Raw genomic sequence first — 226,972 nt, 5'->3', positions numbered from 1 at the left:
GCCGCGACGGAATCCCCCCGGCGCCGGCGCCCCGCGCACCGGCGGCACCGGCCGCGCCCGCCGCGATGACGCCGGCCGGCACCGGACCACCGGCGGGACCCCCTGGCCGGCCCCTCAGGGTCGTGGAGCCGGTCAGGGACCGGGGTGCCCGTCCGGTCGGTGAGGAGGAGGGGGACACAGGGGAGTGCGGGGGCCCCGGCCACCCGGCCGGGGCCCCCCCACGGCACGCTCAGCGGATCCGGTGCCCGAACGCGTCCTCATGCGTGTAGTACCGGTAGAAGAGCAGCGCGAACGTGATCGCCGATATCACCAGGGACAGCAGCGCCGCCGCCACCACCGACACGCTGCTCTGGCTGTAGAGGAAGCCGAACGCGCACCCGGCGAACACCGACCACAGCAGCGCGTGCACCTCCCGCCGCATCCGCGGGGCCAGCACCAGCAGGGCCGCGCACACCACCGCGAACACCAGCGCGCTCACGAGGCCGAGCAGCAGGTTCCAGCCGGTGATGGGGCCGCCGAAGCGGTTGTCGGCCGCGACCCAGCAGCCGTAGAGCAGCCCCAGTACGACCGGGACGGCCAGCCGGGCGATCCGGTGGACGCGCGCGTCGAAGACGTCCGGCGGCCGTTGGCGTACGTCGGTGTCGCGCCGCTCCGCCCCGGGCGTGCGACCGGGCCGGGACGTGCCGCCGGGCGCGGGTGCCGCTTGAGCCATGGGAGCACTCCTTCCTGTCCTCTCCCCCCGTTCCGCCCCCGCCTTCCAGGGCACACCTGGGCGCACGGCCCGGCAACTCGGCCAGCAGGGCGAGGAGTGCCCGGATGCGTGCCCGTGACCACCGTGATTGGCTGAGGCAATGGAGGGCTGCCCGCCGTGACGAAGATCGAGTACGCGCGGCAGCGTCCGCTGCTGCGGGTCCGCGGACGGAGCATCACCTGGCTGCCGCCGCTGTTGCTGCTCGTCGGGGTCATCCTGCTGGACCTCAACACCGGTGAGGATTTCCGGATCATCACCTGGATCGTCCTGGTCCCGGGCATCGCCGCCGCGATCTGCGGGGTGTGGACGACGGCCGCCTACAGCGTGCTGGCGGTGGTGACGTACGTCGCGGTCGACACGGCCTGGCCCGACCAGTACCGGGCGGGGTTCGGCAACTTCCTCCTGGTCGCCCTCGGCGGCCTCCTCGCCACCCTGGCCGCCGCCGTGCGCGTCCGCCAGGAACGCAAGGTCCTGCACATCCAGGACATCGCCGAGACCACGCGCCGTACCGTGCTGCGCCCGCTGCCGGCCCACTGGGGCGGCCTGGAGCACGCGGGGGTGTACCTGGCCGCCGACGTCGACGCCCGGGTCGGCGGCGACTTCTACGACATCCAGCCCGGCCCGCACGGCACCCGGCTCCTCGTCGGCGACGTGCAGGGCAAGGGACTCGGGGCCGTGGAGACCGCCGCCGCGTTGCTCGGCACCTTCCGCGAGGCCGGCTACCACGAACGGGACCTCGCGACCGTCGCCGCCCGTCTGGAGACCCGGATGCTGCGGCACCGCTCCCACACCACCGCGCTCGGCCACCATGACGAGGACCGCTTCGCCACCGCCGTGCTCATCGGATTCCCCGAGGACAGCCCGGAGACGATCGAGATGGTCAACTTCGGCCACGAACCCCCGCTCGCCGTCGGTCCGAGCGGCCTGCGCGAGCTGCCCAGCGGTGACGGTGCCCCGCTCGGGCTCGGTGACCTCGCGGGCACGCTGCCACCCGTGCACCGGGTACCGCTGGCCGCCGACGAGACGCTCCTGCTGGTCACCGACGGGGTCACCGAGGCTCGTGACGGGCCCGGCGCGTTCTATCCGCTGGCCCGCGACATCGCCGGCGCGGTCGCCGACGACCCGCGCCGCACCGAGCCCCGGCTGCTGGTCCGCCGGGTCCGCGACGGCGTCCTGCGGCACAGCCGGGGGCGGCTGGAGGACGACACCACGGTCTTCGCGGTCCGGCGGGCGGAACCTGCGGTGGGCGAACCCCCCGAACGGGGACGTTTGCGTGCCTGAAGCGCCGGTGAACGGCGCCAGCGGCTACGGTGCTGGCTGGTAGGCGGATCGACAGGTGACAGGGGGAGGCACGATGCCCGGAACCGTGCTGCTGCTCGCGGCGTCGCCGCTGGGCCGGGGGCGCCTGGTGGACGCGGCCGGTGTGCTGCCGGTGCTGGCCGCCGTCGCCCCCGCGGTGCTGTCCGGCGCCGACACCGCGAACGTGGTCGAACTCGCCGACCCGCTGGAACCTCAGGCCGTCCTCACCCGGCTGCGCGCCGCCGCCGCCACGCCCGGTCCGCTCACCGTGTACCTCACGGGCCAGCTGCACCTGGACCGCCGCCAGCACCAGCCGCATCTGGCCCTGGCCCGCACCACCCCGGCGACGGTCCGCTACACGGCGGTGCCCTGGCACTGGATCCGCGAGGAGCTGCGGCTGCGCTCCGCCGCGGACACCGCGCTCGTCGTCGACCTGCACGCCGACGCGGAGGCCTGGCGGTACGTCACCGAGCGCGGCCTCGACTCCGGCCACAGCACCGCCGTGTACGGCCGCGTCGCCCCGGCGCCCGGGCGGCGGGGCCCGGCCGGGCCGGCGTACATGAAGACGGTCGCCACGCTGTTGCGCAGCGGCCGCCGGCCACCGCTGGAGGTCCTGCACCGGCAGGCGCTGGAGCGCATCCCCGAGGAGATCCGGGGGAACGCGCTGCTGGCGGGCGTGGGCGGCGGCTTCGCCGGCGGCGCCATGGGCGGGGTGGCGCCCGCCGCGGCGGCTGCCGTACCGGCCGGCCCGGTGCCGGGTGCCGGCGCGTTCGTCGGCGTACCCCGCCCGGGTGGCGGTCCCGGGGCGGGCGCGCGCCCGGACGATCCGCACGCGGCCATCAGCGAGGCCGTACGGGCCGGGCGGCACGAGGAGGCCGACGGGCTGGCCGCGCGGCACGAGGAGGCCGCGGCGCGGGCGCACGGGGCCGGTTCCGAGCAGGCGCTGCACTGGACCGAGGTCCGGGCCGACCTAGCGATGTTCGCGGGGGACCCGGCGCGCAGCTGCCGGGCCTGGCTGGCGGTCGCCGCGGCCCGGCTGGCGGCGGGGCAGGAGGTGGACGCGCCCGCCGTGGAGGCGGCCGTGGACCGTGCCCACCACCAGTGGGGCCGTATCGACGACACGGCGCGGGCCCGTGAGCTCGGGCCCGCGCTCGCGGAGCTGCGGCTTCGGGTGCCGGGACGCCGGCGCGGCGCGCTGGAGAACGTCCAGCGCCAGCTGCGCCAGCTCCAGGCCACCCGGTAGCGCTACTTGGTGAAGGTGAAGTACTTCCAGGCGCCGTGCGTCGTGGAGTTCACGGTGTCACCGGAGGCGCCGTTGATGTACGACGAGCGGATGCGGAACCGCCAGCCCACGTCCTGGCCGTGGTCGCCGTTGACGCGGACCTTGGAGACGCCGTCGGAGCCCAGCTCGAAGTAGGCCGGGTCGCCCGGGTACCAGCGGCCCTGGTAGTACACCTCGAGCTCGAACTTCTGCGCCCGGCCCGGGTAGTACGGCATCCTCGTCGTGGCCAGCGGGTCCTTGGTCTTGTGGAAGAAGGCGTACGTGTGGCCCCACGCCGACTTCGACCTGTACTGGCCGGCGAGCGACGTCGACACGCTGACCTTGGCGCCGACGGTGCTGGACGCGGAGGCGGACGTGTACCGGGAGTCGCCCGAGAACTTCGCGGTGACCTTGGTGTCCCGCTTGAGGTCCAGGGTGACCGAGAGGTTGCCGGCGGAATCGACCGTGCCGGACCTCACCGGCTTGTTCGGCTTGTCGGGGCCGAACGGGTCGGCCCAGATCTGCACCGTGCGGTTCTTGTAGGTCTTGCCCAGGTGCGCGGTGAACCTGACGTCCTTGCCGTACGCGTACACCTTGCCGTTGTTGTCGACGGTCAGCGCCGGCCTGGCGCGGGAGACATCGACGGTGTCCGAGCCGGAGCCGGCCGCGTGGCCGTCGTCGCCCGCGTACGCCACCGTGTACTTCACCTTGCCGCCGGCCGGCGGGGTGTCGGTGAACGAGAACGTGCCGTCCGCCCTGGTGGTCGCCGCGGCCAGGGCCTTGCCCTTCGGTGACTCCAGGTCCGTGCGGGTCACCGCCAGCTTGCTGCCGGCGGGGAGGGCCGCCGTCGAGGTGACCTTGCCCTTGACGGTGAGCTGCTTGGCGCGGGTGGCGGTGGCCGGCGCGTCCACGGTGACGGTGGTGGCCGCCTTGGTGGGCGCGGTGAGGACGCGCAGCGAGTAGGCGCCCAGGCTGTTGCTGGTCACCGCGAACAACCGGGAGCCGTCCGGTGCCCAGGCCAGCCCGGCCGGGGCCAGCAGGTCGGAGCCGCTGCTCTGGCCGGTGTTGGGGAAGTCGTAGCTGCGCAGCGCCTCGCTGCTGCCCGGGCGGAAGATGTAGACGTCCGGGCTGTACGAGCCGTTGATGCCGGCGGCGACGGTGCCGTCGGGGGCGATGGCGACGGAGTCGGGGTAGGGGTTGGTGACGTACTTGCCGTCCTCGTTGAGGTCGGAGGTCCGGAACACCTGCTGGTAGTAGGGCGCGCCGCTGGCCACCACGACGTCCTTGCCGTCGGGGGTGACCTGGAGGTCGCCGAGGTTGTCGCCGGCCTCCCGGGTGCTCGCCAGCTTCGTGGCGGTGCCCGAGGAGACGTCGTAGGAGGCCAGCTCGACCGGGCTCTGCCCGACCGCGCCCGCGACCAGCGTGCCGGATCCGGGCGCGGCGTCCAGCACCGGGGCCTGGTACCAGCTGCCGTCCTGGTCGAGCGTGACCTCGCGCTGCGCGCCGGTCAGGTCGACGGAGCCGATGTTGCCCGCGGCGGCTCCGCCGTAGCCGAACCACAGCCGGCCGCCCGCGAGGGCGACGCTGAGCGGCTTGTCGCCGACCGGGTACCGGGTGGTCTCGGCGTCGGTTCCCGTGTCGAAGACGGCGATGGCGTCGAGGTCCTGCACGGCCGCGTAGAGCGTGCCGGAGTCGGCGGACAGTTCCAGGCCGCTGACACCGGAGAGGTTGGTGGTGAGCTGCTTGAGCGTCCTGCCGGTGTAGTCGGTGACGACGATCTTGCCGTTCAGCGGGTCGCTGACGAAGACCTGCTGGTGGACGGCGTCCACGACGATGTCAGCGGTCGTCCTGACCGGCAGACTCGTGCTGGAGTCGGCGTGGGCGGCGGTGGCGGTGAGGGCCGCCGAGCCGAAGAGGACCGCCACAGTGGTGGCAGTCGTGAGAGAGCGCTTGCGCACGCTGATTCGAACCCCCCGGGACGAATGGAAAGGCATGGGTGCCACGCGGGCACGGCGTTGCGCGAGCCCCCTGGTGCATGAGCCGTGTGTGCCTCGCGTGGCGAGTGTGCAAAGAGTAGGTCATGCCTCTGACAACTCGGCCGGGGGTCCGGGGACTTCAGGGGGCGCGGATCCCGGGGAGCGGGGGGTCAAGGACGCGTCGGCTGGAGCACGGCCGGTGCCGGGGGCGCCGTCCGCGCCGCCGGGGCCGGTGCGGAGGCCGGTGCGGGGGTCACCGCGCGGGCCGGGCCGGCGTTGGCCGCGAGGAGGAGGGTCGTGGCGGCGACGACGGCCGCGATCACCCCGCGGGCGGGCGAGGACGCCCCGGTCGGGCGCAGCGGGGCGTGGGGGCGTGCGTAGGGTGCGGATGTACGTCCGGGCACGGCTACCTCGCAACACGAAAGCGGCGTATCAAGCATGCTTGACCCGCCATTTAACCTAGGGGCTGCCGGAGCCGAACGGCAAGAGGCAACGGGGGAGTCGGGGGATGAGGCGCGTGCGGGAGAGGGACGACCCCGAGGTCATCGGACGGCGCGTGCAGCGGCTGCGCGCCCAACGGGGTCTCACCCAGCGGCAGCTGGCCGAACCGGCGTACACCCCCGCCTACATCTCCACGCTGGAGGCCGGGCGGGCGCGGGCCTCCGAGGAGGCGCTGAGGCACATCGCGGGGCGCCTCGGCGTGGCCTTCGAGGAGCTGACCACCGGCCGGCCCGCCCACCTCGCCACCGGCCTCCGGCTGCGGCTCACCGAGGCCCAGCGCGTCCTCGCCGACGGCCGGGCCGATGAGGCGAGCGCGCAGTACGGGGTGCTGCGGGCGGAGGCGGAGGCCCACGGACTCGGCTGCGAACAGGCCGCCGCCCTGCTCGGGCTGGGCGAGTGCGCCCTGGAAACCGGCGAGCTGACCAGGGCACGGGAATGCTTCGAACAGGCCGAGAAGCTCCTGGCCGGCGCGTCCCTGCCGATGCGCGTACCCGCCGTCCGCGGCCGGGCGGTCGCCCACTACCTCGCCGGCGAACTGCGCTACGCCGTCTACCTCCTGGAGACCGCCCTCGACGAGCTGAACCGGGGCGGACTGCACGACCCCGACGCCCTCCTGCTGCTCTACGCCGCCGTCATCGGCCCGTACATGGACATGGGCGCCCACGCCCGTGCCGCCCAGGCCGCCGAGTTCGCCCTGGCGCTGGCCCCGCGGGCGGGCGACCCCGCGCTCATCGCCCGGATGCACCGCTCGGTCGCCCGCACCCTGCTCGCCGAGGGCCGGGCCGCCGAGGCCGACGCCTCCCTGGTCAAGGCCGCCGAGCTGTACCGGCAGCTGAGCCTGCGCACCGAACTGGCCAACTGCCACTGGATGCGCGGCTACGTCTGCGCGCAGAACGGCGAACTCGAGCGGGCCGAGGCCGAGCTGCGCCAGGCCCACACCATGCTCGCGGAGAGCCGGGCCGCCCTGTACCGCAGCCAGGCCGCGGTCGAACTCGCCGACGTGCTGCGCCGCCGGGGCAAGTCGGCGGAGGCCGCCGGGCTGCTCCGGGGCGTCACCGGGGACTTCTCCTCCGAGCGCGGCGCCGTCCACGCCGCCGCCGCGCACCGGCTGCTGGGCATCATCGCCGAGGACGCGGGGGACACCGAGGCCGCCGAGGAGCACTACGTCCGCGCCCTCAGCCTCCTGGAACGCGCGGGCGCCGCCGGTGACCTGGCCGACCTGTGCCGCCTCCTGGGCGACCTGCTGCGCCGTACCGGCCGCTTCGAGGCGGCCCTGGACACCTATCGCACCGGCCTGGGCCACCGCACCGCCCCGGGCACCACCACCCTGGGCCCCGCACCGGCCCACCCGCCCCTGTGAACCTCACACCTGGGCGCGGCCCTGCCTGCGGATGTCGGCCAGGCGCAGGGCACCGACCTGGACGGCGGCCTGCGTCGCCTCGTTCGGTACGTCGCCCAGGCCACCGTTGGTGAGCGCGAAGGAGTCCTCGCCCACCCGGACCGCGGCCAGGTCCAGCGTGAGCAGGCTCTCCTCGCCGTCCGGTGCCGTACTCGCGACCCTGATCATCAGGCCCTGGCGCGCGTCCCCGACCTCGGGCAGCGGCGCGTCGGTCACCTGGACGTCCTCCACGGTCCCCAGTTCGGTGGTGGCCGTGAACCGCGCGCACATTGCCGGCATCGTCCGCAGCCAGGCCAGTACGCCGTCCACGTCCGCCGGGCGGCGGGTGCCGATCTGGTAGCGGAGCTGGGCGTCGGTGTCGGCGTCGTCCAGGCCGGTGGCGGCGCGGGCCGGGGCGCCGAGGAGTTCGTCGCTGTAGAGGGCGTCCAGCAGCCGCTGGCACTCCCCGGCCGAGGTGGTCGCCTTCAGCAGCCCGTCCCGCCAGGTGGCGGCGCCGCGCGTGGGCATCCAGGGGGCGCCGAGGTCGCTCTGCGTGAGAAGCGCCGCCTGCGCCTGCTCGTCGCTGAGCGTGGACCCGTCCGGCCGCGGGGACGCCCTGGGCGCCGCGGTCGGCCGGTCGATGGTGGGCAAGGGGTGCGGCGCGGAGGCGGGCCGGTGCAGGGCGAGGGCGGCGCAACCGCCGGCGATGAGGAGACCGGTGCCGAGGAGGGACAGCAGGACGGCACGGGGGAGCCGGGCGATGCGGGTGGCTATCGCGGGGATCATCGGTGCCTCCTGGGCTGCGTACGGACCGGCGGAACGCCTGCTCCCACGGCACCACCGCCCCGCCCCACCCACCAGCGCTCCGGGCCGTACGGGTGAGCAGCACGCGGCAGGCCGCGCGGGGCGCGCCGGGACGCCGTGCGGGCGGCGGCCGGCGCACCGCGCACGGCCGGCCGTGCGCGGTGCGCCGGGCCGTCGTAGCGGCGCCACCCCGGTCACGGGGACCGCGCACCCGGGCCGCCCGGGGACGTCGTACGGGTGGCGGGCATGACCCCCGGCCGGGGCCGGGCGATCCGCCGGGGGTGCGAACGGCGGTACCGCCCGGGCCGGGCCGGCCGGCGTGGGCGTCCCGGCCACGGGCGCCGCCGTCGCCCCCTGCTCACCGGGTCCGAGGACGACGGGGCCGGTCGAGCCGTGCGTCGGTCCGGGCCCCGGAGGGCTGATCTAAGGTCGGCACGACGGAAGGAGTGCGCTGTGACCGGTGAGCCGATTCCCGTGATCATCGACTGTGACACCGGCGTCGACGACGCCCTGGCCCTGCTGTTCGCCGTACGGCACCCGGGTCTCGACCTGCGGGCGGTGACCTGTGTGGCCGGGAACACCGACGTCGACGGGGTGGTCCGCAACACCCTGACCGTGCTGGAGCGGGCGGGCGCGCCCGACATCCCGGTGGCGCGGGGCGCCGCACGTCCGCTGATCGAGCCGGCCCGCTCGGCCCGGCACGTGCACGGCACGGACGGCATGGGCGACCTGGGTCTGCCCGCGCCCACCCGGGCTCCGGCGGCCGTCGACGCCGTCACCCTGCTGTACCGGGAGATCCTCGCCTCCCCGCGCCCGGTGACGCTGGTCCCGACCGCCCCGCTGACGAACATCGCCCTGCTGCTGCGCACCCATCCCCAGGTGACGCGGAACATCGAGCGGATCGTGTTCATGGGCGGGGCCGTGGCCGTCGGCAACGCCACCCCGGTCGCCGAGTTCAACGTCTGGCACGATCCGGAGGCGGCGGCGATCCTGCTGACGGCCGGGGTGCCGATCACCATGTACGGCCTGGACGTCTTCCAGCAGGTGGTCGTGCCCGGCCCGGAGGTGCACCGGCTGCGCGCGAGCGACGAGCCCGGCACCCGCCTGGCCGGCGACCTCCTCGCCCACCGGCCGACCTCGCAGGGCGGGCCGCCCGAGGCGGAGGAGGCGGGCGGCCTCGGTGACGCGGGCGCGGTGTGCGCGGTCGCCGACCCGCAGGGCATCACGACCCGGCTGCTGCCGGTGGAGGTCACCCTGGCCCCCGGCCCGTCCCGGGGCCAGACGGTCGTGGACCGCCGGCCCCGCCCCGGCGAGTCCGAGATCCACGAAGGCCGCCGTGAACAGGCCCTCGTGGACGTGGCGCTGGAGGTGGACGTGGACCGGTACGTGCGGCTGTACCTGGAGACCGTCGGCCGCTAGGGCATCCCTAGTCGGCGGTGGCCGGTACCCGTTCCGACCAGCGTTCCTCCACCCTGGCGAGGCGCCAGTACGTCAGTGCCGCCGCCCAGACGACGACGAACAGGCCGACGATGACGTAGCCGACGTTGTCCAGGTCGAGGCCGGCGACCCAGCCGGTGAGGTCGTCGTGCAGGCCGAACTTCTCGTGCAGGACGCCGACCAGTTCGATCGTGCCGATGAAGAAGGCGACGGCGATGGACAGTCCGGTGATGGCGAGGTTGTAGAACACCTTGCGGACGGGGTTGGAGAACGCCCACTGGTAGGCGAAGTTCATGAAGGTGCCGTCGAGGGTGTCGAACAGGCTCATTCCGGCGGCGAAGAGCAGCGGCAGGCACAGGACCGCGTACCAGGGCAGGCCGGCCGCCGCGCCGGAGCCGGCCATCACCATCAGCGTGACCTCGGTGGCCGTGTCGAATCCGAGGCCGAAGAGGAAGCCGAGCGGGTACATCTGGCCCGGCCTGGTCACGGACTTGGTGAGGCGGCCGAGGAGCCGGTTCATGAAGCCGCGCGAGTCCAGGTGGTGTTCCAGTTCCTTCTCGTCGTACGCCCCGGCGCGCATGGCGCGGAACACCCGGAGGATGCCCACCAGCGCGACCAGGTTCAGGGCCGCGATGAGGTACAGGAAGGTGCCCGAGATCGTGGTCCCGAGGACGCCGAGCACCTGGTGGGTGCTGGATCCCTCGTTCATGACCTTCCCGGCGAGGGAGGTGCCGCCCGCGATGAGCAGCGCCAGCAGGACGACGACGCTGGAGTGGCCGAGCGCGAACCAGAAGCCCACCGACACGGGCCGCTTGCCGTCGGCCATCAGTTTGCGGGTGGTGTTGTCGATGGCGGCGATGTGGTCGGCGTCGAAGGCGTGCCGCATGCCGAGGGTGTAGGCGGTGACGCCGAGTCCGACGCCGAAGACGTCGGTGCCCACCCGGTAGTGCTCGGGGGCGACGAGGAGGAAGAGGATCCCGAAGGCGACGACGTGCAGGGCGACTATCACCGCCATCAGCCCCGCCGTCTTGACGGTGTCCTCACGTCGCCAGCGGAAAGACGCGGCATCGGCCATCAGGTTCACGCTCCAGCACCTCGTGGATCACTTCGTGAGTGCCGTGGCCGGTCTCCTGGCTTACAGGTCCGCGTCCGCCGTTCCTGCCTTCCCGGTCGTGTACGACCAGTGGCCCGGCGGCTGCCGGACGGAACGGGAACTCCCTGATCACAGTGGCGAGGGCCGCGTCGACCTTGCATCGACTTCCCGAGCACCACGGCCCGCCCACCGTAGAGGGGCGGACGGTTGTCTGCATAGCTGCGCACCTGGGCAGGTATTCAAGATCACATCGGTGCCTGCGAGGATGGCGTCATGCATCTCGTGCCTGCCGACCGAGCCGACCGTCGCACCATCGACGGTCACCGGGTGTGCGAGGCGATCGCCGCCATCGGCGACGCGGATCACCTGCGCACCTGGGCCGGCCGTTTCTCCCTCCTGGCCGACGCCAACCGGCTCGCGCTGCTGCTCGCCCTGCACCGCACCGGCCCGCTCGCCGTCTCCGACCTCGCGATCGCCACCGGCATGAACGACCCCGCCGTCTCCCAGGCGCTGCGGCTGCTGCGGGCGGCCGGGGTCGTGGCGGGGGAGAAGGAGGGACGGGTGGTGCGCTACCGGGTGGTGGACGCGCAGGTGGGCGGCCTGCTGGAGCACTGCGCCCCCTGACCGGCCGCGAGAAAGGTTCCCTTTCCGGGCAAGGTGGACAGATACAGAGTCCGTACCGTCGTCCGTCCATGGGAGCCCGCATGGCAGACCTCTCGTCCAGGAACCCCGACTGGTGGCGGCAGGCCGTCATCTACCAGGTCTATCCGCGCAGCTTCGCGGACGCCGACGGCGACGGCCTGGGCGACCTGAAGGGCATCACCGAGCGCCTGAACCACCTGGCGACGCTCGGGGTGGACGCCGTGTGGCTGAGCCCCTTCTACCCCTCCGAACTCGCGGACGGCGGTTACGACGTCGCCGACCACCGGGACGTCGACCCGCGCCTGGGCACCCTGGACGACTTCGGCGCCCTGGTCACCGAGGCGCACCGGCTCGGCCTGAAGCTCGTCGTCGACATCGTCCCCAACCACACCTCCGACCGGCACCCCTGGTTCCAGGAGGCGCTGCGCGCGGCCCCCGGCTCCGCCGCCCGCGACCGTTACGTCTTCCGTGCGGGCCGCGGTGCGCACGGCGAACTCCCGCCGAGCGACTGGCAGTCGCTGTTCGGCGGCAGCGCCTGGAAGCGGGTGCCCGACGGCGAGTGGTACCTGCATCTCTTCGCCCCCGAACAGCCCGACCTCAACTGGGACAACGAGGAGGTCCGCGCCGACTTCCGCACCACCCTGCGGTTCTGGTCCGACCGGGGGGTCGACGGGTTCCGGGTCGACGTCGCCCACGGCCTGGCGAAGGACCTCACCGAGCCGCTGCGGGACGTCGGTGACATCGGCGCGTCCGGGGAGGAGGCCCTGCTGGCGGTCCCGCCCGGCAGCCACCCGTACTGGGACCGCGACGAGGTCCACGAGATCTACCGCGACTGGCGCAAGGTCTTCGACGCCTACAGCCCGCCGCGCACCGCCGTCGCCGAGGCCTGGGTGCCGGGCACCCGCCGGGCCCTGTACGCCCGCCCCGACGAACTCGGCCAGGCCTTCAATTTCGAGTACCTGGGGGCGCCGTGGAACGCGGAGGAGCTGCGGGACGTCATCACCGCCTCGCTGGCCACGGCCCGGGCCGTCGGTGCCTCCGCCACCTGGGTGCTGTCCAACCACGACGTCGTCCGGCACGCCTCCCGCCTCGTGCTGCCGCCCGGCACCGACCCGGCCGCCTGGCTGCTGTCCGGCGGCGCCGCGCCCGCGGTCGACCCGGCGGCGGGCCTCGTCCGGGCCCGGGCCGCGACCCTGCTGATGCTGGCGCTGCCCGGCTCGGCGTACCTCTACCAGGGTGAGGAACTCGGTCTGCCCGAGGTCGCCGATCTGCCCACCGAGGTGCTCCAGGATCCGATCTGGGAGCAGACCGGCCACGTCCGCAAGGGCCGCGACGGCTGCCGGGTGCCCCTGCCGTGGACGACGACCGGGCCGTCGTACGGCTTCGGGCCCGGCGCCGCCTGGCTGCCGCAGCCGGAGTCCTTCGCGGCGTACGCCGTCGAGGCGCAGGCCGGCACCGAGGGCTCCACGCTGGAGCTGTACCGCACCGCACTGCGGTTGCGCCGCAAGCTGCTGCAGGACGAGACGCTGACCTGGACGCCCGAGGCGCCCGCCGGGGTGCTGGACTTCACCCGCGGCGACGCCTGGCGGTGCCTCACCAACCTCGGTGCCGGGCCGGTACCGCTCCCGCCGGGCGAGGTCCTGCTGAGCAGCACCCCGCTCCCGGGCGGCGGCAGCCTGCCACCGGACACCACCGTGTGGCTGGCCTAACGCACCGTCGGGCCCGGACTCGCGCCCGGTGCCGGGCCGTTGCCGCCGCCGGCGATGCCGTCGATGTCCACCGGGGTGGAGGTGGCGGTCGGTGGCGGGGTGAGCACCACCTCCGGCTGGCCCGCGGCCGGGGGCGGCGGGGTCAGGTCGGTGTCGGGGAGCTTCGGCGGGGTCGTCTGCTGGAACAGGGTCTGGTCGAAGTCGACCAGACCTGTCTTCTCCATCACCGTCATGTGGTCGAGCACGGTGTCGTTGGCCTGGTCGGCCAGGGCCCGCACCAGCGAGTTCTTGGTCGTGGACCGGATCTTGGCGATGGTGTTGAAGATCGCGCCGTGGGTCATGCGCAGGATGTTGGCGAAGTCGGTGTCGAACTGCTTGCCGCTGTCCGACTTCAGCGTGTTGACGAACCCCTCCTGCTGGGGGCTCGCGATGTTGGGCAGGGTGATGTTCAGCATGGGCGCGATCTTGCGGCAGGTGGTGTCCAGTGCCGCGTGCCCGTCGATCAGGTGCCGGCTGGCCGTGATCACCCCCTTGGAGCTGCCCTTCTGCAGCCCTATCTGCCCCACCGGGTACTCCCACAGCCCGGCTGCCCGCACCTTGACCACGAAGTCCCGGTCGGACTCGGTGAGGGGGCCCCACTGGGTGTTGGCGATGACCCGGGTGGGGGAGCTGGAGACGGTGCTCAGCCCGAGCATGCCCGGGTAGGCGAGTGCCGCGAGGGTCAGGGCCATCGCACCGCCCACGAAGAGAGTTCCCGTCGCGTTCCGCGAAAAGCGCACCGTGCCTCCTGTCCGATCGTGGATCCGGCCCGCGGCGGGAGCGGCGGGCGGTGGGGACGCACAGCAGTACGGACGGGAGAGCGGTTCGTCTCTGCGGCGCGGGTAAAAACTGCGCATGCCCGTATCGCCGCACGGGAATTGCCAGGTGTTGGTGACCATGGCGAACGGTTGCCGAAAGGTTGACCCTTCCCCGGGACAAGCCCGGCGGACACGGCCCTAGATTCGCCGCATGCCCCCGCAACCGCCGCCCAGGCCCGCCGCGCTGCCCGTCCTGCCCTACCGCCGGCCCACCCGGGGCCGCGACTACTGGGTGCTGGACGACGTCCTGCCCGGCATCGACGCCGTACGGGAGCGGTGTCTGGCGAAGGACGACTGGACCGAGGGGCATCCGTACACCTCCGAGAGCTGGCCCGGGCTGCGTGCCATGCCCGGCCTGGAGCCGGGTGAACTGGCCGGGATCGAACGGCTGGTGAAGAAGGCGACCGGCGCGAAGGACCTGTGGGTGCAGCGGGCGCCCGGCGGCGGCACCCTCAACCACAACTGCGTCCAGGTGGTCGGCGAGGGGGAGGGCGAGCCCCGCCCGCACACCGACTCCCGCGCCCTGTGCCGGTACGCGGCCGTCCTGTACCTCAACCCCGGCGTGCCCAAGGACTGCGGCACCAGCTTCTACCGCCAGCACCTGCCGGGCGGCCGGCTCGGAGGGAACGTCGTCCAGGCCCCGCACACCAATCTCGTCGAGGCCCTCGGCACCCGGTTCGTCGCCCCGGACGCCTTCGAGGAGGACGTCCGGGTCCCGCACCGGTACAACCGCCTGCTGCTCTACCACGCCAACCTCGTGCACAGCGCGACCGGTTATACCGGGCGCACGCTGGAGGAGAAGCGGATGACAGCGGTGTTCTTCTGGATGGCATGAGCGCCTGCCGCGCGTGACAGGATTCGGAGATGACCGAACAGATGTACCAGGCCGGTGGCCGTCTTCCCGACTGCCGGTTCATGGAGAAGACGGGCCGGTTGGCAGCCGGGGGGCTGCTTCTCGCCGGGGCCGCCTGGGCGGCGCGGGCCGTGTGGGAGGTGCGGCTCGCGCTGGCCGGGGAGCCGGCGTCGGGGCCGCCGGACCAGGGCGACGGCAACCACCGCCCGCTGAACTCGCTGGAGGACTCGTACCACCTCGTCACGTCCCTCGGGGGCGGCGCGGTGATCCTCTGCGCGCTGCTCTACCTGTCATGGCTGGCGCGGCTGCGGGACAACGCGCGTGCGCTGTCCGGGGAGGAGCCCAGGTACGCGGGGATCTGGCTGTACCTCGGATGGGTCGTGCCGTTCGTCAACCTGTGGTTCCCGCGGGGCATCGTCGCGGACGCGTTCCGGCGTACGGCGCCGGGGCGGAGGCTGCCCGTCTGCGTCGACGTGTGGTGGACGCTGTGGCTGATCGGGATGCTCAGCGGCGTGGGGCTCGTTTACGAGGACTCCACGGACGAGATCATCGCCCGCGCCTACTCCGGTGTGTGGCCGCTGCTCGCCAGTGACGCGGCCGTCATCGGGGCCGCCGTCGCCGGGGCGCTCGCCGTGCGGACCGTCACGGCCGTGCAGACGGAGCGGATGCGGGCGGTGGAGCGGGCGTCTACCGCGCCGGCCGGGGCAGCGCACACCGCCTAGCCCACGGGCAGCCGGGCGGCGGGGCGCCGGGGCGGCGGGGGGTTCGTGGGGGCTGAAGCCGGCCTCCGGGACCGTCACCCTGCAGGGAGTGACTTTGTGGGCCAATATGGTGATATTGGGCGCATCGCTCTTTCAAAGGGGGCCTCCATGGCTGTGGAAATCCCTCCGCTCGTCAAGCCGTCACGGCTCAGGAGCCGCGGCGGGCTGCTGGGCGAGTGTCTGGCGGAGTTCCTCGGAACCTTCGTCCTCATCTCCTTCGGCTGCGGTGTCGTCGCGATGGCCGTCGCCGCCCTGCCCGGTTCGGGCCGGGCCGCCACCACCACCACGATCTTCCTCGCGGCCGGCGACTGGCTGCTGATCACCTGGGGCTGGGCGATGGCCGTCATGCTCGGCGTCTACGTCGCCGGCGGCATCAGCGGCGCCCACCTCAACCCGGCGGTGACCCTGGCGATGGCGCTGCGCCGCGGGTTCGCCTGGGCCAAGGTCGTGCCGTACTGGTTCGCGCAGGTCGTCGGCGCCCTCACCGGAGCGGCCCTGGTCTACCTCGTCTACCACAGCGCGATCAACGCCTTCGACAGCGCGTCGAAGGGGCCCAAGACGGGCGGGCACACCCTCGCCACGTTCTCGATCTTCGCGACCTTCCCGGCGCCGTACTTCCACGGCGGCGTCTGGGGGCCGCTGATCGACCAGATCGTCGGCACGGCCTTCCTGCTCATGCTGATCGCCGCCGTCATCGATCTGCGCAACCAGGCCGTGAAGGCCAACCTCGGACCGCTGATCGTGGGCTTCGTCGTCGCCGCCATCGGCATGTCGTACGGCGCGAACGCCGGGTACGCCATCAACCCGGCCCGCGACTTCGGCCCCCGCCTGTTCACCTACGCGGCCGGCTGGGACGGGCTGGCGTTCCCGGGGACCGTGCCCGGCGCGTTCAGCGACTACTGGTGGATCCCGATCCTCGGGCCGCTGGTCGGCGGCGCCATCGGCATCCTGATCTACGACCTGTTCATCGGGGACGTCCTGGTGGTGCGGTCGGAGATGGCCGAGCTGCCCGAACCGGGACGCTCGAGGCCGGTCCTCACCAGCGACGAGGAGTGACGGACGGCGGACGGCCGCCGCGCCCCGACCCGGGCACGGCGGCCGTCCGCACGCGCACCCGGAGGCCGGGGTGCCCGGCGGGGCTCACGGTTCCGCCCCGGCCGGCGGCGCCCGTCTGCGATAATCGCCCTTCACGCCGGGGCGGGTGTGAACTCGCGCGGGGCCAGGGGGGTTTGAGCACGATGAGCACCGGGCGTCGGCGGGCTCTGCTGATCGCGGTACCCGCCTATCCGCAGCTGGAACAGGTGCCGGAGCTGAAGGACGACTTCCCGGCCCTGCCCTTCACCGCCAGGGACGCGGTGACCCTGCGCAACACGCTGCTGCGCAGCAACTACCCGCCGGAACACGTGAGGGTCCTGGACGAGGAGGACACGACCGGCGGCGGCACCGTCCGTGACGAGCTGGGCCGCTTCCTGAACTCCCTGGAGGACGGCGACGTCGGCCTCGTCTACTTCGCCGGACACGGCGTCCGGTTCGGCGAGACCGACTACCTCCTGCCGAGCGACACGCGCGCACGCTGGGGGCCCGACGGGCAGCGGACCCTGGGCCCGCAGGGGCTCATCGAGGTCGTGCCCGACGAACTGCTGGCACCCCTGACCTCCACCGCCACGGTGATGCTCTGCTTCGACGCCTGCCGGAGCAGTGGCGGCGCCCCTCCGGCCACCTTCGAAGGAGTGAAGGTCAGCCGCGCCCGGGACAACGTCGTCATACTGAGCGCCTGCTCCCCCGGCGAGGACGCCCTGGGGCACCCCGACGGCGGGAGTGTCCTGGCCAGGGCCCTGAGCGAGTCCCTGGCGCCGGAGTCCTCGGCCCGTACGTTCGGCGAGGTGATCCGGCGCGTGCAGAGGCGCGCCCCGCAGATCGCGGCGCACTACACCGCCCGCAGGCCGCCCGGCATCGACACCCGGTGGCTGAGCCTCGACGGGACGGCCGGCTCCCACGCCGACGTACCGCTGTGCGAGGCGCGGACGTCCTCCGGTCCCTGGATGGACGCGGTCGTCCAGTCGGACCTGTGGGAGCGGACCGAGGGGACGGCCGCCCAGCAGACCAGGGCGAAGGGACACCTCGCGGAGGTCGTGACCAAGGTCGGCGAGATCCGCGACGCCAAGCGGGCGGAGGCCGACCCGTGGGACGACCCCCTCGTGCAGGAGCGGCTGATCAAGCGGCTCGGCCAGCTCCTGGAGGCCGCCGACGCGCGGCTGAGCCTGATAGAGACCGTGGTCCTCCTGGGGGCCCCGTTCCTGCGCGAGGCCGCGCTGGCCTGCGGGCTGCTGGCGCTGCGCAACCTCCACGGGGACGGCCCGGACCCCACCGACACCACCACCCACGTCCTGCCCGAGGGAGGCTTCGCGTGGCACCTGGACCGCGACATGGGTGACGTACGGCGTGCCCACCGGCAGATCGAGGCGACCCGCCGGACGCTGCTGCGGCGCGGGCGGAAGGACGACGCCCGCAGCGCGGAGTACTGGCTGCGCCACCGCTTTCTCGCCGACTGGGACCTGCTGTGGGAGAAGCGCGGCGACGCGGAGCTGGAGAGCCTGCGCCGCGCGATCGACCTGCTCGTGCGGGCGGCGGAGAGCGCCGCCGACCTCACCCTGAGCACCGAGGGCCGGGACAAGCTGCGCCACGCCGTGATCCAGGTCGTCTCCCAGCTCGGCACCGGCACCCCGGCGGACACCGTGGCACCCGACGGCAGCGACTGGGAGACCGACCTGTGCACGTATCTGTGCGGGGAGAAGCGGTGGAGCTGGCGCCCGCACGACCTGGCGGCGCTGCTGCACCTCGCCGGCCTCCTCGCCATCGACCCGCGCATGCTCGACGGCGTGCTCATCGACCACCTGGGGCCGCGCGAGCCCACGCAGGTCCGGCCCGAGAGCATCATCGGCGAGATCACCACGAACGACGGCTTCCGGCCCAGCACCGACGGGTGGCCGGCGGACCCCGCCGCACCCGGCCAGCGCCCGTCCACCCGCTGGCTGCTGGTGTTCAAGTGCGGCAACGCGGCCCTGTACACGGCGCTGGAACGGCTCACGACCCGGATCGCCACGGTGTCGGGGGCGACCCGGCGCAGCCAGGTCGCCATGCGGGCCGGCGACCTCCTCTCCGGCCTGCCCGAGGTGATCAAGACCGAGGGCCTGCTGCCCAGGAACCGCGGGTTCGACAAGCCACCGCCCCGGTTCCGGCTGGCCGAGGACGAGGTCAAGCCGCTCATCATGGGCACCCAGCTGTACGGGGACCGGATGCTGGCGGTGCGTGAGCTGTACCAGAACGCCCTCGACGCCTGCCGGGTGCGCCAGGCACGGCGCCGCTACTCGGACCCCGCCCGGCGGACCGGCGACGAGACCGAGCGGGAACAGCTCGCCGGCTGCCGCATCGTCTTCACCCAGGACGTCGACCCGGCCACGGGCCGGGCGTACATCGAGTGCGAGGACAACGGCGTCGGGATGACGGCCGAGGAGCTGAGGGACCTCTTCGCCCAGGCCGGCCGCCGCTCCGAACAGTCCTCGTCCCGCATGCGTGAGATGCGCCGGTGGCGCCGGCGCGGTATCACCGCCGAGCTGAACAGCCGGTTCGGCATCGGCGTCTTCAGCTACTTCATGCTGGCCGAGGAGGTCGAGGTGGTCACCCGGCCGGTCAGTCCGTCCGGGAGCGTGCCCATCGATGACGGCCACCGGGCCAGTGTCACCGCGGGCTCGGGCCTGATGCACCTGAGCAGGGAGCGGACGGGACTGGAGAACGGGGGCACCAGGGTCCGGCTCTACCTGCACGACGAGCCCGACGCGACGGAGGACCGACGCCCCTCCCTCGTCCAGGCGCTGCGCGAGTTCCTGATCTCCACCCCGCTGGAGGTGACCGCCCGGGAGCACGGCCGTGACCCGGTGACCTGGTGGCCGGGCGAGCTGTACGGCGACTCCTCCCTGCCGGGCACGCGCATCAAGGCCACCGAGGGCGTGTGGTGGGTGCAGGGCGCGGGCATGCTGCTGGCCGACGGACTCTTCGTCTCGGAGGAGGACGCGCCGGACGGCTACGTGGTGAACCTGCGCGGCCGGCACCGGCTGGAGCTGAGCGTCGACCGGAACCGCTTCCTCGGGTACGACGAGCAACGCGTCGAGGAGGACCTGGAGGCGGCCGTCCCGGCACTGGTGCGCAAGGCGTGGCGGCCGTTCCCGCTGGAGTGGCTGTGGCACCTGGCCGACACCCACCCGAGGATCACGGAACAGGTCGTCGGCCGGCTGATGGAGGCCGACGTGCCCGTGTCGCTCCCGGCGCAGCCGCGGCGGGACCACTGGACCTTGTTCCGGCGGGACCTCACGCTGGCCGGCGTCGGGTGCCTGCCCGTCGACCAGGGCGTCTACCTGACGAGCCTCCCGGAGGCCGACCTCGGTGTGCGCTTCTTCGCGGCCTGGCGCGCCGGCGTGCTGGGCGTGCAGCAGGAGCCCGAGCCGGTCACCACGCCGGCGGGCTTCCCCCGGCCGGAGCCCCTCGACGCGCTGCTGTTCCGCAACGCACCGGGCAGCTCGTGGAGAGAACCGCTGCGCGCCGCCGGGGACACCGGCCGCTCGCTGCGGGAGGTGACCCGCAGACTGCGCCGGTACGCCGTCACGGGCGTGCCCGTACCGGAGGTTGCGGACATCCGTGCCCTGGACGACATCGTCCCGAGCCGTCTGGCAACCACCTTGTACGAGTCGTTCCGGGACGCGAAAGGCCGGTCCGCCCGGGAGGACGAGGAGGGCCGGGGCCATGCCGTGCGGCAGGCGATGGTGCGCGTTTCGGCCGCCGAGAAGGTGAGTCTGGGGACTCTCGCGCGGCTGCTCGGGCAGTTGTCGGCCGTCGATCCGTCGATACCCGCACCCCCGGACCTCGGGCCCCTCGCAACCCATCGCGTGGACGCCCGTGAACGGCGCATCCTGCTGAACGACCAGGCCTCCGCCGCGCACCCGTTGGTCATCGCCCTCCAGTTCTCCGGGGCGGTGCGTCCGGTGGACGTCGCCTACCGGGCACACCAGACCGGTATCCCGTCGGCCGAGATCGAGGCGGTCGTGCGTCGCTTCGAACCGCTCGGGTACCGGCTCACCGGACCCGGTCTGCCTTACCTGCTGGACGAGGCGCAGCTCGAAGCGCTCAGCCGGGATCTCGATGCCGAACCCCCCTTCCTCACCCCGGGCCCGATCGGTCCGCGGCACCTGGTCCGGCTGGCGGCGAAGCGGGAGGAGACCGTCGGGGCCACAGCGCACTGGCTGGCGGGCTGGGCGGTCCCGTTGGGCGTCGAGGTCGCGGGGCCGGGCCCGCTCGCCGCGTTCCTGCCGCCCGGCTGGTGCAGGCAGCTCCCGGCGGAGCGGGCTGCCACCCGCGGTGACGGTGACGCACCCGGGACACCGCCGATCACCACCTGGCAGCTGCTGGGGCGGATCGCCGATCTGGACGACGCCGCGGCGCGGCCGCGGCACATCGCCGCGGTGGAGGCGCTCGCGGAAGCGGGCCTGGTCGAGCGCGGAGCGGTCGAGGCGGCCCGCGCCTGGCTGGCCCAGTCCCGGTCCGCGCGCCCCCGGAGTCTGTGGGGGCGCAGCTCGTTGTCGCTGGGTCAGCGGAGCGCGGGACACCCCGCCGGCCCGGTGGGCGCCGGGCGCGACGCCCGGATCGGCCCCGCCTCGCTCATGGCTCTCGCGGCGGAGACCGGTGACGACCTCGGCACCACCGGGAAGAGAGTGCGGGACAAGCTGGCCCCCTACGGCTTCGACGTGCCGGAGATCCCACCCGACGCCTGCGGACTGACACCGGACGAGTCGATGGTCAGTGCCCTGTCTTTCGGAGACGGAAGGTGGCGGAAGGGCATCTGGCTGCACGACCTGGTCGAATTCGCGCGCAGCATGGGTATCGACCTCGCCACCGCCGCCGCCGTCCTCAACGCCTTCCGCTCCCTGGGCGCCCCCACCGTGCCCGTGCCCACCGGCGCCGTCCGGCCGCCCGCACTCCAGGAGCGGGACGAGGCCGCCGAGAACGCGCTGCTCCAGGCCGCGCTGGAGAGGTCCTGGACGCTGACGCCGCTCGCCCTGGTGGTGGCCGCCGGCCGGCTGGGCAGCGGGCTGCGGGAGACGTACCGCAGGCTGCGGCCCTTCGTCGCGATCGGGCTGGACGTCCCGTTCCCCGAGCCCGCGTGCACCCGCGTCCCCGACTGGCGGGACGTCGTCCTGCTCACCGCCCGGCTCACCGGCCGGGAACCGGTTCTGTCCGGTGACGTCTCCGACGACCACGTCCAGCTGGCCGCCGAGGAGACGGAGCTGGCCGCCGGTGACGTGCGCGCCCGGCTCCTGGACTACGCTCCGCTGTTCGGCTTCCGTCTGCCGCCGTACGAGAGGAGCTGACGTGTCTCACGTCGAGAAGGCATACGAGGCCACGTACTGGCCGGACCAGCAGGCCGGGTTCGTGTGGGACTCCTCCGGCGGGCGCCTCGTCGTCTCCGGCAGCTGCCCGGCCTGCGCGGGCCCGACCGTGCACCCGGTCCCGGAGGTGATGCCCGGCGCGGTGACCCTGGGCCGGCGGCGCCTCAGGCTGGAGGTGCCGGTCCCGGACGAGGTGTACATGCAGTGCCGGTGCATGCGGGCGCACGCCGGCGACGAGCAGGAGACCGGGGGCTGCGGCGCCGCGTGGATGGCGGTCCGCCCGGCGGGCACCGGCTCGTGACGGCGTCCGGGAGCAGGTACGCGCCCCTGGAACTGCGGCGCGCCCAGCGGCGGCTGGACGCGATGGTGGAGAACCAGGTGGCGATCGCGCGGGCGCAGGCGGAGGGCTGGCGGAACTTCCTCACCCTCGCCACCGGGCTGCTCGCCGCCGTCCTGGTCCTCAAGGGCCGCGAGAACGTCGCCGAACTGCCCGCCGGTTACCGGACGGCGGTCGTCGTGCTGGTGGCGGTGGGGCTGGTGGCGCTGCTCCTCGCCGCCTTCGCCGCCGTGTCGGCCGCCCACGGCCGGCCCGGTGACCGGCTGCCGTACGCCCATGCCGTGGCGCTGCTGGACTGGGAGCGCGGGGAGCGCGACCGGATCGCGAGGCGGATCCGGGTCACGCGCTGGGCGACCGTGCTCGGCGTGTCGGCCACCGCGCTCGGGATCCTGGCCACCTGGGTGGCGCCGGCACCGGACGAGCCGGCGCGGACGGTGCTGGTGCACACCCGGGGGCGGACGGTGTGCGGCGAACTGCTGGCCGCCGACGGCAGCGGTGTCACGGTCAGGACCGGGCAGGGCGGCCCGAGCGGCAAGGGCGCCACGACGGTCCGCCACCTGACCTGGCAGCGCGACGCGGTGAGCGTGGCCCCCACCGGCAAGTGCTGAAACCGCCCGCCGGGTCCGGGGCCCCTCACCGGTGATCGTGATCCCGCGTCGCCACGGTCGTGGTCACCCGTACGAGGCCGGGCCGGCGGGGTGCCGAACCGAAACCGAACCGCACGGGCGGTACGACCGGGGCGAGCGGTCCGAGGTCCCGGCCGGCGAGGACCGCGGTGGCCGACACGACCGGACGGAGGTCGAGCGCGCCGTACCACTCGCGCCGCCCGCCGCCGGCGCTGCCACGGGTGCGCACGCCCAGCAGCCGGGCGGGGAGGTACGTCACCGCTGTCCAGGCGGGCCGGGCGGCGAGCCGCGCGGGCACGGCACGCAGGAGCAGGCCCGCCAGGCCGCGCCGGCCCGTGGTGAAGCGCAGGTCCAGCGGCCCGGCCGCGACCGTCCACCGAGCCGCCTCGACCCGCACGGAGACGGGCGTGACCCGGACCTCGTCGAAGCTGTAGGTCGTGGCGATGAAGTCCGCGATCCGCCGGGACGGCGCGAGCAGCAGCCGGTGCCCGTCCTCCCGCTCGATCATGACGTCACTGAACGGCCCGAACGGCGATCGCGGCCAGTGCCCCAGCACCGCACGGGTACCGGACGCCGTTCCCAGACCGGCGATCCAGCCGTCGAAACGCAGCATCGGCTTCCTCCCGGCCGGACGGCACGCTCCCTGGCCGCCGGCGATCCCGGCAGGTCACGGAGGCATCCGCCGTCACGCCGTGGTCCGGTGGGTCGAACAGGCGTGACTGCGATCGCTCCTGCGCCGGGTACCCGCTCGGGGCGGGACATGCGCGCACCCGCGGCGGTGACGGGGGCGATCGGACGTCCGGGGGGACCCGGACACCGAGCACCACCGGGCCGCCCGGATCGCCGCCGGCTCCGGTGCGACGGTGATCCCGGTCGGCCACGACGAGGACCTCGCCGACGAGGACATCGCCTGCGCCCCGGGCCGCCTTGCTGCGGGCCGGCGTCTGCGTCGAACCGCGCCAGGGGCCCGGCACGTTCCCTGGTTCCCCGGCACTCCTGTCCGCCGACGTGTCCCGGCGCGGGCTCGCGGAACCCGCCGCGGCGCTGGGCGGGGCCGTGCCGGCCGGCGGTGACGGCCTGGGCCCGGCCGGGAAGCGAGCCGGGCCCGGTCCGCGTCAGCCGGGGGCGGGACGGGTCACACGCCGCTCCCGGGCGATATGGCCAGGTGCCACACCACGAAGTCGACCAGGGTGGAGATGGACTCCAGGCAGTCCAGGCCCAGGTCCTGGGCCGCCACGTCGACGCCGAAGCGGTCGGTGATGGCGGCCAGCAGGGTCACGCCGGCGAGGGACGACAGCGAGATCTCCGGGCCGAACAGCTTGGTGTCCGAGGGCAGTCGCTCGACGCGGGCCCGTTCCGTGCGCGTGGCGTCGGCCAGCATCACGCGGATCTCGCGCTCCACCCGGATCCGTCGTCCGCGCAGGGTGTCATCGGTCATGGGGTCGTTCCTTAATCGGCAGCGGACGCACCTGCAACCAGGCGGGCCAGGGAGGCAGGTCGCCATGAAGGGTCCGGGACAGCGTCACCGTCGACGGCGCCGGACCGCCGCCGTCGGTGCCGGCCCGCAGGCCGGCCTGGGGACCGCCGCCGCCGGTGCCGGCCCGCAGGCCGGCCTGGCGGAACAGCAGCCGCAGCTCGGTGTTGGCCTCGGTCGGCCGGAGGTCCAGCGCGAACGTGTCCGCGCCGGCCGACCGCGCCTGTTCCATCAGCCAGCGCAGGAAGGCCACGGAGGCACCCCGGCCGGCGATCCGGCAGGACAGCGCGAGCAGGGGTACCGACCACTCGTCGGGACCGGGCCGCACCAGCGCCATGCCGATGATGCCGTAGTCCCCGAACCGGTCGGTCATACGGGCCGTGAACAGCCGGTGGCCACCCCCTTCGACCAGGACCCGGACCCGCTCGCGGTCCAGGCCCGAGGAATTCAGCCGGTGGGTGCGCTCGGCGAGTTCCAGTGCCCGTGGCAGTTCCGCACCGCCCGCCGCACCGGCCTCCATCCGCATCCCGCACCACCGCAGGAACTCTTCCCTGCCGCCCTCGAAGCGCTCGCCCGCCCGGCGGCGGGCCTCCTCGGTGCGGTACAGGCCGGCTCGCGCGCGTGCCTCCGGGGTGACCGGCCGCCCGGCGACGGCGTCCAGCAGCGCGGGCACGTCCTGCGGGGCCGCCGTACGCGCCCCGGGCAGCAGGGCCTCCACCTCGGCCCGCTCGTACGGGGAGTCGTCGACCAGGAGCAGCGACCCGACCGCCACGCCCAGCTCCGCGGCGATGGCCCGCAGCGCCTGGCTCTTGTCCTGCCAGGAGATCTGCGGGGCCAGGAAACGGGAGGCGAGCCGGGGGTCACGGGTGACGCGCTCCAGCACCTCGGGAGCGCTGCGGCTGGCGATGCTGCTGAGCACGCCGTGCCCGGCGAGCGTGTCGACCGCCGCGAGCACGTCCGGCCGGACCTCGGGCAGCCCGCTGTCGGCGCGCTCCAGCGCCACGCCGTCCCACAGGGTGCCGTCCAGGTCCCACACCACGCACTTGACGCCGTCAGTGCTCGGCATGGCTCGGATCCCGCCGTACGGCCGGCCGGCTGTCGTCCCCCGCCGGCAGGCGCAGCTTCATCACCAGGTTGGTCGGGGTGAAACCGAACTTCCGGTACAGGGTGCGCATCGGGACGTTGGCGACGTGCACCCGGCCGACGACCTCGGTGAGCCCCTGCCGCACGGCGAACTCCAGCCCCGAGGAGATCAGCAGCTCGGCGACCTCGGCCCGGCGCTCGACCGGGGCCACGGCCAGCGAGCGGAAGTTCGCGTAGCGGTCGCCGGTCATCGTGTTCTGGTTGACGCTGACCCACAGCCAGCCGATCGCCGGACCGCCCGGCCGGTGGGCGACGATCATCCCTTCACTGGACTTCTCCATCGCGCGCGCCAGGCGTGTGCGGTGCCGCAGGGGATCGTCCACGGCGTCACCGCCGAAGGAGACACGCGCGATGTCGACCTCGAAGGCCCCGATCGCCGGCAGGTCGTGTTCGGCGGCCTGGCGGGTGACGTAGGGCGCCGCCCGTTCCTCCAGCAGGAGGCGCTCACCGGCGGTGAGGGGCTGCCAGGTCCGGCCGGCGGGGATGTACGGATCCCGCTTCCCGACGGTGGCCGGTACGGCGGCCTCCGCGGCGAGGTCCGGTACGGCGGTTGCCTCGGCCTGATCCGGGGCGGCGGACCGCTCCGCGGCCTCCGGCGCGCCCTGGGAGCCGCCGCCGGCGTCCGGGCCCGGCGCCGCAGGCTGCTCGGCCTGGTTCTCCGCTCCTACGGGGACCAGCGGGCCGGGGCGGAAGGGGCCCTTGCCGCAGTTCGGGCAGCCCTCCGCGCGCAGCACGCCGACCGACGCCCACTTCGCTCCCGCGCCGACCCGGACCATCTCACCGCAGGCCACGCACTCGTACATCCGCTGCCGCGAGCGCTTGTCACCCGTGTAGAGGGGGCCCTGGTAATCGCCCTCCTGCGAGGGCGAGGTCGCGCTCGTGGTCAGCAGGTGCTGGAAGAACCCGACCCCGCCGAGGATTCCGCTGCCCTCGTACTCGTTGAAGTTGCGGATGTATCCATTGGTGACGAGACCGAGCTCCATGATTTCGCGCTGCACCTGGAGCATTTCGTCCGGGCTCTTCCCGCCGAACGACAGGAAAATGCTGTGCGCCGGCCCCTGGCGAAGCCCTTCCACCGCACGCGAAAGAAAGAGCCGGGCACCCTCGGGGGTGTACGGCGGATCGGTCATCGCGACATCGAACTGACGGTGCAGTTCTTCCGGCAGCGGATTCCGCAGATCGTGCTGCACGGTCCTCACGCGGGTACCGAGATCCGCCGACACCCGCTCGATGTAACCGAGGATGTCGGGAGAGATGTCGACCACCGTCACCTGGTCCACGAGCGGTGCCCCGAGCACGTCCCCCACGACGGCGACCGCCAGCGAGATCAGGTCGTCGTCGCCGATCAGGAGCAGTGAACCGCCGGGCAGCGTGCCCGCCGACAGCAGCGCCAGAACCCGCCGCACCTTGGTCTCGGGGGTGCACTTGGACTGGTCGAGCGTCATGTCGGCGGCCGGCCCGTCCCCCATGACGGCGCCGAGCCGCGCGACGGCCTCCTCCAGCACCTCCGGGATCACCAGTTCCCGCCCGTCACAGGTGCGGCAGGTGGCGTCCAGGGTGAGATCCATGCCCAGTTCGGTGACGACGGCCCGGCCGGCGGGGGTGAGCTGCGACGGCCGCTCGCGGGTGATCAGCCCGCGGGTGCGCAGTTCGTTCCCCACGGCCGCCACGATCGGCACCGGCAGGCCCACCGCACGGCTGATGTCCTTGGTCGAGGCCGGAGCCAGCCGGCGGATGGCACGCAGGATCGACCGCACCCCCGGAGGCCCCTCCTGGAGCCTGACGGCGTCCGCGACGTCATTGAGCACTCGGTCGGCGCTGATACTGCGGCGTCGTGGGCGGGCGTTCGTCACAATCGTGCTCCACGTGGGGTGAGAATGTTCGTGCCAGTATACGGGCCGGGCAAAGCGCGATGCCAGGCGTCCAAGGGCCTTCCGGCAATTCCAGGAAGCGGCTGTTCGAGCTTTTTCTGAGTGGCGATATCGCCGGAAAGCGCGGCGGTGCGGGCCAAGGCCGGGACGTCTTTTCGTATCCGGAAAAACAAAGGGGCGCGTACCGTCTCGCGCTGCCGGGGCGGACGCGTCCGCCGCCGGATCGCCGACGTGGCGGTAACGCGATCCGGTGCCGTGGAATCCGGGTCGTCCCCCGTCGGCGTCACCGGGGAAATGCACCCCTCCGCCGGCCGGCAGACAAGACTTCGGCGGACGTCGCGGTGGGCGGACCCGCAGGCCACCGCGGCGCGCTGCGGTAGGTTACCCTGGGTGCTAGCCTGATGTGGCTAAGTGTCGGCGGTCGGGATGTCAAGTCCCCGATCCGGTCACCGTGATCGTTGTGAATCCGCGTGGGTGAATCCGCGTGGTGAATCCCTTGGAGAGGAGATGCGGGAAGCGGCTCAGGCGCGCGCTTCCCGGAGCGCCATGAGTAATCCCGCGGAACTCGCCACCGAAGGTATAGACGTCGACGACCTGTGCTCCTACGCGGTCGACGTATGGGTGAGCGATCACAGCATTCTGACCGATGAGCAGCGCCTTCTGAAGGTACTGCGCGACGCCGCTGACAAGGGCAACGCCAAGGTTCTCGGGGAGGCGTCGCATGTCTTTCCCAACGGCGCCGTGACCGCGATTCTGCTGCTTTCCGCCTCGCACCTGAGCATTCACACGTGGCCGGAATTCAGCCTCGCCAACGTCGACCTGCTCGCGTACGGCCGGCTGAACGGCGAGCGCATGATGCAGAGCGTCGAACTCGGGCTCTCCCCGACCAGGATCAACGTGACCCGGATGCTCCGGGCCGTGCACTGAGTACCGTTCGTCGTACGTACCGGGCCCGGACCACCGGCCCGGGGCTCCGGCCTGTCTGCTGAGAACAGGTCGACTGAGCTAGCATGGTGTGGTGTCTAGGGAGTATCGGTCGCGGGGATGACGTACGGGCCCCTGCGCCCGGGCATCTGTGAGGAGATGGATCATGGGACGCGGTCGCGCACGTGCGAAGCAGGCCAAAATCGCTCGCGAACTCAAATACCGTGCTCCCAGCACCGATCTCAGGGCACTTCAGCAGGAACTGGCGTCCACCGACGACGAGCCGCGCCCCGCTGTTGCGGACATCCTGGTCGACGAGGACGACACCGACGAACGGGAACGCCCGCTCGACCCGCAGTGACCTCCCCGCGTCTCCTTCCCGCCCGGCCCCCGCGCTGATATTCCGTCAGGCGTCCTGTGGCACGCCCGGCGGGAAGAGTTGCGTACGGCGGGTGACGGCCACCGGACAGGCCTCGGACATGGCGAAGGCCGACACATGACCGCTGCCGGGGGCCTGCGGCCCGTCCGGCTCTGGTGGGCCAGGCTGCCGGGCGACCCCCCGCCGCTGCGCAGGCTGCTCGATCCCGTGGAGACCGCCCGCTACGAGGCGACCGTCGACCCGGCCGACCGACAGCGGTTCCTGATCGGCTGCGCGCTGAGCCGGCTGGCGCTCGGCCGGCTCCTCGGCCTGCCGGCCGAGCGGGTGCCGCTGCGCCGGGTCTGCCCGCGCTGCGGCGGCCCGCACGGCAAGCCCGCCCTGGATCCGGCGGCGGACCCGCCGGGCGGCCTGCGCTTCTCCGTCAGCCACAGCGGCCCCACCGTCGGCCTGGCCGTGTGCCGGGGCGCGGACATCGGGCTGGACGTGGAGCGGGCCGACGACCCGCCCGACGTGGACCTGGTGGCCCCGCACATCCTGTCCGCGGCCGAACTCGCCGTACTGCTCGCACTGGTGCCCGCCGACCGGGCCGGTGCCCTGCTGCGCTACTGGACCCGCAAGGAAGCGGTGCTCAAGGCCCTGGGCATCGGACTGCGGCTGCCGCCGCGCCGCCTCGAGGTCTCGCCGCCCGGTGAGCCGGCCCGGGTCGAGCGGTGGCAGGACCGGCCCGGACGCGTCGCGGAGCTGCGGCTGGCGGACCTAGTGGTGGAGGACGGGCATCCCGCGACCGTGTGCGTGACCGGAGGCGCGCAGCCCGCGATCACCCAGGAGGACGCGCACGCACTGCTGTCGGCGGCGGGCTAGCAGGTCGCCACCCGCCGCATGCGGCCGGCCGGATGTCCGGTGTCAGAGGACCAGCAGCAGCGTGGCCACCGTGGTCAGTGCGGCGCAGACGGCCAGTGTCACGGCCAGGCAGCGCCGCCGCAGTTCCCGGTAGCGCTGCTCGTACTCGGCCCGCAGCGACACGCACCGGGCCGCGACGCGCTCGAGGTCCGCGCGGGCCCGGCGCAGGCTGTCGGCTGCGTACCGCCTCTCGACCTCTTCGCGCTGCGCCGTCGTCAGCCACTCCAGGGACCCGGTGAACTCCCGCGCCCGCTGCTCGGCCTCGGCGACCCTGGCCTGCCACAGCAGGTACCCCTCCACCTCGTTGCCGAGGTCACCACCGGTGCCCGCCCCCTGTTTGGGCAGTCCGTTCACCCGTGGCCCCGGTCGGTCGTGGCGGGGTACCCGCCGCCCTCGTGCTCCGTCACCGCGATGTCGGGGTGGTGCAGGTCGAACGCCGGGGACTCGCTGCGGATGCGGGGCAGGGTGACGAAGTTGTGCCGCGGCGGCGGGCAGGAGGTCGCCCACTCCAGCGAACGGCCGTAACCCCACGGGTCGTCCACGCCGACCGGCTTGCCGTACTTGGCCGTCTTCCACACGTTGTACAGGAACGGCAGCAGCGACAGGCCCAGCAGGAACGAGCTGATCGTCGAGACCGTGTTCAGGGCCGTGAACCCGTCGCTCGCCAGGTAGTCGGCGTAGCGGCGCGGCATGCCCTCGGCGCCCAGCCAGTGCTGGACCAGGAAGGTGCCGTGGAAGCCGACGAACAGCGTCCAGAAGCAGATCTTGCCCAGACGCTCGTCCAGCATCTTGCCGGTGAACTTCGGCCACCAGAAGTGGAAGCCGGTGAACATGGCGAAGACGACCGTGCCGAACACGACGTAGTGGAAGTGCGCGACCACGAAGTAGGAGTCGGAGACGTGGAAGTCCATCGGCGGGGAGGCCAGGATGACACCGGTCAGGCCGCCGAAGAGGAACGTGATGAGGAAGCCCGTGGCCCACAGCATCGGCGTCTCGAAGGAGAGACTGCCCTTCCACATCGTGCCGATCCAGTTGAAGAACTTCACCCCGGTCGGGACGGCGATCAGGAAGGTCATGAAGGAGAAGAACGGCAGCAGCACCGCGCCGGTGACGAACATGTGGTGCGCCCACACCGTCACGGACAGACCCGCGATCGCGATGGTGGCCGCCACCAGCCCCATGTAACCGAAGATCGGTTTGCGGCTGAACACGGGGATGACCTCGGTGACGATGCCGAAGAACGGCAGCGCGATGATGTACACCTCGGGATGGCCGAAGAACCAGAAGAGGTGCTGCCACAGCAGCGGGCCGCCGTTGGCCGCGTCGAAGACGTGCGCGCCGAACTTGCGGTCCGCCTCCAGGGCGAACAGGGCGGCGGCCAGCACCGGGAAGGCCAGCAGCACCAGGACACCGGTCAGCAGCACGTTCCAGGTGAAGATCGGCATGCGGAACATGGTCATGCCCGGGGCGCGCATGCAGATGATCGTGGTGATGAAGTTGACGGCGCCGAGGATGGTGCCGAAGCCGGAGAAGGCCAGCCCCATGATCCACAGGTCGGCGCCGAGCCCGGGGGTGCGGACCGCGTCGGACAGCGGGGTGTAGGCGAACCAGCCGAAGTCGGCCGAGCCCTGCGGGGTGAGGAAGCCGCCGACCGCGATGGAGGAGCCGAGCAGGTAGAGCCAGTAGGCGAACATGTTCAGCCGGGGGAACGCCACGTCGGGCGCGCCGATCTGGAGCGGCATGATCCAGTTCGTGAACCCGGCGAACAGCGGGGTGGCGAACATCAGCAGCATCACGGTGCCGTGCATCGTGAGCAACTGGTTGTACTGCTCGTTGGAGATGATCTGCAGGCCCGGCCGCGCCAGTTCGGCACGCATGAGCAGTGCCATCACGCCGCCGAAGAGGAAGAACAGGAAGGACGTCGACAGGTACAGCGTGCCGATCGTCTTGTGGTCGGTGGTCGTCAGCCACTTCACCACGACGTTGCCGGGCTGCCTGGGCCTCACGGGCAGCTCGTTCTCGTACGAGTCCTCAGCTGCCGCGGCACCGCCCTGGGGTTCGTTGAGGATGCTCACAAGTCGTCTGTCTCCTGATGCTCGCCGTCCGCCCACGCCTTGGCGGCAGTCACCCGCCATCCTCGCCGTGGGAGCCCGGACCGGACGCCCTGAGCGCCCGGCACTCGGCCGTTCGGATGACGGATACACACGGATGGAGCAGCGCGGACGACCGCGCGCCCGGGCCTCCGGCTGCCGGGCTACTCGAACCGATCTGAGTGATCGTGCTCTGTCCGGCGCCGGGACGGGCCGCGAGGCTTCGGTCATGCGACAGATACCGCGCACACGCGTCCGCCGGTTCCTCACCGTCCTCCTGCCGGCCGCCGCGGCGTCGGCCGCGTGGGCCGCCTGGCTGGGCTGGGACCGCGGCTACGGCGTGCGCGCCGACGGCACGACGACCGGGCCGTACGAGGCCTGGCAGGTGGCGGGGCTGGTGCTGACCCTGCTGGTACCGGTGGGCTGGGCGGCGGCCCGGGGACATGTCGTGGGCGCGGTGGCCGGCACAACGGCCGGGCTGACCACGGCCGCCTACCTGGACTGGTCGGACGACGCCACCGGACTCTTCGCCGTCGGCGTGGCCCTGGTCATGCTGGGCAGCCTCGCGGCGACCACCGTCGTGGCCGCGGTGGTGCGCGCCGTGGGGCGGGACGAGGGCCACCCGGCGGCCTGACAGCCACCGCTGCCACGACGACAGCCGCAGGGGAGTCGTGCGTCGGGTGCCCGAAGCACCGCTCAGCGTTCCCAGTTGGCCTGGGCGAGCGCCAGCATGTGCGGGGCCGAGAGGGCGTTGCCCGGGTCGGCGGCGGTGGTCAGCAACCAGCTTGCCGCGCCCGCGGGTTCACCGGGCGGGACGACCAGCAGGTCGCGGCGTCCCAGAGGGCCGCGGTCCAGCGTGATGGTGTGCGCCTCGATGTCGACGGCGGACAGGAACACCTCGATGACGCGGCCGGGCGCCGGCACCGTACGCGGCACGTCGGGCCAGGCGGCGGTGTCCACGGTGACGCCGACGACCGTGCCCAGTGCCGGGCCCAACGCGCCGAGCAGCGCGGGCAGTTCGAGTTCGAGCGCGTCGCAGCGGGGCCACCAGGCGCCGTGCAGCGGGCCGTGGCCGGCTTCGGGGGTGAGGGTCAGCCGGGGGAGGGGCATCCGGTACGTGTGCGCCCCGCCCGGGAAACCGTCCGCGGCGGGCCAACCGTTCGTGTCCATACGTGCGATCCCGTCCCGGACGGCTCCCGGCCGCCCGTTTTCCGTCGTACGCCGGGAACGGCACCGCCGCGGTCGCCGCGCGACTTGCTTCCGGTGCCGTCCAGCGTACGTCCGCCCGTGGCACGGAGCGGGAGCGGGCGGCGGCGACCGCGACGGCCTAGCCCAGCGAGTGGTCGGCCCAGGGAAGGGTCGAGGGGTCGGCCTGGTCCTGGGGGGCGGCGGGCGCCGCCTCGTGGCAGGTGAAGCCGAGCCGGGTCAGTGCCCTGCTCACCTCGGCGGCGGTGAAGTCACGGCGGTCCTGCCGGGTGATGACCTGTCCGACCTGCTTGACCGGGTAGACCCGGCGGTCGATGGTCACGCAGCTGCCGACGGCGGGTTCGGGCCGGATGCCCTCCATCGACTGCTCGACCTCACTCTTGGTCAGGTCGAAGGGGAAACGGGCGATGACACAGCGCATGCTGCCTCCACGGGGAGAGCGGTCAGGGGATGACGGTGAGGACGCCCAGGGCGTAGCCCTGCTCGTCGACCACGGGGGAGACGTCCAGTGTGCGGGTCCGCATGGCGGACTCCGCGTCGCCCAGGGCCGAGACGGACGCGGTGAACGGTCCGCGGTCGAGCGGTATGTCCCGCAGCCGGGCCCGGTCGCCGTAGGAGGAGGCGGCACGTTGGGCGGTGAGCTGGGCCCTGGTGACCAGCCCGGAACACCGGCCGTCGTCGTCCTGGAGGAGCAGGTGGGTGGCGCGGGCGCCGATGAGCACGGACAGGGCCACGTCGACGCTCATGCGATCGCCGAGCTGGGGGCCGGGGGCGCCCATGGCGTCACGGGCGGTCAGTCCCGTGCCACCGGCCACCGGCACCGGGTGGGATGCCGAGGCCGGGGACAGGGGTCTCTCCTCGGGTGGGTTCAAGGGCTTCCCTTCCTCGGCGGAGGGCCTCGCGGACCCGCCCGGGGTGCGGACGGTCAACGGGTCCGGCCGGCACCGGGACGCCGTGCGCGCCTCGCCCGTCCGCCGCGGGGACGTCCGGCGGAACCCGCGCGCTCGGGGCGCTCGGCCGCGGGCGTGGCGAGGACGACGGGCACGCCGGAGGGGGTACGGGCGCCGGTGATGCGGCTCAGCTCGGGCTCGCCGGGGCGGACCTGCGTGGCCTGGGCGGTGATGCCGGCGTCGGCCATGAGGCGGTTCACCGTGCGCCGCTGGTGCGGCAGGACGAGCGTGACGACGGTGCCGGACTCGCCGGCCCGGGCGGTACGGCCGCCGCGGTGCAGGTAGTCCTTGTGGTCGCCGGGCGGGTCGAAGTTCACGACGAGGTCGACGTTGTCGACGTGGATGCCGCGGGCGGCGACGTTGGTGGCGACCAGGACCGTGACGTGCCCGTCCCTGAACTGGTCGAGCGTGCGGGTCCGCTGGGGCTGGGACTTGCCGCCGTGCAGGGCCGAGGCCCGCACGCCGACCGACAGCAGGTGCCGGGCGAGGCGTTCCGCCGCGTGCTTGGTGTCCAGGAACATGATCACGCGGCCGTCGCGGGCGGCGATCTCGGTGGCGGTGCTGTGCTTGTCGTCGTCGTGCACGTGGAGCAGGTGGTGCTCCATGGTGGTGACCGTGCCCGCCGACGGGTCGACGGAGTGCACCACGGGGTCGTGCAGGTAACGGCGGACCAGCTTGTCGATGTTGCGGTCCAGCGTGGCGGAGAACAGCAGCCGCTGGCCGTCGGGGCGTACCTGGTCGAGGAGGCCGGTGACCTGGGGCATGAAGCCCATGTCGGTCATCTGGTCGGCCTCGTCCAGGACGGTCACGCCCACGCGGTCCAGGCGGCAGTCACCCCGGTCCACGAGGTCCTTGAGCCGCCCGGGGGTCGCGACGACGACCTCGGCGCCGGCGCGCAGCGCGGCGGCCTGCCGGCCGATCGACATGCCGCCGACGACGGTGGCCGGCCGCAGGCGCAGCGCCCGCGCGTAGGGGGTGAGCGCCTCCGTGACCTGCTGGGCCAGTTCCCGGGTGGGTACGAGGATGAGGCCGAGCGGCTGCCTGGGCTCGGCCCGCTGGCCGTGCAGGCGGGCCAGCAGGGGCAGGCCGAAGGCGAGCGTCTTGCCGGAGCCGGTGCGTCCGCGGCCCAGGACGTCGCGGCCGGCCAGTGAGTTCGGCAGGGTCGCGGCCTGGATCGGGAAGGGCGCGGTGACGCCCTCGGCGAGCAGCGCGGCCTGGAGCGGCGCGGGCAGGTCGAGATCGGCGAACGTCTCCACGGCCGGCAGCGGCTCGGTGAGACTGACGGGGAGCGCGAACTCTCCCTGCGGCGCCCGCCGCGGCTGGGGACTCGATCCCTGCGGGCTCGTCCTGCGCGAACGGAACCGGGCGGGATCGTTGCCGGTACGACGGGTCTGTGGGATGCGGTTCACGCGGAACCCTCCTCGATGCGTGCGGCACGTATCGAGGAATTCGATTCGGCGGTGCGGAACCGCGACGGAATTCGCAAGAACAAGCCGAAAGGAAGCCAAAAAGGCGAGGGCAGAAAAAAGTGGGAAAAACGGGCTGGGGCCCGCGCCCAAGAGCGCGGGCCCCACCACGTGCAAATCGTCAGCGTCAGGCGGGAACGATGTTCTCGGCCTGCGGGCCCTTCTGGCCCTGCGTCACGTCGAAGGTCACCTTCTGGCCCTCCTGAAGCTCGCGGAAGCCGGAGGTGGCGATGTTCGAGTAGTGCGCGAACACGTCGGCGCCGCCGCCGTCCTGCTCGATGAAGCCGAAGCCCTTTTCCGCGTTGAACCACTTCACGGTGCCAGATGCCATATTGAATCTCCCTTAGGGGCAGTGCCGGGATCCACACTGTGCAGAACCCGAGTCGCCGCGATGATCACCCCTCAAGGGGACCCGGAAATGCCTGGAAAGTTTCACAGGCGATCTCCGGCAATCAAAACTGCAACTGTTATCACGGTAACACAGGCGGCCCCTGGCATCCCAGGCTTTCCTGCATTCGGGTCTCGCCGGCGGGCGATTCTGACCCGACGGGACCGGAGAAACTTCCGGCACCCCGGCGGTAATCCTGCAACGGCGACGACAGATATTCGTACGAGACGCAGATGTGACGCTCAGTGACCGCCATCCGCCCCGGCGGCGCCGCCCAGCCCGTGGCGCATCGTCTCGTTCAGCCGCAGGGCCTCCTCCAGCTGGTCCTCCAGGATGATGATGCGGCACGCGGCCTCGACGGGCGTGCCCTGGTCGACCAGCTCGCGGGCGCGGGCGGCGATGCGCAGCTGGTACCGCGAGTAGCGGCGGTGGCCGCCCTCCGAACGCAGCGGAGCGATCAGTTTGGCCTCGCCGATGGCGCGCAGGAAGGCGGGCGTGGTGCCGAGGATGTCGGCGGCGCGGCCCATCGTGTAGGCGGGATAGTCGTCGTCGTCTAGGTTGCCGGCGGGTGAGTTCTCGGCGGGCATGGCACCTTCGTTTCGGGGGCGCGGGTCCGTCTGGCGCCCCGGTGGACCCAAGCCTAACGTCGACGCGCCCGGATATGTGGCGCTGCCCCGGCAGATTTCCGGCCTCAGTGATGCGCGTGATCCGAAACCGCCCCGATCGGGCGCCGGCCGGGTGTGCGCCACCGGAGTGACCCATCGCACGTCCGGCGTGGCGAGCGGCCCGGACGGGGGGCGGCGTGGGCCGTGACCGCCCTCGCCGCCCGGCCCGCGGGCAACCGGCCGGTTGCGCCGGCCGGAGCCTGGTTACTCGCCGTCCAGGGGTTGGGAAAGCAGCCCCGACCGGGTTCTCCGGGCTCCCGCCCGGAGAACCCGGGCTCCGCGGGCCCGCCGCGGAGCGCTCCGGAGGTCCCGGTCGGGACCGGGATGGGGCCGCACGGGCGGTTCTTCAGGAGAAGCCGGCGTCGGCCGCGTGCCGTTCCCCGAGCCGGGCGCCGTGCCAGTCCAGGACCATGATGGTGGCGTCGTCGGCCAGGACGCCCCCGCACACGTCGTGCACCGAGTCGGCCAGCGCGCGCACGACCTCGCGGGGATGTTCGCCGAGGGTGTCCCGCAGCAGCGCCGCCATGTCGAGGGTGGCGGCCTCGCGCTCGCACATGCCGTCGGTGAGCAGCAGCAGGCGGTCGCCGGGGCGCAGATCGATGTCCTGCGTCTCGTAACGGACGGGGAGCGGCACCCCGAACGGCAGGTTGATCCGCAGGGGGATCTCCTCCACCAGCCCGTCGCGCAGGCGCAGGGGCCAGGGGTGCCCGGCGTTGACCAGCCGGCAGCGCCCGCTGTCCAGCTCGATGCGCAGCAGCTGCCCGGTGGTCATGCCGTGGCCGTGCGCCCGGATCGCCCGATGGGCGGCGTGGGCCTGCTCGGTCAGGCCGAGCCCGGCGCGCCGGGCGCCGCGCAGGGCATTGACGGTGAGGGTGGCCAGCAGGGCGGACGCGGTGTCGTGCCCCATGGCGTCGGTGATCGACAGGTTCAGCGCGTCGGCGTCGAGGGTGTAGTCGTAGGTGTCGCCGCCCACCTCGTCCGCCGGGAGCAGGCCGCCGGCGAGGGTGAACTGCGGGGCCTCGCAGCAGGAGGCCGAGGGCAGCAGCTGGTGCTGGATCTCCGCGGCCAGGCTGATGCTGGTGGTGCGTCTTCCCCAGTGGTACAGGTCGGTGAAGCGCCGGTCGGTGACCACGATGTACGCCAGCGCGTGCGCGGCCTTCTCGATCTCCTCCCGCACCTCGTCGTCCAGGCGGGGCACCCACAGCTCCAGCACCCCGATGCTGTCGCCCCGGTTCGTCACCGGCGCGATGACGCGGAACCCCTCGTCGGCGTCGTACTCGTGGTGGAGGCGCTGGCTGCGCAGGACCTGGTCGTACACGCTGCCCCGCAGCCCGGTCCGCTGTGTGCCGTCGCGCAGGGACTCACCGGCGCGTGGCAGCCGCACCGCCTCCCGCCCTATCAGGTCGACGAGCCAGAACGACACCGCCCGCCCGCCGAACCGCTTCTCCAGGTTCCGGGCGACGACGTCGACCGATTCCGTCGGCGCCGCCTCCTCGGCGGCCCGCAGTACTTCTCCCAGCCCCAAGCCCTCGTCTCCCACCACGTCCACCTCCCCCCTCCCGGATGCCCCGACCCCGCTCCCGGCACGCCGGGGGCCGCACCGGCGGGGGCGCGGATGCCGTCCGGGATCCGCCCGCCGTCTCCCGGCGAGGTGCTCCGGACGCATTGGGCCGGGACCGGAACAGGCCGGACGTGATCGCTGACACGGCCGGAAGCGCTGGGAGAACCCGCTGGTCACGGGAATGGCGCAGTACCGGAAGGGCCTGAGGCGTGAAGCGCTCTCGGACGGACGCGAGGAGGCGGGCCGCGTCCCCAGGGCCGCGTGGCGAAGCGCACGGACGCGGCCCGTAAGGCAGCCGGGCGGCCGGTCGGTGTTCCGGCCGGCCGCGCGGCGGCGTGGAAACGCGGTTGCCGTCGCGCGGCCGCTCGGTGAAGCTGCCCGGGTAGCCAGCCGGGCCGGCCCGTGGGGGATGCCGATGTTGTCCGACGCAGAGATCGAGGCCTTCGTCACGGACGGTTTCGTCCGCGTTCCGGGAGCCGTCCCCGGGGCCACGGTGGAGGAGTGCCGCGCGCAACTGTGGGCGGCGAGCGGCTGCTCCCCCGACGATCCGGGCAGCTGGACCGAACCGGTCGTACGGATCGGCGCCATGGCCACTCCGCCGTTCCGCCAGGCGGCCAACGCTCCGGCGCTGCACGAGGCCTACGACCAGTTGGTCGGAGCGGGGCGCTGGCGTGCTCCGCTGGGGCTGGGCACCTTCCCGCTCCGCTTCCCGAGTGAGGAGGACCCCGGTGACGACGGTTGGCACCTCGACGCGGGCTGGACCGCGGAATCGGGGGAGTACCGGGTGAGCCTGCGGTCACGCGGACGCGCCCTGCTGATGCTGTTCCTCTTCTCCGACGTCGGCCCGGACGACGCCCCCACCCGCGTCCGGTCCGGCTCGCACCTGGACCTGCCGCCGCGGCTCGCCGCGGCGGGCGAGGAGGGCCGGGCGTGGTTCCCGCTGTGCGCGGAGGCCGCCCCGGCCACCGCGGGCTGCCGCGAGGTGGCCGCCACCGGGAAGGCCGGCGATGTGTTCCTGTGCCACCCGTTCCTGGTCCACGCCGCCCAGCGGCACGGCGGGCGCACACCGCGGTTCCTTGCTCAGCCGCCGCTGGAGCCGACGGGCGTGCTCGACCTCGACGGCCCGGAGCCGTCACCCGTGGAGCGGGCCGTACTGGCGGGCTTGCGCCGGGCCTGAGGGCGGTTGCGTCCGCTCCGGCCGCTCCGGCCCCGGCCGGCGGCACGGCGGGGAGGACCTCACGGGGCGGCGGGCCGGGTGGCGGGCGCGGGGCGGACCCTCATGGGGCGGCGGGCCGGGTGGCGGGCTGGAGCCGGAACGACACGGCCTCCATCAGGCGCTTGTGCCGGGTCTTCTGGACGGCTGCGATCAGCCACCCGCCGCCTCCCTCGGCGCCGCGCTCCCGCACGACCGTGTAGGTGGCGAGTTTCCCCAGCCGCCCGGGCCGGCCCTTGCCGACGTCGCCGCGGGTGACGACGACAGCGGTGTCGGGGCCGTGGAAGCGGATGTCGGTGATGTCGAGGGCCAACCGCGTGCCCTTGAGGAATCCGGTGAAGAGCGCCTGGTGGGCGCGGCCGATCTCCGTACCGCCGCGGTAGACGGTGCCGGCGTACGTCACGTCGGTCGCGTCCCGGGTGAAGCACCGGCCGTACGCGGCCCCGTCACCGCGGTTCCACGCCGCGCGGCTCTCTTCGAGGAGGTCACGGATCGCGGCCACGTCGCTCTCACGGGCGGGGCCGGCTGGGGTGCGGGTGCTCATCTGTGTGCCTCCGGTTCACTGGACGGACCCCACGACGGGATCCACGGGCAACACCGGCGACGCTCCTCACCCTCCCCGTGGTAACTTCACCAGAGAAGTAAATGCCGCCAGAATTTATCTGCGCCAAAGAAGAGATTAGGGAGGGGAGAGGACCATGTCAACGCCGCTGCCCATGCGCCCCGACGCGAGCCAGGTCTACCGGCACTACTTGAGCGCGGTCATGCTCCACGGCCACGCGAGCGCCCGAGCGTGCGAACTGGGCGCCACCGACCTGTACGCGCTGAACATCCTCCAGCTGTGCGGCCCGATGTCCCCGGGCGAACTGGCCGAACGCACAGGTCTGACGACCGGTCCGACGACCCGGTTGATCGACAGGCTGGAGCAGGCCGGCTACGCCCGCCGCGCGGCCGACCCCGGAGACCGGCGCAAGGTCGTCGTGCGACCGGTGGGCGAACCGGCCGGCCTGGACCTCGCCATGGCGCCCGCGCGACGGAGGATCGGCGAGATCCTCGCCGACTACACGTCCGAGCAACTGACCGTCCTCTTCGACTACTTCACCCGCGCCACTGAGGCTTACCAGGCCGCGGCGGACGAACTGCGCGACACGGGGGCCGGCCGCTGACGTCCGTCCGGACGCCGGCGGGCGGCGAGGGCCGCCTGCGGCACCGGCCCGGAAGGCGTGGCGGCGAGGGAGCGCTCACCGCCGTGGAACTGGGCACCTTCATGCCGGTCGCGGCGCTTCCGTGGTTCGCGGCCGCCCTGTACGCCGTGTGGCCCGGCGGGCGACCCGCCGAAGCGTCCGCCATCGCTGGGCAACCCGGGACAGAGGGGGCGCATGTGGTGGAGCAGAGGGCGCATGCGGGGCCCGCCGGAACGCTCCCGACCATCCGTTGTGACGCCTGCCACACCGACGGTATCCTCCAACTTCGGCTCCTCGGCCTCCTCCTCTCACCTTCTGTCCCCCAACCGAACGCGTGGGAGCCGGAGCCGGCCGGGAGCCGGTGCCGATTCCCGGCGCACGTCGTGCAGGTCGAACACGGGGGAAGTTCCGCATGACCGCACCACTCGACAGTCCCAGATTTCCCAACGACCAAGCCACCGCGTTCGTCCGGGAGTTCCGGGTGAGCGTGGCTCCCACGTACGAGAACCGGGCGAAGCTGGCGACCAGTCCGCCGCTGTTCCTCCTGCGCGTACCGCGCGAGTCGTACCGGACCGGGGTGGACCGTGTCGTCGCCGCCCTGGCCGGCGCGCTGCGGCAGCGGGTGCCCTTCGCCCACCTGCCGGCAGGGACCGGTGACGGAGCCGACGCCCGGCTGCTCTCCGCCGGCGCCGGCACGCAGCTGTACCGCAGTGCCCCGCAGCACATGACTCCCGACCGCTTCCCGCACTTCCGCGTCATGTGTGACCTGGTGGAGTACATCAGGAGCCACCCGGAGGAGTGGGTGACGAACGCGAACCAGGAAGCGGAGCTGCGGACCTACGCCAGTGAGCAGCGGGCCCAGCGCGGCGGTGCCCTGGCCTTCACCAGGATGGAGGGGCCGGCCCTCGACGGGATCGCCGGTTTCCTGGCCGGTCTCAGCTGGCTGTCGTTCGTCCAGCTGCTCCCACGGCGGATCTGGGCCCACCGCACCTCCCGCAAGGTGATGCGGGGCTGGCTCGGCGCGGAACCGGTGGCCCAGGGCAGCAACAACCTCTTCCGGGTGATGGACCACGTGGCCGCCGAGCGCGCCGTCCAGCTCACGGACGGCGCGTCCCAGGAGGAGGCGCTCCAGGAGTTCGACTGGCTCGTCCTGCGCGCCCTGCTCGAAGACCTGCGCCGGCCCGCGATCGGCCGCATCCTCCCCGGCCGGCGCCGCAGGACCAGCCGCCCGGTCCTCTTCCTGGAACTGCCCCCGCCGGGAGAGCCCGGTGCCCGCGCAGCCGAGCGCTTCCTGCGTTCGCTGCGCCGGGTGAGGGCCACCGCCGGACCGCCGGGCCCGCTCGTCGTCGCCGTGGGCGTCCCCTCCGAGGCCCTGCTGCGGGAACTGGGCGATCCGGTGGAGAGCACGTGGCCGGAGGCGAGTGTCCGGCTCGCCGCCGACGCCGCCGACGGCGAACCCCCGGTCCTGGTCACCGTCTCCGCGGCCGACCTGACCGCGCGCGGCGTACCCGTCCTGCCCGTCGGGCCGCGGACGTTCCGGTTCAGCCGGTACGTCCCGACCGCGGTCGTGGGCGGGGTGACCGTACTCGCCCTGCTCGCGGGGGGACTGCTGCTCCGGCCGGTCCTCTTCCCCCCGCCCCGCGACTGCCTCGGCGGCACCGGCTCCGTGGCGGAGGCCGCCCCGGCCGAGCCGGTACCGGTGCACGCCACCGCCTGGTACAAGGCGGCCGTGCGGACCATCGGCCGCCAGAACGCCCGCGTCGGGCAGTACGCCGCCCAGGGCCGCACCGTGCGGACGGTCGTCGCCTTCGTGTCCGACCCGCCGACGACCGACGACGAGACCCGCTTCGACGGGACGATCCCGGAGCTGCGCGGCATCGCGATGTGGCAGGAGAAACTGAACCGCGAGGCCGCCGCCGACGACTCCCTGATACCCCTGCGCGTCGACGTCCGCGGGGCCGGAGTCGCCTTCCGTGACGCCGAGAGCGCGGCGCGGAAGCTCGTCGCCGAGGTGGCGGACGAGGGCGGCGTCCCGGCGTCCGACCGGGTCGTCGGGGTACTGGGCTTCGCGCAGAGCCGCCGCGAGACCCAGGCGGCCCTCCGGGTGCTGGGCGACGCGCGCATCCCCACGATCGGCACCACCGCGACCGCCGACGAGATGCTCAGCGGTTCCGCCGCGCTGACCTACTGGCCGTCCACGCCGTTCAACTCGCGCGAGGCCAGGATCGAGGCGGACTTCGCGGCCACCGAGAACATCGTGGCCCGGCCCGGTCACGAGGACCGCTGCACCCCGGCCAGGAACGCGATCGTGATCGAGAGCTCCGCGGACCTCTACAGCGACAGCCTCGCCCGCCGGTTCGTCGGCGACTTCCACGGCACCCACCAGGTGTTCGACTTCAACCAGGAGGGCGTCTTCGGCGCCGCTCCGCTGAGCGGCGCGGTCAGCGAGCACGGCGCCGACCCGCTGGCCCGGGCGCTGTGCGACGCGCTGCGGGACCGGCCGGACTCGGTGGTGTACTGGTCGGCGCGGGCCAAGGACTTCACCGCCCTCATCAACTCCATGGACACCGCCGGGACGTGCACCTCGCGCGACGTGACGGTCCTCGGGGGCAACGAGCTGACCAACGTGGCGCAGACCGGCGCCTTCGCCGACAAGGACTGGCTGCGCCTGTACTACTCCGCGCACCGGCTGCCGACCGATGACCCGGGCGCCGGCGACAGGACCCGGCAGTTCGTCGCCGACTACGACGCCTATGTGAAGGCCACCGCCCCGGGCACGGACCCCTGGCGGCAGGACGGCCACTCCGCGGTCTCCTACGACGCCTTCCACGTCCTCTCCGAGGCGGTCCGCCAGGCCGGACTGGCCGACCCGGACATCGAACGCAAGTCCGTCCTGCTGGTGCTCGAAGCCGGCATCGCCTTCAACGGGGCCACCGGTTACGTGTCCTACGACGGCGCCAACGCCCCGCCCAAGGACAAGACCCTCGTTCTGCTGCGCCAGACGGGTGACAAGCCGAAGGCGGTCCTCGCCTGCGGCGCCTTCGACCAGCACCAGTCGAGCGAGGCCCAGGGACCGCCTTGCTCGGACTGACCGCCCGCTCGCCGCACGGGCGTCCACCACGGCCCCCCGAGGCCACGGAGACGGCGGCCGGGGCACAGGGGCACGTGGTCCAATGAGCCGATGGGGGACGCGCGTACGACTCTGGGACCGCTGGAACTGTGTGACGGCCGCTGGGTGGTGGGGGACCCCGGCAAGCGCCACTGGCTGGAGTTCCGCACGGACGGCCTGTACCAGCACGAGCCCGGCTCCGAAGGGCAGCTGATCCCGTGGCCCAGGATCATGCTGGGCATGAACCTCACCATGGGCAGCGAGTTCCCGGCCCGGGGGTCGAACGGCTTCGGGGGCATCCTCGGTGGCTTGCCCGGCCCCTGGCGGGGACACGGCAGCGGTTACCTGCACATGACGCTGCGCCACCCGTACGAGAACCGGATCGTCCGCTTCGACCGGCACCCGCGCCCCTATCCCGGGTCCCACCTCGTCTTCCTCCAGACGCTGACGACGCGGGTCATCGACACCGGGCAGACGCACCTCCTGGGCGATCCCGAGTGGCTGGGCCGCGTGGTCGCGAGGCTGGCGCCGCAGCGTCCCCGGGGGTGGCGCGGAATGAGGGAGGCGGTGGCGCGTGCCATGGAGGCCGAGACGGAGACGGGGGCGTGAGGAGCGGGCACGTCCGGGGGCGGACCCGCGCGGCGGCGCACGCGATGCCGCCGCGCGGCAGCACCGGGCCTCCGTGAAGGAGACGCCGGTGCGGCCGGACGGCGGCAGTGTCAGGTCACGCCGGGACGGTCACCAGACGAGGGCGTCCGCCGGGTTGTCCTGCCAGTAGGTGACGGCGGCGGCACTGTTGAAGAAGACACCGCCGTTCGGCAGCTTCAGGGTCTTCTCCTTGCCGGCCGCGGCGTCCTTCTTGTCGGCGAAGAGCACGCCCAGGGTCTTCTCGGTGGCGCCCCCCTCACCGTCGGGGGAGTACGTCCCGATGCCCGCGTACGCCGACTGGCCGGGCTCGAGCGTCAGCACGGCCTGCGGGGTCGACTCCCGGACCCACGGCAGCGGGGCCTGGGCGTCGGCGCCGGCCCTCAGGTAGGGGGCGCTGTAGGCGTAGCAGGGCTTGGTGCCGGTGTTGGTTGCCTTGAGCAGCAGGTGGTTGATCGGGCGGGACACCTCGGTGACGGTCAGCGCGGTGTTCGCCGTGGTGCAGGTGACGACCGAGGACGCGTCCTTCGTGGCGGCGGAGGCCGTCTGCCCGGCGGTCTGGATGCCGACGAGCGCGAGGGCGGCGGCGACAACCATGGAGGAAGCGGCCGTACGGGAGGCGGAGCGAGTGGTGATGCGCATGAATGAACTGCTTTCTCTGTAGCCCGTGAAGTGGGATTGCCGAACGTGGTCCGTGCCGGTCGGTCCGGCCCGGCCTGTGCCGCTCGGGACGCGGACGCACCCGGACGCACACGCCGGAAGCGCGGGCCGTGGAAGCCGGGTCGGGTGCGACCGGGCGCCGTGGCCGGCGAGGCGCCGTGCTGGGATGGCCCAAGCCTGTGCCATGCGGCGTCCCATCGGGCGCTCCATCGGCGATTTCGGGATGCTGGAATGCTTTCACCGGCTCTGACCTGGGGAAACGTGACCTCCTTGGGACGGCGAACGGGATGCCTCCCAGACTCCCGCCGCCACCCGCTGTGCGAAGTCGGCCGGTGACGGCTCGTGCGGCAGGCGCGCGGGCACCGTCGTGCCCTTTCTGCTGCCCGCCCGGTCGGCGAACAGTGCGACCGTCAGGGCGAGTCGGCCGTCGTACCCGGAGGTCCACACGGTCCGCCGGGTGATCCCACCGCCCGCTCCGCCGGTGGTGAACACCTTCGCCTCCGCCTCCGGCGAGCCGACGGCATCGGGTACCGGCCCGGCCCCCGATCGTGCGCCCGCCGTCATCGCCTCCTTGCCGTCCAGCACACGGCGCACGTCGGGACGCGCCCGGTAGACGGTGCGGCCCTCCCGCGTGATGCGCGCGACGGTGTACGGGGTGGCGTACCTGCCGTCCGCCGCCACCGTCGCGTACGCCGACGCCAGGCCGAGCGGAGTCGGCGCGGCCGTCTTCAGCAGTGTGCGCAGCGGCTCGCCCGCCCGCCTCACGCCGTCGAACGGCTCGAGGGCCGTCCCCGCTTCCACCGCCCCGCTCACCGCGTCGTTGAACGGCTGTCGCGCGTAGTCCGAGCCTCCGTACAGCAGCCGTACCGCTCCGTCACCGGGCACCATCCCCACGACGGCGGTGTGCACGCGGACGCCCTTGCCCCCGGGATTCTCCCCGGCCAGTTGCGTGGCCCGGTCCTGCGCCGCCAGGTCGAAGGTGGTCGTCACGCTGTAACCGCCGCTCGCGAGCCGGTCCTCGGCGATGCCGAGCCGGTCCGCGGCCTCCTTGGCCGCGATGTCGATCAGATACTGCCGCTGCCCCTCGGTCTCGCCCGGCGGATAGAACCGGAACGCCGGGAAACGCGCCGCGGCCCGCTGCCCGGCCGTGATGGCGCCGCTCGCCACCATCGCGTCGAGCACCCACTCCCAGCGGTGCTCCAGCTTCGCGGTCACCTTCGGATCGGAGCCCGCCTTCTCGTAGTACGAGGGGATGTTGATGATGGACGCCAGCGCGGCGCCCTGTGCGACGGTCAGGCTCTTCGCGTCCACGCCGAAGTAGTTGCGCGCGGCGGACTGGATGCCGGCGGCGCCCCGACCGAAGTACACGGTGTTGAGATAGCCCTCGAGGATCTCGTCCTTGCTGCGGGTGCGGTCCAGCTTGATCGCGATGAGCGCCTCGCGGGCCTTGCGGGACAGCGAACGTTCCGGGCTCAGCAGCGCGTTCTTCACGTACTGCTGGGTGATGGTGGAACCGCCCTGCGGGTCACCGCCCGTCAGCGCCGCCAGGGCGGCCCGTGCGATGGCCCGCGGCGAGATCCCGCTGTCCGTACGGAAGGAGCGGTTCTCCGCGGCGATCACCGCTTCCCGCACATGCGCGGGGACCGCGGACAGCGGGATGTCCTGCCGGTCGACCGGTCCGCGCCGGCCCAGATAGGCGCCGTTCGAGTCGAGGAACACGGTGCTCTGGGTGACGGTCTCGGGGTGCGGCCTCGGGATGGTCGTGAAGTGGTACGCCACGACGGCCGCCGCGCACAGCGTCGCGATCAGCGTGAGGAGGGCGTGGCACAGCCGGCGAATCCGCCGGCCCCGGGTGCGCCGGTACCGGGTCCGCAGCGGCGTGCGCTGTCCCCGCCGGGGGCCCGGCCCCATCCCCTTTCCCGGTCGCCGTGCCGTTCGCGGGCCGGCCGTCCCGTCGTTCGCGTCCATGTCCGTCACCATGAGCTGTCCGACCGTGCGGCGGCCTTGCCCGAGGCGTCGTACACCGTGACGATCCGCTCGCCCGATCCGGCGCCGAGAAGCATCCGTACGTCCTTCTCGGACAGCGGCGGGCTCGTGTACCAGACTCCCCAGCCCGGACTTCCCGCCAGCACGAGGACCTTCGCGGTGGCCGTGCCGCCGCCGGTCCTCACCTCGACCCGGTCCGGCTCGCCGCGGAGGCCGCGGAAGAGGCCCGACAGGAGGAACCCACCCTTCACGCTGTCCACCCGCACGGAGACGCCGGGTTCGTCGAGCGGGCGGTCGCTGTCGTCCGCCGGGAGATGCGTGGGGACCGACCAGTGCCCGCCGTCGGCCGTCAGCCACACCCGGATTCCCGGTGCGACGGTCACCCGTTCGCCCGGTGCCACGACCCGGATCGGGCTCGTCACCGACGGGGCGCGGTCCCCCGCCTGGGCCCGGCGTGTCCCGTCCTGCGCACCGCCGCCCCCGTCACGGTCCGCCGCGAGCAGGGCGACGGGCACGAGCAGCGCCGCGCAGGCGGCCGACGACACGACGAGGCGTCGTCGCCGCAGGCGGCCCCCCGCTGCCCGGACATCGGCCAGCGGCACCTTCGACGGGACGATGTCCTGGGCGGTACGGGCGTACACCTCGCGCAGCCGCCCGGGATCGCCGCCGGCCGCCTTCAGACCGTGACGGGCACAGGCACGCACCGCGCCCACCGAGCAGCCCAGCAACTGGGCGATCTCCGCGTCCGCCAGCCCTTCCCAGATCCGCAGCACGAGAACCGTGCGCCGCCGCGCGGCCCGCCGACCGCGCAGCCGGCGCAAGTGGCCCTGCACCAGGCAGCGCCGCACGTGGAAGTCCGTGTCGTCGCGCGGAACGCGTCGCCACCGCGCGTACGTCCGCACCAGGGTTCTGCGCACCAGTTCCTCCGCCGCACCGGGATCGCCGGTGAGCAGCCGCGCGGTCACGATCAGCCGGGACCAGCGCGTCCGGGCGTACGTGGCGAAGTCGTGGCCGGTGGGGAGCACATCGTGGGTCGGTGGCACGTGGGCGGTCCTTAGGCTCGGGAACCCCTTCGCGGCCGGACGTGCGGGCGTCCGTCCTCGTCGGGCAACTCTTCGGTGTGCCGGTAGGTTGATCAGCCGGCGAGCCGACACCGTCCAGGAAGAGGGAGCCTCGGACCCCCGCGCACCGTCTTCCCGAAGGGCCGCGCTTCGCCGGATGCGACCTACGCGACTACGGGACCTGTACGCACGGCGGTGGCGGCCGGGTTGCAAGCAAAGGACAGAGATTTCGGTGGAGGCATGACCGAGGACGAGTTCGACGCCTTCTACGCGGCCGCCTTCCCCCGGCTCACCGGACAGCTCTACGCCTTCACCGGCGACCACGGCGAGGCCCAGGACGTCGTGCAGGAAGCCTTCGTACGAGCCTGGGACCGGCGCCAGCGGTTCCTGGCGGAAGGTGCTCCCGAGGCATGGATCCGCACCGTGGCCATGCGGCTGGCCGTGAGCCGCTGGCGGCGCTCCAGGCGCTGGCTCGAACTGGTACGGCGCACTCCGCCGCCCGACCCCACCCCGGGGCCGAACCCTGAATACGCCGCGCTCGTGGCCGCACTGCGGGAGCTGCCCGAGGCCCAGCGGATGGCGATCGTCCTGCACCATCTGTGCGACCTGAGTGTGGAGCAGGTAGCCTCCGAGACCCGTGCGCCCGTGGGGACGGTCAAGGCGAGGCTGTCCCGAGGGCGGGCGGAGCTGGCGAAGCGTCTCGCGGGGGACGAGGCCGAGGGGCGGGTCGACGAGGCCGACGGGCCGGTCGGGAAGGAGAGCGGCCGTGGCCGATGAACTTTCCTCCGCGCTGCGCGAGTTGGCCGCGGCACAGGAGAGCGCTCCGGTCGTCGGCGGCCCCGCGACACGTGCCCGGGCGACGCGTCGCCGGCGCCGCCGCCGTGCCGCCGCGAGCCTCGGCGCGGGGACCGCGGCCCTCGCGGTGCTGGGCTTCGCCCTGAGCCTTCGCCTCGGCACGGCCCCGGACCACCCGGCCGGGCACCGGACCGAGGCCGTGGTCTCCCCGACGCCCTTCTCCGACACGCTCGACCTCTCCCGGCGCACCCTCTCATTCGGCGGTCGGGTGATGCCGGTCCTCTCCGAATCCGACGCCCTGCGCGGGGCCGACAGCCCCATGACGGTGGTCGCCAAAGAAGATCCGAGGGAGCTGAGCCACCCCGTGTCACCCAGCGGCCCGACCATAGGCCCCACCGTGGTGAGCGTCCGGGACGTGGTCGAGCTGCGGGACGGGGAGGGCCGGCCGCACTACGTCGGCCTCTTCTCCCCGCAGCTCAAGACCCTGAGCGACGACGGCGGCGGCGGCTGGATCGGCCTCGGCGCCGAGGACGTCAGGTGGTTCTACGCCCGGGTCCGCCCCGGCGACACCTTCTCGGTGACGGCCGGCCCGACGCCGGCAGCCACGCCCTCGGGCCCCGCTCCGGCACCCGGCGCCACGGGATCCCGGCCGCGGCTGGACGGCACGGCCCGCGCCGAGCGCACGAACCACCACATCGGCGAGCGGCCGCACCCGGACGGGCACCACGAGGAGAAGCCCACCGGGAGGTAACCCCGGCCTTACGGTGTGGTCGTGGTGCGCGCGCCGCCCACAGACCCCAGCGGCGGAGACCCCCGGGTCTCCCGGCGCGGGTTCGCAGGGAGCCGCGGTTCCTTCGTCACCCGGACCCCGAACCGGGGTTCGGCCGGGTTCCGCTGTGCGGCCCGGTGTGGCGTGACAGCGGCTTCCCGGGAGGCACCGAGGGACCGTCAATCGGCGACATGAAGGACGATCTTGCCGCGGCGGTGCTCGCGTTCGAGGGCCTCGTAGGCGGCCCGGGCCTCGGACAGGGGCAGCACGCGGTCCACCGCCGGGGTCAGGCGGCCGTCTTCGACGAGCCGGGTGATCGCGTCGAGTCCGGCCCGGTCGGGTCGTACGACGAAGAACACGCCGCGGGCCTGGTGGCGCTCGGCGTCCTGCGGGTCAGGGGGCGCCGCGATGCCCACCAGGGTGCCTCCGGGACGCAACACGTCCCAGGACCTGCGCAGTGTCCGGCCACCGACCAGGTCGACGATGACGTCGGCGTCGCTGACGCGGTCCTCGAAGCGGTCGTTCGCGTAGTCGATCGCCGTGTCGGCCCCCAGCGACCGCACGAACTCCAGGTCCGCGGCGCCTGCCGTGGCCGCGACCCGGGCGCCGAGAGCCGCAGCGATCTGCACGACGAAGGAGCCCACACCCCCGGCACCGCCGTGCACGAGAACGCGGTCACCGGGGCGCAGCCGCGCATGGTCCACCAGTGCCTGCCGGCCCGTGAGCGCGGCCAGCGGAACCGCTGCGGCCTGGTCATGGGTCAGTGAGGCCGGTTTGCCCGCCGACACGTCGGCGGGCAGGGTCACGTACTCGGCGGCCGCGCCGTCCCGGGTGAACGGGACGAGCCCGTACACCTCGTCTCCCGCCTGCCGACCGGTCACCGCGGCGCCGGTGGCGACCACGGTGCCGGAGAACTCATGGGAGGGAATGGTGGGGGTCCGGTCGCGGCCGGAGCCGTCGAAGCTGTCGGTCCAGGTGGCGTCCCAGGTCAGCTCCCCGGCGGTGACGGAGGCGGCCCGCACGGCGACGAGGACCTCGTCGGGGCCGGGCCGCGGTCGCGGCGCCGTTTCGTAGGTGAGCTGTTCGGGGCCGCCCCGCCTGTGGGCCCGGACCGCGTTCATCATGTTCATGGTCTTCTCCTCGGACAGGTGGGCGGCGGCCGTGCGTCGCGCCGGGTGCGCCGTCACCAGGTGGGGACGAAGCCACCGTCGATGATCACGTCGCTTCCGGTGATGTTCCGCGCGCCGTCGCCGGCGAGGAACAGGACCAGCTCGGCGACTTCCTCGGGCCGGGAGAAGCGGCCGGTGGCGGTGGAACCCGCGGCCTGCGCGACGACGTCCTCGGGCGTCACGCCACCCGCGGAGGAGAGGGTGGCCGCGACTCCGTCCCGCGCCAGCCAGAGATCGGTCTCCACCGGGCCGGGGCTGACGGTGTTGACCCGGATGCCCTTGGGGCCGACTTCCTTCGACAGGGCCTTGGAGAAGGCGACGAGGGCGGCCTTGCCCGCGCTGTAGTCGATGACCACGGGGTCGGGGAGGGTGGCGTTGACCGAGGCGATCGTGACGACCGACCCCTGGCCGGCCTCCAGCATGACCGGCAGGGCCGCTCGGGTGACCCGTACGGCGCTGAGCAGGTTCAGATCGAGTGCGTGCTGCCAGTCCGTGTCCGTCACCGACAGGAACCCACCGGTACGGGCCGGTGCCGTGCCCACGTTGTTGACCAGTACGTCGACGCGTCCCCGGGCCGCGCCGACGAGTTCCTCGGCGGCGCGGGGCTCGGCGAGGTCGACGGGCACCCAGGTGACCGAACCCCGCTCGACCAGCGCGGCCAGCTCGGGCGTGGAGGTGCGCGAACCGGCGATCACCGTCGCTCCCGCCCGGGCGAGGGCTGCGACGACGGCCAGTCCGATGCCCTTGCTGGCACCGGTGACGACGGCGGTGCGTCCGTGCAGCTGTGCGTTCATGTCCGTGTGCGCTCCTTGTGTCAGGCCCCGGTGAGGTGCCGGATGGTGGGCCGGTGGGGCTGTCGTGGGCCGGTGGGGGCGAGGTGGAAACGGTGATCGCCGATCAGGTGTGGGCGGTGCCCTGGCCCCTGATCCCCAGGCGGCCGGCCACCGCAGGACGTGGTCGGCGCTCACCGACCGCCCGCGGTCGATCGCTGCGGAGTGGGCGCCCGCCGTACACCCAGGCTCCTGCCACAGCCGGGGTGACGCATCAGCCGATCGACTTCAGTCCTCGACCGGCGTACCGGGCGCACGTCCACGAGGGTGCCGGGCTGCGGGCGCCCGGGTCGGCAGGCGGTGCCCGACAAGGCACCCGTGGAAGGCGCCGCGTCCATGACCCGGACAGGGGGAGCGGCGGTGCGGGGTCGCGCGATATCCTGAACGTCGGCTGCGGTGCGTGATCGCAGCGCGGCGGTGGGGCTCGCCGTACCCGAACCGCGGCATCGGTGCCGCCAACAGTCCCTACTTGCGATGGTGTGCGCCCGCATGCGTGCGGGCCCCGGCGAGTAGGAGACGTACGTTCATGACGGCCCCGAATCCCAAGGTGACGGACGAGCCCATGGATCCCGACGTGCATCGGCGGATGCCCGCTCGGCGACGGCAGTCCTGGCGGGCGCAGGGGCCGGTCCTGGCGGCGGTGGCCCTCGGCGGGGCCACCGGGGCCTCGGCTCGGTACGGGGCGTCGCTGATATGGCCGGTCGGGCCCGGGTCCTTCCCGTGGACGACCCTGTGGGTCAACGTCGTCGGCTGTGCCGTCATCGGCGTCTTCATGGTGGTGATCACCGACGTGTGGGCGGCGCACCGGCTGGTGCGGCCGTTCTTCGGAACCGGCGTCCTGGGCGGCTTCACGACTTTCTCGACCTACGCCGTGGACATCCAGAAGCTCGTCGACGGGGGCCGTCCCCGGAGCGGGCTCGCGTATCTCGCCGCGACGATGTGCGCGGCGCTGGCGGCGGTGTGGCTCGCGGCGACGGTGACGCGCCGCCTGGTGGCATGGAGGCAGCGGTGACAAGGCTGACGGGCTCTGCCCTACGTGTGACGATCTTCATCGGTGAGAACGACGTCTGGCATCACAAGCCGCTGTACAGCGAGATCGTGCACCGGGCGCACAAGGCGGGGCTGGCCGGCGCCTCCGTCTTCCGCGGTGTGGAGGGCTTCGGCGCCTCCTCCCTGATCCACACGCACCGGCTGCTGTCGCTGAGCGAGGATCTGCCGGTGGCGATCGTCATCGTCGACACGGACGAGCACATCCGGGCGTTCCTGCCCCAGCTGGACGAGCTGGTCGGGGAGGGACTGGTGATCCTCGACGACTGCGAGGTCATCCGGTACGTGGGCAGGGAGAAGAAGGCGTGAACTGGCTGCTCGTCGTCGCAGGGGCCATGATCGGCGCACCGTTGCGGTACCTGACCGACCGGGCGGTGCAGAGGCGGCACGACACCGTCTTCCCCTGGGGCACCTTCACCGTGAACGTGGTCGGCTGCCTGATCCTGGGCCTGCTGTCGGGAGCCGTGGTGGCCGGGGCCGCCTCCTCGCAGGTGCAGCTGCTGCTGGGCACCGGGCTGTGCGGGGCGCTGACCACGTACTCGACGTTCTCCTACGAGACGCTGCGGCTGGCCGAGGACGGGGCGAAGTTCTTCGCCGCCGCCAATGCGGTGGGCAGCGTGGTGGCGGGTCTGGGCGCGGCGTTCCTGGGGGCGTCGTTCGCGGAGGCGTTGTGGGCCTGAACCGGCCGGCGCCCAAGGAGCGGCAGGCGGACCGGCCACCGGGACCGATGAGTCCCTGGCGGTTCGTGGTCTGGTTCGGGACCGTCAGTCTGCTCGCCGACTTCGTGTACGAGGGCGCCCGCTCGATCACCGGCCCGCTGCTCGCGTCGCTGGGGGCGTCCGCGCTGGTCGTCGGTGTCGTCACCGGTGCCGGTGAGGCGGCGGCGCTGGGGCTGCGCCTGGTCTCCGGCCCGCTGGCCGACCGTACCCGCCGCTTCTGGGGGCTGGCGATCGCCGGATACGCCCTGACGGTCGTGTCCGTGCCGCTGCTGGGCGTCGTCGGCGTGCTGTGGGCGGCGTGCGCGTTGGTGATCGCCGAACGGGTCGGCAAAGCGGTGCGCTCACCCGCCAAGGACACCCTGCTGTCGCACGCCACGGCCGCGACGGGGCGCGGGCGGGGCTTCGCCGTGCACGAGGCGATGGACCAGATCGGCGCCCTGGTCGGCCCGCTGCTGGTGGCAGGCGTGCTCGCGATCACCGGCAACGACTACGGTCCCGCGCTCGGTGTGCTCGCCGTCCCCGGGGTGGCCGTGCTGCTCCTGCTGCTTCGGCTGCGGGCCCGAGTGCCGGACCCCGAAGCCTACGAACGCGAGGTGACGCCCGCGGCGCCACAGACGAGCGACGGCCGTCTGCCGGCGGCGTTCTGGACGTACGCCGCCTTCACCGCGGCCACCACCACCGGGTTCGCGACCTTCGGCGTCCTCTCCTTCCACCTGGTCGAGCGGCATCTGCTGAGCGCCGCGTGGGTGCCGGTGCTGTACGCGGCGGCGATGGCCGTCGACGCCGTCGCCGCGCTCGCGACGGGGTGGCTGTACGACCGCGTCGGCCCGCGCGTGCTGATCGCGCTGCCCGTGCTCACGGCGGGCGTGGTGGCGCTGGCCTTCACGAACACACTCGCCGTCGCGGTGGCCGGATCGCTGGTGTGGGGCGCGGCCATGGGCATCCAGGAGTCCACACTGCGCGCCACGGTCGCCGACCTGGTGCCCAGCGGGCGCCGGGCGACCGCGTACGGGCTGTTCGCCGGGGTGGTCGGTGCGGCGAGCCTGGCCGGCGGCGCGCTGACGGGCGGGCTGTACGGCTACTCGATTCCGGTGCTGATCACGGTGGTCGTCGCGATCCAGATCCTGGCCGTCGTGCTGCTGGCCGTCACACGCGTCACGCGGCGCTGAGCACCGGCCTCCCGCCGTCAGCGGGTCAGCCCGTACGGCGGTGACGGGTCGGCGTCGGCGATGTCGATGAGCTGCGTCGGCGCGGTACGGCCGACGGCCGGCTCGCCCCACGGCTCGTGGCGGGTGCGCCCGTCGTGTGTGCGCGGCGCCTCGTCGATCCGCCGCTCCAGCCGCACCGGGCGGCCGTCCAGCATGGGCAGAACTACCCGGGCATCATGCGGACCCGTCCGGGCGGCATGCCGTCTGAGCCGGCAGCTTCCTGCGGAGGGATACGAATCGGCGCGAGAGTCATTCCTTCCCGGTCACGGCAACCCTTGTGTGCGCGGCGGCGACTGACGGGTAACAGGGGCCGCGACCAAGGCCCGTTGCGCCAGAAGGACATTCCGTTGCCAGATCAGAACCGCTCTCATCGCCGCCGTCCGGCAACCCGCCGCGTGCTCGCCGCCGCCGTGGTGCTCGCCGCCGCGGGTGCCGCCGTGCCGCTGGTCGCCCGGGCCGCCCACACGCCGAAGGCCCGCACGCCGACCCTGGCCGCCGCGGCGGCCGGCAGTGGCCGCTACTTCGGTACGGCAGTGGCCTCGGGCAGGCTCGGGGACTCGACGTACTCCACGATTCTCGACCGGGAGTTCAACATGATCACCCCGGAGAACGAGATGAAGTGGGACACCACCGAACCGTCCCGCGGCAGCTTCGACTTCGGCTCCGCCGACTCGATCGTCAGCCACGCCACCGCGCACGGGCAGCGGATGCGCGGCCACACCCTGGTGTGGCACAAGCAGTTGCCCGGCTGGGTCAAGTCCATCACCGACCCGAACACGCTGCGCAGCGTGATGAAGAACCACATCACCACCGAGATGGCCCACTACAAGGGCAAGATCTACGCCTGGGACGTGGTCAACGAAGCCTTCGCCGACGGCTCCTCCCAGCACCGCGACTCGGTCTTCCAGAACCTGCTGGGCAACGGCTTCATCGAGGAGGCGTTCCGCACGGCGCGGACCGCCGATCCCTCGGCCAAGCTCTGCTACAACGACTACAACATCGAGAACTGGTCCGACGCCAAGACGCAGGGCGTCTACAACATGGTCAAGGACTTCAAGTCCCGCGGTGTACCCATCGACTGCGTCGGCTTCCAGAGCCACTTCGGCGCCGGTGGCCCGCCGTCGAGCTTCCGGACCACCCTGGCCGACTTCGCCGCGCTCGGTGTGGACGTGCAGCTCACCGAGCTCGACATCGCCCAGGCGTCGCCGACGGCGTACGCCGACGCTGTCCAGGCGTGCATGAACGTCACCCGATGCACGGGCATCACCGTGTGGGGCATCCGCGACAGCGATTCCTGGCGCACCGGTGAGAACCCGTTGCTGTTCGACGCGGGCGGCAACACGAAACCCGCCTACAGTGCGGTGCTCACCGCCCTGGGCGGCAACAGCAGCGGCACACCGGACGGGGGCGGCATCACCTCCGGCACGGTCTACACGCTCTCCGACGTGGCCGCCGGACGCGTTCTCGACGAGCCCGCGGGACAGAACGGCAACGGCACCCCGCTCCAGGTGTGGGACGCCAGCGGCGCCTCCAACCAGCAGTGGCGGGCCGGCCGCAACAGCGACGGCTCCTACACGCTGACCAACGTCGCCAGCGGCCGGGCACTGGACGAGCCGGGCAACCGGACGGGCAACGGAACGAGAATGCAGGTCTGGGACTCGAACGGCGGCGCCAACCAGCACTGGCGAGCCCACCGGAACGACGACGGCTCCTACACCCTCACCAACGCCGCCAGCGGCCGGGCGCTGGAGATCCCCGGCAGCCAGACCGCCAACGGCACCCCCGTCCAGGTCTGGGACTCGGCCGGCGGCGCCAACCAGCACTGGAACCTCAGGACCGCGACGCCCAGGCCGACGGGTGCCACGTGTGCTCTTCCGTCGACGTACCGGTGGACGTCGACGGGTGCGCTGGCGCAGCCGTCGAACGGGTGGGACGCAGTGAAGGACTTCACCGACGTGGTGTACAACGGCAAGCACCTTGTCTACGCGTCGAACGTGTCGGGATCGTCGTACGGCTCGATGATGTTCAAGCCCTTCACGAACTGGTCGGACATGGCGTCGGCCGGCCAGATCGGGATGAGCTCGCCGTACGCGGTGGCGCCCACGCTGTTCTACTTCGCGCCCAAGAAGATCTGGGTGCTGGCGTACCAGTGGGGTGCGTGGCCCTTCATCTACCGCACGTCGAGCGACCCCACCAACCCCAACGGCTGGTCCTCACCGCAGCCGTTGTTCACCGGCAGCATCCCCGGCTCCAAGACCGGCCCGATCGACCAGACCCTGATCGGTGACGGTCGGAACATGTACCTGTTCTTCGCCGGTGACAACGGCAAGATCTACCGGGCGAGCATGCCGATCGGGAACTTCCCGGGTAACTTCGGCTCGTCGTACACGACGGTCCTGAGCGACACTGAGGCGAACCTGTTCGAGGCGCCGCAGGTCTACAAGGTTCAGGGCCAGAACCAGTACCTCATGATCGTTGAGGCGAAGGGTGCGAATCAGCAGCGCTACTTCCGCTCCTTCACGGCCTCCAGCCTGAACGGTCCGTGGACCCCGCAGTCCGCCGGCGAGAGCAATCCCTTCGCGGGCAAGACCAACAGCGGTGCCACCTGGACCAACGACATCAGCCACGGTGATCTGGTCCGCGACAACCCCGACCAGACCATGACCATCGACCCCTGCAACCTGCGGTTCCTCTACCAGGGCAAGTCCCCCACCGCGAGCGGCCCCTACGACCGGCTGCCGTGGCGGCCGGGTCTCCTCACCCTGCGACGCTGACCCGCAACCGCACCTGCCGACCGATACTCACCGCCTTGAGGAACCCCAGCCGTGCGTCGGCTGGGGTTCCTCTCTTCTGTGGACCTTCATCCTGGGTACGGACCGAAGTACTGCGACGCCACCGCGGATACCGCAGGGCCGTCCCGCTCACCCGGACGTCGGGGTGTCCGTGGACAGGTCAGGATCGGGCACCGCGCGGTGACATCAGCAGCAGGCAGGGGGACGACGCCTCTGGCGTCGTCCCCCTGCCCTTGATGCACGACCGCTGCCTACTTGAGCGCTGTACCACCCGAGTTGTGGTAGGCGATGGTCTTGCTGATCAGGTTTCCGCCGTCGGTCTCGACGGATGTCTGTTCCTGCTGCCCCGGACCGAACAGCAGGCCGGCGACATGCGCGTTCGCCACCTGGTCCATGTGCGCGAAGAACCAGTCCACCTTGTCGTCCTTGTAGTGGTTGAGGGTGTTGTTCTGCGCCATGTTGCCCACGGGGATCTGCCACAGGACCACCGGCTTGCCCACGGACTCGGCCATCGTCTTGTAGAACCTCAGCGAGTCAGCGGCCTTCTGGTCGCTCCAGAAGGCGTCACGGCCGCCGTGGGCCGGCTGTGCGTACCAGCCCGCGTCGCGGTCCGACACGTCGGTGACCAGGAAGTCGGCGTTCGGTGCCCCGAGGCTCGCGTAGTCCTTGACGCATCCCTGGGTGTTGTTCTGCCAGTCCCAGCAGGTGAGGTGGAGCCCCACGGCGGTGTGCGGCGCGTACTTGTGCGCCATCGAGATCAGGCAGCGGGAGAGTCCGGCGGCGCTGTTCTCCTGCGATCCGCAGTCGGCCGGATTCGCGGCCGAGACCTGCGCGGCAACCTTGTGCGGATCGCCGAGCGACCGGACGTATCCCCAGAAGTCGGGTTCGAGGTCGATCATGTCGTGCGAGTCGCCGATCTTCCGGAGGAAGAAACGGTAGTCGTTCATGTACCGGGTGAGCAGGTCAAGCCGGTTGATGGCCACGACCTCGCCCGGACCGTCGCCCTGGCCCGCCAGATCCCCGAGGTCGCGCAACGAGTACCAGGTCCAGAGCATCTTCTGCGGGCGCGGGCGGCCCTTGTACTTCGCCTGGGCCACCTGGGCGTCCCGCCAGGTCACATAAGTGCCCGGTGCCGTGGTGCTGCCGTTCCAGCAGCCCCACCAGCTCGACCACGCGGCCTGGCAGAGCGATGCCGAGTAGGAGGCCGACGAGGGCGCGGGCCGGCTGTGCACATAGGCGTACCGCACGTCGAACGGCGCGGCGGCCGCCGAGGCGTCGGACATCGAGCCGCCGATGAGCACCGCGCTACTGCCCATGAAGCGTTTCGTCGAGCTGCCGCCACCGGCCGCGGGAGACGACGGCGACGACGGTCGCGTGCCGCTCGGAGCCCGGCTTGCAGGAATGCTGCCGCCCTGCGCGGTGGGCGTGCCGGTGCTGCCCTTGCTCCCGGCCGGGACGAGCTTCCATTGCTGATCGGCGCCGCCCCGGTCGCGGTCCTGGACGACGTGGTCACCGTCGGCCTTGGACGCGTTGTGGACCTCGACGGCCTTGCCACTGAAGCGATTGATCAAACGTACGTAGCCGTCCGGCGACTTCGCCAGTTCGAACTGCTGGTTGGTGCCGTTCAGGTCGCTCCACTGCACGAGGTCGGAGCCGTTCTTCTTCGACCAGTGGTGGTCGTCCAGCACCTTGCCGGAGTTCCGGTTCTGCAGCCGGTAGTAGCCGTCGCCGGCGTCGATGAAACGCCACTGCTGGTTGGCCCCGCCGTGACGGCCCCACTGCACCACCGCCGCGCCGTCGTTCGTGGCGAAGGCGCGGTCATCCAGCACCTTGCCGCTGTTGCGGTTGACCAGCACGTACCACGCCTTCGGATCCACGGGCTGCGCTGAGGCGCTGCTGACCACCACAACGGCGCCGGCCACGACAGCCATCACAACGGCCGCCCAGACACTCCGCCGTGCGAACAACCGCCGGCCGCGATGTGTCACTTTTCGTCTCCCCGCGGCGGCTGGATCGGTCGAGCGGTACGCCGCCGATGACGTGGGTGGGCGAGGGGGCATGTCTGTGCTCTCTTTCAGCCGTTGCATCTGACCGGACCACCTGGCCGGGCAGGACTGAGTGGTTCGGGCGGCCGAAAAGGTTGCCGCGCACGCGAAGATCCACAGATTTTCTGCCGGCCAGGCCATAGCGGAACGGACCGGCGAAGTGCGACGCCGGTACCGCACCTTGACGTGCGGCTTCGGCCGCCGCAGCCGGGTCCGGCTCTGCCGGCTCTCCACCAGCCGGTCCTGCACCATCCGCTTGCCGGTGGCCACCGTGACCGGCACCACCGCGCCCGGCCCTCGCCGACGGCCACGCGTACACCGTGGACGGGCGGTTCGCCGTGCATACGAGTGCGGGCAGCAGGACCGCCGGCGCGGGGTGCCGTGCGCATCACTGATCGCATGACGGTCGGCAGGGACTGACCTGCAGGTCGACCACGAAGGCGCCGCGGGTCAGGGAAAACTGCACTCGGTAGTTCCTGCGTACAGCAGGTGGGTCACCGGCGTCCCCACGACCCACCCGGCAAGCACCGGGTACCGCCCGGCTTCCTGCTCAGGAGCCGCGCCGCCATCCCGCAGGGGTTCGCGGAGAAGGAGCCGGACGGCCTCCTCTTCGCCGGAGAGAACGGCGTCCCTTCCGCCGCTCGACCTTCGGGCGGAAGCGGCGCAGGGCCAGGGCGAAGGCCGGCACGCCGGAAGAAGTCCGCTTCTACGACCTCCGGCACCTGGTGCGCTTGTGGTGCGGCGCGGCTCAGCGCTGCGGGTCGGGCGCCGGCTCGATGACGTCGGCCCAGACCCGGTCACTCCACGGGTTCCCCTCCGCACCGATGCGTCCCGCGACGACATCGTCGAGGAAGTGCGCCTGAGCCACCCCGACTGTGTCGTCCGGCCACCACAGCGAGTCGCACTCGGTGCACAGGAAGAAGGGTGTCCCATCGTCCTTGAAGCGGTACGGATGGACCCAGTCCTGCTCGCAGCGCGGACAGACCCGCTTGGTTGGCATGACCGGCACGGTATCCCGGACGGAAGTGCCCGCTTTCCAAGTCTGTCGGGGGCTCACAGGACGTTGTACAGGCGTGTCCACCTGGGTTCATGCGCGGTTGGCCACCACCTCCAAAACGGTGAGGAGGCCCGCCTGAACGGCCCTGCGCGGTGCTGAATGGGACGGAAACCGAGACGGCCTGTTGTCCCGGCCGGTCCTCCCGTTGTTCGGGGATCAACCACCGCGGCGAGCATTGCACTGACGCAGTTATCACTGTCCAGGTCTGCCCGCCGACCGAAGCAGCGTGGGCAGCGTGTCAGAGGGCGCCGATGTTGCCTCAGGGGCATCCTGGGGGCACTGGTGAGCGCCGGGGCGACCGACGAGGAGGGTCCGGTCATGAGGGAGTCCTCGCAGGGCGTGACGGTCGTGGCTCTCCTGGCGGATCCGGACGCGCCGACGGAGGTCGCGCAGCGCATGGCCCGGATGCTTCCTGATCGGCTCGCCGACAGGTCGGGCCAGGGACGGCGGTTCGACGTCGAGGTGGTCAGTGAGCCCTTCACCGCGGGGACCGAGGACCCGCCCGCCTTGATGCACCGGATCATGGACCGCGGAAGTGCGGAGAGTTGGGACATCGTCGTGGCTCTCACCGACCTTCCGCTGCACTCACATGGGCGCAAGCTCGTGGTGGATCTGAGTCACGAACACGGCTTGGCGCTGCTGTCTCTTCCCACGCTGGGGGGCTTCCGGCTGCAGACGAGGGCCCGGCAGGCCGTGGAAGAAGCCGTGCTCAGCTTGGCGGGCCCGCAGGCCACCGGGCCTGAGGGGCCTCCGGGAAGTCAGCCACTGCGGGGGCCCTTCATCGGTCGTCTCGCGCCCGTCCATCCGGGCCAGGTCGGTGCGGAGGAGATCGCCGACCTGCGGTACATCATCAGTGGGCCGCGCGGTTACCTGAGGGTGCTCCTCGGTATGGTCCGCGCCAACCGGCCGTGGCGTTTGGTGCCGGGCTTGTCGAAAGCCCTGGCGGCCGCACTCGCCACGGGAGCAGTCGCCACCGTGAACTCCACCATCTGGACCCTGGCCACCTCCCTGAGCACGCCACGCCTGGTGATCGCCATGGTCGGGTCTGTCGCTCTCATGATCGGCTGGCTGATCGTGGACGCGAACCTGTGGCATCGAACGGATGAGGTTTCGCCGGAGGCGAGGAAGAGGGCGGCTCTCTACAACGCCTCGACGGTCCTGACCGTGGGTATCGGGGTGATCGCCTGCTACGTGGGTTTGGTGGTCATCAACCTGGTGTGGGCGCTGTTCATCCTCAACGACCGGGTGTTCGCTTCCACGACACGAACCCCGCTGCACGCCACGGAGTACTGGACGCTGTCCTGGTTCGTCGCTTCGGTCGCCACGGTGGGCGGCGCGCTGGGATCGGGCCTGGAGAGCGACGAGGCGATCCGGGCAGCCGCCTACTCCAAGCGCGAACAGGAGCGTCGCAGGGCGCTGCAGGACGACGACGGTGACTAGCGGGTGACCTCAGTCGGAGATGTGCCGTCGGTCGGTGGTCGTCGGGGTCCGGAGATTGCGCTGATCGGTCGGTACGTGGTGGTTTCGCCTCGGGGGCCGACGGGGACCCGCACGGCACGCCGCCGGAGCGCCGAAGGTCCGCCTGGCGGGGCCGGCGGCAGAACGGCCGTTTCATCTGATCCAGGTGAACGGTTCCCAGAGGCGTGCCGGAGCCCCGGGCCCCGTCGCAGCACTTTTGAGAGTCAGGCTCGCTGCGCCTTCCCCATCACCGCCATGCCGCGACATCAAGGGAAGCCACCATGAAGGCAGCGGTATACGAAGGACCGCGAACGGTCACAGTGAAGGACGTACCGGACGCGAAGATCGAACATCCCTGCGACATCGTCGTCAAGATCACCGCCACCAACATCTGCGGTTCGGACCTGCACATGTACGAGGGCCGTACCTCGTTCGAGTCCGGCCGCACCCTGGGACACGAGAACATGGGCCAGGTGGTGGAGATCGGCTCGGCCGTCCGCAAGGTCCAGGTGGGGGAGTACGTGGTCCTGCCCTTCAACATCGCCTGCGGCTTCTGCAAGCAGTGCGAGCAGGGTCTGACCAACTACTGCCTGACCATGCAGCCGGAACCGGCCCTCGCCGGAGCCGCCTACGGATTCGCCGACATGGGCCCCTACCAGGGCGGCCAGGCGGAGTTGCTGCGCGTGCCCTACGGCGACTTCAACGCGCTGCGTCTGGGCGAGGACGCCGCCGAGCGGCAGACCGACTACGTGATGCTCGCCGACATCTTCCCCACCGGCTATCACGCCACCGAGATGGCCCACGTCAAACCGGGCGACCAGACGATCGTCTTCGGGGCCGGCCCCGTCGGGCTGATGGCGACCTATTCCGCCCTCCTCAAGGGCGCCGGCCGGGTCTGGACGGCCGACCATCAGCCCGACCGGCTGCGCAAGGCGGAGGAGATCGGGGCCATCCCGATCAACACCGCCGAGCAGAACCCGGCCGAGGTCGTCAAGGAGGCCACCCTCGGTCTGGGCGCCGACAACGGCTGCGAATGCGTCGGCTACCAGGCACACGACCCCCAGGGACACGAGGACGCCAGCCTCACGCTCAACGGTCTGATCGAGTCGGTCAGGTTCACGGGTGACATCGGCGTGGTGGGCGTGTTCCTGCCCCAGGACCCCGGCGGCGCGGAGGCCCAGGGGGAGCTGGAAGCGCAGGGCAAGGTCCCGATCGACTTCGGCATGATGTGGTTCAAGGGCCAGCACATGGGTACCGGGCAGGCTCCGGTGAAGAAGTACAACCGGGCGCTGCGGGACCTGATCGCCGGCGGGAAGGCGAAGCCGAGCTTCGTCGTCTCCCACGAACTCGGCCTGGACGAGGCCCCCACCGCCTACGAGCACTTCGACGCCCGTGACGAGGGCTGGACCAAGGTGGTCCTGCACCCCGACGGACACGGCAACGGCCACAAGCAGTAAGCACAGGGCCGCCGCCCCTGCTCCCCGCAGGACAGGGCCGACCGACGAGCGGCGTCCGGCCCCGGCTTCGGCCGGGGCCGGACGGGCGATCGTCGCCAGCGCTCCTGCCATACCTGAGCAGCGGCGATCAACCGTGTTCGGCCGGTAGGCCGGACGGCGGAACCGCGGAACCCGATGACGCTGGTTGAGGATTGGATGCCGGCCACGCGGAAACTCCGGCGTTGTCCGCTGTGCACTCTTCACCTTCTCACTCAAGTGGCCCGCCTTTCCGTTCACTTCACCGCACGTGGGGAGCACTCATGAAGACAGACACCCGTTCCGCCACCCGTCTACGGCACGATCCGCTCGTCCGGGGCATCGGCTGGGCCAGTGCGCTCCTGGGCGTGCCGCAGGTCGTCGCCCCGGCGGGTTTCGCCCGGGCCCTGGGCGTGGACGACGCCTTCCGGCACCGCTCGGCCACGACCGCCGTCGGTGTGCGTGAGCTGGCGGCGGCGACCGGGCTGCTGGGGCGGCCGCATCCCGCCTGGCTCTGGGGCCGCGTCGGCGGCGATCTCATGGATCTGACGATGCTGACCCGGGCCCTGAGGAATCACAACGGTCGCGGCCTGGGCCGCACCGTTGCCGCGACCGCCGCGGTCACCGCCATCACGGCCACGGACGTCTATGCGGCCGTGACCCGCACCCGCAGGAGCGCCCCCATGGAACTGACCGCCACCACCACCGTCACCCGGTCACCGGGCGAGGTCTACGCCCTCTGGAAGGACCTGAAGCGACTGCCGGACTTCATGGCGCACCTGGACGAGGTGCGCGTCACCGGTCCGCGCACCAGTCACTGGCGGGCCAGCGCCCCGTTCGGCAAGGCGGTCGAATGGGACGCCGAGACCACGCAGGACGACCCCGGCCGGCTGATCGCCTGGCGGTCGGTGGACGGCGCCGACATCGACAACTCCGGCGAGGTCCGCTTCGTGGCCGCCCCCGGCGGCCGGGGCACCGAGATCCGGGTGACCTTGCGCTACGACCTGCCCGGCGGGGCGGTGGGCAAGGCCGCGGCGCGCTACTTCGGCGAGGAACCGCACCAGCAACTGGATGACGACCTGCGCCGCTTCAAACAGATCGTGGAGGTCGGCGAGGTCGTCCGCTCCGAAGGCGCACCCGGCGGCAAGCAGGCCCGCGGGGAGTTCCCGCAGCACCCGGCCCGACCGCTGACCGAGGACGAACTGAAGGAGGCCCTGGCATGAAGGCGAACTGCTGGACGGGACGCAACTCGGTCGAGGTGCGGGACGTCCCCGAACCGTCGATCCTGAGCAGCCGCGACGCCATCGTGAAGATCACCTCGACGGCAATCTGCGGCTCCGACCTCCATCTGCTCGACGGCTACGTCCCCACCATGGAAAAGGGCGACATCATGGGCCACGAGTTCATGGGAGAGATCGTCGAGGTCGGCCCCGGCGTCAGCGACAAACTCCGCGTCGGCGACCGGGTCGTCGTACCCTTCCCCATCGCGTGCGGCGCCTGCGCGTCCTGCCGCGCGGAGCTGTACTCGTGCTGCGAGAACACCAATCCCAACGCCGGCATCTCCGAGAAGTTCTTCGGCCACCCGACCAGCGGCATCTACGGCTACTCCCACCTCACCGGCGGCTTCGCCGGCGGCCAGGCCGAGTACGCCCGCGTGGTGCTCGCCGACGCCAACGTCCTGAAGATCGGTCCGGAGCTCACCGACGAGCAGGTGCTGTTCCTGTCCGACATCCTGCCGACCGGGTACATGGGCGCCGAGATGTGCGACATCCAAGAAGGTGACGTCGTCGCCGTCTGGGGCGCCGGTCCGGTCGGCCAGTTCGCCATGGACAGCGCCCGGGTCCTGGGCGCGGAGAAGGTCATCGCGATCGACAAGGAGACCTACCGGCTCGACATGGCCGCCGCCCAGGGCTACACCACCATCAACTTCGAGGACACCGACGTACGTTCGGCACTGCTCGAACTCACCGGCGGCCGGGGCCCCGACAAGTGCATCGACGCGGTCGGCATGGAGGCCACACACGGTGCCTCCCACATCCACCTCTACGACCGCGCCAAGCAGGCGGTCCGCTCCGAGACCGACCGGCCACACGCTCTGCGCCAGGCCATCCTGTCCTGCCGGAGCGGCGGCGTGGTGTCGGTCATCGGCGTCTACGGCGGGCTGATCGACAAGTTCCCGGCGGGTGCCTGGATGAACAGGTCGCTGACCCTGCGTACCGGGCAGTGCCATGTGCACAAGTACATGAAGCCGCTGCTGGGCCTGATCGAGCAGGGCAAGATCGACCCCACCCGGGTCATCACCCACCGGCTGCCCCTGACCGAGGCACCGACCGGTTACGACCTGTTCAAGAACAAGAAGGACCACTGCGAGAAGGTCGTCCTCACGCCGTGAGGGTCGCGCCGGTGAACTGAGGCACCATGTCCCGCCGATACCGGCTTGCGCCGGTCGGACGTGGCCCCGGACCATGATCGGTCCGGGGCCCTTCGCCTGGTGCCCGGCAGGGCTCGGCCCTGCGGCACTCGCTTCAGGAGCTCGAACCGAGCCCGCCCTGGTGGCTGTCGTCGACTTGTGCGACGGCCGGACAGGGGATGCTTCCGAGAAGGCCGCGCTGATCTATCAGCACTCCGACGAGGAGCGGCAGCGGGACCTCGCGGCCGGCCTCGACGACCTGGTCCGCGCCGAACGTGCGAAGCACCACAGGGACAAGGATCACGACTCCGCGCACCACAACGAGAAACCCACGGGCAAGCTAGTCAGGCCCTTGTGGTGCGGATGTGGTGCGCACCCCGCTCACTTGTCCGGACAACAAAGAACCCCCGGGTCGATGACCTGGGGGTTTCGCGTGGAGCGGGTTACGAGATCGAACTCGCGCTCTCAGCTTGGGAAGCTCGGATTCTCTGAAGGCGCTACCCGTCCTGACCTGCGGTGGACCTGGAAAGGTGCGGAGGCGATCCCCGACTTGTTCCCCGCTGTTCCCCGTGGTTCTCCGCAGGATCTGGCATACATCTGGCACGTCCAACCACTCCGGGCTGAGAGGCTGAGCCGGTGACTGATGATGAGGTTGTCGAGGCGTTGCGGATCGTAGCCCGGGCAGGGACCTTGCCACCGCCCGCGACACCGGAGGCTGTCGCTGCGGCGGAAGAAGTCATCGGGTTCCCGTTGCCTCTTCTCTTGCGGCGCTTGTACGTCGAAGTCGACAACGGCGGATTCGGCCCGAACGAGGGCATCCTGGGCGTGCACGGTGGGTCCGCGCAGGGCAACTTCGCGGACATCGCCGAGCTGTACCAGGACGGCCCGGATCCGTCCGGCCGCATCCCGGCCGGGCTGGTCCTGATCTATGACTGGGGCTGCACCATTTGGTCCCTGGTCGACTTCCGCGATCCCGCGGGCGCCATGTGGTGCAACCATGAAGGCGAGCACTGGCCCCAGGGCATGAACCTCACGGAATGGCTCACCGGCACGCTGGCAGGAACCCTGACGGTGGCAACCCTGCTGGAGAGCCGACCCACTTCGTAGACCAGCTGCCCCACTGCCCTGGGCCGGCACTTCTCCATCGGGACTGCGGGACTTGGACGCACGACCTCTTCGTCCCGAAGCAACGGGAGCGGGGGCTCCCCCTTGGGTTGGTGTGCTCCTCACCTGCGCCGACGGTCCACAGGTGTCCGTGCACGTCCACCGTTGTGCGTCTGCGTTGTCACGCAGTTGGACACGCACCAGTGCCGCTCTTCGCTCCCCGGAAACATTGGCGCGGGCGGGCTGAGGGCTGCTCTACGATCATTCTGCCTGCGTCGGCCGGCCCGCTGTAGACCCGCAGCACCGGCCCGTTGTGGAGGGGGCCAGCCCGTTCGAGCCGGGCCAGGTGGGCTGACACCCGCTTTAGGAGTTCGAATCGACGCCCTCAGCGGTCTGCAGCTGCGAGGCCTGAGCTGACGCTCACGACTGCACGAAGCTTCTGGCGTCCGGTGCCGTTGATGTCAGCCGTGGATGTCAGGCGACTCCATACCCGAGGAAGGGACGGGGGCCTTACCATCCCGGTGTGCCTCAACCCTCGAAGCTCACTCTTCCTCATTGCCCGAACCCAGTGTCAGTTCCTGACACTGAGTGGTGGCGCACGCCCTACGCCGAGCGCTGCAACTGCCGGGCCGGGGTCGAGCTGGAGCGACTGAGGACCAAGCGCGTTCACTGGGTGGATCGTGGCCGGCTCGCCTTCTGCATGTGCGGCCCGGAGGCCAGATTGCCGCTATCAGCAGCGATCAAGCGTGAGCAGACCCCTCGACAGGGCGTCGCATGTGAGCGGTGCCTGCGCAGAGTTCGGCGCGAGGCCCGCGGCGAGTTGCTGAGGTTCGATATGCCGTGTTGCTTTTGCACGGGCACAGCTCATGCTGGCCGCGGCCGCTTCTCTATGAGGCACACTGCGCCGCTGCTGCGTTGACTGCTGACGCGCTGGAGATGTGAACAAGCTGCGACGGCCAAGCCGCTATGGCAGCTTCAGGGGCCATCAGCTTGGGAAGCGACGACGCTTGCGCGGCCATAGGGCAGCTGACCTGGGCGGATTCGTTGTCGGGTGGCAGGTGTGAGGGACTGATTGCACCGTTGTTGACCGTGGTTGTCCGCTCTGAGGGGCACGCTATGGGCACGACGCAGGGATGGGGAGATCAAGGCCTCCGGTCGGCTGCCGGAGGCCGGGAGTGGCTCCGACTCGAACGGCAGCCGAGTGAGGCCGTCGCGACGGCTCACATGGCGTCATTCGGATGCAGTGGCGCGCATCAAGCATCCTGCTGCGAGTCGAGGACTCCTTGGGCCTTGACGCGCACCAGGGCGATGCGCACGAGGCCGAAGCGCACGAGGGCGAGGGCGCGCCCCGCGCCGTGCGGAGCGCCGGCGCCTTCGGGCCGGAGGCGCTGCCGTGAGGCACCCCTCCGGGCCGCCCACCACCCCGTCCGTCCCGCGCCCGCCGGCCCCCTCGCGCCAGGGTACGGCGACGGTCTCCCCCGCTACGAACGGTTCCGCGGCTGCGAACGCCGCACCCACCCCGCCCGATCGCCCGTCCGCCCCGTCGGCGTCGCCTTCCTCCGGACCCGCCGGACCCGCCCGTCCGGCGGCCCCGAGCCGTCGGGGCCGCGCGACGCTCCCGCGCCCCGGCGACTCTGCCGCCCTCGGGGACGCCGGCGGGGGAGGGCCGGGAGCGGCCCGGCCGACCGGCCCCGGTTCGCCGTCCTCCACGAGCCCGGTGAAGCCCGCTCGTACTGCAACGGCAACAGAGGAGGAACCCGCCGAGGAGTCGGACGAGGGGGCGATGCGGTACTCAAGACGGACGCCCCGGCCGCCGTAGAGCTTGCCCGCGGAGCAGTCGGCGGCCGCTCACGGGACCGGCACCGAGGCCCCCCCTCGGCCTCTCCGACCGGCGGATTCCCGTGTTCACACTGGGCGTGGGGCCGGCTCCGCCGGGCCCCGGCATCGGCTTCTTCCGGGTGCGGATGCGCCGCCGCCGAGCGGCTCGCGACGGCCCGGGTCCCCCTTGAGTCGGGCCTCCGGCGTCCGCCTCAGGACGCTTGTCCACGCGGACTTACTCGCTATTGCATACTCGGTATGTCCATCCGCCACGGGCTTCTCGCCCTCCTCGAACGCGGCCCGCGCTACGGCTCACAGCTCCGTACGGAGTTCGAGTTCCGCACCGGCTCCACCTGGCCGCTCAACGTGGGTCAGGTCTACACGACGCTCAGCCGGCTCGAACGCGACGGCATGGTCGTGCAGGACGGTGAGGACGAGGCCGGCCACCTGCTCTACGCGATCACCGACAGCGGTCGCGTCGAACTTCGCAGCTGGTTCGAGCACCCCGTCGACCGCACCAGCCCGGCCCGTGACGAGCTGGCCATCAAGCTGGCCATGGCCGTCGGGGCGCCAGGGGTCGACATCCGTGACGTCATCCAGTCCCAGCGCCGGCACACCGTGAAGGCCATGCAGGACTACACCCGGCTGAAGGCGCAGGCCCTCACCGCCGTGGAGAAGAACGGGGACCGGGAGCGGGACGACATCGCCTGGCACCTCGTCCTGGAGCAGCTGATCTTCCAGACCGAGGCTGAGGCGCGCTGGCTCGACCACTGCGAGTCCCGGCTGATCCGTCTCTCGTCGACCGCCCGGGCGGCGGGGCCGGAGCCGGCTTCGCCGGGGGCGGTAGCGGGAGCGGCGGGGACGGGGGCGCGGGCGGCGGCCGGGGCAGAGGAGGCCGCATGCCACCGCCCGTGACGTCCGACCTTCACGACCGGTCCTGAGCGCCCGAACGACCGGCCTCACAGGGCCGACCGAGTCCACCGGCTCAACCCGACCCATTCGGAGCACCTGAAGACTCCGAACCACCCGACCAGACCCATACCGTAGGCACGGCGCTGCCAAGGACCGTCCGTCCGTCGCACCGACGTCCGGCCGTTCGGCGGCGTACGCCCGAGGGGAAACCATGTCCACACAACAGCAGCAGCCCGTGCTGAGTCTGCGGAACCTGACCCGCGTCCACGGCTCCGGCGCCACCGAGGTGCACGCCCTGCGCGGCATCGACCTCGACGTCCACACCGGTGAACTCGTCGCCGTCATGGGCCCGTCGGGCTCCGGCAAGTCCACCCTGCTCACCATCGCCGGTGGCCTCGACAACCCCACCTCCGGGCAGGTCTTCGTCGAGGGCACCGACATCACCGCCCTCGGCATCAAGGGGCTCGCCGCCCTGCGCCGCCGCAGCATCGGCTACGTCTTCCAGGACTACAACCTCATCCCGGCCCTCACCGCCGCCGAGAACGTGGCCCTGCCCCGCGAACTGGACGGCATATCGGCCCGCAAGGCCCGCACCGAGGCCCTCGCCGCCCTCGCCGAGATGGACCTCGGTCAACTCGCCGACCGGTTCCCCGACGAGATGTCCGGCGGCCAGCAGCAGCGCGTGGCCATCGCCCGCGCCCTCGTCGGCGACCGCCGGCTCGTCCTCGCCGACGAGCCCACCGGCGCCCTCGACTCCGAGACCGGCGAGTCCGTGCTGTCCTTGCTGCGCTCCCGCTGCGACGCCGGAGCCGCCGGCATCATGGTCACCCACGAGCCGCGGTTCGCCGCCTGGGCCGACCGGGTCGTCTTCCTGCGGGACGGCGCCGTCGTCGACCAGACCCTGCGCAGCGACGCCGACTCGCTCCTGACCGGCCGGGCGGCCCAGCGGTGACGACCTGGTTCCACTCCTGGCGGGCCGCGGTCCGCATCGCCCGTCGTGATGCCTGGCGCTCCAAGGGCCGCAGCTTCCTCGTCCTCGCCATGATCGCGCTGCCGATCCTGGGCGTGAGCGCCCTGGACCTGACCGTGCGCAGCGCCGAACTCACCCCCGCGCAGCGGATGGAGCGCACCCTGGGCGCCGCCGACGCTCGCTTCTCCGACGCCCAGACGGGCGGCGCGGCCATCCTGCAGAACCCCGAGGGCGAGAGGAACACCCCGGCCGGGGACTACGACTCGCCGGGCAAGTCCTGGCCCGAGGGCCCGACAGATGTCAGCAAGACCATCCCAACCGGTTCGAAGGTGCTGACCGACAGCAACGGCACCGCCAAGCTGACCACCACTCACGGTCTGCTCCAGACCGAGGTCCGCGAGCTGGCCGCCGCCGACCCCGTCGCCCGGGGCATCATGCGGCTGCAGGAGGGCCGCTTCCCCGAGAAGAACGACGAGATCGCCGCGACCACCCGGTTCCTGGAGAGCAGCGGGCTGTCCGTCGGCTCCACCCTCACCGCCCGCGGCTTCGACCGCACCTATGTGATCAGCGGCTCGTACGAGTTGCCCAGCGACCTCACGGCGGAGCAGGTCAACGCCCTGCCGGGGGCCTTCCTGGCGCCGTACGCCAAGGCGGTCGAGAAGGCCGGGCTGCCGAAGCCCAACATCTCCACCAGCTACCTGGTGAAGAAGGCCGGTGGTTTCACGTGGAACACGGTCCAGGCGATCAACGCCAAGGGTGTCCTGGTCACCTCGCGCGTCGTGGCCCTCGACCCGCCCGCCGACTCCAACGTGCCGCTCTACCAGCAGAAGGGCTGGGCCACCTACGAGGACAGCGGGGGCACTGATGCCGCCGCGCTCGCCGCCGTGGGTACGGTCGTCGGCCTGGCGATGCTGGAGATCTGCCTGCTCGCCGGTCCCGCCTTCGCCGTCGGCGCCCGTCGTTCCCGCCGCCAGCTCGGCCTGGTCGGCGCCAACGGCGGTGCCCGCAGCCACATCCGGGCCATCGTGCTGAGCGGCGGCCTGGTCATCGGCGTCGTGGCGGCCGTGGTCGGCATTGTCCTCGCCCTGATCCTGACCGTCGCCCTCCGGCCGCTCCTCGAGGACCACATGGGGCAGCGGTTCGGCGGCTTCACCGTCAGACCGCTGGAACTGCTCGCCATCGCCGCGCTCGCCGTCCTCACCGGCCTGCTCTCCGCGATCATCCCGGCCGTCACCGCCTCCCGGCAGACCGTCCTGGCCTCCCTCACCGGCCGTCGCGGCGTGCGCCGCAGCAACCGCGTGCTGCCGCTGATCGGCCTCGGCGCTGTCCTGCTCGGCGCGGCCGTCGCCCTGTACGGCTCGGTCGTCTCCGACCAGTCCGTCCTGGTCTCGGGCGGCTCGGCTGTCGCCGAGCTGGGTGTGGTCGCCATGACGCCCGCCCTGGTCGGCCTGTTCGGCCGGGCCGGCCGCTGGCTGCCGCTCTCGCCGCGCCTCGCCCTGCGGGACGCCGTCCGCAACCGGGGCCGCACGGCACCCGCTGTCGCCGCCGTCCTGGCCGCCGTCGCGGGCACCGTCGCCGTCTCGACGTACGCCGCGAGCCGCGACGCCCAGAGTCTGGCCGAGTACCGGCCCAGCCTGCCGTACGGGGCCGGTGCCGCGCTCGTCACCGAGGAGGGAGGCCGGGACGTCCCCGCGGTCCGCGACGCCGTGCAGCGGACGCTGCCCGTCGACGTCCGCGCCGACGTGTCCCGGATCGCCGTCGGCAAGCCGGGCTGCGGCCCGTACGGCGGGGGCAAGGGCTGTGGCTACTACGAGGTCGTCACCCCGAAGGCCAACGAGTGCCCGCTGTGGGCCAGCACCCCCGACGGCTCCGACCCGGCGGAGAAGTACACCGACGAGCAACGGCGCGCGCTCACCAAGGACTGGCGCTGCCGCTCGCGCGACGGACACGGCATCCACGTCGACAACGGTCTCCTCATCGCCGACGCCCCGCTGCTGAAGGTCCTCGGCATCGACGACCCGGGCGCGGCCAAGGCCCTCGCCGACGGAAAGCTCGTCAGCTTCCACAAGCCCCAGGTCGACAAGAACGGCGCCGTCGGCATCAAGCTGATCACCGACCCGGAGGCCGCCGACCGCGCCCACGAGCAGCACAAGCCGATCCCGGGCGAGGTGAAGTCGTTCCCCGCCTACCAGGTGCCCGGCTCGCCCGACTCCTACGGAGTGCAGAGCGTGCTCAGCCCCGCCGCCGCCAAGGCCGCCGGACTGATCACCGTCCCCCTCGGCGCCTTCTTCAGCACCGACCGGATGCCCAGCACCGAGCAGCGGCAGAAGCTCGAAGCCGAGATCGCCAAGCTCGGCAGCAACGTCGAGCTGACCGTGGAGCAGGGCTGGGTCGACAAGAACGACCTCGTCCTGCTCGCGCTGACCGTCTTCGCCGGCCTGGTCACCATCGGTGCGGCCGGCATAGCCACCGGTCTCGCCCAGGCCGACGCGGAGGCCGATCTCAAGACGCTCGCCGCGGTCGGCGCCCCGCCCCGGGTGCGCCGCGTGCTCAGCGGCTTCCAGTGCGGTGTGGTCGCCGCGATGGGTGTGGTCCTCGGCTCGGCGGCCGGTGTCCTGCCCGCGGTCGGGCTGCGGCTCACCGAGGGGCGCGAGCAGATGCGCTCCTACCAGGAGGCTCTCGACCAGGGGTGGGCAGACGTCGGTGACGTCGCGCCGCACGTGCCGATCGTCGTCCCCTGGGAGACACTCGCCGCCCTCCTGGTCGCCGTGCCCCTCGGAGCCACCCTGCTGGCCGCGCTGGTGACCCGCTCGCGCGGGGCGCTGGCCCGCCGCGCCGCGCACTGAGCCTCCACTGCCGGACCGTGCCCCTGGACGAGGGTGGATCACCCTCGTCCAGGGGCACACCGTGTGGGAAAGCACGCGTGCGCGAGAACAGCTTGGGAAGTGATGGCGCTTGTGCAGCAGGGCAGCTCTGACCTGGGGATATGTGCCTTGGAGTAGCGTCCGGACGTGTGGTGTCGCACCGCTGTTGACCGTGGTGCACCGGTCTTGAGGGCACGCTACGGGCACGCTGCTGACTCGGGAGTGCCTCCTGTCAGCAAAAGACCAGCCAACCACCGGGAGGCTTCAGCCAGTCGGGTGGGCGTCGTCGCAGCTGTCGTGGACGAGGAAGTCCGGGCCCCGTCCGTGTCTGTGGGCGACGACCGCCATGGTGAGGTCGAAGCAGCAGATCACCATGCTGCCGATGCCCCGGCTGTCGTCACTGTCGAGGTGTGGGACGACCCGCAAGCTGCTGGAGCCGGCATCGAACGACAGATATGCCTGACGCCCTGAACCGTACAGTCGTTGGGCGAACTCGGAGAAGGGGACTGTAGCTTTGCTGGTCCGCGTGGCTCGTTCGTCCGGATGGTCCTTGAGTGCCGCGGTCGAGCGGGTGCCCGACGAGCCTTCTGGCACGCATCTGGCACGCGGCCAGTGAGGGCAGCGCACAGCAAAAAGGTCCAAGTCGCTGACCTGGACCTTAGCTATGGAGCGGGTGACGAGAATCGAACTCGCGCTCTCAGCTTGGGAAGCTGCGGACATTCGGGGCCGGATCGCGCACTGACCTGGGCGAACGGTCGGGGAGCGGTCCCGGCGGGCTCGGCTGCTTTCACCGTGGTTCCCCGCTGTTCCCCGCTCGATCTGGTGCGCGTGTGGTGCGCTCGAGCATGGACTTTAAGGAGTTCGATGCGAGCCGGCCCTGGTGGCTGTCATCGACTGGTACGACGGCCGGAGAGGGATGATGGTGTACACCCCCATCCGGCGTCGTTGATGTCAGCCGTGGATGTCAGAAGCCCTCTGGTCCGTAGGAGCCGTTTCGTGGAGCGCCACGTACGCGGGTCCGCCCGCCCCGCCCACAGTTCGTCGCAACGTGCCCCCGGGCTGGCAACTGCCCCCTGGTCCACCGTGTGGCGTGCATCACATGTAACCTAAATGGCTGTCAGCTGCCCCCAAGACATTGATACGGTAGCCCTGTTATGGGGTGCGAGGCTGAAGAAGCCCACTACGGCTCATGACCGTTGGCATCCACAGAAGAGGGAGATCCGGGTTCGAGTCCCGGCTTGTAGCTTAACCGGTAGAGCGTCCTCTTTTCATTCTTTACCAGCCTGCTCTCTGCATTGCAGAGTTCAACTCGCCGCTGGTCAAATTGAGTGGACTGTAGTAAGTGCTTAGAAATCCCGGCAGCTTTCGCGTCTTCTGGGAAATGTGTTTGAGGGTCGCGTGTTGCGACTCAAAATCCTCCAGGCTTATATCTGCCCACACTTCGCGTTTCAATCTATCCCTGAGTAGGTAATTCATTTCCTGGGATATCCGCTTCGTGACAGCGAGCGCGAGAATCAACTCGCCGTGTGAGAAGGTCACAGGCACCCCTGGGACGATGCGCGTCTGTGGACGGTCTCCCGTTACCTTAATCCACTGATCTTGGGCGCTCTGGCTGAGGCCACCAGCTGCTTGTATGAGGCGCGTCTCGGGCATCCCTCCAGCATGGATAACTGCGTTCCTCATCTGGCGAATCAGATGAAATTGCTGTATGGAATCCCGAGGAAGACTCTGCCCTACCTTTTTTTCGAAAGCAGCGTGCATGGAGTACGCTTTCGTGCTGTCGGCCTCTGCTTGAGTCATTTGCCCCGCTCTAATGAGTAGGCCGAAGCAGGTGTGCACAAAATCCTCGTGGATTGCGAGGGCATACGGAACCGCCATCGCGCTAAGGTGCGTCTCTGCCTCGGCTAGGAGCGATTGCGCGTTCGCGGTAGACAGATTCATGCGCCTGATATGAGGCACGGCCGGAAATATCTCAGGCAATAGACGTGTACTGCCCGCAGTTAACTGAAGAGTGTTTTCGGCAAGTCGCGAGCCGGCCAACAGTGCCATGATTGCGTCACTGGCGCGAATTCTCGCTTGCTCGTACGCGCGATACTCCGGGAAACGAACAAGGCTCACACTAGCCTCCTTAGCTGGTTAGCCACAGATAATCACCTGTCCCAATGACTCCATCAAATTCCGGCACGGTGAGAGAGTCGCTGAAGACAGCGTACTCGACACCTTGATGGCGCACTTGGGCACTGTGAGAGATTTCGAATTGCATGCAACGATGCCTCGTATAGAGCTCTTCCGTGATTCGGGCCTCGGCATCGTAGGTGAGGAACCACTTGATCGGCGTTTCGCCCAGCATGGTGGCTAGCTCGGTGTGGTCTCCGGAACTTAGGGAGTCCATGTACAGACGATCACCCTGCACTAGATAGGGCGGGTCCACGTAGGCAATTACGTCCTGCCCTAACCCAGCGAGGCTACGGATGTGGTCCCTGCCATCCTGCTGTGATAGAGAAACACTCTCACTGTAACGCCCCAGGAACTCTATGCGTTCTGCTAGGGCTTCACGGTTAAAGCGGGCATCGATCTTCCACTTTCCTGTCTGCTCGAAACCGCCAATCGGTCGGGCGCGCAAGATGCCGGATCGGTTACATCTGTTGAGGAAAAACGTCGCGAAGCCGAGTTCCAAGTCGTTCTTTCCGATTGGGCTCGCGTATATAGCTGAGTTCCTCCGCCATGCCTCGATGGTCACCTCAGCGCTACGGATCATTGAGGCAAGCTCATTGCTCTTTCCAAAGACGCAACGCCAGAAGGCAGCGATCCCAGGGTCTGCGTCATTCAAGTGGATGCGCTCCACGGCGCCGTCTACGAGCAGCTTCAATGCAGCGCCGGCTCCGCCGCAGAAAGGTTCTGCGTAGTGTTTCGGTTGGGGTTCCTGAGCGCGAATGAGTTGACCAATATAACCCGCTAGACGAGCTTTCCCGCCCGGATAGCGCAGAGGGCTGATGTATCTCATCGCTTTTCCCCCAAGGAAGCATCAAGTTTCATGAGCATCGGTGTGTAAACTGCGCTTAGTCTAGTGATGTCGATGATCATAGGTTCGACGTCCCACTGATGCATGAAAGCGTGAAGATTCTTAACAGAAAGGGCCCCATCATTCTGGGACATTCGGCGAGCTTCATCTAGATCCCGATCGCTGCTATTGGGGTCTATGTGTAGTAGTGCCAGACGAATACGGTCGCGCAACCGGTCTTGCTTTCTTCGCCATCCTTGCTTCTCGGCGAGCTCGGTGACAGCAATGTCGATCACTGCGCGAATCATGATCGCTGCTACGTTCGGCGACTCTGTAATGATGACTTTTTTGGCTTCGTTGAGTACTTTTGCGGTTCGCGGGCTAACGTTCCGCAGAACAACATTTTGGAATACACGCTTGTCTTGGTTCGAGCGCCCGGCAGCAGGAGGCTTTGTCTGCGGCGTGGCCGTCTGAGCGGGTGGAATAACAGGACTGGCGGTGGGCGTTGTAGCATCAGGACTTGGTATCAAACGAGGCTGTGTGAGGCGATCGGAATTCTGAGGAAGGTAGTTCTTTATTCCAGCGACGTACTCGCGACGTTGATCTCTATTCTTGACGTGTGATACCGAAAGGTGAGATGCCAGATCAGAGAAGAGCTTACGAACTGAACTATGCATAGCTTCCGGTTCGTAATCGGCGAGAATTCCCTTCTCGGTGAATTCGATTCCCAGAGCGTTTCGAACCTTGGAGTCGCTGAGTACTCGGGCTAGCGTAGTAAGGCGAGTAGATCGAACCTTCTCGACGTCTAGAAGAAGTTCCCGATCGTTGGCATACCAGAGGTTGACCTGATGGATAAAGCGCAGTGCCCTTTCGGACGGGTTTTTCTTCTTCGCATACCGAGTTACCTGTTCATGATTCCATCTGACAACGCCTACGCCGCCATTCTCTCCGGTGTGTCGAAGTGTGATCCAATGGCGTGCCGCGTCTCTACTAGGTGAAACAATGCAGCGCACCACACGAGGGATTGTGGTTCGATTTCGGCGAGCAATAATTGCTATCTGCTGCCGGATCTCGGGATCTTCTACCAGGGTTGGATCTAATAATGCCTTGAGTGCCGAAATTCTGCGATTTCCTTCAATGACCACCATGTCGCCTTCTTCTTTCACGACGATGGTCAGCTCAGTCGGGTTCAGTCCTTCAGAGGCGATGTCTTGGGCCAAGTTGACCCATTTCTCGGGATCTGTCGCAAGGAGCGCTGAAATGGCCTCGCGCGTCGTTGGTGTAGGCACGTCGTGCCGAGGGTTCTGCCTGTCAAGGGTGAGGTCTGTGACCGCGAAGTCCTTCTGCTCCATGGTGATGATGTTCTCATTTGGGTCGCCAACTGCGGTAGCGATCTAGCGAAGTTGGCCATGCTGGCGAGCTCACCGAGGCGGAGCGGGTTTGGTCGGTGGCCTGCCCGGTCTGGGGTCGAGCATGGCCAGGGGGCCGTACGCTGGTTGGCAACTCGGGCAGGCTTTGGGCCTGACCGCAATTAGCATGAGTGGCCCCCTGGTCTTGCTTGACGCGGGACCCGGACCGGGGAGGTGGGTAAAGCCGTGGAGCCCCCAGCCACGACGTACCTCCTTCTCTGGCCTCAGGAGGCTGATCGCTGTGCGCGCGGCACGGGCGCCGGCCGGGCTGGAGCGGGGCGGAGACAGGAGCGCAGGCCCGGCCGGGGGCCGGGCCGCGCGCGGTGAGCGGAGCGAGCCGCCTTGAACCAGTAGAGAAAGTTTGAATCACGCTCGGCTGGTGGTCGTTGGTCTGGTCGTACCGGTGCCTGCTGGCTCGTGGTGTAGAACCCTGGACATGGGGAGTGAGCGGCGGGAGCGGATGAAGGCGCTGGGTGCGCGTCTTCGTGTGCTTCGTGGAGAGTCGGGTCTGACGGGTGCTGTGCTGGCGCAACGGGCCGGCGTAGGTCAGCCGACCGTGTCCAAGATCGAGACCGGGCGCATGGTTCCGAGCCGGGATGTGCTCGACCGGATCCTGGGCGCCCTCGGCGTGGATGAGCCTGTCTCTCGTGAGGTGCGCGAGCTGCTGGCGGACGTGGTCGCCGCCGAGGACGACGAGCCGACCGCTGTCGACGTCGCCGAGGTCACGACCGTTGACGAAGAGGTGCGGTCCGCTCAGTCGGTCCGCTCGTTCCAGTGCGTCGTTCTGCCGGCCATGTTGCAGAGCGCGGAGTACGCCCGGCACGTCTTCCAGAGCGCCCCGCGCTCGACGCCCGAGGCTGTCGGTCGGGCCGTCGCTGCCCGCGTAGATCGGCAGAGCGTGTTGTACGAGCCGGGGCGGGAGTCGGTGTTCGTGGTCACCGAGGCCGTGTTGCGGACCTGGCCGGGAAGTCCGGCGCTGATGCTCGCGCAGTTCGACCGGCTGCTGGCGGTGGAGAGTCTGAGCACGGTACGGCTGGGGGTGATTCCCTGGCGCCGGTCGGTGCCGATGCTGCCGCGGCACGGCTTCACCTTGTGCGACCAGCGGGCAGTCGTGATCGAGACCTTCGACAACGAACGGGTGTCCACTGACGCTGCTGAAGTGGCCGCCTACGAGGAGACCTTCGAGCGCTTCGAGCGCGCTGCCGTCTTCGGCGATGAGGTGCGCGAGCTGCTGTTGCGGGTGATGAAGGAGTTCCGCGACCTGGGGGATGCCCTCACCCAATAGAGGAATAATTCCTCGACATGCCTAGAATGCTGCTCATCGCTGGGAATACTCTGCCGTCACGCTGTCTAGCCCCCTAGACGAACGGAGAGGTTCCCATGCTCACCAAGTGGTGCCGTGTCTTCCCCGGCCTGCCGGAAGAGGTGTCCAATGCCCGTCACTTCGTGGCCTCCCTGCTCGGGGACCGTGGCCCGGTCGAAGACGCCGTCCTGGTCGTGAGCGAGCTGGCGACCAACGCCCTGCGGCATACGCGGAGTGGCATGCCCGGTGGGTGGTTCTTGGTGGTCGTCGGCCTTGGCGACGATCTCGTGCGCATCAAGGTGGTCGACCAGGGCGGCGATCGTGTGCCTCACCTGTGCCCCGTCACCAGCCGTGAAGAGGGGGGTCGAGGGCTCCGGCTGATCGATGCCTTGGCGAAGAACTGGGGTTACACGATCTTGCCTGACGGGCGTTTCGTCTGGGCCGATCTGGTGCGGGCGAGCGTATGAGCGCACAGAAAGCGGTGCGATCGCGGGTTCGCATAGTCGGCGGTGAGGTGTGAGCCCGAGAGGTGTGCCCCGGAGGAGATCACGCTTCTATGTGATCGGCGTGCGTACCGGGCGGCGGCTGCCTCCCATTCCGTCTAGGGCCCTAGACTCCTGGGTACTGCTAGGAGGTGAGGTCATGTCGGACGAGCTCCAACGGATCATGACGATCGATGATCCGTACCTGCTGTTGCGCGAGGTGACGACTCGCTTGGCGGACGCGCAGCAAGAGGTGACCGAGCTGGCCCGCCTTCGTCGCCGAGTGGTTCAGGACCTGCACGCGCAAGGGTTGTCGTACGCGCAGATCGCCGCGAAGGCCGGCCTGAGCCGCGGGCGGATCCACCAGATCCGGCATACCGGCCCGGCGCCCGAAGGGGCCTTCCTCGGCCGGGGTGCCGTCACCGTCGCCACACCGTTGCGGCGGGACGACGAACGCGGCCGGACCGTCGTCGCCGTGGACGACGTCAGTTCGGGCAAACGGCTGGAAGACCTGGCGCGGTCGTATGGGCTCGACGTCGCCTCGGAGCATGTGCCGGTGGCCGGCGAGATCGATCTCAACCGGGACGGCTTGATCGTGGTCTGCGGTCCCCGCATGTCCCAGGCCATGTGGGACACCTACGCCCAGGACCCGGTTCTCCAGTGGGAGCGTGCGGAAGACGGGCCCTGGACCGTGGTGGACCGGCAGACCGGCACCGTGTACCGCTCGGGGCAGGACAGCGACCCGGCCCGGCCGTACGACGTCGGCTACCTCGGCCGGCTGCCGCGCCCGGACGGGAAGGGCTCGCTGCTCGCGATCGCCGGTATCCACACGCAAGGTTCCCTCGGTGTCGTGCAGCTCCTCGCCAACGACCTGAACGTGATGTGGGGCCAGGTCGGCGACCGCCGGTTCTCCACCCTGGTGGGTGTCGAGTACGACCCCGAGACCAGCGAACCGCAGTCCGTCGAGCTGCTCTGCCCCCTGTACCGGCACGACGAGGAGACGGCAGCGTGAGGGTCGACCTCGCCACGCTCCCCGCCGACCCGGAACGAGAGAACGAGGACTTCACCGCCGCCACTCCCGGCGCGGCCGTGCTCCTCGACGGCGCCGGCGTCGGCGGTGCCGAGACCGGGTGCACACACGGTGTCGCCTGGTTCTCCGGGACGCTGGGCGGCCTGCTGCTCCAAGCCATCACCGCGTCCCCCGCCCGGCCGCTCACCGAGTGCCTGGCCGACTCGATCGACCGCGTCCGCTCGCTGCACAGCGACAGCTGTGACCTGACGTACCGGGCCAGTCCCACCAGTACGGTCGTCGCCGCACGGATCAACCGGGAAACGCTGGAGTACCTGGTCCTCGGCGATTCCTCCTTGCTCCTGGAGGAGAAGGACGGCAGTACGACCGTCGTCGCCGACCGGCGCCTGGACGAAGTCGGCAAGCGACTGCGCGGGCCGGTCGACGCGCTGCCCACCGGCTCGCCCGAGCATTCCGCCGCGCTCGCCGACTACCGGGAGGCTTTGACCGGTCTGCGTAACCGGCCGGGGGGCTTCTGGATCGCCGGCCCCGATCCGCAGGCGGCCGAACACGCGTTGACCGGCACGGTGCCACTTGACTCGCTGTCCACCGTGACGCTTCTGAGCGACGGCGCGACCCGGCTCGTCGATCGCTTCCACATCGCCGACTGGGCACAGTACTTGGACGTGCTCGCTTCCTCCGGGCCGGACGAACTGATCCGCCGTGTGCGAGAGGCCGAGAAGAGCGACCTCGACGGCCGGCGCTGGCCGCGAGGGAAGGCGCACGACGACGCGACCGTCCTCCACTGGGCCGTTCGGTAGTCCTCTCGCACGGTTTCGCGGCCACGCCGTATACCCCCCTAGACAGTTAATGGTTCGTCGGCTACCTTCACTGTCAACCCCCCTAGACAGTTGGGGTGGTCGCCCCGTTGCTGTCTAGGGGGCTATTCAAGCTGCTTGGCGCCGATGTCAGGGCGCCCGAAGACTCTGTGAGGTACCGACAGTGCGTGTGATCCCCGTAGACACCTCCGCCGCGACGCTGCTCGTCACCAAGCTCCCTGAGGTGAAGGTCAGGGACCGTCAGACCGGCGAGGTCGCCGTGGACCCGGTGACCAACCAGCGGCTCATGACGCTGGAGCTGGTGTTCATCGCGGCCGGCGGCTCGGACATGATCAAGGTGACCGTTCCCGAAGAGGGGATCGGAGACGGCCTGGTCATGGGTGCGCCGGTCATCCTGTCGGGTCTGGTCGCCCGGCCGTGGGAGAGCGAGTTCGGCGGGCGTAGCCGTCACGGCATCGCCTACCGGGCCGACGCTGTCATGGTCAACGCTCCGGTTGCGGCCCAGGGTTGATTGCCATGACTGACGTCGCCTGGGTGCTGCTGGCCCTGCTCCTCGTGGTCGCGCTGCTGGTGGTCCGCCGGCGGATGCCGGTGGTGTTCTGGTGGCTGGTCGGGTATCCGGTCGTCGCGTTGCGGGTGCTGCTGTCGTACCGCGCGACGATGGACGCGTGCGGCCTGACGGTCCCGGCTTCCGCTGTCCGGGTCGCCACGGCCCGGGTGATCGGCCGGCAGGCGGCACCCGTGCCGCCACGGCGGTCTTTCCCCCGGCCCAACGCATCCGGTCTCGTCATGCGGCTGCGCATGGCGACCGGGCAGGCGCCCGAGGACTTCACCGCCTCGGCCGACCGCCTGCGCCATGCCTGGGGCGCCCACGCCGTTCACGTACGCCCCACGAAACCGGGCTGGCTTGAACTGCGGCTGGTCGGCTGGGACGTGCTCGCCGATGTGCGGCCCACTCGGCGTCAGGCTGCGGCCGAGCCGCTCCGCCTGCCGCTGGCCCTGCGCGAGGACGGCGACTGGCACGTACGTGACTTTCGCACCGTGCCGCACGAACTGATCCTCGGCGCCACGCAGTCCGGAAAGTCCGTCTACCTGCGCAACCTGCTGTGCGGCCTGGCCCGGCAACGGGTCGTCCTCGTCGGGATCGACTGCAAATGGGGTGTGGAACTGGCCCCCTTCGCACCCCGGTTGTCGGCGCTGGCCGACGACCCGGAGCGGGCGAACGACCTCCTCGACGCGCTGCTCGAAGAGATGGAGGAACGCTTCCGGCTCATCGGTCTCAGCGGTGCCGATCCGGACGCTGTTCTCACCTCGGATGTCTGGGGGCTGCCGGACGCCGTGCGGCCAGTCCCAGTAGTGCTGGTCGTTGACGAGGTGGCGGAACTCTTCCTCGCCGCGAACAGGGATGACGAGAAGCGGCGCGACGCGATGGTCACCAAGCTCATCCGCCTCGCCCAGCTCGGCCGCGCGGCCGGCATCTACCTCGAAGTCTGCGGGCAGCGCTTCGGCTCGGAACTCGGCAAGGGCGCCACCATGCTGCGTGCCCAACTGACCGGCCGCGTCTGCCACCGCGTCAACGACGAAGCGTCGGCGAACATGGCCCTGGCCGACATCTCTCCCGAAGCAGCCCTGGCCGCCACGTCCATTCCTGCCGACCGGCCCGGCGTCGCGGTCGTCGGCGACTCGTCCGGCGGATGGTCCCGCGTCCGCTCTCCTCTTCTCTCGCTCGAAGACGCGGCGACCGTCTGCCGCGACACCTCGGCTCTGGTCCCTGAACTGCCCCGGCTCGACCGCTTCCGGCCCGCCATCGCCGTCGCCTCGGCCGGGCCGTCCTCCTCGACCGGCGCCACGCCCACCACGCGCCCGGTGACCGAGTAGCCCCCTCCCTTCCCTGCGGCCGGCGTGACCGCCTCGCGCCATGTCCCTACCCCTCCCATGCCCGAAACAGGAAGGAACCGGAGCCGATGCGTGCCCACCTGGCCCGCGTGGACGCCGTCGTTGTCCAGGCCGTCATCGCGGGTGCCCTGTCCTTCTCCCACTTGCACGACCTCGCCGCAGCGGCCGGACAGGGCGGATGGAAGGCGTGGGCCTATCCCGTCAGCGTCGACCTGTTGCTGGTCGCCGCCTGGCGCCGGATGCGCCAGTCGCAGGGAGGGCAGGCGGCCGGAAGTCCTCGGCTGTGGTTCCTGGTGGCCCTTGCCGCCTCCCTCGGCGCCAACGTCGCCACCGCCGGACTCCTCGACCTGGACCACGTTCCCGCCTCGCTCCGCGTGGTGGTGGCGGGCTGGCCCGCCATCGCCTTCTTCGGCGGCACTCTGCTGGCCCATACCCCGCACGGCCAGAAGCCTCCGGCGCTCCCAGACTCGCCGACGGCTACTCCGCACGAGCAACGGGACCCTGCTCCGGCTGCTGTCGACGTCCCGGGGCCGGAAGAACTGCCGGCACCAACCCCCTCTCCCGCCACCGCCGAACCGGAAGCCGTCCCGGCTCCACCGCCGCCCGGTCCCGCTGTCGCGCTCCCGCCCGCCCTCATCCAGCGCGCCCGGGCTCTGGCCGACGAACAGCGCTCGACCACCGGCCGCCCAGCCGACCCCGACGCCGTCCGCGCACGGCTCGGCCTGCCCCCGTCCATGACCGCCTCCGTCGCCGCCCACCTCTGAGAGGAGCACCGCCATGAACCGCCGCTTCCGCAACGTCCGCCGTATCGGCCCCGTGAACGTCGCCTCCTACATCGACCGCGGCAGGCATCGCCACCTGGCCGCCTGCACCGCGCCCCGCTGCGACTTCTCGGCCGAGTACGACTCCCGCGCCGCCGCCGAACTCGCCGCCCGCACCCACCGCTGCTCGGCCTGACAGGAGATCACCGCATGCGCGTCCCGCTCTGGCTCGCCCTGCTCTGCGTCGCGGTCCTGGGCGTCAAACTCATCCGCCCGCCCTGGTGGCTCGTCGCCGTGCTCCTCCTCGGCGGCTACCTGCTGACCGACAGCCTGCTGGCCCCCGTCATCGACTCCCTCGTCAAGTGACCCGTAAGGAGCCCTGCTCATGATCCGGCCGAAGATCCCCACCATGCCGCAGCCGACCATCCCGGTCGCCGCGCCCGCCACTGCCGTGGAGCCGACCGCAGCCACTCCGGTCACGCCCTCGACGCCCACTCCTCCGGTGCCGGCCCGCCCGACCATCCAGTTGACGCCCGGCACGGCGCTCGCCCTCGTCGGTGGTGGGACCGCCGTGGTCCTGGTCGTGGGTGCAGTCCTCGTCTCCATGCTGCTCGCCGTCACCGTGACCGCCACATCGGTCGCCGTGTGCGCCGTCGTTCTCCGCTCTCTCCTCACCCGCCGCTGAACCAACGACTTCTTTTGTCTGGCCTGACTGTCTAGACCCCTAGACAGTCAGGCCAGGGCCCAACACCCGCACCACAAGGAGGAACCTGCACATGCGTCCACCGGCTCCCCTTGGAGCCATCCGTCACCTGGCCGCCCTCGCCCGGCACGGCGACCTCGGCTCCTACGCCCGGCAGATCCAGCGCCTCGGCGGCTGCGAGCGGCCCGTACGAATGGAGGGTCACCGGCTCGACGTTCACGCGGCCACCGGTGAGATCGTCCGGGAGATCACCGACCGCGACCTTCCGGCCGGACAGCTCCTCATCCGTTGCAACAACCGTCGCGCCACCCGGTGTGCCACCTGCGCGGAGACGTACCGCAAAGACACCTTCCACCTCGTCAGGGCCGGTCTGAGCGGCGGCAAGGGCATCGGCCCGGCGGTCGCCCGGCACCCCCGCGTCTTCGCCACCTTCACCGCGCCGTCCTTCGGCCCGGTCCACAATCGCCCGGTCGGCGGCCGGTGCCGCTGCGGACGCTCGCACACGGTGGACGACCCCGCTCTGGGCACGCCGCTCGACCCGGAGCGCTACGACTACCGGGCGGCCGTCCTCTGGAACGCGCACGCTGGTGCCCTCTGGGGCCGGTTCACCACGTACCTCCGCCAGCAGATCGCCTCCCGCGCGGGCCTCACCCGCTCCGCGTCACGCGACTGCGTCCGGGTGTCGTACGCCAAGGTCGCCGAATATCAGCGGCGCGGTGCCGTCCACTTTCACGCCGTCATCCGCCTCGACGGCCCCGGAGGCGCGGAGGACGACCCGCCCGCCTGGGCCACGACCGAACTCCTCACGGACGCGATTCGCTCGGCAGCCCGCCTCGCCGAGACACCCGGCCCGGTCATCGACGGCCGCGCCTACGCCTTCCGCTTCGGCGACCAGCTCGACATCCGCCCCATCCGCTCAGCGGACTTCGCGGGCACCTCGGAGCTGTCCAGCCGGGCCGTGGCCGCCTACATCGCCAAGTACGCCACCAAAGGCGCCGAGACGGCCGGCACGCTCGACCGCCCCGTCCGTAACCCCATCACCGACCTGATCGGCTCCGGCGTCACCGACCACGCCCGCCGGATGATCCTCACCTGCTGGCACCTCGGCGCGCTCCCCGAACTCGAAGCGCTGCGCCTGCGCAAGTGGGCCCACATGCTCGGCTTCCGCGGCCACTTCTCCACCAAGTCCCGCACCTACTCCGTCACCCTTGGCGCCCTCCGCCAGGAACGCGCCGACCACAACGAAGCCCTGGCCCGCGCCCGCGCGGCCGAAGCGGGCCACCCCTTGCCCGATCCAGACACCGTCCTCGTCCTCTCCCACTGGCGCTTCGCCGGGACCGGACTGACCACCGCAGAAGCCTGGCTCTCCACCTCTCGCACAACCGCGACCAGTACGGAAGGGGATCTCGCAGCATGAATGACCGCTACCTGTCCGTGGACCAGGTCGCCGAACTGCTCGGCACGACAGCTCGCTTCCCCCGGCGGCTGATCGAGGAGCGACGCATCCGGTACGTGAAGGTTGGCCGGCATGTGCGCATCCCCGAGAGCGCGGTGGAGGAGTTCATCACGGCTCGCACGGTGGAGCCCGTCAGGGTCCGTCGCGCCACCTTCCGGAGGGCTGCGTAGTGGGCAACAAGAAGGGCCGGCGCCGTCGCTTCGGTGCAGTCAGGCAGTATCGCTCCGGCCGCTGGACGGCGTCCTACCTCGGCCCGGACGGTGAGCGCATCCGCGCAGAGGAGACCTTCGAGACCAAGAAGGCCGCCGAAGTCTGGCTGTCCCAGGTAGAGGCAGACCTCAGCCGTGGGGACTGGCGCGCTCCCGATGCGGGCGCGGTCAACTTCCGCGTCTACGCCGAGAAGTGGGTCGAGGAACGGGAGCTGGCCGTTCGCACGGAAGACCTGTACAAGCACCTTCTGCGGCTTCACATCCTGCCGACGTTCGCGGAACTCGACCTGGACGAGATCACCGCTCCGCGCGTCCGTGAGTGGCGGGCGGAACGGCTGCGCACCACCAAGGCCAAGACCACCGTTGCCAAGGCTTACCGGCTTCTCAAGGGCATCCTTGAGACGGCCGTGGATGACGACTTGATCAGCCGCAACCCGTGCCGGATCAAGGGCGCGGGCAAGGAGTCCGCCACCGAGCGGCGCGTTGCCACCGTCGCCCAGGTCGACGCCCTCGCCGACGCGATCGGTATCCGGTGGCGGCTCATGGTCTACCTCGGCGCGTACGGTCCGATGCGCCCGGAAGAGCTGGCCGGCCTCCGCCGCCGGGACGTCGACGCCGACAACCTCGTCATCCGTGTCCGCCGGGCCGAGCCGGAGCGGACCAACGGCAAGCGCGCTCCCGGCCCGACCAAGTCCGACGCGGGCGCCCGGCCCGTCGTACTCCCGGCCTTCCTCCGCAAGGAGCTGAGGCAGCACCTCGCGTGGTTCGCCGAGAAGGGACCTGACGGCCTGGTCTTCGTCGGCGAGAAGGGGGCGCCGTTCCGTCGTACCTCCTTCGGACGGAAGTGGCGCCGTGCCCGAACCGCCGCCGGTCTCCCCGACGACTTCCGTTTCTACGACCTTCGTCACACCGGACACACGCTCTCGACCCGTTCCGGGGCCACCCTCAAGGACACGATGGTCCGCGCCGGGCAGTCGTCCGAGAAGGCCGCGCTGATCTACCAGCATTCCGACGAGGAGCGGCAGCGCGACGTTGCCGCCGGCCTGGACGACATGGTCCGCTCCGAGCGTGCGAAGCACCACACCGACAGCAGCGCGCACCACAAGGAGAAGCCCACGGGCAGCTAGCCGCCGCTTGTGGTGCGGATGTGGTGCGCGGCCCGCACAGTGGTCCAGACAACAAACAACCCCCAAGTCTCTGACCTGGGGGTTTCTCATGGAGCGGGTGACGAGAATCGAACTCGCGCTCTCAGCTTGGGAAGCTGATGTTCTACCATTAAACTACACCCGCGTAAGTACGAACGGGCCCGCGTGGAGCCGGTGTCCGGACGCTCGCTCACTTTACATCATCGCGGAGCCCTGGTGGCGGCAGGCCGGGGGTTTGAGTCGGGCGCGACGTGGGATACGGCTACGGGCGGGCGGAGTTGGGGCGTACCGTGGAGCGCCGGCGGCGGGCTGCGGTGGGGCCGGAGTGCCGCCTGGAGAGTCCTCTCTTTGATCCCGTAATGTGGCTTTTGTCGTTCGGGCAGCAACGCCGGACGCGGCTCTTGGGGAAGGGACTTGAGGGACTTGATGGAACGCACCGTTGTCCGTTGCGTGGACGGGCACGTCTTCAGCACCGCGTCGTTCCCGATGCAGCAGGCCGGGCGGCTCGGTCCGGGCCGGCTCGTGCGGTGTCCGCGCTGCGCCCGGCTCCGCAGCGCGGTCCCGGTCGTGCCGGAGCTGCGGCAGGCGGCGGTGACGGGACACGCCTCGTAGCGGGGGCGTCACCGCGGGCGCGCGGAGCCGTCGTGATTGTCGTGGCTCCGCGTGGCTTGCGTATCCTCGCTACGTGCTTCTCTCAGACAAGGACATCCGGGCCGAGATCGACGCCGGGCGGGTACGGATCGATCCCTACGACGAATCCATGGTGCAGCCGTCGAGCATCGACGTGCGGCTGGACCGGTACTTCCGGGTGTTCGAGAACCACCGGTACCCGCACATCGACCCCTCCGTCGAGCAGGCGGACCTGACGCGGCTGGTGGAGCCCGAGGGCGACGAGCCGTTCATCCTGCATCCCGGGGAGTTCGTGCTGGCGTCGACGTACGAGGTCATCTCGCTCCCGGACGACCTGGCCTCGCGGCTGGAGGGGAAGAGCTCGCTCGGGCGGCTGGGGCTGGTCACGCACTCCACCGCCGGGTTCATCGACCCCGGCTTCAGCGGGCACGTCACCCTGGAGCTGTCCAACCTGGCCACGCTTCCCATCAAGCTGTGGCCGGGGATGAAGATCGGGCAGCTGTGCATGTTCCGGCTGACCTCGCCGGCCGAGTCGCCGTACGGAAGCGAGCGGTACGGGTCCCGGTACCAGGGGCAGCGCGGGCCGACCGCCTCGCGCTCCTTCCTCAACTTCCATCGGACCCAGGTGTGAGGGCGGCGACGGCATGAGTGACGCACACGTGCGGGAGAACCTGACCTACGAGCGGTTCGGGTCCGCCATCCGTGAGCTGGCGCAGACCATCGCCGACGACGGCTACGAGCCCGATGTCGTGCTGAGCATCGCGCGCGGCGGCGTCTTCGTCGCCGGCGGGCTCGCCTACGCGCTGGACTGCAAGAACATCCATCTCGTGAACGTCGAGTTCTACACCGGTGTGGGGACCACCCTGGAGATGCCGGTCATGCTCGCGCCCGTGCCGAACGTGATCGACTTCTCCGACAAGAAGGTGCTGATCACCGATGACGTCGCCGACACCGGCAAGACGCTGAAGCTCGTACGCGACTTCTGTCTCGACACCGTCGCCGAGGTGCGCTCCGCGGTGGTCTACGAGAAGCCCCACTCCCTCGTGAAGTGCGAGTACGTGTGGAAGCGGACCGATGACTGGATCAACTTCCCGTGGAGCGTCGAACCGCCCGTAGTGAAGCGGGCCGGGCAGGTTCTCGACGCCTGATGCCGTCGACGGTGCGAACAATCCCGCCGATGCTGCGGAGGGTCCCGCCGATGACGCGGACAGTCCCGCCGCCGACGCGGTAAGTGCGCCGTTCACGCGCAAGAGCCCCCGGCTGTCGGTCGTGCCGGGGGCTCTCGTGCGGGGACGGTCAGAAGGTGCCCAGCTTCACGATCGACAGCAGTGCGACCAGCTGGATCGCCGACGCGCCCAGCGCCTTCGGCCAGGGCAGGTCGTGGGAGCGGGAGACCATCAGGGTCAGCAGGGCGCCCGCGCCGATCCAGGTGGCCCAGCCGAGGATCTGGACGAAGCCGGCGTCGCCGCCGAAGAACATGGCGAAGACCAGGCGGGGTGTGTCCGTGAGGGCCGTGATGAGCATGGACAGGCCCACCGTGGGCTGCCAGGCGCCGTCACCGCCGAGCTGGCGGGCCAGGGTGTGGGTGACCACGCCGAGGACGAACAGGCCCAGCACCATCACGACCGCCGTCACCAGCACGATCGGCACCGCGTTGGACAGCGTGGCGCTGATCGCGTCCGCGCGGGCGCCGTCGAAGCCGAAGACGGCGAGCAGGCCGTAGAGGAAGGTCACGACGAGGGCGGGGGCCCACATGGTGTAGTCCCGCATCCGCAGGAAGGTGTCGTTCGGGGAGAGGACGATCCCCCGCAGCAGTTCCTTCCAGTGCAGGGGCGGCCCGAGCGGTGCGGCGGGCGCGGCGGGCGAGCCGGCGTGGTAGGTCGCGCCCTGGGTGTAGCCGGCGGCCTCGTCGACCGAGAACGCCTGGGTGTGGCCCGGGTTGTTGGCCGCGTAGGGGTCGTGCGTGCCGGGGCCCTGGCCCGGGTGGCCGTCGCCGAAGTACTCCGGCCCGTCGCCGGCCGGGCCCGGATAGCCGTACTGCTGTCCGGCCTGTGGGCGCGGTTGTCCCGCCTGGGGGTACGGCGGTTGCGGCGCCGACGGATAGCCGTACGAGGGGCCGCCGCCCTGCCGTCCGCGTGGCGGCTGGCCGTGCGTCGGCCTGTCGTACGGCGGCTGACCGTACGACGGCCCCCCGGCCTGAGCGGGGCCGCGGCCGCGTCCGTACGACGGGCCCTGCGGCGCCTGTTGTCCCTGGGGGGTGCGGTTGTTTCGTCCCCCGCGTCCGATCCTGAATCCAGCCACGTCATCGAACGTACCTGGTCCCGGCGGCCGACGTGCCGGGCCCGGCGGTCCGGGCCCGGCTTTGCGGCCGACCTGTGACATCCCCTAAGGGACCGTCAGCGGGACAACCGGGGGTTCTTCGGGGTTTCCCCGGTGCGTGCCCGGTCCCCGCCCCTCGTGGTGGCCGGTCAGTCCGCGAAGACGGCGCCGAACTGCGGGGTGCCGGTGGTGGAGACGCCGACGGTGGACGCGCCGACGGCACGCGAGCCGGTCGTGGTGATCTTCGTGCCGTCGGACGGCAGGTAGGTGACCGCCCCGTCGCCGCCGTTCTCGTACGATCCGATCACCAGGTCGGCCCTGCCGTCGCCGGTGACGTCGTCGAGCTTGACGTCGGCGCCGAACAGGTCGGACTTCTCGTCGCCGCCGGGGACGCCCGCGGAGTTCTGGGAGAAGGCCTGGGCGCGGGAGGCGGTGTTCACGCCGGAGGCGGAGCCGTACAGGACGGTGACGCTGCCGGTGTCGGGGACGCCGTCGATGTCCTCCTGCGGGCTGCTGACGACGAGGTCCTGGCAGCCGTCGCCGTTGATGTCGCCGAGGTCCAGCTCCCAGCCGAAGGCGTCGCCCTTCTCCGAGGAGCCGGGCACGTTGCCGGTGTTCTGGGTGATGCCGGTGGTGGCGGCCGGGCCGGACGCGGAGCCGTAGGTGACGTTGACCTTGCCGCCGGTGGCGGAGTCCGGGATGGCCGTGCCGTCGCTGGTCCTGGTGTCCCAGTCGGCGCCGCTGACGATGTCGCCGAAGCCGTCGCCGTTGATGTCGCCGATGGCGGTGATGATGCCGGCCTTGAGGGCCTTGGCCGAGGCGCCGCTCAGGCCGCCGCTGGTGCCGGGCAGCCAGTAGTTGGTGTTCCAGCCGTACTGCGTCTTGGTCTCGTAGCCGTCGACGACGAGGTCGGTGCGGCCGTCGCCGTTGATGTCGCCGGCCGTCAGGTTCAGCGGGCCGTAGGGGTAGTCGTTGCTGCCCGTGCGGATCGGCGGTGTGACGGTGGTCCGGCTGCCGTAGCCGCCGGCGGCGGTGAAGCCGCCCTTGTACAGGTACAGGGTGCTGGCGGAGCTGCCGACGACCAGGTCGGCCTTGCCGTCGCCGTCGAAGTCGCCGGCGGCCAGGTTCTGGCCCCAGTAGTCGTGGGAGGAGGCGGCCGGGTCGGGCACGTCGATGCCCTTGCCGGTCAGGCCGCTGCCGGAGCCCCAGAGGATGGCCAGGCCGCCGCCGTCGGTGTCGGTGCCCACCTTCTCGTCCGGGGTGCCGACGGCGAGGTCGTCGTAGCCGTCGCCGTTGAAGTCGGCGTACGCCAGCTCGGCGCCGAAGAAGTCGCCGGCCTCGGCGGTGCCGGGGACACCGGAGGTGTTCTGGCTGATGGTGGTGCGCTTGGCGGAGGAGACGCCGGTGGCGGTGCCGTACAGGACGACGACCTGTCCGGCGTTCTTGTGGCCGCTGACGTAGGCGCCGGCGGCCGCGGTGGCGATGTCGCCGATGCCGTCGCCGTTGAAGTCGGCCTTCGCGACCCTGGCGGAGTCGGCGGCGGTGGCGGGGGAGGCGGCGAACGTGAGCAGGCCGCCCGTCAGCGCGGCGGCGACGGCCGTCGCGAGGACCGGTCGCGGCTGGTGCGTGTGCATGCGTTCTCCTGCGGCATGCGGGGGATGCCTGGCGGGGCATCCGCAGTTGATGGGGTGCGTCCGTCCGTGTTCATCACGGGTTGTTCCGCGGTTCACGGGCGGTCGGCGATCAGGAGACCCGCCGTGGGGCGCCAGGGTTGTACGTGCGTCGGGTAACGGTATGGGATCGCTGTGACGGGTGCTGGCGGAGGTGGGGGCGGCGCGCCTTCACCGCCGTCCTCCGGTGCGGGCCGGGGCCATGGTCCAGGATGGGTCCATGAGCGTAGTGAAGATCAACGTGCTGACCGTGCCCGCCGAGCAGCGGGAGACGCTGGAGAAGCGGTTCGCCTCGCGGGCCCACGCCGTGGAGAACTCCGACGGCTTCGAGTGGTTCGAGCTGCTGCGGCCCGTCGAGGGCACCGACCAGTACCTCGTGTACACGCGCTGGCGTGACGAGGAGTCCTTCCAGGCGTGGATGGAGGGCCCGATGAAGTCCGCGCACCAGGGCGGCGGCGAGGGCGGCGGCGAGCGGCCGAAGCCGGCGGCCTCCGGTTCGACCCTGTGGTCGTTCGAGGTGGTGCAGCAGGCGGGCGCCAAGAACGCCTGACCCCTCCCCGGGCACGACCGGCGGTGCCGCACACGCGACGACACCCCCTGCCTGTGCGGGTCAGGGGGTGTCGCCGGGTTCCGGGCCGTCAGGAGGCCGTTACTTCACCGGCTCCGGTTCCGGCTCGTTCGCCGAGTCGGCCGTGCCCGCCGGGGGCTCGTCGTCCGCGACCGGGGTCCGGACGGAGTCCAGCAGCAGCTGGGCGACGTCCACGACCTGGACGGACTCCTTGGCCTTGCCCTCGTTCTTCTTGCCGTTCACCGAGTCCGTGAGCATGACCAGGCAGAACGGGCAGGCGGTGGAGACGATGTCCGGGTTGAGGGAGAGGGCCTCGTCGACGCGCTCGTTGTTGATGCGCTTGCCGATGCGCTCCTCCATCCACATCCGGGCGCCGCCGGCGCCGCAGCAGAAGCCGCGCTCCTTGTGGCGGTGCATCTCCTCGTTGCGCAGGCCCGGGACCTTGCCGATGATCTCGCGCGGGGGCGTGTAGATCTTGTTGTGGCGGCCCAGGTAGCACGGGTCGTGGTAGGTGATGAGGCCCTCGACCGGGGTGACCGGGATCAGCTTGCCCTCGTCCACCAGGTGCTGGAGCAGCTGGGTGTGGTGGATGACCTCGTAGTCGCCGCCGAGCTGCGGGTACTCGTTGCCGAGCGTGTTGAGGCAGTGCGGGCAGGTGGCGACGATCTTCTTCGCCGACTTCGGCTTCCTGGACTCCGCCGTGACCTTGCCGTCGTCGTCCAGCTCCTCGCCGAACGCCGTGTTCAGGGCCATGACGTTCTCCATGCCCAGCTCCTGGAACAGGGGCTCGTTGCCGAGGCGGCGGGCGGAGTCACCGGTGCACTTCTCGTCGCCGCCCATGATCGCGAACTTGACGCCCGCGATGTGGAGGAGTTCGGCGAAGGCCTTGGTCGTCTTCTTGGCGCGGTCCTCGAGGGCGCCGGCGCAGCCGACCCAGTACAGGTACTCGATCTCGGTGAGGTCCTCGATGTCCTTGCCGACGACCGGAACCTCGAAGTCGACCTCCTTGGTCCACTCCAGGCGCTGCTTCTTGGCCAGGCCCCAGGGGTTGCCCTTCTTCTCCAGGTTCTTGAGCATCGTGCCCGCCTCGGACGGGAACGCGGACTCGATCATCACCTGGTAGCGGCGCATGTCGACGATGTGGTCGACGTGCTCGATGTCGACCGGGCACTGCTCGACGCAGGCGCCGCAGGTGGTGCAGGACCACAGGACGTCCGGGTCGATGACGCCGTTCTCCTCGGCGGTGCCGATCAGCGGGCGCTCGGCCTCGGCGAGGGCGGCGGCGGGGACGCCGGCCAGCTGCTCCTCGCTCGCCTTCTCCTCGCCCTCCACGGTCTTGCCGCCGCCGGCCAGCAGGTACGGGGCCTTGGCGTGGGCGTGGTCCCGCAGGGACATGATGAGGAGCTTGGGGGAGAGCGGCTTGCCGGTGTTCCAGGCGGGGCACTGCGACTGGCAGCGGCCGCACTCGGTGCAGGTGGAGAAGTCGAGCAGGCCCTTCCAGGAGAACTGCTCGACCTGGGAGACGCCGAAGACGTCGTCCTCGCCGGGGTCCTCGAAGTTGATCGGCTTGCCGCCGGAGGTCATCGGCGCCAGGGCGCCCAGGGCGGTGGAGCCGTCGGCGTTGCGCTTGAACCAGATGTTCGGGAACGCCAGGAAGCGGTGCCAGGCCACGCCCATGTTGGTGTTGAGCGAGACCGTGATCATCCAGATCATGGTCGTGCCCAGCTTGATCATGGCGGCGAGGTACGTGAGGTTCTGGAGCGTGGTGAGGCTCAGGCCCTTGAAGGCGAGGACCAGCGGGTACGAGGCGAAGTAGGCGGCCTCGTAGTGGTCCACGTGGTGCAGGGCGCCCTCGAGGCCGCGCAGGGTGTAGATCGCCAGGCCGATGATGAGGATGACGTACTCGACGAAGTACGCCTGGCCCATCTTCGAGCCCGCGAACCGGGACTTGCGGCCGGGGCGCGACGGCAGGCTCAGCAGGCGGATGACGATCAGCGTCGCGATGCCGAGGGTGGTCATCGCGCCGATGAACTCGATGTACAGCTCGTACGGCAGGAAGCCGCCGAGGACCGGAAGGGTCCAGTCGGCCTGGAAGAGCTGTCCGTAGGCGTTGATGATGGTCGGCGGCAGCGTCAGGAAGCCGATGGCCACGAACCAGTGGGCGACGCCCACGATGCCCCACCGGTTCATCCGGGTGTGCCCGAGGAACTCCCGGACCAGGGTCACGCTGCGCTGGTAGGGGTTGTCGGTCCGGGATCCGGCGGGGACGGGCTGGCCCAGCCTGAAGTGCCGGACGAACTGGCCGATGGCACGGGCGAGCAGCGCGACGCCGACCACGGTCAGGACCAGCGACACGATGATCGCGGCGAGTTGCATGGGGGCTCCTGAGGCGGCCTGGGATTAACCGAGCAACATTACTAAGCGGTAACTTATGCGGCTCGTCTGAGACTACCCCCATCATCCGCCGGGATGCAGCACGGTGCGGGGTGATCTGGGTCGCTGAGGGTGGCCTCCGTCCGCGTTCTCCCGGCAATCCGATCGTGTTATTCATCCCGAATTGCTACGTTCGCCCCTACCTTAGAGCCGTGCTCTACGGGATCGCCGCCGCAACCGCAGCTCTACTCCTCGCCGCCGTGCTGGCGGCGCTGCTCCGGGTGCCCGCACTGCGGCTGGGCGTCCTCGACCGGCGACGGCAGCGCCCCCTGCCGGTGCTGGGCGGGCTCGCCGTCGTGGTCGTCACCTGCCTGGTCGCCTGGGTGGGCGAATGGACCCGGGTCGCTCCGCTCGGTGAGGGGGTGGGGAAGCTGCTGGCGGCAGCCGCCGCGGTGGCCCTGCTCGGCCTGGTGGCCGATGTGTGGCGGCTGCGCGCGCGTGTGCTCGTCGCCGGTACGGCCGTGGCGGCGGCCTGTGTGGTGCCCTACGACGAGACGGGCCTGCCGGGCGGCGCGCTCGCCGTGGGCTGCGTCGTGCTCGCCTCCCTGGCCTTCAAGGGCCTCGACCACGCCGACGGCCTGGCGGGGACGGTCGGAGTGATCACCGCTTTCGGCGCGGGCGCCTGTGCCGCCGCGGAGGTGATGGACGGGCTCGCCGTGCTGCTGAGCGTGTTCGCCGCCGCCCTCACCGGCTTCCTGATGCACAACTGGCATCCCGCGCGGGTCGGCATGGGGGCGTGCGGATCGCTGTTCACGGGGTTCCTGCTGGCGTCGTCCGTGGTCTTCACGCGCGCGGGGTACCCGCTCGGGCCGAGCGCGGCGGTGGCGTTCTGCCTCGGTGCGGTCGCCGCCGCCGACGCCGTCCTCGTGGTCCTCGCCCGGCTCCTGGCGAGGCACCCGCTGCTGCGCCGGCGCCCGGACCACCTCGCGCACCGGCTGCGGCGGATCGGGCTGACCCCGCCGGGATCCGTCGTACTGCTGGGTGCCGGCTCCTTCTCGGCGGTGCTCGTCGGGGTACTCGTCCACGCGGGGTGGACGGGCGACGGGGCCGCGCTGTGGGTCGCGGGGACGGCACTGCCGGTGGTGCTGGTGCTGCTGCGTGTCCCCGTCCCGCCGCCCAGACGCGGGCCGCGCGTTCCTGGGCAGCCGCCCCGGCGCGAGGCATCCACGCAGGTCACAGGCCACTTGCGCGTAAGGAACGGATAAGACTTGAGTCTCGCTGACTCAGGTCTGTTGACCCATCGCGTCTCCTCGTGCACACTTGAGTCTGTTCCACTCAAGTCAGCTGGAGGAATCAACCATGGCACGTGCGGTCGGCATCGACCTGGGCACGACTAACTCCGTCGTCAGCGTTCTGGAGGGCGGCGAGCCCACCGTCATCACCAACGCCGAGGGCGCCAGGACCACGCCGTCCGTCGTCGCCTTCGCCAAGAACGGTGAGGTGCTCGTCGGCGAGGTCGCCAAGCGCCAGGCGGTCACGAACGTGGACCGGACCATCCGCTCGGTGAAGCGCCACATGGGCACCGACTGGAAGATCCAGCTCGACGGCAAGGACTTCAACCCGCAGCAGATCTCCGCGTTCATCCTTCAGAAGCTGAAGCGCGACGCCGAGTCCTACCTGGGCGAGAAGGTCACGGACGCGGTCATCACCGTCCCGGCCTACTTCAACGACTCCGAGCGCCAGGCGACGAAGGAGGCCGGTGAGATCGCCGGCCTGAACGTCCTGCGCATCGTCAACGAGCCCACCGCGGCGGCGCTCGCCTACGGCCTCGACAAGGACGACCAGACGATCCTCGTCTTCGACCTCGGTGGCGGCACCTTCGACGTGTCCCTCCTGGAGATCGGCGACGGCGTCGTCGAGGTGAAGGCCACCAACGGTGACAACCACCTCGGCGGTGACGACTGGGACCAGCGCGTCGTCGACTACCTGGTCAAGCAGTTCCAGTCGGGCCACGGCGTGGACCTGTCCAAGGACAAGATGGCTCTCCAGCGCCTGCGTGAGGCGGCGGAGAAGGCCAAGATCGAGCTCTCCTCCTCCACCGAGACCTCGATCAACCTGCCGTACATCACCGCGTCGGCCGAGGGCCCGCTGCACCTGGACGAGAAGCTCACCCGCGCCCAGTTCCAGCAGCTGACGGCCGACCTGCTGGAGCGCTGCAAGACGCCGTTCCACAACGTCATCAAGGACGCCGGCATCCAGCTCGGCGAGATCGACCACGTCGTCCTGGTCGGCGGCTCCACCCGTATGCCCGCCGTCGCCGAGCTCGTCAAGGAGCTGACCGGCGGCAAGGAGGCCAACAAGGGTGTGAACCCGGACGAGGTCGTCGCCATCGGCGCCTCGCTCCAGGCCGGTGTCCTCAAGGGCGAGGTCAAGGACGTCCTGCTGCTCGACGTCACCCCGCTGTCCCTCGGTATCGAGACCAAGGGCGGCATCATGACCAAGCTGATCGAGCGCAACACCACGATCCCGACCAAGCGCTCGGAGATCTTCACGACGGCCGAGGACAACCAGCCGTCGGTGCAGATCCAGGTCTACCAGGGCGAGCGCGAGATCGCGGCCTACAACAAGAAGCTCGGCATGTTCGAGCTGACCGGTCTGCCGCCGGCGCCGCGCGGCGTCCCGCAGATCGAGGTCTCCTTCGACATCGACGCCAACGGCATCATGCACGTCACGGCGAAGGACCTCGGCACCGGCAAGGAGCAGAAGATGACCGTCACCGGCGGCTCCTCGCTCCCGAAGGACGAGGTCGACCGCATGCGCGAGGAGGCCGAGCGCTACGCGGAGGAGGACCACAAGCGCCGCGAGGCCGCCGAGACCCGCAACCAGGGCGAGCAGCTCGTCTACCAGACCGAGAAGTTCCTCAAGGACAACGAGGACAAGGTCCCCGGTGAGATCAGGACCGAGGTCGAGGCCGCGGTCGGCGAGCTGAAGGAAGCCCTCAAGGGCGAGGACACCGGCGAGATCCGCTCCGCCACGGAGAAGGTCGCCGCCGTCTCGCAGAAGCTGGGCCAGGCGCTGTACGCCGACGCCCAGGGCGCCCAGGCAGCCGGTGGCGCGTCCGCCGGTGCCGGTGAGGCCAAGGCCGACGACGACGTCGTCGACGCCGAGATCGTGGACGACGAGCGCAAGGACGGTGCCGCGTGACGGAGGAGACCCCGGGTTTCGAGGAGAAGCCCGACGTCCCCTCCGGCGCCACCCCCGACGACGCCGAACCGAAGGCCGCTCCCGATGAGGGGGCGGCCCCGGCCGGGGACGTAAGTGCAGATCCGGGCCTGGTGGCCCAGCTGGACCAGGTGCGCACGGCGCTCGGCGAGCGCACGGCCGACCTCCAGCGACTCCAGGCCGAGTACCAGAACTACCGCCGCCGCGTCGACCGGGACCGGGCCGCGGTCAAGGAGATCGCCATCGCGAACCTCCTGACCGAGCTCCTGCCCGTGCTCGACGACATCGGCCGCGCGCGGGAACACGGCGAACTGGTCGGCGGCTTCAAGTCGGTGGCCGAGTCGCTGGAGACCGTCGCGGCCAAGATGGGCCTCCAGCAGTTCGGCAAGGAGGGCGAGCCCTTCGACCCGACGATCCACGAGGCCCTGATGCACTCCTACGCGCCGGACGTCACCGAGACGACCTGCGTGGCGATCCTCCAGCCGGGGTACCGCATCGGCGAGCGCACCATCCGCCCCGCGCGGGTGGCGGTCGCCGAGCCGCAGCCCGGCGCGCAGGCCGGCAAGGCGGAGGACACCGAGGAGGCCGCGGCGGCCGACGACAAGGAGAGCGGTGGCCCGGACGAGGGCTGACGTGAGGACCCGGGGGAAGGAGGGACGTCGAGGATGAGCACCAAGGACTTCATCGAGAAGGACTACTACAAGGTCCTCGGCGTCCCCAAGGACGCCACCGAGGCCGAGATCAAGAAGGCGTACCGCAAGCTCGCCCGCGAGTTCCACCCGGACGCCAACAAGGGGAACGCCAAGGCGGAGGAGCGCTTCAAGGAGATCTCCGAGGCGAACGACATCCTCGGTGACCCCAAGAAGCGCAAGGAGTACGACGAGGCACGCGCCCTGTTCGGCAACGGCGGCTTCCGCCCCGGGCCCGGCACGGCCGGCGGCTCCTTCAACTTCGACCTGGGCGACCTCTTCGGCGGCGGGGGCACCACCCAGGCCGGCGGCTTCGGCGGCGGCATAGGTGACGTCTTCGGCGGCCTGTTCAACCGCGGCGGCACCGCGGGCACCCGTACCCAGCCCCGGCGCGGCCAGGACGTCGAGTCCGAGGTCACGCTGAGCTTCGCGGAGGCCATCGAGGGCGCCACGGTGCCCCTGCGGATGTCCTCCCAGGCGCCCTGCAAGGCCTGTTCGGGCACCGGCGACAAGAACGGCACACCGCGCGTGTGCCCGACCTGCGTCGGCACCGGGCAGGTCGCCCGGGGCTCGGGCGGCGGTTTCTCGCTCACCGACCCCTGCCCCGACTGCAAGGGCCGCGGCCTGATCGCGGAGCACCCCTGCATGGAGTGCAAGGGCAGCGGGCGCGCGAAGTCCTCCCGGACGATGCAGGTCCGCATCCCGGCGGGCGTCACCGACGGGCAGCGCATCCGGCTGCGCGGCAAGGGCGCGCCCGGCGAGCGGGGCGGACCGGCGGGCGACCTGTACGTGGCCGTGCACGTCGGCCAGCACCCGGTGTTCGGGCGCAAGGGCGACAACCTCACCGTCACCGTGCCGGTGACGTTCGCGGAGGCGGCTCTCGGCGGTGAGGTGCGGGTCCCGACCCTGGGCGGCCCGCCGGTCACGCTGAAGCTGCCCCCCGGCATCCCGAACGGTCGTACGATGCGGGCGCGGGGCAAGGGCGCGGTCCGCAAGGACGGCACCCGCGGGGACCTGTTGGTCACCGTCGAGGTGAGTGTCCCGAAGGACCTGTCGGGGAAGGCTCGTGACGCACTGGAGGCGTATCGCGAGGCGACCGCGGGCGAGGATCCGCGGGCGGAGCTGTTCGAGGCCGCGAAGGGAGCTTGAGAGTGATGGACGGCCGTCGGCGCAACCCCTATGAACTGACCGAGGAGACCCCGGTCTACGTCATCTCGGTGGCTGCCCAGCTCTCCGGACTCCACCCGCAGACGCTGCGCCAGTACGACCGCCTGGGCCTGGTCTCCCCGGACCGCACCGCGGGCCGGGGCCGGCGCTACTCGGCCCGTGACATCGAACTGCTCCGCCAGGTGCAGCAGTTGTCGCAGGACGAGGGCGTCAACCTGGCCGGCATCAAGCGCATCATCGAACTGGAGAACCAGGTCGCCGCGCTCCAGTCCCGCGTGGCGGAGCTGGAGTCGGCGCTGGACGGCGCGGCGACGGCCATGCGGCAGCGCGAGGCCGCCGTGCACGCCTCCTACCGGCGCGACCTGGTGCCGTACCAGGAGGTCCAGCAGACCAGCGCGCTGGTGGTGTGGCGGCCCAAGCGGCAGCAGCAGGACTGAGCAGCACCTGGCAGCACCGAGCGGGCCGGAAGGGGCCGGCGGGAGCGATCCCGTCGGCCCCTTCCGTGTGCCCCCGGGCGCCGGCGTCCCCAGCTCCTGACGGCCGTGAACCTGGCTGAGTTTGTTCGCTCTCCTGATCGAGTCGAGGCCGGCCCGGAGGTGCGCGATCACGGGGCGTGGCGGGCCGGGCGGGTTGTACGGAACTTTGCCGACGCGTGAACTTCCTTTGGATGAAGGGTCCGTAAAGGGCAGTTGAAGGGGATTTCGCGGAACCTCCACAGGGTCAGCTGTGCGTGGCGTTGCGCACTCGTTAAGTGATTCTTCTTGACGCCGGGTGGGCCCTCCGCGTTGTCTTTTCAGACACCTGGGTCGTATTGCAGCACCCACGTCCGGAAACGCACCTGAAGTGAGCCCTCGCATGCGCCGTATCGCCATATCCGTGGCCGCGTCCACGATGACCCTCTCGCTCGCCGGCTGTGGCGTGCTGAACGCGACGGGGGACGGAGCGAGCGCGAGCCCGACCAAGGGCAACGACGTCACCGTGGGTCTGCTGCTCCCCGAGAAGGCCAACACCCGCTACGAGAAGTTCGACTACCCCATCATCAAGGACAAGGTGGCCGAACTCACCAAGAAGCAGGGCAAGGTGGAGTACGCCAACGCGGACGCCAGCGCCACCCGTCAGGCCGAGCAGCTCCAGAACATGATCGACGACAAGGTCGACGTCATCCTGCTCGACGCCGTGGACGCGCACGCCGTCGCTCCCGGGGTGAAGAAGGCCAAGGACGCGGGCATCCCGGTCATCGCCTACGACCGCCTCGCCGAGGGCCCGATCGACGCGTACGTCTCCTTCGACAACGAGCTCGTCGGCGAGGTGCAGGGCCGCACCCTGCTGGAGGCGCTGGGATCGGGCGTCGACACCTCCGACAAGATCGTCATGATGAACGGTTCACTCACCGACCCGAACGCCAAGCAGTTCAAGGAGGGCGCGCTCTCCGAGCTGAACGGCAAGGTGGACATCGCGGAGAGCTTCGACACCGTCGGCTGGAAGCCGGAGAACGCCGAGGCCAACATGGCCAAGGCGATCGCGCAGATCGGCAAGAACAACATCGCCGGTGTCTACGCCGCCAACGACGGCATGGCGGGCGGCGTCATCAAGGCCCTGAAGGCGGCCGGCGTCACCGCACTGCCCCCGATCACCGGCCAGGACGCCGAACTGGACGGCGTCCAGCGGGTGGTGAGCGGTGAGCAGTACATGAGCGTCTACAAGTCCTACCCGGACGAGGCGGCCGCCGCCGCGCAGATCGCCGTCACCAAGATCCAGGGCAAGGACATCCAGTTCGACGCCCTCACCCAGGACCGTGTCGACAGCCCCACCACCAAGGGCATCCCGTCCAAGCTGGTCCAGGTGAGCGCGCTGACCAGGAAGACGGTCAAGGACACCGTCATCGCCGACGGCATCTACACCGTCGGCGACATCTGCACCGCCAGGTACAAGGCGAACTGCGCGGCGATCGGTCTGAAGTAGCGGCAACGGCCCCCGGCCGTGCGGCTCACCGGCACGTCACCGCTCCGGGTGACGGCCCGGAGAGCCGGCCGCACCCCCGGCTCGTCGCGGAGTGAGGCGCGGAGCAGGTCGCAACCCGGGCACAGCGGCGCATTCCGGTGGCCGGGGTCCGGGGAGCCGTGTTGCGGACCCGGTCGGCGCCGCGCATAGTTGCGCTGCGGAAGGGCAGCACACCGGGGGTGGAATGGGCGATGGCCGGGCACGGGACGGAGGAACATCCTCACGGTGCCGACCGGCTGTGCGAGGCCGGGGATCGGGTGTATTCCCGGGCCGTACGCCGGGGACGGGTGCCCCGCACGGACGCCGGACCGGTGCCCTGCCTGCTGGAACTGGCCCTGCTGCACCCGGATCCCGACGACATGGACTGGCTGGTGCCGACCTCCCCGCAGGAGGTCATGACCCGGCTGCTGCGCGGGGTCTACGACGAGGTCAGTGAGAGCCAGCGGCGGGTGGGCTCGGCGGTGGCCGCCGTCGAGTGGTACGCGGGCCTGGGCCGGCGGCCCCAGACCCTGGCGGCGTCCGCCGAGGGCAGCGCCATCCGCGTACTGGACGGGCTCTCCCGCATCCAGGCCGCGATGGACGAGGCGACCGAGGCGTGCACCACCGAGGTGCTCACGGTGCAGCCGGGCGGCATCCGGCGCGAGGCCGAGCTGACCGAGGGCCTGCACCGGGCGCTGGCCCTGCGCGGCCGGGGCGTGCGCATGCGGGACCTCTACACGCACGTGGCCCGGCACGGCCAGGGCCTGCTCAACTACCTGGAGCTGATGGGTGACACGGTCGAGGCCCGCACCCTGGACGAGGTCATCGACCGGCTGATCCTCTTCGACCGCACGGTGGCCTTCATCCCCGCCAACACCGACCGCACGATGGCGCTGGAGCTGCGCCACCCGGCCCTGGTCGAATATCTCGTGACCGTCTTCGAGCGCCTGTGGCGGCTGGCGATCCCGCTCACCGCCCCGCTGCCCGACACGGGGATCGAGGGCATCTCGCACCGCGAGCAGTCCATCGCGGCGCTGCTCGCCGAGGGCCACCAGGACGCGGTGATCGCCGAGCGGCTCGGCATCAGCGTGCGCACCTGCCGGGCCCATATCGCCCGGCTGTCGGAGACGCTGGGCGCGGCGAGCCGTACCCAGCTCGGCGTGCGCATCGCCCAGGCGGGCCTGGACGGCCTTCAGCGCCCCGCCCCGACCACCGCCCTCACCGGGTCCGACCGGGAGTCCCCGAGGGCGCGCTGAGGCGTGTGGACGGAGCCTGCGGGAGGGACCGGGGGAGGCGGCCTCACTGGTCCCGGTCGAGGATGCCCGACTGGGCGATGAGGTAGCCGAGCTGGGCGCGGCTGCCGCTGCCGAGGGCCTGGGCCAGTTTGGCGATGTGGGCCCGGCAGGTGCGCACGTTCATGCCGAGGCGGCGGGCGATGGCCTCGTCCACGTGGCCTTCCACGAGGAGCTTGGCGATGGAGTGCTGGATGTTGGTGATGCCGTCGGCGGCCGTCTCGTAGGGGGCGCCGGCGCTCAGTGGGACCGCCCGGTCCCACATGAACTCGAAGACCTTGATCAGGTAGCGGACGAGGCCGGGGTGGCGCAGTTCCAGGGCGACCTGCTGGTCGTCCCGGGTGGGGATGAAGGCGACGGTCTCGTCGCAGATGATGAGGCGCTCCACCAGTTCGTCGATGGTGCGGTACTCCGCCTTGCCGTTGGTGAGCTGGGCGACGTAGGCCAGCTTCTCCGGGTTGTAGCGCGCGGTGTGCTGATACAGCGTCCGGATCTTCACACCACGTTCGATGAGCGGCCGGTCGCGTTCCAGCCCCCGCAGGAGGCTGCGTTCGGAGTAGCGGTTGCTCGGCTGGACCGTGAGCACCTCGCCCTGGCACTGGGCCGTGGCCAGGTTCAGCGCCGCGTTGATGCGATCGCCGCCCTCCAGCACCGTGATTGAATCGGTGGTCGCGGTCATGGGGCTGCTGAGTGCCATGAACGGCTCGAAGACGTCGGCGAGTTGGATCGACAGCCGCCGGCGCTCGGTGATCTCGCGCTCCAGGGGGCTGAGCCGCTGGGCCAGCGCGACGGGCGCGGGAACCGGACGAAGCCATTGCGGATCGTCGGGATCGGGGTGCAGGAGGGCGAACTCCAGCAGGCACGGAGCGGATTCCGCCTCGGCGCGGGCGATGCGTCCGGCACGCAACGCATCGGCGTAGAGACGGCCCCCTTGCTCGCACATCTCCGTCACCGCATGGGGATGTGCAGGTTTAGTCTGATTCGTTGCCAAATCTCCACCCCCCAGGGTCCTGAACATGCAGGAACATGATGCATTGATTATGTGGCCACGAAGTGCCCGAATGAGCCATCGTCGTACCCGACGGGGGAAGAGGGGACCTTCAAGTGAGGACGAAGCCGACTATGGGTAAGAGACTGCTTCGCTCGATACTTGTCGCCGCCTTCTCCGTTGTGGCGGCCGCGGGAGCGCTGGGCGGCCTCACCGGTGAGAAGAGCGACGCTCGAGCGGACACCAGCTGGCCGTCGGTGGCCACGACTACCGTGGTCGCCGGTGATACCAGTTGGCCGGTGATTCACACGGATGCTGTGAGGAGCTGACGTGACGACCCCGCCAGACGACCGCTCCTTCCGTCGCGAGATGGCCACCGCCTACCGCTCCGGCTGGCACTTCATCGACCTGGTCACCGCCATCCCCCACAGCGGTGACTCGCTGATGGTGCCCGTGTTCGGCGAGCCGGTCGTCGTCACGCGGGACGAGGACGGGGACGTGCGGGCGTACCGGTGTCTGCGCAAGCCGCGTGGTGCGCCGCAGCCGGTTCGGTGCGCCATCCGATACGGAATGATCTTTGTGAACCTGGACCAGCGGGACCACCGGCTGTGCGAGCCGCCGGAGACCGACCTGAGGACCATCTCGGCCACCCCCCGCAGTGCCTGACGCGATTCCCCCGTCGTAACAGATCGCTCAGGTACTTCCCCCCGCAGCGGCGTCACCGTGACCTGAACACGGTGACGCCGCTGTAATTTCCGGGGATATGTTCCGGGTGTGGACGCGCCTCGGCGGTGGCCGGGGTCAGCCGTTCCTCAGCCGCGCCCCAGTGCCCGCTCGACCTCGATCTCGACGACCACCCGGGACGGGTTCGGGGCCGGCGTCCGCCCGTACCGCTCGGCGTACCGCCGCTCCGCCTCCCCGACCCGCTCCGGCTCGGTCCGCACGTGCGCGCGCCCCTCCAGCGTGGCCCAGCGCCGGCCGTCCACCTGGCACACCGCCACCCGCGCCCCGTCGGCCCCGGCGGCGCGCACGTGCGCCACCTTCGCGCTCGACCCGTTCGTGATCACCCGGGCCAGCCCCGCCCCGGGGTCGTACGTCACCCCGACCGGTACGACGTGCGGGCTGCCGTCCGGCCGCAGGGTCGTGAGCGTGCACAGATGCCGCTCCCGCCAGAAGGCGAGGTACGGCTCGTCGGGGGAAGCCGGGTCTACGGAGTACGGGGCCATGCGGGAAACCTAGCCGACGCGGGTACACCTCTTGCCTTGAGTGGAATAGACTCAACTTTGTGTACGCTGGTTGAGGCAGGACCGCCGGACTGGGAGAGGCGGCCGTCGGGACGACGCCGAGGAGGAGAACGGACACGTGGACGCCGAGCTGACCAACAGGAGCCGGGACGCGATCAACGCGGCGAGCAACCGCGCCGTGACCGAGGGACACCCGGATCTCACCCCTGCCCACCTGCTGCTGGCTCTGCTCCAGGGGCAGGAGAACGAGAACATCACCGACCTGCTCGCGGCCGTCGAGGCCGACCAGGCCGCCGTACGCTCCGGCGCGGAGCGCATCCTCGCCGGCCTGCCCAGTGTGACGGGGTCCACCGTCGCCCCGCCGCAGCCCAACCGTGAGCTGCTGGCCGCGATCGCCGACGCCGGCGAACGCGCCCGGGCGCTCGGCGACGAGTACCTGTCCACCGAGCACCTGCTCCTGGGCATCGCCGCGCAGGGCGGGGCGGCCGGGGACGTGCTCAGGCAGCAGGGCGCCGACGCCAGGAAACTGCAAGAGGCCTTCCAGAAGGCCAGGGGAGGACGCCGCGTGACCACCGCCGACCCGGAGGGCCAGTACAAGGCCCTGGAGAAGTTCGGCACCGACTTCACCGCCGCAGCCCGGGAGGGCCGGCTGGATCCGGTCATCGGACGGGACCAGGAGATCCGGCGGGTCGTGCAGGTGCTCAGCCGCAGGACCAAGAACAACCCCGTGCTCATCGGTGAGCCCGGCGTCGGCAAGACCGCCGTGGTCGAGGGGCTCGCCCAGCGGATCGTGAAGGGCGACGTGCCCGAGTCGCTGAAGGACAAGCGGCTGGTCGCGCTGGACCTCGGCGCGATGGTCGCCGGCGCCAAGTACCGCGGCGAGTTCGAGGAGCGGCTCAAGGCCGTCCTCGCCGAGATCAAGGACTCCGACGGGCAGGTCATCACCTTCATCGACGAGCTGCACACCGTCGTCGGCGCCGGCGCCGGCGGGGACTCGGCCATGGACGCGGGCAACATGCTCAAGCCCATGCTGGCCCGCGGCGAGCTGCGGATGGTGGGCGCCACCACCCTGGACGAGTACCGGGAGCGGATCGAGAAGGATCCCGCACTGGAACGGCGTTTCCAGCAGGTGCTGGTCGCCGAGCCGAGCGTCGAGGACACCATCGCGATCCTGCGCGGCCTCAAGGGCCGGTACGAGGCCCACCACAAGGTGCAGATCGCGGACAGCGCGCTGGTGGCCGCCGCCACCCTCTCCGACCGGTACATCACCTCCCGCTTCCTGCCGGACAAGGCCATCGACCTGGTGGACGAGGCCGCCTCCCGGCTGCGCATGGAGATCGACTCCTCGCCCGTCGAGATCGACGAACTCCAGCGCGCCGTCGACCGGCTGAAGATGGAGGAGCTGGCGATCGCCAAGGAGACCGACCCGGCCTCCGTCGCCCGCCTGGAGAAGCTGCGCCGCGACCTCGCCGACAAGGAGGAGGAGCTGCGCGGCCTCACCGCCCGCTGGGAGAAGGAGAAGCAGTCCCTCAACCGGGTCGGTGAGCTGAAGGAACGCCTCGACGACGTGCGCGGGCAGGCCGAACGCGCCCAGCGCGACGGCGACTTCGACACCGCCGCCAAGCTGCTCTACGGCGAGATCCCGCAGCTGGAGAAGGAGCTTGAGGCCGCCTCCCAGGCCGAGGAGGAGGTCGCCCGGGACACCATGGTCAAGGAGGAGGTCGGCTCCGACGACATCGCCGACGTCGTCGCCGCCTGGACCGGCATCCCGGCCGGCCGCCTGCTGGAGGGCGAGACGCAGAAGCTGCTGCGCATGGAGGAGGAGCTGGGCAGGCGGCTCATCGGCCAGAACGAGGCCGTACGCGCCGTGAGCGACGCCGTACGGCGCTCGCGGGCCGGCATCGCCGACCCCGACCGGCCCACCGGGTCCTTCCTCTTCCTCGGCCCGACCGGTGTCGGCAAGACCGAACTCGCCAAGGCCCTCGCGGACTTCCTCTTCGACGACGAGCGGGCCATGGTCCGCATCGACATGTCGGAGTACGGCGAGAAGCACAGCGTGGCCCGGCTCGTCGGCGCGCCTCCCGGATACGTCGGCTACGAGGAGGGCGGCCAGCTCACCGAGGCGGTCCGGCGCCGCCCGTACAGCGTCGTCCTGCTGGACGAGGTGGAGAAGGCCCACCCCGAGGTCTTCGACGTCCTGCTCCAGGTGCTGGACGACGGGCGCCTGACCGACGGTCAGGGCCGCACGGTCGACTTCCGCAACACCATCCTGGTGCTCACCTCCAACCTGGGCAGCCAGTTCCTGGTCGACCCGCTGCGCAGCGAGACGGAGAAGAAGGAGCAGGTGCTGGAGGTCGTCCGGTCCTCCTTCAAGCCGGAGTTCCTCAACCGGCTCGACGACCTGGTGGTCTTCTCGGCGCTGACCAAGCCCGAGCTGGAGCGGATCGCCCGGTTGCAGATCGAGCGGCTGGCCAAGCGGCTCGCCGAACGCCGGCTCACGCTGGAGATCACCCCGGCGGCGCTGGCCTGGCTGGCGGAGGAGGGCCTGGACCCGGCGTACGGCGCCCGCCCGCTGCGCCGCCTGGTGCAGACCGCCATCGGCGACCGGCTCGCCAAGGAGATCCTGTCCGGCGAGGTCAAGGACGGCGACACGGTCCGCGTGGACCGCTTCGAGGACGGCCTGCTGGTCGGCCCCGCCACGGGCAAGACCCTGTAGGGCACGCTCACGGTCCCCTCCCCGGCCCGCCGGGGAGGGGACCTCCGCGTTTCGGCCGGCGGCTGGGGTGCACTCGGACGGACGTACGGGCGCACCCCCGCGTCACCGTCCACGGCACCCCCTGCCGGATCATGTCCGCCACGGGCTGACAGGCCCCGTCAGGGCTTGCCACCCCCCTCCCCGCATGGGGGAGGATGGCGGCATCCGCATGAAGGGAAAAACACGGTGAGCATCGACCCGTCCTCGATTCCTAATTTCGGGGGCCAGCCCGAACCGCAGCCCCAAGGACCGGCGGGCCCCGTCCTCCCGGATCAGGACCTGGTGAAGCAGCTCCTCGAGCAGATGGAGCTGAAGTACGTCGTCGACGAGGAGGGTGACCTCGCGGCGCCGTGGGAGCAGTTCCGCACCTACTTCATGTTCCGCGGAGAGGCCGAACAGGCGATCTTCTCGGTGCGGACGTTCTACGACCGCCCGCACCCGATCGACGACAAGCCGCAGCTCCTGGAGTCCATCGACGACTGGAACCGCCGCACCCTGTGGCCCAAGGTGTACACCCACACCCATGACGACGGCACCGTCCGCCTGATCGGCGAGGCCCAGATGCTGATCGGCACGGGCGTCGACATCAACCACTTCGTCTCCTCCACGGTCAGCTGGGTGCGGGCCGCGATCGAGTTCGACAAGTGGCTGGTCGAGCAGCTCGGCCTGGAGCAGGAGGTCGACGAGGCGGAGAAGCCCGAGGACGACGGGGAGTAACCCGGTCCGTGAGGTCCGGGGGCTGCGGCCCCCGGACGCGCTCACATGGCCCGCAGCCGCTCCGCCGCGTCCCACGCTCGGCCGGCGGGGCCGTCAGCGCGCGAAGGCCTTGCGGAGCCGTTCCGTCGCGTCCGCCAGTACCTCGATGTGCTTGCAGAACGCGAACCGGACGTAGGGTGCCCCCCTCTCCTTGTGGTCGTAGAAGACCGCGTTCGGGATGGCGACGACACCCGCGCGCTCGGGCAGGGCGCGGCAGAAGGCGAACCCGTCCTTCTCGCCGACGGAGCGGATGTCGGCCGTGACGAAGTAGGTGCCGGCGGGCCGGAACACCTCGAAGCCCGCCGTCGCCAGCCCCTCCGCCAGGACGTCCCGGCGGGCCAGCATGCTCCGGCGGTACTCCTCGAAGTAGGAGTCGGGCAGGGCGAGGGCCTCCGCGACCGCGTACTGGAAGGGCCCCGAGGCGACGTACGTCAGGTACTGCTTCACCGCGCGGACCGCGCCGACCAGCTCCGGCGATCCCGTCACCCAGCCGACCTTCCAGCCGGTGAACGAGAACGTCTTGCCGGCCGAGCCGATGCTCACCGTGCGCTCGCGCATGCCCGGGAACCCGGCGAGCGGCAGGTGCTCGGCGCCGTCGAAGACCAGGTGCTCGTACACCTCGTCGGTCACCACCAGCAGATCCCGCTCCACCGCGAGCTCGGCGACCGCGGCGAGTTCCGCGCGGCTGAGGACCGTCCCGGTCGGGTTGTGCGGGGTGTTGAGCAGCAGCAGCCGGGTGCGTCCGGTGACGGCCGCGCGCAGCTCGTCCAGGTCCAGCCGGAAGCGCCCCCCGTGCGGCCTCAGCGTCACCGGCACCCGCGTGCCGCCGGCCATGGCGATGCTCGCCGCGTACGAGTCGTAGTACGGCTCCAGGGCCACGACCTCGTCCCCGGGCTCCACCAGCGCCAGCAGCGCCGCCGCGATCGCCTCCGTCGCGCCCGCCGTGACCAGCACCTCGGTGGAGGGGTCCCAGGACAGGCCGTACCGGTGCTGCTGGTGCGCGGCGATCGCGGAGCGCAGTTCGGGGACGCCGGGACCCGGCGGGTACTGGTTGCCGCGCCCGTCGCGCAGCGCCCGCACGGCGGCCTCCCGGATCTCCTCGGGCCCGTCCGTGTCCGGGAAACCCTGGCCCAGGTTGATCGCCCCGCTCGCCACGGCGAGCGCCGACATCTCGGCGAAGATCGTCGTCCCGAACGCGGCGAGCCGGCGGTTGAGGTGAGGACGTGCGCTGGAGGTCATACCGGCTATCCTCCGCCCAAGCTCTGGAGTTGCTCAACTGTGCTTTGGGCGGGGACCGGGGTGGGCATCTCCCGGTCACCGCGTCGGACGCGGTGACGGCGAGGCGCCCACGGGGGGTCGCTTCGGGGGAACGGAAGGCGGGGGACGCCATGATCATCGGCATCATCCTGGTGGTGGGGGCGGTATTGATGTGCGCGCGGGCTGCGGGCCGCAACCGCCGGAACCGGAAGGCCGGTCTGTCGCTCGGCAGCGGCGGCGGGCGCGGCCGGGCGTTCCGCTCGTCGTCGGCGTCGTCATCGTCGTCCGACGGTGGCAGCAGCTGGTGGGCCGGTGGCCTGGGCGCGTCGTCCGGAGACGGTGGGCACGGTGGGCACGGTGGGCACCACGGAGGTCACTCCTGCGGCGGCGGCCACTCCTCCTGCGGCGGGGGTTCGTCGTGCGGCGGGGGCTCGTCGTGCGGCGGCGGGGGCGGATGCGGGGGAGGCGGCTGACACGGGGCGGCCCGGCTCCCGTGGAGCCGGGGCAGCCGCATCCGACGCCCGCCGGAAACGAACATCCGGCGGGCGTGCGCCCGTTCCCCTCCGCGCCCGTCGTGCGCGGTGGTTGAACAATTGAGCTGTAGAGCCCCCTGAGGGATGGAAACCCGGCGTACTTGGGTAAAAACGCTGTGGCGTCACCACAGTTCGTGGTTCCCTCTCAACGCCGACGCAGCCCCTCGGGCGTCCCCCTGGCCCCCTTGCGGCCGGGCCGACCGGACTGACAGGCCGATCTCCCTCCTCCTTGAGCGTTAGCGGAGCCGACCCATGCTCACGACCCTGAACACCTCCTACACCGATACCCGGGCTGCCGACCTCGCCTGGGCCCTGGGACGCGAACCGCTGCCCGCCCTCGCCACCCTCGACCTCGAACTCACCGGCGCGAAGATCCAGTTACGGCTGCTCGGCGCGTCCCACCAGATCCTCCTGGAGGAGGAGCGGAGCAGCTGCTCGGAGACCGTGGCCTGCATCCCCGGCTCCAGCACCCCGCTGCCGGTGGGCGTCGCCAAACGCGTCGGCGACTGGGAGTACGAGTTCGCCGCCCGCGTCGAGGTCCTCCCGCCCGGCTCCTTCGAGGGCCGCGCCCAGGAACTGCTGGCGCTCGTCTCCGAGCATCCGCACGGCCTGGCCGGCGTCTTCCCCGGCAGCCCGCACGCCTTCACCGCGATGCTCGTCCAGCGGCAGGGGGGCCAGGTGCACTGGCGCACCTGGCACGCCTACCCGCAGGACGGGCAGCTGGTGGCCACCCGGACCCGGGTCGGCGCCCGGACGACGGCGGGGCAGCCGAGCCGGGGCCGGTCCCGGGCGGCATAAACCTCGGGACGCGACAACCACCGTCAGCTTCACACGTGTGGGTGACGAAGCGTGCCCACTGCGTGACATACCGTCGCAACGTGATCGAAACGCACACCCCCGCGCCCCCGTGCACCCCGCCCTCCTCGGCGGCCCCCGCGCGGTTGCCCGTCCGGCCCGGCACCGGGCGGTTCCTGGTCCTCGCGTGCGTGTTCGTCTGCGCGGCCTGCGGGCTGGTGTACGAGCTGGAACTCGTCGCGTTCGCCTCGTACCTGATGGGCGACTCGGTCACCCAGGCCTCCGTCGTGCTGTCCGTGATGGTGTTCGCCATGGGCATCGGCTCCCTGGGCGCCAAACGCCTGCGCCGCCACGCGGCCGCCGGGTTCGGCGCGGTGGAGGCGGCCCTCGCCCTGGTCGGTGGGGGCAGCGCCATGGCGCTGTACGCCGTGTTCGCCTGGACCGGCGGCTGGGGCGGCATGTGGGCCGGCGGCCCGCGCTGCCTGCTGGTCGCCTTCTCCCTCGCCATCGGTCTGCTCATCGGCGCCGAGGTCCCCCTGCTGATGGAGCTGATCCAGCGCGTCCGCCGGCAGGACGCGGGCGCCACGGTGGCCGACCTGTTCGCCGCGGACTACGTCGGTGCCCTCGTCGGCGGCCTGGCCTTCCCCTTCCTGCTCCTGCCGTACCTGGGCCAGCTGACCGGCGCGCTGCTCACCGGCACGGTCAACACGGTCGCGGGCGGCGCCCTCGTCCTCGGCCTCTTCCGCCGCGACCTCACCCGCCGCGCCCGCTGGACCCTCCTCGTCACGGGCCTCCTCGTCCTCGGGATCCTCGCCGCCGCCGCCGCCCTCGCCGGCGACTTCGAGCGGGCCGCCCGCCGCGCCGTGTACGGCACGGACCTCCGGGTGGCCGTGCGGACCGGTGTCCAGGAGGTCGTCCTCACCGGCGGCACCGGCGGCAGGCCCCTCGGCCTCTACCTCGACGGCCGGCTCCGGGCCGGCGGCCGGGACGCGCCCCGCTACCACCGGGCCCTGGTCCGACCCGCCCTCGCCGGCCCCCACGCGCGCGTCCTGATCCTGGGCGGCGGCGACGGCCTGGCCGCCCGCGAGGTCCTGCGCCGGAGCGGGGTGCGCCGCGTCGACATCGTCGAACTCGACCCCGGCCTGGTGGACCTCGCCCGCCGCGACCCCGGCCTGTCCGCCGCCAACGGGCACGCCCTCGCCGACCCGCGCGTCCACGTCACCACGGCCGACGCGCTCACCTGGCTGCGGGGGGCGCGCGGACCGGCGTACGACGTCGTGATCGCCGACCTGCCCGACCCCGGCGTCACCGCCGGCACGAAGCTCTACTCCCAGGAGTTCTACGGCCTGGCCCGCCGGGTGCTGGCCGCGGACGGCCGGCTGGCGGTGCACGCCGGGTCCGTCACCAGCCGCCCCCGCGCCTTCTGGACCGTAGCCGCGACACTCCGCGCGGCCGGCTTCGCCGTCTCGCCCTACCGGGTCCTCGGCGGCGACTCCGGTTCCGCGGCCGGATCCGGCGGGCCGGCGGGTACCGCCGCCGCCCCGCGCGACTGGGGTCTCCTCCTGGCGGCGCCGGGCCGCACCCCGCCACCCCTGCGCCCGGCCCCCGGCCACCCCGCCGGCCCGGCCCGGGCGGCGCTCGCCTCGGACGCCGAGGCGGCGGCACGTACCCGCATCGGGGGCCTGCGGGCCTCGACCCTGCTCCATCCACGGTACTGAGGCCCGGGCGGGCGGACGGGTTCCGGGAGCGGGGGGTGATGCCTGGGGCGGAGCCGGGTGCGTTCTCGCGGGGACTGGGTAGGCTCACCGGACATGGAGCACCAGGTCTTCGTCCCGGTTTCCGCCGAACGGCTCAGGGCGGCGCTGGCCGACCCCGCGCGCGTCGCCCGGTCGGTTCCCGGTCTGCAGCAGGATGCCGGTGCCGAACCGATCGCCGGCCGGCTGAAGCTGCGCGTCGGCGGACACTCCGTCACCTACCGGGGCGCGCTGCGGGTGACGGCCCGGGCGGACGGCACGTACGCGGTCGACGGTGACGCGGGCGAGGCCCGCGGCGACGGATCGGTCAGGTTCGCCCTGACGCTGCGCCTCGCGGACGGCGACGGCGGCTGCACGGTCACCGTGCGGGGCACGGCGGCCGCGGACGGCCGCATCACGGAACTGCCGGCCCAGGCGGTGGCCTCGGCGGCGGCACGGCTGCTGGACCGCTTCGTGGCCGCGCTGGCGGCGGACGGGGTCCAGGACCCGGAGCCCGGCGCGGTGTCCGAGGCCGAGGTGTCCGTGTCGTCGCCGGAGCCCGGGACCGACGAGGAACCCGGCGGTGACGACGCGTGTCCCGACCGCCTCACCGACGCCTTCACCGACACAGGTGAGCCGCCGGCCGAGGCCGCGCACGCCCGCCGGACGATGATCGGCCGCAGCGCCGAGGAGGTCGATCACGCCCCGCCGCGCGGCCGCTACGCCCCCGTACCGGCCCCCCAGACGATCGCCGGCAACCCCGCCCTGCGCTGGGCGGCCCCCGCGGCGGCGCTGGCCCTCGCCTCGGCGGTCGTACTGACCCGCGCCCTGCGCAAACGCCGCTGACGCGCGCGGTGCGCGAGCGCCGTCCACCCGCGTGTGCGCGAGCGCTGCCGACCCGCGCCCCGCACCAGCGCCGCCGACCGTCCCCCTGCGCGCGCTGCCGAGTCGTGCCCTGCGCGAGTGCCGCCGGCCCGCGCGGCCACCGCCGGGTCGCTTGCGCCATGCCCTCTTGATCGCCCCAGTAGGGTCGGTTCCGTGAGCGACGAAGACATCACGCTGACCGCGGGCGACGCGGAAGTGACCGTGAGGCCCGGCAACGGCGGCCGGATCGGCGGACTCCGGATCGGCGGTGCGGAGCTGCTGCGGCAGGGTGACCGCTACGGCTGCTTCCCGATGGTGCCCTGGTGCGGCCGGATCGGACAGGGCCGGTTCCTGGACGGCGCCACCGTCCGCCAGATGCCGCTCAACGCCCCGCCGCACGCCATCCACGGCACCGCGCGCGACGGCGCCTGGCGCACCGCGCGGGTCACGGAGAACGAGGCGGTGATCACGTACGACCTGACGGACCCCTGGCCGCACACCGGCCGCGTCACCCAGGTTGTCGCGCTCGCCGAGGACGCCCTGACGCTGGCGATGTCCGTGGAGACGTACGACGACTCCTTCCCGGCGCAGATCGGCTGGCACCCGTGGTTCCACCGCAACCTCGGCGGCGAGGACGTGCGGCTGGACTTCACGCCCGCCTGGCAGGAGGAGCGCGGCGCCGACCACCTGCCCACCGGCCACCGTGTCGATCCGAAGCCCGGCCCCTGGGACGACTGCTTCGGCATGCCGGACGGCGTCGATGTCACCCTCACCTGGCCCGGGCAGCTGGAGCTGACGGTGACCAGCCGCCAGGAGTGGGTGGTGGTCTACGACGAGCAGGCCGAGGCCGTCTGCGTGGAGCCGCAGACCGGCCCGCCCGACGGCCTGAACACCCACCCGCGCCTGGTCACCCCGCTGGAGCCGCTGGAGGCGACGACCACCTGGAGCTGGCGGCGGCTTTAAGCTGGCTGCCATGACGGACGTACGTGGCGCGCTGCTTCAGCAGATCAAGGACAAGGCCGTGGTGCACGGCAAGGTGACGCTCTCCTCGGGTCTGGAGGCCGACTACTACGTCGACCTCCGCCGCGTCACCCTCGACGGCGAGGCCGCCCCGCTGGTCGGCCAGGTGCTGCTGGACCTGACCGCGGACCTGGAGTTCGACGCGGTCGGCGGGCTCACCATGGGCGCCGACCCGGTCGCCGCCGCCATGCTGCACGCCGCCGCCGCGCGCGGGCGTCGGCTGGACGCGTTCGTCGTCCGCAAGGCGGCCAAGGCGCACGGCCTGCAGCGGCGCGTGGAGGGCCCGGACATCGCGGGCCGCCGCGTGCTCGTCGTCGAGGACACCTCCACCACCGGCGGCTCCCCGCTGACCGCCGTGGAGGCGGTGCGCGAGGCCGGTGCCGAGGTCGTCGCCGTCGCGACCATCGTGGACCGGGCGACCGGCGCCGCCGAGAAGATCCAGGACGGTGCGGGCGTTCCGTACCGTTTCGCCTTCTCGAAGGATGAACTGGGTCTGGACTGACGGACGGGTATGACCTGGACTTGGCCGGGGTGCCCACCATCGCACCGGCCGGCGCGGCGTGTCTGGAAAGATGGGGCCGACGATGACGTCGCACCCCAGGTCTAGGTCAGGGCCGTAACGCAGAATCCACCCGCAACACAAGGAGCGGACAGATGCCCATCGCAACCCCCGAGGTCTACAACGAGATGCTCGACCGGGCGAAGGCAGGCAAGTTCGCCTACCCGGCCATCAACGTCACCTCGAGCCAGACCCTGAACGCGGCGCTGCGCGGTTTCGCGGAGGCGGAGAGCGACGGCATCGTCCAGATCTCGACCGGTGGTGCCGAGTTCCTCGGCGGCCAGTACAGCAAGGACATGGTGACCGGCGCGGTCGCGCTCGCCGAGTACGCCCACATCCTCGCCGAGAAGTACCCGGTCAACATCGCCCTGCACACGGACCACTGCCCGAAGGACAAGCTGGACGGGTACGTACGCCCGCTCATCGCGCTGTCGAAGAAGCGCGTGGACGCCGGCCTCGGCCCGCTGTTCCAGTCGCACATGTGGGACGGTTCGGCCGAGACCCTCGCCGACAACCTGGAGATCGCGCAGGAGCTGCTGGAGCAGGCCCGCGCCGCGCACATCATCCTCGAGGTGGAGATCACCCCGACCGGCGGCGAGGAGGACGGCGTCTCGCACGAGATCAACGACTCCCTCTACACCACGGTCGACGACGCGGTCCGCACCGCCGAGGCCCTGGGCCTGGGTGAGAAGGGCCGCTACCTGCTGGCCGCCTCCTTCGGCAACGTGCACGGCGTGTACAAGCCGGGCAACGTCGTCCTCCGCCCGGAGCTGCTCAAGGAGCTGAACGAGGGCGTCGCCGCCCGGTTCGGCAAGGCGTCCCCGTTCGACTTCGTCTTCCACGGCGGCTCCGGCTCCACCGAGCAGGAGATCCAGACCGCGCTGGAGAACGGCGTCGTGAAGATGAACCTCGACACGGACACCCAGTACGCCTTCACCCGTCCGGTCGCCGACCACATGTTCCGCAACTACGACGGCGTCCTGAAGGTCGACGGCGAGGTCGGCGACAAGAAGGCCTACGACCCGCGCACCTGGGGCAAGCTGGCCGAGGCGAGCATGGCCGCGCGCGTCCTGGCGGCCACGCAGCACCTGCGCTCCGCGGGCAACAAGATCAAGTAAGCGGGCAACCCCCCGGCGGGCCCGGCAGCCGTCCCGGCGCCGGGCCTTCCACCTGTCCGGGCCCGGCACGGACGGCAGGCCGGCCGCCCGGGTCCGGGCCGGTCCGGCCGGCGTCCAGCCTCGGCGACGACCGCTCCGGGTCGCGGCGAGGACCGCTTCCCCGCCGTGGCGACTACCGCTTCAGCTCGGCGTACGCCTCGGCGCTGCTGTCCTGGAGGAACTGCCAGCACCGCTCCGTCTCGTCCTTCTCGCCGATCGCGCCGGCGGCACGGGCGAGCGCGGCGAGGCAGCGCAGGAACCCGCGGTTGGCCCGGTGGTCCCAGGGGATGGGGCCATGTCCTTTCCAGCCGGCCCGGCGCAGGGCGTCCAGACCGCGGTGGTAGCCGGTGCGCGCGTAGGCGTACGACTCGATCACTCGCCCCGCCTCGAAGGCGTCGTCGGCGAGCACGGCCCAGGCGAGCGCGAACGTGGGGTGCTTCGCCGCGACCTCGGCCGGCGGCAGAGAGTCGTCGCTCAGCAGGCGGTACGCCTCTTCGTTCTCCGGCAGGAACGTCGGTTCGGGGCCGCCGAGCAGGTTCTTGTGAGTCGTCATGAATGCAGTCTGCCACTTGCGAACAGGTCCTCAGGATGCCCGTGAGGGGTCTCGGCCGGGGCCCCGGCCGACGGGGGAGCGGCGGGTGTGCGACCGATGGCGATGGCCGCCCGCTGCCCTGTACCGCCCGGGAGGCCAGGCGCCTGAACCGGCCGATCCGAGGGGCAAGGCGCCGGCGCGCATCCTCGGCCGGCGGATCCGCGTCCCGAATGACAGGAACACCCTTCGGGAACGGAGGCCTCGATCATGTCCGCGCCGCACCTTCCGCCGCGGTCACCGCAGGCTTCGGCTCTGAAGCGATTCCTCACCGCGGAGCCGGAGGAGTGGCCCCGCCTCGCCCCGCGCGTGGTGGAGGAGGCCGGCGTGGACACCCTGGAGCGGATCGTCCGCGCCACGATGGCCCGCGTCGGGACAGCCGTCACTGTGCTGGACGGCCCCGAGGGGCCGGGCGGCTGCACCGCGGGCGGGTGATCCGCTCCTGATACGGCCCACCTCCGCCGACACGCCGTGACGCGACCTCCTCGCCGGGACGGACGCCTCGCCCACGGCGGTCAGGCCGCTGGGCCGACCTGGGACGCGGTGACCGGTGTGGTCCGTCCGGCAGCGGGCGGGCCTTGCCGTTTCCGGAGGGAATGCGGAGGATGCGGTGTGGGGACCGGGGCCCCCGTGCCGGCATCGGCAGGGGCGGACCGCTACCCGGAGTAACACAGGAGACAGCGATGTCCCACCAGGCTCACCTCCCTGCCGAGGCCACTGAGCCCGAGACCCCGCATCTCGACTTCGCCGGTACGACGCCGTACGAGGACTACGTCAAGGCGGACGTGCTCACCCATCTCCAGCACACCCTCTCCGACGACCCCGGAGAGATGGTCTTCCTGGTCACCACCCAGGTCATGGAGCTGTGGTTCACGGTCCTCGTGCACGAGTGGGAGACCGCCGCGAAGGCGCTCCGCTCGGACGACGTGCCCACCGCGATCGCCGCGCTGAAGCGTTCCGTGCGCGAACTGGAGGCCCTCAACGCCTCCTGGAAGCCGCTCGGACAGCTGACCCCCGCGCAGTTCAACAGCTACCGCAGCGCGCTCGGCGAGGGCTCCGGCTTCCAGTCGGCGATGTACCGGCGCCTGGAGTTCCTGCTCGGCGACAAGTCGGCGTCCATGCTCGTCCCGCACCGCGGCGCCCCGCGCGTCCACGCGGAGCTGGAGAAGGCCCTGCACGAGCCGAGCCTGTACGACGAGGTCGTACGGCTCCTCGCGCGCCGCGGCCACGCGATCCCCGACCCGGTGCTGCGCCGCGACGTCACGCAGCGGTACGAGCCGTCGGAGGCCGTGGAGGCCGCCTGGGCCGCCGTCTACGCGGACGACGAGAGCGACGAGATCGCCCGGCTGGGCGAGGCGCTGACGGACGTGGCCGAACTGGTGTGGCGCTGGCGCAACGACCACCTCGTCGCCACGCGGCGCGCGATGGGCGCCAAGGCCGGCACCGGCGGCTCGGCCGGCGTGGCCTGGCTGGAGAAGCGCGCCCGCAAGAACGTCTTCCCCGAGCTGTGGACGGCGAGGTCCCATGTCTGAGCTGCGCCTGCTCGCGGAGAAGCTGGACGCGGCGGACGAACTGGCACCGCTGCGCGACCGCTTCGTCCTCGACGACGTGATCTACCTGGACGGGAACTCGCTCGGCGCCCTGCCCGCGCACGTGCCGGGACGGGTCGAGGACGTCGTCCGCCGTCAGTGGGGCGAACTGCGCATCCGCTCCTGGGAGGAGAGCGGCTGGTGGACGGCGCCCGAGCGGATCGGCGACCGGATCGCCCCGCTGGTCGGCGCCGCCCCGGGCCAGATCGTCGTCGGGGACTCCACCAGCGTGAACGTCTTCAAGGCGCTCGTGGCGGCGGTCCGCATGGCCGGCGAGGACCGCACCGAGATCCTGGTCGACGCCACGACCTTCCCCACGGACGGCTACATCGCCGGGTCGGCCGCCCGCCTGACCGGCCGCACCCTGCGCGCGGTCACCCCGGCAGAGGTGCCGGGGCTCCTGGGCGGCCGTACGGCGGCGGTCCTGCTGAACCACGTCGACTACCGCACCGGCCGCCTGCACGACCTGCCCGGGCTCACCGCCGCGGTCCACGCGGCCGGCGCACTCGCGGTCTGGGACCTGTGCCACAGCGCGGGCGCGCTGCCGGTGGGCCTGGACGAGCACGGGGTCGACCTGGCGGTCGGCTGCACCTACAAGTACCTGAACGGAGGCCCGGGTTCACCGGCGTACCTGTATGTGCGCAGCGCGCTCCAGGACCGCTTCGACTCCCCGCTGCCCGGCTGGAACTCCCACGCCGACCCCTTCGGCATGAGCCCGGCCTACGCCCCGGCGCCGGGCGCCCCGCGCGGCCGGGTCGGCACGCCGGACATCCTCTCCATGCTGGCCCTGGAGGCCGCCCTGGAGATCTGGGACGGGGTGTCCCTCACCGCGGTCCGCGCGAAGTCCCTCGCCCTGACGGACTTCTTCCTGCGGTGCGTGGCCGAGTACACCGGCCCGGGGCGGACGGAGTCCGTGACGCCCGGACGCCACGAGGAGCGGGGCAGCCAGATCGCCCTGCGCTGCCCGGACGCCGGTGAGGTCATGAAACGCCTCGTCGAGCGCGGGGTCGTCGGCGACTTCCGGCACCCCGACGTGCTCCGGTTCGGGTTCACGCCGCTGTACGTGGGCTTCCGGGACACCGAGCGGGCCGCGCGGATCCTGGCGGAGGTGCTGGCCTAGGGGACGGGGCGGGGCGGGCCGGCGGGGGCGGGGGGACCTCGTTGCCGGCCGGCCCGACCCCGCCGCACCGCGCGCTCCTCACCGTGCGTCACATCCGGGTGTCCCCGCACGTCACCGGCCTGGTACCGTCCCCGCCAACGGCCGGCCACCCCCGCCCGGTCCGCCGATGCCGTTCCTTCGCTGAGAGGTTGGAGCATGCCGGACGACGCCGCCGCGGCCCGCGCCGCCGCCGAGGAGGAGTCGGTCTTCTCGCACCCCCCGGTCGACCCCGACGTCACCGCCGCCTACGGTGACCACCCCGACCAGGTGATCGACTTCTACGCCCCGCGCTCCGGCACGCGGTCCGCCGCCTCCCCGGCCCCCCTGGTCGTCGTCCTGCACGGCGGCGCCTGGCGCGCCCGCCACGACCGCCGTCACATCACCCCCTTCGCCGACCACCTGGCCCGCAGGGGCTTCGCGGTGGCCAACGTCGAGTACCGGCGCGGTGGCCGGGCCCCGGTCCCCGGACAGGACGACGGGACGCGCGAGCCGCACGCCGATGCCGGGGACCGGCCTCCCGCCGGCCGCTGGCCCGACACCCTCGACGACGTCGCGGCGGCCCTGGACGCCCTCCCCGCCCTGGTCCGCGAGGCGCTCCCGCAGGCGGACGCGGGCCGTACGGTCCTGACCGGCCACTCGGCGGGCGGGCACCTGGCCCTGTGGGCGGCGGCCCGCCACGTCCTCCCCGCGGACGCCCCCTGGCGCACCGACGGGCCGGCGGCGCTGCGCGGTGTGGTCGCGCTCGCGCCGATCGCGGACCTCTCGGTGGCCGAGAAACTCGGCGTCTGCGGGCACGCGTCCCGCCAACTCCTCGGCGGACACGACATCTTCGCGCAGCGCCGGGCCTACGCGGACCCCGTCCTGCTCCTCCCGACGGGCATCGCCACGACGCTGGTCCAGGGCCGGGCGGACCTGGTGGTACCGCCGGCGGTCGCCGAGTCGTACGCCGAGGCCGCGGTGAAGGCGGGGGAGACGCCCGGGCTGACGCTCCTGGCGGACGTGGGCCACTTCCCGCTGATCGACCCGGCGGCGGACGCCTGCGCGGTGGTGGCGGAGGAGATCGCCCAGCTCGCCTGGTGACCCACCCGCTCCCCACTCAGGGGCCGGTCCCGGTCATACCCGTAGTACCTGGGAGCTACGGCGCGGAACAGCTCCCCGGCGGGACGCCGACGCCGGTCCTGATTGTCACCGCGGACCACCCGGGCATCAGGGTCCTGATGCTGACCACCTTCGACCTGGACGAGTACGTGTACGAGGCGCTGCGCGCGGGGGCCTCCGGATTCCTGCTCAAGGACGCCTCCGCCGACCAGCTCGCCGAGGCCGTCCGGGTCGTGGCGGCCGGCGACGCGCTGCTGGCCCCCGGCATCACGCGCCGGCTGATAGCGGAGTTCTCCCGGCTGGACGGCTCCCCCCGGCCCCCGCTCCGGCAACGCGTGGGCGGACTGACCGACCGGGAGACGGAGGTGCTGGCACTGATCGCCCAGGGCCTGTCGAACGCGGAGATCGCCGGGCGGCTGGTCGTGGCCGAACAGACCGTGAAGACACATGTGGGCCGGATCCTGCTGAAACTGGGCCTCAGGGACCGCACCCAGGCAGCGGTCTTCGCCTACGAATCCGGCCTGGTCCGCCCCTCCACCCACTGACCCCACCCCCCGTAGTACTTCCGGCGGACGCCGAACGCCCCTCTCACTGCTGACGACCGCGGTCCCGCCTGCGCCTACCGTTTCGTTCGTGACCGAGACGACGCACACGCAGCCGATGAGGCCGTCCGTGTCCGGCAGGCCCCGCAGTCCGGAGTTCCGGCTGGCCGTGGATGCTCTGCGCGGACTGTGGCAGGACCTGTTCCACGACGCCTTCGCCTACCGTCCGCTGCCCCCCGCGGCCGCGGACGGCCCGCTGACCCGCCATCTGCCGAGCCGGCCGCGGGCGTACGCGGTCTGGACACCGCACGCGCTGGTGGTGGCCGGCGCGCTGGTGGCGCTGATCGTGGGAACGGTGAACACGGGTGTGGGCGGGCCGTCCGTCCTCGGTGGACTGCTCGCCGCGACCCCGGTCCTGCTGACGCTGGTGCGCCCGGTCGGCGCGTTCTGGGTGTCGCTCGTGGCGACCGGCGTGGCCGACGTCCTCGGCAGCAGCAGATGGGGCAGCTGGCCGTGGCTGCCGGGCGGCTTCGTGTCCCATCTGCTGGTGCTCACGATCGTGGCGGCCCGCACCCGCCCGCGCGCGGCGGCCTGGATGTGGGCGCTGACCGGCCTGTACGGCGTGTGGACCGACGGACTCTTCGGCTGGGAGCACGACGGCACCGACGTGGGCCCGATGCTGGTCGTCTCCGCGCTGGCCCTGCTGGTCGTCGCCGTCCGGCAGACCCGCCGGCAGGCCCAGCGTGAGGTGTCCGCGCAGCGGACGGTCACCGCGGTGGAGCGTTCACGGCGCACACTGCTGGAGGAGCGCACGACCATCGCCCGCGAGCTGCACGACGTGGTCGCCCATCACATGTCGGTGGTGGCCATCCAGGCGGAGGCCGCGCCCTACCGGGTGGAGAATCCGCCGCCGGAGCTGGAGAAGGCCTTCGTCACCATCAGGGAGAACGCGGTGGCGGCCCTGACCGAGCTGCGCCGCGTGCTGGGCGTCGTACGCGCGGAGGACTACCAGGCGCCGGACGCCCCCCAGCCCACCCTCGCCGACCTGGACGCGCTGCTCGCCAACGTGCGGGAGGCCGGCCCGGACGTGGGCAGGACGGTGACCGGCGCGGTGCGCGAACTGCCGCAGGGCGTGGAGCTGTCGGCCTACCGGATCGTGCAGGAGGCGCTGAGCAACACGCTGCGGCACGCGCCGGGTGCGGACGCACGGGTCGAGATCGCGTACGTCCTCGGCGGTCTGGGCCTGCGCGTCGTCAACGACCCGCCACCGGCCCCGCACCTGGTCAAGGCCTCGCCCGGCGCCGGGCACGGCATCACGGGCATGCGGGAGCGCGTCGCCATGCTGAACGGCGAGATGACGGCGGGCCCGACGGCCGACGGGGGATACGAGGTGGCGGTGTTCCTGCCGGTGCCGGCCGCCGTCACCGAGGACGAGGCATGACCATTCGCGTACTGGTCGCCGACGATCAGATGATGGTGCGCGAGGGCTTCTCGGTCCTGCTGAACGCGATGCCGGACATCGAGGTCGTGGGCGAGGCCGTCAACGGCCGGGAGGCGGTCGGCCAGGTGCGTCGGCTCGCCCCGGACGTGGTGCTGATGGACATCCGCATGCCGGAGCTGAACGGCATCGAGGCGACCCGCGAGATCGTGGCCGCCGACGCGGCGGCGAAGGTCCTGGTGCTGACCACGTTCGACCTCGACGAGTACGTGTACCAGGCACTGCGGGCGGGGGCCTCCGGCTTCCTGCTGAAGGACGCCTCGGCCCGGCAGCTGGCCGACGGCGTCCGGGTGGTGGCGTCCGGCGAGGCCCTCCTCGCGCCCACGGTCACTCGACGGCTGATCACCGAGTTCTCCCGGCTGTCCGAGGCACCGCGCCTGATGCCGGCGGCGCAGGCGGCGTTCGGGGAGCTGACGGAACGCGAGACGGAGGTGCTGGTCCTGATCGCCCAGGGCCTGTCCAACGCGGAGATCGCCGGGCGCCTGGTCGTGGCGGAGTCGACGATCAAGACCCATGTGAGCCGCGTCCTGGTGAAACTGGGACTGAGGGACCGCACGCAGGCGGCGGTGTTCGCGTACGAGGCGCGGCTGGTGACGCCCGGCTGACGCGGCGGCACCCCGGGCCGGCCGGAGAACGGCACTCTGGCCGGACGCGGCGCCACGCGTTAGCGTCCCCGCATGGCAGACCCCGCCGATCTCGCTTTCGACCCCTGGGACCCGGCGTTCGTCGCGGACCCGTACCCGGCCTACGCGCAGCTGCGGGCGCGCGGCCGGGTGATCCGGTACGAGCCCACCGACCAGTGGCTGGTCCCGCACCACGCGGACGTCTCGGCGCTGCTGCGCGACCGCCGCCTCGGCCGCGCCTACCGCCACCGTTTCTCGCACGAGGAGTTCGGCCGGAGCGCGCCCCCACCGGAGCACGAGCCGTTCCACACCCTCAACGACCACGGGATGCTCGACCTGGAGCCGCCGGACCACACCCGGATCAGGCGTCTGGTGTCGAAGGCGTTCACCCCGCGCACGGTGGAGCGGCTGAAGCCGTACGTGCACCGGCTGGCGGACGACCTGGTCGCCGGGCTCGTCCGGGAGGGCGGCGGCGATCTGCTGACGGACGTGGCGGAACCGCTGCCGGTCGCGGTGATCGCCGAGATGCTGGGTATCCCGGAGGCGGACCGGGCGCAGCTGCGCCCCTGGTCGGCGGCCATCTGCGGGATGTACGAGCTGAACCCGCCGGGGGAGACGGCGGCCCGGGCGGTACGGGCGTCGGTGGAGTTCTCGGACTACCTGCGCGAACTGATCGCGGCCCGCCGCGAGAAGCCGGGAGAGGACCTGGTCTCCGGGCTGATCGCGGCCCACGACGAGGGCGACCGCCTCACCGAGCAGGAGATGATCTCCACCGCCGTCCTGCTGCTCAACGCCGGTCACGAGGCCACGGTCAACGCCACGGTGAACGGCTGGTGGGCCCTGTTCCGCGACCCCGGCCGGCTGGCGGCCCTGCGCGCCGACCACGGTCTGGTCCCGGCCGCGGTCGAGGAGCTGCTGCGCTACGACACCCCGCTCCAGCTGTTCGAGCGCTGGGTGCTGGACGACATCGAGATCGACGGCACCACGATCCCCCGGGGCTCGGAGATCGCCCTGCTCTTCGGCTCCGCCAACCACGACCCGGCCGTCTTCGCCGACCCCGGCCGCCTGGACCTCACCCGCGAGGACAACCCGCACGTCTCCTTCAGCGCCGGCATCCACTACTGCATCGGCGCCCCGCTCGCCCGCATCGAGCTGGCCGCGTCCCTGTCGGCGCTGCTCCGCCAGGCCCCCACGCTGGCCCTGGCCGCGGAACCGGAGCGGAAGCCGGGGTTCGTGATCCGGGGCCTGCGCGGGCTGAGCGTGGAGATCGGCTGACCACCCCCGCGCGACGCGGCACACCGGTGCGGGACGGACCCGGCGCGGGTCAGAGGTCCGTCATCACCGCCGGGCCCCCGGCGAGGGTGCGGCGGGGCAGCACCAGCCCCCACGCCCCCTCCTCCACCCGCCACGTCCGCCGCCGTACCGGTCCCGCCACCGCCGTGTCCGCCCGGTAGCGGAAGTCCGCCCCGGTGACCGTCACCGTGTGGCCGGAGGTCAGCAGCGGGGTCGCCGCCGCGCCCACCGACAGCGGGCGGACCTCCACCTCCGCCATCCCGCGGGAGCGCGGGGTCACCGAGACCGTCTCCACCGGCTGGTCCAGGTCCACGAGCGTCGCTCCGTCGACCTCCACCCGCAGCCGCGTGGGCCCCGGGGAGGGCACCGCGGGCAGCCGGAGCGGACGCGTGGCCAGGGGACGGACCAGGGAGCGGTACCAGGGCCGGCCCAGCAGGACGCGCACCGGCTGGGCGGCGGCCGTCCGCATCGGCGCCGACGGGATGCCCAGCGCCCCCAGCACCACCCCGTCGCTGTCGTCCACCAGCAGGTCCAGCCGCCGCTCCGCGCCGTCCAGCACGGCCCGCGCCGCCGCCACCGTCCCACCGGGCACCCCGAGGGACTCGGCGAGCGCGCTGTCCCCCACCGGCACCACCGACAGCGCACACCCGGCCAGCTCCCGGTGCCGGTGCAGCAGGGCGACGGTGCGCACCAGAGCCCGGCCGTCACCGATCACGACCGGCCGCCGCGATCCCCTTCGGCCCAGTGCGCGGGCGAATTCCTCCGGCCCCTCCGGTAGACACACTTTGGCCGCCGCACCCGCGCTGAGCACGTCTTTCGCGATCCGCACGGACTCTCCGTCCGTCTGCCGTGCCGCCGGATCGATGATCACCAGCAGCTGATCGGACGTCGCGAAAGTCGCCACCTCGGTCCTGCCTCGCTTCCTCGGGTAGCATCTTTGTGCAAGAGCCCCTTGCGCTATTGCGCCAGGGGCTTCGTCTATTCCGGGGCATCCGGTCCGACGGTTGGCGACCAACGGCGGTCGCTGTGGCACGCGGCGGTGAACCTTACGCCCACGCCCCCGACCTTGGACATGCCCCGCCCGGAAGGGGTGTACGCGCGTGCCCGCACTTGTGCTGCTCGGTGCTCAGTGGGGTGACGAAGGCAAGGGAAAGGCGACGGACCTGCTCGGTGGCTCCGTCGACTATGTGGTGCGATACCAGGGTGGCAACAACGCCGGCCACACGGTGGTCGTCGGCGACCAGAAGTACGCACTGCACCTCCTTCCTTCCGGAATCCTGTCGCCCGGCTGTACGCCGGTCATCGGCAACGGTGTCGTCGTCGACCCGTCGGTCCTGCTCTCCGAGCTGAGCGGTCTGAACGAGCGTGGCGTTGACACGTCCAAGCTCCTGATCAGCGGTAACGCGCACGTCATCACGCCGTACAACGTGACGGTCGACAAGGTGACGGAACGCTTCCTCGGCAAGCGCAAGATCGGTACGACCGGCCGCGGTATCGGCCCCACCTACGCCGACAAGATCAACCGCGTGGGCATCCGGGTCCAGGACCTGTACGACGAGTCGATCCTCACCCAGAAGGTGGAGGCGGCCCTCGACGTCAAGAACCAGATCCTCACCAAGCTCTACAACCGGCGGGCCATCGCCGTCGACCAGGTCGTCGAGGAGCTGCTGACGTACGCGGAGAAGCTCGCGCCGTACGTCGCCGACACCGTCCTGGTGCTGAACCAGGCGCTGGAGGACGACAAGGTCGTCCTGTTCGAGGGCGGCCAGGGCACCCTCCTGGACATCGACCACGGCACGTACCCCTTCGTCACCTCCTCCAACCCGACCGCGGGCGGCGCCTGCACCGGCGCCGGCGTGGGCCCGACGAAGATCAGCCGCGTGATCGGCATCCTCAAGGCCTACACGACCCGTGTCGGCGCCGGCCCGTTCCCCACGGAGCTGTTCGACGCGGACGGCGAGGCGCTGCGCCGCATCGGCGGCGAGCGGGGCGTCACCACCGGCCGTGACCGCCGCTGCGGCTGGTTCGACGCGGTCATCGCCCGCTACGCGACCCGCGTCAACGGCCTGACCGACTTCTTCCTCACCAAGCTGGACGTCCTGACCGGCTGGGAGCAGATCCCGGTCTGTGTGGCATACGAGATCGACGGCAAGCGCGTCGAGGAACTCCCTTACTCGCAGACCGACTTCCACCACGCGAAGCCGGTCTACGAGACCCTGCCGGGCTGGTCCGAGGACATCACCGGGGCGAAGTCCTTCTCCGACCTGCCCAAGAACGCCCAGAACTACGTCAAGGCGCTGGAGGAGATGTCCGGCGCCCCGATCTCCGCGATCGGCGTGGGCCCGGGCCGCGACGAGACGATCGAGATCAACTCGTTCCTCTAGACGCCTCGCGGCAGCGCCCGCCGCCGTGCCCCCGGGCACGGCGGCGGGCGCCGCTGTGTGGTCGACGGTGCACAATCGAGGTATGGGCGTCCACCGGAACGCGCGATGCCGGGGCCCGTACGGCGGTGAAGGCCACCAGGCCGGCGGCACGGACTGCGCCGACCCCGCCGTCTTCGAGATCGCCCGCCACAACCGGCCGCCCCTGCGGGTGTGCCCGGTGCACCTCGGTCCTTCGCTGCTGATGGCGAGCGGGGTGCTGTGGCCCCCGGTCATCCATCTCATCGGCCGTGTACCCGGCCTGCGGCCGTGACGGCCCGCGCGGGCGGTGGTGGCGTGCCTCAGCTGAACACGATCATCGAGCCCTGAGCCAGGGAGCGGGTCGCCGCCGCGTGCAGACCCAGCCAGACGTGGCGTTCGCGGGCGAAGGGACTGGGGTCGTAGGGGGCGGGGACGGCCGGTTCCTCCAGTTCCGTCGGGCCGGCCGGCGGGATGGGCGGCGCCGGGGGGTTCGCCGGGTCGATGCCGATGACCGGCGCGACGTGCTGGAGTTCGCGCAGCAGGGTCTGGGAGCTGCCCAGCGGGCCGCCGCCCGCGAGGAGTTCCTCGTTGGACAGCGGGTGCGGGAAGTCCACGGGGACGTACGCGCCCGCGTGGTCGTAGTGCCAGACCAGATGCGACTGCTGCGCCGTCGTCTCGAACATCTCCAGCAACTGCTCGTAGTCACCGCCCAGTCCGTCCACCGGGGTCACCGGCAGGCCGCAGACCTGGAGCAGGTGGGCGCGGCGCAGGAAGTGCAGGGCGTCGTAGTCGAACCCGGCGACCGGGGCGACGTCGCCGGACAGACCCGGCATGTACTGGTACACCGGCACCGGCGGCAGCCCGGCATCGGCCAACGCCTTGTTGTACTGCGCGAGTTCCTCGGCGAAGGGGTTGTCCGGGGTGTGGCACAACACGTCCACGAGCGGTACCAGCCACAGGTCACAGGCCAAAAGAGGCTCCTCGCATCGGCAGCGCGGGGTCACGCACGACAGCAGGTGGTCAGGGCAGGGTAGTGCGTCCGGTCCCGCGGCGGTTCCCCGCAGGGGCCGTAGCGGTCACCTACCCGTTGGTCAGGCGTTCCAGCAGTGCCAGCGCGTGGGCGTTGGAGGCGGCCACGATCGCGCGGGCGGCCTGGGCCTCGCGGCGGGCCAGGGCGTCGACCAGCTCGGTGTGCCCGGCCCAGAGCCGGCCGCGCAGGTCGGGCAGGCGGAGCAGGTGCTGCACCGCGCAGACCCAGGACTGCACCCGCAGGCGGTGCAGGAAGTCACCGAGGTAGGCGTTGCCGAACAGGGCGCTCAGCTCGCGCCAGAACCGCAGGTCGTAGCCGACCAGGACCGTGAGGTCCCCGGCCGCCGCGGCCCGCTGGGCCTCCTCGCCGCGGCGGCGCACGGTGGCCAGGGCGGCGGCCGTGCGCGGGTCGTCCGGCGGGGTGCGGAAGGCGGGGTGGTCCGCGACGAGGGCCTGGAACATGCCGTCGGTGACCAGGCTGCGGGCCTCGATCATGTGCCGGTGGTCGGCGAGCGAGTACTCGGGCACGCGGAAACCGCGGTGCTGGTCGGCCTCAAGGATGCCCTGCGCGGACAGGTCGACCAGCGCCTCGCGGACGGGGGTGGCGGAGACGCCGTACTGATCGGCGATCTCCTTGACGGTGAACGCCCGGCCCGGGCGCAGCCGCCCCGCCAGCACCTCGTCCCGGAGCGCGTCCGCGATCTGCTGGCGCAGGGTGCTGCGCGTCACGGCGCCGGTACCGGGCATGGTCCGTGCCTCTCCTCACACGTCCGGGGTGACGTACTCGTACACAGGCGCGAGCAAACGCGCGTATGCATCACTTACGAGCACGTCACCTTACGCGTTCGGACCGGCCCGGCGGCAGCCTCGGTTCCGGCGCCGCGGCGTCACACGGTGTACTCGTCGGCCACGGTCAGCGCGGCGTCGAGCGCGGCCAGGCCCTCCTTCAGCTCGGCCTCGGTCACGGTGCAGGGCGGCACGACGTGTGTGCGGTTCATGTTCACGAACGGCCACAGACCGTGCCGCTTGGCGGCCGCCGCGAACGCGGCCATCGGGGCGTTGGCCTCGCCGGCCGCGTTGTACGGCACCAGCGGTTCGCGGGTCTCGCGGTCCCGCACCAGCTCCAGCGCCCAGAACATGCCGACGCCGCGCACCTCGCCGACGCTCGGGTGCCGGTCCGCCAGCGCGGCGAGGGCGGGGCCGACGACCGTCTCGCCGAGGCGCCGGGCGTTGTCGACCACGCCGTCCCGCGCCATCACGCCGATCGTGGCGACGGCGGCGGCACAGGCCAGCGGGTGACCGGAGTAGGTGAGGCCGCCGGGGTAGGGGCGCTTGCCGAAGGTCTCGGCGATCCGCGGCGAGATGGCCACACCGCCGAGCGGGACGTAACCGGAGTTCACCCCCTTGGCGAAGGTCATCAGGTCGGGTACGACACCGGCCAGGTCGGCGCCGAACCACTCCCCGGTCCGGCCAAACCCGGACATGACCTCGTCCAGGACGAAGACGATCCCGTACGTGTCGCACAGCTCGCGGACGCCGGCCAGGTAGCCGGGCGGCGGGACCATGATCCCGGCGGTGCCGGGGACGCTCTCCAGGACGATCGCGGCGATGGTGGCGGGCCCCTCGAAGGCGATCGTCGTCTCCAGGTGCTCCAGCGCCCGCGCGCACTCCTGCTCCTCGGTCTCCGCGTAGAAGCGGGAGCGGTAGAGGAAGGGCGCCCAGAAGTGGACGACGCCGGCGCTGCCGCTGTCGGAGGCCCAGCGGCGCGGGTCACCGGTGAGGTTGACGGCCTGCTGGGTGCCGCCGTGGTACGAGCGGTAGGCGGAGAGCACCTTCGGGCGGCCCGTGTGCAGCCGGGCCATGCGCACCGCGTGCTCGACGGCGTCCGCGCCACCGTTGGTGAAGAAGATCTTGTCCAGATCACCGGGGGTCCGCTCGGCGATCAGCCGGGCCGCCTCCGAGCGGGCCTCGACGGCGAACGCGGGCGCGAAGGTCGTCATCCTCGCGGCCTGCTCCTGGATCGCCGCGACGACCTCGGGGTGCTGGTAGCCGATGTTGGTGAAGACGAGTCCGCTGGTGAAGTCCAGGTAGCGCGTGCCGTCGTAGTCCCAGAAGTACGACCCCTCGGCGCCGGCGACGGCGAGCGGGTCGATGAGGTCCTGGGCGGACCAGGAGTGGAAGACGTGCGCGCGGTCCGCGGCCTTCACTGCGGCGCCGGCGTCGGGGCGGGGCTGAGGGGTCATGCGGCCGAGGGTAGATGTCCGCGATGCGGAAGAGGTATCGGCGTCCTGTTCCGTGGACAAGGGCAATTCGCGACAGGTTGTCGACAGGCCGTCGGCGCGCCGGGCCGGTGGCGGGGCCGCGGACGGCCCGGGCGGGCCTGTTACGCAACCGTAGACAGCGGCCCGCGCCCGCCGCCGCGCGCCCCGCACTATTCTCGGTCCGTTGCGACCTATGGGGGGAAGGGCGGCACGGCGATGGAGAAGCTGGGACCGGGGGACCCCCAGGGGATCGGGTCCTACCGGCTGCTGGCGCGGCTCGGCGCGGGCGGCATGGGGCACGTGTACCTGGCCCGGTCGGAACGCGGACGTACCGTCGCCGTGAAACTCGTCCGTGCGGCACTGGCCGAGCAGGAGGAGTTCCGGGCGCGGTTCCGGCAGGAGGTGCGGGCCGCGCGGCGGGTCGGCGGGTACTGGACCGCGCCGGTGCTGGACGCGGACACCGAGGCGCCCGTGCCGTGGGTCGCGACCGGGTACGTGGCCGGGCCGAGCCTCCAGCAGGTCGTCGGGCACGACCACGGGGCGCTGCCCGAACGGTCGGTGCGGATCCTGGCGGCGGGGCTCGCGCACGCGCTGAAGGACATCCACGCGGCGGGGATCGTGCACCGGGACCTGAAGCCGTCCAACGTGCTCGTGACCATCGACGGACCACGCGTGATCGACTTCGGTATCGCGCGGGCCCTGGAGACGGCCACAGCCGCGGGGGAGGGACTCACCCGGACCGGGTCGCTCGTCGGATCGCCCGGGTTCATGGCGCCCGAGCAGGTGCGCGGGGACCGGATCACGCCGGCGTGCGACGTGTTCTGCCTCGGCTCCGTGCTGGCCTACGCGGCGACCGGGAGGCCGCCCTTCGGAAGCGCCGACAGCGGGGTGCACGCGCTGATGTTCCGCATCGCCCAGGAGGAGCCGGACCTGACGGGGGTGCCGGAGGGGATCGCCGACCTGGTCCGGGACTGCCTGCGCAAGGAACCGGGGGCCCGGCCCTCGCTCGACGCGATCCTGGAGCGGACCGGGGCGCAGGACACGGTGGCCGACGGCCGGGCCAGGGACCCCTGGCTGCCCGGTTCGCTGGTCGCGCAGCTGGGCCGGCACGCCGTGCGGCTGCTGGAGGTGGAGAGCCCGGAAGGCGGCCCGGGACGGCCGCCGTCCGGCACGGGTGCGGGTGCCGCGGGTGCGGACGCGATGGGAACGGAGGCGGCGGCGGAGGGCTTCCCGCTCGCACCTCCCGTGCGCGCGGCGGGCATGTCCGGCGCCGCGACGGGGGCGTCCGACGGGAGTGCCGGCGGGGGCCGGGCGCCCTCCGTGGGTGCCGGTGCGTCGCCCGAGCACGCCGCCGTGTCCGACGGGGTGCCCGCTCCGCTCGGCGGGCCGGTACCCGGCGGGGGCGCCGGGCATCTGCCCACCGCCGTTCCCGCCCGGACGCCGCTCGGCACGCCGCCGGCGCCGCCCGGGTTCGCAGCCGCAGCCGGGCCCGGGTCCGGAACCGCACCCGGCGCGTACGGGCCAGCGCACCCCCAGCAGCACGCACAGCAGTACCCGCAGCAGCATCCGCAGCAGCACCCCGGACCCGCCGCCTACGGGTATCCGCGGCAGCCCGGCGCCGGGGCCTGGGGCGGGGGGCCGCAGCCGTACAACCCGTACGCCGACGGGCTCGGCCGCACCCCGCCGTACGGGCCGACGACCCTCGGGGTGCCGGGGGAGGAGGAGCGGCGCAACGGGCGGTCCACCGCGCTGCTCGTCGTGGTCGCCCTGGTCGTCGCGCTGGGCGCGGGCGGCACGGTGTACGCGCTGATGAAGAACGGCAGCGGCGTCGACGACAAGGGCGGCGGCGCGGTCAGCCCCGTCCCCACCCTCACCTCCGCGCCCCCGGCCGCCTCCGGGAGGCCCACACCGGCCACCTCATCGCCGTCCGCCTCCGCGGCGGGCGCGGTCCCGGACGCCTACCTGGGTTCCTGGCGGACCACCATCGACAACGCCGACGGCTCCCACACCCGCGAACTCACCCTGCGGCAGGGTGGGGTGGGCGACACCGTGCTGACGCTGGTCGCGGACGGGCCCACCGAGGGCGGTGGGACGTACCACTGCGTCTTCGAGGGCACGCTCGCCGCCGAGCCCGGTACCGGCGGGCCGCTGGAGATCGGGCCCTCCACCGTCACCAGCGGTGCGCCCGCCTCCTCCTGCTCGCCCGGCGAGGCCACCGAGGTCACCCTGCTGCCGGACGGCCGCCTGAAGCGGTCCAAGGCGAACGGCGGGGAAAGCCTGACGTACCGCAAGGAGTGACGGGCAGAGCGGGGTGCCTAGCGCGGCTCGGGCGGGCGCTGCCTGGGCATGTTGGGCCGGCTCCCGTTCGCCGGCGGCAGGGGGAAACGGCTGCCGGGCCCCCCGGTCTCCTGCCGCGGCACCGGCGTCACCGCCGTCTGGATCCCCAGCGGCACCGAACCCGTCCGGAACTCCACCATCCAGTCGGTCGTCTCCGTGCGCATCAGCTCGGTGACGTCCTCGGAGAACCGCCGCAGCACCGACAGGCACCGCTCGGCCGCCTCGCTCGCCGTCCCCTCCGCCGGCCCGAGCACCTCCCGCACGCACTCCGACGCCCAGTCGAACTGGAGCACCTGGAGCCGCCGCTGCACCGCCTGCGCGGTCGCCACGTCTCTCATCCAGCCGGAGGTGACCCCGAAGAACCGGTCGGCGCCCGCGCAGGACGCGGCGAGCAGCAGGGCCAGACAGCCCCAGGGGGCGATCCCGCCGGCCACCCCGGTGAGGTCCAGCAGGGGCAGCGCCGCCCCCACCACGGTTCCGGCCGCCGTGCCCGCCCGCAGCACCCGCGCCCCCAGCCGCTTGCGGACCCGGTCCCGCAGATACCACGCGGACGTCTCCAGCGCCCGGCCCTCCACCCACCGGTACAGCTCGTCCAGCCGTTCGGCGGGTTCCGCCCAGTCGCCGAGCGGGAAGGCCCGCCCGGCCAGGTCGCCCGGCCGCAGCCCGGCCGCGCCCTCGCCCCGCCCGTCCTGAGGCGGACCCTCGGGCTGCATCTCCGGCTGACCCACCCGGCACTCCCTACTGATCACGACCGGTCACATCGCGTGACATGCCCTGCCGACGCGCGGCCCCCTTCCTACCGCCCAATGGGTGGCGGGGAGGGGCCTTCCCCGGCTTTTCCGCCCGGAAGTGCGTCTTGATCAGGTGGAGGAGTCCCGTAGTTCTCACTCGAAAGAGTGGCGGGGCGAGGGCCGCGTGGACCACGTAGGCTCAGTGACGACGGAGAAGAAGAGACGTCGAGAAGGACGTCGGAGAAGACGGCGAGGAGCTGATCGTGATCCCCGGTGGCCAGCCCAACATGCAGCAGTTGCTCCAGCAGGCCCAGAAGATGCAGCAGGACCTCCAGCAGGCGCAGGAGGAACTGGCGAACACGGAGGTCGACGGGCAGGCCGGTGGCGGTCTGGTGCGGGCCACCGTGACCGGTTCCGGGGAGCTGCGCGCGCTGCGGATCGACCCGAAGGCGGTGGACCCGGAGGACACCGAGACCCTCGCCGACCTGGTCGTGGCGGCCGTGCAGGCGGCCAACGAGAACGCGCAGGCGCTCCAGCAGCAGAAGCTCGGCCCGCTGGCGCAGGGGCTGGGCGGCGGCAGCGGCATCCCCGGACTGCCGTTCTGACCCCGCCGCCTTCCACGCGAAGGCGGGTGCCGACTACCGTACGTACCGAAAGGTCTCCAGGAAAGGCAGTCCGTTGTACGAAGGCGTGGTCCAGGACCTCATCGACGAACTGGGGCGGCTGCCCGGCGTCGGTCCCAAGAGCGCGCAGCGGATCGCCTTCCACATCCTCCAGGCCGAGCCGGCCGACGTGAAACGGCTCGCGCAGACGCTCCTGGAGGTGAAGGCGAAGGTCCGCTTCTGCGCGACGTGCGGCAACGTGGCGCAGGAGGAGCTGTGCAACATCTGCCGTGACGCCCGCCGCGACCGCACCGTCATCTGCGTGGTGGAGGAGCCGAAGGACGTCGTCGCGATCGAGCGCACCCGCGAGTTCCGGGGCCGCTACCACGTGCTCGGGGGCGCCATCAGCCCGATCGAGGGTGTCGGTCCCGACGACCTGCGTATCCGGGAACTTCTCGCGCGGTTGGCCGACGGGACGGTCACGGAGCTGATCCTGGCCACGGACCCCAACCTGGAGGGCGAGGCCACGGCGACGTATCTTGCCCGCATGATCAAGCCCATGGGCCTGAAGGTCACCCGCCTGGCCAGCGGCCTCCCGGTGGGTGGCGACCTGGAATACGCGGACGAGGTGACCCTCGGCCGCGCCTTCGAGGGGAGACGACTCCTAGATGTCTGACGCCACACTGCACGCCTCGGCGCAGAACCCGGACGACTTCGTGGTCCAGATCGCGGACCAGGTCGAGAGCTTCCTCGTGGCTGTCACGGAGGTGGCGAAGGGCGACGAACCCGGCTCGACGGTGCCCTTCCTCCTCCTTGAGGTCTCCCAGCTCCTCCTGGCCGGCGGCCGGCTGGGCGCCCACGAGGACATCGTCCCCGACGACCGCTACGAGCCCGACCCGGGCCCCGAACCGGACGTGGACGGCATCCGCGAGAACTTCGCCCGCCTCCTGGACCCCGTCGACGTCTACTCCGAGGTCTTCGACCCGTACGAGCCCCGCAAGGCGCCGGTGCCCGGCCGGATCTCCGACGACCTCGCCGACATCATCACCGACCTGCGGCACGGGATGGTCCACTACCGCGCGGGCCGCACCACCGAGGCGCTGTGGTGGTGGCAGTTCTCGTACTTCTCCAACTGGGGACCGATGGCCTCCGCGGTGCTGCGCGCCCTCCAGTCCGTCCTGATCCACGTCCGCCTGAACCAGCCCCTGGAGGAGCTGGACGGCCTCGACACCGACCAGGCGAACCTCGGCGACGAGACCCTGGAGTTCGAGGCGGGCCGGGTGATGGCCCAGGAGATCGGCGACCCGCTGGGCATCCGGCCGGCGACGTAACCCGTCCGGCGCGGTTGTGAGCCGGGGCACGTTCCGAGTGCCGGGCGGCACGCCGGGCAGGCTGCGGTAGCGGGCGCCCGGCGTCTCACCATGCGGGAGAGCGGTGGTGGGATACGGACGCTCGTTAAACTGAGCCGACACAAACGAACCGAGCGAGGAGCGCACGTGGGCCTTGTCGTGCAGAAGTACGGAGGCTCCTCCGTAGCCGATGCCGAGGGCATCAAGCGCGTCGCCAAGCGGATCGTGGAAGCGAAGAAGAACGGCAACCAGGTTGTCGTCGTCGTTTCCGCGATGGGCGACACGACGGACGAGCTGATCGATCTCGCCGAGCAGGTGTCTCCGATGCCTGCCGGCCGGGAGTTCGACATGCTGCTGACCGCCGGAGAGCGGATCTCCATGGCCCTGCTGGCGATGGCGATCAAAAACCTGGGCCACGAGGCGCAGTCCTTCACCGGCAGCCAGGCGGGCGTCATCACCGACTCGGTCCACAACAAGGCCCGGATCATCGACGTCACGCCGGGCCGGATCCGCACCGCGCTGGACGAGGGCAACATCGCGATCGTCGCCGGCTTCCAGGGCGTGAGCCAGGACAAGAAGGACATCACCACGCTCGGCCGCGGCGGGTCCGACACGACGGCCGTGGCGCTCGCCGCCGCACTCGACGCCGAGGTCTGCGAGATCTACACCGACGTCGACGGCGTGTTCACCGCCGACCCGCGCGTGGTGAAGAAGGCGAAGAAGATCGACTGGATCTCCTTCGAGGACATGCTGGAGCTCGCGGCCTCCGGCTCCAAGGTGCTGCTCCACCGCTGTGTGGAGTACGCCCGCCGCTACAACATCCCGATCCACGTCCGGTCCAGCTTCAGCGGACTCCAGGGCACGTGGGTCAGCAGTGAGCCGATTGGGGACAAGCAGGTGGAGCAGGCCATCATCTCCGGTGTCGCGCACGACACCTCCGAGGCCAAGATCACGGTCGTCGGTGTGCCGGACAAGCCGGGTGAGGCCGCCGCCATCTTCCGGACCATCGCCGACGCCGCCATCAACCTCGACATGGTCGTGCAGAACGTGTCCGCCGCCTCCACGGGCCTGACGGACATCTCCTTCACGCTGCCCAAGACAGAGGGCCGCAAGGCCATCGACGCGCTGGAGCGCAACCGCGCCGGCATCGGCTTCGACTCGCTGCGCTACGACGACCAGATCGGCAAGATCTCCCTGGTCGGCGCCGGCATGAAGACCAACCCGGGCGTCACCGCCTCCTTCTTCGAGGCACTGAGCAACGCCGGCGTGAACATCGAGCTGATCTCGACCTCCGAGATCCGCATCTCGGTCGTCACCCGCGCCGACGACGTGGCGGAGGCCGTCCGCGCCGTGCACACCGCCTTCGGGCTCGACTCCGACACCGACGAGGCCGTCGTCTACGGAGGCACGGGCCGCTGATGGCGCCGACCGGCAGGCCGACGCTCGCGGTCGTGGGAGCGACCGGGGTCGTCGGCACGGTCATGCTCCAGATCCTGTCCCAACGGGCGGACATCTGGGGTGAGATCCGGCTGATCGCCTCCCCGCGCTCGGCCGGCCGCAAGCTGGCCGTGCGCGGGGCGGAGACCGAGGTGGTGGCCCTGTCGGAGGACGCCTTCGACGGAGTCGACATCGCGCTGTTCGACGTCCCCGACGAGGTCGCCGCCGTGTGGGCACCGGTCGCCGCCGCGCGCGGTGCGGTCGTCGTCGACAACTCCGGCGCCTTCCGGATGGACCCGCACGTGCCCCTGGCCGTGCCGGAGGTCAATCCGCACACCGTGCGGTCCCGCCCGCGCGGGATCGTCGCCAACCCCAGCTGCACGACCCTGACGATGATCGTCGCCCTGGGCGCGCTGCACGCCGAGTTCGGGCTGCGCGAGCTGGTGGTGTCGTCGTACCAGGCGGTGAGCGGGGCCGGGCGGGCCGGGGTGGAGACGCTCCGCGCCCAGCTGTCCCTGGTGGCCGGCACCGAACTGGGCACCAAGCCCGGGGACGTACGGCGGGCCGTCGGGGACGGCACCGGGCCGTTCCCGGAGCCGGTCGCGCTCAACGTCGTCCCGTGGGCCGGATCGCTGCGGGAGGACGGCTGGTCGTCGGAGGAGATGGAGATCCGCGACGAGTCCCGCAAGGTCCTCGGGCTGCCGCGGCTGCCGGTCGCCGTGACCTGTGTGCGGGTACCGGTGATCACCACGCACTCGCTGACCGTCCACGCCCGCTTCCAGCGCGAGGTCGGCGTCGACGGCGCCCGCGAGATCCTCGCCACCGCGCCCGGCGTCGTGCTCTGCGACGACCCGGAGGCCGGCGAGTTCCCCACCCCCGCCGACGTGGTGGGCACGGATCCGACCTGGGTCGGCCGGGTACGGCGGGCCCTGGACGACCCGGCCGCGCTCGAACTCTTCGTGTGCGGCGACAACCTGCGCAAGGGCGCCGCGCTGAACGCCGTGCAGATCGCGGAGCTGATCGCGGCGGAGCCGCCCGGCCCCCGTTAGCCCCGCTGCGTAGGATCTGCGTGCGAAGGGTGGCCGGGAGCCTGGTCTTGACCACTTGAACCGGTCCCGCCCCGCGGCAGAGGATTTGCCTCCCCGCTCCCCGCAACCGTACGGAGGGCGGGGAGCGTCTTTGCGGTCACCCTTGCGGGACCTGGGGGCGGGATGATCCTGGCGTGGGGACGCCGTGATCAGGGCGTGGGGGCGCCCGTTCAAATGGGACATGAGGGAAGAGCGGGACGCATGACGGCACTTGAGGCACCGTCGGTTGTCGCACATGTGACGCCCGGCACGTACAACCTCCGAGGGGGGGAACGTGTCCAACCGGCGTGGCAGAGGTACTCGAACTCAGTGTGGCCCGCACCGGCACGGCCCTGCGGCCGCCCCGTGCGGCGCTCAGGCCCCGCACGCCCGGCGGCATGCCGGTGATCGCGCCCATGCCCGCAGCGCGGCCGGCCCGCATACCCAGTCAGCGTGACGGCGCCGAGGAGGCCGGGACCACCCCGGCGACCGCGGCCGCCGGCACGACCGTCGATCACCTCACCGAGACCTACCGGGCGCACTACCGCTCCCTGCTCGGCCTCGCCGCCCTCCTCCTCGACGACACCGCCTCCTGCGAGGACGTCGTCCAGGAGGCCTTCATCCGCGTCCACTCCGCGCGCAAACGCGTCCGCGACCCCGAGAAGACCCTGGCCTACCTGCGCCAGACGGTCGTCAACCTCTCCCGGTCCACGCTGCGCCGGCGCATCCTCGGCCTGAAGCTGCTCTCCAAGCCCATGCCCGACATGGCGAGCGCGGAAGAGGGCGCCTACGACCAGCTGGAGCGCCGGGACCTCATCAAGGCGATGAAGGGTCTCCAGCGCCGCCAGCGCGAGGTGCTCGTGCTGCGCTACTTCGCGGACATGACCGAGGCGCAGACCGCCGAGACCCTCGGCATATCCCTGGGCTCGGTCAAGGCCTACGGCTCTCGGGGCATCGCCGCGCTGCGGGTGGCCATGGAGGCATCGGCATGAACGACCGCGCCGAAGAGGGCGAACCGCATGACGGCCACTCCCATGAACGCCACTCCCATGAACGTCACGAGCCCTACGCCTGGCACGAGCCGACACAATGGCACGGGCAACAGCACACGCCAACGCACGCTGGGAACGCAACTGTGAACCACGGCCCCGACGACAAGGGCCCCCAGGGGTCCGGCCCCCGTCCCGACGGGTCCGACAGGCCCGGTGACGGGCCCGACGGGCTCGACGGACCGGACACGCCGGGCTCCGAGGAACTGGCCCTGCGCCGGCTGCTGCACTCGGCGGTCGACGACATCGAACCGAGCACCGGCACCCTGGACCATCTGCGCCGGGCCGTGCCCGCGCGGCGTGCCCGCAAGCGGCAGGCCGTGGTCGGCGTGGCCGCGGCGGCCCTCTTCATCGGCACCGCGATCCCCGCCCTGGTCCACGTCTCGTACGCCGGCGGCTCCGACCCCAACACCGCCATGGCCGGCCAGTCCTCCCAGGCCCAGGGCGGCACCGGCCAGAGCAGGGACAAGGGCGGCGACAAGGGCGGCAAGAAGGACGCCGAAGGCGCGCCGGCCAAGCCCGGCAAGACGCAGCGCAAGCACGACGAGAAGGACAAGGGCGGCCACACCGGCGGCGGTTCGACCGGCGGCGGCGTCAACCCCCCGGCCACCGTCGCCCCGGGCGTCGCGCTGTGTACGGCGGCCCAGCTGGGCTCCGCCACCGGCACCGCCGACGCACCCGACACCGCGGGGGTCGTCTACGGCGTCTTCCGCGTCACCAACGTCTCCGGCACCGCCTGCACCCTCGGCGGCCCGGGCACCGTCACGCCCATGGCACAGGGCGCCGCCGACCCGGCCAAGATCATCTCCGCCCGGCACGTGGCCGGGGACGCGGCGGCGGCCCTGCCCGACCCGTCCCAGGAGGTCTCCGGGCTGATCCTCCAGCCAGGCTCGGCGTACGAGGAGAAGTTCGCCTTCGTGCCCTCGGAGACCTGTCCCACCCCCGGCGGCGGCAGCACCGGCGGCACCGAGACGGGCGAGCCCACGCCGGATCCGACACCGACCCAGGAAACCGACGCCGCGGGCGGGACGACCGACCCCGGCGCCTCCGTGGGCACCACCCCCCAGCTCGTCAGGGAGGACGGCACGGCCGACGGCAGCATCCTGCTGACCCACACGGCGGCACCGGGCTCCCCGACGGCCACGGCGACGGTGTCCGGGGCGTGCGCCGGGACGGTCTACTACACCGGGGTGCTGCCGGGGGCGTGACGCGCGGCGGGCTGGGGTGCCCACGGCGGCACCCCGCCCACGGGCGGGGGTGTACCCGCCGCGCCGGGCATCCGCTCCCGCCGGGCATCCGCACCGGCGCCGGTCAGCCGCCGGCCACCGGCGTCGGGTGCTCCTGCGTCACCAGGCCCAGCTCGGCGTCCCGCTGGGCCTCCACCTCGCGCCGCAGCAACCGGAACCACATGAACACCACGAACCCGGCGAAGACGAACCACTCCCCGGTGTAACCGAGGTTCTGGAACGCCTTCAGATCCAGTCCCGTACCGTCCGGCGCGGTCGCGGGCACCGCCTTCATCCCCGCGTCACCGCGCTCCAGCGTGATCCAGGCGTCGTACAGCCGGTACGGCACCAGGTTCACCAGCGCCGCCGAGCTGATCACTCCCGTCTGCCCCGCCGGCAGACCGCCCTGCGTACCGACCCCGTTGCTCCCGGGGGACTCGGACGCCTGCAACGCACCGGTGACGGTGACCTCCCCCCGGGGCGGCGCGGGCGCCTTCGCGGGGTCCGCCGTACCCGGCAGCCACCCCCGCACCACGGGCAACGCCTTGCCGGAGCCGGTCCGCAGCAGGGTCAGGACGTAGAAGCCGCTCCTGCCGTCCAGCTCCCGCCCCGGCACGAGCAGCTGCTTGCCGTACCGTCCGCTCGCACTGGCCCGCCGTCCCGCCGTGCTCTTGTCGACGGGCAGCATCGCGGCCAGCGGACGCGCGGCCTCGTTCCTGCCGGACGCCACCTGCTCGGTCACCGCCCGGCCGTCCTGCACCCGGTCCTCGAACCGGCTCAGCTGCCACGACCCCATGAAGACGCAGAACGGGATGGCGAGCAGCACGAAGACGTTGATGCCCCACCAGCGGGGTGTCAGCAGAAACCGGTACACGCCTCCACGGTACGGCGCCCGCGCCGGTGGTCCGGCCGCGGGTCGGCCCATGTCCGCGTCCGGACGCTCCGGCGGGGTGCGGAGGGGGCGGGGGCCGCGGTGGGAAGTTATCCACAGGCTGGGCACACCCGTCGCCCACGGATCCGCGCGGCCAGGCAGTATGGGCGCATGACTGGGGCGATGAGTGACAGCAGGACGCCGGACACGACGGACATGCCGGACTGGGAGAAGCGGTTCCGGGCACCGCGTGTGTCGCTGCCCGACTGGGCGGAGGACGCGCCGGACCGCTCCCTGTTCGTGTCGAACGCGACGGGGACGTACGAGCTGTACGCGTGGGACCGCGCGACGGGCGCGCAGCGGCAGGCGACGGACCGTCCGAACGGCACGACGGACGGCGTCCTGTCACCCGACGGCGCGTGGATCTGGTGGTTCGACGACAAGGACGGCGACGAGTTCGGGATCTGGCGCCGCCAGCCCTTCACGGGCGGCCCGGACGAGCCGGCCGTCCCCGGCCTCGGCCCGTCCTACCCGGCCGGCCTGGCTCTGTCCCGGGACGGCCGCACGGCGGTCGTCGGCCGCTCCACCGACGAGGACGGTACGACGGTCCACCTGGCCCGCGAGGGCGGGGAACCGGTGGAGATCTACCGGCACCGCGAGTCGGCGGGCGTCGGCGACCTCTCCCACGACGGCTCCCTCATCGCCGTCGAGCACACCGAGCACGGCGACGCCATGCACGCGGCGCTGCGCGTCCTGCGCCCGGACGGCACGACGGTCGCCGAGCTGGACGACACCCGGGGCGGAACCGAGGAACTGGGCCTGGAGGTGCTGGGCTTCGCCCCGGTCGACGGCGACACCCGGCTGCTCGTCGGACACCAGCGCCGGGGCCGCTGGGAGCCGCTGGTCTGGGACGTGGCGACGGGCGAGGAGACGGACCTGGCCCTGGACCTGCCCGGTGACGTCAGCGCCGAGTGGTATCCGGACGGGTCGGGCCTGCTCATCGCCCACGGCTTCGAGGCCCGCAGCGAACTGTTCCGGTACGACCTGGCGTCCCGCGCGCTGACCCGCGTCCCCACCCCGCCCGGCACGGTCTCCGGCGCGACGGCCCGCCCCGACGGCAGCGTGGAGTACCTGTGGTCGTCGGCCGCCGAGCCGCCGGTGGTGCGGTCCACGGCCGGCGGGGTCGTGCTGGACCCGCCGGGCATGGCGTGCCCGGCGTCGGTCGCGGTGGAGGACGTGTGGGTGGAGGGCCCGGGCGGCCGCATCCACGCCCTGATCCAGAAGCCGGCCGGCGCCACCGGCCCACTGCCCACGGTCTTCGATCTGCACGGCGGCCCGACCTGGCACGACAGCGACTCCTTCGCGGCGGGCCCCGCCGCCTGGGTCGACCACGGCTATGCGGTCATCCGCGTCAACTACCGCGGCTCCACCGGCTACGGCCGCGCCTGGACCGACGCCCTCAAGCACCGCGTCGGCCTGATCGAGCTGGAGGACGTGGCCGCGGTGCGCGAGTGGGCCGTCTCCTGCGGCCTCGCCGACCCCGCCCGTCTCGTCCTCACCGGCGCCTCCTGGGGCGGCTACCTCACCCTGCTCGGCCTCGGCACCCAGCCCGACGCGTGGGCGGTGGGCATCGCGGTGGTACCGGTCGCGGACTACGTCACCGCCTACCACGACGAGATGGAGGCCCTGAAGGCCATGGACCGCACCCTGCTGGGCGGCACACCGGAGGAGGTCCCGGACCGCTTCGAGGCGTCCTCCCCGCTGACCTACGTCGACCGGGTCGAGGCCCCGGTCCACATCTCTGCGGGCGTCAACGACCCGCGCTGCCCGATCCGCCAGATCGACAACTACGTCAAGAGGCTGGAGAGCCGGGGCGCGACCCACGAGGTGTACCGGTACGACGCGGGACACGGCTCCCTGGTGGTGGAGGAGCGGATCAAACAGGTGAGGCTGGAACTGGACTTCGCCCGGCGGCACCTGACGGGTGGTGCCTGAGCGGAGGCCGGGGAGCCGGGGCCGGGGAGCGGGCACGGGGACGGGTGAGTGAACGCCGGGGGCGCGGGCCGGCCCCCGGGGCTCACCGCAGTTCCGCGAGGCCCCGGCGGGTGGCGGCGACCACCACTCGGTCCCCCTTCTCCAGCACATGCCCGGCCGGCGTGCCGGTCCGCCCGAGCAGCGCCAGTACCCGCCAGGACCCGGCCTGGAACGCCTCCCGCACGGACCGCCCCTCCAGGTGGGGGTGCCCGTCCACGTCGACGGCGGCGAACAGCAGCACCCTGCGCTCCACGGCGACGGCCCCGAGCACCTGCCGCCCGAGCATCGCCCCGGCGAACGCGGGGGCGGCCAGGTGGGTGACGCTCCGGCTCCGGGTCAGCGCCTCGGGGTGGGCGGCCCGGAGGGTGCGGTACACGGCGGTGGCGAAGTCGTCGTCGTACAGCCGCAGGACGACGCGCAGATCGGGCCGTACCGTGCGCGCGTACAGCACCGCTTCGAGGTTGGTGGTGTCGGCGCTGGTCACCGCGAGCAGCGTCTGCGCCCGGTGGATCTTGGCCGCCTCCAGGACGCCTTCCTGGGTGACGTCGCCGAGCACCACCGGCACCCGCAGCCGGCGCGCGGTGGCGAGCCCCCGGGCCTCCGGGTCGGCCTCGACGCACACCACGGGGACGTTCAGTTCCCGCAGCCGGGTCAGCACCCGGGTGCCGATCTTGCCGAGGCCCAGCAGCACCACGTGCCCGCCGAGACCCCGGGGCGGCTTGCGCAGCGTCGAGGCGGTGCGGAAGGTGCCGAACGCCTCCAGCGCGGCGGCCAGCAGCACCGGCAGGAGCAGCAACCCGACGAACGCGGAGAGGAGCTGGAGGAGTTGCCGGCCCAGCGGTGCGCGCAGGGCGGGCTCGTCGATGGCCAGGAGGTCGAGGAGGGTGACGTAGAAGGCCCGCAGCGGATGGAGCCCGGTCACCAGCCACAGCGCGACGGCGAGCGCGACGACGCACCCCACCAGGCCGGCCACGGACCAGCGCAGCCGGCGGGAGAACAGCGAGGCGAGCGGCGGCACGCCGGTCACGCCGCGGGCGGGCGCGGCGGGTTCCGAGCCGCCGGTGGCGGACACCTGTTCCAGCACGACCGCCTGTCGGCCGGCGGCCTGCCGGACCTCCTCGTCGTCCGGCAGCAGCCGGGGCTGCTGTTCCCCGCCGCCGTACGGTCCGTCGGTCGCGGCCCGGTCGCCGCCCGACAGCAGGGCCAGGGTGCACAGCCCGGAGTCGGCGTCCGGCCCCTGAGCGGACAGCGGGCGTTCCACGGCCCGCAGCAGCAGCCCCTCGGCCTGGACGACCTTGCTGGTGCCGGCGACGGCGGTGGCGGCCAGCGCGGGCGCGGCGGTGTCGGCGTCGGACAGTACGGTCGTGGAGGCCTCCAGGCCGCCGTTGCGGCCACCCGCGCCCGCCCCGGCGTCCCCACCGTCCGCGCCGGCGGCCAACGCGGCTGCCTGGTCCAGGAGTTCCTCGACGTGCTGGCCCAACCGCCGGTTGTAGAGCCGCAGGACGAGCCGCAGGCGGGGGTTGAGGCGGCGGGCGATCAGCGCGGCACGGATGTTGGTCTCGTCGTCGTCGTACACCAGGGCCAGCGCGGTGGCTCGGGCCACCCCGGCCTCCGCGAGCACCGCCTCCGTCAGCTCGAAGGCCTCCAGCACGCCGTCGCCGTCCGGGCGGTGTCCGGCGGCGGGGCCGGCGGGCTGCCCCGCCCCGCCGGTCCGGCCGACGGAGCCCACCGCGGCGTTGACCATACGGTCGAACAGAGCCGCCGAGGCAGACCGGGCCCGTCCGACCACCGGGAGCCGGACGGTGCGTTCGTTCGGCGGCACGACGAGGGTGACCTGCTCGCCGTAGACCCCGCGCAACTCGGCGGCCAGCCGGTGCGCGAGCCCGTCGTCACCGCACACCACCATGTGTGCCGCCGGGGCACCCGGCCCCCCTTGGTACGGAACGCTCGCCACAAGGGGAAAGAGTGCCCCAAGGAGTCGAGTGGTTCCAGCAATGCGGTGAACACCCGTGCGGGGATCCGCGTACCGAGGGGGAGGGAGAGCAGCAGCCGGAGGGAACACCCGTGGCCATCACCGAAGACGCCCCGCCCGGCGCGGACGTCCACCGTCCCGGCCCCCCGCCGGAGCACGAGGGCCGACGGCTCGGTTCCTCACTGCTGCTGACGCTGATCCTGCTGGGCGCCGTCCTCGCCCAGTCCCCGATCCGGGGTCTGCTCGGCACCCCGCTGATGCAGAGCTGGATGACGGTGTTCGTGGCCGTGACCGTCCAGGCGCTGCCGTTCCTGGTCCTCGGTGTGCTGCTGTCGGCGGCGATCGCGGTGTTCGTCCCGGCGTCCTTCTTCGCGCGCGCCCTGCCCCGCCGCCCCGGCCTGGCGATACCCGTGGCGGGGCTCGCGGGCGCGGTGCTGCCGGGCTGCGAGTGCGCGTCGGTGCCGGTGGCGGGTGCCCTGGTCCGCCGGGGAGTGACCCCCGCCGCCGCGCTCGCCTTCCTCCTGTCCGCGCCCGCCATCAACCCGGTCGTGCTGACCGCCACCGCCATCGCCTTCCCCGGGCACCCGGAGATGGTCCTGGCCCGGTTCGCGGCGAGTCTGCTGGTGGCCTGCGCGATGGGTTGGCTGTGGCAGCGGCTCGGCCGCGCGGACTGGCTGCGCCCGCCGGCCCACGGCGCACACGAGGGCGCCACCCGGGGCGAGGCGTTCTGGGGCGCGGTGCGGCACGACGTCATGCACGCCGGCGGCTTCCTGGTGCTCGGCGCGACGGCCGCGGCCACGCTGAAGGCGGCCGTGCCGGCGACCTGGCTGCGCGAGGCCGCCGGCAACCCCCTGGTCTCGGTGCTCGCCCTGGCCGTGCTGGCCGTGCTGCTGTCCATCTGCTCGGAGGCGGACGCGTTCGTCGCGGCGTCACTCACCCAGTTCTCCCCGACCGCCAAGCTGGTGTTCCTGGTGGTGGGCCCGATGATCGACCTCAAGCTGTTCGCGATGCAGGCCGGCACCTTCGGCCGTACGTTCGCCCTGCGGTTCGCCCCCGCCACCTTCGCGCTGGCCGTCACCGGCGCCGTACTGACCGGGACGGTGCTGCTGTGAACCGCCAGGCCCAGGCTGCCGTCCTGTTCCTGCTCGGCGCGGCCCTGCTGCACGCGGGCGCCACCGACCTGTACCTGCGCTACGTCAAGGCGGGCCTGCGCCCGCTGCTGCTGGCATCGGGCGCGGTGCTGATCGCGGCTGCGCTGGCGACGGCCTGGTACGAACGCCGCCGCCACCGGCGGGCCCGGGCCGACGCGCACGCGCACCGCGAACCCCGCGTCGCCTGGCTGCTCCTGCTCCCGTTGCTCGCCCTGATCCTCATCGCCCCGCCGGCCCTCGGCTCCTACAGCGCCCTGCGCTCCGGCACGGCCTTGCAGAAGCCGTACGCCTACGGCCCGCTGCCCGCCGGCGATCCGGTGCCGCTGTCCGTGGTGGACTACGCCTCCCGCGCGGCCTACGGCCACGGCCGCTCGCTGCACGGGCGCGCGGTCCGGGTCACCGGTTTCCTCGCGCTGGACGGCGCGGGGCGGCCCTATCTGGTCCGCATGGCCCTCAACTGCTGCGCCGCGGACGCCCAGCCGGTGAAGATCGCCCTCGCCGGCGCGCTGCCGCCGGTCCTGCGCCCGGACGCCTGGCTGGAGGTGACCGGCACGTACACCCCGCGGCTGGCCCGCGATCCCGTCAACGACGGCCCGGTCCCTTACCTGCGGGTCACCGCGGCACGGCCGGTCCCGGCACCGCACGACCCGTACGACGAGACCTGGAACACCTGAGCCGCCCCCGCGCGGCGCGCCGGCCGCGCGGTTCCAGATACCCCTGCGCCTACCGGCCGGCCCCGGCGTCGTCGAAGTCGAAACGGTCCAGATCCCGCAGCCACGCCTCGGCGTTGCCGTCGGACGGGGCCCGCCAGTCGCCGCGCGGCGAGAGGGAACCACCCGCCGAGACCTTCGGCCCGTTCGGCATGGCCGAGCGCTTGAACTGCGAGAAAGCGAAGAAGCGGCGGCAGAACACCTCCAGCCAGCGCCGGATCTCCGCCAGGTCGTACGCCACCCGCTTGGCCTCGGGGAAGCCGGGCGGCCACGCGCCGGACTCCGGGTCGTGCCAGGCGTGCCAGGCCAGGAAGGCGATCTTCGAGGGCCGCAGGCCGTAGCGCAGCACCTGGAAGAGGGTGAAGTCGTGCAGCGCGTACGGTCCGATCCTGGACTCGGTCGACTGCATCTCCTCGCCCGGCACCAGCTCCGGGCTGATCTCCGTGTCCAGGATCGCGGCCAGGACCGCGCCGGTCTCCTCGTCGAACTGGCCACTGCCGATCACCCAGCGGATCAGGTGCTGGATGAAGGTCTTGGGCACGCCGGAGTTGACGTTGTAGTGGCTCATCTGGTCGCCGACGCCGTACGTGGACCAGCCGAGCGCCAGCTCGGAGAGGTCACCGGTGCCCAGCACGATGCCGCCGCGCTGGTTGGCCAGCCGGAACAGGTAGTCCGTGCGCAGCCCGGCCTGCACGTTCTCGAAGGTCACGTCGTACTGCGGTTCGCCGGAGGCGAAGGGGTGGCCGATCTCCTGGAGCATGAGCCGCGCGGTCGGCGTGATGTCCAGTTCGGCCGCGGTGACGCCGAGCGCCCGCATCAGCGTGTGGGCGTTGTCCTTGGTGTGGTCGCTGGTCGCGAAGCCGGGCAGGGTGAAGGCCAGGATGTCGCTGCGCGGCCGGCCCGCGCGGTCCATCGCCCGGGCGGCCACGATCAGCGCATGCGTGGAGTCGAGACCGCCCGACACCCCGATGACGACCTTGGGGCCGCCGATCGCCGCCAGCCGCTGCTGGAGTCCGGCGACCTGGATGTTGTAGGCCTCGTAGCAGTCCAGGGCGAGCCGTTCGGGATCGGCCGGCACGAACGGGAACCGCTCGACGCGCCGCCGCAGCCCGAGGTCGGTGACCGGCGGCTCCAGCCGGAACTCGACCGTCCGGAAGTCACCGGTCCGTGCCCCATGGGTCCGGCGGTTGTCGTCGAAGGTGCCCATCCGCTGCCGCTCCTGGCGCAGCAGGTCGAGGTCCACGTCGGCCACCGCGTACTGCTCGTCGAGCGGGAACCGGTCGGTCTCGGCCAGCAGCACCCCGTTCTCGAAGATCATGGTCTGCCCGTCCCAGGACAGGTCGGTGGTGGACTCGCCCAGTCCGGCCGCGGCGTACACGTAGGCGGCGAGGCAGCGGGAGGACGCCGAGCGGCACAGCAGCTTTCGGTCCTCGGCCCGTCCGACGGTGATGGGGCTGCCGGACAGGTTGAGCAGTACGGTCGCACCGGCGAGCGCGGCCTCCGCGCTCGGCGGTACCGGCACCCACATGTCCTCGCAGATCTCGGTGTGCAGCACGAGTCCGGGCACGTCCTCGGCGGCGAACAGCAGGTCCACGCCGAACGGCACGGACGCGCCCCCGACGCGGATCGTCCCGCCCCGCTCGTCATGCCCGTCGGCGAGCTGCCGGCGCTCGTAGAACTCCCGGTAGGTCGGCGGGTACGACTTCGGTACGACACCGAGGATCCGCCCGCGGTGCACGAGCACCGCGCAGTTGTAGATCCGGTTGCGGTGCCGCAGCGGAGCGCCGACCACCAGCACCGGCAGCAGTTCCGCCGACCCGGCCACGACCGCCGCGAGCCCCGCCTCGACCTGGTCCAGCAGCGCGTCCTGGAGCAGCAGGTCCTCGATCGAGTACCCGCACAGGCCCAGCTCCGGGAAGACGGCGACGGCGACACCCTCGTCCGCGCACCGGCGCGCCTGACGCAGCACCGCCTCGGCGTTGGCCCGCGGGTCGGCGATGACGGTGTGCCCCGTGCACGCGGCGACACGCGCGAAGCCGTGCTGATAGATCGACCAGAAGTTCAACGCGACATCCCTCGTGACTGAACGGACCGCACCGGCGAAGCGCTGCTCCACCACGGAAAGCCTAGTTCCCGCCCGCCGCTGCCCCACTCCGGGCCACCTGCCGGGCTGCCCACCGCTCAGGGCGCTGCGAAATCTTGGAAGTAACGGCGTGATCACGGACCTTCACCACATTCTCACATCTACCCCTTGATCGGTTACCTTGATCCCTCTTTCAACTACAGGGGGGCCAAGCGCCGCCGTGTGGGGGGACCGCCGGGCCGAGGCCTGCCGCTGCCCACCCGCGACGGCGTCCGCTGCGCGGTCCGCGTGTCGTCACCACCGGGCGCTGCCCGGCACGGCTGGCCGCCACCGCCACTCGTCCCGCTGCACTACGAACCATGGAGTTGTGCATGGCAGGCATCGCTGCCCCGGACGCCGTCGTCGCGGTCCCGGTCGACAGTGAGGAGCCGGCTCCCCGCCTCACCGTCGTCGGCACCGGTTACCTCGGTGCCACCCACGCCATCTGCATGGCTGTACTGGGCTTCGACGTCCTTGGTGTGGACGTGGACCCGGGCAAGATCGACCGGCTCAACGCGGGAGAGGTCCCCTTCTTCGAGCCGGGGCTCCCGGAACTGCTGGCCAAGGCGCTGGACTCGGGCCGGCTGCGGTTCACCACCAGCTTCGACGAGGCGGCCGGCTTCGGCGACGTCCACTTCATCTGCGTGGGCACGCCCCAGCAGTCGGACTCGGGCGCGGCGGACCTGCGGTACGTCGACAGCGCGGTCACGGAACTCGCCACCCGCCTGCGCGGGCGCGCCCTCGTGGTCGGCAAGTCCACGGTGCCCGTGGGCACGGCCGCCCGGCTCACCGAGCTGGTGCACCGCCTGTCGCCCGCCGGCGAGGAGGTCGAACTGGCCTGGAACCCCGAGTTCCTGCGCGAGGGATACGCCGTGGACGACACGCTGCGTCCCGACCGGCTCGTGTTCGGCGTCTCCTCTCCCTGGGCCGAGAGCCGGCTGCGCGCGGCCTTCGCGCCCGTCATCGCCCAGGGCGCACCGGTCGTGGTCACCGACCTGACCACCGCCGAACTGGTCAAGGTGGCCGCGAACTCCTTCCTCGCCACCAAAATCTCCTACATCAACGCGATGGCGGAGGTCTGCGAGGCGACCGGCGGTGACGTGACCCGGCTCGCCGAGGCCCTGGCCTACGACGACCGGATCGGCGGCCGTTTCCTCAAGCCCGGCCTGGGCTTCGGCGGAGGCTGCCTGCCCAAGGACATCAGGGCGTTCGCGCACCGGGCCGAGGAGCTGGGCGTCGGCCAGGCGGTCACGTTCCTGCGCGAGGTGGATGCGATCAACAAGCGGCGCCGCGCCCGTACCGTCGACCTCGTCCGCGAGCTGGTCGGCGGCGATCTGAACGGCGTACGGGTGGTGGCGCTCGGCGCGGCCTTCAAGCCCAACTCCGATGACGTGCGCGACGCTCCGGCCCTGGACGTCGCGAGCACCCTTGACCGGCTCGGGGCCCACGTCACCGTCGTCGACCCCGCCGCCATCGCCAACGCCCGGCGCATCCACCCCGAACTCACCTATGCCACCGACGCCCTCCCGGCCGCGGCGGGGGCCGACGTCGTCGTCCTGCTCACCGAGTGGAACGAGTTCCGCCACATGGATCCGGGAGCGATGGGTGCCGTCGTGGCCCACCGGCGCATCGTCGACGGGCGGCACGCCCTCGACCCGGCCCAGTGGCGCGCGGCCGGCTGGGAGTACCGCGCCCTCGGCCGCCCGTGAGGACGCCGTACGGACCCCAAATCTATTAAGACGCCCACGGGTTGGCGCAGGTTGTGTGATGCGTCCCACATCACACGGCGGTGATCGTCAGCCCTTGAATATTCACATACACTCTTCACGGTATCTCCACTTATCTTTTCCTTACTCCTGGGGGGGAGCTCTCTCATGTCAGATGGACAGCAGCTTGCCGCGACCGGTGCCGGCGGCCTGACGGTCGCGGGTGTGACGATCTACACCGGCTGGTGGATGCTCGCTCTGGCCGCCGGCGTAGTCCTCGCCGGCATCCTCGTCACCCGCGTCGGCTTCCGCAGGCGGCAGACCGTGGGCGAGGAGTGAGCCGCGGACGAAGCGACCCGGACCCGGTGCTGTCCGCGTGGCAGCACCGGTCGGGGTCGGTCCTGATCGGCATCTGCGGCCTGGCCCTGCTCACGGTTTGGACCGCCCACCACGCGCTCACCGTCTCCAAATGGGACTCCGCGACCACCGGCCGCCTGTCCCTCGTGTGGCTCGGCACGTTCGTGCTCTTCGCGATCCAGGTCACGCTCTACCACCTGGACCGCCCGACCCGGGTGCCCGCCCGGGCGCGTGAGCGCCTCGACCGGCTGCACGTGTCGATCCTGATGCCGGTCTACAACGAGGACCCCGGCTACCTGAAGCTCGGCCTGGAGTCCTTCCTCCAGCAGACCCGCCGTCCCGACAGTGTCCATGTCGTCGACGACGGCTCGACCACCACCGACTACGCGGACGTCCGCGACTGGTGGCTGCGGGCCGCTCCGCAGGCCGGCGTGGGCACGAGCTGGCAGCGCGTCCCCAACGGCGGCAAGCGCCACGCCCAGGCGCACGGCGTCGAGGCCAGCCCGGAAGCCGACGTGTACATCACGGTGGACTCCGACTCCTACCTCGACCCGCACGCGGTCGAGGAGATCCTCAAACCGCTCTCCAAGCGACGCGTCCAGTCGGTCGCGGGCATCGTCATCGCGACGAACAACCAGGGGCCCAGCCGCCCCGTCCGCGCGCCGCTGCCGGGGAATCCCACGCGCAAGGAAGTCCGCCGGGAGAGGCGTGAGCACCGCAGGGCCGTGCTGCACTGGCGCAGCAGCCAGCTCCTGGCCCGGACCACGGACCTGTGGTTCGTGACCTCGCAGATGGTGGACCGCTCCGGTCAGTCCGCGGTGGGCGCCGTCATGGTCAACTCCGGACCCCTGGCGGCTTACCGCGCCGACGTCGTCCGCGACAACCTCGGCTCTTACCTGAACGAGACGTTCATGGGGCGCGGTGTCGCCTTCAGCGACGACAGCATGCTGACGCTGTACGCCCAGGAGCGCGGTCTGACGGTCCAGCAGTCCACGGCCATCGTGTTCACGGCCATGCCGGAACGCTGGAACCACTTCGGCCGCATGTACCTGCGGTGGATGCGCGGCTCGACGATCCGCTCCATCTGGCGCATGCGCTACCTGTCGATGGCCCGGCCCGCCTTCTGGTTGCACGCCATCCGCTGGACCCAAATGGTCCTCACCCAGCTGGTCACGGTCTGGCTGCTCGTGGTGGAGCCGGTCGCCTACAACAACATGCCCCCGCTGAGCATGCTCTGGATCCCCTTCCTGCTCGGCTGGGCGCAGGGCCTGCGCTACCTCGGCATCATCCGCTCCGACGAGCGCATCCGCTCCCGGATCCTGACCTGGCTGATGATGCCACTGGCGATCGTCATGGCCTGGACGTGGTTCCGCTGGCTGCGCTGGTACGGAATCCTGACCTGCGCCAGGACCGGCTGGGGCACCCGGCAGGACGGCGCCGAAGTCTCCCTCGGTGCCGGCATGTCCCCCTTTTCCGCCCCCGCAGCGCCGCTTGCTGCCGTACCCGAGCCGGTGTACGCCATGGCGGACCCCTGGGACGAGAACGAGGCCGCCGCTCACCCGTACCGGCCCCCGGCGGTCACCTCGACCCCGTGAACCACCGCCCCCGGCCGGGAACTCCCTCCGGGGGCGGTGCACTTCCTCGACGCCCCGCCCCCGGCCGTCACCACCCACGGGCCGGGGCGCCCGACCGCTTCCTACGGCCTACCGGACTTGTTGAACCCCTTGTCCAGGTAAGGGTGCTGGTCCACGACGAAGCCGTCGTCCGCGACCAGGCGGGCGATGCCTCCCTGGTCCCGCCAGACCTCACCGGAGGAGCCGAAGGAGAACCCGCCGTACTCCTGGTGGGTCTCGTCGGTGTAGACCCGGTAGCGCTGGCCGGGCTGGATCACCGTCCCCGGGGGGAAGGGGAAGGAGTACCCGGTGGGCTTGCACTGCACGGTCCAGCCGGTGAGGTCCTGCGGCGCGCCGCCCTTGTTGTGGATCTCCACGTACTCGTCGGCCTGGTCCGGGCCGGTGCCCTGGTAGCGCAGGCCGGAGATGACCACGTCGGGCTCGTCGAGCGTGAACGCGCAGACGACCTCGGCGAAGTTGATGCCGTCCTCGGGGCTGCGGAACTGCCGGACGATCTGCCCGCCCCGCTTGAACCCGCTCAGGACCGCCCGGTACTGCTTGCCGTCGATCGTGACCGGCTGCGGGTGCACGAAGGTCTGGAGGTCGACCAGATCGTCGTCCGCGGGGCTGGAGTTGGTGGTGTTGGGGGTCTCGTTGTGATGGAAGCTGAAGTCCAGGTCGGTCGTGCTGCCGTCCTCGAACATGACGTTCACCTTCAGGTGGACGTCGAACACGCTCGGGGTGACGTTCGTGGGGACGTTGCGGTGCACGAAGGTGCCGACGACGAACTCGGTGCCGTCGAGCTGGACGGCCGCGGCCGCCCCGCGGAACTGGTAGCCGCTCTGGGAGTTGTTGCTCCCCCACCTGATGTCCGCGGTGCCCAGGCCGTCGAGCGGTGAGACGGCCGGGTCGGTGGAGGGGAAGACGCCGGAGGTGACGACGGTGGTCATGGTGTCTGCTTCCTGCTCTCTCGGTCCTCGATCTTCGTCCTCGGTACTCGGCCCTCGGCCCTGTCCTCAGTCCTCGTCCTCGATGACCTCGGCCTTGAGCTTGGCCGGCGGCGCGGTACCGATCTGGGCGACGCCGTCGGTGCGGCGGCCGGGTGTGGCGCCGTCGGCGGCCTCGAGTCCACAGGTGTAAACGAGGCAGTCCTTGTCCTCGCCGGTCGTGTTCAGGTGCACGTGGTACGTGAAGGTCAGCGTGCGCCCGTCCTGGCTCACCTCGGCCCGCACGGGGGGCAGGTCGCCTCGCGTGGTCTGGTCCATGCGCTTGTACTGGACGCCCACCACACCGTTCCAGCGGAACCCGGTGGGCGCGGTGAAGATGTGCTCGCGTTCGCCGGCGTCGACCGTCTCGCTCCAGTTCGGCGTCCGCACACAGACGTTGAGGGTGGTGCCGAGGCCCCCGGGGGCGTCCTCGACGCCGCCCTCCTGCCAGACGACCAGGTCCAGCTTCTGCGCGCGTCCCTGCTCGTAACCCCAGTCGTAACCGTTCGCGTACTGGTCCGTCTCGCCCCGCGCACCGTCGCGCGGCGGGTCGGCGTAGGGCCTGCCGGCGAGGGCGTCGGCGCGGCCCTGCTCCTCTCCCCGCTCATAGGCTTTCTTCTTGGCCTGCACGTCGGTGGTCATCTCCGCGTTCCTCCTGGGGCTGTGATCGAAGCGTGCGACGAAACGGGACGCACGACGCGCGGACCCGGCCCGCGGACGGCGGGCGGTGTCCCGCCGCACCGCACAGCGCGTGGGCCACCGCATGCGTGACGCCATGGGGGAGCGGCGCCCGGAAGACATGAGGCAGGACGCCGCCCGCGGCTTCGGGCGGGGCGTTCGCGCAGGCATCACGGCACGCACCGGGCCGTCTCCGGGGCCATCGTTAGCCCGGGTCCGCGGGCGGTATGCCGTCGTTCCGCCGTTCGAGAATGCCGGATCGATTCTGCGTCACTTGTTCGGGTGATCTTGAGGTACAGGGAGTGCGGCAGGGTGAAGCGCGACGGCCCCGAGCCACGGCGATGGCGCCGGCGCCCCTTGCTGTCCGCCCCTTGAGGCCGCCCGCGGCTGCTCCCTCGTGCGGGTGGAGCGCTCGGTGCGCTGCTCCTTGCGCGGCCGGTCCGGCCGGTATGCAGGACGAATGGCAACGACGGCGCGGAAGGAGACCCACATGCGGGAGACGAGGCCGTGGAAGCGGAAAGGGGCGGGCGCCGCCGAGGCCCGTGCCGCCGAAGTCCCACAGCGCCCGTGCCGGGTGGTGACGGCATGACGGCCGGGACCCGGCCCCGTCCGGACGAGCAGGCGCCCCCGGACGCCGACGGAACCCGGGGCACCGTGGCGGGGAACGGCACCGCCGGATTCTCCGGGGACGGCGGGCCCGCACCGGCAGGACAGCTGGCCTTTCCCGCGGCCGTGGCCGTGGGGGGCGGGGCGGCCTTCGTCGCCGACCACGCCAACCACCGGGTCCGCCGGATCGACGCAACCGGCACGCTCACCACGGTCGCCGGTGACGGGCTGCGGGGTTTCGCCGGGGACGGCGCGGACGCGACGCGGGCCCGACTGGGCTTCCCGGCCGCCCTGGCGGTCACCCCGGACGGGAGCGTGCTCATCGCCGACGAGATGAACCACCGGCTCCGCCGGATCGACCCGTCGGGTGCCATCGACACCGTCGCGGGAGACGGCTCCCGCGCCGGCGGTGACCGTGACGACGGCGACGGCGGCCCCGCCGACCGCGCCCGGCTGGACGCCCCGTGCGCCGTGGCCGTGGACGGCGCCGGATCGCTGTACGTCGGCGAGGCGGGTGGCCATAGGGTCCGCAGGATCGGTGACGACGGCGTCATCAGTACGGTCGTCGCGGCATCCGGACGGCCCGCCGGCCCCGGCGCGGCCGACGCCGGCGAGGCGTTCTTGCCCGCGGGCCTCGCGGTCGACACGGCCGGGCAGCTGTACATCGCCGACCCGGCGGGCCGCCGGGTGCTGCTGCTGGGCACGGACAGGACGCTCCGAGTCCTGGCGGGACCACCGGACGCGGACGCGGGCACGGGCACCGGTGCCACGGCCGTCGACTGGAGCGCACCGTGCGCGGTGGCGGTCGACGGCCGAGGGGCGGTCTACGTCGCCGACGTGAACGGACACCGGGTGTGGCGGCTGTCCGACGGAGCCGCCCGGGTCGTCGCGGGGCACGCCCCGGCGGCCGGCGCGGCGGGGGACGGGGGCACCGATGACGCGGCCGACACGGTCGTCCGTGCGGTGCTGGCCTACCCGTGCGGTCTCGCCGTGGACCAGGCCGGCCACCGGCTGCTCGTGGCGGACAACTTCCACCACCGGATCGTCGCCCTGCCCCTCACCACCGCACCTACGCAGGCGGAGGAGCCGGAATCGGAGCGGGAGCCTGCCGGGAAGCCGAAGTCCGAGCGGGAAGCCGAACCGGAACCCCAGCCGGAACCCCAGCCGGAACCCCAGCCGGAACCCCAGCCGGAGCCCCAACCGGAAGCCGAACGCGCACCCGAACCGGATCAGGAGAGGGAACCGGAGCCGACACCCCCGCCCCCGCCCGCCCCGCCCACGCCGGCCACCCCACCCGCACAACTGCTGGTCCGGCAGGAGATCGGTGTCGAGGTCGCCCGCGGGGAGAGCGAGTTGCTCCACGTACGGGTCTCGTCCGCCGATCCGTGGGCCCCGGGACGGGTGGAGCACCACTTCACGGCTCCGACGGGTTTCGTCTTCGACGGCCGGGCGACCAGCGCGTACTACCGCGCGGATCGCACGGTGCTCCCGGGCGGGACGCCGACCGCGACCGTGCGGGACGGCGGCAGATCGCTGGCCGTCACGGACGAGCCCCGCTTGAACACCCGGGAGCATCCGGCGGCGGCCCTGGTCTACACGCTCGGCATCCGGGCCCTGGCGGACGCCGAGACGGGCCGGCACACCGACGGGCGGGCGGTGATCTCGGGCCAGCCGGAAGTACGCCTGAAGGCGAGCGTGCTGGGGGACGACGAGTAGCACCGGTGGGAGTGCGTACGAGCCCGTGAGCCGGCTGCGACGGACCGTCCGCCACGGGTGGCCACGGGTGACCCGCAGCGGACGGCGGGGCGACACTTTGCGACGGTGACGACTCTCAAACCCTCAGTACGGAAGTAAACGTTTCTGTGCTTCCAGGTCACCCACGCGAACGTCACACATTGCGACATTGCGGATTCGGTGGGTTAACGTTCGAAACGTGTCCACGCCCACCCTCCCCAGGCTCGGGCCCCCGGGTCCCTTCCCGCACGCCCCGCTCGTCCATCCACTTGACCGCAAGTGGCTGCACTACGCCTTCCTGTCACGGTGCGGTCGGCAGGCACTGATCGCCAACCTGTCCGTCCTGGGATCCTCCACCGGCGAGGTCTACGCCGATCCGGGCGCCCCGGCAACCGGGCGGCGCAGCGGCACCGGCACGGCGGCCGAGGGACAGCACATGGCGATCCTGCTGGTCTACGCTCAGGGGCGCGGCTGGAGCGCGACACAGTTCAACGCCGACCAGCCCGAACTGCCGTGGTCGGCCTTCCGGTGGCCGCATCCGCACGGCGAGCCGGGCGCGTTCCGGGTGGCGGCCCGGTCCGCGGCGCCGGCGGCCGACGTACGGCTGATCAGGACCAGCAGGCCCTGCACCTCGCAGTGCGCGCCGTTCGGCGAGGACGAGCACCTGCGGTGGCAGTCGGAGCCCGGAGTCCTGGGCACCGGCACCCTGTGGCACGGCGACGGCACGGTCACGGAGACAGACCTGCTGGGCTACCACGAACGGGTCCGCGGCCGCTGGTCCTGGCCCAGGCTCGGCGGCTGGGTGTTCGGCTTCGTCAACGACCCGTCCGGGCCCTCCGACGCCGCCCCGCCCTCGGCGGTGGTCTTCACCCTGATCCAGCCCGAGCACCCGGCGGACGCGGCCAACGGGTCGGTGATGCTGTGGCGGCAGGGACGCATGATCCGCCACTTCCCGCGCCGCAACCTGCGCGTCGCGGTCAGCGGAAGCCTGGACCGCGACCGGGTGGCGATGGTGCCGCCGCTGGCCGACACGCTGGGCACCCCGCCGATGGCCGCGGTCCCCGGCCGGCTGCTGATCACCGCCCAGCTCGGCGACGACCGTCTCGTCCTCGACTTCCGCTCGCACACCGCGGGCCGGATCGCCAACCCGTCGGAGACGAGCCTGCACCCGTTCAGCGTGCACGAGACCCTCGGCCCGTGCACCGTGGAGGGCCGGGTCGGCGGGCGCCGTATCGCCTTCCGTGCCGAGGGCATCGTGGAGTTCGCCGGGGGTGCCCATGACTGAGACCGCCTCCGCTCTCACGGGTGCCGGCCTGCTGGACGAGACCGTGGCCGCCCTGTCGGACCGGGCCCCGGCCGTCCTCGCCGCCGCCGCCGACCACCTGCGCGGCATCCGGCTCGGCCTGCACTTCAACGACGGCAGCCACGCCACGCTCACCGCCCTGCACAGCCGCATCGTCGTACAGCGGGACCGCTGCCCCGACCCCGACGTCGAGGTCGCCTTCGACAGCCGGGCGATGAACCTCCTGTTCGACCTCCAGCGCCCGCCCGTCGACCAGGTGCTGTCCGACAGCCTCGACGTCCGCGGCTCCCAGGAGGACACCCTCGCCGTGTGGCGGGCCTTCACGCTGCTGTCCCAGCGCGCGGCGGGACTGCGCAGCATGCAGGAACTCTGGGGCGCCTACCGCGAACAGGCCCCCCAGCTGTGGGGCAGCGCGACCCCCGCCGACCTGGAGCCGGCCGCCGACCCGGTCGACTGGACGGCGCTGGACTTCCTCGCCCGGCGCGCCCCCGAGGACGCTCCCGCCCCCCTCGTACTGATCGGCGACACGACCGTACGGGCGCCGCGCATGCTCTGGGACGGCCGCACCAGCACCAGCTGGGCGCTGGAGGACACCGTCCGCGACGCGGACCTCCTGGAGACCATGCGCCGGTGCCGGGCCCGTACCGGCGAGGAGATCGAACGGCTGCTGCCGGACCGTGAGCCGCGCGCCGAGCTGTACGACCTCATGCGCTCCTATCCCGCCCGCCAGGGCAAGGGCCTGCGCCCCACCCTGACCATCGCCGCCTGTGCCGCCTACGGCGGACGCCCCGACGACGCCGTACGCGCCGCCGCCGCACTGGAGCTGTTCCACAACGGCTTCCTCGTCCACGACGACATCGCCGACGAGTCCACGCACCGGCGCGGCATGCCCACCATGCACGAGGAACATGGACTGGGTCTGGCGGTCAACGTCGGCGACGGCCTGAACCTGCTGGCCGTCGACGCCGTCCTGTCCAACCTTGAGACGCTCGGCCTCGCCCGCACCCTCGGCCTCATCCACGAGGCGGTCCACATGTGCCGGGAGTCCATCGAGGGCCAGGCCATGGAGCTGGGCTGGATCCGCCACGAGATCGTCCCCGAGGCGGACGACGCCTACTTCACGATGAGCACCAAGAAGACGGGCTGGTACACCTGCATCAGCCCGTGCCGCATCGGCGCCGTCTGCGCCGGCGTGACCGACCCGGCCGTACTGGGCCGGTTCGACGAGGCGTTCCGCCTGATCGGCATCGCCTTCCAGATCCAGGACGACATCCTGAACCTGGTCGGCGAGGAGGCCCTCTACGGCAAGGAACCCCTCGGTGACCTGCTCGAAGGCAAACGCACGGTGATGCTGATCCACCTGTTCCGCACCGCGTACGCCTACGAGCGCCCCCGCCTCCTCGACGTCCTGCGGCAGCGCCGTACCGACAAGACCCAGCAGCACGCCGAGGAACTCCTCGCCGCCATACGACGGCACGGCTCCATCGAGTACGCCACCGAACTCGCCGACCGGCTGGCCGCTGAAGGCATCGCCCGCTTCGAAGAAGACCTCCGGGTCATCCCCGAGAACGAAGGCAAAGCCGTACTGCGGCAGATCGCCCACTACGTCACCTCGAGGCCACTGTGACCCCCACCCCGCCCCCCTGCCCGCCGACCGGCCCCACCGCCACCGGACCGCTCACCCCCACCGACCACCGGGCCTTCGCCTTCCTCGGCCAGGTCAACAGCTCTCTGCGCCAGTGCCTGTGCACCCTGGCCCGGCACGGGGTGGCGCTGCGCCGCGACACCCCCGAACGCGCCCGGCTGCTCCTGGACACGGTCCGGCCCTGGCCCCTCTACAAGGGCGGTCAGTTCCTCTTCGACCTGATGGAATGGGAGGACCTGATGGTCGACGGCGAACCCCCGCCCGTGCTCCCCACGGAGCGGATCCTCTCCGCCGCCGCCTTCCCCGTCCAGTGGCTCGCCGCCGCCACCTCCGAGGCCCCCGCCGCGACGAGAGCCGTCCCCGGCCAGCGCACCGCCGCCGCCCTCGACCTCCCCCTGCGCCTGCTGGCCACCACCGCCCGCACGGCCTTCCTGGGCGCCGCACAGGACCTCACCGACCTCCTCGGCACGCCCACCCCCCGGACGGGAGCGGAGGACGACACCGAACCCGGCCCCGCACCCGCGCAGCCCACCGCCCCCGAACTACCGTCCCTTGAGGCGGGGTTCTACCTCTACGAGGACATCGTCCTCGGCACCCTCACGGTCCTGGGACCGCTCCTGTCCGATCACGCCGCCTCCGGATCCGAGGACGAGCCGTCCGGCCCGGCGCCCTCCGCGTAACGCACGGCGCCGCTCCGCCCCGCCCCTCGTCCCCGCAGGCACGAGCGGACCCGCCCGCGCCCCCCAAGCCCGCCACCGGCGGATCCGCCCTCGCGGACACGCTCATCCACAGAAGGGAAACCCATGGCCACACAGACCCAGGCCCCCGTCGAACCGGGATCCGAGAACAAGCTGTACATCCTCCAGCAGGGCATCGTCGAGGACGCCCCGGGAGGGGTGCCGGCCCACCTCAGCTTCGGCGTCCTCAGCACCGTCCCCGACCCGGTGAACCCCGGCGACATCACCTTCAGCCTCAAGGCCCCCACGGGCTTCGTCTTCACGGGTTGGCTGTCCTGGGCCTACCACGACGTCAACACGCTCGCCGCCAAGGGCAACATGCAGACGACCCAGGGCACCCTGGGCAACCAGGGCCGCACCCTGTCCTTCACCCACAACCCGTACCTCTCCACCAACCAGGAGTGCATCGGCTACGCGGCCCAGGTCACCGCCACGGACGGCGCGACACCGGGCCGCTACACCGACGGCGAACTCCGCGTGGGCGCCGCGAACCCCGTCAAACTCAAGGGCCGGGTCCTCGACCCCAACGAGGACTGACCTCCCCACCCACCCGTTGGTGGCTCCGCCTCCCACCTGGGGCCACCAACGGGACACGCGCGTGCACGGGGGACGGACACCGCCACCGGCTCAGGGCCGCCCACGAACTCGGTCGTCGCGGGCGGCCGGGCCAGGTGCGGACCGCTGCTCAGCACGGACAACGTGATGGTCACCACTTGATGGCGTTCACCGTGCTGTTGTAGGCGTCGGCGGACCGGACGGTGAACTGGACGTCGGCGGCGCGGTCATAGAAGGTCTGGCCCGGCTGCCAGGTGGCCATGTCCAGCGTGCCGCAGCCTGCCGGTGGTGCCGCGGCGTTGGGGTTGGGCACCACCCGGATCGGTCCCTGACCGTTCGCGACGGAGGCGTCGACCTTGTAGATGACAACGCCGGAGGAGCAGGCACTGGAATCGTTGTGGGCCTTCCTGCGGGCCTCGGCGACGTAGGCGGTGGTGGTGCCGGTTTTGACCACCAGCAGCTTGGTGCCGCCGGTGTACTCCACACCGTTCAAAGTGGCGGTGTTCTGCGTCCTGTTCTGCCAGACGCATACGGCCTGGTCGTCCCCCGTCCAGCCGAACTTCCAGGAGAGCCAGCCGAAGTACTGCGGGGCGGCTCCGTTCACGTGGCCCATGAGGTCCCAGCCGCCGACGTACCGGTGCTGATCGCCGCTGAAGGCGTACAGGTCGGGAGCTCCAAAGGCATGCGCGGTCTCGTGGGCGGCCACCTTGTGACCCCAGTGCCACATGTCAGTGCCGAACGTCACCGCCCAACGGATCGTCGTGCCCTTGATGACGATCGGCTGGGTGGGCGTCCAGTACCACGCGTGGGAGCCGCTGACCTGGGAGTGAGCGGTGGAGACGATGTAGAACATGTCATACCCGGCCAGATCGGCGCCGGCGTCGGCTGCTGCCCGAAGCGCGTCGGCCACGTACCGGGAGTGCTGCTGATAGGTGGGACTGGAGGTGCCGTAGGCGTTGGAGGCCGACGGCATCCGGATCCAGCGGTTCACGACCGGCCGCATGTTCAGCCAGGTCTTGCCGTACGAGGCGTTCCACACCCAGTCGGCGGCCGGGGACAGCAGGTTGTAGTAGTCCGCGACATTGCCGGCGCCGGCCACGTCGGGGAAGTCCACGTAGACCACGCCGATGTTCTTGGTCCCGAGGGGATTCAGGAATTGGGTGTAGTCGGTGTTCTGGCCCTCGTCGACCGTGGTTCCCCGCCCCTGCAGCGCACACGGCGAGGTGCTCCCGTTGACTGCGTGGGCCCGCTGGGCGGGGACGGCGGTCAGGGGAAGCAGAACCGCGAGGACCCACAGGACCAGCAAGGGGAGCGGGCGCCGCGTTCCGGGGGTTCGAAAGCACGGGGTATGCCTGTTCCGGCGCGGTGGACGCGGGCTGCGGTCAGCCGGCGAGGACTTTCCCCCCTCACCCGGCAACCGGGGCGCCTCGTCCGTCGGGACGCCAGCCGGAGTCCCACCGCGCAGTACTCGCATCTCACTCATGGGACGACCATCGCGGCCGCAATGCGACAAGGCGCTGCAAAATGGTCAAACTCACCCCATGTAGTGGAACGGAAGGCGCCCCGGCGCATGACGAAGTCACGGACCTCTGGCACTCCACAAGCCGGAGGCGGGGGCGAGGAACAGCGAAACGGTGAGATCTGCGGCGCCGTTCACGACGAGCTACCGCTCCGCCCGCTTCGCCCGCGCTCCTCGTCGGCGTGATGGAGTGCGAGCGCGAGTACATCGGGGAGGAGTTCTTGAAGGCTGGGCGTTCGCCCGCGAGTGTGGCCGGCCCGGCGGGCCCGAGGCCGTCGACGAGGATGCGGCCGCCAGCCCTGATGACGTGTCCGCGGGTCGGAGGGGTGGGCTCGGTGGTGCCGCGTGGCCTGGCAGGGGCTCGGGGAGCGGGTCGGCTCCCGGATGCCTCCCGGCGCGCGTCCGGAGGGCGCTGCCTGCCTACGCGGCCCCGAGACCTGTGCGGAGGCACAGGACCGCATCACCGCGGGTCCCCTGGTCACCTGCCCGGCCGAACCAGGTGATCACCCGCCCGACGCCCGCGGAAAGGCCGTCACCGCCAGTCAGCAGGAGGACTCGGAGACGAAGCCTCGACAGGCACCATCACGTGAACCGGTCATACAAGATGGCACTTCCTTTACCTGTCTCCCCTATGGTCGGTAGCCGCAGCTGCGAACCGGGGGAGGCGACAGCGATGGGGGACGGCAAGGTGCCCGGCAAGGTGCTGGACATCAAGACCGCCGACATCAAGGCGGCGGCACCGGCCTTCCACCAGGGGGCCATCGATCTCAGCAAGGCGCTGACCACGCTCATCCAGACCTTGGACGGCCTGGGTGAGCCCTGGGGCCATGACGAGCAGGGCGACAAGTTCGGCAGCGCCTACAAGCCGCAGCAGAAGAAGATCGAGAGCGCGGCGGGCATCCTGGTGCTCGGCCTGACGAGCATCCACGAGGCCATGGTGGACCTCTCGGACGGGCACGTGGACAACGACCAGCTCATCGCCGGGATGTTCACGAAGGTGAAGACCGACAAACAGAGCGACGGTGCCGGTGAGCGTTGAGGACAAAGCCCGCCACATTCTGCTGAAACTCGGCATGTGGTGGCCGGAGGCCGATTCCGGCAAGCTGCGGGCCGCGGCGAAGGCCTGGCGTGCCTTCGCCGACTCGGTGGACGACGTCCGCGCTCCCGTGCACCGCGGCGCGTCGTCGATCATCCACAACAACACCGGTGAGTCGATCGAGGCGTTCGAGAAGTTCTGGGGGCGCTATGCCAAGGACCAGGACGGCGGCTGGCTGAGCGACCTCGCGAAGTCCTCGCGGGAGATGGCCAAGGCACTGGAGAAGTTCGCCGACGCCATCGACGACGCGATCAACAAGCTGTGGACGCAGATCGGCATCGACGCCGCTGTGATCGCGGGCGGTGTGACGCTGGCCTTCTTGACCGCGGGCCTCGCCTCCGGGGCGGCTGTCGCGGCGGCGGACGCGGTCATCGAGTTCGGCGCCACGATGGGCGTCGCGGTCACCACGACGGTGGCCGAGATCGCCGCCGGCACGCTCGTCGCCGCCGCCTTCGGCGGGGTCGAATCGGTCGCCGTCGACCTCGCCGTGGCCCAGCCGCTGAAGATGGCGACCGGGCTGCAACACGGCTTCAGCCTGGACGAGGTCAACCAGGCCGCCAAGGACGGCATGATCTTCGGCGGCGCGCTGGGAGCGGGTGGCGGCCTGCTGAAGGCGAGCATGGAGGGCGGACTGAGCGACACCACCCCGCTACTGCTGCGCCCGCCCTCGCTCCGCCCCGACCTGGTCGAACTGGGCCCGGCGGCCCGCAACGCCGAACGCACGCCGTGTGTGGGCGAGCCGATCGACGTGGCGACCGGCGCGATGCTGATGACGCAGACCGACCTGACCCTGCCGGGCAGCCTGCCGCTGCAGTTCACGCGCACCCACCTGTCCTCCTACCGAGGCGGCGTCTGCTTCGGCCCGACGTGGATCTCCACCCTCGACGAATGCCTCCAGATCGACGGCGAGGGCGTGGTCTTCGCCGCCGCCGACGGCATGCGCCTGGTCTACCCGGTACCGGAGGCGGGCGTGCCCACCATGCCGGTGAGAGGCCCGCGCTGGCCCCTGGAGTGGGACGGCAAGCCGGACGGCGCCATGACGGTCACCGACCCCGCGACGGGCGTGACCCGCACCTTCGCCGCCCCCGTCCCCTCACCTTCCTTCGGCGTCTTCCACCTGGCCCTGGACTCCTGGACCGACCGCAACGGCAACCGCATCGACGTCGAACGCGACGACGAGGGCATTCCGTCCGGCATCCGCCACTCGGGCGGCTACTACGTCGCCGTCGACACCCAGGGCCCCCGCATCACAGCCCTGCGCCTGCTCGACGAGCCCCCCTCCCGCTACCACCGGAGCACCTCGGCCGACGAGGGCACCCTCGTCATGCGCTACGGCTACGACAGCTCCGGAAACCTCACCGAGGTCATCAACTCCAGCGGCGAGCCCCTGCGCTTCACCTACGACACCGAGGGCCGCGTCACCCGCTGGACCGACCGCAACGGCACGTGGTTCTCGTACGTCTACGACGAGCGCGGCCGCGTGGCCCGCACCGAGGGCATCGACGGCATCCTCTCCGGCACCCTCACCTACGACGACACGACCCGCACGACGACGTACACGGACTCCCAGGGTCGCGTCTCGGTGCACCGCTACGACGCCGACGGGTTGGTCGTGGAGGAGGTGGATCCCCTCGGGCACGTCACCCGGACGGAGTGGGACGAGTACGGTGCGCACCCCCTCGCGGTGACCGACCCACTGGGCCACACCACTCGATACACGTACGACGCGGCAGGCAACGTCACCGAACTCGTGCTCCCCGACGCCTCGGTGGTCGGGGCTGCCTATAACGCACTGGGCCTGCCGACCGAGGTGGTCGAGCCGGGCGGCGCGGTCTGGCGGCACACTTACGACGAGCGGGGCAATCTGCTGACGACGTCCGATCCGTTCGGCGCCGAGACGTGTTACGCCTACGACGATGCGGGACGACCGACGGCGATCACGGACCCCCTCGGTCACACCCGCACGGTGGCGTACGACACGGCGGGTCTGCCCCTCGCCGTGACGGATGAACTGGGCCACACGACGACGATTCGCCGCGACCTGTTCGGCCGGGTCGTCGAGGTGACCGACCCTGTTGGCCACACCACCCGTCTGGACTGGACCACGGAGGGCCGGCCGTCCTGGCGTGAACTGGGCGACGGCACGAGGGAGTCCTGGAGTTGGGACGCTGAGGGCAACCTGCTGACACACACGGACCTCGCCGGTAACACGACGCACCACACAGTGGGCCCCTTCAGTGTGCCGGCCACGCGCACGGACCCGGACGGAGGACGATACGAATTCGTCTACGACACCGAGCTGCGTCTGACGGGCGTCACGAATCCTCAGGGTCTGACCTGGTCGTACACCTACGATGCGGCCGGTTGGCCGACCGCGGAGACGGATTTCAACGGCCGTACCCTCGCCTATACACATGACGGCAACGGGCGGCTGGCAAGCCGCACCAACGGCGTCGGGCAGACTTTGTCCTTCACGAGGGACCCGCTCGGGCGGGTCGTGGAGCAGCGCTCGGAGTCGGGTGATGTCACGACGTTCGCCTACGACCTCGACGGCAGGCTGTGCCGGGCGGCCAACGCGGACGCCGAAATCGTCCATGAACGGGACCTCTGTGGCAGGGTCGTGTCGGAGACCGTGAACGGACGCACGACCAGCTACGTCTACGACGCCGCCGGTCATCGCACCCGGCGGGTGACACCTTCCGGACTGGCCTCGGAATGGACCTACGATCCCGCTGGGCACCCCCTCGGCCTGTGCTCGTCCGCAGGCGCACTGAGCTTCGCCCACGACGCCGCCGGACGCGAGACCAAGCGGACCCTCGGCATGGAGGTGACGCTGACGCAGAGCTGGAGCGCGTCGGGGTTCCTGACCTCGCAGACCCTGACAGCCTCACCGGACAGGGTTCTGCAACATCGGTCGTACGCCCATCGAGTCGACGGCTACGTGACCGAGATCCGGGAGCTGACAATGGGCACCCGCCGCTTCGACCTGGACAACATGGGTCGGGTCACCGGCGTGCGCGCCCATGGCTGGAGCGAGGCTTACGCCTACGACCTGGCGGGCAATATCGTGGACGCCACGTCACCGGACCAGGAGTCAGGTACTGAACGCCGGTTCGACGGGACCCTCATCCGCAAGGCCGGCGGCACCTCGTACGAGCATGACGCTGACGGACGCCTCGTCCGCAGGACCCGCAAGCTCTTGAACGGCCAGACCCGTGCCTGGAGCTACGCCTGGAACGGCGAGGACCGTCTTACGGACGTGGTCGCCCCGGACGGCAGCCGTTGGCGGTATGCCTACGATCCACTCGGCCGGCGTATCTCCAAGCACCGGGTCACCGACGACGGCCGTGCGGCCGAGCGTACGGACTTCGTCTGGGACGACCTGTGTCTGGCCGAGCAGATCACGCCGGACGGCTGGGTCACCACCTGGGACTATGTGCCGGACGGGTTTCGTCCTGTTGCCCAGACGACCCACAAGCCGGCCCCAACACCCGCCGGCACATCGTTCCTGGCGCGGTTGGCAGAGGAAACGAACCCCGAACACAGCACTCGGTTCCACGCCGTCGTCACCGACGCGGTGGGCACGCCCACGGAACTGGTCTCCGAATCAGGAGAACTGGTCTGGCAGCGCCGGACCAGCTTGTGGGGTGCCCGCCTCCCGGCCCCAGATGAAATCGCCTCGCCGGTGGACTGTCCCTTGCGCTTCCCGGGCCAGTACGCGGATCCCGAATCGGGCCTGCACTACAACCTGCACCGCTTCTACGACCCGGAGACGGCCCGGTACATCAGCGCGGATCCACTCGGTCTGGTTCCCGCACCCGATCACCACGCCTACGTGACGAACCCATTGTCCTGGAGCGATCCTCTCGGGCTGGCCGGGAAGGGTCCGTCGGGGTCGAAGAATCCGCTGGATTTCGGGCAAGGGTATACCGGCCGACGCGACATCTTCCCCGTGGGTAACAAGGGGAAGGACGTGGAAATTCACGTCTACGACAAGTCCATGCGTGAAGTCGGGCTGTACAACAGTCAAGGATGGTTCAATAAGCATGGCATCAAAGGCTCGGAAGTCGAGGTTCCGCCCGGTGTGGAGAATGCCATCAAGGGGCGACTGATCTTTGAGCTGAGAAAAGTCGGTCGCATTGGTCCCAAAGGGACCGAGGACATCACCGACGGTAAATGGAGGCGACCGCCTCTCGCTGCGGAAGGCTGCAAATGAAGTACGTCACCGCCGTCTGGGACGATGGTGGGTTCTACGTGGATCCGACGGCCTACCTGGCCGAGCTGCCGCGTCTGGGCGCCAGCCTGCCCCCGGGCGCCCGCTCCTTCGCCAACGACCCCGGCCACTATGACATTGCGGGTGCCGCCCGTTGTGTCAAGGATCTGGAGTTGGCCGGAGTCCACCTCGCCACCGACAAGAGCGGCGGGCTGGTGCTGGACTTCGCGCCCAACAAGTTCAAGCACGACTCCGGCCTGCGCATCAATTACTCGGGCGTGAAGCACTTCTCCATCGACTATCAGCACTCCATCGACTGGATGAGCGCCGACACCGTGCTCCTCGACGAGATCCTTCCCGACGAGGACGACGGTTGCCTGCACGAGATCGAACTCACCGACGCGACGATCACCGTCCGGTGCGCGGATCTTCACGCCGAATGGGGCCATGCGGGGTGAGGAACACGGCCACATGATGCGGCGGGCCGTCCGGTCTCCCGTACCAACGGCGCGGGCGAGACCCACCTCGCCGACGTGTCCGCTGCGGTACCCGGGCCACTACGCGGATCACGACAGCGGTCTCGCCGGCACCCGAGCCCCGTGGCTACCACCCTCCCTCACCCCCTAACCCCCGCACCTGATATGCGCGCCCTGGATGCCCTATGGGATCGCGGGACTGGCTGAGGCGGCGAACGACGATAGGAAGGCCAAGAAATTGCAGCACCTCGCCGCAGGGGCGCACGGACCCTCTCCCGTGATCGAAAGTCTTTTCGCCATAGCAGGCGCGGCTGCCCTGTGGTGCGGGTTGAGCTGGGCGTTCGATGTGCGCGGGATCAGCACTCGCAGAGCCGAGCGAATGCGCCGCAGGAACGAGGAGGCGTGGATGGCGATGGGCCGTCTCGGTGGGTCTCCGACCCTTTTTGCGACTCCCGGGTATCTGCGCTTCCTGGGCGCTGTAATGGCGAGTGCGGGCCTTCTCTTGTTCATCGCGGCCTATGCGATGTGGCACCTGGGCTGAGCTCCCGGCGTGGTGCGAAGGGACGTACCGAGCCGAGTAGCCGTGGGCACCGACGAGTCGACCCACCTTGGGGAACTCGTCGGAGCCCTGGCAGGTCAGGTGGAGGAGCGGACCGTCCAGGAGTACCGGAAGCTCCTCCGCGACCGCTCGCGTGATCACTCCGCTTGAAGCTCCTCGATGACCTGCTCGACCGTGCGCTGTGCAGGCTCCAACCGAGGATCCTCAGGGTGCGCGTACGGCCCAAGGATCTTCGAGCAGACGAACAGTGTCATCAGCTTGCCGTCCCGGCTCTCGAAATCCCGCCGACGCTCCTGCCGTACACGAGCGGCCAGAGAAGGGACGGCAAGCGAGCTCGCCCACAGCGAGGCCGGGTCAAGTCCCTGTGGGGCGTTCCCCCAATCCTCCCAGTCGAAGAGGCTGAACACCGGCGCCGTGACGTTGGCCCAGTTCAGGTCGGCGTGGGCGGGCACCCAACGCTGGACGGTCGTATCGAAATCACCGGGAAAGACAGCCCGAATGGCCTCGGTGACCGACGTCTGGGTGATGGTCTCGGTGTCCGGTGTGGCGACCCGCCTTGTCTGGTGCGCTGCCAGCGCGTCCAGAGAGGCGTTCAACCCGTCCCACCACTCGTCCGAGAGTTCCGGGGCCTCACTCAGAATGGCGTTCCCGACTGGAGCGGCGGGCGAAAGGTCAGTTTCGTCGGCCCGCCACATCACCTGTTCGTTCGTGTCCCGCCAGACCAGGCATCCCCGCCATGCCGGCTGGGCGACGCCGTCCAAGCGGGCGGCGCACTCCGCGCCGTTCCATCCTTGATCGGTGATCTTGTCGGGCAAGCGTCGCTCGATGCGGACCCAGGTCTCGCGGTCGGTCCGTGCTCCCACGGACCGACGCTTGCGCACCACCGTTTTCGGTAGGAAACGCACCTGCAGAGACCGGGCCACGCGATCCAGAACCTCGTCAACTGGCTGCACGCGTAGGTCAACAGCCTGACTCGTGGAGGCCGAGAGCGTCATACACGGGACCGTAGCAGCGAGGCAGCGCGAGGTAGTCACATACGAGGAACCAGCCGCTACGTTCGGTTACACCCAGTACCTCAAGGGATGGGATCACATGAACCTGTTCGCTGGGACCGCCAGCTACTACCGTCAGTTCCGCCCCGACATCTCGGAAGACGTCGCCGAGACCTTGGACCAGGCCGCTCCGCACCCGTCCCCCGGCCAGCGTCGCCTGCTGGACATCGGCACCGGGACCGGACTGGTGGCTGAGGCGCTGCTCGGTCGCTTCGACGACATCATCGCCATCGACAACGACGCCGACATGCTGGCCGCGGCCGAGTCGGCGCTGCGCCCGAAGCTGCCCGAAGGGACGCGCCTGTCGCTCGTCGAGAGCACCGCCGAGGACTTCGTGACGCCCCCCGGCTGGAAGGCCGACCTGGTCACGATCTGCCTCGCGTTCCACTGGCTCGACCAGACCGCTGTCCTGGCCCGCCTGGGCGACCAGGTCGCACCCGATGGTGTCGTGGCCATCTTCGCGGACAGCAGCTTCTGGACCGCGACCAGCCCCTGGAAGGAGGCAGTGCGGGATGTCATCAAGACGTTCCTCGGCGAGGAACGGCGTGCCGGTTCCGGCACCTTTCAGCACCACAGCCGCCCGTACAGCGAGATCACGGGGGAGTCGCCCTTCGATCGCGTCGAGGAGGCGCGGATCCCCGTGCACCGCACCTGGACCGCTTAAGGGGGCCGAGGGGACCTCGACGTACGCGTACATCGTCGTCGCCCTGCTGACCGGCGCCCGCACCGAGGAGCTGCGGGCCCCCCTCACCTGGGACCACGTCTTCCTGAAGGGCAAGCCGGATGCCGATCCGCCACAGCCTCCGCACATCGCCGTGTGGCGCTCGGTCCGACGGGGTGGGGACACCAAGACCCGGAAGTCCCGGCGCACCCTCGCTCTGCCGGCGCGCTGCGTCGAGGCGCTCTGGCAGCAGTTCGAGGACCAGGGATGGGATCGGCTCGCCGCCGGCGACAAGTGGGAGGAACAAAGGCTCGTCTTCTCCTCGGCCGTGGGCAAGCCGCTCGACGCGGCCGACGTCCGCCGCCCCTTCCGCCAGGCGCTCAAGGACGTCGACGGGATCGACGCCGATGAGTGGACGCCGCGGGAACTCCGGCACAGCTTCGTGTCCCTGCTCTCCGACCGGGGCGTCCCACTGGAGGTGATCTCCCGGCTCGTCGGGCACTCCGGTACGGCCGTGACCGAGGAGGTCTACCGGAAGCAGATCCGCCCGGTGATCCAGACCGGTGCCGTGGTCATGGACGGCATTTTCGGCGCCGATCCGCGGCGGCCGTAGTCACGCGGGAATCACTCAGGAATCGATAGTCACGCAGTTGGACACGCAGCAACGACAGAGGGCCCTTACCGAATCGGTAAGGGCCCTCTGATCTGCTACTTAACTGTCGGGGTGGCGGGATTTGAACCCACGACCTCTTCGTCCCGAACGAAGCGCGCTGCCAAGCTGCGCTACACCCCGATGTCGCTGCTCTCGCGGCGACGACGTTTACTTTAGCCCACCGGTGGCTGTAGGCGAAATCCGATTCAGCAGCGGTGGCGGACCGGGGTCGGGCGGGTGTGGTCCAGGGCCACGAGGAGGACGGACAGGGTGTAGATCGCGAGGCCCAGGAGGAGGGCGTTGGCCAGGGTGCTGCGGTAGCCGTGGGTGGCTGCGTCGAGGAAGGGATAGAGGTAGCGGGCCGGATGGGAGGGCGGGAGGAATGCCGCTCGGGTCAGGGAGAAGGCCAGGTAGGCCAGGGGATAGACGAGCCAGGACGCGGTCTGGCGCAGGTGCAGGCGGGCCGCGGGGGTGAGCAGGAGCCAGTCCAGCAGGGCTGCCGCCGGGATCACCGTGTGGAGGAGCTGTAGTACCGCCCACTGGGTGTGCCAGCGTTCCGGGGCCGTCGTCGCGCCGGTCATGGAGAACGGGGGCGTCGTATGGGCCAGGAGCAGGTGGTAGACGAGCGCCGCGGTCAGGACGTAGAGGAGTGCGGCGCCTGTCACGGCGGAGGGCAGCGGGCGGCGGCCCCGCCAGGCCCTCCTCGCCGACAGGAGCATCACCACGGCCAGCAGGACATCGGCCTGGACGCTGAAGTAGCTCAGGCCGTGGGCCGGGGTGCTCAGCAGGAGTTCGAAAGCGACCCCGCCGGCCGCCAGCACGGCGGTGACGAGGCGGAACACCGCGGTCTGGGGGCGCCGGACCGGGGCTACCACCGCCGTGGCCGGTACCGGGGCGGGCAGCAGCAGGGGCGGGCCCGGGATCGCGGGCAGGTCCGGGATGTCCTTGGGTATCGGGGCGGTCATGCCCTCACGCTAGGAGCGGGGGAGGGGAGCGGCGAGGCGGACTGGGCCAGGTGGGTTACGGCCGCTGCCGCCTTCCCCGGCCTTGCCGATCCCTGTCCAAGGCGCGAGGTGCGCCCCTCCCGGTGGTCACGTGGCGCCGATGTCCTTCACCCGGTGCCGGAAGAGGCTCGCCCGGTGGGTTGCGGCGGCCTCCCCGGCCGGCGCTCGCCCTACTCCCTGCCCACCAGCGTCAGCAGTGTCGCCTCCGGCGGGCAGGCGAAGCGGACCGGGGTGTAGCGGTTGGTACCGCAGCCTGCTGAGACGTGGAGGTAGGAGGTGCGGCCCTCGGCCGTGTGGGTGGAGAGGCCCTTGACCCGGTCCGTGTCCAGGTCGCAGTTGGTGACCAGGGCGCCGTAGAAGGGGATGCACAACTGGCCGCCGTGGGTGTGGCCGGCCAGGACCAGGGGGTAGCCGTCCGCCGTGAACGCGTCCAGGACCCGCAGGTACGGCGCGTGGACCACACCGAGGGAGAAGTCGTGCGTCCCCGACGGGCCGCCGGCCACCCGGGCGTAGCGGTCGCGCTTGATGTGGGGGTCGTCCAGGCCGGTCAGCTCGATGGAGACGCCCTCGATCTTCAGGACTCCCCGCGTGTTCGTCAGGTTGAGCCAGCCCGCTCCGTCGAAACCGTCCCGCAGGTCCTCCCACGGGTTGTGGATGACGCCCTCCGCCGGCGCGTTGCCGTTCAGTCCGTGGCGTCCGCTCGTCTTCTCCAGCAGGTAGCGGGCGGGGTTGCGCAGCTTGGGGCCGTAGTAGTCGTTGGACCCGAAGACGTACGCGCCAGGGAACTCCATCAGCGGGCCCAGGGCGTCCAGGACCTCGGGGACGCCCTCGGGGTCCGACAGGTTGTCACCCGTGTTGATCACGAAGTCCGGGCGCAGGCCGGCCAGTGACCGCAGCCAGCGCTGCTTCTTGCGCTGGCCGCCGACCATGTGGATGTCGGAGACCTGGAGGACGCGCAGGGGGCGCATGCCCGGCGGCAGGACCGGGACGGTGACCCGTCGCAGGCGGAAGGACCGGGCCTCGAAGCCCGCCGCATACACCAGGCCGGCGGAGCCGGCCGCCAGGATGCCCAGGGGAATTCCGTATCGCGCGCGCATGTTCCCATCGTGTCAGACCGGTTGGCCGGGGCGGGAACGGCCACCGGATAAATGAGCGGGCGTACCGGGCCGGGCACCTGCGACAATCGGGCACATGACCACCACGCTCAAGTCGAAGCTGCACGACGACCTCAACGCCGCGATCAAGGGGCGCGACGAGCTGCGTTCCTCGACGCTCCGGCTGACGCTCACCGCGATCACCAAGGAAGAGGTCGCGGGCGAGGAGAAGCGGGAGCTTTCGGACGACGAGGTGCTCAAGGTGATCGCCCGTGAGGCGAAGAAGCGCCGTGAGGCCGCGGAGGCCTTCGCGCAGGGCGGCCGTGCCGAGCAGGCCGAGCGGGAGAAGGCGGAGGGCGAGGTGCTCGCCGGATACCTGCCCAAGCAGCTGTCCGACGACGAGCTCAACACGATCGTCGCCCAGGCCGTGGCGGAGGCGAAGGCGGCCGGCGCCGAGGGGCCGCGGGCCATGGGCGCCGTCATGAAGATCGTGAACCCGAAGGTGGCGGGCCTGGCCGAGGGCGGCCGGGTCGCCACCGCGGTGAAGAAGCTGCTCCAGGGCTGACCCGAGTCGAGAAACTGCGCCAGGGCTGAGCCGCCGGTGGTGGCTGCGCCAGGGCTGAGCCGTCTGGTGACGCCCGCCAGGACTGAGCCGCTGCCGCGTCGCCGGACCTTTCGGCTCAACACCACGACGCCGACCACGACCGCGAGGCCGCACCCGGGAACACCGGTGCGGCCTCGCCGTCGTGGTGCAGGGTCATGCCGCGCGGTCCTGTCGCACGGACGTGCCGCGCGGTCCTGCCGCGCGGCCCTGTCGCGCTGTGGCTAGCCCCGGCGGCCGCCGTGGCCGTGGCCGTTGTTGCCGCCGTTCAGCTGGCCCTGGATGAAGTTGCCGGGGAGGGAGAACGTCGGCGTCGGCAGGGTGCCGCCGGTGCTCTGGTCACCCGTCGTGCCGCCGTCGGTCGTGCCCCCGTCCGTCAGACCGCCGATCAGCCCGCCCGTCACCTGCCCCGGCGCGGTCCCGTTGTCCCCGTTGTTGCCGTCGTCCGTCCCCCCGTCCCCTTTTCCCTGATCACCCCCGTTGTGGGTGTCGTCGGGAATGTCGATCAGATGGAAATCCGGTGCGGGCTTGCCCTCCAGGGCGCCGGACATCATGTCGCGCCAGATCGGGCCGGGGACCTCACCGCCGTAGACCTTGGCGTGCGGGACGCCGCCGATGGTGATGTCGACCATCCGGCGCTTGTGCTGGGGGTCGCCGACCCAGACCGCGCCGGCCATGTTCGGGGTGTAGCCGACGAACCAGGCCGCGTAGCGCTCGTCCGTCGTACCCGTCTTGCCCGCGCTCGGGCGGCTGCCGAGACCGGCCTCCTGACCCGTGCCGTCCTCGACCACGCCCTTGAGGAGCGTGCTCACCGTGTCGGCGGTGTTCTCCGACATCGCACGCGAGCAGGTCGACTTCGGCACCTCCAGGGACTTCTGCTCTCTGCCCGCCTTCTGGGTGATCGAGTTGATGGCGACCGGTGTGCAGTACATCCCGCGCGCGGCGAAGGTGGCGTACGCGTTCGCCATCGTCAGCGGGGACATCTCCTGGGTGCCGAGCGCGATGGAGGGTGCCTGCTGCACCTTGCGGCCGTCCGCGCGCTGCACGCCCATCCTGTGGGCCATGTCGATCACCGGGCAGATGCCGATGTCGCTGATCAGCTGCACGTAGTAGGTGTTGACCGACTTGGCGGTCGCTTCCTTCATGCCGTACGGGCCGTGCTCCGACTCGTTCTCGTTGGTCAGCTTCGTGGGGCGGTTCGGGTCGTCGTGCCAGGTCCTGCCGTTGCACGCGGACACGGGGCTGGGGTACGCCATCTCGTACGGAGAGGAGTACTCCTGCGTGGCGGGCTTCCCGCCCTCGATGGCCGCCGCGGCGACGATCGGCTTGAACGTGGAACCGGGCTGGTAGCCGGCGCCGCCGCCCATGTCCTGGTTGACGGACAGGTTGATCGTCGTCTCGTGGTTCTTGGTGTTGACGCCGTACGGGCGGGACTGGCCCATCGCGAGGATCTTGCCGGTGCCGGGCTCCACGATGGTCGCGGCGGTGGCCACGGAGTCGCTCTCGTAGACGTGGTCCTTGAGGGACGCCTGCACGGAGCGCTGGGCCTGCGGGTCGAGGGTCGTGCGGATCGTCAGGCCGCCGCGGTTCCAGAGCTTCGACCGCGCCTGTCGGGTCTTGCCGAAGGACTTGTCGGTGAGGAGGATCTGGCGGACGTAGTCACAGAAGAAACCGGCGCCCTTCACGGCGGTGATGCAGCCGTTCTTGGGGTGGCTGGGGTCCAGCTCGACGGGCTTCTGCTTGGCGTCGTCGGCCTCCTTCTGGGAGATGTCACCGACCTCCGCCATGCGCTGGAGCACGATGTTGCGCCGCTTGGTGGCCTCGGCCTCGTCGTTCACCGGGTCGTAGCGGCTCGGCGACTGCACGATGCCGGCGAGGAGCGCCGACTCCTGGAGGTTCAGGTTCTTCGCGTGCTTGGAGAAGTAGCGCTGGGCGGCGGCCTCGACGCCGTAGGCCTGCTCACCGAAGAAGGTGATGTTCAGGTAGTTCTCGAGGATCTTCTTCTTGCCGAGCTTGTCCTCGATCTGGATGGCGTACTTCAGCTCCCGGATCTTGCGGCCCAGGGTCTGCTGGGTGGCCTCGGCGACCTTCGTCGGATCGTCGCCGGCCTCCTCGATGAAGTAGTTCTTCACCAGCTGCTGGGTGAGCGTGGAGGCACCCTGGGCGACCCCGCCGCTCTGCGCGTTCTTGTTCAGGGCGCGCAGCACACCCTTGAGGTCGACCGCGCCGTGCTGGTAGAAGCGCGAGTCCTCGATCGCGACGATCGCCTTCTGCATGTACGGCGAGATGTCCTTGAGGTCGACCACCGTGCGGTCGCGGGAGTAGACGGTCGCGATCTGCTTCCCGCGGTCGTCCAGGATGGTCGTGCGCTGGCTGAGCTGGGGACTCTTGAGGTTGGCCGGGATCTCGTCGAAGCTCTGCACCGATCCCTTGGCCGCGAGACCCAGTGCGCCGGCCGCGGGCAGCGCGATGCCCGCCAGCACGGCTCCGGCGAGCACACTGACACCGAGGAACTTGGCGGCCTGCTGCGTTGGCGACAGACCGCCACCCGAGCGCTTCTTTGGCATGGGGGCAGCCTAATCCGTACTGTTGAGCGTTCCTAAGGAGCGACCGTGTCACGGCACGGCAAACCGGGATGTCCACCTTCCCGTTCGCCGGACACGCATGCAGGCGTTGGCCTAAGCTGCTCTCGACTGTCACAGCGATGCGGTCGCGTACGTACTACGTCCGGCGCCCCCGAATCGTTCCGGCCGTGGCCCGGAATCACCGGGGTGCGCGCCCGTTTTCCGGGGCCGGCGCGCCCGAAACCGCCTCGTGTGTCACCTGGTGCCCGATGTGGCGCACCGCAGCCGTCCCGGTTTGCCGGGATGGTCGCGCTTGTCGCCAGCTCACTCCCGCGGGTGATCTGCCGCTTACCCATAGTCCGTTCGGGCCATCCAAGATTGGGCCCGAAGGGGGTGTTGCGCTGTGTCGACCTTCCGTAACGTCCTCAACTGGCGGCGGTGAATATGCCGCTGCCGCCGTGGGGGAGCCTCGATTCGGGAGAGGACGGCGCCGGTATGGGCTGGGTAACCGACTGGAGTGCGCAGGCTGCCTGCCGCACTACGGATCCGGATGAACTGTTCGTTCAGGGAGCAGCGCAGAACAGGGCCAAGGCGGTGTGCACCGGATGCCCGGTGCGCACGGAGTGCCTGGCGGACGCGCTGGACAACCGTGTGGAGTTCGGCGTGTGGGGAGGCATGACGGAGCGGGAGCGCCGCGCACTGCTGCGCCGGCGGCCCACCGTGACTTCGTGGCGCAGGCTGCTGGAGACCGCCCGCTCGGAGTACGAACGGGGCATGGGGATCGTGTCCCTCGACAGCGACGAGGTCTACGAGAGCTACGCGGCGGTGAGCTGACGGCATCCTTCGGGCGCACACCTGGAACGCACTGTTCCGGCAGACCCCCCACGGCAAACGCGCCCGTAGGCCCCCGTCCGCCGACGGTTGGGCATCGACGTCCGCCGCGTGCTTGGGCATCGGCACCCGTCGCGTACGGCACCGATGTCCGTCGCGTACGGCATCGACGTCCGAACGCCGTCTGATCGACGTGCGCTGCGCACGGCGCCCGCGACCGTCGCACGCTGTCGGCGTCCTTCGGTACCGCGGCCGGTGACGACTGCCCGCCGGGGCCGCCGAGCGCCTTGTGCCGGTGACGACCGCCGCACCTCCGCCGGGCCGGTGGTGTGCCGGTGAACGTCGCTCACGCGCGCGTGCCGTGCCGTGAGCGCGGTATGAGCGCCTACGGGTGTGCCGACCGCCCGTCCGCCAGCCGGTCGCCGATGTTCCGCAGGCCCGTGAGGTCGTGGACGTCGCCGGGCAGCGCGGGCACTTCCACCACCGCCACCTCGGGGTGGCGGGCGGCGAAACGGTCTCGCGTGCGCTGCTCACGCGAGAGCAGCTGCATGCGCTCGGCGTGCAGCCTCAGCAGGGCCGCGGCGAGTTGGTCGACGGAACGTTCGGCTTCGGCGGGGGAGCCTTCCTCGGCGGCAGCGGCTGGGGCGCCGGCTGCGGTCTCGGATACGGAAGATGGTGAACTGCCGTACGGGTCGGGAGAGTTACGAAGTCCAGCTTTCCCGCCCCCCTGATCCACAATGCGGACGTCCTCAAGATTTTCCGCAGCCGCGAGCGCACGCTCGGCCGACAGCCCGCCGGCCCCGTTGCCGTGGACCCGGTTGAGCACCAGGCCGACCAGGGGCATGTGCTCCGCGGCCAGCCGCTCCACGAAGTACGCGGCCTCGCGCAGCGCGTCCCGCTCCGGGGCCGCCACCACCAGGAACGCCGTGCCGGGTGCCTGGAGCAGCTTGTAGGTGGTGTCCGCGCGCGTACGGAAGCCGCCGAAGGTGGTGTCCATCGCGGCCACGAACGTCTGGACGTCCTTCAGCAGCTGGCCGCCCAGCAGCTTGCCCAGTGTGCCGGTCATCATCGACATGCCGACGTTCAGGAACTTCATGCCCGCGCGCCCGCCCAGCTTGGCGGGAGCGGTCAGCAGGCGGATGAGGCGGCCGTCCAGGAAGGAGCCCAGCCGCTTGGGCGCGTCCAGGAAGTCCAGTGCCGAACGGGACGGCGGGGTGTCCACGACGATCAGGTCCCACTCGTCCCTCGCCCGCAGCTGGCCCAGCTTCTCCATCGCCATGTACTCCTGCGTGCCCGCGAAGCCCGCCGAGAGCGACTGGTAGAAGGGGTTCGCCAGGATCGCGGCTGCCCGCTCCGAGTCCGTGTGCGCCTCCACGACCTCGTCGAAGGTGCGCTTCATGTCGAGCATCATGGCGTGCAGCTCGCCGTCGCCCTCCGTGCCCTTCACCCGGCGCGGCACGTTGTCGAGCGAGTCGATGCCCATCGACTGGGCCAGCCGCCTGGCCGGGTCGATGGTCAGGACGACCACCTTGCGGCCCCGCTCGGCGGCCCGGAGCCCGAGGGCCGCCGCGGTCGTCGTCTTGCCCACCCCGCCCGAGCCGCAGCACACCACGATCCGGGTCTTCGGGTCGTCCAGCAGCGGATCGATGTGGAGCACGCGTGCGGAGGAGAGCCGGCGTCCGGTATCCGCCGCGCCGGCAGCCCCCCGCCCTTCGGCCTCCGCCGGCTCCGGCACCTGCCCGGGTTCCGCCGACTCTTCGGACTCGACCGGCTCCCCGGGTTCCGCCGGCGTCTCGGCCTCCGCCGGCTCCCCGGAAGTCTCCGGCTCCTGGGAGGCCTGCCGCTCCTGGGAGGCCTCCCACTCCTCGGGGGTCTCGCGCGCCTCGGCCGGGTCCGGACTCATGACAACCCCTGCTTCCGCAGCTCGGTGGCGAGTTCGTACAGGCCCGCCAGGTCCATGCCCTCGGCGAGCAGCGGCAGTTCGTCCAGTGGGAGGCCCAGCTCGCCGAGGGCCGCACGCTGCTCCTGCTCCAGCGCGTACCGCTCGGCGTACTCCGCGGCCTGGGCCAGCAGCGGGTCCACCAGCCTCTCGGCGTTCCCGCCCCGCCGGGCCCCGCCCAGACCGGCGGCCGAGAGCGCCCGCGCAACCGATGAACGCTCCACGTCCCGTACGAGTTCCAGGTCGTCCGCGTCCAGCACCTGCGGTCGGACCATGTTCACGATGACCCGGCCCACCGGCAACCGCGCCGCGCGCAGTTCGGCGATGCCGTCAGCGGTCTCCTGGACCGGCATCTCCTCCAGCAGTGTCACCAGGTGCACCGCCGTCTCCGGCGACTTCAGCACCCTCATCACCGCCTGCGCCTGATTGTGTATCGGGCCGATCTTGGCAAGGCCGGCCACCTCGTCGTTGACGTTGAGGAAGCGGGTGATGCGGCCGGTCGGCGGGGCGTCCATGACGACGTAGTCGTAGACGAACCGCCCGCTCTTGTCCTTGCGGCGCACCGCCTCGCACGCCTTGCCGGTCAGCAGGACGTCCCTGATGCCGGGGGCGACGGTGGTGGCGAAGTCGATGGCGCCGAGCTTCTTGAGGGCTCTGCCCGCCCCGCCGAGTTTGTAGAACATCTGGAGGTAGTCCAGAAGGGCCAGTTCCGGGTCCATGGCGAGGGCGTACACCTCCCCGCCGCCCGGAGCGACCGCGATCTTGCGCTCCTCATACGGCAACGCCTCCGTCTCGAAGAGCTGTGCGATGCCCTGCCGGCCCTCGACCTCCACGAGAAGCGTCCGCTTCCCCTCGGACGCGAGGGCCAGCGCGAGGGCTGCGGCGACCGTCGTCTTTCCGGTCCCGCCCTTGCCGCTGACGACCTGGAGCCTGCTCACGTCCTCGAGCCTAACCAGTCCGGCCGACAACCACGCGGGAGGCTGTGGATAAGGGAGGTCCGGCCCCCTCCGGCACAGCGGCTACAGTCGGCCCCATGACCAAGTGGGAATACGCAACCGTGCCGCTGCTCGTCCATGCCACGAAGCAGATTCTGGACACCTGGGGCGAGGACGGCTGGGAGCTCGTCCAGGTCGTGCCCGGGCCGAACAATCCGGAACAGCTCGTGGCCTACCTGAAGCGGGAGAAGCAGGCGTGAGCGCGGTCGAGGCCAGGCTGGCCGAACTGGGACTGACCCTGCCGGACGTCGTACCGCCGCTGGCCGCGTACCAGCCGGCCGTGCGGTCCGGTGCGTACGTGTACACCTCCGGCCAGCTGCCGATGGTCCAGGGCAAGCTGCCGGTCACCGGCAAGGTGGGTGCCGAGGTCACGCCGGAGGAGGCCAAGGAGCTGGCGCGTACGTGCGCGCTGAACGCCCTGGCCGCCGTGAAGTCCGTCGCCGGCGACCTGGACCGCGTCGTGCGCGTGGTGAAGGTCGTCGGCTTCGTCGCCTCGGCGTCCGACTTCACCGGGCAGCCCGGTGTCGTCAACGGCGCCAGCGAGCTGCTCGGCGAGGTCCTCGGCGACAAGGGCGTGCACGCCCGCAGCGCGGTCGGTGTCGCGGTGCTGCCGCTGGACGCGCCGGTCGAGGTCGAGATCCAGGTCGAGCTGGCGCAGTGATCCCGCCGGGGCGCCGCTGACCTCGGTACCTCTCGAACATTCGCCCTACACGGGATAGCCTCCGGCCATGGCGAACGGTCAGTGGTACCCCCCGGAGTGGCCGGACCGCATCCGCGCCCTCGCGGACGGCACTCTCACCCCGGTGTCCCCCCGGCGCGCGGCCACGGTGCTGCTCCTGCGGGACACCGCCGCCGGTCCGGCCGTCCACATGCTGCGCAGACGCGCCTCCATGGCTTTCGCCGGAGGCGCGTACGCGTATCCCGGCGGCGGCGTCGACCCGCGCGACGACGACCGCCGGGTCCGCTGGGCGGGCCCCGCGCGCGCGTGGTGGGCGCAGCGGCTCGGCGTCGACGAGGCGGGCGCCCAGGCCATCGTGTGCGCGGCCGTCCGCGAGACCTACGAGGAGGCCGGGGTGCTCCTCGCCGGCCCCGGCCCGGACTCGGTCGTGGGCGACACCACCGGTGAGGACTGGGAGGCCGACCGCGCGGCCCTGGTCGCGCGTGAGCTGTCCTTCGCCGAGTTCCTCGACCGGCGCGGCCTGGTGCTGCGGTCGGACCTGCTGGGCGGTTGGACCCGCTGGATCACCCCGGAGTTCGAGGCCCGCCGCTACGACACGTGGTTCTTCGTGGCCGTCCTCCCCGAGGGGCAGCGCACCCGCAACGCCTCCACGGAGGCCGACCGCACGGTGTGGATCCGCCCCGAGGAGGCCGCCGCCGGGTACGACCGGGGTGAGCTGGTGATGATGCCGCCCACCATCGCCACCCTGCGCCAGTTGCTGCCGTACGCCACCGCCGCCGAGGCGCTCGCCGCCGCTCCCGCGCGCGACATGACCCCGGTCCTGGCCCGGGCCCGCCTGCGGGACGGCGAGATCGTCCTCTCCTGGCCCGGGCACGACGAGTTCACCAAACACGTCCCGGCCGCCTCGACGACGGCTCCCACGACCACTGAGAAGACCGGTGGAGGCCCCGCATGACCGACGCAGCAGCCCTGCCGGGCCAGCCCCGCGGCGGAGTCCTCTCGGGGCCCGCCACCGAACGGGCCGTCAACGTCCTCGCGCCCAACGCCTCCGCGATGACCCTGGACGGCACCAACACCTGGATCGTCGCCGAGCCCGACTCCGATCTCGCCGTGGTGATCGATCCGGGTCCGCTGGACGACGGCCATCTGCGCAACGTCGTGGACACGGCCGAGAAGGCCGGCAAGCGCATAGCCCTGACCCTGCTCACCCACGGCCACCCCGACCACGCCGAGGGCGCCGCCCGTTTCGCCGGGCTGACCGGTACGCGCGTGCGTGCCCTGGACCCGGCGCTGCGGCTCGGTGACGAGGGCCTGGCCGCCGGCGACGTGGTCACCACCGGCGGTCTGGAGCTGCGCGTCGTACCGACCCCCGGGCACACCGCCGACTCGCTGTCCTTCCATCTGCCGGCCGACCGGGCCGTGCTGACCGGCGACACCGTCCTCGGCCGCGGTACGACGCTCGTGGCCCACCCCGACGGACGGCTCGGCGACTATCTGGACTCCCTGCGGCGGCTGCGGTCCCTGACGGTGGACGACGGCGTGCACGTCGTCCTGCCGGGCCACGGGCCGGTCCTCGACGACGCCCAGGGCGCCGTCGAGTTCTACCTCGCCCACCGCGCCCACCGGCTGGCGCAGGTGGAGACGGCGGTCGAGAACGGCTACCGCGCCCCGGCCGAGGTCGTCGCCCACGTGTACGCCGACGTGGACCGTTCGCTGTGGCCTGCGGCGGAACTGTCGGTGCGGGCCCAGCTGGACTATCTCAGCGAGCATGGGCTGATCTAGCCGGTCGCGCGCCCGCGAGCCGTGCACGCGCGCGTGGATGCCCGTCGACCGGCCCGGCGGACCCTGGTGAGGGGGCTGGGCGGCACGGCACCGGACACGGCGGCGGGGCCCGTCCGCGCGTGCAGCGGGCCCCGCCGCCGTGGGCCGGAGCCCGGCGTCAGCGCGACCTCTTGGCCAGCCGTTCGACGTCCAGCAGGATGACGGCCCGCGCCTCCAGGCGCAGCCACCCGCGCTGGGCGAAGTCGGCCAGGGCCTTGTTCACGGTCTCGCGGGAGGCGCCGACCAGCTGGGCCAGCTCCTCCTGGGTGAGGTCGTGGACGACGTGGATGCCCTCCTCGGACTGCACGCCGAAGCGGCGGGAGAGGTCCAGCAGGGCCCGGGCCACGCGGCCGGGGACGTCCGAGAAGACCAGGTCGGACATCGCGTCGTTCGTCTTGCGCAGCCGGCGGGCGACGGCGCGCAGCAGGGCGCCGGCCACCTCCGGGCGGACGTTGAGCCAGGGCTGGAGGTCGCCGTGCCCGAGACCGAGCAGCTTGACCTCGGTGAGCGCGGTCGCCGTGGCCGTACGGGGGCCGGGGTCGAACAGCGACAGCTCGCCGATCAGCTCACCGGGTCCGACGACGGCGAGCATGTTCTCGCGGCCGTCGGGGGATGTGCGGTGCAGCTTCACCTTGCCCTCGGTGACGACGTACAGCCGGTCTCCGGGGTCGCCTTCGTGGAACAGCGAGTCGCCACGGGCGAGGGTCACCTCACTCATGGAGGCGCGAAGCTCCGCGGCCTGCTCGTCGTCGAGTGCCGCGAAGAGCGGGTTGCGCCGCAGAACGTCGTCCACGAGTTATCTCCTTGTCGACCTGCTCAGGGGATGGTGCTCCCCGCGTGCCAGGGGACCGTGTTCCCCGTTTTGCCGGACGGTCCAAACAGTGTGATCTGTCACAAGGATGCCGCACACGTGTCCCGGGGTAAGCGTCAGGGGTCCAATCGGGGGCCGGTGAGCCGGGTCCGGGACGGATCACGGTGCCGGGCTCTAGGCTGGCCGGGTATCCAAAACGCCGGTGAGAGCACAGGTCGAGGGGGCTGGGCGGGTGGTTGTACGTCGGGATTCCGCCGTGGGCGAACAGGTCCCCGAGGAAAGTAATAAAACAGGCAAATCGGCTAAAAGGGTTGTCGACGCTGCGAAGAAGGCCGCGCCTGCCAGGAAGGCCGTCGCGAAGGCCGCCGAGAAGACGGCGAGCGTGAAGAAGCCCCCCAAGAAGGCGGCCGCGGAAAAGGACACGTCCGCCGGAGGGCCGGCCGGCGGCGAGTCCCGTACCGCCCTGGTCCGCCGTGCCCGCCGCATCAACCGCGAGTTGGCCGAGGTGTACCCGTACGCCCACCCCGAGCTGGACTTCGAGAATCCCTTCCAGCTGCTCGTCGCCACCGTGCTGTCGGCCCAGACAACCGACCTGCGGGTCAACCAGACGACCCCGGCGCTCTTCGCCGAGTACCCCACCCCCGAGGACCTCGCCGCCGCGAACCCGGAGGAGGTCGAGGAGATCCTGCGCCCCTGCGGCTTCTTCCGGGCCAAGACCAGGTCGGTCATAGGGCTCTCCAAGGCCCTCGCCGAGGACTTCGGCGGCGAGGTGCCCGGCAGGCTGGAGGACCTGGTGAAGCTGCCCGGCGTCGGCCGCAAGACGGCCTTCGTCGTCCTCGGCAACGCGTTCGGCCGGCCCGGGATCACCGTCGACACGCACTTCCAGCGGCTGGTCCGGCGCTGGAGGTGGACCGACGAGAGCGACCCCGACAAGATCGAGGCCGCCATCGGCGCGCTCTTCCCGAAAGCCGACTGGACCGACCTGTCCCACCACGTCATCTGGCACGGCCGCCGCATCTGCCATGCCCGCAAGCCCGCCTGCGGCGCCTGCCCCGTCGCAGCGCTCTGCCCCGCCTACGGTGAGGGCGAGACCGATCCCGAGAAGGCGAAGAAGCTCCTGAAGTACGAGAAGGGCGGCTTCCCCGGTCAGCGGCTCAAGCCCCCGCAGGCCTACCTGGACGCGGGCGGCAGGCCGGCGCCGCCACTGGGGGCCGCGTGACGGAACGATCCCGGACTCCCCGGGCGTTGGAGAGGGCAGAACGACGGGGGTGGCGATGACGAGGACCAGTGACACGCAGGGCGGTCCGGTGGCACTCAGCGAGGAAGGGCTGCCGGACTGGCTGTATCCCGTGGCGCGCGCCGCCGAGACGGTCCAGCCGCTCCAGCTGAGCCGCTTCCTGCCACCGGAGAACGGCTCGGGGCGGCAGTCGGCCGTCCTGATCCTGTTCGGCGAGGGTGAGCGCGGTCCCGAGCTGCTGCTCATGGAGCGCGCGGGCTCGCTGCGTTCGCACGCCGGCCAGCCGTCCTTCCCGGGCGGCGCGCTGGACCCGCAGGACGGCGACCCGCACGGCGAGGGCCCCCTGCGGGCCGCGCTGCGCGAGGCCGAGGAGGAGACCGGACTCGACCCGTCCGGTGTGCAGCTCTTCGCCGTGCTGCCCCGGCTGTACATCCCGGTCAGCGGCTTCGTCGTCACCCCGGTGCTCGGCTGGTGGCGCGAGCCCAGCCCGGTCGGCGTGGTCGACCCGAACGAGACCGCGCGGGTCTTCACGGTGCCCGTGGCGGATCTCACGGACCCCGTCAACCGTGCCACCGCCGTGCACCCCAGAGGCCACCGCGGCCCGGCATTCCTGGTCGAATCGGCCCTCGTGTGGGGCTTCACGGCCGGAGTGATCGACCGCCTGCTGCACTACGCGGGCTGGGAGCGCCCCTGGGACCGGGAGAAGCAGGTCCCGCTCGACTGGCGCGCATGACAGGGTGATCCCGTGCTGTGTCTTCCGGGGACGCCGGGTCCCTCAGCCACTGCGCGGCGCGCCGGACCCCGGCCGGGCCGCGGGGACCGGAGTGAGTAGGCGAGGCCTGAAGCGGTGAACGTGCTGGACATCCTGTTGCTGGTCGCGGCCGTGTGGTTCGCGGTGGTGGGCTACCGCCAGGGCTTCGTCGTCGGCATCCTGTCGGTGATCGGCTTCCTGGGCGGCGGCCTCGTCGCCGTGTACGCGCTGCCCCTGATCTGGGACGCCGTGACCGAGAAGAGGGACGTCGGCACGACCGCGGCCGTCGCCGCGGTGGTCGTCGTCATCGTCTGCGCCTCCGTCGGCCAGGCGCTGACCACCCACCTCGGCAACAAGCTGCGCCGGCAGATCACCTGGTCACCGGCGCGCGCCCTGGACGCCACCGGCGGCGCGCTGGTCAATGTCGTCGCGATGCTGCTGGTCGCCTGGCTGATCGGCTCCGCGCTCGCCGGTACGACCCTGCCGACGCTCGGCAAGGAGGTCCGCGGCTCCAAGGTGCTCCTCGGCGTCTCCCGGGCGCTGCCGACGCAGGCCGACACCTGGTTCGCGGACTTCTCCTCCGTGCTCGCGCAGAACGGCTTCCCGCAGGTCTTCAGCCCGTTCGCCAACGAGCCGATCAAGGACGTACAGCCCCCGGACAGGGCCCTCGCCCGCAGCCCGGTCGCCGGTGCGGCCCAGCGTTCCATCGTCAAGGTCACCGGCACGGCCCAGAGCTGCGGCAAGGTCCTGGAGGGCACCGGCTTCGTGTTCGCCGACCGCCGGGTGATGACCAACGCGCACGTCGTCGGGGGCGTGGACGCGCCGAGCGTGCAGATAGGCGGTGTGGGCCGCGCGTACGACGCGAAGGTCGTCCTGTACGACTGGAAGCGCGACATCGCCGTCCTCGACGTCCCGGACCTGAGGACGGCCGCGCTGAAGTTCGCCGCGCGCGACGCCTCCGGCGGTGACGGCGCGATCGTCGCGGGCTTCCCGGAGAACGGCGCCTACGACGTGCGCGCCGCGCGCGTACGCGGGCGCATCACGGCCAACGGTCCGGACATCTACCACCGCGGCACGGTCCGCCGCGACGTCTACTCGCTGTACGCGACCGTCCGCCAGGGCAACTCCGGCGGCCCGCTGCTGACGCCGGACGGCAGGGTGTACGGCGTCGTGTTCGCCAAGTCCCTCGACGACGCGGACACCGGCTACGCCCTCACGGCGGACGAGATCCGGGCCGACATCCGGCAGGGGCGCACGGCGAACGAGCAGGTCGGTACGGACAGCTGCGCCCTGTAAGACGGGCGGCGGTCGCTCAGCCGCGCGGATGGCGCAGCCGCACGGAGACCCAGCGGGCCCGACGGCGCAGGATGCGCGGAATGCCTACTCGGAGGTCCGCCTCCGCGACCTGCGCGGTGCCTCGCCGGGGCGTGCTCAGGCCGGTGGCCGAGCGGCGGGTGCGGGGTGCGTCACTGTAGTCCTGCGTCCAGCCCATACCCCGACGTGTGCCCCCGCCCCAAGGTCCATAACCGCCTGGGGGCCGCCCAATTGGCCTATGCGGCGGGCATGAGCCGTCCGGGGGACAAGTGTTCAGGAAACCGGATACTCGGCGCATCGTTTCTTCACCGTGCGGTCACCGACCGGACGCCGGCTCCTCAGCGGTCGGGTTCGGGGTCCTCCAGCCAGTTGACCAGCTCGGTCGAGAAGGCCGCCGGGTCCTCCTCGTGCGGGAAGTGGCCCAGACCGTCGAACAGCCGCCAGCGGTAGGGCGCTTCGACGTACTCACCGGAGCCGGCCGCGCTGCGCGTCCGGGCCACCGGGTCCAGCGAACCGTGCAGATGCAGGGTCGGCACCCGCACCGGGCGCTTCATCCGACGGTAGAACTGCACGCCGTCCGGGCGGGCCAGTGAGCGCACCAGCCAGCGGTACGGCTCGATCGCGCAGTGCGCGGTGGACGGGATGCACATGGCCCGTTGATAGGTCTCCACGGCCGCGTCCTCCGGTGGCCGCGGCCCGGACCAGTCCCGGATCAGCCGGCCCGTCAGGGCGCCGCTGTCGGCGGTGAGTTGCCGTTCGGGGATCCATGGCCGCTGGAACCCCCAGATGTAGGAGCCGGCGGCCGTCTGCCGGGCGTCCCGGAGCATCGCCGCGCGCCAGCGCCGCGGGTGCGGCATGGACACCACGGCGAGACGCCGGACGAGCTTGGGCCGCATGGCCGCCGCCGTCCACGCCAGGTATCCGCCGAGATCGTGGCCGACCAGCGCGGCGTCCGGCTCGCCGAGCGAGCGGATCACGCCGGTGACGTCGAGGGCCAGGTTGGCGGGGTCGTACCCGCGGGGCGTGCGGTCGCTGCCGCCGACGCCCCGCAGGTCCATCGCCACCGCCCGGTAGCCCGCGTCGGCCAGCGCGGTCAGCTGGTGCCGCCACGTCCACCAGAACTGCGGGAAGCCGTGCAGGAGCAGCACCAGGGGGCCGTCGCCGAGTTCGGCGATGTGGAAACGCGCACCGTTCGCGGCGACGTCCCGGTGCGTCCAGGGACCTTCGATCCGTACGGCCGAGGGAGCGGCGGGGTCCGTCATGACGACGAGCGTGCCACAGCCTCGATGGCCGCGGGCCCCCGGTCCTCGGGCAGTTCGGGGCGCGGGTGCGGCTTGGCGTTCTGCAGGACGCCGGCCGTCTCCTTCATCGAGGCGGCCGCCTTCTGCGGGCCCTGGCCCTTCTTGGCCTTCTTCGCGAACACCACGCCGATCAGGCCGAGGAGGCCGGCGACCAGCACGTTGGCCGCGAAGGACAGCACGAAGCAGATCGCCAGGTTCCAGTGGCTCCAGGTGCGGATGCCGTACGCCAGGGCGAAGTTGAGCATCGGCAGGGAGAACAGCAGTACCGCGCCCGCCACGGAGAAGGCGCCGCCGCTGACCGCGCCACGCTTCACGTCCTGCTTCAGCTGGGCCTTGGCCAGTGCGATCTCGTCGTGCACCAGCGCGGACATCTCGGTCGTCGCCGAGGCGAACAGCTGGCCGATGCTGCGTTCGGCGCCGACCGGGCTGCCGTCGGGTGCGCTCATCGCGTTCTCCCTTGAAGGTCTCTCGTGCCGCGAGCGGGCTGTGCCGGGTGGCCGCCGCGCTCGTACGGCCGGGTGCGGCCGTACGTGTCCGGGTGGCCGGCCGGCCGCCGTGCTCGGTGGGCCGTCTTGTTTTGTACCGTCTCGTCAGATCATGCCGGACGGTCGCCCTCATCGCCTGCCCCACCCGGTACTTCCGCAAGCCCGTGGCGCGCCTCGGCCGCCCGCTCGGCGGCCAGGCGCCGGTGCTCGGCGGCCTTGCGCTCGTGGATCTCGGCCATCCGCAGGTGGTATGCCGGGTCGTCCTGCTCGTAGACGTCCGGGATGCCGTCGAGGTCCTCGTCGCGGTCCTCTTCCTCGCACAGCCTGCGGTAGCGGGCGTTGCGCATCTTCAGCAGCACCGTCGCCCACGCCGCCGCGATCAGCGACCCGGTGAGGACGGCCGCCTTCACCTCGGCCGTCAGCGTCGCGTCGCCGTCGAAGGCCAGCTCGCCGATGAGCAGGGAGACGGTGAAGCCGATCCCGGCGAGGGACGCCACCGCGAAGACGTCGGCCCATCGGAGGTCCTCGCCGAGCCGGGCCCGGGTGAAGCGCACGGTCAGCCAGGTGCCCGCGAATATGCCGACCGTCTTGCCGACGACCAGGCCCAGTACGACCCCGAGCGTCTCCGGCCGGGTGAACACGTCCCGCAGGGCTCCGGCGGACACCGGTACGCCGGCGCTGAACAGCGCGAACAGCGGCACGGCGAGTCCGGCCGACAGCGGTCGCACCAGGTGCTCGATGTGCTGGCCCGGCGAGTGCCGCTCACCCTCGCGGGTGGTGCAGCGCAGCATCAGGCCCATCGCCACGCCGGCGATGGTGGCGTGCACACCGCTGTTGTACATCAGCGTCCAGTTGACGAACGCGAGCGGTACGTACACGTACCAGCCGCGTACCCCCGTGCGCAGCAGCAGCCAGAAGACCACGAGGCCGGCGGCGGCCCCGCCGAGCGCGGCGAGGTTCAGCCGGTCGGTGAAGAAGACCGCGATGATCAGGATCGCGCACAGGTCGTCGACGACCGCGAGGGTGAGCAGGAAGGCGCGCAGGGCGCTGGGCAGCGAGGTGCCGATGACCGCCAGCACCGCGAGTGCGAAGGCGATGTCGGTGGCGGTGGGCACCGCCCAGCCTTGGGCGGAGCCGCCGCCGCTGAGGCTGGTCAGGGTGTAGACGAGCGCGGGTACGGCCATCCCGCACAGCGCGGCCACGACGGGCAGCACGGCCGCCCTGGGATCGCGCAGGTCGCCGGCGACCAGTTCACGTTTGAGTTCGATGCCGGCGACGAAGAAGAACACCGCGAGCAGGCCGTCGGCGGCCCAGTGGGCGACGGAGAGGTGCAGGCCGAGGGCGCCGGGGCCGAAGTGGAAGTCGCTCACGGTGTCGTAGCTGTGGCGCAGGGCGGGGATGTTCGCCCAGGCCAGTGCCGCGACCGCGGCGAGGAGCAGCAGGACGCCGCCGGTGGTCTCGGTGCGCAGCGCCTGAGCCACGAAGTTCCGCTCGGGCAGGGACAGGCGTCCCAAAGCCTTGCGGGGCGTGTTCGGGGGGTGGGGCGGCGCGGTCACGATAGACCTCCGAGTCGGTACGGCGACGTACGGCCGTCGCGGGGATCGCCGACGGCCCTGCCGACCAGACTTCCCGGCACACCCGAGCTGCCATTTTACCCGACTGTGACGTCGAGGGCCCGTGGGACGGACGGGAAGGGGCGCCCGGTGCCCCACCGGGCGCCCCTTCCCACCGCCGTGAGCCGTACGGGCTAGTCCTCGTTCGGCGCGGCCGGCAGTTTGGCCTGGATGAAGTCCATGACCGTGGAGTCCGTCAGCGTGGTGACGTCGCCGAGCTGGCGGTTCTCGGCCACATCGCGCAGCAGACGGCGCATGATCTTGCCGGAGCGGGTCTTCGGGAGCTCCGCCACCGGCAGGATCCGCTTCGGCTTGGCGATCGGGCCGAGCGTGGCGCCGACATGGTCGCGCAGGGCACTGATGAGCGCCTCGTCCTCCGACGCCGTGCCGCGCAGGATCACGAAGGCGACGATCGCCTGGCCGGTGGTCTCGTCCGCGGCACCGACGACGGCCGCCTCGGCGACCGACGGGTGCGAGACCAGCGCCGATTCCACCTCGGTGGTGGAGATGTTGTGGCCCGACACGAGCATGACGTCGTCCACCCGGCCGAGCAGCCAGATGTCCCCGTCGTCGTCCTTCTTCGCCCCGTCCCCGGCGAAGTACCTGCCCTCGAAGCGGGACCAGTAGGTGTCGAGGAACCGCTGGTCGTCACCCCAGATGGTGCGGAGCATCGCCGGCCACGGCTCGGTCAGCACCAGGTAGCCACCGCCGCCGTCGGGCACCTCGTTCGCCTCGTCGTCGACGACCGTGGCGCTGATGCCGGGCAGCGCGCGCTGCGCGGAACCGGGCTTGGCGGCGGTGACGCCCGGCAGCGGCGAGATCATCATCGCGCCGGTCTCGGTCTGCCACCAGGTGTCCACGACAGGCGTCCGGTCGGCACCGATGTGCTTGCGGTACCAGATCCAGGCCTCCGGGTTGATGGGCTCGCCGACCGATCCCAGGACGCGCAGGGAGGACAGGTCGAACTTGGCGGGGATGTCGTCGCCCCACTTCATGAACGTCCGGATCGCGGTCGGCGCCGTGTAGAGGATCGTGACCTTGTACTTCTGCACGATCTCCCAGAACCGGCCCTGGTGCGGGGTGTCCGGCGTGCCCTCGTACATCACCTGCGTCGCGCCGTTGGCCAGCGGGCCGTAGACGATGTACGAGTGGCCGGTGACCCAGCCGACGTCGGCCGTGCACCAGTACACGTCCGTCTCCGGCTTGAGGTCGAAAACGGCCCAGTGGGTGTAGGCCGCCTGGGTGAGGTAGCCCCCGGAGGTGTGCAGGATGCCCTTCGGCTTCCCCGTCGTACCGGAGGTGTAGAGGATGAACAGCGGGTGCTCCGCCTCGAACGCCTCCGGGGTGTGCTGGTCGGACTGCCGTCCGACCAGGTCGTGCCACCACACGTCCCGCTCACCGTTCCAGGCCACGTCCTGCCCGGTACGACGGACCACGAGCACGTGTTCGACGTTCCCCGCCTTCTGGACCGCCTCGTCCACGGCCGGCTTGAGCGCGGACGGCTTGCCGCGCCGGTAGCCGCCGTCACAGGTGATGACGACCTTGGCGTCCGCGTCCTGGATCCGGGTGGCGAGCGCGTCCGCGGAGAAGCCGCCGAAGACGACCGAGTGGGTGGCGCCGATCCGGGCCGAGGCCAGCATCGCGATCGCGGTCTCGGGGATCATCGGCATGTAGACGGCGACCCGGTCGCCCTTGCGGACGCCCAGCTCCAGCAGGGCGTTGGCGGCCTTGGAGACCTCGTCCTTCAGCTCCGCGTAGGTGATCGCGCGGCTGTCGCCGGGCTCACCCTCGAAGTGGATCGCGACGCGGTCCCCGTGTCCGGCCTCCACATGCCGGTCCACGCAGTTGTACGTGACGTTCAGTTCGCCGTCCTTGAACCACTTGGCGAACGGCGGGTTCGACCAGTCCAGCGTCTCGGTCGGTTCCTTGGCCCAGGTCAGGCGGCGGGCCTGCTCGGCCCAGAAGCCGAGCCTGTCAGCCTTGGCCTGTTCGTACGCCTCCGCGGTGACGTTGGCTTGCGCTGCCAGGTCGGCGGGCGGCGCGAACCTGCGTTCTTCCTTGAGCAGGTTGGCCAGGCTCTCGTTGCTCACGACATCTCCCTTTCCAAGGGTGTCCGTTGTGTCCCAGGCCACAGCTCATCAGACGTGGGGGGCCGATGACAAGGGTCGACGGCAAAATTGGTTTAGACCTGTCCGGAGGTTGGTGTCCACATCGGCCCGTGCGCCGCCTCACCTCCCTCGATTCCGCCCGCCACCTCCACGAAGACCGCTGCCCCCTGCGACTCCGTGAGCAGGTACGCCTGTGCCTCGCCCACGTGGAAGTACATCCCGTGCAGTTGCAGCGCGCCCCTGGCCAGTGCCCGGGCGACCGGCTCGTGCGCCCGCAGGTGCGCCAGCTGCTGGACCACGTTGGCCAGGCACAGCCGCTCCACCGCGTCCCCGGGGGCGCGCCCCGCCAGACCCGGCCGGCCGCGGTGGTCCCCGGCCGTCCGCGCGAGACTCGGCCGCCCGTGCCGCAGCCACCGGTGCAGCGGGCCGGGCCCCTGTCCGGTGCCGGCGGACAGCAGTGCCTGCATCGCCCCGCACCCGGAGTGTCCGCACACCGTGATGGAGCGCACCCCGAGCACGTCCACCGCGTACTCGATGGCGGCGGCCACCGAGTCGTCCCCGTGCTCCTCGCCGGGCGGAGGCACCAGATTGCCGACGTTGCGGACCACGAACAGGTCACCGGGACCACTGGCGGTGATCATCGACGTGACGAGCCGTGAGTCGGCACAGGCCAGGAAGAGCTGGGAGGGCCGCTGGCCCTCCCGGGCGAGCCGCGCCAGCTCCTCCCGCACCAGCGGCGCGGTGTTCCGCTGGAACGAGCTGATGCCACGGACCAGTTCCCCGCCGCCGCGGCCGACCCCCGGTCCCGCCGGGGCGGCGGGGGACGCGGTGAAGCAGGACCGGTGGTTGCGCCAGGGCGTCCACGGGTGACACCGGCACTCGGTTGCCGTGACCGGCCCGGAGGGCCGGCTCCCGCCGCGCCGTCCTGCCAACTCGGCCGTACCGCCGCGGGCGGTGTGAGTACCGCGCCAGTCCTGGAGCGACTCGTACGCCGCGTGGTCGATGAACGTACCGTCCAACTCCACGACGGCGTGCGCGCCCTGGGGCACGAGGTGCAGGGTTCTGCTGAGCCGCGGCACCGCGAGGAAGGTCAACTGGCCGCGTACGCCTACATGATGGACTCCTTCCTTCTCTTCATGGGTGATGCGGGTGCGGGCGAGGCGGTGCAGGGCGACGGCGACCGCCACGGCGACCCCGAGGAACACGCCCTCCAGGACGCCGAGGACCACCACGCCGAGTGTGGTCGCGGCGTAGACCGGCACTTCGCGGTGGCGGGTCACCGTGCGGATGTGGTGCGGGGACACCATCTGGATGCCGACGGCCATCACCAGGGCGGCGAGGGAGGCGAGCGGGATCTCCTCCAGGACCGGGGCCATCAGCAGCGCGGCGGCTACTACGAGAACGCCGTGCAGCATCGTGGAGTTCCGGCTGACGGCGCCCGCTCTCACATTCGCGGTGCTGCGCACCGCCACCCCCGCGACGGGCAGTCCGCCGAGCGCCCCGGAGATCAGGTTGGCCGCCCCCTGGCCCAGCAGCTCCCGGTCCAGGTCGGAGCGGCCGGGCCGGGTGTGGGGGCCGGGGCGGGAGGCGACCAGTTTGTCCACGGCCACCGCGCCGAGGAGCGACTGGACGCTGCACACCAGGGTGGTGGTGAGCACGGCGGCGATGATGCCGGACACCGGCCCTTCGGGTAGCCCGGCCAGGGCGTGGCTGTGCCAGGACGGCAGGTCGACCCGGGGCAGGGACAGACCGGTGAGGGCGGCGGTCGCGCCGGCACCGGAAACGGCGACGAGGGCGGCCGGCACCTTGCGCAGCAGGCGGCCGGCCCGGCCGGGCAGGCGCGGCCAGCCCAGCAACAGGGCCAGGGTGAGTACGCTCATCGCTACGGCGGCCGGATGCAGACCGGCCAACTGGGCGGGCAGCGCCCGCAGGTTGGCGAGCACGGAGCTGTCCGGGGTGCCGCCGAGCACGATGTGCAGCTGGGCGACGGCGATGGTGATGCCGATGCCGGCGAGCATCCCGTGCACCACGGCCGGGCTGACCGCGAGCGCACCGCGCGCCACCCGCAGGCGGCCGAGGCCGATCTGGGCGAGTCCGGCGAGGACGGTGATCCCGCAGGTCGCCCGCCAGCCGTAGCGGTGGATCAGGTCGGCGGTGACCACGGTGAGTCCGGCGGCGGGGCCGCTCACCTGCAGCGGGCAGCCGCCGAGCCGTCCGGCGACGACTCCGCCTACCGCGGCGGCGACGAGGCCGGCCTGGAGCGGGGCTCCGGTGGCCAGGGCGATGCCGAGGGAGAGGGGCAGGGCGATCAGGAAGACCGCGACGGCCGCCGACAGGTCGGCGCCCTCGACGGTGTGGCGGCGGCGCTTGGGCGCGGGACCGTGCGGTGGGCGGGGCTGGACGTTCGGGGCTGCGCAGGTCGGCATGTTCCCGTCTCCTCCGGGGCGGCGCGGTCGCGGACTGGATGGGACCCCGCGGCGATGGGCGGGGCTCGGTCGCGGCCGTGGGTCACGGCGTGCAGCGGCGGGTTGGATCTATGTCGGTAAAAGAACCGTAATGCCACGTAAAGGCCAGGCATAGCTTTCTGGGGCAATTGGCGTATCACATCGCGCGTCAGGGTGAAGTGAGCATTTCATCGGCTTGTCGTATTAATTCCTTCTCGGCCTCGTGGGACCTTGGCGCCGCTGCCGGTACAAGCCCGGCAGACCAGCACAAAAGGCCTCGTCAGCATTTGCCTGAGAGAAGGAAGAAGGTGGGCGGAACATGGCCGCCACCCAGAGGATCGCCGTCGGCGCCGTGGCCGCCGCGGCCTGTGCGGCGTCGCTCGCCGGTTGTGCGACCGGCTCCGACGGCACGAAGGAAGGGGCGTCCGGCCCGCAGAACGGAGCGCCCGCGCCCAAGAGCGTGCTCCGGCTGATCGGCGACGGATCCACCGCGTACACCGGTTCCCAGCCGTATCTGCCCAGCCCCGAACGGCTGAAGCCCGGTGAGAAGCCGCCGCAGTTCGTCGTGTTCTCCTGGGACGGCGCGGGCGAGGACAGCCAGAAGCTGTTCTCGCACTTCCGCAAGGTCGCCAAGGAGAACCACGCGACCATGACGTACTTCCTCAGCGGCGTGTACATGCTGCCGGAGGACAAGCGTGACCTGTACAAGCCGCCGCAGCACGCGCCCGGCCGCTCCGACATCGGATTCAACGACGAACAGGGCATCACCGACACCCTCAGACAGGTACGCCTGGCCTGGCTGGAGGGCAACGAGATCGGGACCCACTTCAACGGCCACTTCTGCGGCCCCGACGGCGGTGTCGGCACCTGGTCGGTGCAGGAGTGGAAGAGCGAGATCGCCCAGGCCAAGGACTTCGTGAAGTCCTGGAAGTCCAACACCGGCATGAAGCGGGCGGCCCCGCTGCCCTTCGACTACGACAAGGAGCTGATCGGCGCCCGCACCCCCTGCCTGGAAGGGCAGAAGAACTTCATGAAGGCCGCCCGCGAGCTGGGCTTCCGCTACGACTCCAGCGGGGTCGACAACCAGGTCTGGCCCGAGAAGAAGCAGGGCCTGTGGGATCTGTCGATGCAGCTCGTGCCCTTCCCGGGCCACACCTATGAGCAGCTGACCATGGACTACAACTTCATGGTCAACCAGTCCGGCACCGAGACCCAGGGCGACCCCGACAAGTTCGACTACTGGGGCGACCAGATGCGCGACGGCCTCCTCAAGGGCTTCTACCGGGCCTACGACGGCAACCGCGCCCCCCTGATCATCGGCAACCACTTCGAGTCCTGGAACGGCGGCACCTACATGCGCGCCGTCGAGGACGTGGTGAAGGAGGTCTGCAACAAGCCCGACGTACGCTGTGTCTCCTTCCACCAGCTGGCCGACTGGCTGGACGCCCAGGACCCGCAGACCCTCGCACGGCTGCGCACCCTGAAGGTGGGGGAGGCTCCCCGGCAGGGCTGGGCGTCCCTGCTGTCCGGCCGCCCCGCCCCGGCACCCAAGGGCGTGCCCGGGGCGCCGGCGGACAAGCTGTAGGGCGTCAGGCGGGCGTCACCACCCCTTCGCCGAGCACGAACCCGGGGTCGACCTGCGCCGCCAGGTCGGCCCCGGTGCGCTCGTTGCCCCACGACTCGGCGTTCTTCAGATGGAAGTGCACCATCTGCCGGGTGTAGCGCTCCCAGTCGCGCAGCTCGTACGTGGCGTCCACGGTGGCCCGCAGGGTGTGCAGGGCGCGGGCGTTGGCCTCCTCCAGGAGATCGAAGCGGGGCGGGCGGCCCTTCTCCATGGCGCGCACCCAGTCCGAGCGTCCGACCGTCACGAGCAGGTCGTCACCGACCTCCGCGCGCAGGAAGTCGAGGTCATCCTGTTCCTGGATCTTGTTGCCGACGACCTTCAGGGCCACGCCGAAGTCGCGGGCGTACTCCTTGTACTGGCGGTAGACGGACACCCCCTTCCTGGTCGGCTCGGCGACGAGGAACGTCATGTCGAAGCGGGTGAACATGCCGGAGGCGAAGGAGTCGGAGCCGGCCGTCATGTCGACCACCACGTACTCGTCGGGGCCGTCGACGAGGTGGTTCAGGTACAACTCCACCGCGCCCGTCTTGGAGTGGTAGCAGGCGACCCCCAGGTCGGCGTCCGTGAAGGGGCCCGTGACCATCAAACGGACGGCACCGCCGTCGAGTTCCACCGGACGCGCGCAGGCGTCGTAGATCGGGTTCGGATCCGCGACCCGCACCAGCCGCGAACCCTCGCCGGGCGGCGTCGTCTTGATCATCGTCGCGGCGGAGGCGATGCGCGGGTTGGTGCCGCGCAGGTGGTTCTTGATCAGCGGCAGCCGCTCACCCATGGCGGGCAGCGCTGCCGCCTCCTGCTCGTCGAGGCCGAGCGCCGGCCCGAGGTGCTGGTTGATGTCCGCGTCGATGGCGACCACCGGAGCACCGGCGGCCACGAGATGGCGGACGAAGAGGGAGGAGAGAGTGGTCTTGCCGCTCCCGCCCTTCCCGACGAAAGCAATTTTCATGTTCACGAAGCGTAGTCGCGCCCTAGCCGTGCGTGTCACGCGGACGTGAAGAAGACCACTCCTTCGTGGGGTCGGCCGGTGGGGTGCGTACTGTCGTACTCATGAGTACGACAGGCGCGACCGCCGATCCGCTCGCGGCCCTGGGCGCACTGCCCGGCGTGGCCGAGTCCGTGGAGTCCGTGCGCAAAGCCGTGGACCGTGTCTACGGGCACCGGGTCATGCGGCGCCGCAGCAACGCGATCACCTCCGAGGCGGCCCTGCGTGGCTCGCGGGGCTCGGCGGCGCTGTCCGGCGCCGACTGGGCGCTGGAGGAGGTGCGGCGGCGTACCGACTTCAGTGCCGACGCCGAGGCTCGTGTCGTGGGAGCGGCCCTGCGGCTCACCGCCGAGGCGGGACAGCTGCTGTCCGTCTGGCGCCAGTCGCCGCTGCGGGTGCTGGCCCGGCTGCACCTGGTGGCCGCTGCGAGCGGTGAGGACGAGGTCGGCCGGCCGCGCCAGGCGGGCGAGCCGGTGGACGAGCCGCTGGTCGAACTGCCGCTGCCGGACGCCGCCGAGGTATCGGGCCGGCTGGAGGGGCTGGCGGACCTGATCATCGCCGGCAGCTCCGCGCCCGCCCTGGTGACGGCCGCCGTGGTGCACGGCGAACTGCTCGCGCTGCGTCCCTTCGTGTCCCACAACGGCCTTGTCGCGCGCGCGGCCGAGCGGATCGTGCTGATCGGCAGCGGCCTGGACCCGAAGGCGGTTTGCCCGGCCGAGGTCGGCCACGCCGAGCTGGGCCGCGCCTCCTACCTGGCCGCCCTGGACGGGTACGTCTCCGGCACCCCCGAGGGCATGGCGGCCTGGATCGCCCACTGCGGCCGGGCGGTCGAGCTGGGAGTCCGCGAGTCGACGGCGGTGTGCGAGGCGCTGCAACGCGGCGCGGCCTGAAACCTCCCCGGACAAGGGTTGCGGCGGTACGAATTCTCGTACCGCCGCTGGCATGCTCACCGGGTTACCAAGCGTCCTCGAAAGATGCCCATCAGGCCGGGGACTTTGCCCTCACCTGGTGCGGCTGGCCCGTAATCGACGGGTCGACGTCGCGTGGGTGCGCGGTGGTCATGCGAGGTCCGTGGGGCCACGTGCGTAGTGGTAGGGGATCCTCTCGGATGTCCTCTGGTCTCGCGGGCCTTGACTCCTTTGTACTGCAAGCCGGGACAGAGCGGAACCTCTGCCCGCACTTATTTATTTTCCGTATCAGACCGGGGTGAAGCGGGCGCCGGTCAGGTGGTGCCGCGGCGCCTGCTGGCATACCAGACGAGGCCCGCGGTCGCCCCGGCCGCCGCCACGGCCGCCGCCGCGACCAGTGCCGGGCGCGGCGGGACGGACAGTGTCGGCAGCCGCTTCTTGAGTGGGACCGGGCGGCGGAACTCCAGGACGGGCCAGCCCTGCGCGAGTGCCTCACGGCGCAGTGCGCGGTCCGGGTTGACCGCGTGCGGGTGCCCGACCGTGCGGAGCATCGGCAGGTCCGTCGCCGAGTCGCTGTAGGCGTAGCAGCGGTCGAGGTCGTAACCCTCGGACGCGGCCAGCTCCTTGATGGCCGCGGCCTTGGTGGGGCCGTAGGCGTAATACTCCACCTCCCCGGTGAAGCAGCCGTCCTCGCCGACGACCATGCGGGTCGCGACCACGCGGTCGGCGCCCAGCAGTTCGCCGATCGGCTCGACCACCTCGGCGCCCGAGGTGGACACGATCACCACGTCACGGCCGGCCGTGTGGTGCTCCTCGATGAGGGAGGCGGCCTCGTCGTAGATGATCGGGTCGATCAGCTCGTGCAGGGTCTCGGCCACAATCTCGCGTACCTGCTGGACGTTCCAGCCGCGGCACAGTGCGGACAGATACTCGCGCATCCGCTCCATCTGGTCGTGGTCCAGGCCACCGGCCAGGAAGACGAACTGGGCATATGCGGTGCGCAACGCGGCCCGGCGGTTGATCAGCCCGCCTTGGTAGAAGGACTTGCTGAAGGTGAGCGTGCTCGACTTCGCAATGACCGTCTTGTCCAGGTCGAAGAAGGCTGCCGCGCGGGGCAAGGAGTGGTTTTCCACGCCCTGAGCATAGGCGCCCACCATTCGGCGTAAGGTGGGACGCGTGGGTTTGCCTGAGAGGCCTCTCGGGTACACCATGGAAGTCACGGATCGTTCGCGACCGTGCTAACCCGGTCCGGCTCCTCCCCCCCCGAGTCGGCCGTGGGGACGACCCCCGCTCTCCCCCCCGGCGGGGGTCGTCGCATGTCCGGACGCATTTTGCCCGTCCTCCCCTTTCCTTCCGCGGTCGTACGGCCGGCGTCGCGCCGCCATGTCCGCGATGCGTCCACGCCCATGGTTACTCACGCAGTGTAATCGTCGCGCTGCGCTGTGGAAACCGCATGCGGATCAGCACAGTGGTCACCGGTATGGGTGAGGGAGATATTCACAGGGTCCGCGTTGTCCACAGTTTTGGACCAAGATCCCCATCATTTCGCGGATGCCTGCACCGTGATTGCAGCGCGCTCCGGCCGCGGCGAGTTCCTGGCCGGTTCCGATTGCCCGAGCGCGCACGGCCGGTTCCTATCGGCCGTTCATATGGAGGCCGCTTGCCGGTTCTTCACACCTTTGGGAATCGCGTGGCCACGGGGCCGCGCGGCCCGCGCAGCGAAGGGGGAACACCGTGACGGGAACCGTCACCCACGACCCGCCGCCCGGTACCGGAGAGCGGCCCGGACAACCGCTCATCGTCACCGAGGACGCCGCCCTGCTGGACGACCTGCTGCGCCTGTGCGCGGCGGCAGGCGCCACACCCGAGGTCCATCACGGCGTACCGGAATCCGGTGACGACTGGGAATCGGCACCGCTCGTGCTGGTCGGTGACGACGCCGCCCGCCGGGTGCGCGGGGCCACGCGCCGGCCCGGGGTGGTGCTCGTGGGCCGGGACCAGGACGACTCGGGGGTATGGAAACGAGCCGTCCAGATCGGCGCCGACCACGTTCTGATGCTTCCCGACGGCGAGCAGTGGCTGGTCGACCGCATCGCCGACGTCGCCGAGGGCATCGGCCGCCCCGCTCTCACCGTCGGGGTGATCGGCGGCCGGGGCGGCGCCGGGGCCTCCACCCTCGCCTGCGCGCTCGCCGTCACCTCCGCCCGCCAGGGGTTGCGCACCCTCCTCGTGGACGCCGATCCGCTCGGTGGCGGCCTGGACGTCCTCCTCGGCGGCGAGAGCGCGGAAGGGCTGCGCTGGCCCGCCTTCGCCGCCTCCCGGGGACGCGTCGGCGGTGGCGCCCTGGAGGAGTCGCTGCCCGAACTGCACTCCCTGCGGGTGCTCAGCTGGGACCGCGGTGACTGCGTCGCGGTGCCGCCCCAGGCGGTGCGCGCGGTGCTGGCCGCCGCCCGCCGGCGCGGTGGCACCGTCGTGGTCGACCTGCCCCGCCGCCTGGACGACGGGGTCGCCGAAGCCCTGGCCCAGCTCGATGTCGCCGTGCTCGTCGTCCCCGCCGAACTGCGCGCGGTCGCGGCCGCAGGCCGGGTCGCCTCCGCCGTCGGGATGGTCGTACGGGACCTGCGGGTGGCCGTCCGCGGGCCCTACGCACCCGGTCTGGACGACCAGGAAGTGGCCCGGCTGCTCGGCCTGCCGCTGGCCGGCGAGGTGCCCGCCGAACCTTCGCTGCTGCGGCCGCAGGGCGGCGCGAAACCCCCGGGTGCCACCGGGCGCGGCCCGCTCGCCCGGTTCTGTGTGAACTTCTGGGAGCGCGCTCTGGCCGAGGCGGGAGGCGCCCGATGACCCTCCCCGGACCCGAACGAGCCGACGGCACGGCCCTCCTCGACGGCGTCCGCCGCCGGCTCGCCGAGAGCGGCGCCGAACCGACCCCCGCGCGCGTGGCCCAGGCCCTGCGTGAACAGGGCCGGGTGCTCGGTGACGCGGAAGTCCTCGGCGCGGCCGAGCAGCTGAGATCCGAACTCGTGGGCACCGGCCCCCTGGAACCGCTGCTCGCCGACCCGGACGTCACCGACGTCCTGGTCTCCGCCCCGGACCGGGTGTGGGTGGACCGTGGCCACGGCCTGGAACTGACCCCGGTGGCCTTCCCCGACGCGGCGGCGGTACGGCGCCTCGCGCAGCGGCTGGCAGCCGTGGCCGGACGCCGGCTGGACGACGCCCGGCCGTGGGCGGACGCCCGGCTGCCCGACGGGACCCGGCTGCACGCGGTGCTGCCCCCGGTCGCCGTCGGCTGCACCTGCCTGGCCCTGCGGGTGGTACGGCCGCGGGCCTTCACCGTCGAGGAACTCGTCGCGGCCGGCACGGTGCCGCCCGGCGGCGACCGGATCCTCAGGGCGCTGCTCGAGGCCCGGCTCTCCTTCCTCATCAGCGGAGGCACCGGGAGCGGCAAGACGACCCTGCTCAGTGCCCTGCTCGGCCTGGTGGGGCCGGGTGAGCGGATCGTGCTCGCCGAGGACTCGGCCGAGCTGAGACCGGACCACCCGCACGTCGTCCGGCTGGAGACGCGGTCCGCCAACCAGGAGGGCGCCGGCCTCGTCACCCTGGAGGACCTCGTGCGGCAGGCGCTGCGGATGCGACCGGACCGGCTGGTCGTCGGTGAGGTGCGCGGACCCGAGGTCGTGCATCTGCTCGCGGCTCTCAACACGGGACATGACGGCGGCTGTGGCACGGTCCACGCCAACACCGCGACCGACGTACCGGCCCGGCTGGAGGCGCTGGCCACGGCCGCCGGCCTGGACCGGGCCGCACTGCACAGCCAGTTGGCGGCGGCCCTCTCCGTGGTGGTGCACCTGGCACGGGACCGGACCGGACGGCGCCGGATCGCCGAGGTCCATGTGCTGGACCGGGACAGCACCGGGCTGGTGCGGACGGTGCCCGCCCTGCGGTGGGGCGAGCGGGCCTTCGTGCGCGAGCGGGGGTGGGAGCGGTTGCGGCAATTGCTCGGTACGGCGGATGAGTTCGAAGACGAGTTCGGAGATGAGCGAGAGAGGCGATCGAGGTGACCGGTGGGACGACGACGGGGGCGCTGCTCTGTCTCGGCGCGATGGCCTGGCTGTTCGCTGGACGGCATTACGGGGGGATGCGACGGGCACGGCTGTTGTTCGCCGGTGGCGGGGTGGTGGCGACCGGGCCGCCCGCCTGGGAGCAGGCCCTCGCGGAACTGCGGCGGATGCGCGCGCGGTGGGGGCCGGAGTGGTGGGCGCTCCTCGCCGGGCTGGCGATCGGTCTGCTGGGCGCCTCGGTCCTTCCGGCCGTCGCGGGGGCGGCTGGGGTTCCGGTGCTGCGCCGGCTGCGGCTGGCCCGGCAGGCCCGGCGTGCCAGGGAGCGGCGGGCGGATGCGGTGATCGCCTTGTGCGGCGCACTCGCCGGCGAGGTGCGGGCGGGGCGGCAGCCGGGCGAGGCGCTGCTGCGGGCCGCGCGGGACTTCCACGGACTCGGTGACGCGCAGGCGGCCGTGGTCGCGGCGGCCCGGTTCGGCGGGGACGTACCCGGCGCCCTCGCCGCCGTGGCCAGGCAGCCGGGCGCCGAGGGTCTGCTCGGACTCGCGGCGTGCTGGCGGGTGGCCGTCGACCAGGGCGCCGGACTCGCCGGTGGCCTGGACCGGCTGGACGGTGCCCTGCGCGCCGAACGCGACCAGCGTGCCGACCTGCGCGCCCAGTTGGCGGGTGCCCGGGCCACCGCGGTGTTGCTCGCCGCCCTGCCCGCCCTAGGCCTGCTGCTCGGCGCGGCCATGGGTGCGGACCCGCTCCGGGTCCTGCTGCACAGCGGCGCCGGCCTCGGCTGCCTGGCGGTGGGAGCGGTGTTAGAGGCGGCCGGGATGTGGTGGGCGACGCGGATCGTGCGGGGCGCTGAGGCGGTGTGAGGCGGCTGGGCGGGCGGTGGAGGCCGGGTGGGCCGGTGGGCCGGTGGGTCGCCGTGGTCGCGGTAGGCGGCTGTCGATGGGCCGGGTGGCGGGCGGGGTGGTGTTCGAGGTGGTCGTGATGCGGGGCGCGGCGCGAATGACGGGGAGAGGGCGGACGGTATGAGCGGGGAAGTCGTCCACAGGCTGGGGATGGCTGTGGCCGGGGTGCTGGCGCTGGGCTGGGGTGTCCGGAGACTCGGGCTGGCGCGGCGGCGGCGCCTGGTGCGACGCCGGGTGGTCGAGTTGCTGGGCTTCGAAGAGCCTGTCGCCGGAGCACCGTTCGCGATCCCGGGGGCCGTACGCCGATGGCTGCCGCCGGCCGGTGCGGCGTGCGGGGTGTGGGTGCTGGTCGGCGGGGTCACCGGGGTCCTGCTGGGGCTCTGCCTGGGTGTGGTGCTGTGGCGGTGGCGCGACCGCCAGGCGGCAACCGGGCGGGACGAGGTGGTCGACACCGCGGAGGCCGCACGCCGGCTTCCGCTCGCCGCCGACCTGCTGGCCGCCTGTATCGCGGCCGGCGCCGGCCCGGTGATCGCCGCGCAGGCGGTCGGCGAGGCCCTCGGCGGGCCCGTCGGGCAGGCACTGGCGCGGGGCGCGGCGGAGGTCCGGCTCGGTGGTGAAGCAGCCGATGCCTGGCGCAGCCTGGCCGCTCTGCCCGGCGCCGGTGCCCTGGCGCGGCTCCTGGAACGGGCCGACGAGACGGGGCTCCCCGCGGCCGGCCCCGTCGCCCGCCTCGCCTCGGACGCGCGGGCGGACTGGGCCCGCACCGCGACGGCCCGGGCACGCCGGGCCGCCGTACTGATCTCCGCGCCGGTGGGCCTGTGCTTCCTGCCCGCCTTCATCGCCATCGGCGTACTGCCCGTCGTGATCGGACTGGCGGGCGGGGTGATGAGAGGGAGGTGAGGCGCACGGAAGCGGACCAGCACACACATGTCAGGTAAGTGCCGGGAACGGCGACAGACAGACCGCAACCTTCACGGGGGTCGAGATGAACAGGAAGATCAGGAAAGCGGTGGTCCGGGTGCGCAGGGCGTGCCGGCAGGACACCGGAATGGTGACGTCCGAGTACGCGATGGGCATCATCGCGGCCGTCGGGTTCGCGTTGCTGCTGTACGAGGTCGTCACCAGCGGCCAGGTCCGGGCGGAGCTACAGGGCATCGTGAAGAAGGCCCTCAGTGCGCGGATGTGAGCGAGGCGGGGACCGGGGGTTCGTGACGGCGGAGGCGGCCGTGGTGCTGTCCGTGCTGGTGGCGTTCACGATGGCGCTGGTCTGGGGGCTGCTCGTCGTGGCGGCCCAGATCCAGTGCGTGGACGCGGCCCGCACGGGCGCCCGGGCCGCCGCCCGGCAGGATCCGGCCGACGGGGTGGTGACGGTGACCCGGCAGGCGGCGCCGAGGGGAGCACGGGTGACCGTGGCACGCGAGGGCGAACGGGTCCGCGTGATGGTGGTGGCCGAGCCACCCGGGCTGAACGGGCTGCCGTTCGAGGTACGGGAGGAGGCCGTGGCACTGGTGGAGGACACGGCGGGAGCGGGTGAGGCGAGGCCATGAGGCACCGGGGCGTGCAGGGGTGCGCCGATGGCCGGCGGCGGGCCGTCATGGGATGGGCGGTGGTGCCCGGGCCGTGGGACGAGGAACGGAGGAAGGAGCAGGGGCGGAGAGACCCCGAGAAGGTGTGGGGCGGTGGGCGTGGAGAGCCTGCCCGGTGCCGGGAGTCCGATCGGGGATCCGCCACCGTCTGGAGTCTGGGGGCGATCACCGTGCTGCTGGCGGTGTTCGGCGGGGTGCTCGCTCTCGGGCATGCCGTCGTCGTCCGGCACCGGGCGGCCGGCGGCGCGGACCTGGCGGCGCTCGCGGCGGCGGACCACTGGGCCGAGGGTGGCGCGGCGGCCTGCGCCCGGGCCGAACGGGTGACGGCGGCCCAGGGGGTGAGGCTGGTGCGGTGCGTGATCCTTGGTGAGACATCGGACGTGTCGGTGGCCTCCGGAAGCGGGCCGTTCACGGCGGAGGTCAGGGCGAGGGCCGGACCGGCGGGACCGGTGGAGCCGGCGGCCCCGGAGTCACCTGATGTGCCGGACGAGCCCCAGGGCGTGTCGTCTGCCGACGCGAACGGACATCAGACCGAGCCGTCTGCGGCGCCGGTGCCGGTGCCGGTGGCCGTGCCGGGCGGGGCCGAGATCGAGCCGTCTGCCCTGCCGGGTGGGGCCGAGGTCGAGTCGTCTGCCGTGCCGGGTGGGGCCGAGGTCGAGTCGTCTGCCGTGCCGGGTGGGCGGGCGTAGGGCGGAGCCGTCTGCGGTGCCGGTGGCGGTGCTGGGTGGGCTCGTGGCCAAGGCGTCCGAAGGGTCAAGCAGCCCCTGGGCCGAGCTGTCTGCCGGACCGCCTACGGTGCCCTGCCCTGGCTTGCCCGGCCCTGCCTTGCCGGTGTCGGGAGCGGGTTCCCGCCTCTGTCGCCCGCCGCGGCCTGGGCGATCGTCGTGCGTCGTCATCCGCCCCCTGGCAGGGCCTTCGATCTCGGCGCCGGGCGGTGCGGAGCGGCGGGAGGCGCGCCAGCCGCCTCCCGCCGGGGCCGCTGAACCACTGGTGCCCACCGCCCGGCAGCCCGGGGCGGCGGGCACCACCTCGCCCGTCGGCTCGCCGCCCGGCCGGCCGCGGGTCCCCCCATTGGCGTAACCGGTCCGCGTGACCCCACAGACCTGCCGCGCCGCCGACCCGCGATTGCCTGGTGGCTCGGCCGGTCTGCGTGTTCCTGTCGGCTCCGCACCAGCCGCCCGGGAACCCCTGTGGCTCGACCGGTCCGCCTGATCCATCGGCTCTGCGCCCAGCCGGCCCGGAATCCCACCCGTTGACTCAGCCGGCCTCTTCGCTCGGTCGGGTCTGTTCCGGCTTTTCCTCCGGCGCTCCCCGCAGGAGGACCGTGAGCAGGCGTACCGCGCCCCTCTTGTGCAGGGGGTCGTTGCCGTTGCCGCACTTGGGGGACTGGATGCAGGACGGGCAGCCGGCCTCGCACTCGCAGGAGGCGATCGCCTCGCGGGTGGCGGCGAGCCAGGCGCGTGCGGTGCGGAAGGCGCGCTCGGCGAAGCCCGCGCCGCCGGGCTGACCGTCGTAGACGAAGACCGTCGGGAGGAGCGTGTCGGGGTGCAGGGGGACCGAGACACCGCCGATGTCCCAGCGGTCGCAGGTGGCGAAGAGGGGCAGCATGCCGATCGAGGCGTGTTCGGCGGCGTGCAGGGAGCCGCCGAGGATCTCCGGGATGATCCGGGCCTCGTCGAGCTGGTCCTCGGTGACCGTCCACCACACCGCGCGGGTGCGCAGCGTACGAGCAGGGAGGTCGAGTTTGGTCTCGCCGAGCACTTCACCGGTGATGAGGCGCCTGCGGAGGTAGGAGACGACCTGGTTGGTGACCTCGACGGAGCCGTAGCACAGGCGGCCGGCGCCCCACGGGACCTCGGTGTCCGTCTCCAGGACGGAGATCGACGTGGTGTCGCGGGCGACCGTCGAGTACGGCGGGTCGGCCCGCTCGACGAGGGCGACGGAGTCCTCCAGGTCGAGGGAGCGGACCAGGTACGTGCGGCCCTGATGCAGGTGGACGGCGCCCTCGTGGACCGTGGAGTGCGCGGCGCTCGCGTCGACCGTGCCCAGCAGTCGGCCCGTACCGGCCTCGACGACCTGCACCGGACGGCCGCCGGTGCCGCGGATGTCGGTCAGGTCGGCGGCCCGCTCCCGCCGGGTCCAGTGCCAGGCGCTGGTCCGCCGGCGGAGCAGCTTCGCGGCCTCCAGCTGCGGGAGCACGTCCGCGCAGGCGGGGCCGAAGAGCTCCAGGTCGTCCTCGGTCACCGGTAGTTCCGCGGCGGCGGCGCACAGGTGCGGGGCGAGGACGTAGGGGTTGTCCGGGTCGAGGACGGTGGATTCCACCGGTTGGTGGAACAGGGCCTCGGGGTGGTGGACGAGGAACGTGTCCAGCGGGTCGTCGCGGGCGACGAGGATCGCGAGCGCGCCCTGCCCGGAGCGGCCCGCTCGGCCCGCCTGCTGCCACAGGGACGCACGTGTCCCCGGGTAGCCGGCGATCACGACCGCGTCCAGGCCGGAGACGTCCACACCCAGCTCCAGGGCCGTCGTGGCGGCGAGGCCGAGGAGTTCGCCGGAGTGCAGGGCGCGCTCCAGGGCACGGCGCTCCTCGGGCAGGTAACCACCGCGGTAGGCCGCGACACGCCGGACCAGGGAGCGGTCGACCTCGGCCAGTTTCTCCTGGGCGATCACCGAGATCAGCTCGGCGCCGCGCCGGGACCGTACGAAGGCCACCGAGCGCACGCCCTGCACCGTGAGGTCGGTCAGCAGGTCGGCGGTCTCCGCGGTGGCGGTACGCCGTACGGGTGCACCCTTCTCGCCGTGCAGCTCGGTGAGGGGCGGCTCCCAGAGGGCGAAGACCAGCTCGCCGCGCGGGGAGGCGTCGTCGGCGACCTCCACCACCGGCAGGCCGGTCAGCCGGCGGGCGGCGACGGCGGGTTCCGCGGAGGTCGCCGAGGCCAGCAGGAACACGGGGGAGGAGCCGTAGCGGGCGCACAGGCGGCGCAGCCGGCGCAGCACCTGGGCGACGTGCGAACCGAAGACGCCCCGATAGGTGTGGCACTCGTCGATGACGACGTACCTGAGCGACTTCAGGAAGGAGGACCAGCGCGGGTGGGACGGGAGTATGCCGCGGTGCAGCATGTCCGGGTTGGTGAGGACGTAGTTGCCGTACTGGCGGATCCACTCGCGTTCCTCGAACGGTGTGTCGCCGTCGTACACGGCCGGGCGTACGGCCGTGCCGAGAGGTTGTGAAAGTTCCTTCACCGCGCGGCACTGGTCGGCCGCGAGCGCCTTGGTGGGGGCCAGGTACAGCGCGGTGGCGCCCCGGCCGTTCGGGGCCTCGGCACCGTCCAGGAGGGTGGACAGGACCGGGACGAGGTAGGCGAGGGACTTGCCGGAGGCGGTGCCGGTGGCGACGACCACCGACTCACCGTCCAGGGCGTGCTCGGCGGCCAGTGCCTGGTGCGCCCAGGGGTGCTCGATGCCGCACGCCTGGACGGCCCCGATCACCTCGGACCGAATCCGGTCAGGCCAGACGGCATGGCGGCCCGCACGCGGGGGCAAGTGCTCCGTATGAGTGATGCGCGCAGACCGGCTCGGCCCGGAGGCGAGCCGGTCCAGGACCGTGCCAGGAGACAGGCGGGAAGCCGCAGTCGCCGGGGACTGATCGGATCGGTGATTCTTGGCCATCGGCACCGAGTGTGTCACTGGAGTGACGGACAATGGAGCCAAGGCGTCGTGCACGCCTGCCGGTAAGTGATTGAATGCCATCGCGGCTGGCGATACGCCCCGGGGGCCGCAAGCCGAGATGCCCGAGGGGCGAGCGCTCGATAGCAAGGTGCTGGAGGATCCGTGGACCTGTCCCTGTCGACCCGTACCGTCGGCGATCGTACGGTCGTCGAGGTCGGTGGCGAAATCGACGTATATACCGCGCCCAAGCTGCGCGAGCAGTTGGTCGAGCTGGTGAACGACGGGAATTTTCACCTCGTCGTCGACATGGAGGGCGTGGACTTCCTCGACTCCACCGGGCTCGGCGTGCTGGTCGGCGGCCTGAAGCGGGTAAGGGCCCATGAGGGCTCGCTGCGCCTGGTCTGCAACCAGGAGCGCATTTTGAAGATCTTCCGCATCACCGGCCTCACCAAGGTGTTCCCGATTCACACCTCGGTCGATGAAGCGGTATCGGCCACCGACTGAAGTCGGGCCGGCCGTCGGCGCCGGGCCCCTGCCGGGGTCTGCCGCCGGCCGGTCCCGTCCGAGCCGTGACCTGTGCCGCGGCCGGCCGGTGAGCGGTCCGGTTCTCCGGGCCGTGAAGCGTCCCGGTCGTCGGTGCCGTCCGGCCCGGGATCACGGGTGGCGACCCGTCCCGGCCGGGGGGCTGTGACCCGTCCCGGGTCGCGGGCTGTGACCCGTCCGGGTCAGCGTCGTGGTCGCGGTTTCCGGCCCGGGCGGAGGCCCGCCGGCTCAGGGCCGTGACCGTCGGCTCCGGGCTGCGGCGCGTCCTGTGACACGTCCGGCTCCGGGGCATGAGACGTCCGGTTCCGGGCCGGTGAAACGGTCCGGCGTACAGAAGTACACCAGGGGGTGCGGGCCCCGGACGGTCCCGCCCCCGACCGCACGCCCGTAGTCGCGAGGGGGATGTATGGCCACCGTCGAACTCCGCTTCAGCGCGCTGCCCGAGCACGTCAGGACCGCCCGGCTGGTGGCGGCAGCGGTGGCGCGCAGGGCCGGAGTGGACGAGGCCGTCCTGGACGAGGTCCGGCTCGCCGTGGGCGAGGCGTGCTCCCGCGCCGTCGGACTGCATCAGAACAGCGGCGTCACGGCACCGGTGAAGGTGGCGCTGATCGAGGACGAGAAGCAGTTCTCCATCGAGGTCGGTGACGAAGCCCCGCACGCTGTCCCGGGCGGCGACACGCCCGGCGACACGCCGGACGGCGACACGGATGTCGAGGAGGACGAGATGGGCCTCGCGGTCATCAGCGGCCTCGTCGACGACGTGGAGGTCTCCACCGGGCACAACGGCGGCCTCATCCGGATGACCTGGCCGACCACTCCGCCGGCCACCGCGCTCCTCTGAGTCGTCCCACACTCTTCGCAAGGGCCCTGCTGAGCAGGGCCCTTGTCGTTCTTCCGGCACTGCCCGGAATGCGTGAAAGAATTCACGATCAATGACCGGATGAATTGATCAAGGCGCTCCTCGAGTGTCGACGCGTTCGGGCCATTACCCCTTTCGGGCCACCACGACGTGCCATCGGTCACCGACTCGACCATTGTTGAGGGTGCAAGAGGCCGATTCCGTTTACCGTCCCCTGTCTAGTTCACTCGGGGGTACCTACAATCCGTCCACATCTTGAGCTCAGCCCAAGCGTCAAGGAGGACGAATGGCGGGGCTTTCCACCTCACATCAGTTGGGTCACCCGACAGCCCTCGCGGCTGCGGTCCTGACCGACGACAACCGGATCCTCGTGGCCGTCATCGCGGCGGTCGCCCTGGCCGCGCTGGTGGTCGCAGGGATCCTGGTGCGCCAGGTGCTGGCAGCGGGCGAGGGCACCGGCAGCATGAAACGGATCGCCGAGGCGGTCCAGGAAGGCGCCAAGGCGTATCTCGCCCGGCAGTTGCGCACGCTCGGCGTATTCGCCGTCGTCGTCTTCTTCCTGCTCATGCTGCTGCCCGCGGACGACTGGAATCAGCGGGCCGGACGCTCGGTGTTCTTCCTGATCGGAGCGGTTTTCTCGGCGACCACGGGATATATCGGCATGTGGCTCGCCGTACGCAGCAATGTGCGGGTCGCCGCGGCGGCCCGGGAAGCCACCCCGGCGGAAGGGGAACCGGAAAAGGATCTCACCACCGTCTCGCACACCGCGATGAAGATCGCATTTCGTACCGGCGGTGTCGTCGGCATGTTCACGGTGGGGCTCGGCCTGCTGGGCGCCTCCTGTGTGGTGCTGGTGTACGCGGCCGACGCGCCGAAGGTGCTGGAGGGCTTCGGCCTCGGCGCCGCTCTGATCGCGATGTTCATGCGTGTGGGCGGCGGCATCTTCACCAAGGCCGCCGACGTCGGCGCCGACCTGGTCGGCAAGGTCGAGCAGGGCATTCCGGAGGACGATCCGCGCAATGCCGCGACCATCGCCGACAACGTGGGCGACAACGTCGGCGACTGCGCGGGCATGGCGGCCGACCTTTTCGAGTCGTACGCCGTCACCCTGGTGGCCGCGCTGATCCTCGGCAAGGCCGCCTTCGGCGACTCCGGACTGGCCTTCCCGCTGCTCGTGCCGGCCATCGGGGTACTCACGGCAATGGTCGGCATCTTCGCGGTCGCCCCGCGGCGCGCCGACCGCAGCGGCATGACGGCGATCAACCGCGGCTTCTTCATCTCCGCGGTGATCTCGCTCGTGCTGGTGGCGGTCGCCGTCTTCGTCTACCTGCCGGGGAGGTACGCCGACCTGGACGGCGTCACCGACGCGGCGATCAGGGGCAAGAGCGGCGATCCACGGATCCTCGCGCTGGTCGCCGTGGCCATCGGCATCCTGCTCGCCGCCGTGATCCAGCAGCTGACCGGCTACTTCACCGAGACCAACCGCCGCCCGGTGCGGGACATCGGCAAGACCTCCCTCACCGGGCCGGCCACCGTCATCCTGTCCGGTATCTCGCTGGGGCTGGAATCGGCCGTCTACACCGCGCTGCTCATCGGCCTCAGTGTGTACGGGGCGTTCCTGCTCGGCGGTACGTCGATCATGCTGGCGCTGTTCGCGGTGGCACTGGCCGGCACCGGTCTGCTCACCACGGTCGGCGTGATCGTCGCCATGGACACGTTCGGGCCGGTCTCCGACAACGCGCAGGGCATCGCCGAGATGTCCGGCGACGTCCAGGGTGCGGGCGCGCAGGTGCTCACCAACCTGGACGCGGTCGGCAACACCACCAAGGCCATCACCAAGGGCATCGCCATCGCCACCGCCGTCCTCGCCGCGTCGGCGCTGTTCGGGTCGTACCGCGACGCGATCACCACCAACGTGCGGGACGTCGGCGCGACGCTCAGCGGGCCGGGTTCGCCGCTGACCCTGTCGATGGACATCTCCCAGCCCAACAACCTCGTCGGCCTCATCGCGGGCGCCGCGGTCGTCTTCCTCTTCTCCGGGCTGGCCATCAACGCGGTGTCGCGGTCGGCGGGTTCGGTGGTGTTCGAGGTACGGCGGCAGTTCCGCGAACACCCCGGGATCATGGACTACACCGAGAAACCCGAGTACGGACGGGTCGTCGACATCTGTACCAAGGACGCGCTGCGGGAACTGGCCACACCAGGTCTGCTCGCCGTCATGGCGCCGATCTTCATCGGGTTCACGCTGGGCGTCGGCGCGCTCGGCTCCTACCTCGCCGGCGCGATCGGCGCGGGCACGCTGATGGCGGTGTTCCTGGCCAACTCCGGCGGCGCCTGGGACAACGCCAAGAAACTGGTGGAGGACGGCCACCACGGCGGCAAGGGAAGCGACGCCCACGCGGCCACGGTGATCGGCGACACGGTCGGTGACCCCTTCAAGGACACCGCCGGCCCGGCGATCAACCCCCTGCTGAAGGTCATGAACCTGGTGTCGCTGCTCATCGCACCGGCCGTGATCAGGTTCTCCTACGGCGACGACAGGAACCTGGGTGTGCGGATCGGGGTCGCGGTCCTCGCACTGCTGGTGATCGTCGTCGCGGTCTCCATCTCCAAGCGGCGCGGGATCGCCGTCGGCGACGAGGAGGACGCCGGGCGGGCCGCCAACTCACCGGACGCGGCGGTGGTCTCGTAGTCCTGCCGGCGAGGCCTGGTCAACCTGCGGGCGGGTGGCGCGTGCTGACGCGCCGCCCGCCCGCTTCCTGTGCGCCCGCGTACGCGTTGCCCGGCCGTCTTCCCTTGTGCGCCCGCGTACGCCGTGAGCCTTCTCTCCCTGGGGCGAATAGTCACAAAAGCCTACGTAGGGTCTGTTCGGCTGAGGGGGGTTCGCCGTCCGCCGTGTAGATTCCGGGGGCCGAGAGCCATGGAAGGGACCGATCCGGTGAACAAGAAGCTCGCGGCCGCGCTGTCCGGCGGTGCGGTACTGGTAGGGGCGCTGTCGGGTTGCAGCAGCGGCGGCGGTGACAAGGGGCCCGATCCGAAGCTGGTCGCCTGGGCCAAGAAGGTGTGTGACGCGGTACCCCCGCAGGACGCGAAGATCAGGTCGGCCAACGCGTCGATCGCGTCCATCGCCACGGACAGCAACCTCCCGCCGAAGAGCGCCCAGAAGACCTACGCACAGGCTTTCCAGGACCTGGCCGACGGCTACAAGGCCCTCGCCGACGCCCTCGGTCACGCCGGAGCGCCGCCCGGGATCGACGACGGCGTCAAGCGGCAGCAGGACGCCGCCAGGAACCTGGCCGGCCTCTCCTCGTCCTACGTCGACCTGAAGAAGAAGGTCGACGGGCTCGACACCAAGGACCAGGGCAAGTTCGCCAAGGGCCTCAAGGACGTCGCCGCCGCCCAGGCGGAAGACGTCGGCAAGCAGAGCAACAGCGGCACTCAGGCGCTGAAGCGGCTGGAGCAGGGCGACGTCAAGGCGGCGATGGCCGAGCAGCCCAGCTGCAAGGTCCCTTCGGCGTCCGGGACGGCCAAGGCGACGCCGAAGGGGACGGCCGGCTGACGCCGGGGGCGGGTCCGCGCGCGGACGGCCCGGACAGCCGCCCCGGGCCACAATGGGGACGTGACTGACTCCGGACTCGCTCCCCTGCCCGCTTCCGACCGGCCCGACATCGCCGCGCGCCTGCGGGACGCCCTGCTGGCCGCCTCCTTCACCGCCGACGGGCTGCTCGACCTGCTCGGCGCCCCCGCCTACGCGGCGCTGGCCCGCAGCGAGACCGTGCCCGCACTCAGGGCGACCCGCGGCGACACGCCGCTGGAGACGCTCGTACGGCTCTTCCTGCTCCAGCAGCCGGTGCCCCACGCGCGCGCGGCGGCGATCCTGCCGGCCGGCGAGGCGCTGGAAGCCGGGTGGCTCACCCGCGCGGGCGGCGACGAGGTGGCCGCCACCGTCGACGTACGGCCGTACGGCGGCCCCGATGGCGAGGACTGGTTCATCGTCTCCGACCTGGGGTGCGCGGTGGGCGGCGCCGGTGGCATCGGGCAGCGCGGCGAGGGGGTCGTCCTGGGCGTCGGCGGCGCCTCCACGACCCTCGCCGGCATCACGGTCCGCATGCCGGTCGCCTCCGCACTGGACCTCGGCACCGGTTCCGGCATCCAGGCGCTGCACGCCGCCCGACACGCCACGCGCGTGACGGCGACCGACCTCAACCCGCGCGCGCTGCACACCACGGCGCTCACGCTGGCGCTCTCCGGGGCGCCCGCCGCCGACCTCCGCGAGGGTTCGCTGTTCGCGCCGGTCCGGGAAGACGAGAAGTTCGACCTGATCGTGTCCAACCCGCCGTTCGTCATCTCCCCCGGGGCCCGGCTGACGTACCGGGACGGTGGCATGGGCGGGGACGATCTGTGCCGCTCGCTCGTTCAGCAGGCGGGGGAACGGCTGACCGAGGGCGGGTTCGCGCAGTTCCTCGCGAACTGGCAGCACGTGGCGGGGGAGGACTGGCAGGACAGGCTCAGGTCGTGGGTGCCGCGCGGGTGCGACGCCTGGATCGTGCAGCGCGAGGTGCAGGACATCACGCAGTACGCCGAGCTGTGGCTGCGGGACGCGGGTGATCATCGGGTGGACCCGGTGGAGTACCAGGCGCGGTACGACGCCTGGCTCGACGAGTTCGAGGCGCGCAAGGTCAGGGCGGTCGGCTTCGGCTGGATCACCCTGCGCCGCACCGGGGCCGCCGAGCCCTCGGTCACCGTGGAGGAGTGGCCGCACCCGGTCGAGCAGCCCCTCGGCGAGGCGATCCGGGCGCACTTCGAGCGCCTCGACTACCTCCGGGCGCACGATGACGCGGCGCTGCTGGACAGCCGCTTCCGCCTCGCCGCGGAGGTGGTCCAGGAGCAGGTCGGGCTGCCCGGTGCCGAGGACCCGGAGCATGTGGTGCTGCGCCAGCACCGCGGGATGCGCCGGGCGACCAAGGTGGACACGGTCGGTGCCGGGTTCGCGGGCGTGTGCGACGGAACCCTGAGTGCCGGCCGCATCCTGGACGCCATCGCCCAGCTCGTCGACGAGGACCCGGTCGTGCTCCGCGACCGGACACCGGCGCAGATCCGGCTGCTGGTGGAGCAGGGCTTCCTGGACCCGGTGCGCTGAGCGGGCGCACGCGGGGAGCCCGGCGGGCGCGCGCTCAGCGCACCGTGGGGCTCGGAGCGCCGTGAGCGGCGGGCGCGCGACGCGGAACGAAGGGCCCCGGCGGGCCCGCGGCCGTACGGACCGGCCCGCGCAGTCGTAGGCGCCGGCGGCGCACTTTCTGACCGGCGCCCGCATCGTCTTATGCCCGCGGCACAGGCCCGGCGGAGGTGCCGCAGGGAGGGGAAGCGGCCCGTGACGGGAAAAAGGCCGGAAAAATAGGGTGCCGGGTTCCGGGCGACGTGTCCGAACGCACATCCGGCGGCTCGTGGGCCGTCCGTTCACCCCCGCGACTCCTGTCCGTCGTCCGCGCGTGCCACCCTCCCGGCGCCGGGCACGGGCGGGTGGCGCACAGGAGGTGGGCGGGGCATGGAGAGCGGACCGGCGATCTTCGCCGGAGTGGTGTTCGCCCTGTTCGGAGCGGGTCTGCTGGCCTGGACCGGAGCCCGTCTGCGGGATCGCGAGCCGGTGGCCGAGGGTGTGAGCCGGGTCGCGTCGGCCACCGTCGCGATCATGGGAGGGACGGTATCCCTGGCCCTCGGTGTGTACTGCCTGGCCCGCCTCTGACCCCGGGCGGCACCATGCCCGCCGGGTAAGGGGAGCGTCACGCTCCGGACAGGGGGCGGGATTTGCCGGACAGTCCGGGCGGCAGGAATGGCGGTAGTCGGGTTACCGTTCGAGTGGCCGTTGTGGGCTTTTCCCGTTTGACACGGGGGCGGGATGTAGCGTCACACTCCGCAGCGTCACACGACCAGCAGTACGCCGTGCCCCCGGGACCAAGGCCTGGGGAGGCCCCAGCGTCGACCGGAGAGAAGAGCGAAGTTGTCCCCGACCAGCGAGACCGCACAGGGCGGCCGCCGACTCGTCATCGTCGAGTCGCCTGCCAAGGCGAAGACGATCAAGGGCTACCTCGGCCCCGGCTACGTCGTCGAAGCGAGCGTCGGGCACATCCGCGACCTCCCCAACGGCGCCGCCGAGGTGCCCGAGAAGTACACCGGGGAGGTCCGCCGCCTCGGTGTGGACGTCGACCATGACTTCCAGCCGATCTATGTCGTCAACGCCGACAAGAAGGCGCAGGTCAAGAAGCTCAAGGACCTGCTGAAGGATTCCGACGAGCTGTTCCTCGCCACCGATGAGGACCGGGAGGGCGAGGCGATCGCCTGGCACCTCCAGGAGGTCCTCAAGCCGAAGATCCCCGTCAAGCGGATGGTCTTCCACGAGATCACCAAGGACGCGATCCGCGAGGCCGTCGCCAACCCGCGCGAGCTCAACCAGAAGCTGGTCGACGCCCAGGAGACCCGCCGCATCCTCGACCGCCTCTACGGCTACGAGGTCTCGCCGGTCCTGTGGAAGAAGGTCATGCCGCGGCTGTCGGCCGGCCGCGTCCAGTCCGTCGCGACCCGCCTCGTGGTCGAGCGGGAACGCGAGCGCATCGCTTTCCGTTCCGCTGAGTACTGGGATCTGACGGGCACCTTCGGGACCGGCCGCGAGGGCGATCCGTCGGACCCGTCGTCGCTGGTCGCACGCCTCCAGACCGTCGACGGCAGGCGGGTCGCGCAGGGCCGCGACTTCGACTCCCTGGGTCAGATCAAGAGCGCGAACACCCTCCACCTCGACGAGGCGAACGCCCGCGCCCTCGCCGCCGCCCTGGAGAACACCCGCTTCTCCGTGCGGTCCGTCGAGTCCAAGCCGTACCGCCGCTCGCCGTACGCCCCGTTCCGTACGACGACGCTCCAGCAGGAGGCGAGCCGCAAGCTCGGTTTCGGTGCGAAGGCGACGATGCAGATCGCGCAGAAGCTGTACGAGAACGGTTACATCACGTACATGCGTACGGACTCCACGACGCTGAGCGACACGGCCATCACCGCCGCTCGCGCGCAGGTCACGCAGCTGTACGGCGCGAACTACCTCCCCCCGCAGCCGCGAACCTACGCCGCGAAGGTGAAGAACGCGCAGGAGGCGCACGAGGCGATCCGTCCGTCGGGTGACCGCTTCCGCACCCCCGCGGAGACCGGCCTCACCGGCGACCAGTTCCGGCTCTACGAACTGATCTGGAAGCGGACCGTCGCCTCCCAGATGAAGGACGCGACCGGCAACAGCGTGACCGTCAAGATCGGCGGTGCCGCCGCCGACGGCCGGGACGTCGAGTTCAGCGCCTCCGGCAAGACGATCACCTTCCACGGCTTCCTGAAGGCCTACGTCGAGGGCGCCGACGACCCGAACGCCGAGCTGGACGACCGCGAGAGCCGGCTGCCGCAGGTCGCCGAGGGCGACGCGCTGTCCGCCGAGCAGATCACGGTCGACGGGCACGCCACCAAGGCCCCGGCCCGCTACACCGAGGCCTCCCTGGTCAAGGAGCTGGAAGAGCGCGAGATCGGCCGCCCGTCGACGTACGCGTCGATCATCGGCACGATCCTCGACCGCGGCTACGTCTTCAAGAAGGGCACGGCCCTCGTGCCGTCCTTCCTGTCCTTCGCCGTGGTCAACCTGCTGGAGAAGCACTTCGGCCGGCTCGTCGACTACGACTTCACCGCCAGGATGGAGGACGACCTCGACCGCATCGCCCGCGGCGAGGCCCAGGCCGTGCCGTGGCTGAAGCGCTTCTACTTCGGCGAGGGCAACGTCACGGCCGCCGCCGCGGACGCGGGCAACGGCGACGGCGACCACCTCGGCGGCCTCAAGGAACTGGTGACCGACCTGGGCGCGATCGACGCGCGCGAGGTGTCGTCGTTCCCGGTGGGCAGCGACATCGTGCTCCGCGTCGGCCGCTACGGCCCGTACATCGAGCGCGGCGAGAAGGACACCGAACAGCACCAGCGTGCCGACATCCCGGACGACCTGGCGCCGGACGAGCTGACCGTCGAGCTGGCGGAGGAACTGCTGGCCAAGCCCAGCGGCGACTTCGAGCTGGGCACCGACCCGGCCACCGGTCACACGATCGTCGCCAAGGACGGCCGGTACGGCCCGTACGTCACGGAGGTCCTCCCCGAGGGCACCCCGAAGACCGGCAAGAACGCGGTCAAGCCGCGCACGGCGTCCCTCTTCAAGTCCATGGCGCTCGACACGGTGACGCTCGAGGACGCGCTGCGGCTGATGTCGCTGCCGCGGATCGTCGGCACCGACGCCGACGGCGTGGAGATCACCGCGCAGAACGGACGCTACGGCCCGTACCTGAAGAAGGGCACGGACTCGCGTTCGCTCCAGGCCGAGGACCAGCTCTTCACGATCACGCTGGAAGAGGCGCAGGCGATCTACGCCCAGCCGAAGCAGCGCGGCCGGGCCGCGGCCAAGCCGCCGCTGAAGGAACTGGGCGAGGACCCGGTCTCCAAGAAGCCGGTCGTGGTCAAGGACGGCCGGTTCGGCCCGTACGTCACCGACGGCGAGACCAACGCGACCCTCCGCTCCGACGACAGCGTCGAGGCCATCACCCCTGAGCGTGGTTTCGAACTGCTCGCCGACAAGCGCGCGAAGGCTCCGGCCAAGAAGACCGTGAAGAAGGCGACGGCGAAGAAGACCGCCCCGGCGAAGAAGACCGCGGTCAAGAAGACGGCCGCGAAGAAGACGACGGCGGCCACGAAGAAGGCGACGGCGAAGAAGACCACCGCCAAGAAGGCGACGGCCTCCAAGGCGGCGGTGTCCGGCGCCGACGACTGACGCCCGGTCCCGACCGGAAACCTCCACTCCGGCTTCGCGTCGCGCACGCCCCGGCATCACTTTGATGTCGGGGCGTGCGCATGCCAGGACAGGCGAGGTGTGGGGTCGGTGGCTGCGGATAGGCTGAACGCATGACGCGAGCCGAGCAGCCAACGGCCCACCCCACAGCACCGGACGACGCCCTGGTCGCAGACTCCCGCGAACGCGCCGTCCGCTCCCTGCTGCGACGACCGCAGCTGAGGCGCCTGTGGAGCGCGCAGCTGGTGAGCGGGGTCGGCGACACCCTCGCCCTTCTCGTACTGGTCGTCCTGGTCCTCCAGGCGGCGATCACCGAGGGCGCCTTCGGCGGAGGCTACCGAGGAGTGGCCTTCGCGGTCGCGATGGTGTTCGCGGCGCGCATCCTCGCCACGCTCCTCTTCGGCGCCGTCCTCCTCGGCCCGCTGACCGCGCTCACCGCCCAGGAGGGCCCCCTCGACCGGCGCTGGACCATGGTCGGAGCCGACGGCGTCCGCGCCGCGCTGCTGATCGTCGCTCCCCTGTGGATCGACTGGACCCCGGACGACGCGCTCGCCGTCCTGCTCGTCACCGCCTTCGTCACCGGCGTCGCCGAGCGGCTGTGGACGGTGTGCCGCGAGAGCGCCGCTCCCGCCCTGCTGCCGGCCCCGCCGCCGGAGGGCGCCACCGTACGGCCGCTCCCGGACCACCTGGACGCCCTGCGCCGCCTGGCGCTGCGGACGACCTTCCTGGCGGTCCCGCTCGCCGCCGCCGCCCTGGTGGTCGCCGGCCTGCTGAACAACCTGCTGGGCACCGGCGTGGCCTGGTTCGACCAGCACCAGGCGGCCCTCGGGTCGTATGTCGCGGCGGGCATGTTCGCCGCCTCCCTGTCCGTGCTGACCGCACTGGAGCTGCCCGGCATCCGCACCCCGCGCGCGCGGTCGCCGCTGGAGGGCCTGCGCCGCCCGCGCACCGGCACCGGCGTCGACAAGGGCCGTACGGGCGCGGTGCCCCTGCTCGTCCCGGCCTGTGCCTCGGTCGCCGGCGCGATCGCGGCGGCCGTCGCGGTGTGCGTGCTGCACGCCAAGGACCTGGGTGGCGGCCCGGTGCTCTACGGCCTGCTGGTGCTGGGCCTGACCGGCGGTGTCGGCGTCGGCATCCGTACGGCCGCCGCGGTGCTGCCCTCGCTCTCCCGCCGTCGCCTGCTGGCCCTCGCCATCGCCGTCACCGGCATCGCCCTGCTGGCCGCCGGACTGGTCCCCGACGTCACGTCGGTGCTGCTGCTCGTCACGCTGGCCGGTGCCGGCGCGGGCGTGGCCGCCAACACCGGGCACACCCTGCTCGACCAGGAGACCGAGGACTACCGCCGGGCGCGCACCACCGAGCACCTGCACGCCGTGGTCCGGGTCTTCATAGCGCTCGGCGCCCTGATCGCGCCCCTGATCGCGGCGCTGATCGGCCCGCACCGGCTGGAGAACGGCAAGTTCGTCTTCGCGCACGGCGGGGCCGCCTTCACCCTGATGCTGGTCGGCGCGCTGCTGCTGCCGGTGGCCGCGCTGGTGCTCGCCAAGGTCGACGACCGGTCCGGCGTACCGCTGCGCCAGGACCTCAAGGACGCGCTGCTGGGCGGCGACGACCCGGTCACGGCACCGGCGGTGACCGGTTTCTTCATCGCCCTGGAGGGCGGTGACGGCGCCGGCAAGTCCACCCAGGCCGAGTCCCTCGCCGAGTGGATCCGCGCCAAGGGCCACGAGGTCGTGCTCACCCGTGAGCCCGGCGCCACGCCGGTCGGCAAGCGACTGCGCTCGATCCTGCTGGACGTGTCCTCGGCGGGCCTGTCGCACCGCGCGGAGGCACTGCTGTACGCCGCCGACCGCGCGGAGCACGTCGACACCGTCGTACGCCCCGCGCTGGAACGCGGCGCGGTGGTGATCTCCGACCGCTACATCGACTCCTCCGTCGCCTACCAGGGCGCCGGACGCGACCTGTCCCCGACCGAGATCGCCCGCATCAACCGCTGGGCCACCGACGGACTCGTCCCGCACCTCACCGTCCTGCTGGACGTCCCCCCGGAGACGGCCCGCGAACGGTTCACCGAGGCGCCGGACCGCCTGGAGTCGGAGCCGGCGGAGTTCCACGCGCGCGTACGGTCCGGTTTCCTGACGCTGGCAGCCTCCGACCCCGGTCGCTACCTGGTCGTGGACGCCGGGCAGGAACCCGAGGCGGTCACCACCGTGATCCGGCATCGGCTGGACGTCGTGCTGCCGCTCTCCGAGGCCGAGATCAAGGCTCGCGAGGAGGCGCGCAGGAAGGCCGAGGAGGAGGCCCGCCGCAAGGCCGAGGAAGAGGCCGCGCGCAAGGCCGAGGAGGAGCGCCTGGAACGCGAGCGCGAGGAACAGCTCGCCAGGCTGCGCGCCGAGGAGGAGGAGCGCAAGCGGCGCGAGCTGGAGGAGGCGCAGCGGCGCGAGGCCGAACGGCAGGCGGAGGAGGCCCGGCAGCGGGCCGAGGAAGCCGCCCGGCGTGCCGAGGAGGAGCGGCAGCGGCTCCTCGCCGAGGAGAAGGCGCGCGCCGAGGCCGAGGCCCGCCGCAGGGCCGAGGAGGAGCGGCGCCGCGAGCAGGCCGAGGAGGAGGCGCGGCGGCGCGCTGAGGAAGAGGCCCGCCAGGCCCGGTTGCGCGCCGAGGAGGAGGCCCGTCGCCTGGAGGCGCAGCGCAAGGCCGAGGAGGCGTTGCTGCGCGCCGAGGAAGCCCGCCGGCAGGCCGCCGAGGCCGCGGCGGCGGCCGACGCGGCGGCCCGCAGGCCCAGCGCACCGCTGCCGGGCACCCCCGCGGCACCGACCGCGCCGGGCGAGGCGATCACGGCCCCCACGCCGGTGGCCTCACCGGGCGCGGACGGCCGGCGCAGGGACGGGCGGCACACGGACGACACCACGGTGCTGCGTCCGGTGCGCGCGGAACGCGGCGGCCCCGCCGCGAACGCGCGGCGGTCCCACGCCGACGCCGAGGTGACCGCCGAGCTGCCGCAGCCCCCGGTGACGCCGGGTGCGGCGGACGAGACAGCCGTACTGCCGCCGGTGTCCGTGGAGGACACGGCCAAGCTGCCGCCCGTGACGGATCCCCGTGCCGCCGACGAGACCGCCGTGCTGCCGCCCGTACGGGAGGACGACCCGGCGGGCCGGGTACCGCCCGGCTTCTTCAGGGACGAACGGCCGGGCCGGCCGCGCCGAGGCGCGGGCCCCGACGGGTCCGAGGCACACACGCGTGAGATGCCCCAGATGGACGCCGACGGCACACCGCGCCGCCGCACGCGCTCCGACTGGGCCGAGGAAACCCCGCTGGACGACCTGCCGACCCTGGCGGACGAGCTGCTGGGTTCCTACGACGAACAGCCGCACGCCGACCAGGGCGGCACCGGCGAGGACCGGAACCGCGGGGGCCGCGGCCGGGGCCCCCGCGGCTGAGCACGCTCGGGGCCGGGTGCGGGGCGGGGACCGGTTCCGCCCGGCACCGGATGGGCGGGGCCGGTACGTCCTCGGCACCGGCTGAGGGGGACCTCGGTTCCTCCTCGGCACCGGCTGAGGGCGGGCCTCGGTTTCTGCCCGGCACCGGATGGGCGGGGCCGGTACGTCCTCGGCACCGGCTGAGGGGGACCTCGGTTCCTCCTCGGCACCGGCTGAGGGCGGGCCTCGGTTTCTGCCCGGCACCGGTCGAAGGCGGAGATCGTTGCCGACGCGAAGCCGAGAAGCAGCACCGGAAGGGCAGGACGCCGGCGATCGAGGGCGCACAAGCCCCTTCCCGGCCTAGTCCGTGGGGGCCGGTTCCGGCAGGGCCCCCGGGTGCGGACCGGGCGCGGCCGGCCGTCGTTCCTCGCGCCTGCCCAGCACCGCGAGGCTCAGGGTGGTGGTGACCGATCCAGCCGCCATCAAGGTCATCGCCGCGCCGGGGGACAGCAGTTGGGCCAGTGTGCCCGCGAGGGCGGCGCCGACGCCCTGGAGGGCGGCCATGCCGGTGGCGTGCAGGCCCAGGGCCTGGCCCGTGAGGTCGTCGGGGGTGAGCGACATCAGGCGTTCCTGGAGGACCAGGCTCGCGGCGAAGCCGACGGAGGCCACGGTGACGGCCACGGCCGACAGCACCACTCCCGGCCGCAGGACGAAGAACAGATACGGAACCGCGAGCAGCAGACGCAGCGGGGTCGCGATACGGCGGCGCTCCGAGGGCGGTACCAGGCGGCCCACCGCCATGTCGCCCACGAACATGCCCAGCGCCCCGCACGCGTACAGCGTGCCGGCGGCTCCGGGGGCGTAGGAGACGTAGAGCGAATCGCTGCCGACCACCAGCCCGTTGGGGACCCACAGCCCCAGATACGTCAGGCGCCGGGGCCGTGAGGACCACAGGAAGGCGTTGGTGCGCCACGTCGCAGAGACGGACGGACGGCCGGCGGAGCGGGGTGGGCGGGCCGTGAGACCCAGGCGGGTGACGAGGGCCGCCAGCAGGTACAGCGCGGCCGCGAGGAACAGGCAGGCCCGTGGGGACAGCAGCGCGAGCAGGGCGCCGCCCGTAGCGAAACCGGCCGTCTGCGTCAGCCCCCAGAGCATGTTGTACACCGAACGGCCGAGGACGTAACCGTCCTTGGTGAGGATCTCGTTCAGCAGTGCGCCGCGCACTCCCCCGCCCAGCGCCGCGACCAGGCCCTGGAGGATCAGGACGGCGAAGACCGCCCGGACCGGCAGACCCGGCAGCGCCAGCACCGTCGTGCCGGCCGCGAAGACGAGGGCGATACCGGACAGGATCGCGCGCGGGGGCAGGCGGTCGGCACCCGAGAGCAGGAAGGTGGTTCCCGCCAACTGCCCCAACTGCGGGCCGAACATGCTTACCGCCGACAGCAACGGGGAGCCGGTGGCCCGCAGCACCAGCGTGCCGAGGGCCAGGCCCCCGATCGTCTGGGCGGCGGCGAAAGCGGCGAAGGAGAGCAGGAACGGGGTGTACTCCGGGGTGCGGAACAGGGTCCGGTAACTGCGCATGCGCCGAAGTCTCGGAGCGGCGCGGGGGCCGTGTGCACTGTTTCGCCGTCACGCGAAAGGTCGTACGTACGCATGGGCTCGTGGCAGGTCGGCACCGACACCCTCGCCCGCAGCAGGTTCGTGCTCTCGCCGTTCGCCGAGACCTTCGCGAGCCTGAGACTGCTGTGCGCGGGGACCGGCGCCCATCCGGGCGAGGAGGCCTGGCTGCGCGCCCACCTGCCCGGCTACCGCGCGCGCCTCGCGGCCGACCCGGTGACCGCGCGGCTCGTGCCGGCGGCACTCGGCACGTCCTGGATCGCCGACTTCTTCTGCCCCACCTCGCGCGTCGGGGAGAGTTTCGATGAGACCGTGGCCCGGGTACGGGCGGCCGGGGCCGGGGAGGCGCGGGCCGACCTCCGCGTGTCCCTCCGGGGCCGGCTCCCGGCCGTCCTGGAGCGGGACGACCTGCCCGAGCGGGCGAGCGCGCTCCTGACCTACGTCTGGGAGGACACCGTACGGCCGTACTGGGAGCGCCGGCGGCGCGTCCTGGAGGCCGACGTCGTCGCGCGGACCGCGCGGGTGAGCCAGGGCGGCTGGGCGGCCGTGCTGGACTCGCTGCGGCCGGGGATGACGCGGTGGCTGGGGGAGAGCCGGTTCCAGGTCAACCGGAACGCGTACCCGCCGCGGGAGATCGCCGCCGGGGCCGAGCTGCTGTTCATGCCGGTCACGCCGAAGACCAGTTGGGTCTCGTGGGAGGGACGGGAGCGGTACGCCGTCGTCTACCCGTGTCTCGGGGTGCTCGCCGACAACCACCGTCGGCGGCCCGTCCCGGCCGGGCTCGGAGCGCTCGTCGGTGCCGCGCGCGCCGGAGTGCTGGCGCTGCTCGGAACCCCCATGAGCACGACCCAGCTGGTCGCCGTGACCGGTCAGGGGCTGGGATCGGTGGGCCGGCATCTGCGGGTCCTGCTGGACGCGGGGCTGGTGGAGCGGCAGCGGGCCGGCCGGTCGGTGCTGTACCTCCGCACAGCGGCGGGGGATGTGCTCATGGAAGCGTCCGCACCCGGTACCGGCGACCGGGAGCCGGGAGCCGGGAGCCGGGACGCCGAGGCGACCGCACCGAACGACACCGGTCCCCGTTGTCAGACCTCGCCCGCACAATGGAGTCCGGAACGTGGAGTGTGACGGAAGGACGGCGTGACCCATGACCGTGTGGGACGACCTCGTCGGGCAGGAGAAGGTGAGCGCGGTGCTGGATGCCGCCGCGCGGGACGCCGATGCCCTCGTCACGGCCGCCGCGGCGGACCAGCCGCCGCCTGAGGCGTCGAAGATGACGCACGCCTGGCTGTTCACGGGCCCGCCCGGCGCGGGCCGCAACCAGGCGGCGCGGGCCTTCGCCGCCGCTCTCCAGTGCGTGAGCCCGGACCGCGCAGTCGGCGGAACCCCCGGCTGCGGTTTCTGCGACGGCTGTCACACCGCGCTGCTCGGCACGCACGCGGATGTGACGACGGTCGCCGCGGTCGGCTCGGAGATCCTGGTCAGGGACATGCGGGACACGGTCCGCAAGTCGTTCACCGCCCCGGCGACCGGCCGCTGGCAGATCATCCTGGTCGAGGACGCCGAGCGGCTGAACGAGAAGTCGGCCAACGCCGTCCTGAAGGCCGTGGAGGAGCCGGCCCCCCGCACGGTATGGCTGCTGTGCGCCCCGTCCGTCGAGGACGTCCTGCCCACCATCCGCTCCCGCTGCCGGCACCTGAATCTGCGGACGCCGACGGTCGACGCGGTCGCCGACATGCTGGTACGCCGCGACGGCATCGACCCGGAGGTCGCTGTCGCCGCCGCCCGCGCCACCCAGGGCCATGTCGACCGGGCCCGCCGCCTCGCCACCGACCCGGCGGCCCGCGAGCGCCGCGCGGCCGTCCTGAAGCTGCCGCTGCGCCTCGACGAGGTCGGCGCGTGCCTCAGGGCCGCGCAGGAGCTGGTCGACGCCGCGGCCGAGGACGCCAAGCAGCTCGCCGAGGAGATGGACGGCAAGGAGACCGAGGAGCTGAAGGCGGCGCTGGGCGCGGCCCAGGGCGGCCGGATGCCGCGGGGCACGGCGGGCGTGATGAAGGACCTCGAGGACATGCAGAAGCGCCGCAGAACGCGTACGCAGCGCGACAGCCTCGACATAGCCCTCGGGGACCTGACGGCCTTCTACCGTGACGTCCTCGCCCTCCAGCTCGGCACCCGCGTGGCGATCGCCAACGCCGACGCCGGGGACGCCCTGGAACGGCTGGCCCGCGCCGGCGCGCCGGAGTCCACCCTGCGCCGTATCGAGGCGATCGCCGCGTGCAGAGAGGCCTTGGACCGCAATGTGTCCCCGCTGCTGGCCGTGGAGGCGATGACCATGGCCCTGCGGGCAGGGTGACGCTTCGTCCCGGCCGCCGAGGGGGACACGGTGGAGGGTGTCCCCCGTACGAGCCACAGTTGGCACAGAACGCACCCGGTCGGTCGCGCACCGTTACGCTCGGCTGATGCACACCAGGCCATCCCCCCACCGGATCCGTGGCATCCGTACCCGGACGACGGCCCGTCTCACGGCCACGCTCGTCACGGCCGCCGCCCTGCTCATGTCCGCCTGCTCACCGGGGACTTCCAGTACGGCGAGAGGCGCGACGGTGGACGCGGCGCTCGCCGCGCTGCCGCGTTCGACGCCGTCGGCGCTGACGTCGTACTACAGCCAGCG

At 71.7% G+C, this 226,972-nt stretch carries 196 protein-coding genes, 2 tRNA genes, 4 pseudogenes and 1 riboswitch (1 of these 203 only partly in view); of the genes and pseudogenes, 132 read left to right on the top strand and 70 right to left on the bottom strand.

What is annotated here, in order from left to right; genetic code table 11:
- Positions 1–229: 229 nt before the first annotated feature.
- Positions 230–712: a hypothetical protein gene (locus ACGFT1_RS09845; RefSeq protein WP_373908507.1), complete on the bottom strand. Its 483-nt coding sequence runs from the start codon at positions 710–712 to the stop codon at positions 230–232.
- A 156-nt stretch (positions 713–868) separates the two neighbouring features.
- On the opposite strand from ACGFT1_RS09845, the gene ACGFT1_RS09840 reads away from it, so the two are divergent.
- A complete protein-coding gene (locus ACGFT1_RS09840; RefSeq protein ID WP_373908506.1) occupies positions 869–2,032 on the top strand; it encodes a PP2C family protein-serine/threonine phosphatase in 1,164 nt (387 codons plus the stop codon).
- A 73-nt stretch (positions 2,033–2,105) separates the two neighbouring features.
- Positions 2,106–3,293: a hypothetical protein gene (locus ACGFT1_RS09835; RefSeq protein WP_373908505.1), complete on the top strand. Its 1,188-nt coding sequence runs from the start codon at positions 2,106–2,108 to the stop codon at positions 3,291–3,293.
- A gap of 2 nt (positions 3,294–3,295) precedes the next feature.
- Here the strand turns inward: ACGFT1_RS09835 and ACGFT1_RS09830 are convergent, their stop codons facing one another.
- A complete protein-coding gene (locus ACGFT1_RS09830; protein WP_373908504.1) occupies positions 3,296–5,269 on the bottom strand; it encodes a YncE family protein in 1,974 nt (657 codons plus the stop codon).
- Between the two features lie 188 nt (positions 5,270–5,457).
- Positions 5,458–5,691, bottom strand: a complete 234-nt coding sequence (locus ACGFT1_RS09825) for a hypothetical protein (protein WP_373908503.1) — start codon at positions 5,689–5,691, stop codon at positions 5,458–5,460.
- A 113-nt stretch (positions 5,692–5,804) separates the two neighbouring features.
- Here ACGFT1_RS09825 and ACGFT1_RS09820 point away from each other — a divergent pair, with 113 nt between their 5' ends.
- Positions 5,805–7,148 (top strand): tetratricopeptide repeat protein, encoded by a 1,344-nt coding sequence (locus tag ACGFT1_RS09820; RefSeq protein WP_373908755.1) that lies wholly within the window; start codon positions 5,805–5,807, stop codon positions 7,146–7,148.
- Positions 7,149–7,151: 3 nt separating this feature from the next.
- Here ACGFT1_RS09820 and ACGFT1_RS09815 read toward each other — a convergent pair whose 3' ends face one another.
- Positions 7,152–7,952, bottom strand: coding sequence for a hypothetical protein (locus tag ACGFT1_RS09815; protein WP_373908502.1), 801 nt, complete (start codon positions 7,950–7,952; stop codon positions 7,152–7,154).
- Between the two features lie 471 nt (positions 7,953–8,423).
- On the opposite strand from ACGFT1_RS09815, the gene ACGFT1_RS09810 reads away from it, so the two are divergent.
- Positions 8,424–9,389, top strand: a complete 966-nt coding sequence (locus tag ACGFT1_RS09810) for a nucleoside hydrolase (RefSeq protein WP_373908501.1) — start codon at positions 8,424–8,426, stop codon at positions 9,387–9,389.
- A 7-nt stretch (positions 9,390–9,396) separates the two neighbouring features.
- Here the strand turns inward: ACGFT1_RS09810 and ACGFT1_RS09805 are convergent, their stop codons facing one another.
- Positions 9,397–10,482, bottom strand: a complete 1,086-nt coding sequence (locus ACGFT1_RS09805) for a HoxN/HupN/NixA family nickel/cobalt transporter (protein WP_373908754.1) — start codon at positions 10,480–10,482, stop codon at positions 9,397–9,399.
- Positions 10,483–10,509: 27 nt separating this feature from the next.
- Positions 10,510–10,695, bottom strand: a riboswitch (cobalamin riboswitch).
- Positions 10,696–10,773: 78 nt separating this feature from the next.
- On the opposite strand from ACGFT1_RS09805, the gene ACGFT1_RS09800 reads away from it, so the two are divergent.
- Both ACGFT1_RS09800 and ACGFT1_RS09795 read left to right on the top strand, forming a co-directional pair.
- A complete protein-coding gene (locus ACGFT1_RS09800; protein ID WP_373908500.1) occupies positions 10,774–11,124 on the top strand; it encodes an ArsR/SmtB family transcription factor in 351 nt (116 codons plus the stop codon).
- An 80-nt stretch (positions 11,125–11,204) separates the two neighbouring features.
- Positions 11,205–12,851, top strand: coding sequence for a glycoside hydrolase family 13 protein (locus ACGFT1_RS09795; RefSeq protein WP_373908499.1), 1,647 nt, complete (start codon positions 11,205–11,207; stop codon positions 12,849–12,851).
- Here the strand turns inward: ACGFT1_RS09795 and ACGFT1_RS09790 are convergent.
- Complete coding sequence (locus ACGFT1_RS09790) at positions 12,848–13,594, bottom strand: DUF4142 domain-containing protein (RefSeq protein ID WP_373908753.1); 747 nt, start codon at positions 13,592–13,594, stop codon at positions 12,848–12,850. The two genes, ACGFT1_RS09795 and ACGFT1_RS09790, sit on opposite strands and share 4 nt — an antisense overlap.
- Before the next feature lie 265 nt (positions 13,595–13,859).
- Between ACGFT1_RS09790 and ACGFT1_RS09785 the strand changes: the two genes are divergently transcribed.
- From ACGFT1_RS09785 to ACGFT1_RS09760, 6 genes are all read left to right on the top strand, one after another.
- Complete coding sequence (locus ACGFT1_RS09785) at positions 13,860–14,543, top strand: DUF6445 family protein (protein WP_373908498.1); 684 nt, start codon at positions 13,860–13,862, stop codon at positions 14,541–14,543.
- A 41-nt stretch (positions 14,544–14,584) separates the two neighbouring features.
- Complete coding sequence (locus ACGFT1_RS09780) at positions 14,585–15,283, top strand: DUF4328 domain-containing protein (RefSeq protein ID WP_373908752.1); 699 nt, start codon at positions 14,585–14,587, stop codon at positions 15,281–15,283.
- Between the two features lie 147 nt (positions 15,284–15,430).
- The gene (locus ACGFT1_RS09775) at positions 15,431–16,378 is read left to right on the top strand and encodes an MIP/aquaporin family protein (RefSeq protein WP_373908497.1); all 948 of its coding nucleotides are present in this window, start codon (positions 15,431–15,433) and stop codon (positions 16,376–16,378) included.
- A gap of 182 nt (positions 16,379–16,560) precedes the next feature.
- Entirely contained in the window at positions 16,561–21,741 is a 5,181-nt protein-coding gene (locus ACGFT1_RS09770) for a caspase family protein (protein ID WP_373908496.1), read from the top strand.
- A 1-nt stretch (position 21,742) separates the two neighbouring features.
- Positions 21,743–22,060: a hypothetical protein gene (locus tag ACGFT1_RS09765; RefSeq protein ID WP_373908495.1), complete on the top strand. Its 318-nt coding sequence runs from the start codon at positions 21,743–21,745 to the stop codon at positions 22,058–22,060.
- Entirely contained in the window at positions 22,057–22,704 is a 648-nt protein-coding gene (locus ACGFT1_RS09760; protein WP_373908494.1) for a hypothetical protein, read from the top strand. Before ACGFT1_RS09765 ends, ACGFT1_RS09760 begins: the two co-directional genes overlap by 4 nt.
- 25 nt (positions 22,705–22,729) lie before the next feature.
- On the opposite strand, the gene ACGFT1_RS09755 is transcribed toward ACGFT1_RS09760, so the two are convergent.
- From ACGFT1_RS09755 to ACGFT1_RS09740, 4 genes are all read right to left on the bottom strand, one after another.
- Positions 22,730–23,335: a hypothetical protein gene (locus ACGFT1_RS09755; protein WP_373908493.1), complete on the bottom strand. Its 606-nt coding sequence runs from the start codon at positions 23,333–23,335 to the stop codon at positions 22,730–22,732.
- A 522-nt stretch (positions 23,336–23,857) separates the two neighbouring features.
- Positions 23,858–24,160, bottom strand: coding sequence for a phosphopantetheine-binding protein (locus ACGFT1_RS09750; RefSeq protein WP_373908492.1), 303 nt, complete (start codon positions 24,158–24,160; stop codon positions 23,858–23,860).
- Positions 24,150–25,262, bottom strand: a complete 1,113-nt coding sequence (locus ACGFT1_RS09745; protein WP_373908491.1) for an HAD-IIIC family phosphatase — start codon at positions 25,260–25,262, stop codon at positions 24,150–24,152. The genes ACGFT1_RS09750 and ACGFT1_RS09745 overlap by 11 nt, the downstream gene beginning before the upstream one ends.
- Entirely contained in the window at positions 25,249–27,147 is a 1,899-nt protein-coding gene (locus tag ACGFT1_RS09740) for a GNAT family N-acetyltransferase (RefSeq protein WP_373908490.1), read from the bottom strand. Before ACGFT1_RS09740 ends, ACGFT1_RS09745 begins: the two co-directional genes overlap by 14 nt.
- A 609-nt stretch (positions 27,148–27,756) precedes the next feature.
- On the opposite strand from ACGFT1_RS09740, the gene ACGFT1_RS09735 reads away from it, so the two are divergent.
- From ACGFT1_RS09735 to ACGFT1_RS09725, 3 genes are all read left to right on the top strand, one after another.
- Positions 27,757–28,137 (top strand): S-adenosylmethionine decarboxylase family protein, encoded by a 381-nt coding sequence (locus ACGFT1_RS09735; RefSeq protein ID WP_121791121.1) that lies wholly within the window; start codon positions 27,757–27,759, stop codon positions 28,135–28,137.
- Positions 28,138–28,300: 163 nt separating this feature from the next.
- Complete coding sequence (locus tag ACGFT1_RS09730) at positions 28,301–28,495, top strand: DUF3073 domain-containing protein (protein ID WP_373908489.1); 195 nt, start codon at positions 28,301–28,303, stop codon at positions 28,493–28,495.
- 135 nt (positions 28,496–28,630) lie between these two features.
- Entirely contained in the window at positions 28,631–29,374 is a 744-nt protein-coding gene (locus ACGFT1_RS09725) for a 4'-phosphopantetheinyl transferase superfamily protein (protein ID WP_373908488.1), read from the top strand.
- 42 nt (positions 29,375–29,416) lie between these two features.
- Here the strand turns inward: ACGFT1_RS09725 and ACGFT1_RS09720 are convergent, their stop codons facing one another.
- Entirely contained in the window at positions 29,417–29,767 is a 351-nt protein-coding gene (locus ACGFT1_RS09720) for a cytochrome C oxidase subunit I (RefSeq protein ID WP_373908487.1), read from the bottom strand.
- The gene (gene ctaD, locus ACGFT1_RS09715) at positions 29,764–31,488 is read right to left on the bottom strand and encodes a cytochrome c oxidase subunit I (RefSeq protein WP_373908486.1); all 1,725 of its coding nucleotides are present in this window, start codon (positions 31,486–31,488) and stop codon (positions 29,764–29,766) included. Before ctaD ends, ACGFT1_RS09720 begins: the two co-directional genes overlap by 4 nt.
- Before the next feature lie 244 nt (positions 31,489–31,732).
- Between ctaD and ACGFT1_RS09710 the strand changes: the two genes are divergently transcribed.
- On the top strand, positions 31,733–32,137 hold the full coding sequence (locus ACGFT1_RS09710; RefSeq protein ID WP_373908485.1) for a hypothetical protein: 405 nt from the start codon (positions 31,733–31,735) through the stop codon (positions 32,135–32,137).
- A gap of 62 nt (positions 32,138–32,199) precedes the next feature.
- On the opposite strand, the gene ACGFT1_RS09705 is transcribed toward ACGFT1_RS09710, so the two are convergent.
- The 7 genes from ACGFT1_RS09705 to ACGFT1_RS09675 all read right to left on the bottom strand — a co-directional run bounded on the left by ACGFT1_RS09705 (position 32,200) and on the right by ACGFT1_RS09675 (position 37,718).
- Positions 32,200–32,673: a DUF5994 family protein gene (locus ACGFT1_RS09705; protein ID WP_373908484.1), complete on the bottom strand. Its 474-nt coding sequence runs from the start codon at positions 32,671–32,673 to the stop codon at positions 32,200–32,202.
- 157 nt (positions 32,674–32,830) lie between these two features.
- A complete protein-coding gene (locus tag ACGFT1_RS09700) occupies positions 32,831–33,130 on the bottom strand; it encodes an SCO5918 family protein (RefSeq protein ID WP_373908483.1) in 300 nt (99 codons plus the stop codon).
- 22 nt (positions 33,131–33,152) lie between these two features.
- The gene (locus ACGFT1_RS09695) at positions 33,153–33,488 is read right to left on the bottom strand and encodes a hypothetical protein (protein WP_373908751.1); all 336 of its coding nucleotides are present in this window, start codon (positions 33,486–33,488) and stop codon (positions 33,153–33,155) included.
- Positions 33,489–33,634: 146 nt separating this feature from the next.
- On the bottom strand, positions 33,635–35,059 hold the full coding sequence (locus ACGFT1_RS09690; protein ID WP_373908750.1) for a DEAD/DEAH box helicase: 1,425 nt from the start codon (positions 35,057–35,059) through the stop codon (positions 33,635–33,637).
- A 193-nt stretch (positions 35,060–35,252) separates the two neighbouring features.
- Positions 35,253–35,456 carry a cold-shock protein gene (locus ACGFT1_RS09685; protein WP_007383480.1) on the bottom strand — a complete coding sequence of 68 codons (204 nt, stop codon included), beginning with the start codon at positions 35,454–35,456 and terminating at the stop codon, positions 35,253–35,255.
- A gap of 299 nt (positions 35,457–35,755) precedes the next feature.
- Positions 35,756–36,100: a MerR family transcriptional regulator gene (locus tag ACGFT1_RS09680; protein WP_373908482.1), complete on the bottom strand. Its 345-nt coding sequence runs from the start codon at positions 36,098–36,100 to the stop codon at positions 35,756–35,758.
- A 424-nt stretch (positions 36,101–36,524) separates the two neighbouring features.
- Positions 36,525–37,718 carry a PP2C family protein-serine/threonine phosphatase gene (locus ACGFT1_RS09675; protein ID WP_373908749.1) on the bottom strand — a complete coding sequence of 398 codons (1,194 nt, stop codon included), beginning with the start codon at positions 37,716–37,718 and terminating at the stop codon, positions 36,525–36,527.
- Between the two features lie 436 nt (positions 37,719–38,154).
- Between ACGFT1_RS09675 and ACGFT1_RS09670 the strand changes: the two genes are divergently transcribed.
- Positions 38,155–38,916 carry a phytanoyl-CoA dioxygenase family protein gene (locus tag ACGFT1_RS09670; RefSeq protein ID WP_373908481.1) on the top strand — a complete coding sequence of 254 codons (762 nt, stop codon included), beginning with the start codon at positions 38,155–38,157 and terminating at the stop codon, positions 38,914–38,916.
- A 100-nt stretch (positions 38,917–39,016) separates the two neighbouring features.
- Here the strand turns inward: ACGFT1_RS09670 and ACGFT1_RS09665 are convergent, their stop codons facing one another.
- Positions 39,017–39,496, bottom strand: a complete 480-nt coding sequence (locus ACGFT1_RS09665) for an SgcJ/EcaC family oxidoreductase (RefSeq protein ID WP_373908480.1) — start codon at positions 39,494–39,496, stop codon at positions 39,017–39,019.
- 154 nt (positions 39,497–39,650) lie between these two features.
- On the opposite strand from ACGFT1_RS09665, the gene ACGFT1_RS09660 reads away from it, so the two are divergent.
- From ACGFT1_RS09660 to ACGFT1_RS09650, 3 genes are all read left to right on the top strand, one after another.
- Positions 39,651–40,118 carry a MarR family winged helix-turn-helix transcriptional regulator gene (locus ACGFT1_RS09660; RefSeq protein WP_373908479.1) on the top strand — a complete coding sequence of 156 codons (468 nt, stop codon included), beginning with the start codon at positions 39,651–39,653 and terminating at the stop codon, positions 40,116–40,118.
- Between the two features lie 430 nt (positions 40,119–40,548).
- On the top strand, positions 40,549–43,227 hold the full coding sequence (locus ACGFT1_RS09655; protein ID WP_373908478.1) for an ABC transporter substrate-binding protein: 2,679 nt from the start codon (positions 40,549–40,551) through the stop codon (positions 43,225–43,227).
- A gap of 90 nt (positions 43,228–43,317) precedes the next feature.
- On the top strand, positions 43,318–43,854 hold the full coding sequence (locus ACGFT1_RS09650; RefSeq protein ID WP_373908477.1) for a hypothetical protein: 537 nt from the start codon (positions 43,318–43,320) through the stop codon (positions 43,852–43,854).
- Between the two features lie 129 nt (positions 43,855–43,983).
- Here the strand turns inward: ACGFT1_RS09650 and ACGFT1_RS09645 are convergent, their stop codons facing one another.
- From ACGFT1_RS09645 to ACGFT1_RS09635, 3 genes are all read right to left on the bottom strand, one after another.
- A complete protein-coding gene (locus ACGFT1_RS09645; RefSeq protein WP_373908476.1) occupies positions 43,984–44,532 on the bottom strand; it encodes a DUF4232 domain-containing protein in 549 nt (182 codons plus the stop codon).
- 255 nt (positions 44,533–44,787) lie between these two features.
- Entirely contained in the window at positions 44,788–46,518 is a 1,731-nt protein-coding gene (locus ACGFT1_RS09640) for a transglycosylase domain-containing protein (protein WP_373908475.1), read from the bottom strand.
- A gap of 5 nt (positions 46,519–46,523) precedes the next feature.
- Positions 46,524–47,579: a sigma factor-like helix-turn-helix DNA-binding protein gene (locus ACGFT1_RS09635; RefSeq protein WP_373908474.1), complete on the bottom strand. Its 1,056-nt coding sequence runs from the start codon at positions 47,577–47,579 to the stop codon at positions 46,524–46,526.
- A 258-nt stretch (positions 47,580–47,837) separates the two neighbouring features.
- Here ACGFT1_RS09635 and ACGFT1_RS09630 point away from each other — a divergent pair, with 258 nt between their 5' ends.
- On the top strand, positions 47,838–48,374 hold the full coding sequence (locus ACGFT1_RS09630) for a SigE family RNA polymerase sigma factor (protein ID WP_373908473.1): 537 nt from the start codon (positions 47,838–47,840) through the stop codon (positions 48,372–48,374).
- The gene (locus ACGFT1_RS09625) at positions 48,364–49,143 is read left to right on the top strand and encodes a hypothetical protein (protein ID WP_373908472.1); all 780 of its coding nucleotides are present in this window, start codon (positions 48,364–48,366) and stop codon (positions 49,141–49,143) included. Before ACGFT1_RS09630 ends, ACGFT1_RS09625 begins: the two co-directional genes overlap by 11 nt.
- Before the next feature lie 197 nt (positions 49,144–49,340).
- Here ACGFT1_RS09625 and ACGFT1_RS09620 read toward each other — a convergent pair whose 3' ends face one another.
- Both ACGFT1_RS09620 and ACGFT1_RS09615 read right to left on the bottom strand, forming a co-directional pair.
- Positions 49,341–50,291 carry an NADP-dependent oxidoreductase gene (locus tag ACGFT1_RS09620; protein ID WP_373908471.1) on the bottom strand — a complete coding sequence of 317 codons (951 nt, stop codon included), beginning with the start codon at positions 50,289–50,291 and terminating at the stop codon, positions 49,341–49,343.
- A 53-nt stretch (positions 50,292–50,344) separates the two neighbouring features.
- Positions 50,345–51,124 (bottom strand): oxidoreductase, encoded by a 780-nt coding sequence (locus ACGFT1_RS09615; protein ID WP_373908470.1) that lies wholly within the window; start codon positions 51,122–51,124, stop codon positions 50,345–50,347.
- 562 nt (positions 51,125–51,686) lie between these two features.
- On the opposite strand from ACGFT1_RS09615, the gene crcB (ACGFT1_RS09610) reads away from it, so the two are divergent.
- Genes crcB (ACGFT1_RS09610) through ACGFT1_RS09595 form a run of 4 tightly spaced genes read left to right on the top strand, consistent with a single transcriptional unit; the run spans position 51,687 to position 54,095 of the window.
- Entirely contained in the window at positions 51,687–52,172 is a 486-nt protein-coding gene (gene crcB, locus ACGFT1_RS09610) for a fluoride efflux transporter CrcB (protein ID WP_373908469.1), read from the top strand.
- Positions 52,169–52,516, top strand: coding sequence for a DUF190 domain-containing protein (locus ACGFT1_RS09605; protein WP_373908468.1), 348 nt, complete (start codon positions 52,169–52,171; stop codon positions 52,514–52,516). The genes crcB (ACGFT1_RS09610) and ACGFT1_RS09605 overlap by 4 nt, the downstream gene beginning before the upstream one ends.
- Positions 52,513–52,887, top strand: a complete 375-nt coding sequence (gene crcB / locus ACGFT1_RS09600) for a fluoride efflux transporter CrcB (protein WP_373908467.1) — start codon at positions 52,513–52,515, stop codon at positions 52,885–52,887. The genes ACGFT1_RS09605 and crcB (ACGFT1_RS09600) overlap by 4 nt, the downstream gene beginning before the upstream one ends.
- Positions 52,888–52,934: 47 nt before the next feature.
- Positions 52,935–54,095, top strand: a complete 1,161-nt coding sequence (locus ACGFT1_RS09595) for an MFS transporter (protein ID WP_373908466.1) — start codon at positions 52,935–52,937, stop codon at positions 54,093–54,095.
- 17 nt (positions 54,096–54,112) lie between these two features.
- Here the strand turns inward: ACGFT1_RS09595 and ACGFT1_RS09590 are convergent, their stop codons facing one another.
- Complete coding sequence (locus ACGFT1_RS09590) at positions 54,113–54,289, bottom strand: hypothetical protein (RefSeq protein ID WP_373908465.1); 177 nt, start codon at positions 54,287–54,289, stop codon at positions 54,113–54,115.
- A gap of 192 nt (positions 54,290–54,481) precedes the next feature.
- Here ACGFT1_RS09590 and ACGFT1_RS09585 point away from each other — a divergent pair, with 192 nt between their 5' ends.
- Positions 54,482–56,908 (top strand): non-reducing end alpha-L-arabinofuranosidase family hydrolase, encoded by a 2,427-nt coding sequence (locus tag ACGFT1_RS09585; protein WP_373908464.1) that lies wholly within the window; start codon positions 54,482–54,484, stop codon positions 56,906–56,908.
- A gap of 269 nt (positions 56,909–57,177) precedes the next feature.
- Here ACGFT1_RS09585 and ACGFT1_RS09580 read toward each other — a convergent pair whose 3' ends face one another.
- Positions 57,178–58,857: an RICIN domain-containing protein gene (locus ACGFT1_RS09580; RefSeq protein ID WP_373908463.1), complete on the bottom strand. Its 1,680-nt coding sequence runs from the start codon at positions 58,855–58,857 to the stop codon at positions 57,178–57,180.
- A 693-nt stretch (positions 58,858–59,550) separates the two neighbouring features.
- Between ACGFT1_RS09580 and ACGFT1_RS09575 the strand changes: the two are divergent.
- A pseudogene (locus tag ACGFT1_RS09575) lies at positions 59,551–59,693 on the top strand (site-specific integrase); the annotation flags it as partial.
- Positions 59,694–59,719: 26 nt separating this feature from the next.
- On the opposite strand, the gene ACGFT1_RS09570 reads toward ACGFT1_RS09575, so the two are convergent.
- Positions 59,720–59,971: a hypothetical protein gene (locus tag ACGFT1_RS09570; RefSeq protein ID WP_373908770.1), complete on the bottom strand. Its 252-nt coding sequence runs from the start codon at positions 59,969–59,971 to the stop codon at positions 59,720–59,722.
- A gap of 375 nt (positions 59,972–60,346) precedes the next feature.
- Between ACGFT1_RS09570 and ACGFT1_RS09565 the strand changes: the two genes are divergently transcribed.
- The 4 genes from ACGFT1_RS09565 (at position 60,347) to ACGFT1_RS09550 (ending at position 65,350) form a co-directional block, all read left to right on the top strand.
- Positions 60,347–61,468 (top strand): hypothetical protein, encoded by a 1,122-nt coding sequence (locus ACGFT1_RS09565; protein WP_373908462.1) that lies wholly within the window; start codon positions 60,347–60,349, stop codon positions 61,466–61,468.
- A 299-nt stretch (positions 61,469–61,767) separates the two neighbouring features.
- On the top strand, positions 61,768–62,943 hold the full coding sequence (locus ACGFT1_RS09560; RefSeq protein ID WP_373908461.1) for a glutathione-independent formaldehyde dehydrogenase: 1,176 nt from the start codon (positions 61,768–61,770) through the stop codon (positions 62,941–62,943).
- Between the two features lie 299 nt (positions 62,944–63,242).
- Entirely contained in the window at positions 63,243–64,181 is a 939-nt protein-coding gene (locus tag ACGFT1_RS09555) for an SRPBCC family protein (RefSeq protein WP_373908460.1), read from the top strand.
- On the top strand, positions 64,178–65,350 hold the full coding sequence (locus ACGFT1_RS09550; protein ID WP_373908459.1) for a zinc-dependent alcohol dehydrogenase: 1,173 nt from the start codon (positions 64,178–64,180) through the stop codon (positions 65,348–65,350). The genes ACGFT1_RS09555 and ACGFT1_RS09550 overlap by 4 nt, the downstream gene beginning before the upstream one ends.
- Before the next feature lie 133 nt (positions 65,351–65,483).
- On the opposite strand, the gene ACGFT1_RS09545 is transcribed toward ACGFT1_RS09550, so the two are convergent.
- The gene (locus tag ACGFT1_RS09545) at positions 65,484–65,657 is read right to left on the bottom strand and encodes a hypothetical protein (RefSeq protein WP_373908458.1); all 174 of its coding nucleotides are present in this window, start codon (positions 65,655–65,657) and stop codon (positions 65,484–65,486) included.
- A 347-nt stretch (positions 65,658–66,004) separates the two neighbouring features.
- On the opposite strand from ACGFT1_RS09545, the gene ACGFT1_RS09540 reads away from it, so the two are divergent.
- The 4 genes from ACGFT1_RS09540 to ACGFT1_RS09525 all read left to right on the top strand — a co-directional run bounded on the left by ACGFT1_RS09540 (position 66,005) and on the right by ACGFT1_RS09525 (position 73,018).
- Complete coding sequence (locus tag ACGFT1_RS09540; protein WP_373908457.1) at positions 66,005–66,475, top strand: SMI1/KNR4 family protein; 471 nt, start codon at positions 66,005–66,007, stop codon at positions 66,473–66,475.
- Between the two features lie 2,073 nt (positions 66,476–68,548).
- Positions 68,549–69,205 carry a PadR family transcriptional regulator gene (locus ACGFT1_RS09535; protein ID WP_373908456.1) on the top strand — a complete coding sequence of 219 codons (657 nt, stop codon included), beginning with the start codon at positions 68,549–68,551 and terminating at the stop codon, positions 69,203–69,205.
- 208 nt (positions 69,206–69,413) lie between these two features.
- Positions 69,414–70,154, top strand: a complete 741-nt coding sequence (locus tag ACGFT1_RS09530; RefSeq protein ID WP_373908455.1) for an ABC transporter ATP-binding protein — start codon at positions 69,414–69,416, stop codon at positions 70,152–70,154.
- Positions 70,151–73,018, top strand: coding sequence for an FtsX-like permease family protein (locus ACGFT1_RS09525; RefSeq protein ID WP_373908454.1), 2,868 nt, complete (start codon positions 70,151–70,153; stop codon positions 73,016–73,018). The genes ACGFT1_RS09530 and ACGFT1_RS09525 overlap by 4 nt, the downstream gene beginning before the upstream one ends.
- A 282-nt stretch (positions 73,019–73,300) precedes the next feature.
- Here the strand turns inward: ACGFT1_RS09525 and ACGFT1_RS09520 are convergent, their stop codons facing one another.
- From ACGFT1_RS09520 to ACGFT1_RS09505, 4 genes are all read right to left on the bottom strand, one after another.
- Positions 73,301–73,756, bottom strand: a complete 456-nt coding sequence (locus ACGFT1_RS09520; protein ID WP_373908453.1) for a DUF2326 domain-containing protein — start codon at positions 73,754–73,756, stop codon at positions 73,301–73,303.
- Positions 73,757–74,311: 555 nt separating this feature from the next.
- Positions 74,312–75,154, bottom strand: a complete 843-nt coding sequence (locus ACGFT1_RS09515; protein ID WP_373908452.1) for a hypothetical protein — start codon at positions 75,152–75,154, stop codon at positions 74,312–74,314.
- 10 nt (positions 75,155–75,164) lie between these two features.
- A complete protein-coding gene (locus tag ACGFT1_RS09510) occupies positions 75,165–76,040 on the bottom strand; it encodes a DNA adenine methylase (RefSeq protein ID WP_373908451.1) in 876 nt (291 codons plus the stop codon).
- Positions 76,037–77,389, bottom strand: a complete 1,353-nt coding sequence (locus ACGFT1_RS09505; RefSeq protein WP_373908450.1) for a hypothetical protein — start codon at positions 77,387–77,389, stop codon at positions 76,037–76,039. The genes ACGFT1_RS09510 and ACGFT1_RS09505 overlap by 4 nt, the downstream gene beginning before the upstream one ends.
- Before the next feature lie 493 nt (positions 77,390–77,882).
- Between ACGFT1_RS09505 and ACGFT1_RS09500 the strand changes: the two genes are divergently transcribed.
- From ACGFT1_RS09500 to ACGFT1_RS09440, 13 genes are all read left to right on the top strand, one after another.
- Positions 77,883–78,731, top strand: coding sequence for a helix-turn-helix domain-containing protein (locus ACGFT1_RS09500; RefSeq protein WP_373908748.1), 849 nt, complete (start codon positions 77,883–77,885; stop codon positions 78,729–78,731).
- Between the two features lie 95 nt (positions 78,732–78,826).
- A complete protein-coding gene (locus tag ACGFT1_RS09495; RefSeq protein WP_268696483.1) occupies positions 78,827–79,216 on the top strand; it encodes an ATP-binding protein in 390 nt (129 codons plus the stop codon).
- 175 nt (positions 79,217–79,391) lie between these two features.
- Positions 79,392–80,243, top strand: a complete 852-nt coding sequence (locus ACGFT1_RS09490) for a sigma-70 family RNA polymerase sigma factor (protein WP_373908449.1) — start codon at positions 79,392–79,394, stop codon at positions 80,241–80,243.
- Positions 80,240–81,061, top strand: coding sequence for an integrase (locus tag ACGFT1_RS09485; RefSeq protein ID WP_373908448.1), 822 nt, complete (start codon positions 80,240–80,242; stop codon positions 81,059–81,061). Before ACGFT1_RS09490 ends, ACGFT1_RS09485 begins: the two co-directional genes overlap by 4 nt.
- A gap of 181 nt (positions 81,062–81,242) precedes the next feature.
- Entirely contained in the window at positions 81,243–81,590 is a 348-nt protein-coding gene (locus ACGFT1_RS09480) for a hypothetical protein (protein WP_373908447.1), read from the top strand.
- A gap of 5 nt (positions 81,591–81,595) precedes the next feature.
- Complete coding sequence (locus ACGFT1_RS09475; RefSeq protein WP_373908446.1) at positions 81,596–82,957, top strand: FtsK/SpoIIIE domain-containing protein; 1,362 nt, start codon at positions 81,596–81,598, stop codon at positions 82,955–82,957.
- Between the two features lie 86 nt (positions 82,958–83,043).
- Positions 83,044–83,739 carry a DUF2637 domain-containing protein gene (locus ACGFT1_RS09470; RefSeq protein WP_373908445.1) on the top strand — a complete coding sequence of 232 codons (696 nt, stop codon included), beginning with the start codon at positions 83,044–83,046 and terminating at the stop codon, positions 83,737–83,739.
- Between the two features lie 13 nt (positions 83,740–83,752).
- Complete coding sequence (locus tag ACGFT1_RS09465; protein WP_030734401.1) at positions 83,753–83,932, top strand: mobile element transfer protein; 180 nt, start codon at positions 83,753–83,755, stop codon at positions 83,930–83,932.
- A 14-nt stretch (positions 83,933–83,946) separates the two neighbouring features.
- Complete coding sequence (locus tag ACGFT1_RS09460) at positions 83,947–84,102, top strand: hypothetical protein (protein ID WP_365946786.1); 156 nt, start codon at positions 83,947–83,949, stop codon at positions 84,100–84,102.
- Between the two features lie 19 nt (positions 84,103–84,121).
- Positions 84,122–84,421, top strand: coding sequence for a SpdD-like protein (locus ACGFT1_RS09455; protein WP_373908444.1), 300 nt, complete (start codon positions 84,122–84,124; stop codon positions 84,419–84,421).
- Between the two features lie 91 nt (positions 84,422–84,512).
- Positions 84,513–85,856 (top strand): replication initiator, encoded by a 1,344-nt coding sequence (locus ACGFT1_RS09450; RefSeq protein WP_373908443.1) that lies wholly within the window; start codon positions 84,513–84,515, stop codon positions 85,854–85,856.
- Positions 85,853–86,065 carry an excisionase family DNA-binding protein gene (locus tag ACGFT1_RS09445; RefSeq protein WP_373908442.1) on the top strand — a complete coding sequence of 71 codons (213 nt, stop codon included), beginning with the start codon at positions 85,853–85,855 and terminating at the stop codon, positions 86,063–86,065. Before ACGFT1_RS09450 ends, ACGFT1_RS09445 begins: the two co-directional genes overlap by 4 nt.
- A complete protein-coding gene (locus ACGFT1_RS09440) occupies positions 86,065–87,231 on the top strand; it encodes a tyrosine-type recombinase/integrase (RefSeq protein WP_373908441.1) in 1,167 nt (388 codons plus the stop codon). The genes ACGFT1_RS09445 and ACGFT1_RS09440 overlap by 1 nt, the downstream gene beginning before the upstream one ends.
- Before the next feature lie 89 nt (positions 87,232–87,320).
- Here ACGFT1_RS09440 and ACGFT1_RS09435 read toward each other — a convergent pair.
- Positions 87,321–87,394 (bottom strand) — tRNA-Gly (locus ACGFT1_RS09435).
- A gap of 281 nt (positions 87,395–87,675) precedes the next feature.
- On the opposite strand from ACGFT1_RS09435, the gene ACGFT1_RS09430 reads away from it, so the two are divergent.
- From ACGFT1_RS09430 to ACGFT1_RS09420, 3 genes are all read left to right on the top strand, one after another.
- Positions 87,676–87,861: a hypothetical protein gene (locus ACGFT1_RS09430; protein ID WP_373908440.1), complete on the top strand. Its 186-nt coding sequence runs from the start codon at positions 87,676–87,678 to the stop codon at positions 87,859–87,861.
- Between the two features lie 73 nt (positions 87,862–87,934).
- A complete protein-coding gene (dcd, locus tag ACGFT1_RS09425) occupies positions 87,935–88,510 on the top strand; it encodes a dCTP deaminase (protein ID WP_121787742.1) in 576 nt (191 codons plus the stop codon).
- 13 nt (positions 88,511–88,523) lie between these two features.
- Positions 88,524–89,027 carry a phosphoribosyltransferase gene (locus ACGFT1_RS09420; protein WP_373908439.1) on the top strand — a complete coding sequence of 168 codons (504 nt, stop codon included), beginning with the start codon at positions 88,524–88,526 and terminating at the stop codon, positions 89,025–89,027.
- 148 nt (positions 89,028–89,175) lie between these two features.
- On the opposite strand, the gene ACGFT1_RS09415 is transcribed toward ACGFT1_RS09420, so the two are convergent.
- Positions 89,176–90,261 (bottom strand): YIP1 family protein, encoded by a 1,086-nt coding sequence (locus tag ACGFT1_RS09415; RefSeq protein ID WP_373908438.1) that lies wholly within the window; start codon positions 90,259–90,261, stop codon positions 89,176–89,178.
- Positions 90,262–90,347: 86 nt separating this feature from the next.
- Entirely contained in the window at positions 90,348–91,832 is a 1,485-nt protein-coding gene (locus ACGFT1_RS09410; RefSeq protein ID WP_373908437.1) for an FG-GAP and VCBS repeat-containing protein, read from the bottom strand.
- A 256-nt stretch (positions 91,833–92,088) separates the two neighbouring features.
- Between ACGFT1_RS09410 and ACGFT1_RS09405 the strand changes: the two genes are divergently transcribed.
- The gene (locus tag ACGFT1_RS09405; protein ID WP_121787738.1) at positions 92,089–92,418 is read left to right on the top strand and encodes an antibiotic biosynthesis monooxygenase; all 330 of its coding nucleotides are present in this window, start codon (positions 92,089–92,091) and stop codon (positions 92,416–92,418) included.
- 99 nt (positions 92,419–92,517) lie between these two features.
- Here ACGFT1_RS09405 and ACGFT1_RS09400 read toward each other — a convergent pair whose 3' ends face one another.
- A complete protein-coding gene (locus ACGFT1_RS09400) occupies positions 92,518–94,812 on the bottom strand; it encodes a (Fe-S)-binding protein (protein WP_373908436.1) in 2,295 nt (764 codons plus the stop codon).
- A 209-nt stretch (positions 94,813–95,021) separates the two neighbouring features.
- Here ACGFT1_RS09400 and ACGFT1_RS09395 point away from each other — a divergent pair, with 209 nt between their 5' ends.
- The 7 genes from ACGFT1_RS09395 to ACGFT1_RS09365 all read left to right on the top strand — a co-directional run bounded on the left by ACGFT1_RS09395 (position 95,022) and on the right by ACGFT1_RS09365 (position 103,123).
- Positions 95,022–96,074, top strand: coding sequence for an MraY family glycosyltransferase (locus ACGFT1_RS09395; protein WP_373908435.1), 1,053 nt, complete (start codon positions 95,022–95,024; stop codon positions 96,072–96,074).
- A 94-nt stretch (positions 96,075–96,168) separates the two neighbouring features.
- Entirely contained in the window at positions 96,169–98,013 is a 1,845-nt protein-coding gene (dnaK, locus tag ACGFT1_RS09390; protein WP_373908434.1) for a molecular chaperone DnaK, read from the top strand.
- On the top strand, positions 98,010–98,663 hold the full coding sequence (gene grpE / locus ACGFT1_RS09385) for a nucleotide exchange factor GrpE (protein WP_373908433.1): 654 nt from the start codon (positions 98,010–98,012) through the stop codon (positions 98,661–98,663). The genes dnaK and grpE overlap by 4 nt, the downstream gene beginning before the upstream one ends.
- 33 nt (positions 98,664–98,696) lie before the next feature.
- The gene (gene dnaJ, locus ACGFT1_RS09380; protein ID WP_373908432.1) at positions 98,697–99,869 is read left to right on the top strand and encodes a molecular chaperone DnaJ; all 1,173 of its coding nucleotides are present in this window, start codon (positions 98,697–98,699) and stop codon (positions 99,867–99,869) included.
- Positions 99,870–99,874: 5 nt separating this feature from the next.
- A complete protein-coding gene (locus tag ACGFT1_RS09375) occupies positions 99,875–100,324 on the top strand; it encodes a heat shock protein transcriptional repressor HspR (protein ID WP_121791104.1) in 450 nt (149 codons plus the stop codon).
- Positions 100,325–100,742: 418 nt separating this feature from the next.
- On the top strand, positions 100,743–101,849 hold the full coding sequence (locus tag ACGFT1_RS09370) for a sugar ABC transporter substrate-binding protein (RefSeq protein ID WP_373908431.1): 1,107 nt from the start codon (positions 100,743–100,745) through the stop codon (positions 101,847–101,849).
- Positions 101,850–102,079: 230 nt separating this feature from the next.
- Positions 102,080–103,123, top strand: coding sequence for a LuxR C-terminal-related transcriptional regulator (locus tag ACGFT1_RS09365; protein ID WP_373908430.1), 1,044 nt, complete (start codon positions 102,080–102,082; stop codon positions 103,121–103,123).
- 43 nt (positions 103,124–103,166) lie between these two features.
- Here ACGFT1_RS09365 and ACGFT1_RS09360 read toward each other — a convergent pair whose 3' ends face one another.
- A complete protein-coding gene (locus ACGFT1_RS09360; protein WP_373908429.1) occupies positions 103,167–104,177 on the bottom strand; it encodes a helix-turn-helix transcriptional regulator in 1,011 nt (336 codons plus the stop codon).
- A 300-nt stretch (positions 104,178–104,477) separates the two neighbouring features.
- On the opposite strand from ACGFT1_RS09360, the gene ACGFT1_RS09355 reads away from it, so the two are divergent.
- The gene (locus tag ACGFT1_RS09355; protein WP_121787728.1) at positions 104,478–104,813 is read left to right on the top strand and encodes a hypothetical protein; all 336 of its coding nucleotides are present in this window, start codon (positions 104,478–104,480) and stop codon (positions 104,811–104,813) included.
- 146 nt (positions 104,814–104,959) lie between these two features.
- On the opposite strand, the gene ACGFT1_RS09350 is transcribed toward ACGFT1_RS09355, so the two are convergent.
- Positions 104,960–105,373, bottom strand: coding sequence for a pyridoxamine 5'-phosphate oxidase family protein (locus ACGFT1_RS09350; RefSeq protein WP_373908428.1), 414 nt, complete (start codon positions 105,371–105,373; stop codon positions 104,960–104,962).
- Positions 105,374–105,509: 136 nt separating this feature from the next.
- Here ACGFT1_RS09350 and clpB point away from each other — a divergent pair, with 136 nt between their 5' ends.
- Both clpB and ACGFT1_RS09340 read left to right on the top strand, forming a co-directional pair.
- Positions 105,510–108,107, top strand: coding sequence for an ATP-dependent chaperone ClpB (clpB, locus tag ACGFT1_RS09345; RefSeq protein WP_373908427.1), 2,598 nt, complete (start codon positions 105,510–105,512; stop codon positions 108,105–108,107).
- Between the two features lie 225 nt (positions 108,108–108,332).
- Positions 108,333–108,863 carry a YbjN domain-containing protein gene (locus ACGFT1_RS09340; RefSeq protein ID WP_373908426.1) on the top strand — a complete coding sequence of 177 codons (531 nt, stop codon included), beginning with the start codon at positions 108,333–108,335 and terminating at the stop codon, positions 108,861–108,863.
- A 93-nt stretch (positions 108,864–108,956) separates the two neighbouring features.
- Here ACGFT1_RS09340 and ACGFT1_RS09335 read toward each other — a convergent pair whose 3' ends face one another.
- Entirely contained in the window at positions 108,957–110,150 is a 1,194-nt protein-coding gene (locus ACGFT1_RS09335) for a pyridoxal phosphate-dependent aminotransferase (protein WP_373908747.1), read from the bottom strand.
- Positions 110,151–110,944: 794 nt separating this feature from the next.
- Between ACGFT1_RS09335 and ACGFT1_RS09330 the strand changes: the two genes are divergently transcribed.
- The 6 genes from ACGFT1_RS09330 (at position 110,945) to fbaA (ending at position 116,781) form a co-directional block, all read left to right on the top strand.
- On the top strand, positions 110,945–111,490 hold the full coding sequence (locus ACGFT1_RS09330; RefSeq protein ID WP_373908425.1) for a DUF2617 family protein: 546 nt from the start codon (positions 110,945–110,947) through the stop codon (positions 111,488–111,490).
- Between the two features lie 80 nt (positions 111,491–111,570).
- Positions 111,571–113,205: a polyamine aminopropyltransferase gene (locus ACGFT1_RS09325; protein ID WP_373908424.1), complete on the top strand. Its 1,635-nt coding sequence runs from the start codon at positions 111,571–111,573 to the stop codon at positions 113,203–113,205.
- A 93-nt stretch (positions 113,206–113,298) separates the two neighbouring features.
- Positions 113,299–114,066 carry an SRPBCC family protein gene (locus ACGFT1_RS09320; RefSeq protein ID WP_373908423.1) on the top strand — a complete coding sequence of 256 codons (768 nt, stop codon included), beginning with the start codon at positions 113,299–113,301 and terminating at the stop codon, positions 114,064–114,066.
- A 192-nt stretch (positions 114,067–114,258) separates the two neighbouring features.
- Positions 114,259–115,047: an aldose 1-epimerase gene (locus ACGFT1_RS09315; protein WP_373908422.1), complete on the top strand. Its 789-nt coding sequence runs from the start codon at positions 114,259–114,261 to the stop codon at positions 115,045–115,047.
- A gap of 10 nt (positions 115,048–115,057) precedes the next feature.
- On the top strand, positions 115,058–115,606 hold the full coding sequence (gene pyrE, locus ACGFT1_RS09310) for an orotate phosphoribosyltransferase (RefSeq protein ID WP_373908421.1): 549 nt from the start codon (positions 115,058–115,060) through the stop codon (positions 115,604–115,606).
- Positions 115,607–115,758: 152 nt separating this feature from the next.
- Positions 115,759–116,781: a class II fructose-bisphosphate aldolase gene (gene fbaA / locus ACGFT1_RS09305; protein ID WP_373908420.1), complete on the top strand. Its 1,023-nt coding sequence runs from the start codon at positions 115,759–115,761 to the stop codon at positions 116,779–116,781.
- 172 nt (positions 116,782–116,953) lie between these two features.
- Here the strand turns inward: fbaA and ACGFT1_RS09300 are convergent, their stop codons facing one another.
- Positions 116,954–117,373 (bottom strand): DUF3151 domain-containing protein, encoded by a 420-nt coding sequence (locus ACGFT1_RS09300; RefSeq protein ID WP_373908419.1) that lies wholly within the window; start codon positions 117,371–117,373, stop codon positions 116,954–116,956.
- 246 nt (positions 117,374–117,619) lie between these two features.
- Here ACGFT1_RS09300 and ACGFT1_RS09295 point away from each other — a divergent pair, with 246 nt between their 5' ends.
- From ACGFT1_RS09295 to ACGFT1_RS09260, 8 genes and pseudogenes are all read left to right on the top strand, one after another.
- Positions 117,620–117,844: a hypothetical protein gene (locus ACGFT1_RS09295; protein ID WP_373908418.1), complete on the top strand. Its 225-nt coding sequence runs from the start codon at positions 117,620–117,622 to the stop codon at positions 117,842–117,844.
- A 248-nt stretch (positions 117,845–118,092) separates the two neighbouring features.
- Positions 118,093–118,941, top strand: a complete 849-nt coding sequence (locus ACGFT1_RS09290) for a tryptophan 2,3-dioxygenase family protein (RefSeq protein WP_373908417.1) — start codon at positions 118,093–118,095, stop codon at positions 118,939–118,941.
- Positions 118,934–120,118: a kynureninase gene (gene kynU, locus ACGFT1_RS09285; protein WP_373908416.1), complete on the top strand. Its 1,185-nt coding sequence runs from the start codon at positions 118,934–118,936 to the stop codon at positions 120,116–120,118. Before ACGFT1_RS09290 ends, kynU begins: the two co-directional genes overlap by 8 nt.
- Before the next feature lie 195 nt (positions 120,119–120,313).
- Positions 120,314–121,237, top strand: coding sequence for an alpha/beta hydrolase family protein (locus tag ACGFT1_RS09280; RefSeq protein WP_373908415.1), 924 nt, complete (start codon positions 120,314–120,316; stop codon positions 121,235–121,237).
- Between the two features lie 116 nt (positions 121,238–121,353).
- Positions 121,354–121,800, top strand: a pseudogene (locus ACGFT1_RS09275) (LuxR C-terminal-related transcriptional regulator); the annotation flags it as partial.
- An 88-nt stretch (positions 121,801–121,888) separates the two neighbouring features.
- Entirely contained in the window at positions 121,889–123,238 is a 1,350-nt protein-coding gene (locus ACGFT1_RS09270) for a sensor histidine kinase (RefSeq protein ID WP_373908414.1), read from the top strand.
- Entirely contained in the window at positions 123,235–123,900 is a 666-nt protein-coding gene (locus ACGFT1_RS09265) for a response regulator (RefSeq protein WP_373908413.1), read from the top strand. Before ACGFT1_RS09270 ends, ACGFT1_RS09265 begins: the two co-directional genes overlap by 4 nt.
- 72 nt (positions 123,901–123,972) lie before the next feature.
- The gene (locus tag ACGFT1_RS09260) at positions 123,973–125,193 is read left to right on the top strand and encodes a cytochrome P450 (protein WP_373908412.1); all 1,221 of its coding nucleotides are present in this window, start codon (positions 123,973–123,975) and stop codon (positions 125,191–125,193) included.
- 49 nt (positions 125,194–125,242) lie between these two features.
- Here ACGFT1_RS09260 and ACGFT1_RS09255 read toward each other — a convergent pair whose 3' ends face one another.
- Positions 125,243–126,115 carry a diacylglycerol kinase gene (locus ACGFT1_RS09255; RefSeq protein WP_373908411.1) on the bottom strand — a complete coding sequence of 291 codons (873 nt, stop codon included), beginning with the start codon at positions 126,113–126,115 and terminating at the stop codon, positions 125,243–125,245.
- A 196-nt stretch (positions 126,116–126,311) separates the two neighbouring features.
- On the opposite strand from ACGFT1_RS09255, the gene ACGFT1_RS09250 reads away from it, so the two are divergent.
- A complete protein-coding gene (locus tag ACGFT1_RS09250) occupies positions 126,312–127,595 on the top strand; it encodes an adenylosuccinate synthase (RefSeq protein WP_373908410.1) in 1,284 nt (427 codons plus the stop codon).
- A gap of 82 nt (positions 127,596–127,677) precedes the next feature.
- Positions 127,678–127,905: a hypothetical protein gene (locus ACGFT1_RS09245; protein ID WP_373908409.1), complete on the top strand. Its 228-nt coding sequence runs from the start codon at positions 127,678–127,680 to the stop codon at positions 127,903–127,905.
- Between the two features lie 28 nt (positions 127,906–127,933).
- Here the strand turns inward: ACGFT1_RS09245 and ACGFT1_RS09240 are convergent, their stop codons facing one another.
- The 3 genes from ACGFT1_RS09240 to ACGFT1_RS09230 form a co-directional block, all read right to left on the bottom strand.
- Positions 127,934–128,584 carry a hypothetical protein gene (locus ACGFT1_RS09240; protein ID WP_373908408.1) on the bottom strand — a complete coding sequence of 217 codons (651 nt, stop codon included), beginning with the start codon at positions 128,582–128,584 and terminating at the stop codon, positions 127,934–127,936.
- A 109-nt stretch (positions 128,585–128,693) separates the two neighbouring features.
- The gene (locus tag ACGFT1_RS09235; RefSeq protein WP_356821525.1) at positions 128,694–129,389 is read right to left on the bottom strand and encodes a GntR family transcriptional regulator; all 696 of its coding nucleotides are present in this window, start codon (positions 129,387–129,389) and stop codon (positions 128,694–128,696) included.
- A 140-nt stretch (positions 129,390–129,529) separates the two neighbouring features.
- Positions 129,530–130,885, bottom strand: coding sequence for an aspartate aminotransferase family protein (locus tag ACGFT1_RS09230; protein WP_373908407.1), 1,356 nt, complete (start codon positions 130,883–130,885; stop codon positions 129,530–129,532).
- A 234-nt stretch (positions 130,886–131,119) separates the two neighbouring features.
- Here ACGFT1_RS09230 and ACGFT1_RS09225 point away from each other — a divergent pair, with 234 nt between their 5' ends.
- Positions 131,120–133,201, top strand: a complete 2,082-nt coding sequence (locus ACGFT1_RS09225; protein WP_373908406.1) for a serine/threonine-protein kinase — start codon at positions 131,120–131,122, stop codon at positions 133,199–133,201.
- 17 nt (positions 133,202–133,218) lie between these two features.
- Here ACGFT1_RS09225 and ACGFT1_RS09220 read toward each other — a convergent pair whose 3' ends face one another.
- Positions 133,219–133,968: an SLATT domain-containing protein gene (locus tag ACGFT1_RS09220; RefSeq protein ID WP_373908405.1), complete on the bottom strand. Its 750-nt coding sequence runs from the start codon at positions 133,966–133,968 to the stop codon at positions 133,219–133,221.
- Positions 133,969–134,234: 266 nt separating this feature from the next.
- On the opposite strand from ACGFT1_RS09220, the gene ACGFT1_RS09215 reads away from it, so the two are divergent.
- The 7 genes from ACGFT1_RS09215 (at position 134,235) to ACGFT1_RS09185 (ending at position 140,683) form a co-directional block, all read left to right on the top strand.
- Positions 134,235–134,576, top strand: coding sequence for a YbaB/EbfC family nucleoid-associated protein (locus ACGFT1_RS09215; protein ID WP_373908404.1), 342 nt, complete (start codon positions 134,235–134,237; stop codon positions 134,574–134,576).
- Positions 134,577–134,649: 73 nt separating this feature from the next.
- Positions 134,650–135,249 carry a recombination mediator RecR gene (gene recR, locus ACGFT1_RS09210; protein ID WP_356821517.1) on the top strand — a complete coding sequence of 200 codons (600 nt, stop codon included), beginning with the start codon at positions 134,650–134,652 and terminating at the stop codon, positions 135,247–135,249.
- Complete coding sequence (locus tag ACGFT1_RS09205; RefSeq protein WP_373908403.1) at positions 135,242–135,904, top strand: DUF5063 domain-containing protein; 663 nt, start codon at positions 135,242–135,244, stop codon at positions 135,902–135,904. The genes recR and ACGFT1_RS09205 overlap by 8 nt, the downstream gene beginning before the upstream one ends.
- Before the next feature lie 165 nt (positions 135,905–136,069).
- Complete coding sequence (locus ACGFT1_RS09200) at positions 136,070–137,341, top strand: aspartate kinase (RefSeq protein ID WP_373908402.1); 1,272 nt, start codon at positions 136,070–136,072, stop codon at positions 137,339–137,341.
- Positions 137,341–138,408, top strand: a complete 1,068-nt coding sequence (locus ACGFT1_RS09195; protein ID WP_373908401.1) for an aspartate-semialdehyde dehydrogenase — start codon at positions 137,341–137,343, stop codon at positions 138,406–138,408. The genes ACGFT1_RS09200 and ACGFT1_RS09195 overlap by 1 nt, the downstream gene beginning before the upstream one ends.
- 326 nt (positions 138,409–138,734) lie before the next feature.
- Positions 138,735–139,418 (top strand): SigE family RNA polymerase sigma factor, encoded by a 684-nt coding sequence (locus tag ACGFT1_RS09190; protein ID WP_373908400.1) that lies wholly within the window; start codon positions 138,735–138,737, stop codon positions 139,416–139,418.
- Between the two features lie 143 nt (positions 139,419–139,561).
- A complete protein-coding gene (locus tag ACGFT1_RS09185; protein ID WP_373908399.1) occupies positions 139,562–140,683 on the top strand; it encodes a hypothetical protein in 1,122 nt (373 codons plus the stop codon).
- 103 nt (positions 140,684–140,786) lie between these two features.
- Here ACGFT1_RS09185 and ACGFT1_RS09180 read toward each other — a convergent pair whose 3' ends face one another.
- Complete coding sequence (locus ACGFT1_RS09180; RefSeq protein WP_373908398.1) at positions 140,787–141,575, bottom strand: SURF1 family protein; 789 nt, start codon at positions 141,573–141,575, stop codon at positions 140,787–140,789.
- A 180-nt stretch (positions 141,576–141,755) separates the two neighbouring features.
- Here ACGFT1_RS09180 and ACGFT1_RS09175 point away from each other — a divergent pair, with 180 nt between their 5' ends.
- Positions 141,756–143,567, top strand: coding sequence for a prolyl oligopeptidase family serine peptidase (locus ACGFT1_RS09175; protein WP_373908397.1), 1,812 nt, complete (start codon positions 141,756–141,758; stop codon positions 143,565–143,567).
- Positions 143,568–143,649: 82 nt separating this feature from the next.
- Here the strand turns inward: ACGFT1_RS09175 and ACGFT1_RS09170 are convergent, their stop codons facing one another.
- Complete coding sequence (locus ACGFT1_RS09170) at positions 143,650–145,512, bottom strand: NAD-binding protein (protein WP_373908746.1); 1,863 nt, start codon at positions 145,510–145,512, stop codon at positions 143,650–143,652.
- 158 nt (positions 145,513–145,670) lie between these two features.
- On the opposite strand from ACGFT1_RS09170, the gene ACGFT1_RS09165 reads away from it, so the two are divergent.
- Both ACGFT1_RS09165 and ACGFT1_RS09160 read left to right on the top strand, forming a co-directional pair.
- Complete coding sequence (locus ACGFT1_RS09165; RefSeq protein ID WP_373908396.1) at positions 145,671–146,690, top strand: permease; 1,020 nt, start codon at positions 145,671–145,673, stop codon at positions 146,688–146,690.
- A complete protein-coding gene (locus ACGFT1_RS09160) occupies positions 146,687–147,403 on the top strand; it encodes a TIGR03943 family putative permease subunit (RefSeq protein ID WP_373908395.1) in 717 nt (238 codons plus the stop codon). The genes ACGFT1_RS09165 and ACGFT1_RS09160 overlap by 4 nt, the downstream gene beginning before the upstream one ends.
- Before the next feature lie 49 nt (positions 147,404–147,452).
- On the opposite strand, the gene ACGFT1_RS09155 is transcribed toward ACGFT1_RS09160, so the two are convergent.
- Entirely contained in the window at positions 147,453–149,504 is a 2,052-nt protein-coding gene (locus ACGFT1_RS09155; RefSeq protein ID WP_373908394.1) for an NAD(+) synthase, read from the bottom strand.
- 389 nt (positions 149,505–149,893) lie between these two features.
- Here ACGFT1_RS09155 and ACGFT1_RS09150 point away from each other — a divergent pair, with 389 nt between their 5' ends.
- From ACGFT1_RS09150 to ACGFT1_RS09140, 3 genes are all read left to right on the top strand, one after another.
- On the top strand, positions 149,894–151,270 hold the full coding sequence (locus ACGFT1_RS09150; RefSeq protein ID WP_373908393.1) for a UDP-glucose/GDP-mannose dehydrogenase family protein: 1,377 nt from the start codon (positions 149,894–149,896) through the stop codon (positions 151,268–151,270).
- Positions 151,271–151,435: 165 nt separating this feature from the next.
- Positions 151,436–151,606: a hypothetical protein gene (locus tag ACGFT1_RS09145; protein ID WP_356947489.1), complete on the top strand. Its 171-nt coding sequence runs from the start codon at positions 151,436–151,438 to the stop codon at positions 151,604–151,606.
- A complete protein-coding gene (locus tag ACGFT1_RS09140; protein WP_373908392.1) occupies positions 151,603–153,219 on the top strand; it encodes a glycosyltransferase in 1,617 nt (538 codons plus the stop codon). Before ACGFT1_RS09145 ends, ACGFT1_RS09140 begins: the two co-directional genes overlap by 4 nt.
- A gap of 101 nt (positions 153,220–153,320) precedes the next feature.
- Here the strand turns inward: ACGFT1_RS09140 and ACGFT1_RS09135 are convergent, their stop codons facing one another.
- Positions 153,321–154,187, bottom strand: coding sequence for a choice-of-anchor K domain-containing protein (locus ACGFT1_RS09135; protein ID WP_373908391.1), 867 nt, complete (start codon positions 154,185–154,187; stop codon positions 153,321–153,323).
- Positions 154,188–154,253: 66 nt separating this feature from the next.
- The gene (locus tag ACGFT1_RS09130; protein WP_373908390.1) at positions 154,254–154,865 is read right to left on the bottom strand and encodes a hypothetical protein; all 612 of its coding nucleotides are present in this window, start codon (positions 154,863–154,865) and stop codon (positions 154,254–154,256) included.
- Positions 154,866–155,486: 621 nt separating this feature from the next.
- Here ACGFT1_RS09130 and ACGFT1_RS09125 point away from each other — a divergent pair.
- The 5 genes from ACGFT1_RS09125 to ACGFT1_RS09105 all read left to right on the top strand — a co-directional run bounded on the left by ACGFT1_RS09125 (position 155,487) and on the right by ACGFT1_RS09105 (position 161,463).
- Positions 155,487–157,223, top strand: a complete 1,737-nt coding sequence (locus ACGFT1_RS09125) for a serine/threonine protein kinase (RefSeq protein ID WP_373908389.1) — start codon at positions 155,487–155,489, stop codon at positions 157,221–157,223.
- A gap of 217 nt (positions 157,224–157,440) precedes the next feature.
- Positions 157,441–158,526, top strand: a complete 1,086-nt coding sequence (locus ACGFT1_RS09120) for a hypothetical protein (protein ID WP_373908388.1) — start codon at positions 157,441–157,443, stop codon at positions 158,524–158,526.
- A complete protein-coding gene (locus tag ACGFT1_RS09115; RefSeq protein WP_373908387.1) occupies positions 158,519–160,171 on the top strand; it encodes a polyprenyl synthetase family protein in 1,653 nt (550 codons plus the stop codon). Before ACGFT1_RS09120 ends, ACGFT1_RS09115 begins: the two co-directional genes overlap by 8 nt.
- On the top strand, positions 160,168–160,869 hold the full coding sequence (locus ACGFT1_RS09110) for a hypothetical protein (protein WP_373908386.1): 702 nt from the start codon (positions 160,168–160,170) through the stop codon (positions 160,867–160,869). Before ACGFT1_RS09115 ends, ACGFT1_RS09110 begins: the two co-directional genes overlap by 4 nt.
- A gap of 123 nt (positions 160,870–160,992) precedes the next feature.
- The gene (locus tag ACGFT1_RS09105) at positions 160,993–161,463 is read left to right on the top strand and encodes a hypothetical protein (protein WP_373908385.1); all 471 of its coding nucleotides are present in this window, start codon (positions 160,993–160,995) and stop codon (positions 161,461–161,463) included.
- A gap of 169 nt (positions 161,464–161,632) precedes the next feature.
- Here ACGFT1_RS09105 and ACGFT1_RS09100 read toward each other — a convergent pair whose 3' ends face one another.
- Positions 161,633–162,787, bottom strand: coding sequence for a peptidase M6 (locus ACGFT1_RS09100; RefSeq protein WP_373908384.1), 1,155 nt, complete (start codon positions 162,785–162,787; stop codon positions 161,633–161,635).
- A gap of 886 nt (positions 162,788–163,673) precedes the next feature.
- Between ACGFT1_RS09100 and ACGFT1_RS09095 the strand changes: the two genes are divergently transcribed.
- Genes ACGFT1_RS09095 through ACGFT1_RS09085 form a run of 3 tightly spaced genes read left to right on the top strand, consistent with a single transcriptional unit; the run spans position 163,674 to position 168,767 of the window.
- The gene (locus ACGFT1_RS09095; RefSeq protein ID WP_373908383.1) at positions 163,674–164,039 is read left to right on the top strand and encodes a hypothetical protein; all 366 of its coding nucleotides are present in this window, start codon (positions 163,674–163,676) and stop codon (positions 164,037–164,039) included.
- A gap of 34 nt (positions 164,040–164,073) precedes the next feature.
- Positions 164,074–168,312 carry a DUF6531 domain-containing protein gene (locus ACGFT1_RS09090; protein WP_373908745.1) on the top strand — a complete coding sequence of 1,413 codons (4,239 nt, stop codon included), beginning with the start codon at positions 164,074–164,076 and terminating at the stop codon, positions 168,310–168,312.
- Positions 168,309–168,767, top strand: a complete 459-nt coding sequence (locus ACGFT1_RS09085; protein ID WP_373908382.1) for a hypothetical protein — start codon at positions 168,309–168,311, stop codon at positions 168,765–168,767. The genes ACGFT1_RS09090 and ACGFT1_RS09085 overlap by 4 nt, the downstream gene beginning before the upstream one ends.
- Positions 168,768–169,481: 714 nt before the next feature.
- Here ACGFT1_RS09085 and ACGFT1_RS09080 read toward each other — a convergent pair.
- Positions 169,482–170,339, bottom strand: coding sequence for a hypothetical protein (locus tag ACGFT1_RS09080; protein WP_373908381.1), 858 nt, complete (start codon positions 170,337–170,339; stop codon positions 169,482–169,484).
- A gap of 97 nt (positions 170,340–170,436) precedes the next feature.
- Here ACGFT1_RS09080 and ACGFT1_RS09075 point away from each other — a divergent pair, with 97 nt between their 5' ends.
- Positions 170,437–171,060, top strand: coding sequence for a trans-aconitate 2-methyltransferase (locus ACGFT1_RS09075; RefSeq protein ID WP_373908380.1), 624 nt, complete (start codon positions 170,437–170,439; stop codon positions 171,058–171,060).
- A pseudogene (locus ACGFT1_RS09070) lies at positions 171,044–171,670 on the top strand (site-specific integrase); the annotation flags it as partial. The gene ACGFT1_RS09075 and the pseudogene ACGFT1_RS09070, both read left to right, overlap by 17 nt.
- A 106-nt stretch (positions 171,671–171,776) precedes the next feature.
- Here the strand turns inward: ACGFT1_RS09070 and ACGFT1_RS09065 are convergent.
- The 3 genes from ACGFT1_RS09065 to ACGFT1_RS09055 form a co-directional block, all read right to left on the bottom strand.
- Positions 171,777–171,850 (bottom strand) — tRNA-Pro (locus ACGFT1_RS09065).
- Between the two features lie 65 nt (positions 171,851–171,915).
- Positions 171,916–172,674, bottom strand: coding sequence for a Pr6Pr family membrane protein (locus tag ACGFT1_RS09060; RefSeq protein WP_373908379.1), 759 nt, complete (start codon positions 172,672–172,674; stop codon positions 171,916–171,918).
- Positions 172,675–172,883: 209 nt separating this feature from the next.
- Positions 172,884–173,810, bottom strand: a complete 927-nt coding sequence (locus ACGFT1_RS09055) for a metallophosphoesterase (RefSeq protein WP_373908378.1) — start codon at positions 173,808–173,810, stop codon at positions 172,884–172,886.
- Positions 173,811–173,904: 94 nt separating this feature from the next.
- On the opposite strand from ACGFT1_RS09055, the gene ACGFT1_RS09050 reads away from it, so the two are divergent.
- On the top strand, positions 173,905–174,372 hold the full coding sequence (locus tag ACGFT1_RS09050) for a GatB/YqeY domain-containing protein (protein WP_373908377.1): 468 nt from the start codon (positions 173,905–173,907) through the stop codon (positions 174,370–174,372).
- Positions 174,373–174,632: 260 nt separating this feature from the next.
- Here the strand turns inward: ACGFT1_RS09050 and ACGFT1_RS09045 are convergent, their stop codons facing one another.
- Entirely contained in the window at positions 174,633–176,975 is a 2,343-nt protein-coding gene (locus tag ACGFT1_RS09045) for a transglycosylase domain-containing protein (protein WP_373908376.1), read from the bottom strand.
- Positions 176,976–177,467: 492 nt separating this feature from the next.
- Between ACGFT1_RS09045 and wblA the strand changes: the two genes are divergently transcribed.
- A complete protein-coding gene (gene wblA / locus ACGFT1_RS09040; RefSeq protein WP_373908744.1) occupies positions 177,468–177,806 on the top strand; it encodes a transcriptional regulator WblA in 339 nt (112 codons plus the stop codon).
- Between the two features lie 382 nt (positions 177,807–178,188).
- Here wblA and ACGFT1_RS09035 read toward each other — a convergent pair whose 3' ends face one another.
- On the bottom strand, positions 178,189–179,706 hold the full coding sequence (locus ACGFT1_RS09035) for an ArsA family ATPase (RefSeq protein WP_373908375.1): 1,518 nt from the start codon (positions 179,704–179,706) through the stop codon (positions 178,189–178,191).
- Positions 179,703–180,680: an ArsA family ATPase gene (locus ACGFT1_RS09030; protein ID WP_373908374.1), complete on the bottom strand. Its 978-nt coding sequence runs from the start codon at positions 180,678–180,680 to the stop codon at positions 179,703–179,705. Before ACGFT1_RS09030 ends, ACGFT1_RS09035 begins: the two co-directional genes overlap by 4 nt.
- A gap of 95 nt (positions 180,681–180,775) precedes the next feature.
- Here ACGFT1_RS09030 and ACGFT1_RS09025 point away from each other — a divergent pair, with 95 nt between their 5' ends.
- From ACGFT1_RS09025 to ACGFT1_RS09010, 4 genes are all read left to right on the top strand, one after another.
- Positions 180,776–180,937: a DUF4177 domain-containing protein gene (locus tag ACGFT1_RS09025; RefSeq protein WP_003975360.1), complete on the top strand. Its 162-nt coding sequence runs from the start codon at positions 180,776–180,778 to the stop codon at positions 180,935–180,937.
- The gene (locus ACGFT1_RS09020; protein WP_373908373.1) at positions 180,934–181,398 is read left to right on the top strand and encodes a RidA family protein; all 465 of its coding nucleotides are present in this window, start codon (positions 180,934–180,936) and stop codon (positions 181,396–181,398) included. The genes ACGFT1_RS09025 and ACGFT1_RS09020 overlap by 4 nt, the downstream gene beginning before the upstream one ends.
- Before the next feature lie 67 nt (positions 181,399–181,465).
- Entirely contained in the window at positions 181,466–182,371 is a 906-nt protein-coding gene (locus tag ACGFT1_RS09015; RefSeq protein ID WP_373908372.1) for an NUDIX hydrolase, read from the top strand.
- Positions 182,368–183,198: an MBL fold metallo-hydrolase gene (locus tag ACGFT1_RS09010; protein ID WP_373908371.1), complete on the top strand. Its 831-nt coding sequence runs from the start codon at positions 182,368–182,370 to the stop codon at positions 183,196–183,198. The genes ACGFT1_RS09015 and ACGFT1_RS09010 overlap by 4 nt, the downstream gene beginning before the upstream one ends.
- Before the next feature lie 157 nt (positions 183,199–183,355).
- On the opposite strand, the gene ACGFT1_RS09005 is transcribed toward ACGFT1_RS09010, so the two are convergent.
- Positions 183,356–184,030, bottom strand: coding sequence for a Crp/Fnr family transcriptional regulator (locus tag ACGFT1_RS09005; RefSeq protein ID WP_030734182.1), 675 nt, complete (start codon positions 184,028–184,030; stop codon positions 183,356–183,358).
- A 250-nt stretch (positions 184,031–184,280) separates the two neighbouring features.
- Here ACGFT1_RS09005 and nth point away from each other — a divergent pair, with 250 nt between their 5' ends.
- From nth to ACGFT1_RS08990, 3 genes are all read left to right on the top strand, one after another.
- The gene (gene nth, locus ACGFT1_RS09000) at positions 184,281–185,267 is read left to right on the top strand and encodes an endonuclease III (protein WP_373908370.1); all 987 of its coding nucleotides are present in this window, start codon (positions 184,281–184,283) and stop codon (positions 185,265–185,267) included.
- Positions 185,268–185,322: 55 nt separating this feature from the next.
- Entirely contained in the window at positions 185,323–186,018 is a 696-nt protein-coding gene (locus tag ACGFT1_RS08995) for a CoA pyrophosphatase (protein WP_373908369.1), read from the top strand.
- Positions 186,019–186,132: 114 nt separating this feature from the next.
- Positions 186,133–187,332 carry a MarP family serine protease gene (locus ACGFT1_RS08990; protein WP_373908368.1) on the top strand — a complete coding sequence of 400 codons (1,200 nt, stop codon included), beginning with the start codon at positions 186,133–186,135 and terminating at the stop codon, positions 187,330–187,332.
- Positions 187,333–187,348: 16 nt separating this feature from the next.
- Here the strand turns inward: ACGFT1_RS08990 and ACGFT1_RS08985 are convergent, their stop codons facing one another.
- From ACGFT1_RS08985 to ACGFT1_RS08960, 6 genes are all read right to left on the bottom strand, one after another.
- Positions 187,349–187,528, bottom strand: a complete 180-nt coding sequence (locus ACGFT1_RS08985) for a hypothetical protein (protein ID WP_356821438.1) — start codon at positions 187,526–187,528, stop codon at positions 187,349–187,351.
- A 160-nt stretch (positions 187,529–187,688) separates the two neighbouring features.
- Positions 187,689–188,612 carry an alpha/beta fold hydrolase gene (locus ACGFT1_RS08980; protein WP_373908367.1) on the bottom strand — a complete coding sequence of 308 codons (924 nt, stop codon included), beginning with the start codon at positions 188,610–188,612 and terminating at the stop codon, positions 187,689–187,691.
- Complete coding sequence (locus ACGFT1_RS08975; protein ID WP_356821435.1) at positions 188,609–189,097, bottom strand: phage holin family protein; 489 nt, start codon at positions 189,095–189,097, stop codon at positions 188,609–188,611. The genes ACGFT1_RS08980 and ACGFT1_RS08975 overlap by 4 nt, the downstream gene beginning before the upstream one ends.
- A 149-nt stretch (positions 189,098–189,246) precedes the next feature.
- On the bottom strand, positions 189,247–190,692 hold the full coding sequence (nhaA, locus tag ACGFT1_RS08970) for a Na+/H+ antiporter NhaA (protein ID WP_373908366.1): 1,446 nt from the start codon (positions 190,690–190,692) through the stop codon (positions 189,247–189,249).
- A 191-nt stretch (positions 190,693–190,883) separates the two neighbouring features.
- Entirely contained in the window at positions 190,884–192,839 is a 1,956-nt protein-coding gene (gene acs, locus ACGFT1_RS08965; RefSeq protein ID WP_373908365.1) for an acetate--CoA ligase, read from the bottom strand.
- 92 nt (positions 192,840–192,931) lie between these two features.
- Entirely contained in the window at positions 192,932–195,283 is a 2,352-nt protein-coding gene (locus ACGFT1_RS08960) for a SulP family inorganic anion transporter (RefSeq protein ID WP_373908364.1), read from the bottom strand.
- A gap of 337 nt (positions 195,284–195,620) precedes the next feature.
- On the opposite strand from ACGFT1_RS08960, the gene ACGFT1_RS08955 reads away from it, so the two are divergent.
- Positions 195,621–196,886 carry a hypothetical protein gene (locus tag ACGFT1_RS08955; RefSeq protein WP_373908363.1) on the top strand — a complete coding sequence of 422 codons (1,266 nt, stop codon included), beginning with the start codon at positions 195,621–195,623 and terminating at the stop codon, positions 196,884–196,886.
- A gap of 4 nt (positions 196,887–196,890) precedes the next feature.
- On the opposite strand, the gene ACGFT1_RS08950 is transcribed toward ACGFT1_RS08955, so the two are convergent.
- Positions 196,891–197,871, bottom strand: coding sequence for an ATP-binding protein (locus ACGFT1_RS08950; RefSeq protein ID WP_373908362.1), 981 nt, complete (start codon positions 197,869–197,871; stop codon positions 196,891–196,893).
- A gap of 101 nt (positions 197,872–197,972) precedes the next feature.
- On the opposite strand from ACGFT1_RS08950, the gene ACGFT1_RS08945 reads away from it, so the two are divergent.
- A complete protein-coding gene (locus tag ACGFT1_RS08945) occupies positions 197,973–198,797 on the top strand; it encodes an oxidoreductase (protein WP_373908361.1) in 825 nt (274 codons plus the stop codon).
- A 332-nt stretch (positions 198,798–199,129) separates the two neighbouring features.
- On the opposite strand, the gene ACGFT1_RS08940 is transcribed toward ACGFT1_RS08945, so the two are convergent.
- Complete coding sequence (locus ACGFT1_RS08940) at positions 199,130–199,972, bottom strand: HAD family hydrolase (RefSeq protein ID WP_373908360.1); 843 nt, start codon at positions 199,970–199,972, stop codon at positions 199,130–199,132.
- A gap of 577 nt (positions 199,973–200,549) precedes the next feature.
- Here ACGFT1_RS08940 and ssd point away from each other — a divergent pair.
- The 7 genes and pseudogenes from ssd to ACGFT1_RS08905 all read left to right on the top strand — a co-directional run.
- The gene (ssd, locus tag ACGFT1_RS08935) at positions 200,550–201,656 is read left to right on the top strand and encodes a septum site-determining protein Ssd (RefSeq protein WP_373908359.1); all 1,107 of its coding nucleotides are present in this window, start codon (positions 200,550–200,552) and stop codon (positions 201,654–201,656) included.
- A complete protein-coding gene (locus ACGFT1_RS08930; protein ID WP_373908358.1) occupies positions 201,653–202,873 on the top strand; it encodes a TadA family conjugal transfer-associated ATPase in 1,221 nt (406 codons plus the stop codon). The genes ssd and ACGFT1_RS08930 overlap by 4 nt, the downstream gene beginning before the upstream one ends.
- A gap of 41 nt (positions 202,874–202,914) precedes the next feature.
- Positions 202,915–203,733, top strand: a complete 819-nt coding sequence (locus tag ACGFT1_RS08925) for a type II secretion system F family protein (RefSeq protein WP_373908743.1) — start codon at positions 202,915–202,917, stop codon at positions 203,731–203,733.
- Between the two features lie 159 nt (positions 203,734–203,892).
- Positions 203,893–204,672 (top strand): type II secretion system F family protein, encoded by a 780-nt coding sequence (locus ACGFT1_RS08920; RefSeq protein WP_373908357.1) that lies wholly within the window; start codon positions 203,893–203,895, stop codon positions 204,670–204,672.
- Between the two features lie 85 nt (positions 204,673–204,757).
- A complete protein-coding gene (locus tag ACGFT1_RS08915; protein ID WP_373908356.1) occupies positions 204,758–204,958 on the top strand; it encodes a DUF4244 domain-containing protein in 201 nt (66 codons plus the stop codon).
- A 22-nt stretch (positions 204,959–204,980) separates the two neighbouring features.
- Positions 204,981–205,319, top strand: coding sequence for a TadE family type IV pilus minor pilin (locus ACGFT1_RS08910; RefSeq protein ID WP_373908355.1), 339 nt, complete (start codon positions 204,981–204,983; stop codon positions 205,317–205,319).
- Positions 205,320–205,366: 47 nt separating this feature from the next.
- Positions 205,367–205,834: pseudogene (locus ACGFT1_RS08905) on the top strand (Rv3654c family TadE-like protein); the annotation flags it as partial.
- Positions 205,835–206,615: 781 nt separating this feature from the next.
- Here the strand turns inward: ACGFT1_RS08905 and ACGFT1_RS08900 are convergent.
- Positions 206,616–209,105 carry a DEAD/DEAH box helicase gene (locus ACGFT1_RS08900; protein ID WP_373908354.1) on the bottom strand — a complete coding sequence of 830 codons (2,490 nt, stop codon included), beginning with the start codon at positions 209,103–209,105 and terminating at the stop codon, positions 206,616–206,618.
- A gap of 81 nt (positions 209,106–209,186) precedes the next feature.
- Here ACGFT1_RS08900 and bldG point away from each other — a divergent pair, with 81 nt between their 5' ends.
- The 8 genes from bldG to tmk all read left to right on the top strand — a co-directional run bounded on the left by bldG (position 209,187) and on the right by tmk (position 222,708).
- On the top strand, positions 209,187–209,528 hold the full coding sequence (bldG, locus tag ACGFT1_RS08895; protein WP_121787637.1) for an anti-sigma factor antagonist BldG: 342 nt from the start codon (positions 209,187–209,189) through the stop codon (positions 209,526–209,528).
- Between the two features lie 445 nt (positions 209,529–209,973).
- Positions 209,974–210,408 carry an ATP-binding protein gene (locus ACGFT1_RS08890; protein WP_373908353.1) on the top strand — a complete coding sequence of 145 codons (435 nt, stop codon included), beginning with the start codon at positions 209,974–209,976 and terminating at the stop codon, positions 210,406–210,408.
- A gap of 304 nt (positions 210,409–210,712) precedes the next feature.
- Positions 210,713–213,118, top strand: a complete 2,406-nt coding sequence (locus tag ACGFT1_RS08885; RefSeq protein ID WP_373908352.1) for a sodium-translocating pyrophosphatase — start codon at positions 210,713–210,715, stop codon at positions 213,116–213,118.
- A gap of 246 nt (positions 213,119–213,364) precedes the next feature.
- A complete protein-coding gene (locus tag ACGFT1_RS08880) occupies positions 213,365–213,985 on the top strand; it encodes a small secreted protein (RefSeq protein WP_373908351.1) in 621 nt (206 codons plus the stop codon).
- Between the two features lie 60 nt (positions 213,986–214,045).
- Positions 214,046–215,566, top strand: a complete 1,521-nt coding sequence (locus tag ACGFT1_RS08875) for a methyltransferase (protein WP_373908350.1) — start codon at positions 214,046–214,048, stop codon at positions 215,564–215,566.
- 405 nt (positions 215,567–215,971) lie between these two features.
- Positions 215,972–216,169 carry a hypothetical protein gene (locus ACGFT1_RS08870; RefSeq protein ID WP_373908349.1) on the top strand — a complete coding sequence of 66 codons (198 nt, stop codon included), beginning with the start codon at positions 215,972–215,974 and terminating at the stop codon, positions 216,167–216,169.
- A gap of 255 nt (positions 216,170–216,424) precedes the next feature.
- Positions 216,425–219,256, top strand: a complete 2,832-nt coding sequence (topA, locus tag ACGFT1_RS08865; RefSeq protein WP_373908348.1) for a type I DNA topoisomerase — start codon at positions 216,425–216,427, stop codon at positions 219,254–219,256.
- Positions 219,257–219,387: 131 nt separating this feature from the next.
- Complete coding sequence (gene tmk, locus ACGFT1_RS08860) at positions 219,388–222,708, top strand: dTMP kinase (protein ID WP_373908347.1); 3,321 nt, start codon at positions 219,388–219,390, stop codon at positions 222,706–222,708.
- Positions 222,709–223,047: 339 nt separating this feature from the next.
- Here tmk and ACGFT1_RS08855 read toward each other — a convergent pair whose 3' ends face one another.
- The gene (locus ACGFT1_RS08855) at positions 223,048–224,268 is read right to left on the bottom strand and encodes an MFS transporter (protein WP_373908346.1); all 1,221 of its coding nucleotides are present in this window, start codon (positions 224,266–224,268) and stop codon (positions 223,048–223,050) included.
- A 72-nt stretch (positions 224,269–224,340) separates the two neighbouring features.
- Between ACGFT1_RS08855 and ACGFT1_RS08850 the strand changes: the two genes are divergently transcribed.
- The 3 genes from ACGFT1_RS08850 to ACGFT1_RS08840 all read left to right on the top strand — a co-directional run.
- The gene (locus ACGFT1_RS08850) at positions 224,341–225,429 is read left to right on the top strand and encodes an ArsR/SmtB family transcription factor (protein ID WP_373908345.1); all 1,089 of its coding nucleotides are present in this window, start codon (positions 224,341–224,343) and stop codon (positions 225,427–225,429) included.
- Positions 225,430–225,448: 19 nt separating this feature from the next.
- Positions 225,449–226,654, top strand: coding sequence for a DNA polymerase III subunit delta' (locus ACGFT1_RS08845; RefSeq protein ID WP_373908344.1), 1,206 nt, complete (start codon positions 225,449–225,451; stop codon positions 226,652–226,654).
- 106 nt (positions 226,655–226,760) lie between these two features.
- Positions 226,761–226,972, top strand: partial view of an alpha/beta hydrolase gene (locus ACGFT1_RS08840; RefSeq protein ID WP_373908343.1) — the beginning only. 1,393 nt of this gene lie beyond the right edge of the window; 212 of the gene's 1,605 nt are visible here — the first part of the coding sequence; it begins with the start codon at positions 226,761–226,763; its stop codon lies beyond the right edge, outside the window.

It is taken from the genome of Streptomyces sp. Y20 (assembly GCF_043195475.1).
In the GTDB taxonomy this organism is placed as follows: domain Bacteria; phylum Actinomycetota; class Actinomycetes; order Streptomycetales; family Streptomycetaceae; genus Streptomyces.
Note: the sequence above shows the minus strand (reverse complement) of the source record. Positions and strands in the feature narration are given on the sequence as shown.

What these genes read in the sequence shown, in the direction of transcription:
- ACGFT1_RS09845 (WP_373908507.1), bottom strand. Translation starts at nt 712, where the DNA reads ATGGCTCAAGCGGCACCCGCGCCCGGCGGCACGTCCCGGCCCGGTCGC.
- ACGFT1_RS09835 (WP_373908505.1), top strand. Translation starts at nt 2,106, where the DNA reads ATGCCCGGAACCGTGCTGCTGCTCGCGGCGTCGCCGCTGGGCCGGGGG.
- ACGFT1_RS09815 (WP_373908502.1), bottom strand. Translation starts at nt 7,952, where the DNA reads ATGATCCCCGCGATAGCCACCCGCATCGCCCGGCTCCCCCGTGCCGTC.
- ACGFT1_RS09805 (WP_373908754.1), bottom strand. Translation starts at nt 10,482, where the DNA reads ATGGCCGATGCCGCGTCTTTCCGCTGGCGACGTGAGGACACCGTCAAG.
- ACGFT1_RS09800 (WP_373908500.1), top strand. Translation starts at nt 10,774, where the DNA reads ATGCATCTCGTGCCTGCCGACCGAGCCGACCGTCGCACCATCGACGGT.
- ACGFT1_RS09795 (WP_373908499.1), top strand. Translation starts at nt 11,205, where the DNA reads ATGGCAGACCTCTCGTCCAGGAACCCCGACTGGTGGCGGCAGGCCGTC.
- ACGFT1_RS09785 (WP_373908498.1), top strand. Translation starts at nt 13,860, where the DNA reads ATGCCCCCGCAACCGCCGCCCAGGCCCGCCGCGCTGCCCGTCCTGCCC.
- ACGFT1_RS09780 (WP_373908752.1), top strand. Translation starts at nt 14,585, where the DNA reads ATGTACCAGGCCGGTGGCCGTCTTCCCGACTGCCGGTTCATGGAGAAG.
- ACGFT1_RS09775 (WP_373908497.1), top strand. Translation starts at nt 15,431, where the DNA reads ATGGCTGTGGAAATCCCTCCGCTCGTCAAGCCGTCACGGCTCAGGAGC.
- ACGFT1_RS09770 (WP_373908496.1), top strand. Translation starts at nt 16,561, where the DNA reads ATGAGCACCGGGCGTCGGCGGGCTCTGCTGATCGCGGTACCCGCCTAT.
- ACGFT1_RS09755 (WP_373908493.1), bottom strand. Translation starts at nt 23,335, where the DNA reads ATGCTGCGTTTCGACGGCTGGATCGCCGGTCTGGGAACGGCGTCCGGT.
- ACGFT1_RS09750 (WP_373908492.1), bottom strand. Translation starts at nt 24,160, where the DNA reads ATGACCGATGACACCCTGCGCGGACGACGGATCCGGGTGGAGCGCGAG.
- ACGFT1_RS09745 (WP_373908491.1), bottom strand. Translation starts at nt 25,262, where the DNA reads ATGCCGAGCACTGACGGCGTCAAGTGCGTGGTGTGGGACCTGGACGGC.
- ACGFT1_RS09735 (WP_121791121.1), top strand. Translation starts at nt 27,757, where the DNA reads ATGAGTAATCCCGCGGAACTCGCCACCGAAGGTATAGACGTCGACGAC.
- ACGFT1_RS09730 (WP_373908489.1), top strand. Translation starts at nt 28,301, where the DNA reads ATGGGACGCGGTCGCGCACGTGCGAAGCAGGCCAAAATCGCTCGCGAA.
- ACGFT1_RS09725 (WP_373908488.1), top strand. Translation starts at nt 28,631, where the DNA reads ATGACCGCTGCCGGGGGCCTGCGGCCCGTCCGGCTCTGGTGGGCCAGG.
- ACGFT1_RS09710 (WP_373908485.1), top strand. Translation starts at nt 31,733, where the DNA reads ATGCGACAGATACCGCGCACACGCGTCCGCCGGTTCCTCACCGTCCTC.
- ACGFT1_RS09705 (WP_373908484.1), bottom strand. Translation starts at nt 32,673, where the DNA reads ATGGACACGAACGGTTGGCCCGCCGCGGACGGTTTCCCGGGCGGGGCG.
- ACGFT1_RS09700 (WP_373908483.1), bottom strand. Translation starts at nt 33,130, where the DNA reads ATGCGCTGTGTCATCGCCCGTTTCCCCTTCGACCTGACCAAGAGTGAG.
- ACGFT1_RS09695 (WP_373908751.1), bottom strand. Translation starts at nt 33,488, where the DNA reads ATGGGCGCCCCCGGCCCCCAGCTCGGCGATCGCATGAGCGTCGACGTG.
- ACGFT1_RS09685 (WP_007383480.1), bottom strand. Translation starts at nt 35,456, where the DNA reads ATGGCATCTGGCACCGTGAAGTGGTTCAACGCGGAAAAGGGCTTCGGC.
- ACGFT1_RS09680 (WP_373908482.1), bottom strand. Translation starts at nt 36,100, where the DNA reads ATGCCCGCCGAGAACTCACCCGCCGGCAACCTAGACGACGACGACTAT.
- ACGFT1_RS09670 (WP_373908481.1), top strand. Translation starts at nt 38,155, where the DNA reads ATGTTGTCCGACGCAGAGATCGAGGCCTTCGTCACGGACGGTTTCGTC.
- ACGFT1_RS09665 (WP_373908480.1), bottom strand. Translation starts at nt 39,496, where the DNA reads ATGAGCACCCGCACCCCAGCCGGCCCCGCCCGTGAGAGCGACGTGGCC.
- ACGFT1_RS09660 (WP_373908479.1), top strand. Translation starts at nt 39,651, where the DNA reads ATGTCAACGCCGCTGCCCATGCGCCCCGACGCGAGCCAGGTCTACCGG.
- ACGFT1_RS09655 (WP_373908478.1), top strand. Translation starts at nt 40,549, where the DNA reads ATGACCGCACCACTCGACAGTCCCAGATTTCCCAACGACCAAGCCACC.
- ACGFT1_RS09650 (WP_373908477.1), top strand. Translation starts at nt 43,318, where the DNA reads ATGGGGGACGCGCGTACGACTCTGGGACCGCTGGAACTGTGTGACGGC.
- ACGFT1_RS09645 (WP_373908476.1), bottom strand. Translation starts at nt 44,532, where the DNA reads ATGCGCATCACCACTCGCTCCGCCTCCCGTACGGCCGCTTCCTCCATG.
- ACGFT1_RS09640 (WP_373908475.1), bottom strand. Translation starts at nt 46,518, where the DNA reads ATGGACGCGAACGACGGGACGGCCGGCCCGCGAACGGCACGGCGACCG.
- ACGFT1_RS09630 (WP_373908473.1), top strand. Translation starts at nt 47,838, where the DNA reads ATGACCGAGGACGAGTTCGACGCCTTCTACGCGGCCGCCTTCCCCCGG.
- ACGFT1_RS09620 (WP_373908471.1), bottom strand. Translation starts at nt 50,291, where the DNA reads ATGAACATGATGAACGCGGTCCGGGCCCACAGGCGGGGCGGCCCCGAA.
- ACGFT1_RS09615 (WP_373908470.1), bottom strand. Translation starts at nt 51,124, where the DNA reads ATGAACGCACAGCTGCACGGACGCACCGCCGTCGTCACCGGTGCCAGC.
- crcB (WP_373908469.1), top strand. Translation starts at nt 51,687, where the DNA reads ATGACGGCCCCGAATCCCAAGGTGACGGACGAGCCCATGGATCCCGAC.
- ACGFT1_RS09595 (WP_373908466.1), top strand. Translation starts at nt 52,935, where the DNA reads ATGAGTCCCTGGCGGTTCGTGGTCTGGTTCGGGACCGTCAGTCTGCTC.
- ACGFT1_RS09590 (WP_373908465.1), bottom strand. Translation starts at nt 54,289, where the DNA reads ATGCTGGACGGCCGCCCGGTGCGGCTGGAGCGGCGGATCGACGAGGCG.
- ACGFT1_RS09580 (WP_373908463.1), bottom strand. Translation starts at nt 58,857, where the DNA reads ATGGCTGTCGTGGCCGGCGCCGTTGTGGTGGTCAGCAGCGCCTCAGCG.
- ACGFT1_RS09570 (WP_373908770.1), bottom strand. Translation starts at nt 59,971, where the DNA reads ATGCCAACCAAGCGGGTCTGTCCGCGCTGCGAGCAGGACTGGGTCCAT.
- ACGFT1_RS09565 (WP_373908462.1), top strand. Translation starts at nt 60,347, where the DNA reads ATGAGGGAGTCCTCGCAGGGCGTGACGGTCGTGGCTCTCCTGGCGGAT.
- ACGFT1_RS09560 (WP_373908461.1), top strand. Translation starts at nt 61,768, where the DNA reads ATGAAGGCAGCGGTATACGAAGGACCGCGAACGGTCACAGTGAAGGAC.
- ACGFT1_RS09555 (WP_373908460.1), top strand. Translation starts at nt 63,243, where the DNA reads ATGAAGACAGACACCCGTTCCGCCACCCGTCTACGGCACGATCCGCTC.
- ACGFT1_RS09550 (WP_373908459.1), top strand. Translation starts at nt 64,178, where the DNA reads ATGAAGGCGAACTGCTGGACGGGACGCAACTCGGTCGAGGTGCGGGAC.
- ACGFT1_RS09535 (WP_373908456.1), top strand. Translation starts at nt 68,549, where the DNA reads ATGTCCATCCGCCACGGGCTTCTCGCCCTCCTCGAACGCGGCCCGCGC.
- ACGFT1_RS09530 (WP_373908455.1), top strand. Translation starts at nt 69,414, where the DNA reads ATGTCCACACAACAGCAGCAGCCCGTGCTGAGTCTGCGGAACCTGACC.
- ACGFT1_RS09520 (WP_373908453.1), bottom strand. Translation starts at nt 73,756, where the DNA reads ATGTCCGCAGCTTCCCAAGCTGAGAGCGCGAGTTCGATTCTCGTCACC.
- ACGFT1_RS09510 (WP_373908451.1), bottom strand. Translation starts at nt 76,040, where the DNA reads ATGAGATACATCAGCCCTCTGCGCTATCCGGGCGGGAAAGCTCGTCTA.
- ACGFT1_RS09505 (WP_373908450.1), bottom strand. Translation starts at nt 77,389, where the DNA reads ATGGAGCAGAAGGACTTCGCGGTCACAGACCTCACCCTTGACAGGCAG.
- ACGFT1_RS09500 (WP_373908748.1), top strand. Translation starts at nt 77,883, where the DNA reads ATGGGGAGTGAGCGGCGGGAGCGGATGAAGGCGCTGGGTGCGCGTCTT.
- ACGFT1_RS09495 (WP_268696483.1), top strand. Translation starts at nt 78,827, where the DNA reads ATGCTCACCAAGTGGTGCCGTGTCTTCCCCGGCCTGCCGGAAGAGGTG.
- ACGFT1_RS09490 (WP_373908449.1), top strand. Translation starts at nt 79,392, where the DNA reads ATGTCGGACGAGCTCCAACGGATCATGACGATCGATGATCCGTACCTG.
- ACGFT1_RS09475 (WP_373908446.1), top strand. Translation starts at nt 81,596, where the DNA reads ATGACTGACGTCGCCTGGGTGCTGCTGGCCCTGCTCCTCGTGGTCGCG.
- ACGFT1_RS09470 (WP_373908445.1), top strand. Translation starts at nt 83,044, where the DNA reads ATGCGTGCCCACCTGGCCCGCGTGGACGCCGTCGTTGTCCAGGCCGTC.
- ACGFT1_RS09465 (WP_030734401.1), top strand. Translation starts at nt 83,753, where the DNA reads ATGAACCGCCGCTTCCGCAACGTCCGCCGTATCGGCCCCGTGAACGTC.
- ACGFT1_RS09460 (WP_365946786.1), top strand. Translation starts at nt 83,947, where the DNA reads ATGCGCGTCCCGCTCTGGCTCGCCCTGCTCTGCGTCGCGGTCCTGGGC.
- ACGFT1_RS09455 (WP_373908444.1), top strand. Translation starts at nt 84,122, where the DNA reads ATGATCCGGCCGAAGATCCCCACCATGCCGCAGCCGACCATCCCGGTC.
- ACGFT1_RS09450 (WP_373908443.1), top strand. Translation starts at nt 84,513, where the DNA reads ATGCGTCCACCGGCTCCCCTTGGAGCCATCCGTCACCTGGCCGCCCTC.
- ACGFT1_RS09445 (WP_373908442.1), top strand. Translation starts at nt 85,853, where the DNA reads ATGAATGACCGCTACCTGTCCGTGGACCAGGTCGCCGAACTGCTCGGC.
- ACGFT1_RS09430 (WP_373908440.1), top strand. Translation starts at nt 87,676, where the DNA reads ATGGAACGCACCGTTGTCCGTTGCGTGGACGGGCACGTCTTCAGCACC.
- ACGFT1_RS09420 (WP_373908439.1), top strand. Translation starts at nt 88,524, where the DNA reads ATGAGTGACGCACACGTGCGGGAGAACCTGACCTACGAGCGGTTCGGG.
- ACGFT1_RS09415 (WP_373908438.1), bottom strand. Translation starts at nt 90,261, where the DNA reads ATGTCACAGGTCGGCCGCAAAGCCGGGCCCGGACCGCCGGGCCCGGCA.
- ACGFT1_RS09410 (WP_373908437.1), bottom strand. Translation starts at nt 91,832, where the DNA reads ATGCACACGCACCAGCCGCGACCGGTCCTCGCGACGGCCGTCGCCGCC.
- ACGFT1_RS09405 (WP_121787738.1), top strand. Translation starts at nt 92,089, where the DNA reads ATGAGCGTAGTGAAGATCAACGTGCTGACCGTGCCCGCCGAGCAGCGG.
- ACGFT1_RS09400 (WP_373908436.1), bottom strand. Translation starts at nt 94,812, where the DNA reads ATGCAACTCGCCGCGATCATCGTGTCGCTGGTCCTGACCGTGGTCGGC.
- dnaK (WP_373908434.1), top strand. Translation starts at nt 96,169, where the DNA reads ATGGCACGTGCGGTCGGCATCGACCTGGGCACGACTAACTCCGTCGTC.
- dnaJ (WP_373908432.1), top strand. Translation starts at nt 98,697, where the DNA reads ATGAGCACCAAGGACTTCATCGAGAAGGACTACTACAAGGTCCTCGGC.
- ACGFT1_RS09375 (WP_121791104.1), top strand. Translation starts at nt 99,875, where the DNA reads ATGGACGGCCGTCGGCGCAACCCCTATGAACTGACCGAGGAGACCCCG.
- ACGFT1_RS09370 (WP_373908431.1), top strand. Translation starts at nt 100,743, where the DNA reads ATGCGCCGTATCGCCATATCCGTGGCCGCGTCCACGATGACCCTCTCG.
- ACGFT1_RS09365 (WP_373908430.1), top strand. Translation starts at nt 102,080, where the DNA reads ATGGCCGGGCACGGGACGGAGGAACATCCTCACGGTGCCGACCGGCTG.
- ACGFT1_RS09360 (WP_373908429.1), bottom strand. Translation starts at nt 104,177, where the DNA reads ATGTTCAGGACCCTGGGGGGTGGAGATTTGGCAACGAATCAGACTAAA.
- ACGFT1_RS09350 (WP_373908428.1), bottom strand. Translation starts at nt 105,373, where the DNA reads ATGGCCCCGTACTCCGTAGACCCGGCTTCCCCCGACGAGCCGTACCTC.
- ACGFT1_RS09330 (WP_373908425.1), top strand. Translation starts at nt 110,945, where the DNA reads ATGCTCACGACCCTGAACACCTCCTACACCGATACCCGGGCTGCCGAC.
- ACGFT1_RS09320 (WP_373908423.1), top strand. Translation starts at nt 113,299, where the DNA reads ATGGAGCACCAGGTCTTCGTCCCGGTTTCCGCCGAACGGCTCAGGGCG.
- pyrE (WP_373908421.1), top strand. Translation starts at nt 115,058, where the DNA reads ATGACGGACGTACGTGGCGCGCTGCTTCAGCAGATCAAGGACAAGGCC.
- fbaA (WP_373908420.1), top strand. Translation starts at nt 115,759, where the DNA reads ATGCCCATCGCAACCCCCGAGGTCTACAACGAGATGCTCGACCGGGCG.
- ACGFT1_RS09300 (WP_373908419.1), bottom strand. Translation starts at nt 117,373, where the DNA reads ATGACGACTCACAAGAACCTGCTCGGCGGCCCCGAACCGACGTTCCTG.
- ACGFT1_RS09295 (WP_373908418.1), top strand. Translation starts at nt 117,620, where the DNA reads ATGTCCGCGCCGCACCTTCCGCCGCGGTCACCGCAGGCTTCGGCTCTG.
- ACGFT1_RS09290 (WP_373908417.1), top strand. Translation starts at nt 118,093, where the DNA reads ATGTCCCACCAGGCTCACCTCCCTGCCGAGGCCACTGAGCCCGAGACC.
- kynU (WP_373908416.1), top strand. Translation starts at nt 118,934, where the DNA reads ATGTCTGAGCTGCGCCTGCTCGCGGAGAAGCTGGACGCGGCGGACGAA.
- ACGFT1_RS09280 (WP_373908415.1), top strand. Translation starts at nt 120,314, where the DNA reads ATGCCGGACGACGCCGCCGCGGCCCGCGCCGCCGCCGAGGAGGAGTCG.
- ACGFT1_RS09265 (WP_373908413.1), top strand. Translation starts at nt 123,235, where the DNA reads ATGACCATTCGCGTACTGGTCGCCGACGATCAGATGATGGTGCGCGAG.
- ACGFT1_RS09260 (WP_373908412.1), top strand. Translation starts at nt 123,973, where the DNA reads ATGGCAGACCCCGCCGATCTCGCTTTCGACCCCTGGGACCCGGCGTTC.
- ACGFT1_RS09245 (WP_373908409.1), top strand. Translation starts at nt 127,678, where the DNA reads ATGGGCGTCCACCGGAACGCGCGATGCCGGGGCCCGTACGGCGGTGAA.
- ACGFT1_RS09235 (WP_356821525.1), bottom strand. Translation starts at nt 129,389, where the DNA reads ATGCCCGGTACCGGCGCCGTGACGCGCAGCACCCTGCGCCAGCAGATC.
- ACGFT1_RS09230 (WP_373908407.1), bottom strand. Translation starts at nt 130,885, where the DNA reads ATGACCCCTCAGCCCCGCCCCGACGCCGGCGCCGCAGTGAAGGCCGCG.
- ACGFT1_RS09225 (WP_373908406.1), top strand. Translation starts at nt 131,120, where the DNA reads ATGGAGAAGCTGGGACCGGGGGACCCCCAGGGGATCGGGTCCTACCGG.
- ACGFT1_RS09205 (WP_373908403.1), top strand. Translation starts at nt 135,242, where the DNA reads ATGTCTGACGCCACACTGCACGCCTCGGCGCAGAACCCGGACGACTTC.
- ACGFT1_RS09195 (WP_373908401.1), top strand. Translation starts at nt 137,341, where the DNA reads ATGGCGCCGACCGGCAGGCCGACGCTCGCGGTCGTGGGAGCGACCGGG.
- ACGFT1_RS09175 (WP_373908397.1), top strand. Translation starts at nt 141,756, where the DNA reads ATGAGTGACAGCAGGACGCCGGACACGACGGACATGCCGGACTGGGAG.
- ACGFT1_RS09170 (WP_373908746.1), bottom strand. Translation starts at nt 145,512, where the DNA reads ATGGTGGTGTGCGGTGACGACGGGCTCGCGCACCGGCTGGCCGCCGAG.
- ACGFT1_RS09150 (WP_373908393.1), top strand. Translation starts at nt 149,894, where the DNA reads ATGGCAGGCATCGCTGCCCCGGACGCCGTCGTCGCGGTCCCGGTCGAC.
- ACGFT1_RS09145 (WP_356947489.1), top strand. Translation starts at nt 151,436, where the DNA reads ATGTCAGATGGACAGCAGCTTGCCGCGACCGGTGCCGGCGGCCTGACG.
- ACGFT1_RS09135 (WP_373908391.1), bottom strand. Translation starts at nt 154,187, where the DNA reads ATGACCACCGTCGTCACCTCCGGCGTCTTCCCCTCCACCGACCCGGCC.
- ACGFT1_RS09130 (WP_373908390.1), bottom strand. Translation starts at nt 154,865, where the DNA reads ATGACCACCGACGTGCAGGCCAAGAAGAAAGCCTATGAGCGGGGAGAG.
- ACGFT1_RS09125 (WP_373908389.1), top strand. Translation starts at nt 155,487, where the DNA reads ATGACGGCCGGGACCCGGCCCCGTCCGGACGAGCAGGCGCCCCCGGAC.
- ACGFT1_RS09115 (WP_373908387.1), top strand. Translation starts at nt 158,519, where the DNA reads ATGACTGAGACCGCCTCCGCTCTCACGGGTGCCGGCCTGCTGGACGAG.
- ACGFT1_RS09105 (WP_373908385.1), top strand. Translation starts at nt 160,993, where the DNA reads ATGGCCACACAGACCCAGGCCCCCGTCGAACCGGGATCCGAGAACAAG.
- ACGFT1_RS09095 (WP_373908383.1), top strand. Translation starts at nt 163,674, where the DNA reads ATGGGGGACGGCAAGGTGCCCGGCAAGGTGCTGGACATCAAGACCGCC.
- ACGFT1_RS09090 (WP_373908745.1), top strand. Translation starts at nt 164,074, where the DNA reads ATGTGGTGGCCGGAGGCCGATTCCGGCAAGCTGCGGGCCGCGGCGAAG.
- ACGFT1_RS09085 (WP_373908382.1), top strand. Translation starts at nt 168,309, where the DNA reads ATGAAGTACGTCACCGCCGTCTGGGACGATGGTGGGTTCTACGTGGAT.
- ACGFT1_RS09080 (WP_373908381.1), bottom strand. Translation starts at nt 170,339, where the DNA reads ATGACGCTCTCGGCCTCCACGAGTCAGGCTGTTGACCTACGCGTGCAG.
- ACGFT1_RS09075 (WP_373908380.1), top strand. Translation starts at nt 170,437, where the DNA reads ATGAACCTGTTCGCTGGGACCGCCAGCTACTACCGTCAGTTCCGCCCC.
- ACGFT1_RS09060 (WP_373908379.1), bottom strand. Translation starts at nt 172,674, where the DNA reads ATGACCGCCCCGATACCCAAGGACATCCCGGACCTGCCCGCGATCCCG.
- ACGFT1_RS09055 (WP_373908378.1), bottom strand. Translation starts at nt 173,810, where the DNA reads ATGCGCGCGCGATACGGAATTCCCCTGGGCATCCTGGCGGCCGGCTCC.
- ACGFT1_RS09050 (WP_373908377.1), top strand. Translation starts at nt 173,905, where the DNA reads ATGACCACCACGCTCAAGTCGAAGCTGCACGACGACCTCAACGCCGCG.
- ACGFT1_RS09045 (WP_373908376.1), bottom strand. Translation starts at nt 176,975, where the DNA reads ATGCCAAAGAAGCGCTCGGGTGGCGGTCTGTCGCCAACGCAGCAGGCC.
- wblA (WP_373908744.1), top strand. Translation starts at nt 177,468, where the DNA reads ATGGGCTGGGTAACCGACTGGAGTGCGCAGGCTGCCTGCCGCACTACG.
- ACGFT1_RS09035 (WP_373908375.1), bottom strand. Translation starts at nt 179,706, where the DNA reads ATGAGTCCGGACCCGGCCGAGGCGCGCGAGACCCCCGAGGAGTGGGAG.
- ACGFT1_RS09025 (WP_003975360.1), top strand. Translation starts at nt 180,776, where the DNA reads ATGACCAAGTGGGAATACGCAACCGTGCCGCTGCTCGTCCATGCCACG.
- ACGFT1_RS09015 (WP_373908372.1), top strand. Translation starts at nt 181,466, where the DNA reads ATGGCGAACGGTCAGTGGTACCCCCCGGAGTGGCCGGACCGCATCCGC.
- ACGFT1_RS09010 (WP_373908371.1), top strand. Translation starts at nt 182,368, where the DNA reads ATGACCGACGCAGCAGCCCTGCCGGGCCAGCCCCGCGGCGGAGTCCTC.
- ACGFT1_RS08995 (WP_373908369.1), top strand. Translation starts at nt 185,323, where the DNA reads ATGACGAGGACCAGTGACACGCAGGGCGGTCCGGTGGCACTCAGCGAG.
- ACGFT1_RS08985 (WP_356821438.1), bottom strand. Translation starts at nt 187,528, where the DNA reads ATGGGCTGGACGCAGGACTACAGTGACGCACCCCGCACCCGCCGCTCG.
- ACGFT1_RS08980 (WP_373908367.1), bottom strand. Translation starts at nt 188,612, where the DNA reads ATGACGGACCCCGCCGCTCCCTCGGCCGTACGGATCGAAGGTCCCTGG.
- ACGFT1_RS08975 (WP_356821435.1), bottom strand. Translation starts at nt 189,097, where the DNA reads ATGAGCGCACCCGACGGCAGCCCGGTCGGCGCCGAACGCAGCATCGGC.
- ACGFT1_RS08960 (WP_373908364.1), bottom strand. Translation starts at nt 195,283, where the DNA reads ATGCCGACCTGCGCAGCCCCGAACGTCCAGCCCCGCCCACCGCACGGT.
- ACGFT1_RS08955 (WP_373908363.1), top strand. Translation starts at nt 195,621, where the DNA reads ATGGCCGCCACCCAGAGGATCGCCGTCGGCGCCGTGGCCGCCGCGGCC.
- ACGFT1_RS08950 (WP_373908362.1), bottom strand. Translation starts at nt 197,871, where the DNA reads ATGAAAATTGCTTTCGTCGGGAAGGGCGGGAGCGGCAAGACCACTCTC.
- ACGFT1_RS08945 (WP_373908361.1), top strand. Translation starts at nt 197,973, where the DNA reads ATGAGTACGACAGGCGCGACCGCCGATCCGCTCGCGGCCCTGGGCGCA.
- ACGFT1_RS08940 (WP_373908360.1), bottom strand. Translation starts at nt 199,972, where the DNA reads ATGGTGGGCGCCTATGCTCAGGGCGTGGAAAACCACTCCTTGCCCCGC.
- ACGFT1_RS08930 (WP_373908358.1), top strand. Translation starts at nt 201,653, where the DNA reads ATGACCCTCCCCGGACCCGAACGAGCCGACGGCACGGCCCTCCTCGAC.
- ACGFT1_RS08925 (WP_373908743.1), top strand. Translation starts at nt 202,915, where the DNA reads ATGGCCTGGCTGTTCGCTGGACGGCATTACGGGGGGATGCGACGGGCA.
- ACGFT1_RS08920 (WP_373908357.1), top strand. Translation starts at nt 203,893, where the DNA reads ATGAGCGGGGAAGTCGTCCACAGGCTGGGGATGGCTGTGGCCGGGGTG.
- ACGFT1_RS08915 (WP_373908356.1), top strand. Translation starts at nt 204,758, where the DNA reads ATGAACAGGAAGATCAGGAAAGCGGTGGTCCGGGTGCGCAGGGCGTGC.
- ACGFT1_RS08900 (WP_373908354.1), bottom strand. Translation starts at nt 209,105, where the DNA reads ATGGCATTCAATCACTTACCGGCAGGCGTGCACGACGCCTTGGCTCCA.
- ACGFT1_RS08890 (WP_373908353.1), top strand. Translation starts at nt 209,974, where the DNA reads ATGGCCACCGTCGAACTCCGCTTCAGCGCGCTGCCCGAGCACGTCAGG.
- ACGFT1_RS08885 (WP_373908352.1), top strand. Translation starts at nt 210,713, where the DNA reads ATGGCGGGGCTTTCCACCTCACATCAGTTGGGTCACCCGACAGCCCTC.
- ACGFT1_RS08870 (WP_373908349.1), top strand. Translation starts at nt 215,972, where the DNA reads ATGGAGAGCGGACCGGCGATCTTCGCCGGAGTGGTGTTCGCCCTGTTC.
- tmk (WP_373908347.1), top strand. Translation starts at nt 219,388, where the DNA reads ATGACGCGAGCCGAGCAGCCAACGGCCCACCCCACAGCACCGGACGAC.
- ACGFT1_RS08855 (WP_373908346.1), bottom strand. Translation starts at nt 224,268, where the DNA reads ATGCGCAGTTACCGGACCCTGTTCCGCACCCCGGAGTACACCCCGTTC.
- ACGFT1_RS08850 (WP_373908345.1), top strand. Translation starts at nt 224,341, where the DNA reads ATGGGCTCGTGGCAGGTCGGCACCGACACCCTCGCCCGCAGCAGGTTC.
- ACGFT1_RS08845 (WP_373908344.1), top strand. Translation starts at nt 225,449, where the DNA reads ATGACCGTGTGGGACGACCTCGTCGGGCAGGAGAAGGTGAGCGCGGTG.